The following is a 230686-nucleotide window of genomic DNA, read 5'->3' as shown; positions in this document are numbered from 1 at the left end:
CATCAAGCTTCTCAACAATTGGTATTAACATATCTTTATCTTTTGTCATTACCATTTTGATTGCGCGGTACTGTACATTTGTAAATCCTTGTACAATGTCTTCCACTCGATCACACCAATAATCAAATTCTTGCTCCGCATATTGTAACGTTTCGCGGAAGTATGCAAAGGCATGTTCATAGCTATATTTTCGTATTGCTAATACGGGTATTTGCTTTACTGCCGTTACGAGCCCAGAAAGTGAATACCCATCCTCTTCATTTACCATTTTTATTATTAAATTTTTTAATTCCATAGTTAGTTCATTATCATTCTTTTTGAATGTTTCCATGAAATAACTTTCTACCATTTCTTGTGTTGGCTCCTGAATTCCCTCTATATCAATGAAATAGCCTCCACCAAATGGGTTGTCTTTAACAGAGTGAAGCATTTTATCTTTTTCCATATTCCCTTCCCAGCGAAAATCAGGGTCAAGCATGAACCATTCATTTTCTTTCTCTGTGTTCGATATCATTAAATAATGTGGAAACGGTTTTTGATGAAACTTATTTTCTCTCTCTGGTAATAAAGACATATCGACCATTACAATTATGTAACGATTTTCAGGCTTATTTTCCACTAATTCTAAAAATGTTTCTACATTGATACTCTTATCTTTTGAATGATCATACCATTCGTTCACTTTTATCCCATACAATTTTTCATACCAAAGCAAGTAATTATCATGGTTAATGTTTTCGGAATGATAAGAAATAATCCCGCCTTCTGTTATATCAAAGTCTCCATCCCATAATCCGAAATAAAATGGACGGAAATCTATATCACTACGCCTTTTTATAATTTCACAAAAACAACTCACTAAACAGTGAACTTTAATTGAAGTCATACTCTCATCCACTTTCTCAAAGTTAATCATTCATATTTGCTTCTTGTAACGGCTTTAACTCTTCCATAAAGTCAAGCAAAGATCCTACTGTAAGAAATGCCTTTGGATCTACCTCATCTTCTGGAACACATAACTTTAATTCCATTTCAATGTATACAATAAGCTGCAACATCATTACTGAATCAATATATAAATCTTGATTTAAACGCATCGTTTCTTCTAAATGCGTTACATTTTTCAGTTCCATTTTTTCTCTCATAATGCTTAAAACTGCTTCTTTTAACATTTCACGCCTCATGTTGTTATCTCTCCCATCTCTAATAACTTCCGACTTACTTTCCCTGTTTTATTTTTCGGAATCTCTGCTACATTTTCAATTTCATGCGGTACTTTATAAGACGGTAAATGCTGTATGCACCATTCTCTTATTTGCACTGGTTCAATACGAGAGACTACTTTCGCTTTTACTATTTCCCCCATCACAGGATGCTTGCCGCGGTATACAATCGCCTCCTGAATACCATCTAGTCGAAGCATCGTTTCTTCCACCTCTATAGGAAAGACCTTTAGACCAGATACATTAATAACATCATCCATACGCCCCATAAATTGAAGGCCCCGCTCAGATTTATACCCTAAATCTTTCGTATAAATATCCTTTTCCGCAATTTTTACTACGATTTCTTCCGGCTCATTTTCATCTGAACCAATGTTAATACTTACATGAGGAAGTGGTTTTCCTAAATCCAAATGTGTTTCCATATCATGACATATACTAATGCAACCAGCTTCAGAACATCCATACTGCTGCATCATATGTTTCGTCATCCCTTTCAGCTTGTAAAATAGCATTTCTGGCAAAGGTGATCCTGATGTCATAATTTTATGAAACTGAAAAGTCCCTTGTGGAAAACTCCCCATAATATGTAACATAAGTGGTACTGCGTATATGATATGTTTTTCGGTATTACGAATTATATTTAATGCGAATTTAGGGTTTTTATTAGTAATGATGATAGGCTTGCTACCCCTTGTAATTGCAGATAACGTGCCACAAATTAATCCGTATGAATGTGAAACGGGAGCCATAACGATTGGCACTTCGTCTTCATCACATTTTAAAGCTTCATTGTAAGTAGCAATTTCCGTTTCAATTTCCGTCCATGCTCTACGAATCAGTTTCGGTTCCCCTGTTGTTCCTGAACTATATTGTAATAACGAAGATTCTTCTTGCAATGGCTTTTCTACTTCTAATTTTATAAAGTCGTTACTTTCTACGTATAAAAGTCCAGTACAATTTGCACGCCTTGCCATTTCAATAGCTGTATCCTTTGGTGTATCTTCATGAATAAGTAGTACAGATGCTCTCTTTTCTCGTAGGAAAAATACAAGTGTAATAATATCAAATGGATCTTTTAGACAAAGGGCAAATCTATTTCCTTCTGCTTCTTGGAACTGTTCCATTTCCTCGTAAACTTGTAATTTCAATTCAAAATCATTTTTGCTATATTCTTGTTTATTAACGATTAGCATGATTTCCCCCTGTAACAACTGATTTTTGTATTGTAAGTTGCTTTGCTCTATACAACGGATTTGGAACTTCATGAACAAGTGATTCCACATCCATATATAAGCGTCGCTTCGTTAATTGCTCTGCATGAAATGTAGGTGCATATAATTGTAATGCTTCAAAACGTTCTTTCAAATGCGAAAATCTTTCAAAATGAATTTCTATTTCTTCAACAAGAATGATCCAAAATTGTTCCTCTTGTAATTGATACTCATCTGCCAGCACGAAAGCTAGTTCACCTAGATTGAATAGAAAAAGCGCATCTAAAACCATTTCTTGCAAACATTCAATACGGTCCATTTCAAAGAAATCATTTATTTGACCATTCGCATATATTTTATGCATTTTAGTAAAGTCAGGACATTTTCCGATTTCTTTCAAAAATGGACGATAAAACTCCAGTCCTTCATGAAAATCTTTTAGTGCAATACGGACTGGTATTCCTTCTTTATGAACTAAAATCATGTTTTGTCCATGTGACTCTAATTCGATTCCATGCTCTACAACGAGGTGTACAACTGGGATAATTGCTTTTTGAATAAGCAATTGTAACCAGCTTTCTACTCCATATCTCTTTAACCACAAATCAATAATTGGTGTCCCATCTTTTCCCTTGGCATATAAACCGTTAAATGGGATTGCCTCTTCTTTCTTATCTAAATATTTGTGAACGCTTTCGCGCCAAATACATCCTAATGAGCCATATGTAGCTTTTTTATTCGTATCATACGTTACACTCGAAAATTCATTTAACAAAATTAAACGCGATTCATCCCTTAAATAAGGATCATGATTTACTATATCTTTTAACCAATTCGATATAGCAGGTGCACTCACAACCGAATGTGGTTTTAATGTACGGATAGTTGAAGTATTGAGTAAATTCATTGATAACTTTACATATGGCTTCGCTCGGTTCGTAACATTTCTTAATGTCCGCATCGACTGCTGCGCACAATAATCATCTTCTGATTTCCCTAAATAAATAATATATTTATCCTGTATATGGTCAGTATAATTCGGAATAATAAAGTTCTCCCACTGCCAAGGATGAACAGGTATAAACATATACTTCTTCGAATCGCAGTCCATTTTTCGAATACGATCCATATACTCTTCCATTTTCTGTTCACCGATTTCTTCTTTCAAGGTACAGTTGTAACTCTCTTCACTTTCATATCCTACAGTCGTATATTTCTCGTGAACTGCTATCCATATAATTTTCATTGGCTGTATAAATTCAAATCCATATTGAAAATTATCACGATATTGAAACCCGATGCGCGCTTTATAGCTAGGATGATACGGGTGCCCATCTATTAAATGACTTTCAAGCTCATCATAAGATTTCACAATATAGTCTACTTCACTACTTCTCTCATATTGTGCAATCGTATCTTTAAAGATTGTTTGTTCTAATTCTTGAATAAAAGAATCCAATTTCGTTCGTTCCACTTTAACAATTCGAAAAATCTCCTGTAAAAATTGCGAAACAGATTGTATTTCTTCTTTTTCATCTTGAACTCTCATTATTAATGAGTCCGTTAAACAAATACGCCCAAAAGTCATACGTTCTTGCCCATAACATTGATACGTAACATTTCGATTCTCTACATCGAGACCTTGTATAATAAAAAGAATTTGTTCTTCCTTTTTTATACGAATTGGTGTAATGATTCCCTCATAAATTAACGATTCTACTAATTGGCGTAGTACTCTCCTTCTCACAAACATGTATTCTTTTGACTGAAGTGCCTTCAATACTTTTGTGTGATAGACTTCCTCTTTCATAAATCCCTCCGCTTTAAAATGGATTACCGGATTCCATTTTTTGTATTACGTGAAATTTTAACACTACTTATGAACGAACAGCCACTTCTCTAACGAGTGGATTATCTACTTGTACATAAATTGCTTGCTCTAAAGGATTTGTCAGTTCATCGACATCAAAAAATCTCGTTAGTAAATTCGCTTTACATGCCAATTTATCTTCTTCCAATAATTCTCTCAAAAATGTTGATGGTTCGCGGTTATATGGAAGGAAAGATTCAAGTACAGACCTTAATTCCGAAAGAAGAATTTCCTCCTTAATTAATCCTGCTGTACCAAAACCATTAATTAGTCCAAACATATGATTGAAAATTAAATAGTAACGAAATCTTTCATCTACAATGTAATCATCATATAAATTCCCAGTGCGTTCGCCAATACCGGCTAGTTCATTATCTAGCACAGACTTCATTGAATTGCAGAAATAAAAACCTTGATTATCACGGAAGTAAAACTTAACTGGATAACCATCTTTCAATCGAACAACACTATTTTGTTGATGCGCTTCTAATGCAACGCCATAACGTAAATACATCCATACCATCGGCTTTAAAGAGATATTCATATATCGTCTAAACCACTCTAAACTTACTTCTTCACAGCTTCTACCTTCTAAATCTGCTAAGCGATGAATAATATTCGATAAACGCGTTCGTTCCCCTGGAATAGCATCTTGTACTAGCCCTGCGATAAGTGTCACATCATTTTCATTTTCACTATAAAATGGGTTTTCTCGAATAATTACTTCAAATCCAGATTCTTTTGCCCCATGTTTTAAAGTAATAAAGGCCGGATCACATATGAAATCAAACCCTGGAAACTTTTCTAACACTTCTCCAATTTTAGTGTTCAATATTTCCTTACCTTCAAGTCCACTCTCAAGTTCCTTCAATTTATTAATACGCATTGAATTTGTCACCTTTACAGGGAATGAAAATTTAAGCATATACTTCGAATGAGGGTGATATAGCGTTCTAAGTGATGATGTCGCCATATAGCACTTACCTACTGGACCGATATATTCAAGTACACCTTGATTCATCCAATTTTGCACATACAATTGATGTAATAGCCATTCTGCTTGTAGCGGATGGATTGGAATTAATGAATATTCATCTTCTTGGCAGTACTTTTCAATAAATTCTTGATTAACCTTTTCATCGTACTTTAATTCCTTTTTTATCATCGCCGTTGTGGAATCTTGTAACAATGACTTTTCACTTACTATACTTTTATGTGCCCGAAAATAGTGAAGTTGGCACTCCCCTTTTAATTCAGGAGAATACATTGAACTTTTCCAATCCAATATACCTTGTCTACTCTTTGGTGTAGGATGAGTTAAATGTCCAAATAATAAAGATTGCTCCGCCTCTATAAAAGTTGTATGGAAACCATATAATTCACCTGTATCCTGCTTCCTTCCTTGTATAAACTTCTCAATATTTTGACAACTGCGAATAACTCGAAGCATAAGTTCATCAGGATTCGTACCTTCTCCATAGTTAATAGACATTTCCTTTATTAAAAACATAATAACCGTAATATAATCTGCTTTAATAACATTTTTATTTTCGCCAATTTGGTAATAAAATTGTTCTCCAAATAGATGACGGTCCGTTGACGATTTATATATAACTTCCCCATACAAAGTAACGTTTTGTGCCGATAACCGACAGCATAAATAAGTGGGGATAGCGTCTCTTCGAAATGAATGGCAGAAAATATTTTCTATCCTTTTATCCTCCGTAATCCATTCTCCACTCCCTGTTTCTCTTAAATAACAATTTAAAAAGCTTTGTATTGTTGCATGTTCCGCGATTTGTTTCGCATGCTGCATACTGCTCCTCCTCTTTTAGACGAACACTATCATTTTTTTGTAAAACTTCTGACAGTTGAATTTTATTATCAACTATGATTCTAATTGATAATGATAATCATTTCAAGGTATATTTCAGAATTTTTTTATCTAGCTAAACTTTCCACCTTTTCAAAATATTTAATCCATCAACAAAAAAATACACCAATATAATAATTGATGTATTTTTTCATTCTTGTAAATTAGGTTTACATAATAATATTATTGAATTCTAAATTGGTAGTAATTTGTATAAACAATCCATATCTCGCCAAGCATATGCTATTTCTTCTATATTTAGTCTTTCTAAAAATTTTGTATCAATTTTTTCAGGATTATATTTTTCATAAAATTTTTTAGAAGGATTATTAGAGACAACCCAAACTAAAAGAGATTGCATATTATTTTTTTTACAATCTGATAGTAAAGCTTGAAATAAACGTTGTCCTATCTGCATTCCTTGATACTCTTGTAAAATGTATATTGCATATAATTCCCCATCACAATTATATGTCCCCGTTCTTTCAGCTCCACCATCGATAAATCCGATAATTTCCCCATTTGACGTCTCTGCTACAAACCTATACTCGTTCTTATCATCTTTTTGGAAGATGCTTTTCCACAGGTTTTCTCGTTGTTCATACGTTATATTGTCTAAAACCCCGTTAGAAAATATCCCTTTATACGTTGTTTTCCAGCTTTCCACATGCACTTTTGCTATTGCCGAAATATCATCTTTTATTGCCCTTCTAATATGTAACTCCATCCTTTTCATCCCCTTTGAAAATAATAATAACAGAATGTTTTTTCATACAAAAAAAGAGTGAACTTTCCTCACTCTTTTTATCTACTTTCAACTTCTACAGATACAACATGATCAATCTCTTTTAACGAACTATATAACTCAGTTGTATATAAATCTTCTGGCGCTAAAATGACCATTTCTAATTGCTGTGATGCTCCATTATCAATATCTTTAATTTTCACTCGCTTCACTTGCATGTTTAAATTTTTAATTTGCTTAAAAATCCCATCTAACTCTCGATGCTCGTTCACGGTAATCTTTATTGATAAGTCCTTTTGTCTCAATGAATACGGTCCTGCAATTTTCACAAGTTGAGGAAGTACATTAATTGCTAAAATGATTAAAACCATAGCAACTATCGCTTGTATATAAAATCCTGCTCCAATCGCAATACCTAAAGCTGAAGCAGCCCATACCATTGAAGCTGTCGTTAATCCAGAAATAACGTCATTACTTCTTCGTAAAATTACCCCCGCCCCAAGAAAACCAATACCACTAACAATTTGGGCAGCTAATCGCATTGGATCCATATTCGTATGACCCGGTACAGAATATACATTTACAGATTCAATTGAAACCATTGTAATTAAACAACTTGCTACAGAAATAACCATACTTGTTTTCACACCAAGCGGTTTATTCTTTAGCTGCCTATCTATCCCGATGAATAATCCTAAAAAGAGTGCTAAACCTAATTTGAATAAAAATTCATATGACATATTTCATTCTCCTTACTTTACAATGTTTTCCTTCGAATAATACACTATAACTCTTTTATGATATCAATTCCAGTCTTTTCTATTCATTTAACGACAAAAGCCGAAAAAACACTTTTTGCAATGTTTCTCCGGCTTTTTCTATAGCTTTTTTATTAGGATTAAGATCATTCTTTATTTTTGTTCTTTAGTCTTAATCTGTGCATCTTTGTAAAATGCTAATTTACTGTCATTATACTCTTTTGTGTGTTTGTTAAATTGTTCTTTCGCCTTTTGAGCTTCCACATTTAACTCATTAACAGTTTTAACTTTTTCACCAATTTCTTTTAACTTCGTTTCTTTTACTTTTAATTTTTCATACAGCTCTTTTTCATTCGCTAACGCCTTCGTGTAATCCTCATTCATTTTTTGGAATGCATCATAACGGTTTTTATACGACTCTTCTACTGCTTTAGCTTGTTTTTGTAATTTCTTATCTTCAAGCTTCTCTATATTGCTTTGAACTGATTTCGTCTCCTTCTGAGCTTTCTCTAACAGTTCTTTCTCGTTTTTCAATACTTTCTCACGCTCATTTACATTTGCAGTAGCTTCCTCTATCTTCTTCGTGACTGCTTCATTATGTTCTTTACCTTCTTGTAAAATTTGAGAATATAGTTCTTGCCCTTGCTTTTCTAATTGCTCTAACTTTTTCGTATCATCAGCTAACGATTTTTCTTGTGTCGCTGCTGTTTCAAAAGCCGTATATAAATTTTCTTCTGGTTTTTCACCGAAACAACCTGATAATAATCCTACTGATAATGCTCCGACAACTGCTACTTTTCCATACTTCAACTTCAATTCCTCCAATTACATACGGTTATCGTGCCAGAAATTCACTGGGAAGTGATTCTCTTCATGATATGCTTCAAATTCATAACCTTTTTCTTTTAGACCCTTTAAAATTGCTGGCACAGCAGCAACTGATTGCGGGTGAATGTCATGCATTAAAATGACTTCTTGCGGTTTTGTTGCACCAGCTAATACATTTTGAGCGATTTGCGCTGCCGCTGCATCAACTGGTACTTTATTGTATTTCCAGTCTAAAGAGTCAATTGTCCAGTCCCACACTTTTAAACCATCCTCAACTACTTTATTTCGGAGACCTTCATTTAAACCAGGCATCGATCCGTATGGAGGACGTGTTAATTTAGGGGCTTTCCCAATAATATTTGCAATTAAGCCTTGATCTTCTTTCATTTCATTAACATACTCGCCATTTTTATATAACTTCGCAAAATTGTGTGTCATACTATGCATTCCAACATAATGTCCTTCTGCATTTTCACGTTTTACTAAATCAGGAAACTGTTTTACATTCGCACCAATTAAAAAGAATGTCGCCTTCGCATCATGCTGTTTTAACATATTCAATAATTCAGCCGTATATTTTCCTGGCCCATCATCAAATGTAAGGTAAGCAACTTTTCTTTCCTGTCCATTAAAACGACTTGGTGCCGTTTTATTCATTTCAACTTTCGATTGTTCACTTGCAAGCTGCACTACATTTTCTTGTTTCGCAACAGCTTTTGCTGGTGAAGTAATAGATTGAAACATGAAATACCCAATAGCTACTGCTGCAATCGCTATTAAAACGACTACTACTCGTTTAATTTTAAAAGCCTTTTCCATTCTATCGAATTCCTCTCCCTATTAATCTTATATATAAATCACCCAATATAATTATACATCTATTTATTTTATTACACTATATAAACAAACAATATATGAATTATAGTGGGAGCTTTATCAAAATTGTTGTTCCTGCCTCAACAAACTCTTTATTCTTTTCATACCAATTCTTGATTGCACTATGTACAACTTTCAAGAAGATTTGTTTTAACCTGTTTGATCTTCCATCAATTCAATTCGCTTTCAATTTGCAATGAGATGAATCTATTTTCTCTACTTTAGGAGTTAATTACCAATTCTTCTCCTCTAGTATATCGTACAATTACACCTTTTGTTTATATAAATTTAAATGATTTAAATGATTTGAATGTAGACTTGAAAAACCTAGTAGCTTTTTTACTAAAAAAACAAATAAAGCAATCCATTTCCATAAAAAAAGATTGGCTGCGGCCAACCTTTTTTTATACTTATTCATTTCGAGTTGGTTTTGGTGTAACACCTAAATGCTCATTTAACTTATTCGAAATATCTTTCACATTTTTTTCGTTTGGAATGTAATAATAAATACCACCAATACGTTTATCCGTTCCTTCTATTTGCAGTTTTTCCATTTGCAAATCTGATCCTGCCATATTTTTCGTAATAGCAAGCATATCATCAAATGTTAAATTTGTTTTCATGTTTTTATCAACTGCATCAAGTAAAGAGCCCATTTTGCTAATTGATTGAACAGACATTGCTTTTTTCGCAATTGCTTCAATTACAAGTTGTTGTCTTTGACCACGCATTGTATCACTGTCAATTTTACGCGTTCTCGCAAGTGCAAGTGCTTGCTCTCCATTTAAATGTTGGAAACCTTTTTCTAAATGAATCATACCTGCTTGGTCTTTACTATCTTGTTCTGTGAAAGTAACCGGTACATCAATATCAATACCACCAATTGAATCTACAATTTGTACAAATGACTCGAAGTTAAACTTCACATAATAATCAACTGGAACATTTAAAAATCTTTCCACTGTATCTCGTGTACTTTCAACGCCACCAAATACGTGTGCGTGTGTAATTTTATCTAATTTTTTTCTAGATGGAATATATACGCGTGAATCACGCGGAATACTTACTAATTTAACTGACTTATCATCTTTATTAATTGTCGCTAATAAAAGTGCATCTGTCCGAACTGCTTCGCCATATTGGCTTTTTCTCATTTCACTTCCGTCTACACCCATAATTAAAATTGAAATATTATCCTTTAAAGGTTCAACTTCTTTATCACGTTTTGATGACTTCTCAATTTTTGCATATGCATCACTTACAACAGCTTTTGCCTTGTTATATATAAACGATCCATATCCTACTCCTCCAAAAATAAGTAGGAAAAATGGAATTAAAATGAACCATTTTATTGACTTTCGTTTAGAACGTTTTTTATTGCTTCTCGTGTTTTGTTCTAATTCAGAGCTCATGTTCATTCTCCTCTCTTTCTCTTTTCCTAGTATAATGTATGTCTAGTAATCTTCATATTGAATTTCCTTTCAATCACCTTACATTTTTGTAAGGTTACATCATGAATCCAATATGTATTCCATTTCACATTATACTCTCGTGCTTATTTTTGGCAAGTCACTGTTTATCAACTTCAAAAATTTAACACTTCAAAACATTCGAATTCATAGATTTATCATTCTGTTATTTGCAGGTAGTAAGAACCTCGAATTTCAGTAAGAATAAAGAGTCAAATTTTTGCCGTAAAAGCTCGATTGAAGGCTAATAATCAGTGGGGGATGAACACCCCCACTGATTAAAGTTTCACTTTATTATTTCTCATTTGGTGTGTATATCATTTGCTTCCCATTATTAATAATTAAAGCTGATTTTGCTTGTATTTTCGTTTTTTCTATTTCTACATCTTTATTTGAGAAATTCACAATAATTTTAATATCTTTTCCATATGAAGAAGATTGTACCAGCTTATCTTCTGACAGATATGCAAAGTTCGTCATTTCTTCTTTTACTGCTTTTTCATGAACTTCATTCCAAACTTTCAGATGCTGTGTAATTTCTTTTTTATGCTTATTCCACTCTACTTCATCTAAATGGTACAACGGAGGAACATTATACAATAACTCATATAACATACGATTTCCTACCTCATCCTTTACCTTTAAACTTCCCCATTCCCAGTGGTGAGTTGCAATAATGGAATCGTTGTATACTAATTTATATAATGGTACCGAATATACTGGATTTAAATATACTTGTTTATACTCTTCTTTTAAAGGTACTTGTTTTGCATACTTTTCTGGAACATTTTGATTCGGTGACCAATATCCACCGACATAATACGGACTTGTTTTATTTTTTCTCATATCTTCATCGTCCCATTTAATAACAGGCGTTTCAATTCCGTGAGCAAATGCAATTGTACTACTTGCAAAATCATTTCCGCCCTCAGAACCAACTACCATCCCTTTTTCTTGCGCAATATACTCCATTCGTTTAAGTCGTGCTTTTAAATCTTGTTCTTGCGTTGTTATATGCTTTTCCGAATAGTCATCATAAATTTCGCCCGTCGCATCACAATCAATAAACCATGAATTATATTTAGGACCATTTTGTAATATATCGTTTATTCGTTCTTTTACACTAGGAAGTGATAATGTTGGATTTAGTTTTCGCCCTTTACCTAAAAACCCTTGCACCTTTTCACCGTTTTTCTTCGTTACAGTTGCTTCTTCATATAACGATGGATCAGTAAAGGAAGCTGTGTTCCAATTTTTATCCCCTTTTTCGTGAATAGAATGATAAGAATCATACGGACCAACTAAATATCCCATTTTCTTCGCTTCTGTAACGAAATTAGGCTGCATAAACCCTTGTTCCCAGTTCGGTAAACCAATCCACGCCTTTTCTATCCCGGCCTCTTTCATTTCCTTTAGTATATCCGTCCCATCTGCTTTACCCCATTTACTTACTTCTTCAACTGCATCACCAAGCACTGACTTTAGTAAATGTTTATTTAAGCTATACAGCTCTGTCTTCGATAAGTGATCTACACCTTTCTTTAATAACACACTCGCTTCCTGATCAACTTTCGGAAAAATATCCTCTTTATACAATTCCTTCATAGATAATACTTCGTTTGTATAGCGTAAAATAACATTTTTTTGGTACTTATCGATAAAATCTTGTTTACTCACTTGCTCAAATACATTCAATTCCCCAGGCTCTGAACTATTCTTTTGAATAAGCTCTTTTATATGTCTAAACACCGGGCTATTTATTTGCTCTCTTAGCTTCGGCCAATTTACGTTACTTTCTGATAAACCATTTTGATTCCAAAAGTAAAAATGGGCTGCCCCGTAAAGTTTTTCGATTTCTTTATTTTTTCTTGCTTTTTCTTGTAATGTTTTAAATTCACCTTTTTCAACAATATTATCCTTATACAGTTTAGCAATACTTACTGCATCATTATTTGTCACATATAACTGAAATCCGTATGTTTTATTTTTATTTATGCTCGGGAATTCATGTGTAAAATCAAACCCTATTTTCGGATCCGAATGAAATTTCAATTCATTATTAAACATATTATTCGCAATATATACGATCGAATATTTAGAACCATTTAATGCAAAAAACTTCATAGAAAATGATTCAGCAAATGAATATACATCATCCTTTAAAAACTTCTTCCAATTCTCATCATTACTTGGAATTTGCTTACCTTCCCATAACGGAAGTGTATAATTTTCAGCTTGCACTTTTGGCCATGTGAAACTTTCTGCACCAGTCGATTCCACTTCAATATTTAAGTGATCTTTTTTCTTTTCTAAATTTACTTTTACTTTTTGATCCGGGTATTCCCATGATGTATGATCCTTGTCTTTTTTCAAATTCGATACCTTCATTTTCGGTAACGGTTGTGATGCCTGTTCTTTTACACCATCATGTTCTACAGTTAACGTAAAAGTCTCAGGATTTACATCGTAAGTAAAATCTTTATACGTCGCTTTCTTTATTTTAGACTCTTGTACCGCATTATTACCTTTTACATCACACCCGACTAAAGTCGAAAATGACATAGTTGTAAGAAGACATATCGCTATCATTTTTTTCATCTTCTGCACCTCCACCACTGAATATACAGGTGCTTTGTTACAGGAATATGGCAAAAAAATAATAGAGTTAGCATAATGCTAGCTCTATTATGAGTAAAAAATTCACGTATAACTATAATCTGTTTAAAGAAAATATATAATACAGTGGGACTTTAATCCTTGTTTTTTTATTCTCACTAATAATTAGATCAAGCAAATCAAAATTTCATCAAGCTTTCCTTAACTGAAAAAGTAAGTGTATATAATATATCCTAAAACTAGCACTAAAATTAATATCCCTGTACCTTTCCAATTCATACCACCTGTCATATCAACGGGGCTACCTGATTCCGCCCTGTTGAGTCCATCATCCAAAGAACTGGTAGGGTTATTTTTTAATTCACTTTGTCTCATACGCTCCCTTTTTTCTTCTGGTGACTCTTTTGAACTCATATAATCACCTCCAAAATCGTTCTTTACTCAATTATACAAAATGAATATTCATTTTATATTCTCTTTTTAAAACATTATTTCTCCTGAAAAATTCCAGTTAAAAATAGATTATCCATAACTTAAAGAAAGCTAGTGATGCTAGCTTTCTTTATAATCCAATATGTTCTTCCTTATTTACAGTAATCCCTTTATGATCAATTTCAAGCTCACATACTTTCATAGCTGCAAATACTCTCGCTAATTGGTCAGCAATTTCTTGACGTTTCTCATACGGAGTTAAAATAAAAATGGATGGTCCCGCGCCACTAAGGGCTGTACCATATGCTCCAAATTCCTTTGCACATTTACGAATAGATGGTAATAACGGTACAAGTTCTAAACGATACGGCTCATGAAAATGATCTCTTTCCATCATTTCGCCTACAACTTCCCACTTCTTTTGGCATAATGCAGCTACTAATACATTACTTATCGCACTAGCCTTAACTGCTTCATGAAACGGAAACATCTCTGGTAATACAGATCGACTTTCATCCGTATTTAGCTCTTCATTCGGAATAAGAGAAATTACGCCTAACTCCTTACTTTCAATCCTTACGATCGAAACATTCTTTCCATCCAGTACTCCGATTACAGTTCCACCTAAAATAGAAGCAGCAACATTATCTGGATGTCCTTCAAAGTTTGTAGCAATTTGAACTTTTTGATCAGTTGCTAAATGCAAATTTCCAAGTTGATTGGCAAGCTCTATTCCTGCTACAATCGCTGATGCGCTACTTCCTAGCCCTCTTGTCAGCGGAATATTACTAGTAACTTCTATTATATGGGGTGATAAAGAAGGACATACTTTACATGCCGTGCTAACAATTAAATTTTTATCGTCTGTTGGAATCGAATCGTCAAAAGAATGTATCACTTGCCATTTATCTGCTTCCGCCTTTACACTCACTTCCAAATATAATGACAAAGCTATTCCAACAGAATCAAATCCAGGTCCAACATTCGCTGTACTAGCAGGAACACGAACTCTTAATGGTATCACGACATAATCACCCCTTTAATATGATCTTTAATTTGTTCTATATCATTTGATACACTTGCAATATCTAAATTATTAGAAGAAATTGCGATATCCGGATCTTTCAAACCGTTTCCAGTTAAAACTGCAACAACTGTTTCTCCCTTTTTGATTTTTCCAGATTGAACATGTTTAATTACGCCCGCTAATGAAGCATTTGATCCTGGCTCAGCGAAAACCCCTTCCGTTTTTGCTAACAATCTATACGCATGTAAAATTTCTTCATCTGACACCATATCTATTTCACCATGAGACTGCTCGGCAGCCTCTACTGCATACGACCAACTTGCCGGGTTACCGATGCGAATTGCTGTTGCAATTGTTTCAGGTTCTTCAATTACATGTCCTTTTACAATTGCAGCTGCTCCTTCCGCTTCAAAGCCGTGAATTCTTGGCTTCTTATAACCTTTTTCTTTCTCGTATTCACAGAACCCTTTCCAGTATGCTGTAATATTCCCTGCATTCCCAACAGGGATAGCTAAAACATCTGGCGCGTTTTGCAACTGGTCACAAATTTCAAATGCTGCTGTTTTTTGCCCTTCAATTCGATAAGGATTCACTGAATTTACTAATGTAATCGGCTCTTCTGCAGCAATATTTCTTACAGCCTTAAGTGCATCATCGAAATTCCCTTCTATTGAAATAATCTCCGCTCCATAAGCAACTGCTTGCGCTAATTTCCCATGCGCAATCTTTCCTTCTGGTATTACGATAATACATTTCATTCCGAGGCGTGCCGCATATGCGGCAGCTGATGCCGATGTATTACCTGTAGATGCACAAATAATTGCCTCTGAACCTTCTTCTTTCGCCTTTGCAACTGCCATCACCATGCCACGGTCTTTAAAAGAACCTGTTGGATTCGCTCCTTCATATTTCCCGTATAACTGAATCCCTAATTGCTTTGATATATTTAATAATGGAATCAGGGGTGTATTCCCTTCCATTAAGCTGACATCAGGTGTGTTTTCATTTACTGGTAAATAAGAAGCGTACTGGTTTAATAGTCCTTTATACATATTGTTTTTCCTCCTCAATAATGTAGTAACTGTTTATTTCACTTGCGACATCTTCTATCGCTCCTAAAACTTGTTCGAATTGATATTTTGAAGTTTGATGCGTCACAACAACGACTTCTGCAAGTTCCCGGTTCAAAGGTAATTGGATAACCTCTTTTAAACTTACAGAATAATTAACGAAACATTCCGTTACTTTTCGCAACATCCCTGGCTCATCTCGTAATGAAATACGTAAGAAATATTTCGAAACAACTTCTTCATCTCCTTGTAATTCGTACGGCTCTGGTTCTTTTAACGCACTTTTATTTTTCGGAACTTGATTCATATTTTTAACGATTGAAATAATGTCACTTACTACAGCAGAACCAGTTGGTAACTTCCCAGCACCAGGTCCATAAAACATTACTTCCCCCACCGCTTGACCGTGAACATACACCGCATTGAATTCATTATTCACATTCGATAATGGATGCTGGCTTGGTAATAAAGTCGGTTCTACACTTAAATGAATGGCTGATCCTTGTTTCTCTGCTTTACCAATTAATTTCATAGTAAATCCTAATTTTTCAGCCATTTGTAAATCTTCTTTTTCAACCTTTCGAATCCCTCTCACTTGCACATCATCTAAAGAAACATTCATCGAAAATCCTAAGTTTGCAAGGATTGCTACCTTTCTCGCAGCATCTAGCCCATCTACATCTGCTGTCGGATCCGATTCTGCAAAGCCTAATTTTTGTGCTTCCTGTAAAGCCTCTTCATAAGACCATCCATTTTGACTCATCTTTGTTAACATATAGTTTGTTGTGCCATTTACAATTCCCATTATTTTTTCAATTTGATCTGAAGCTAGCCCGTCTGTTAATCCCCTTAATATTGGAATCCCACCCGCTACACTCGCTTCGTAACATAATTCACATTCATTTTTATTTGCCAGTTGTAAAAGCTCCGCACCGTATACGGCCATTAAATCTTTATTTGCTGTTACGACATGTTTCTTACTTTGCAAAGCCTTCATAATATGCTCTTTCGCTTCTTCAATTCCGCCCATTACCTCTACTACAATATCAATATTTGAATCATTTAGAACTTCATCTACATTACTTGTTACTACGATTCCATCAATGCAAACATCACGTTCTTTTTCCAAATCACGTACAACGACTGTCTTTACCTTTACTTCATATCCTGTATCAAGAGTAATTTTTTTACAATGTTCTTTCAAAATATGGACAACACCACTTCCGACAGTACCTAAACCTAATACCCCAACATTAATAACGTTACTCATCTTCTAATCTCCTCCTAAATAGTTTAATTGTTACACCTATGAATCACCTTACTCTGCTTTTTAATCATGCAGGTGGTGGTTATTTCCGTACGTACTAATCGTTTCATGTTACAGCACCTCCTTTCAAAGTAATAAAAAAACACACTCATCCCTAGGAAAGGGACGAATGTGTTTTCGTGGTTCCACCCTTGTTCCAACCTAGACTTATTTTCTTCTAGATTGCTCAAGTTCAGATAACGGCTGATACCGTCAATAACTACTAGATTGCTCGTTCACTATTGAAGTTCAAAGGTGGTAAGATCATTTCTCGTGTTAGGAAGCTCACAGCCTTGGCTTCCCTCTCTGTAAACCGTAAAAATGTTCTCATGTCCTTATCGTTACTTTTTCGTTCATATATATTTGTTAACTCATTATACTCGCATAAAAAACAAAATCAATACCGTTTTTTAATTATTTTAAATTTTCAATCTTAAATACTATAAAAAACACACTCATCCCTAGGAAAGGGACGAATGTGTTTTCGTGGTTCCACCCTTGTTCCAACCTAGACTTATTTTCTTCTAGATTGCTCAAGTTCAGATAACGGCTGATACCGTCAATAATTACTAGATTACTCGTTCACTATTGAAGTTCAAAGGTGGTAAAAACATTTCTCGTGTTAGGAAGCTCACAGCCTTGGCTTCCCTCTCTGTAAACCGTAAAAATGATTTCATGTCCTTGTCATTACTTTTTCGTTCATGTCTATTTGTTAATTTATTATAGTTATGAAAATTTTAAAAAGCAAGCCTATTTTCACTCACTATTTTCAAGGTGTCTTTTTATTATATTTCACAATAACATTTTATAATGGCCGCTCCATTTACCTATTTTGTAATTTTTCAACTTGTAAATCAGCGGTTCATATATAAATACCCCATTCTAAAACGAGTAGATATCCACCTTCTAAAACTATATTAATAAATAATTTTTAATACAATCTTTTCGTATAACTTTCTTCTAAAGAACGCGCAACCTCTTCTTCTGTAGCATTCACTTTCGCATGCTCCAGTAACATTTTTGCAGCAGAAGGTAACTCTTTTGTATTTAACCATGACTCTGGCTTCCACATTTCCGAACGGATAAAAGCTTTTGCACAATGAATATAGCATTCTTCTATTTCAACAACAATCCCAAGTATCGGATTACGTCCATTCGCCTGCATCTCTTTCAAAATTTCTTCATCGTTTGTAATACACGCTCGGCCATTTATTCGGAGTGTCTCCCCAAGGCCAGGAATAAAAAAGATTAACCCTACGTGCGGATTCGAAATAATATTTAAAATAGAATCTATACGACGATTACCAGGTCTTTCAGGAATTATAATTTTATTTTTATTTAATACATATACAAATCCAGGTGCATCTCCTCTCGGCGAGGCATCACACTCTCCGAATTTATTTGCAGTAGATAATACTAGAAAAGGAGATTTAGACAGAAAATCTATGCAATGGTGGTCGAGTGATGAAATAACTTTTTTCAAAGCCCGTTCACTTGGTTGCCCCAATATTTGTCGTAATTCTTCCTCTGTTGAAATAATCGATTTTATTTCCTTACTTTCTATCCCCACTTATAATCACTGCTACTAAAAATATAGACAAATGTATATTCTTAGAGTATTCCTGCTTCTACGTGTCCTGTCTCGCCAAGCAATCGCTACTACAGTTTGCTGTAACACTCCACAGGCGTAAATTCCGATGTAGCCCACCGTACATATATACAATCTATTTATGTTAGTATTGTATATTCTTTTGCTTGTAAAAGATTGATCGCTGCGTTCAAATCTCTATGCATTACATTGCCACATTCACATGTATATACTCGGTCAGATAGCTTTAAATTCGCTTTCTTTTGACCGCAACATGAGCACAATTTTGACGATGGATAAAACCGGTCTACTTGACGTAATTCAATTCCATATTCCTCACATTTCGTCAATAACCATGTTTTAAATGTATAAAAGCACTGCTTAGCAACTGCTTTAGATAGATGTTTATTCTTTAGCATACCTTTCACATTCAAATCTTCCACTGTAATAAACATTGGCTTGATTTTCACCACATTCGTTACAATAGACTTTACATACTCTAGTCGAATATTCGCTAATCGAGCGTGCAGATTTTGCACTCTAAGAACATTTTTATCTATATTCGCTCTTTTATTAGTAACAGATTTTTCACCTCTCTTTTCCAGATTTTCAAATTTACGCGCTAAAGAGCGTTGTTCACGTTTTAACCGTTTTTCTATCTTTTTTACTTGTATTGTTTTATTGATATTTTTGTGAGTTTTTCCATCGCTACGTACAGCGAAATCCTTCACCCCTAAATCAATCCCTAGACCTATCTTATTGAGTGTTCGCTTTGTTGCTGTTTCTTCCAATTCGCAAAGTACAGATACAAAATATCTTCCTGCTCTTTGATATACTGTGCCACTTTTTACAGTTGCATTTTTAGGGATATATCCATATTCTTTTAACCTTACCCAACCAATTGTGGGGATTTTTATTCTATGCCTTTCTACTGTCCAATCTGTTTTGTTGTTTTTAGGAAAATAGCACTTTACATCTTGCTTCTTCTTTTTCTTATATCGTGGAAATTTAGATAAACCCTTAAAAAATCGCTTAAAAGCTTTATCCCCGTTCATAATCGCTTGTTTTACAGCTTTACTTGATACTTCTTTTATCCACTGATCACATTCTTTTGTATAGACATTGTTCAACCATTTAGAAAAGTCATACCCACTTAGAAACTTTCCTTCGGCTTCATACAGCTCTTTGTTTTTAGAGATATACAGGTTGTAAACATATCTACACACACCAATCGTCTGATTTATTTGGGTTATTTGTTCTTTTGTCGGATGGATTTCTATTAGATATGCTCTTTTCATAAATCTTCATCCTTCGATATTTTCTTTTTGTATTTCCTTAACCCGTAAATTCTACAACTGAATACATGAACGATAGATAGTAAATCTTGAATAAGCTCTTCCTGTGGAGATAATTTTTCATTATTTACAACAATAATCTCTACCCAAAACGTATGAACCTATCTCTGTGTGCAATAATAATAGTTGAGACATTACCGTCCGTACAATCTTCAATCAGTTTATTCCACTGTTTCCTGTTATAATTCAAACCACTGCCAATATCCTCGATAACCTCATCTACAATAATCACTCGTGTGTAAATAACCGTTTTACCTACCTTATTTTCTTCTTGAATCCCCATATAGTCTTTACACTGTTTATCTGTATAATATCCTCTTCCTTTAGGGTTTCGGTAAGCGGTCAATACACCCTCGTTATCTCACCTCTGTAAAGTTCTTACAGATACATTAATTATTTCAGCAAATTCTTTTGGTTTATATTGCCTCATAGGTAGATTGTAATACATTTGTCTATATTTATGTATATTTTATATAACCGTATTTAGCTCCTTTTTCTTTATTTTCCCAAAATTCAATACAAATATTGTATAATAAAATTTGCAGAAAGGGGAATTAAAATGACAGAGTGGTTAACGATATTTGACCCTAAAAAAAATACACTTGGAAAGAAATTGCGTGATGAAGTACATCGTGATGGTGATTGGCACGAAACATTTCATTGCTGGTTTGTAGAAAAAGATGAAGAGGATATGTTCTTATATTTCCAATTACGCTCTAAAAATAAAAAAGAAGCTCCGGGTATATGGGATATTACATCCGCTGGACACATTATGCATGATGAAGATGTACAAATTGGCGGTCTTCGTGAAATTGAAGAAGAATTGGGGCTTTCCTTTCAAACTACTGATTTAGTATACAAAGGAATCTTTAAAATAGATTATGAAATTTCAAATCTCACTGATCGTGAGTTTTGTCATATGTATTTCCATAATGTAATACAACCACTTCCATTTGCACCAGGTGAAGAAGTAGACGATGTGATGAAAGTACATGCAACTTCTTTTCTACAACTATTAAAAAAAGATATTTCATCTATAACGACTATTACTATTTTAAACAGTAATCCGATAACGATAACACTTGAAGATATTTATCCATATGACCTTGAATACTATGAATTTGTTGTAGAACAAGGAAAAGAATTGCTAAAAAATAATAGTTTGTAAATAAAGTGAAACTTTAATCAGTGGGGGTTTTGTTCATCCCCCACTGATTATTAGCCTTCACCAATCGGGCGTTTACGGGCAGCCCGACTCCCACCTAACATCTTTGCTCCAACCGAATTTTGAGGTGGGGTGTCTTACTGCCCACAAATAGCGGGATACAATAGGACTCCCAGCTTATATTGCCCGGGAGTCCTATTGTATTTATCATTATTGTTCAAGTGTCTTCAGTCTTTTCTCTACTCGCATAAATAAGCGAATGATTAACAATAGCATGACAGCCATAATCACTGCTGTTGTATGGGGATATCTAAATAGTATACTAATAACACTTCCAATTAACATCATAATAAATCCATTTTGTTTCATCACTTCTGCACTATACCTGTTACCCGCATCCCATAACTCTTTATTTTTCATAGATCTTTTCGTCCGGTAACCATATGCTGCGTTAATATCTGTCGGTAGATTTTTTTGAAGAATAAGTGCGGCAAGTATAAATATAATGCCAATCAGCATGCTCATTCCTATGTTTACTAGTGCATACATCAATTATATCCCCTCCTAACCTACACTTTCATTATACGGTATAATCCTGTATTTCCCAATTGATAACACATTCATTCATTTTCTTTCTTTCGATGTTTGGAACATACTTGGAAGTGTTACAAAACGTGCCCCTTTCGTTTTTAACTGCGGAATGATTTTGTCTAGTGCATCTACTGATCCTTGTAAATGTCCACCTGGAGTTGAATGCTGAAGTATGACACTACCTGGAAATGAATTCCCTAACACATTATTTGTAATCGTATCAGCACTTACACCTTTCCAATCAACCGTATCAACACTCCACTGTACAATCATAAAATTTTGCTCAGTCGCCCATTTCAATTGATTTTCAAGTATTTCACCATACGGTGGACGTATAAATTTAGGAGCATAACCAGCTAAACGATTTAATATTTCTTCCGTTTTTATAATTTGATTACGATACTCTGCCTCATTTACTTTCGCTAAATTCGGATGATTATACGTATGATTACCAATTACATGCCCTTCATTAGCGATACGCTTTACTACATTCGGATACCTTTCTGCATTTTCACCGAGCAGGAAAAAAGTAGCTTTTACATTATGTTGTTTTAACTTATCTAAAATTTTTGGCGTAAATACTAAATCTGGTCCATCATCAAATGTAAGAGCTACTTCCGCTTTATTGTATGGTCCTGAAAATGCATACGCATATTTTTCGGCCCACGAAAACGGTGTCCATGATCCCCGATCCTCTTCTTTCATTTGGACTTCATAATTTTGAGGAACATGTAATGCGTATGGCAATGCGTTTATATAGACTCCATAATAAAATGAATGATATGGCATATAAGCATACGAAACCTCTCGTTCTAGTCCCCATTGAAATGGAACGAACCTTTCTGGTGAATAAAAATAATACATGATAAAAACCTCCCTAAAATTTCATATGTCGCTTATATGCACTTTGTTAGAGAATTTCTTATCAATATACAAAAATAAGACTGTCCATTATTATTTTATTAAAAGTCAAGAAAATGATTGATTTTTTTGCAAGTAGATGGTCTTATATAATGTCACACATTAAATAAAGAAAAAATAAGGATAGGAAAGCAGAAGTATGATCTGCTATTTCTATCCTTTTTTGTACTATAAATGACCTCATTTACTACAACAACATTTTTAGACCTTATTAAACTAAAGCATACGTTGATTGAAGTAAGAAAAAAGGCTTTTCTCCTATTGAAGTAAATACCTGTTAGTTTTTTTAAAAAGAACCTTCTCTAATGTTCAATAACAATTTCACCTTCACCTGTTGGTACTTCAAAACCATTAAGGAAGGAAGTTAAAATTTCTTCTGTTATTGTGAAGGCAGCATTTGCATCAAAACGTTGGCTTCGTATTTTAAGTCGTTTACGTAGATCATTAGGATTTACTTTCAAATAAATCAGTTTCCATTTACCGCCAGTCTCTTCAATAAGCTGTTTATATTGGCTCCTTTTTGAGCGTTGCCAAAAACTGAAGTCAACTACAACATGTTGTTTATCCTGAATCAACATTACTAATTGATCCCTCAATTTTCTTTCGGCATCTTCCTTGTATTTCTCATACTTTTCAATTGGATAATCAATCCCAAAACGACCATTAGTAGACCAAATTTCTTCATCAATTGAAAGACGTACAAAACCAAATTTTTCTAATTGTTGTGCGAATGTTGTTTTCCCAGAGCCTGCAACACCACACATCAGAACCACTATAGGGTTAAAAGGGTCTCGTTCACGATTAATCAGGTCATCTAAATTGAATTTTTCAAACATCAGTATACTCCCCCTAATTTTTAACTATAAACGAATTCCAATACAATCCTTTTATAAAATATTAATCGTTTTATTGATTTATTCAACTGACATTCTAGTTAGTTGAATAAATAGCAGGGGACTACTACTTAAACATTTTAAATGATTAGCCAATTTTCACTTTACCACAACATTATGTAACTGTTATAATTTTCCGTTTTTTTGTTGTGGTTGTAAATAAGGTCTAATAAAACACCACAATATATAAGTGATGTACTAATTCAATATAAGGTGTAACATTAAAGATACTTTACTATTCTTACGCTAAGAATGTACATTCACTTGTCTTTAATATTACAAAGCAGGACAGTCTTACTACTTTGTAATATTAATAAATCGATGTACTATCTTTCGGCAAAACTTTCACATATTTTAAATAGCTCGTCACTTTGTCATCATCATCTTGCGGATATCGATATCCATAAGTGTTAGCAATTTCATTCGCAACTTCCCTAAATAAATCTCCCATTACAAAGAATGACTCCCAAATGTTTTCATATTCTTCATTTGAAAATGTCTTTTTAAATTGCTCCCACATATCTTTTTCAAAATACTGTTCGAAATGCTTCCCAAACTTCCCTGTATTAACTGTACAGCCTGTTTTCATCCCAATATGCCATTCTAGCATAACAATGAGCATATCTCGCACAGGGCCATCAAGCATTCCTTTCACGTAAGAAAGCTCTTCTCTCCATAGCCCCTTTGCCACATTTGTACTGCACCACCAAAATTCATTACAGCAATCCGAAAATTCTTTTTCTGTAGGCTTTTTTATTAAGTAATCCTTATCGCTTGCTGGTGGTAATTCTTCAATACAATCGTCTTTATCGAGAATCAGTTTACTTAAACTATCTTGTCCAACAAATTTATTTATTAACTCAACTGGAACTAGCATTAAATCAATCCGGTTCCCATCCGTAAACTGCATTAGATATGGGAACTTTCCATCTTCATCAGCTGGAAGTAACGACATTTCTTCCGGCATTTGCACAATCATTATTTCTCCAAATCTATGAATCCAATTATGATTAGACGTAAAAGATTGTATATCTTTTACAACATACATAATATCATAGTCTTGAAAACAGTCTTTTTTCACATTTGGATTTACACGTGATCCATTCATGATAACAGCTCGAATTCTTTCATCCTCTTTTGCTGTATTTATAATTAAGTCTAGCATTTCTTTTTCAGTTCTCATCTACTTATAGCCTCCAATTTTTTAATATATAATATAGTGCTTTGTATATTGGAGGTCCACGAGCTAAATATGTTATACACCATACACGTTATAATTTTTGAAACTTCTTTTTCATTCCTTTTATCTCCTTACATCATTCTTTTACGACTGCCATTACAAATCCATCGTACCCTTTACTCCCTACTGTTTGGAGCGCGGTAGCACTTACACGTGGCTCAGCAGATATTAACTCATAAAAACGGCGTATCCCTTGTACACGAGGATCGCTACTAGATGTGTCAATAACTTCCCCTTCTCGCACTACATTATCTCCAATAATGATAGTACCAGGGCGTGATAGTTTAAGTGCCCATTCAAAATAAGCTGGGTTATTTTGTTTATCAGCATCTATGAAAATAAAATCAAATGGTTCATGCTTCTCATTTTCTATTTGCTGTAAAGAATCTAATGCTAACCCTACTCTTACTTCAATTCTATCATTCAAATTGGTACGTTCAATATTGCTCCGTGCAATTTCAGCATGCTTTTCACTTGCTTCTAATGTAACAATTCGCCCTCCAGATGGCAATGCTCTTGCAAGCCATATAGTGCTATATCCGCCTAGAGTGCCAATTTCTAAAATGTTACGAGCTCCTTGAATTTGTACTAATAGTTGTAAAAACTTTCCTTGAGTTGGCGATACATCATGTGCCGGCAAATTAGCTGCAGCGTTTGCTTGAAGAACCTCTTCCAATATAGAATCTTTCGGTATTAATACATCACTCATATATTGATCAACAGCGGTCCATTTCTCAATCGTACTCATGTAAATACCATCCCCTTCAATTTCTCAATGCTTTTCTACCATTCATATTTGATTATACCGAAAATTCTGTTTCACACACAAACAAAGAAGGGACACCATTCCATTACAGAATAGATGTCCCTTCTTTGTTTATAAAGTGAAACTTTAATCAGTGGGGGTTTTGTTCATCCCCCACTGATTATTAGCCTTCACCAATCGGGCTTTTACGGGCAGCCCGACTCCCACCTAACTTCTTTGCTCCAGCCGAATTTTGAGGTGGGAGTTTTACTGCCCGGCGAATAGCGGGATAAATTTAGCCCTTACGGATTAGTAGACCAAAGTCCAGCTGATTTAATAAATGTACGTTTATTTAATTTCAGCTGTGCTACGATAAACTCTGCAATGTCTTCTGCTTGCATTACTTTATCAGGATTTCCATCAGTTAACCCTAAATCTACAGCCATATCAGTTGCTACTGTACTTGGTGTTAAAGCAGTTACACGAATGTTATGTTTACGAACTTCCATCGCTAACGATTCTGTTAAGCCAAGAACACCAAATTTAGAAGCACTATATGCACTTGTTACAGGTGCACCTTTTTGTCCTGCTGTAGATGAAATATTAATGATATCACCAGATTGTTGTTCAATCATGCTTGGTAAAGCTGCACGAGTTGCATAGTATACACCCATTAAGTTTACTTGAATGATTTTTTCCCAATCAGCAACTTCTAGTTCTAAAAACTTACCGAACTTAGAAATACCAGCGTTATTAATTAAAATATCGATAGATCCTAAACCGTTTTTTAATGTTTCAATTGCAGTAGTTACCTCTTCATATGAAGATACATCTGCAGTCGCAATAACAGCTTTTACGCCTTCTGCTTCTACTTCTTTCGCAACTGCTTTTAAATTTTCTTCTGAACGAGCTAAAAGACCTACATTTACGCCCTCTTTCGCTAATGCGATTGCTACAGCGCGACCAATTCCTCTACCTGCTCCTGTAATTAAAGCATTTTTACCTTGTAATAATTCTGCCAAGTATAACACTCCTTAATCTTCTCAGTTGTTTATTCTATTAAAAGTGTATCTATGTTTATGTAAAAAGGCAATGATGCACTTTCATGTGCGTAGGTTACTTGTAGGTAACTATAGTAATGGTAAATGCATATTTAAAGAAAAACTAAAGTAATAAATCGATAACTAATCTTCTCTTCATAAAAAAGTCCTCTCTAAGTCTCATTCTTTTCTCCACATTACCAGGAGTTTTTGAATTACTACTTAAAGGGGATAGTCTCAAACAACGTTGTTTTATAAACTACAAAATATTATAGGATTTAATCAACTTTTTTAAATTCTTTAGATTCACTTTTGGAATTTCCGGTAAACCGCGAAATAATATAAACAAATGTGGGGTATTCAACACCGCTAAATTTTGAGGGAGTAAGTATACTGCCTAGCTAGGATTCGGTAACAATATAAATTATGTAGATAAATGATTTTCTACTAAATTTATTCACTACATTATAGTTGGTTTCGAGTTTCTCTTGAATTGCTTTTGCCATCTTCACAGCATATTCTTCAAGTACATTCTTATCATGAGCATATGAGGATGACGCACAAGCTCATAGTGCTGTTCCTATTCTTCGTCACTAAATTCAAAGCTCTTCTCGAATGAAAGTGAACTGTTACCATCAACAGAATCTATTTCCCTAATTTCACCAAACTGTAATTCTTTTTACCTTTACGAATAATGATAAACCTTCCATCGAATGAGTTTCCAACTGTAACATCTGTATTTACATCCGTTACCTTCTCACCATTCATAGAAATAGCTCCATTATTAATGTCTTCCCTTGCTTGACGTCTAGAAGGTTCAATCCCTAGGTCAACTAACCACTCAACAATATTTTTTGTTTCGTTTGAAGCGTAGAAAGTTGGCATATCTTTAAATCCTTGTTCAATTTCATCTGCAGTTAATGATCGAATATCCCCACTAAATAACGCTTCTGTAATTTTTAATGCTTGCGAAAGCGCATGCTCACTATGAACAAATTTCGTCATTTCTTCTGCTAATACTTTTTGTGCTTCACGTTTATGAGGTTCTGTTTGAACCTTAACCGCTAATTCATCAATTCTATCTTTCGTTAAGAAAGTGAAGAATTTTAAGTATTTAATTGCATCGCGATCATCTGTATTCACCCAGAACTGATAGAATTCAAATGGTGTTGTTTTTTCTGAATCTAACCAAATCGCCCCACCTGCTGTTTTACCAAACTTTGTGCCGTCTGCTTTTAGCATTAAGGGGATTGTTAATCCAAATGCTTTTACCTCTGCCCCTTCTAATTTACGTATTAAATCTAACCCACTTGTTATATTGCCCCATTGGTCACTACCACCAATTTGTAGTTGTACTCCTTCGTATTTGTATAAATGATGGAAGTCCATAGCTTGTAGAATTTGATATGAAAATTCTGTAAAAGAAATCCCGCTCCCTAATCGACTTGCTACAATGTCTTTTGCTAACATCGTATTCACACTAAAATTCTTACCGTAATCACGTAAAAATTCAATAATATTTACCTGATGTGTCCAGTCATAGTTATTTACCATCTTCACTTTACTATTACCACCAAAATCAAATAACTTTTTCATTTGTGTCGTCAATGCCTCAACATTATGCTGTACTTGTTCTAACGTCTGTAATTGACGTTCTGTTTGACGTCCACTTGGATCACCAATTGTCCCAGTAGCTCCTCCAATTAAAATTACTGGATGATGCCCTTCTAATTGGAAACGTTTCATCATCATAAATGGGATTAAATGTCCAATATGCATACTATCACCCGTTGGATCTACCCCACAGTACAGGGAAATTTTTTTCTCTTCTACTAACTCACGTAACTCTTCTGCATCTGTTTGTTGATTGATAGCATTACGCCATTCTAATTCGTCAATGATGTTCATGCTTTTCTAACCCCTTTCATTTTTAAGAATTCGCTTTTTTAGTGTGTCTGAAAACAAAGGTCCCTATGTCTAAAAAATACATAAGGACCATTCTTAATCGTATTGCCGCCCAGATTGTACCATTAATATTACTCTCAGCAATTGTATCTATAACTACTGCGCTGCGCTTCTTCAACGTTTATCGTATACTACACCTTAAACAGATTCATCATTACTTTTATTTTTCACATTGTAAATTATTTCAAGTTTTTCTCGAATTGCGCTTTCAATCTTATTAGCGTATTCATCGAATACATCTTTATCATGAGCGTACGGAGATAATGCACAAGCTCGTAGTACTGTTACTTTTCTTTCCTTATCCCATTCTTCTTTACTAAATCCAAGACTTTTCACAAATGGAAGTGGGCTATTTCCATAATCAGGGATAGCAAAGTCTGTATGAGAAGTAAGAAATTCATTGTAGTATATATTTCCTTTTACATAAGAAGATTGACCAAAAAAATCATGATTTAATTTGTTCATTTTTGCTAAACTTGTGTTCCCTTCTTCATTAAATACATAGTCAACCATATTAAAATCAGGCTTTGTTAATGGATAAACATGAATAGTTTTATCTCCAACTTTAAATTGTTTATCCTGTAAAAAATGATAAAAATGGTAAGCTCCTTCAATACTTGCACCTAGTAATTTACCATAACCAGTCACGTTTAATGGTAATACTTTATGGGCTGTCCAAACTGAGGCTGCAGTTGCCCCTGCTTTAGAACCTTCAAGCATATATGCACCAAGTAATGCAGGAATATCAGCTCCCTTTTCAAACACATATGTTGCGAAGTAAGAAATTACATCACGCATTCTAATATCTTTTACAACAATCCCACCCGCAGAGTATGGTATATACCCCATTTTATGTGGATCAATTGTAACGGTTTCAGCCTGGTCTATTGCCTTGAAAGAATTGTAAATATCTTCTGTCAACCATTCATTTTTCGAATTGAAAATACCATATTTTACATATGTTTCATCGATTTTGTTATAGTCAATAAATTCATTGTTTTCATCTAAGAAAATCGCTCGAGCATACCCGCCATAAGCAGCATCTATATGAATGTAAAAATAAATACCCTCTTGCGCTAATTTTTCGCGCAACGCAACAATCTTATCAATACGATCTACTTGTCCTTCTTCTGTTGTACCAATAACAGCTACCACACCAAGAATAGGTATTTTTTCTGCAGCTAATTCTCGGATTTTTTCTTCAAGTTTATCAATGTCCATGCGATAGTTATGATCAACATCAATTGTTTCCACATTATCAAGGCCTATACCAATAATATCCGCTGATTTTAGCCAAGAATAGTGTTTAGTTTGTGGAATCAACCATTTGCCCAGCTCTTGTAGATGTTGACCATTACGCGCAGAATGTGCTTTAATTTCATCAATTTTTCCAGGTATTCTTTCTAAAATATCTAAAATTTCTTCTGTAGACATATTTAATAATTCCCATTCTGATTTATCTTCTACAAATTGAGGAGCTACTTCTTTAATCGCTAAAGGAAGGGATTTCATGTTTCTTGCATACCAAAGGCCTTCTAGATTAGCAATAGAACCATCCGCACAAATATGCCCCCAACTCTCACCCTTTTTATAACTCATAAGAGCAGCAAATTCATGCCCTACTTCTTCTTCCATTTGAGAAGTGCCTGGAGAAGATTCATACGCCACGTTATTCCCATTCCATAACATTGCAGCTGTATATGCAATAATAGCCGGCATTAATGTTTCTGAATTCATATGTCCCCAAAACCGCCCTGCCGAATGCCATGGTAATGAATTGGTACGAAGTTTTGAAGATAACACATCCATTACACTGCGGATATGGTCAGCAGTTTCTACGAAATTTTTCGAGCTTTTATCTTGCGGAGTAATAACTGGTAGGTCTTGTGGTTGGTAATTTTGACGCCAACCTACATGTTCATCTACCATTTTAATTAACAGCTCTTTAAATAAATCGGCATTTTCACCTTTATCACCTAAGAATAATGCTTTTAAATTAATATCCGGTATTTTATAGTTCATTTTTCATTTCCTCCAAATTATCACAAATATTCCCTAAGTAACCTCGATACAAAATACGTTATTATTTTTTGGTTTTTTCTGCACAAAAAATTCACACATAAATTAATATTTGCCATCAAAAACGGGATATAAAACACTGTTAATCAAATAAGCCAGCTCATTTGATAACAAAACTTAAAGAATACGTACCAGATATTTATTTGTGCTTTAGCTTGATTTCCTTATATTCTCAGGTGAGCTATTATCTTTCTTCCACTCTGGTTTTTTAAATTTGTTGATGATAAGTGCTATACCAATCATTGCTAATGTAACGACCACTTGATAAATAACATATCCAGTATATTGACTTGGCTTTAAAATAGATGGCGGAATAATACTTACAATAATCGTAAAAACAATACTTATCATTGAAAGAATAGAGACCGTCCATATTAATCCATTCCCTTTACTCCCTAATCTGAATGGTCTATTAACGTCTGGCATCGTATAACGCAAGCGAACAGCTGAAATAGCAATTAAAGAATACACAACACAATACAAAATTGTTGTTGTAATTGTTATTATTAAGAATGCACTGTTTACATCTGGAACTACTATATATAAGATAGATACTAATGAAATTACAATTGCTTGAATCATCACAAAAGTGATTGGAATATCTTTCTCTGTTCTCTTTTGAAAAAACTTCGGCAAATTCCCTTCATCTGCCACTTTAATCATAGATTTACTTGGTCCAAGTACCCATGCACTTAGCTGAACTAAAACCCCAATTAAAATCATTAAAGAAATAATGTTAACAAAGATAGATGGAATCCCTAGATTTTTAGTGAAAATCATATATGGCTGTGTTATATTCGCAAGCTCCAATTTACCTTTTGGTACCGCATTTGAAACAGTTAACCCAGCAATGATATTAAAAATTGCTAATAAAATTACTGAAGTGATAACAGCAATTGGATAGTTACGTTTTGGATTATCAATATTATTTGCATGTACAGACGAAATTTCTACTCCTGCAAAAATAAAGATAATTCCTGATAAATAAGTTAAACTTCCTAAGTCCTTAAAATTAGGAATAAGATCCCTTGGCTTAAAGCCGCCTAAATAACTATTCGATTGAATCCCGTTTTTTATCATATAAATGACACCTAGAACAACAAGAATGACAAACGGAATGTACACACCAATAACAGCGCCCCAGTTACCCGCAACTTTTACCATATCAAACTTAAGGTTTAATAAAGTCACACTCCAGTATGAAATTAAGATTATGGCAAAAATAAAGTAGTTGTTTGAAGATAGTTCTGGCTTATTAATAACGTAACCCGATAGAATACCAACAGTTGACGCAACCATTACCATCCCAAAAAACATTTGAACCCATAATAACCATGAGGTGACAAATCCCCATTTCTCACCTAATGCATTTTTCACCCAAACTTGAGGTCCACCTTCTTCAGGGAAAGCTGTAGAAAGCTCAGCTGACATTAACGCAATAGGTAGAGCGAATGCAAACGCAGCTATCAACATATAGAAGATTTGGGTCCAACCAGTAATTGAAAGAGTCGGCACACTTCGTACCGTTCCAAAAAAGGCCATTGTAATACCAATTAACCCAAAAAGTGTCAATTTTTTTATATTAGACATAAAATCCCTTTCTTTTCCATATTTAAACTAATTCATAAAAAATATTAGATGTACCCTTTTTAAAATAGGCATATCAATTAATACTTATGTAAGAAAAGGATTTGGCAAATTTTAATAACTAGGGAAATTTCTTTAATAGGTGTCTTTTCATAAAGGCATATGCAGCCTGATGATCTCGTTTTTTACGAAGTTGAATATCCAATGTGTACCCTTCTTTGTTCCTCCACCATATTTCAAATGCACCAATTACTCCTCATCAAGAAGAAACGAGAATTAAGCGAAGATAAATAACTTAACAACCCACATTAGCAACAAAACATCAAGAAAAGGCATTCCAAATATGGAACGCCTTCTTTTATTTTATAAAATCATCAACTTAAACCTATTTTTCAAATGTACTCTTTAACAATCTGAAATATTCTAATTAACATAACCCATCATTAATCAGTAGTCAGTAGTCAATAATGAATAGAAATTTAGTTATGGGGGATTTTGATTCTTTAGGTTGATGGGCATGCGGAAACTTCCCTAACACTGTTTTTCTTTATAATAAGGAATACGTACAATAAATTCCGCACCATTTCCTTCCGTGCTCTTAACTTTAATTTCCCCTTGATGAAGATCTACTACTTTTTTTACAATCGCCAATCCCAATCCGCTACCTCCATGAGCGCGATTCCGTGAAGAATCTGCTTTGTAAAAACGTTCAAAAACATGCTGCTTCTGTTCCTCTGATATCCCAATTCCCGAATCACGAATACGTACTTCCACTAATGTCTCGTATTCTTTTAACTGAATTGTAATCGTGCCACCACTTGAAGTAAATTTAATACTATTATGAATTAAATTAATCCACACTTGACTCATACTTTCTTGGTCGGCAGTAATATGCACTTTTTCTAATTCAAGTTCTAGCTCAATTCCTTTTTCAACCCAAAGCGGTTCACTATTTAACACAATTTGTTTTAACTGTTGATCTAATCGATAAGTAACTCTTTCTGGTACATACTCTTCCGATTCCAAAAGGGTTAGTTTCAATAAATTTTGGCTTAATTTAGATAATCTCGTTGATTCGGTTTCAATAATGGTAAGGTAGTGCTTTCTTTTTTCGTCTGAAAGATTATCCTCTTGTAGCGCTCTAGCAAACCCTTTTATAGAAGTTAAAGGTGACTGTATTTCATGAGAAACATTCGATACAAATTCTTGCCTCATTTTCTCCATTGCATTAAGCTCTTCTGTCATATCATTTATACTTTTTACGAGTACACCAATTTCTCCATCATACTTTTCTTCATTTCGTATTTTTACGGAGAAGTCTCCTTTTGCAATTTTTTGTATCGGTTCAATAATAGTCCAAATCATTGCTTCTCGCTTTGGTCTCATTAATATTCCGATCAATGTCCAAATAAGAACAATAAATACAAAGCCGACCATGTCACTAATTAGAAAAGTAACAAAAGGCGATACGTTTATTTCAAGAGCTTTCAATACACTAGATGATACAAAAAATGCGATAGACCAGATTATAGTGAGAAAAGAAAAGAGTGCTATTACCGCTCCAATTACTTTCAACATCTTCAACTTACTCATTCGTTCTCTTCTTCTCATTTACTTACCTCTAAGCGATACCCTAAGCCCCTTATCGTCTTTATACTAAACTTTGATCGCTCTTCTTCAAACTTTTCACGTAACCGATTTATATGAACGTCTAATGTACGTTCATTCCCTTCAAAATCATATCCCCATACGTCTTCAATTAATTGCTCTCTTGAACACGTTCTTCCAGCTTTAGACCCTAATGTAAAGAGCAACTCGAATTCTTTTAGCGGTAGTGTAACCGTTTGTTCTCCAACTTTCACCTCAAATGTTTTACGATTTAACAATACATTACCCACTTGAATAGATTGCGACACTGTAATTTGGTAACGTTTCAGTAATGCCTTTACTCTTACTACTAGTTCTATAGGGTCGAATGGTTTTACAAGATAATCATCTGTTCCAAGGTGAAATCCTTTTACTTTTTGAGACGTTTCCCCTTTGGCAGTTAGCATAAGAATCGGGATATCATAGTATTTTCTTAATTCATAACATAAATCAAATCCATCCATATTCGGCATCATAATATCAAGAATCGCCATATCGATTTTCACTTCTTCTATTTTCCGAAGAGCATCAAGTCCATCAACCGCCTCATATGTTTGAAAACCTTCTCGTTCCAAAAATAGAGTAACAAGCTCCCTAATGTGCGGATCATCATCTACAATTAATATTTTAGGTATCAAGGAATCATATCCTTTCTGCTTAACATACTTATTACAACTCTCAAAAATCAACAATCAGTGAAGTGCTCCCTCACTGATTGTTTTCATTCTATAAGGCACCTTCTTTAATTTTCAATTGCTGCATTGCGAATTCACGATACATGTCATGTGTACGTAATAATTCGTCATGAGATCCACTACCTGTCAAATTTCCTTTTTCAATAAAGATAATTTTATCTGCATCTACTACGGTAGAAAGTCTATGTGCGATAACTAAAGTCGTTCTACCTTTCATTAAGTTATTTAACGCCTTTTGAACGACAGACTCTGATTTACTATCCAGACTTGAAGTTGCTTCATCTAACATAAGAATTTGTGGATTTCTAAGTAAAGCACGCGCAATCGCAATTCGTTGTCTTTGCCCTCCAGAAAGTTTCACACCACGCTCTCCAACTTCTGTTGCGTATCCACTTGGTAAATCATGAATAAACGCATCAACATACGCCATCGCCGCTACTTTTTCAATTTCTTCATCCGTCACTTCACCCTCAACACCGTAGCAAATGTTATCACGAATCGTTCCATCAATTAACGGACTATCTTGTGAAACGTAACCAATTTGACGTCGCCATGACTGTAATGAATATGCTGTAATTGGTTCTTTCCCTAATTTTATGAAACCACTAGTTGGCTCATAAAAACGTTCTAACAGCGAGAATAAAGTTGTTTTTCCGCTACCACTTGGTCCTACAATCGCTGTTACTTTTCCAGATTCAATCGTGAAGTCGATATTTTTCAAGATTTCCTCTTCTTCGTTATACTCAAAATGTACATTTTCAATAACGATCGACTGCTTCGCATTTGTAACATTCATACCTGTCTCATGATCTTCTACTTCATATTCTAAAATCGTATTAATTCTTTCGGTTGCACCAATTGCTTTTTGGAACTGAGTAAAGAACATAGATAACTGACTCATCGGCATAATAATTTGAACTAAATACAAAATAAATGCTACAAGTTCACCTGTTGTTAATGCACCACTCGAAACTCGCATCCCGCCATACCCCACGATAATAACAAGTAATGCCATTAAAACAAACGACATAACTGGTGAAATTAATGCTTGCACTTTTCCTTCTTTCAAACCAAATTGCAATAATTTTTGGATACCTGTATTCCCTGTTTCATATTCTCTTTTTTCCGTATTTGAAGATTTCACTAAACGAATTTCTGATAACACTTGTGTTAACACACTTGTAAACGAAGCTGTTTCATCTTGAAGCGCTTTTGAAATCTTATACATTTTCCGTCCAAGTGGAACTAAAATTAGTACCGATAATGGAATGACCGTTAAAAGTAAAATTGTCATTTTCCAGTCTAAAACAAATAATACAATTAATGACCCAATAATTGAGATACCGCCTGTTAATAAGTTTGACAAATGCTCAGAAATTAATGTTTTAACAACACCTGTATCATTTGTCATACGACTAATTGTATCTCCCGTTCTATTTTGATCATAATAAGACACTGGTAAAATAAGTACCTTTTTCCATAATCGTTCCCTAAGTCCCGCCACAATTTTTTGTCCAATATAATTCAGTAAATAAATAGACAACCCTGCAGCAATTGTTTGAATAATAAAGAATGCAATTAATCCAACAATTTGTCCCGTACTGATTGAAGAAAGTGAAAAATTATCAACTAAACCTTTTGTCAGCATTGGAATAAACAAACTCGCTCCAGTGGAAAGTAAGCTCATTATTAATGCAAAAATAAGAATGCCTTTCGGTGGATTTGTATCTTGAATGAGACGTAAAAACTGCCTCCAATTCCCTTTTTTCTTTTCTGTATTCCTAACTTCCATTGTCGTTCATCTCCTCGTTATAAACAAAACTGTTCTTTCTAAAACTAGAATACAATACAAATGTAAACTGAATGTAAACACACTTTTTCTATTTTTACAAAATATACATATAAACTCATCTTTACAACAAGTGTAAATATCTGATATTATTACCTGGTACTTATTATTATTCTATGTGAATTATAGACTACGCATAGAAAATATATAACTGATTTTATCAATTAGCTAATTTAAAATACTATATAAATCTCCAGCATTGAAAGGAGTATCCTTTTTGCAAACAAATAAACATTCCGAAAAGGAAACAATCATTTTTATTCATGGATTAGTCGGAAATCGCCGCGCCTTCAAAAAAGAACATAAACGATTTTCTGCCTCCTACAACATTATCACTTATGACTTATTAGGTCACGGCGACGATAAAGGAGAAGCTATCGACTTTTCAATACAGCGCCTCGTAGATCAATTATTGAACTTGTATGAAAAAGAGGGGATTAAAAAGGCTCATATTTGTGCTCTAAGCTATGGCTGTTATATATCTACGACATTTGCACAAATGCATCCAGAAAAAGTATTGAGCATTTGTCATATTGGTGGACATTATAATAACCCTTCCCGTTTATATAATGTTTTTCAGAAATTTTGGGAGAAGCGAGGAGACGAATACTCTAAATGGCTCTCTCAATACGCAAATACCATTTTTCCAAGTGGCATATTAAAAGCGAATCCGTTCGCAGTCATTTCAAGAAATATTTACTATCGTTTCGGATTACAATTACATTCATCAATTATTGCCCAATCATTACGACATCGGTTGGAAGTCGATTTGAAATCTAAATTAAAATCACTTCCCCACCCTATACTATGGGTAATGGGTGAACATGATCATCTCTATAAATCTTGTCTATTCGATTTAAAATCTATTCTTCCAAACGTTCTATATAAGGAAATACCTTTAGCAGGGCATGCAGCAAACTTATTTCGTCCTAACTATTTCCATGACTTATACGATCGATTTTTACATGGGAAGTTAAAATAAAACTACTATACTTCCAACTTATTTAACTATAAAAAGGCTTCCCAAGTTTCCCTGGAAAGCCTTTTTCTATACGAAAAGTATATAAACTACTTTTTCTTAGTATGCTTTTGTGTAACCTAATAAATGCTTGCTCCAGTAAGAGTTACTTACAGAACTAATACGTACACCAGTTGCGTCAGTTTCTGCACTGATGAACTGTCCGTTACCTAAGTAAACGCCCATATGAGAAGGACCTGATTTATAAGTATTTTGGAAGTATACTAAATCACCTGGTTGTGGACTGTTAGTCTTTGTTTTAGAGCTCCAGTATCCAGCAACTGTTTGACGAGCGCCTTTATGACCAGTTTGATTTAATACGTAGTGAATGAATCCACTGCAGTCAAAACCAGCAGGTGTTGTACCAGCAGTTCTGTATGGTGAACCATTTAAAGATCTAGCGAATGCAGCGATTGAAGATGTATCTCCACCTGTTGGCGCTGTTGGTTTTTCTACTTGGTTAGAACCTTGGTTACCACCAGTAACTACATTGTTCACTCCGCCTTTTACAAACTTAACAAAGTCTGCACTTACGTAACCTGTGCGGCCGTTATGGTTAATTTTATACCAACCATTTTCAGCACCAGTAACGTTTAATACTGTACCGTTTGTTACCCCACCAATTACAGGGTTATATGTAGCTGGACCTGTACGTACTTTTAAAGCACCAGTGTTAACAACATATGAACCACCAGTTTGAACTGTAGTAGTATTGTTGTTGTTGTTTGTAGTTGGTTGCTGTGTTTCGTTAGATACAGCTGAACCACCTTTTGTTACGAAGTCTTTACTTACGTATCCAGTTCCACCATTGAAGTTAATTTTAAACCAATCTTGAACTTCACCTACAACTTGAACTGTTTTACCTTTATTTACAGAACCTAAAACAGTATGAGACGCGCTTGGGCCTGTACGTACGTTAAGTGAAGAAACGTTTACTGTGTAAGTACCTGTTCCTTGTTGAACAGTAGTTCCTTTATTGCCACCAGTTGTTACGAAGTCCCCACTTACATAACCTGTTTGACCATTTACACTAACTTTGAACCAACCGTTTTCTTGTCCAATTACTTGAAGTACTTGACCTGCTTTTACTTTAGAAATAACGTTATGTCCTGTACCAGCACCTGAACGTACATTTAATACATCAGCTGTTACTGTGTATTTTAATTCAGAAGTTGTTTCTACCTTTTTTGTTTCAGTTACAGTCGTTTGAGTTTGTGTTTGTCCATTAATTTCTTTTAGCGCATCATTTGAAACTTGTGCATGAGCAGAATCCATTCCTGGAACTGCTACGCCTACTACAGATGCTGCTGCTAAACCTGCGATTACTTTTTTCATAAGTTGTCTTTACTTCCTTTCCCTACTATCCTCTTGAGAAAAACTATAAACTTAGTACTTTACAATATTATCAAAGTAAAATATTCATCCAGTTCCATTTTTTAGCAAGAGTTTTATTTTTCACACGTCGTTTATTTTAAACGATTGAAGTGACTTCCGTGTGAACTTCATGTGAACTTTACCATTAAACTGTGTGTTTTTGCAACGATTTTTTCAAATTCCTTATGTATTACATCAAAATTTAAAATTCCATACGTTATTCCAATATAGATTTTACACTTTTCATCTAGTATAGAAATTCCATTAATCTAATACATAAACACAATATGTTTTTCTAGAAAGTTCTTTTTTTATGAGGCACACTCTTATCATGACAAAAAACACTTTATTTATCAATAGTATAATATTTTAAGAAAGTGAATTCTCTATACTATGTATGATTTTAAACAAAGTGATGATTTGTAAGATTTCACGCACACCCCCAAAAACACAATTGACTATTTTTCCCCTACTAAATATGGAATTATTAGGGTTTCATTGATAGAATATGTATAATCACATGAAAAGAGGAGTTGCATTTGTGGAAAAAATAATAGATGATCACATAAATAATAATATCGAACTTTACTATGCTCTTACTCACTTATTATCGTTTACAACATTTAAAAAGGTAACGACTATTGAAACAAGGAAAAACGAATTAAAAGAGCAGATGAAAACAATTCAGCATACAAACTCTTACCATGTATAAAAAGGTGAACAGATTATATCTCTGTTCACCTTTTATTTTATTTGTAGATTTTCACACGAGTTTCTAATGGCTGATATTCTTTATCTCCTGCAGAAACTGCTGGTTTACCAAATGGCATTTGCGCAGTTAACTTCCAGTTTCCAGGTACATCCCATTCTTTCCTTACTTCTTCATCAATCAACGGATTATAATGCTGTAGTGTAGCACCAAAACCTTCAATCTCTAATGCTGTCCAAATCGCAAATTGCAACATTCCAGAAGATTGCTGAGACCATGTAGGAAAATTATCTTTGTATAGTGCAAAGTTCTCTTGCAAACTTTCTACTACTTTACTATCTTCGAAATATAAAACTGTTCCATAGCCATTTTTAAATGCATTCATTTTCTCTTCAGTAGGTGCAAAATTATTTTCAGGTACAATTTTTCGTAACGTTTCTTTCGTAACGTCCCATAATTTGTCGTGTTGTTCACCTAGTAATACAACAACTCTTGCACTTTGAGAATTAAAAGCCGAAGGTGTATGTTTCACAGCATGATAAATCACTTCTTGAATTCTTTCATCAGAAACTACTTGCTCTTTACTAATCGCGTAAATAGATCTTCTGTCTTCAATTGCTGAGTAAAAATCTTTCGCCATCACAATTCCCTCCAATTTTCATTTGAGGCAGTATCATATGTATGAAGCATATAACGCCTCTTAAACTTATTAATAATAAGTTCTTAACTTAATAATATCAACAAACAAAAACAAACTCAAATGATATCACTTAAGTTTTTACTTCCTATACGTCAAAGAATAAAAAAACAGTTTATTGTCACCAAAATCAAGGTTCAATAAACTGTCTGTTTTATTTTTATCCCGCATTAACGGGCAGTAAAACTCCCACCTCAAAATTCAGCGGGAGCAAAGAAGTTAGGTGGGCGATCAACTGCCCGTAAACGCCCGATTGGTTCAACTAATAATCAGTGGGGATGAACACCCCCCACTGATTATAGTTTCACTTTATAACAATCTCATTTACTTCTTTCTTCACCTAATTAAGCAATTGAAATGCATAGGACATTAATTTATTTGTTTCTGTAAAACGTTTTGTTTTACTTTTTGTCCCCATAACAACTGTAATAATACGATTATCGCCTTGTTTTGCAGTACCTGTAAAACAATACCCTGCGCTATCCGTAAACCCTGTTTTTAAACCATCTATTCCTTCTATATATAAAGCTTTATTATTTTTGTTTAACATCTCATTTGTGCTTGTAACATTAATATTATTAAATGCTAACTGACTTTGACGTAAGTGAGTCACTTCTAATATCTCTGGATAGTCTTTTATAAGATGATACGCTAATTTCGCTACGTCAGCTGCTGTCATTTTTGTTTCACTTCCGTCGGGCTCCTGTAATCCGGAAGCATTCGCGAATTTAGCTTTATCTGACATTTCTAACTGCTGGGCTTTTTCATTCATAAGTTGAACAAAGTTTTTTTCCGTCTTAGCTATATGTTCTGCTAAAGCGACAGCCGAATTATTAGCCGATTCAATCATTAACGCATGATATAAGTCCTTAACAGTTAATGTATCATTTACTTGCATTGGGATTTTTGCACCCTCTGTTTGTGCCGATTTCGCACTTATTTTCACTGGATCTTCCCAGCGGACTTTCCCATTATGTATACTCTCTAAAACGAGATATGCTGTCATCATTTTTGACATACTAGCAGGGGCAACAGCTTCATTTTCATTATTTTGATAAATAACATCTCCATTACTCGCATCGATAATAATAGCTGCTTTTGCATCAATTTCTGGTGGTATATATTTTGGTGGAACTACTTTTTCAGATAGCCCTGTTTTAGGTAGCTCTGCCACTTGTAAAGGCTGAGTATCTACATTTGTTTCACTCTTTTGAACTCCTTGGAAAAAGAACCAACATATACCCAAAATTACTACTAATAGGATTGTTAATCTTCCCCATTTTAACCGCTTCATTCTAAAACTCCTTTAGCAAACCTTTTATACACTCATGTTTAACCATAACAACAATTACTTTATATCGTCAAGGTAAAAAGCATATTTATTCATCTACCCTCTTTCTCTTTTTCATATGTGTTACACTAAAAAACAACGAAATATAAGAATATTCAATAACATCCAAACAGAAAAACACTATATAATAGAAAGGATTTATACAAATGATACTTCCAAAAGCATTAAAATATGGCGATACAATTGGCATCTACTCTTCCTCTTCACCAGTAACCTATACTTCTCCAAAGAGATTTGAGCGAGCAAAATTATACTTACAAAAGAAAGGATTTCGTATATTAGAAGGTTCACTAACAGGTCAATATGATTATTATCGTTCCGGAAGTATTCAGGAGCGGGCTGAAGAGCTAAATGAATTGATTAGAAACCAAAAAGTTTCTTGCATTATGTCAACAATTGGCGGGATGAATTCTAATTCATTATTACCTTATATCGATTATGAAGCATTTCAACAAAATCCCAAAATAATGATTGGTTATTCAGACGCAACAGCGTTATTACTAGGAATTTATGCAAAAACAGGAATTCCTACATTTTATGGTCCAGCACTCGTTCCTTCTTTTGGTGAATTTGAGCCTTTCGTAGATTGCACGTACAAATATTTTGTGGATACTTTATTAACTGATCAACACCTTCCTTACAACATAAACCAGCCGTTATTTTGGTCAGATGAATTTATTAATTGGGAAGAAAAAACGAAAGAAAAAGATCTTCGACCGAACAATTGGATTTCAGTAATTGGTGGAAAAGCTACTGGACGTATTATTGGTGGGAATTTAAACACTATACAAGGTATTTGGGGTAGCCCCTATATGCCACATATTCAAGAAGGTGACATTCTCTTTATTGAAGATAGCTCAAAAGATGCAGCTACTATCGAAAGAAGTTTTTCATTACTTAAAATTAACGGCGTTTTTGATAAAGTTTCAGGTATCATCCTTGGAAAACATGAGCAATTTGATGATTGTGGTACAAATAGAAAACCTTACGAAATACTACTAGAAGTACTACAAAATCAAAAGATTCCTATTCTAGCCGATTTCGATTGTTGTCATACTCATCCAATGATTACTTTACCAATAGGTATTCAAGTAGAGATGGATGCAACAAATAAAACGATACAAATTATAGAACAGTGGAAAATCTAACTCTACTCCCTCTATTATTTTCAGCTCTATAGCTACGTAGGACCTTCTATTGTTTTACATTAGAAGACATGATACTATATATTTTGGAATGTGAAGGAATAAACAAAAATCATTTCAATATGCCTTTTATATATAATAAGAAGCTATTGATTATATACATCGAGTTTACATACGTGTATATAAATGTAAAAGAGAGTGAATATATGAAACCAACTATTAAAAACTATGTATTTTTACATGTGGCCTTCTTGATATATTCTATCATTATGGTTTACATGAAATGGGCATCTCAATTCCCTATTGCATCAATTTCATTTTTTATTGCTTACTTCGGACTTGTTGTACTTTTATTCGGATATGCAATTCTATGGCAACAAGTCATTAAGAATTTTGAAATTTCTAGAGCATATTCACACCGTGGGATTATAATACTATGGTCCATGCTTTGGTCAGTATTCCTATTTGGAGATACGATACAGTGGAATCACATACTTGGCGCAGCTATTATTATCGTCGGAATTGTGGTGGTGACAAAAGATGAATAGTTATATGTTATTATTGATATTTGGGATAATTTTAGCCAATTACTCACAAATATTATTAAAAAAGGCTACTTTACAACAATACGATTCTAGAATAAAAGAATATGTGAACCCTTATGTTATCATCGGCTACTTTTTATTTGTAATTAATGCCGGATTAAATGTGATCGCCTTAAAAGGCTTGGCATTAAAACAAGCATCTGCATTAGAATCATTAAGTTATATCATCATTTTAATTTTCAGTTGGTACTTCCTAGGGGAGAAAATAACGAAACGAAAAATCATTGGCAACATTATTATTGTCATTGGTGTAATCATCTATTGTATACAATAACAAAAAAGATCCGTTTATGATAAACGGATCTTTTTGTTATTGCCCTAAATTTTGAACCTTATCTTTCAAATCACGAACTTGTTCTATCGTCTGCATAAGCTCAGAGTTTTGAAACTGCTCTACATTCATTTTTCCTTCCTCTATCTTTTGCATAGATGTATCAATTAATGTATTTAACTTTTCATTATACCCTACGATTTGCTGGTGAAGATCCTTCGCTACATCTGGTGGTGTTAATTCATTAAAAGCTGGTATAGCTTGTTTAATTTCAGTAAGTTTCGTTTCTAGTTCTTTTCGAGCTTCTCCATCATTAACAGCTTTTTCAGCTAATGCTGGCGCTTCATTTGCAAATGCACTTATTTTATTCACATAGTCTGTCGCTTTTTGAGCATAATCTATGGAGTTCTTCCCTTCCTCTACTATCGAGCATCCCATCAAACCAATTGAAACTACAATTGAAAATAACATTATTTTTATAAACTTCATTTTTACCTCCTACTAATAATAGTTCTTTTGTACATTTATAAGCACTTATTTTTCTTCTTATACACCTTATCACAGCACACCTTATTTTTTCATCTTCATTATACACATTCTAGAAAAATCATTATTCTCCTGTTCAACATGTATTTCAAACGATATCGAACATATTTCCATAATAAGAATTTTTATTTCTTCGATCCTTTCGTCCCAAAATTATTCCTACTAATTTTATACATTTTCACCTCGCAATTATCTTCATTTACCTAAGAAAACAGACATACTTATTTTTAAGTACATCTGTTTTTTTGGGGGAGCTTATCATTCCTTTATCCTCTTACATGCCCTATTACTGTTACTATTTCTATTTCTATATGTACACTAATAATATCTTCTATAATGTCCGTATATCCTTGACCTAAAGGTGTTCCGTAATGTAATAAAATCTCTTTTTTTTCATAAACTGACTTCGGTACTGTAAAAATAAATTTCCTCATATTCCGTTCATCAGCAGGCTCCATAATTAAAACAATGCCATCCTCTTCAAACATATAATCACGCCTTCCAACAATCCATTCACTATGGCTCAAGTATTGCCTTGAAAGGATAGGTTTTAAACACCCTTTCTAACAATATATAACCATTTCATGATCAACTAGCTTATACGACCTATATGATTTCAGCACAAATACAAAAAAACACAAACCTTAAGCTATCAAGAATTTGTGTTTTTTTGCATTTCATTCTTATATACCTTTATCAAGCTCGTATAACCTACGATATTTCTCATTTTCTTTCAGTAGCTGTGCATGACTACCTTGCATCGCGATTTGACCACGATCAAGGAAAACAACTTCATCAACATGTTCAATTCCTACAAGATGATGTGTAACCCAAATAACTGTCTTTTCTTCTGTTGCAGAAAACATTGTTTCTATTAAGGCTAATTCCGTTTTAGGATCTAAACCGATAGTTGGTTCATCAAGTACAATAACCGGTGCTTCTTGCATAAGAGTTCTTGCAAATGCTACCCTTTGCCTTTCTCCGCCAGAAAACCTCTTTCCCATTTCATGCATTTTTGTTTGCAACCCATCTGGAAGAGAAGTAATATGCGATGCTAGTTGTGCTTTCTCTAAAGCTTTCCATATCTCTTCATCATTAGCCTCTGGTTTACCGATTCGTACATTATTTCCAATTGTCGTATCGAATAAATGTGGTTTTTGGTTCAATACAGAAATATATTTTGACAAGAGATTCGTATGAGCTTGTTCACCATTCAATAGAACATGGCCATTCACCGGACGTAGTGCCCCAGTTAACAATTTTAGTAAAGTAGATTTCCCTGTGCCACTTCTACCTAAAATAGCAATTTTCTTTCCTGCCTTTATTTGCAATGATACATCTTTTAATACAGGTTCATTACTATCCGGGTAATTATACGACACATTACTCAGTTCAATATCTATATGTTTTGGTGCAACGTAATCTTTATCTTCAGGTAACTCCTTAGCATCCTCCAAAGCGCTATCACTTTCTACGCTTTTAAGCCTATGAGCAGATTCTACATAAGATGGAATTCGATCGATAGCATCTGATATAGGGATAAGCGCATTTGTCACAGATAATGTCATTAATACGAACGCTGCAATAACTGTAGGTGCAATCTGTTCACTTGCCGCTGCATTTCCAGTCCATATAATCATTGAAATAACTACAATACCTACTGTTAAATGAATGAGACTGTCTCGAATATGGTACCAGCGTTTCACTCTCTTTTCTGTCTTTAACAACTGGACATTTTGCGCTACATACTCATTAATAAATTCATCTTTTCTACCACTCGCCTGCCAATCAGATAACCCAAATACAGCATCTGTCAGTTGCTGATACAAACGATTTCTTCCTCGCTTCAAAGTAACATGATGTCGTTTCATCAAAAGTAGCGATACGAATGGAATAAGAAAAACGATAACAGCTAACATACAAGCTGCGATAAGTGCAAATACTAAGTCAAATGCACCGATAACAATTACGAAAATGCTATATACAACTAACGCTAATATACTAGGGAATATTGTACGTAAATATAGATTCTGTAAATGTTCTATATCATCAGACAATACACCTAGTACATCACCAGTTTGAAATCGAGAGCGCAAAAATAACGCCTGTGGTTCTACAATTCTATATAGTTTTGTCCTCATTTTTTCTAAAATTCGTAGAACGACGTCATGCCCCACTAAACGCTCTAAATAATGAAAGACAGCTTGCCCTATACTAAACGCACGCGTTGCAACTATAGGAACATATACAACCATTACATTTTCTGGTCTGAGAGCAGATTTAGAAATTAAATAACCTGAAATAAAAAGTAACATCGCACCTGAACTAACTCCAAGAAGCCCGAGGAAAATAGTCAACGTCATTCTACCTTTATTTTGCTGTATATGAGGTTTAATCCAGTTACTCATCGCTCTCCCCTCTCTTCCCTATGAAAATGTAATGTCTCATTCTTTAAAAGTTCTTCATATGTTCCACTTTCTTTAATTTCCCCTTTATTTAAAATAAGAATATGATCCATTTGCTTCATCCAATGCAGACGATGCGTTGCAAGAAATACTAACTTACCTTCAAACAGACGTAACATCGATTGCTTTATTTCAAATTCAGTTTCAATATCAAGATGCGCTGTAGGTTCATCTAATAAAATGATTGGCTTTTTACTTAAAAGTGCACGTGCCATAGCGACACGTTGTTCTTGTCCGCCACTAAGCATACGTCCACCTTCTCCAATTCTTTCGTACATCCCATGTGGTAATGATGCAACGAGCGAACGAAGGCCCACTTCATTTATAACTCTCTCAACCTCTTCATCAGTTGTATTCGTTTCATAGAAACAAATATTATCTTTTAATGAAAGTGGAAAAATATAAGGTTGTTGCGGAATATAAGCAATATTTTTTTGCCAATCTTCTCGAGTAGATTCATCAATTTCCGCACCATTTACTAACATCTTCCCATCCGAAGGAGGGAGAAATCCTGCTAACACATCGATTAGCGTTGATTTCCCTGCCCCACTTTCACCAATAATGCCTATAGCACCGTTACCTTGCCAAGTAAAATCAATTCCCTCTAATATAGCCTTTTCAGATTCATCATTATTTACTTTTACATCTTGTAATTTCAAGCTACTGGAAGAATTCCATACTATATCTACATTTGAATCTTTCTTTTCTATTTCTTTTTGTTTCTGTAAAATTTCTTCTATTTGCTCCATTGCAAGTTGTCCATCTAATGTAGCATGATAATTCGCTCCAACTTGTTTTATCGGCAGAAAATATTCCGGAGCTAAAATTAAAATCGTAAGGGCTGGCAATAGTATTATCGTTCCATCTATTAACCGTATCCCTAATCCGACTGCTACAAATGCAATTGATAAACTCGTAAAGAAATCTAATGCAAAAGAAGAAAGAAAAGCAACTCGCAAAGTACGCATCGTTGCTTTTCTATATCGTTTACTTACTTTTTCAATCTTTCCTTCGTGCTGTTTACTTTTTCCTAAATACTTTAATGTTTCTAATCCTTTTAACGTATCTACAAAATGATTAGAAAGTACACGATATGTCTCATATTGGCTATCCGCCATTTTCTGCGCTGCTAATCCTAGAAGGATCATAAATATGATCACAATTGGAATCGTTACAACTAAAATGATTCCAGACTCAATGTCTAGTGTAAAAACATATAGAACAATTAGTCCTGGTACGATACTACTTCTAATCATTTTAGGAATTGTTAATTCAATATAAGTTTTGAATTTCTCAATACCTTCTATCGATAAAGTAACCAGATGACCAGTTCCATTCGTTTGGACAAATCTCGGCCCTAATGTAAAATATGCTTCTATTAACTGTTTACGTAATGTCAATCCTGTTTTTTCAGCGAAACGCTCAACCAATATTTGTGATGTTCGCACTAACATTTGGCGTGCTGCAAACGTGATCCCAAAATAAACAGTTTCATTTAGCACAGCTTGCACTGTTTCTCCATGAAATAAAAATGTGATTGCTCGTGCTAAAAACACTGTCTGTGCAATGATACTACACGCCTCTAAAATGCTAATAAGACTTAAAGTTACATATAAAACTCGGCTACCAGGATACGACGGAAGTCCTCTTTTTCTTTTCATTAGTACTCCAAATCTTTGTCTGACTTAACAGGTTGTCTAAATACATAGAAACTCCATATTTGACTACCGATAACAAACGGTAAAATAGCAAGAGAAAAATAGCTCATCAGTTTTAATGCATAAGGTCCTGATGCCGCATTATAAATTGTCAAATCATTCGCCGCTCCTAATGAGCTAATCATGACACGCGGGAACATACCGATGAACACACTTGCACTTAGCAAAATGATTGTTAAACTTGTCATAAAGAAAGCCCAACCATCTCTCCTTCTTTTATTTAATAGAGTAGAAACAAATAGTGCTACAAAAGCTCCAATCGGAACCATTAGCCACTCTGAACCATGTGCGGTGAAAATATTTGTTTTCCATAACCCTACACCTGCAAAAGCAAGAAGTGTTATTAATGCAAAAGGCGCAATCTTTGTTGCGGCAATACGTGCGCGTTCTCGTAATTTTCCTGTTGTACGTATAGTAAGAAATTGCAAACCATGAACAATACATAGAAGAAGAAACATAACTCCTCCAAGTAATGCAAATGGGTGAAGTAATTTCATGAATCCGCCTACCATATTTTTACTTTCATCAATTGGTACACCTGTCATAAAGTTTGCAATTGCAACTCCCCAAAGTATAGGAGGTAGCATGCTTCCAATAAACATGCCCCAATCCCAGAAACTTTTCCACTTATGGTTTTCTATTTTCGCACGGAATTTAAAGGAAACGCCTCTTATAATTAAAGCAAGAAGCATAAACACAAACGGAATATAGAACCCACTAAATAAAGTTGCATACCAGTGCGGAAATGCCGCAAACATAGCACCACCAGCACAAACAAGCCATACTTCATTTGCGTGCCAGAACGGTCCAATTGTATTTAAATATATACGCTTTTCCAAATCGTTCTTTCCTAAAAACCTTGAAACGATTCCTACACCAAAATCGAAACCTTCAAGTACAAAGAAGCCAACGAATAAGGTTGAAATAATTAGAAACCATAACTCATTAAGAGATAACATACTCTTCCTCCTTATCAAATGGATCATGGCTTTGATAATCCTTTTTCGTTTTCTTATTCGCATGTCCTTTAATGATACGAACGAATAAGTAAACCGTAATGCCTCCAATAATTACATATAGTGATGTGAATGAAACAAGAGAGAATAATACTTCTCCAAATGAAACATTTGGAGATACTGCATCTTCTGTTTTCATAACACCGAAGACAACCCAAGGCTGACGTCCCATTTCAGTCATAATCCAACCTACTGTATTTCCGATAAACGGTAGTGCAATTGCATATACCATTAATTTTAAATACCAAGTTTTTTCAGCTAAACGATCTTTTCTTGATAAGAACCAGCCGTACGCTCCTAGAAGAAGCATGAATGTTCCACTCATTACCATCGCTCTAAAACTCCAGAACATAGTATGTACTGGCGGAATATAATCTCCAGGTCCATATTTTTCTTCATATTGTTTTTGAATTTGATTCATCCCTTCAACTTGACCGCTAAATTTATCGTATGACAATAGACTTAGCATATAAGGGATTTGAATTTCAAATGAATTTTCTTTCTTCTCTGTATCAATTTTTGCAAATACTGTGAATGGCGCTGGATCCTCACTCGTATTCCATAATGCTTCAGCTGCTGCCATTTTCATCGGATGTGTCTTAATTAAATTTTGTGCTTGTGCATGACCGAAAAATAATACCAATGCTGTTGAAATTGTTCCAACAACGATAGAAACTCTGAAAGACTTCTTAAACACCTCAGTCTCTTGTTGTTTTGCAATTTTCCATGCACTAACACCAGCAATAAAGAATGCACCTGTTGCCAGTGCCGCTGTAATTGTATGCGGGAATTGTACCCATAGTTGTGGATTTTGAATAATCGCCAAGAAATCATTCATCTGCGCACGTCCATCTGCAGCCATTTCATATCCTACTGGGGACTGCATAAATGCACTTGCAGTTAAAATCCAAAATGCTGATAACATTGTTCCTATTGAGAGGAGCCAAATACATAAAAGGTGAACCCGCTTCGGAAGTTTATCCTCACCGAATACCCATAAACCTAGGAATGTAGACTCAATGAAAAATGCTAATAAACCTTCAATTGCCAGTGACGGTCCGAAAACATCACCAACAAAACGTGAATATGTTGACCAGTTCATACCAAACTGAAATTCTTGTAAAATACCTGTTACAACACCTACTGCAAAGTTAACAAGGAATATTTGTGTCCAAAACTTTGTCATTTTCTTATAAACTTCTTGTCCCTTTACCACATACAACGTTTGCATTAACGCAATGATAAAAGCTAAACCAATAGATAGCGGAACGAAAAAGTAATGAAAAATCGTTGTAGATGCAAATTGTATTCGTGCCAATTCGAGCGTTTCCATGCTAAAGTCACTTCCTTCATAATTTTTTATATCGTAATATCGATTGAATTGTATGAATTCACTTCATAACGAACAATTCAATCATTTGGAAATACAAAAAGATAAATTCGTTTATGTACTTTCTGAAAATATAGATTGTCAGTTTTTTAAATAATTACAAAAGAACTTTCTTCATACGATTTACCTTTTCACTATTTCAGTAGTGTTTTATTCGTTAATCGAATTGTATAATATACTTACATAATAAATTCAGGTGATTTTTGACGTATTCTTGACAGGATTTTGTCTGAAATATGTCTTTTGTAATTTTTTTGAATTAGATATCTTACATTATAAAAACGTGTTTTTCAAACGTAGAACTTACTTTTATATCAATAAAAAAGCCATTTCTCTGTTCATACGCTTGACTTTCCTCTTGAAAAATGTCCTCGAATCAAATCCGGAAATACGCTATATTTTTGTCAAGAGAAAAATGTATTCCCAAAATTCAAATCAATAATATTGTTATTCACAAATAGAAAAAAACTTCCCTTTTTCTAGACATAAAATTCGTTTTTTTGTCATTTTTTCAAACTGAATATTAGCCCACGCCAATCGGGCGGCTCGCAAATAGCGAGCTAAATATAAAAAAGTACCGAGAATAGATTATATTCCCGGTACTTTTTTCATTATTTCGCTGTATATTTTCTAACAGCTGGCATAATTTCAGTAGCAATTAATTCAATATTTTTCTCAATCTTATCAAATGGTACACCGCCAAAATCAATTTGCGCCATAAAACGTTGCTGTCCAAATAATTCATATTGGTAAAGCATTTTTTCAATGATTTGTTGCGGGCTACCAATCATTAACGCATCACGGTGATCTACTGCATTAGTAAATTGTTGTTTTGGATACCCACCACCGCGTAGTGCAAGCATACCAGCATTAATATGCGGATAATATTCACTAAGTGCATCTTGTGAATTTTCTGCTGTATAAAATAAACTTGTTGTCGCAATTGGTAATGTTGCTGGATCAAAACCACTTTGCTCAGCAGCTTCACGATATGCATCAACCGAAACTTTAAAATTAATAGCTGGGCCACCAAGTGTCGTAAGCATCATTGGTACACCTGCGTGTCCTGCCTTAATCGCACTAGCAGGTGGCCCTCCAACAGCACGCCAAATTGGCATATTGTTATTTTTAGCTCTCGGTATAATTGCCGCATGTTCAAGTGGCGTTCTAAACTGCCCTTTCCATGTTACACTTTCTTCTTTATTTATTTTTAATAAAAGATCCATCTTCTCTTCAAATAGTTCTTCATAATAATTCACATCGTAACCAAGTAAACTATATCCTCCAATACGAGATCCACGACCAGCAACGATTTCAGCACGACCATTAGAAATTAAATCAATTGTGGCAAAATCCTCATATACACGAACCGGATCTGACGTGCTTAATACTGTTGCAGAACTCGCGATTTTAATATTTTTCGTAGCTTGTGCAATAGCTCCTAAAATAACTGTATGAGCTTGCGTTGTAAAATGCGCTTGATGACTTTCCCCGACAGCAAACACATCAATTCCAGCTTCATCTGCTAACTTGGCTGTTTCAATTAGTTCATGAATTCTTTTTTCTGCACTTATTTTCGAACCATTATGTGGATTTAAAATATGATCTCCAATTGAATATAATCCAAATTCAATTCCTTTACTTGTATCAATACGGTATTTTTCCATAGTTGCTCTCTCCCTTTTAATCAAGTGGTATTAATTTCTCTTCAATCTCTTTTCTTCTCTCTTCTAAAAATGGTGGTAAATCCAGCCCTTTTCCTAATTTTTCAACTGCTGAATCTACTGTAAATCCTGGTCCATCCGTCGCAATCTCAAATAAAATGCCATTTGACTCACGGAAATATAAACTTTTAAAATAAAAACGATCGATAATCCCTGTTGATTGGAACCCTTTATCTTTCACCGCTTCATTCCAATAACTCAGTTCTTCATCATTTTTTACACGAATAGCTAAATGATGAATACTTCCTTTTCCAGGTCTTTCACTCTCCCCCTCTTGCTGTTTCACCAAAATTTCGCCAAATGATTGACCAGCAATAGATTGATAAATCCCCTCATCGTCTGAACGAGATACTTCTTTATAACTAAACAAACCTGTTAATGTTTTTGATAATTTATTTAAACTGCGCACTGTCATTTCAACTGTTCCCATACCTAAAATACGATGATTCTGCTCTACAGAAGATTCATCCCATGCAGCCCAATATTCAGGCACCTCTTCACCGTTATTATTTAGTAGCACTAACCGTAGGCCATCTGGATCTTCAAAGTGCAGTGCGTCTCGGCCGGCGTAAGTTGTAATTTCCCCATGTGCCACCTGGAGCGACTCGAAACGCCTCTTCCAAAATGTAAGACTTTCTATTGAAGGTACGAGCAAGCCTATTTGTGTTATTGCATTTGTACCACGGATTGTTCTTCCTACATTCGGCATTTCAAAAAATGATAATTCAGTTCCAGCACTCCCTGTTAAATCGCCATAAAACAAATGATACATAAATGGATTATCTTGATTGACTGTCTTTTTCACTCGGCGTAATCCTAATACTTTTTGATAAAAATCATTATTTGTTTTCGCATTTTTTGTCACCATAGAAATGTGGTGATGCCCTGGAATTGTATACATAATATTTCCTCCTCTAAGTATCACTTGATTAGTCAATTGATGGTGTAAAAAAAATTACTCAGCTGGTAATTCTTTTTTTTCACTCTGCTTATGAACTTTTGTCATTAACGCGTATAGTATTTTCTGTTCTTCCTCATCTAATACATCATCAAAAAAAGATGATTGAAATGCAAGTTGCTCTGGCAATGCTCTTTCTAAGACTGCTTCACCCTTCTCAGTAAGGCTAATCATTTTCGTTTTCCAATCTTGTTTACGTACTATATATTCTTCTTTTTCAAGGCGTGTTAACATTCTAGAAATACCACCTTGCGTCACAGTAACTTTTTCTGCTAACTCCATTTGTGTAAGGGGCTGATAAATCCGTATTTGCATAAGTACATCAAATTGAGCTGTCGTCAAATCAAAACGTTTCAAAAACTCATTTGACATCTGATTACTTTGGTTCGTAAATCGTATTAAACGTAACCAGATTAACGATCCTATCGTATTTTCACGCATGTATTGTCACTTCCTATCGTGAATCTTACTATCACTTTACCACTCAAGTGATAAAAAAGCAAGTATAAAGATTTAAATATCACAACAGTATATATTTAAAATAATCATAAGAAAGAATTCATCTGAAAATGAATCCTTTCTTATGATTATTCTTAACTTTTAATTTCATTCATTGCTATATTTAAAGCTGCCACAGCTTTTGGCCAACCAACATAAAAAGCCATATGTGTTATTAATGCAATCATTTCATTTTCCGTAATCCCATGTTGTTTAGCTAGCCGCAAATGAAATGGTAATTGTTCTGTATTACCAAGACTGATTAGTGCCGACACTGTACATAAACTTCTTTCTCTTAATGTTAAAGTCGCATCCCGCCACACTTCTTCAAACAATATCTCTTCACTATAATGAGCAAATGCAGGTGCCATTTCTCTCATTTTCTTTTGAATATAAAATTCAATTGGTTCATTCATCATTTTGCTCCCCCTTCATTTTCACCAGTTGTGCTATCCCTTGACCGAATGACCAGTTTTCAGCAGCTGTCTCATGTAGCTTAATAAAAATATCAGCACTCTTAACGTTCGAATATTCAGTGATTTTAAAGGATATCGATTGATACAACTTCCTTTTCTGCTTTATCGTTCTTCCTAATCCACATGTAATAGAAACATGGATTATGTTCTCTGTTCTCTTTTCTTCTTGTTCTAACAAATAATATGGATTATTAAAAAATTCGTTTAGTCGATAAGGTAAAAACATTTGAAAATAATCATTTTCAGGGATGTTAAAATGTTCAATTAATGAAAGATGGATACATTCACTTATCTTTTTCAACTCTTCTTTATTTAATATACTTTCAGGATAATAAATGTTCACAAAAGGCATATATTCTCATTCCTTTTTGTTATTTTAACATTCAACAAGATTTCATTGTGAAATGTGTAAAATCTCATATATTGTAACATTGTCCATTACATCTATTTCAGGCTTGTCAATATAAAAATTGAATTGACTATAACCCCATTTATCTGGATTATAAACTATTACATTGCCTAAACACTTTTCTGTATTTTGTACATTTTCGTTCATTGTATTTAATTGAGTACCAATCAATGATTTACTTTGAGAAATACTTCCTTCATATTCAACAACATATCTACTTTTCTTAAAATCATCATTTAGATTAACAACTAAAGTAACACCTATATTTATTTGTTGCCATCCAAATGATTGTAAAATATTATCGTAATATCCTTCAAAGATAAATTCATTCATCCCTTCATGACCATTCCAAATATATAAAGGTGCATAACAATTATGGAAACCCCCATCCTTACCTGCCTCAGCAATTAAATAGGCCTTAAAATTCAACCCTTGAAAACCATCTGTTTTATAACCATTCTTTTTTACCCTTTCTCTAATAGTCCCCATATCATAATCTTTTGGCAAAATGACCTTATATTGCATCCCAATCATGTTTATCACTCACTTTCGATCTTATATACATAATGATAACCCGATGACCGGCTGACGTAAAATAGGTATAATTTATGTTTGGCATCATTTATAATGATACCGTATAAGGGGCTGAAATGAATGGAAATAAATGATCTTATCATATTTAAAACTGTAGCTAACGAAGGATCTATTAGTAAAGCTGCTAAAGAGCTAGGTTATGTACAACCAAATGTAACTGAGCGAATCAAAAAATTAGAACAAGAATTAGAAACACCTTTACTACATAGAGATAACAAAGGTGTCTCTCTGTTACCTTCTGGCGACATTTTATTAGACTACACAAATAAAATATTAGCTCTATTAGAAGAAGCGAAAGATGAAATTAAAACAAGTGCTTCTTCTTATGTAATAGCGACGTCACAATCTATTTTGACAAATTATTTAAGTATACGTATTAAAGAAAATTTTAGAAGTTATCAACTATACATTGAAAGTAGTAGCCACTTACAAAAACTATTACAGCAACAAAAAGTTGATATGGTCATAACTTATGAGGATTATCCCGACGCAGCGTTTAAAAAAGTGTTTACTACTTCAATTTCTGTAGGCTTATTAAAAGCAAAAGAAAAGTGTACCATTGACTATTCAAAGGAACTTTTTTTCGTTAGTAACGACAAGAAGTGCCCTTTTAGAAATCGTACAATACAATTTCTAAAAGAAAACAACCTATCACAACGTCAACTTCAACAGCTGGATTCTTATTCGCTTATTGAAGAGTTTATTAATGATGGAAATGGAATAGCTTTTTTACCGATTAATAATGATAAATTAGTACCAATTGAGGGTGTGACGATTGAAAAATTATCTATTAACTTCTTTACAACTCGAAACTTAGAAAAAAAGATTCCAGGTGAACTATTTAACTAATAAAGAGATACACTTGTCATCTTTTGTCGGTAAATCGATATCCCTTGTCGAATCGCTGATATAATTTCGTTTACTATCGTACGGCTCTCAAAAATAAAAAGGGATGTTCCCAAGTTAAAAAGTTAAACTTGGGAACATCTCTTTTTGCTAAATCTTTTCATCTTAGATAATTTTGTCATTCCAATACGTTTCATTAGACCTTACACGTTCTGCTCCACCCCTGTACTCTTCTCCTTCTTACCTCTTTTAAAATTCTTCAACTTCCTAATCGTTCCAACTAATCCTTTCGGAAAAACTAGTAGCACGATAATGTATAATAAACCAAGAATAATCGTCCATCTTTCAAAAATCGGATACTCCGATGCTAGTTCTGATAAATAGTATTTCAGTGATTCAATAATCCCAGCTCCAGCGATTGCTCCGATTAACGTTCCAACTCCTCCAATCATTGTCATCAATAATGCGTTTAGTGTCATTTCGATTGAAAATACCGTCGTATTTACAAAACGCAATGTGATAACGAATAAACCACCGCTAATTGCCGCTACTACTCCTGCCACTACACTTGCGATAATTTTATAATGGAGAACTTTATATCCAAGCGCTTCAACACGTTGTTCATTTTGGGAAATTGCCTTTAATACTTTTCCAATAGAAGACTTTGTGAAAAGGCGTAACAAAATGAAGATGCTGATTAAACATATAAGTGTTACGTAATAATACGTAAAACGATCACGGAATATATCTGGTACACGAAATGTAAATCCATCTCCTCCGTGAGTCAGCGAACGCCATTTTTCAGCAAGTACAAAAAACAGCTGAGAAATAGCGAGCGTTAACATTGCATAAAAATGACTTTTCAAGCGTAATGAAAGCATACCGATTATATAACTAACGATAGCTGATATAATAACAGCGACTGCTATTCCTATAAAAAAGTTCGTTATAGACACCCCTTGCCGATCAAATAAGAGTGCCACCCCATACGCCCCTATTCCAAAGAACATACAATGACCGAATGAAACAATACCCGTATATCCAAGGAGAACATCAAAACTCATAGCGAAAATAGCAAAGATGAAGATTTGAGTGAACAAAATTAACAAGCTCCGTGAATCATTTACGAATGGAAATACACTTAAACAAATGAGCATAAAAACTCCGAAGTATACTTTAATTCGGTCCGATATGCTGTTCACCGTGTCACCCCTTTTCACCAACGAGTCCCGTTGGCTTCACTATTAAGAAAAATAGTAACATTAACATATTGATTGCAAGAGATAAATCTGGCACATAATACGCTGTAAAAGCACCGGCTAATCCAACGATTAAAGAAGCTATCGCTGAACCTTGTACACTACCTAATCCCCCAATGATAACTACTATAAAGGCTAAAATTGCATACTGCATGCCCATCTCAGCGAAAATAACCCCTGAATATGGTGCTAGTAGAAAACCACCTAACGCCGCCATCCCTGCTCCTAATAAAAAAACAAACGAGAATATCGCTTTTACGTTAATTCCGAGAGCTTGAACCATCTCTTTATCCATTACACCAGCGCGAATCATAAGTCCTAACTTTGTTTTCTTCAGCAGTAATAGTAAAGCGATGTAAATTAGTATCCCAACTAAAATGACGAATAGGCGATATTTTATTAATATAACCCCTCCAAATGTAAAACTTCCTTGTAACCATAACGGTAATTTTGCAGCAATTGGATTAGGTCCCCAAAATATTTTGATGCACTCGCTAAGGACGAGCATTCCTCCGAGCGTAACGAGAAGCTGCCGAACATGGTTTCCATACACTGGCCTGATAAGGAATCTTTCTAAAATGAAACCAAGAAACATACCCATAGCGACTGCGCCAATTAGCGCTAATAAATAACTACCTGTCGTATTAAATAACCAAACTCCTGTAAATGCTCCCCATGCAAATAAACCGCCATGCGCAAAATTTAGTACGCTCATTAAACCGAAAATAAGTGATAGACCAGACGCTAATAAAAAAATAAGCATCCCTGTCGAAACGCCGTTTACAAATAAGTTAATTAGCACATCCACGTTCTATCCCCCCCCGTATCAACGTTAAGAAATACCTAAATATTTATGACATGTTTCCTTATCCTCTCTCAGTTCCTCCATGAAACCGTTATGCACAATGCGCCCATTATCCATAATGTAAAAATAATCACCGATTTGACTAGCCATCATAAAATTTTGTTCAACAAGTAAAACAGTCGTTTTTTCCTTCATTTTCAAAATTGCTATCATTAATTTTTCTATCATAATTGGAGACAACCCTTTACTCGGCTCATCAATAAGCAACAGTCCCTCACTATTAATAAATGCTCTTGAAATTGCCAGCATTTGTTTTTGTCCCCCACTTAATAGTCCACTTTTTTTATACCAAAATTGCTTTAAATCTGGAAATAGTTCGAGCATCCATTCTATCTTCTCTTCAGCTTCTTTCCCATTTTTCCCCCTAGCAAGTGCGAATGTCTCTTCTACTGTTAAATCATGAAAAATACCTTGATTTTCTGGTACATAACCTATACCTTTTCTTGAAATTAAATGTGTAGATAATCCATTTACTTTTGTGTTATCATAATAAACTTCTCCATTTGCTATCCGGTGAAACCCCATAACCGACCGCAATGTTGTTGTTTTTCCAGCCCCATTTCTTCCAAACAATACTGTAATCGTTCCCTTCTCAACCGAAAGGGACACTCCTTGTAAAATATGAAACTTATCTAAATACGTCTCTATATTATTCACTTGTAGTAGTGCCACTATATAATCCCCCTAAATAAGCACTTTGTACACGCTCGTCTTTCATCATTTCTTCCGGCAATCCTTCAGCCAATAACTCACCATGAAATAAAACGATAAGATGATCTGATAAATCTAGCACCATATCCATTTTGTGTTCGATAAGTACGATTGTGCTCTCTGGATTCTTTTTAATATTTTCGATTACTTGTAATATAGCCGGAACTTCCTCAACTGAAATACCTGCTGTCGGCTCATCTAGTAGTAATACATCTGTCTTTAATGCTAACAACATAGCAAGCTCTAACTTTCTTTTTTCCCCGTGAGCTAAGTCTTTAGCTAATACGTCCCCTTTCTCGTGAAGGAGTACTGTTTTCAAAAGACGTCTCGCTTCTCCAGTTTGCTGCTTTAACTTGGCTGCATTCGGAAAGAAACTGTAATAATCCTGAACAAACGATTGAACACTTAGACGCACATTTTCAAGTACTGTTAGCTCTGGAAAAATATTTGTCAACTGAAAAGAACGACCAATCCCCAAGCGCGTTCGATCTGAAATTGATAATTTTGTAATATCCTGCCCTTTAAAATAAACTTCACCTTTCGTCGGAGAAATTTGCCCACTTAGTAAATTGAATAGTGTTGTCTTTCCAGCACCATTCGGTCCAATAATTGAAATGAGCTTTCCTTTTTGTACCGTTAAATTAACATCCTTAATAACATGATGATCCCCAAAAGATACACAAAGATTTTTCGTCTCTAACAAATGTGTCATGAAATCCCTCCCACTAAAAGCCATGTTTATGAAAGAAATAAGTATAAAGAGGAGATCCCCTCTTTATACAAAAAAACAACAGAAAATTCAGTCTATTTATTTTGAACAGACGGTTCTGTTTCTTTCATTGTTAATTCTCGTTCTAACACTGGTACTGGATAATCAACACCCTCTTGCTTTTTCAGCGTTATAGAATAAAGTGTTTGTAATGCTTGATGATCCTTCTCTCTAAATTTCATCTTCCCTTTCGGTGTCTCAAATTCCATCCCTTCCATTTTCTTAATAAGTGTATCTACATCTATATCGCCCTTCGTTTTCTTTAAAGCTTCGACGATAGAAATTGCTGCTGACATTCCTCCTGCTGTAAACAGATCTGGAACATCACCATTAAAACGTTTTTTATGTTCTTCTACTAGCCAATCGTTCACCTTATTCTTTGGAAGTGAGTGATAATAAACGGAAAACCCTTGCATCCCTATTAGCGCATCCATCGTTTTTAATGCTGGTATATCAGGTGCACCAGTAGAAATTTTAATGCCTTGCGCTTCCACATTCATATCTTTCAACTGTTTCCATGGTGAATTCGCACCTGCCCAAACGATAAATAAATAATCTGGTTTTGAGCTAATAATATTTTGAATATTTGCAGTGAAATCAGTTGAATTCGTATCAGCGTATTGCTCGTTTACAATATTCGCACCTAATTTCTTCGCTCCCGCTTTAAATGCTGCAATTCCTTCACGACCGAAAGCATTATCTGGAGCAAACGTCGCAATCTTTACATCTTTTTTAGCAATTGAAGCAGCTCCTGCAATCGCATCTTGTGATGAGTTTCTTCCTGTTCTAAATATATATTTATTCCAGTTCTTCCCGGTAATACTATCAGCAACTGCCGGTTCTACAACCATAATCTTTTTATACTCTTCAGCTAGTGGTAAAACTGCTAATGTATCACTTGAACTAGATGATCCGACTAAAAAATCAACTTTCTCTTCCTCTAATAATTTCGTAGCCTTTTTAACCGCTACATCTGCTTTCGTTTCCGTATCTTCTACAACAAACTTAATCTTCTTTCCTTCTACTTTCCCTGTTCCACCAGTTGCATAGTCTAACCCTAATTCAAATCCATTTACCGTTTGTTTTCCATACGATTCTAGTGGACCTGTTAGTGAAGCAAGAACCCCTACCTTAATTGTTTTTTCATCCTCTGTACTTGTCTTCTTTCCCGAACAAGCCGCCGTTACTAATAACGATCCTAAAACACAACCAGTAACCACCGTTTTTAGCCATTTACGTTTTTTCATCGACATTGTGATCCTCCCCATACTTTTCTTTCTGATAGAATCAAATACGCCAAATTCCCCTGTCCGTAATCATGTCTTTAAAATTGGTAATGGAAAACTCTTGTAGTAACCTCTACATTCGGCACAAATCTATAATCACCTTCCTATTAAATGGAAACGGACATACAATCAATATATATTCCGTTGTTCAAATGAAATTACTGTTTCATTACAGTAATCATCACGCAAAAAGCTGCAAATAATTAACTTAATTCATTAAGTCAATTATTTGCAGCTTACATAAAAAACATGAATAGAAAAACTGATTAATTATTTTCGACTTTCTCTAATCCTTCAACCAATAGTTTCTTATCTAATCCTTCCCCTATAATCACCAAGTTTGTCGGGAAACCGAAGTCTTGTTCCAATAAAGTCGGTACCCCAAACGAATATTGGAATAGGTGAGGGTATTTATCTCCATGGAATTTCACAAAACCTTTCACACGATAAATACTATCTGGTAAATTCGAAAGCCATTCATATAATTTGTCTTGATCAATCGATTTCGTAAATTGATACGTCATTGTTTGTATATGTAAATGCTGTTTAACATGAAGTGTCTCGTGTTCTCCACCACTCGCAAATTCAGCTTCTTCTATATCATTTAAAGATATATTACAATATTTTGTTTCAAACAATTTCGCATGATTATTTATTGCTTTTACATCTTCAAATACTTTATTTTTATCTTCATCTGTTAATAAATCTGATTTATTAATAAGAATATGACTTCCATATTTCATTTGCTCATGTAATAGCTGTTGTACATTCGCACTTAATATACTTCGGTTTAACCATCTTACTGCATCTAATACGACTACTATGGATTTCACTTCAAGGAAAGGAGCTAAAATTGGTGATACACATGCATCTAACACTTCAATTGGATGTGCGACGCCTGTTGTTTCTATATAAATTACATCTGGTCTTTCTTGTTGATATAAAGAATGTAATTGTATTTCAAGTTCTTCCTTTAACGTACAACAAATACATCCTTTTAGAAGTTCTCTTAACACGTTCTCTTTCCCAATAATATCTGTATCTACCGAGTATTCACCTATTTCATTCATTAAAACAGCAACTTTTCGATTTTTCTTCTTTTCTGCTAATAATAAATTTTGCAGCAATGTTGATTTTCCGCTACCTAAAAAACCACCTAATATATGAATTTCTACTTTGCTCATTCGACCGACCACCCATTTCTCTACTTCAAATTTCATCAAAGCGTAATTATTACGATTTATATTTATCATTTTATTAAAAGAGCACCTATTTGTAAACAAAATTGCTAGATTATCGTTTCATTTTCATTCACTTCATGAGCAACTCTAATTCCAGACTCGATTGCTCCCTGCATCCATCCATGTGTTAATGTCGTATGTTCTCCTGCAAAGTGCACTCTGCCCGCTGGCGGCGTAATATATGGAAACAATTCAAGCTCTTGCCCTGGTTCAAAAGCTGTAAATGCTCCGCAAGAATACGGATTCTGACTCCAACTAAAAGAAGCGCCTGTAACAAACTCACTATAAACCACGTTACCATATATTTGCGCTAAATTTTTTAATGCGTAACGAATACGATCTCTATGCGAGAGACTATCCCATGTTAACGCTTCATCTGCCCACGTATAACTTGCTATAACGATAGCTGCCCCTGGTGACTGAATGCCATAGCTCGGATAATATGTAAAACGTATCGGTAAATCTGTAATAGATTTACCACCACACTGCCCCGCTCTTTCCCAAAATCTACTTTTGAACTCTATCGCAATTTTAGTCGATGCAATATAATTTAATTCACGAATTGCCCGTCTTTTATAATAAGAGAATAAATGATACGGCTGGACTTCTACAAATCGCAAAGCTGAAAATGGAATTGTGATAATAGCAATATCACCCGTTACTATAAATTGCTCTAACGTTTTTTCATGATTCACTTGCATCATTACCTGGTTATCTTCTTGAGTTATTTTCTCTACTTTATATGACATGAAAATATTATCCTTTAGCTGTGGTAAAAATGAATTTGGTAATGCGTCCATCCCGCCTGTTATCTCATAATATTTCGTCGTTGAAGTGAAAAAGATCCTTTCTCGTAATACTTCAATTAAGGACATTCCCATATATGCTTCCATATCAAGAAGTACTCCGATCATATCTATTGCTCCATCTGAATAGTACTCGGTTAAAAATGAACCGAGCGAATATGTTTTATACTTTTTTTCAACAATAATCCAGTTTTTATTAGGATCTTTCTTAATATAATTAAGTATTGGTTCTAATACCTCTAACATTAATTCTTCTGCCGTTTTCCCTCTTTCTTTATCTAAAACTGGATATCCAAGTACACTTGGATCCTTTTCAAACACATCCAATCTCGTTCTTTTGTTATTCGTATAAATTATATCTGCAGAAGTTTTATTAATAAAAAGGGTTAACGGTAGTTTTAATTTACGAATGTAGGCTAAAGTTAAATCATGAGTATCCGGAATACGCATAGGACCTGCGTTAAAATATAATCCTGCGCTAAATGGTTCACGAATCGTATACACCCTGCCACCTATTCTGTTATTTGCTTCTATAATCGTTACCTCGTGCCCAGCCTCTTTTAATAAAGATGCTGCAACTAATCCAGATATCCCTGCACCGGCAACTGTAATTCGTTTGGGGTTATTCGTTTTGGCAAGCCCTTCATGAATAATTTGAAGCATTTTTTCCATCGATAATGGATTCCCCATGCCAATTCCCCTTTTACGAAGGATTTTACTGAATTATATTCGTTTAACAGAATTCCTATGTTTCATTCAAGGAATTGAGCGGATACATTTTCAATTCCTTGAATATCTTTTATAAAATGTAATAAAATAGATATGAAACTATAGAAGTAAGACGTATTATCTTACATAATAAAATTAATGAAATAGCGAGGGATTTTGAAATGAAAAAGGGTATTAACCGTGTTGTATTAGTAGGAACAGGAGCAGTTGGATGTAGTTATGCTTACTGTATGATTAACCAAGCTGTAGCTGAAGAATTTGTTTTAGTTGATGTAAATGAAGCAAAAGCTGAAGGAGAAGCAATGGACTTAAGCCATGCCGTTCCTTTCGCACCAGCTCCAACAAAGGTTTGGAAAGGTAGTTATGAAGATTGTAAAGACGCAGATCTTGTTGTAATTACTGCTGGGTTACCACAAAAACCAGGTGAAACGCGTTTAGATTTAGTTGAGAAAAACGCTAAAATTTTCAAACAAATTGTTCGTAGCATTATGGATAGCGGATTTGACGGTATCTTCTTAATCGCAACGAACCCTGTTGATATTTTAACTTACGTAACGTGGAAAGAATCTGGATTACCGAAAGAGCGCGTAATTGGTTCTGGTACAACTCTTGATTCTGCTCGTTTCCGCTATATGTTAGGTGAGTACTTCGATATTGGGCCTCATAACATTCACGCTTATATTATCGGAGAGCACGGTGATACGGAACTTCCTGTTTGGAGTCACGTATCAATTGGTATTCAAAAGCTAGAAACACTTCTTGAAAAAGACAACACATACAACCAAAAAGATTTAGATGAGATTTTCATAAACGTTCGTGATGCAGCTTACCACATTATTGAACGAAAAGGTGCTACATACTACGGCATTGGTATGTCACTGCTGCGTGTTACGAAAGCAATCTTAAGCAATGAAAACAGCGTATTAACTGTATCAGCATACCTTGAAGGTCAATACGGCCAACAAGACGTTTATATCGGCGTACCTGCTGTCTTAAACCGCGGCGGTGTTCGTGAAATTTTAGAAGTTGAATTAAGTGAAGAAGAAGAATTAAAATTCGATCACTCTGTTCAAGTGTTGAAAGAAACAATGGCTCCTGTTCTTTAATTATAAATTTCAAACAAAAAGCAATCCAATTTATATTGGATTGCTTTTTTATATTTTTATTGTTCCCCCTTAATCTAAACGGTAATATTATCCATAATAGAAAGGAGTGATTTCATGAATGATTCTTGGACGATTGTAATCCTCTTACTAGCCGTAGCCTCCTTAATACTTTTCCTCTTTTTAATCATCAGAACGCTATTTCCAACTAAAAAATATGATAAGAATCTCGGGTTGATTCTAATTATTTTAAGTTTATTAGCAATACCGATTAGCATCTTCCTTATAGGAGGATGGGCAGGTATGAGAGTAGGAATAACTACGATCTTCATGTTTTTTGCTGTTATTATAGCTTTAATTGCAAATAAATTTATAAAGCTTCCTCCTCCAAAGAAAAAATAACAAATGACCGATGTTTTCACCAAGAGAAAACATCGGTCATTTTCTATCATTTATTATCTTTAATCGGTTCATCATTATTTACGTCAAGTACATCTAATAAAAAGATAAAGATTGGAATCCCGATAATAAGCCCCCATATTCCGAGGAAATGCTCTGAAAAGATAAGAATCATAAATGTATAAAAAACTGGCAAATTCGTTTTTGCAGACATAAATTTTGGATTTAATAAATAACTTTCAAGAGCATGGATTACTGTAATGAACACTAGTATGTATACAACATACATAACCCCACCGACGTTATAGGCAATTATACAAAGTGGAAACAAGGAAATAATAACACCAGCAACTGGAATCAAACCGAGTAGAAAGACCATGACAGCCAATACAAGAAGCTGTGGAAATCCTAAAATGACAAGCGCAATTACAGTGAGCACACAATTTACAACCGCAATTAAAAACTGTGCTTCAATCACTTTTCCGAACGATCTTGCAAACCTTTCACCGAAATATGCAATCTCCTCATAAAAAATTTTCAGCTTACTATCTCTAAATTTCGAAGTAAATGCTATAATGCGTTCTTTTTCTAATAAGAAAAACAAGCTTAAAATAAGAGAAAGTAGTATTTGTAAACTGACTTTTCCTATGTTTGCTATCGATTGATAAATGACATCTACACCTTGTTCGATATATTTCGATACTTCCATTCCATTAATTGTCGAAAGTGCATATTTAATTATCTCGTTATCAGGTGGGTTTTGAAAAAACAATTTAAATTGATAAATCAATTGTGAAATTTGTATCGTTAGTACAGGCAAATATTTATATAGTGTAGTTACAATAAACGTCACTAATACAATATATAAACCAGCAATAACCGCTTTCCTATTTACTTTCAATTTTTTTGAAATAAACTTTTGAAATCGATCCATCAAAAACGTGAGAATAAACGTAATTAATATTAAATTAATCATACTTTTTAATCCATACAATACAAGCACTAATATTATTAAAACGAGAAACCGTTGAAACCCTCTACTTCGAAAGAAATTTTTCACTTCATTCATTAAAAATTAACCTCCCCCTTCAATGGATGGAAATTGGATATATTACATTTTATGAACTTCTATAGACAATCTTTCTTACTAATTAGGAAGAATCCTTTTTTTCTTTTTTAATGTCTGATTTTTCATCTAATACTTTTCTAAAAACTATTTTTCATATTGAAAAAAGAGAGTTATCTATTACTTAACTCTCTCTAGAAAAATGCTAAATGAAAAGCTTAATGATTTCAATCTAATCATTTCTTTTTTGCATTTGCATTTGCATTTGCTTCGCTAACAATTCCTTCACTTGGTTATACGTTAACCCTGAATTTTTGTTTAAACGTTTTACTTCCTCGACTTCAGTACCTACCACTGTATATTTTTTCTCATCACTCATATTTCCACTTCCTTTTTCACCAGATCATTTCTTATATTTCTTCCCTAAACTCTTATAAATTAACACAAATAAACTGTACTAAATTAAATAGACTAAACAGAGGATATTATGTTCAATAGCTAAAGGGAGTTTAGTTGCATAAGAGGAATAGATAAAAAAATGTCGAATTTATATACTTGTTGAAATTGAGGACTTGGAGGATACATTTTGAAGAAATATGAGTTTAAAAATATCATTCCAACATTGGAAGAGTACAAATATTTGTGCGAATCTGTTGGATGGACTAATTATATGAATTTTGAAGTGGTGGAAAAATCACTGAAGAATTCTATCCACTGCATCACAGTCATTGATAATGAACAAATTGTGGGCATGGGGAGAATTGTTGGTGATGGGGCTATCTATTTCTATATTCAAGATATAGTGGTTCATCCAGATTATCAGAAAAATGGTATTGGGAAAGAAATAATGAATATTTTGGTTGAATACTTAAATCGGAATGCCCCTGATAAGGCATTTGTCGGTTTGTTTGCATCACAAGGTAAAGAATCGTTCTATGAAAAATATGATTTTAAAGATTACTCACCAAACATGACGGGGATGTTTACTGTCATTTCAAAAAAATAAACATAATAGATTTTTAATTGCAGGAGAAGACATCCATCAATATTAAAGAAATTATTCTCGCAGTAACCCTTTCATTATTAAGCTAAAAGGATGCTTATCTTCAATAAGATTTTCCACAATCGGGCGTGAATATTAAATAAGAAAGGACAGTACATATTATATATGACTAATATGTACTGTCCTTTAATTTATCTAACTTTTTTAAATTTTGATCTTGAATTGTATTTCTTAATAAAATTTCACTACATCTTCAGTAGGTAAGAATGTTCTTTCCCCTGGTTGTTCATTTGGTTCGCCAAATGGCATTTGTCCTACTAAGCTCCACTCTGCTGGAATGTTCCAAGTTTCTTTCACTTCAGCATCTACGATTGGATTGTAATGTTGTAATGACGCTCCGATTCCTTCAGCCGATAATAGCATCCATACAGTATGTTGTAACATTGCATTTCCTTGATGAGACCAGAATGGGAACTGATCTTTATATAATGGTGCATTTTCTTGCATTTTTTCTACTGTTGCTTGATCTTCAAAGAATAGTACCGTTCCTACACCTGCATGGAAGCCTTTTAGTCTTTCTACAGTCGCTTCAAAGTTTTCTGCTGGTACGCGGGCTCTTAGTGTTTCTTTTACGATATCCCAAAACTTTTCATGCTCTCCATCCATTAATACGACCATACGGCCACTTTGCATATTGAAAGATGTTGGTGCATGTAAAGCTGTTTTTAAAACTTCTTCAATTCTTTCTTTTGTTATTGTAGCGTTTTTTGTTACTTTACGAATTGAACGGCGGTTCACGATTGCTTCTTTTAAATTTGTTGTAGTTGCTGACATTTTAATTCCTCCAAATATATGTTTTTTTATTTAAACAAATCAATTCGATTCGATTCTTTTATGCAAAACGGATTAGCAATATCCATCCGTCTTACATTGCATGCCTTCAAATGAATTTGTTTTATCCTTTTCGATTTCTTTATCAATTACTCTTTGTAGCGTTTCTTTACTAGCAAGCCCTTGAATGACTTCATCACCAATCATTACAGTTGGAACAGCCATAATATTCGCTTCATCATATGCGTGCTGAATTGCTTCTTGATGTTTTTCTTTATATTTACGAGTTACTAAAGCATCTTTAAATTCAGCTTCAGGAAGCCCTACTTCTACCGCTAATTTCGTTAATACATCAATATCTTCAATGTTTTGCTCTTCTTGGAAAAACGCAGTAAATACGCGGTGATGATACTCATTGCCAAGTCCACGCTCTTTCGCAAATTGGCACCCTTCAAAAGCTAAATGTGTATATGGATGCGGAGAAACACGTGGCAGACGCATTTCAACCCCTAATTTTTTTGCAGTAGGAAGAATGAAAGAATCCCATGAACCTAACTTATCTGGCTCGTTCCAAGGATCTATTTTAGAATATGGACTTGGACGCAATTCAAATGGCATCCATTCGATTTCCACATCTTTCTCTTTCGCTACTTCATCTAATGGACCTTTTGCTAAAAAGCAAAACGGACATATAAAATCTGAGTATACTTTCATTTTCACAGCCATATTATTTGCACCTTACCTTCTTTTTATTTTTTGATGTAACCAAAACAGTTACAATTTTAAGAAAAAAATATGCATTCTCTTTTAGAGACTTGCGATTATCATATTATGCATTCATTTTTTGTTGTAAAGATTCAAATAACTGCCCCATCGTAATATTTCTCAAAACTTCTTCCATCGCGGATTGTGCTTGAATTAAAATAACTTCTAACACCGCTTGAATATTCGCTCCAATTGGGCAATCTGGATTCGGTTGCTCGTGAAAATGAAATAGTTTGTCTTCTTCTACTACATTCACTGCATGGTACACATCTAACAATGTGATTTCATGTAAATCCTTTAATAACCCCGCGCCACCTGGTCCGCGATTTACGTAAACAAATCCAGATTGTTTCAAGTAAGACATTATTTTACGAATGACTACCGGATTTGTATTTACACTTTCGGCCATATAGTCCGAAGTGCAAACTGAAGATGGATTGTTTTTTAAAATAGATAAAATATGAACAGCTATAGAAAAGCGGCTACTAATTTTCATCGTAATCACCACCCGATGTAATCATTATAGTTACAACTAAAAAATAAGTCAATCCTTTTTATAGATTTTTTATAAGCAAATTAAAAAAGTGTCCCATTATGATATATGAGACACCTCTTTTTATTCTGCAAATAACTCTTGGAATTCTTCAATAAATAGCTGTACAGCGAGTGAAGAATCCTTTAATGAAGGAACAGCTAAAGCAATTTCTCTCCATACTTGTGGTTCCAATTCTCTCGTTTGTATATTCTTTGGTAAACTCGTTAAAGATAACTCAGCCAAAATTGCGATTCCCAATCCTTCTTGAATCATATTTAAAGCTGTTGTAACTGTCGAAATTACATATTCAGCCCGAAGTGGTACGTTCGCTTGTTTAAACATATCAATAATGGGAGGTTCATATCCACCCTTACATAATATGATTGGTTCATTCTCTAAATCACTTATTGTAATAGACTTCTTCTTACAAAGAGGATGATCATCTTTTAGGACAACGACCATTTTCCCCTTTGTTAATGGTACAATCTCCATATCTTTATTAGGCAAAATAACAATTCCGATATCAATTACTCGTGATAATAGCCAATCTTCTACTTCTTTAAGTGTACCTTCGCAAAGAACTAATTCTAAATTCGGATACTTTTCACGAAAGATATTAATCATTTTAGGTAAGAAATATGCTGAAGCACTCGGAAAACTCCCGATTCGAATCGTTCCAACTTCATGCCCCTTCTCCATCGCAACTTCTTGCTCAATCTTCTCCACACCGTTCAAAATTTCTCTAATATGTACAAGAATTCGGTTTCCCACCTCTGTAACGATTAGCCCTTTTCGTTTATCACGTATAAGAATGGTAACCCCTAATTCTGACTCAATGCTTGAAATTGCATGACTTACAGCTGGTTGCGTCATATTCAACATCCCAGCAGCCTTCGTAAAACTTCCTAATTCAACCGTTTTAATTAAAACTTGAAGTTGTGTAATGGTCATAACTAATTACTTATACTCCCCATAAAAAAGATTCATTTTATTTATTACACTCGATATCATATCATAGGGAAATGAATTACAACAAGGAGGTCTTACAGTGACACAGCTTTCTCGAACTAAAGCGACAATAATCCTTACATTTCTCGTTATTATGTGGGGAATTAATTGGCCGTTATCTAAATTCGCTCTGCATTACACACCACCCGTACTCTTTGCAGGGATTAGAACTTTAATAGGAGGATTTATCTTACTTATTTTCGCATTACCGAAATACAAACAATTAAATTTAAAGGAAACTTGGCATTTATACTTTATTTCATCTTTACTCAATATTATTTTGTTTTACGGACTACAAACTGTCGGACTTCAGTATATGCCCGCCGGACTCTTCTCCGCAATCGTATTTCTCCAACCTGTCTTACTCGGCATTTTCTCATGGATTTGGCTTGAAGAGGCAATGTATGGCTTGAAAATTTTCGGACTTATTCTTGGATTTATTGGTGTTGGGGTTATTAGCTCTAGTAGTTTAACTGGACATATTTCTATTATCGGTGTACTACTTGCTTTAGGATGCGCTATCGGCTGGGCACTCGGCACAGTATTTATTAAGAAAACTGGGCACCGCGTTAATGCCATTTGGATGGTAACACTTCAGCTTATTATTGGCGGATTTTGCTTAATCGGATTCGGTTCAGAATTTGAGAGCTGGTCTAACATCGCTTGGAGTATACCATTTGTAAGTGTACTACTCTTTATTTCATTCTTCGTTATTGCAATGGGGTGGCTTGCTTACTTCACACTTGTAGGAGCTGGTGAGGCAAGTAAAGTTGGGGCTTATACGTTCCTTATCCCCCTTATCGCTATTATTGTAAGCTCTATTTTCTTACATGAGGCCATTACAATTAGCTTATTTATTGGACTATTATTTATTGTCGTAAGCATTTGTTTTGTAAATATAAAACCGAAAGCACTTGCTGTAGGGCAACAAGCTGAAGTTAAATAAAAAGATATAAGAAAGAGCCTATTGTTGTAGGCTCTTTCTTATATCTTATTTTTTACGACGTACTACAAAAATACATGTCCCCACTGACGATACGATAGCTAACATTGATAAAATAATTGCTACTGTTTGCATACTGCTCGTACCTTCATTTTTTTCCACACTAGATACTTCACCATGTTCTCCTGTGAGTGACGTACCTTTTGCAATCGTAGTAAGGGAATGTGGTTTCTCAGCTTTCTCATCACCTGTCCATTCAACAATTTCTCCATCTTTATATTGTTGATATGCATCCCAAGCTATTTTTTGTTCTTTATCTGGATTTTTAGCAACGAAAGTAAATCGTTGGAACTGACCAGGTAAAATCCCTTCTCCTGTTGTTTCCCATATTACAGTTTTAACTTTTCCAGCTGCATCTTTTTGTTCTTCCACTTTCCATCCTGGCACTGGCTCATACTGTTGAAACTCGACTCCAGATGGTATTTTCAGTGTGACTTTTGTTGTAGCAATATCCTTTTCAACAGGTACCTTTATTGTATAAGTCTCCCAAGAGCTAACTTCAGAAGTTGCTGGTTTTACAGTTACGTGAGCACTAACAGGTAACGAAAAAAGGCCCATTGCAATTATTGTTGTTATCACTGTTGTTCCTAATTTTTTTATATGTTTCATTTTCTTTTAACTCCTTTTTATCTAAAACTTCCCTTTACCTGCCACCTACAATAAATTTAAAATCTATATCGAAGCTATCAAGAGATTTTGTTAATCCATGAACATGTATATTCCAGTTTCCTGTCATGTTAATATACATCCCTTCCGCTTCATATTCTCCCGGTGAAACTGCTGAAACTTTAAATGAACCTTTACCCATATTCATATCTAATGATTGAGTGGTCAATACGATTTGTTCCATATCGGTAACAGGCTGTCCATTCTCATCCTTTAAATTAATTTGGAATGTATTCTGTCCTACCTTATTAGGACTTACATGTAAAGTAAGTTCATATCCATTATCTAGTTGTTTACTCTCTGTAAAAGGTCCAGTAGGAGGCATCGGCGGTGTTTGTACGTTTGTCATAAAGGCTACGATTATGAAAATGATAATCCCAACAATAAACTCCACTTTCACCGTAGTTCCTAATCTGTTCTGAACTCTCATTCTCCCTTTCACGTAATGAAAAATCCCCAATATCCCCATGCAAACGAATAAAAGTATTTTTGTTAATAAGGCTAATCCATACTTCGTATCAAATAACGAATGAATCGTTGGAATAAAAAATGTACTATTAAAAAGACCCGTTAATAAAATCACTATGACAGCACCTGTTGCCCATGGTGAAAAACTCTTAATCGCATCCCAATACATAGTCCACTTATCATCCTCTTTACGTAAAAGAAGAATAATCGATGATAGGCCTCCAATCCATAATGAAGCTGCGAATAAATGTAGAAAGTCCATAACGACAGCAATATCTTTAAACTTCAAACCATATGCGTGACTATTTAAAGCTTTCATGCCGAGTAACCCAGTAAACAATACAATTGGAATGCTCCATACTTTAAACGACGAAAACTTCTCACGCTTCACCGCAAAATAAGTAACAATTATAAGCATACTAATAAGAGCCATTTGAGTTATCCATACATAACCAAAAACAGATAGCTGTAATGTTTCTTTTAATAATAAAGGATCGAATACTTCTAGCCATGAAACATCAGCATTTATTTTCGCTTGCAATGGTAGGTTGAATAGTAAACTAATGAATATCCCAAATAATGAGATCCATATTATTTTTTTACTCCTTGATTGAACTGGGGTTGCGTTCCCTTTATACATAATAAGATTAAAGAATAGAACTCCTAAAAATAGCGAGAAACTTGTATATAGAATCCCACGTTCCATAATCATATCGATTTGCGGAACATAGCCCATCTCTTCCACTTGTATATCATCTGTTCCTGCTTCTGCTGACCCAATACGGAATGGAATAACTCCTTGAATTGGATGTCCATCTGCTGAAATAGCTTTCCACTGAATAGAGTAGAGACCATTTTTGAGGCTCTCTTTTAACCCAGCTTCTAATAATTTCTTATTTTTTTTATCAATATGAGCATCTTTTAAATCTACTCTTTTACCTGAGGAATCTCTTACAAACAATGTATTAAAATGTGAAACTTGTATATCCTCATCAAATTCAATTTTCACAACAGAGGGTGCTTTCTTCAACGTTTCATTTTCCGTAGGGTTTGATTTCACAACATACGCATGAGCAGACGCGCTTTTTGGTATCAATATGATAAACACACACGCTATTAATAGCCATGTCCCTAACCTTCTCATTACTTTCACACTCATTTCACTTCTTTCTTTTTCGTCACTACACTTTCATTACTTTTTACTTCCCAAGTTTTATTTCTTGATAAAATATTAACCTGATTAAGTATAAGGATCTATACCGTATTACTCTCTGTTTATCGCTCACCTCTAAACTTTCAATATATTAGTAACTACCATCATAGATACAACTTACATTTTTAAAGCCGGTTATTATTATAGCACAAAATATATTTTTGTAAGTTTCTAAAGAAGAAAAGTTATCGTGAATCATTTGTGAAAAAAATGTGAAATAACCTCCCATATAAAGAGAAATACACAAATTAAAAAGGTGTTACGTTATTACGTAACACCTTTTCTCAAGGATAAACTTCCTTTATTTCTCTTCTGGATAATCACAATACTCAATAATCGTTCCCTCTGTATCCGCTGGGTTAAGGTAAATTAATCGTCTACCATGCTTATTGATGCGAAGCGTATGCTCTAACGTTCGAATACCTTGTTCTTTCAATTCCTCTAAAGCTACATCTAAATCATCTACACGATATGCAACGTGATGAACACCTTTACCTTTTTGTTTAATAAATCGTGCTATTGGAGATGTCGTATTATTCGTAGGCGCAAGTAATTCAACTCTATCACCATCTACTTCAAGAATGGCTACTTCGCTTTCCACACCTGGTGCCTCACTTACGTAACGATCTATTAAATTTCCTAACAATACCTTTTCATAAAAACGTATCGTACTATCTATATCACGAACTGCAATGCCGATATGATCAATTGTTTTTTTCATGTACTTTTCCCCTACTACTTTATTTTTTCTATCCTTATCAATAGTAACAAAAAAAGTTATAGAATCAAATTCTATAACTTTTTTCTTTAACCTATTTTCTTATCCGCTCTAGCTGCTGAATGAACTTGATTTTTCATTTTCACAACACTAATACCATATCCAATTAATCCACCGATAATCGCTGGGAAGATCCACCCTAAACCTACTTCCTGCATCGGAAGTAATTTAGTAAGAAAATCGTTCACTACCGCAAGATTTACGCCAGCTGCGTTTAACCCATCAAATATACTCACAATAAACGTTACCAGTAGACTTCCCTGATAAACTTCAGCTCTCCCATTGAATAGAGGGTGCAGGAGTGTTAAGAAAATTAGTACGATTGCTAATGGATAGATTGCTGTTAATACAGGAACTGAAATTGCAATTAATTGTGTTAACCCTACATTTGCAACAACTGCACTGAAAACTGATAACATAATTGCAATCGTCTTATAAGAAACACTTGGGAATAACTTATGGAAAAATGAAGAGCATGCTGAGACAAGTCCAACACTAGTTGTTAAACATGCTGCTATAACCATTACGCCTAATATAACCCCGCCATATGAACCGAAATAATAATTTGAAACCTTCGCTAATACTGCACCACCATTGTCTAAATGCCCAAGCTTCGCAACACTCGAAGCCCCCATGAATGAAAGTGCTGAATAAATGATTGCTAAAATAGATGCGGCGATCATTGTCGCTTTTGCACAAACAATCATAATTTGCTTTTTCGTTTTTGCACCTTTTTCTTTTATTGCATTAATGATAATAATACCGAATACGAAAGATGCTAACGTATCCATTGTTAAATATCCTTCTTGAAAACCTTTAAAGAACGCATGGGATGTATATGCCTCTGCAGGCGCTTGCATTTCTCCCATTGGATGAATAAAAGCAAATGCTACTAGAATTCCGATAAATGTCAATTTAATTGGCGTCAATATTTTTCCTACAATATCGACAATTTTCGCAGGATTTAGCGAAAAAAAACAAGTAATACTAAAGAATACAATTGTAAAAAGAATTAAAGAGGTAGAACTTAAACCTTCTGGTACGAATGGTTTAACGCCAATTTCATATGAAACACTTCCTGTTCTTGGTATAGCAAATAACGGACCAATTGCTAAGTACAAAATTGTTGTAAATATAATCCCGAACACTGGGTGAACTCGACTTGCTAATGACTGTAAATCGTCTTTACCCGAAATCCCAAATGCTAATACGCCTAGTAATGGTAAACCTACTCCTGTTACTAAAAATCCAGCGTTAGCAATCCATACATTCTCTCCTGCCGATTGACCAAGCATCGCTGGGAATATTAAATTTCCTGCTCCAAAAAATAGTGCAAATAACATTAATCCAATAACTACTATGAACGAAAACGGTACTTTATTCGCCATAATATAACCCCCATTCAAATTTCCTTATCTCATTTTCCAATTTTAACTAATTGAATTTTCTGAATATTTAATTTAAGTATCAACTATTCTTGAACTCATTATAGTTTGATATATAATATTTTGCAATACTATTTTCAAACTTTTCATTTATTTTATAAATATACATTTTTTAACATAGAAAATAGACTAAAAAACCAACATGGTCATCCATGTTGGTTTTTCCATTTGCTATCATCAATTAAAATTTCGCCGCTACTTTTTTAACGTTTGCTAAACCTTCTTCAACAATTTGTTGTGAGCGGTCTGGATATTGATTGTGTCCCTCAATAACAACTGTTTCTGGATTTGTAATGCCCCAGAACCCAAGTACGTTTGTTACATAATTAACTGCCATTTCCATAGGAGCCATTTGTTCTGAAGAGTAATCTGAACCACGAGCACCTAATACAACTACTTTCTTATCACCAGCTAAACCTTCTGGACCGTTTGCTGTATATTTAAACGTTTTTCCAGCTTGAGAAAGGTATGAAATATACGTAATTAACGGTGCTGGTACTGTAAAGTTCCATAATGGGAATGCAAATACAACTTTATCAGCTTCTAAAAACTGGTTTAAGTATTTATCCACTGTAGCCACTGCCTTTTCTTCTTCAGCTGTTAGCTCCATTCCTTGACTACGTTTATATCCACCTGAAATAGCGATATTTCCGTAATAAGGAAGATCTAAAGCAAATAAATCTAACTCCGTAATTTCTGTATTTGGATTTGCTTCCTTATAAGCACTTACAAATGTTTCATACATTTTTGAACTAATTGCTTGCTCCGCTGGACGATCGTTCGCTTTTACAAATAATACTTTTGACATAGTTTTATTCTCCTCTATTTTTGTATTTTCTTCTTTTTTACCAAATAATGAGCTAAATAATCCCATTTTCTTCACCTAAGCTTTCTTTTCATATTCATTATTCATCAGCATTAAAAATCTTATTCCAAGAAAAGGTTTCATCATAAAATCGCTGAAACTATCTCTTTTAAATACATTGTCAAAACTCGAAGTATAACTTTTTGTTATTTAATTACCTTATGTAAGTGAGTATAGTGTAACTACTTACTTTAGTCAAGTAACTTTTTAAAACTAAATAAATCTTGAATTAAAGATAATAAAGAGATATTTCATCCGTCGAAATGATAAATCCGAAAACACATAAGTGAAATACCTTGTATAATACAACTAGAGAGGGAAATTCATCTATAGAGAGGATTAATTAATGAGTACTTTAGAAAAGATTCAAACCTTTATTATTCTTGCAGCTGTTATATTCGGGGTTATATTAGGACAGTTTAATATGGTACATATGTATTCGGAGCAATTTATTGTCCCCTTCTTATTTTTAATGCTTTACGGATTATTCCTCAGCATTCCATTAAAGGATATAAAAAATGGATTCCGCAACTTGAAATTTGCTGGAACAAGCCTAGGTATTAACTTTATATGGACACCTTTTCTTGCTTGGGGATTAGGCGCGTTATTTCTTTCAGATCACCCAGCACTTTGGGTTGGCTTTATTATGTTAATGGTTACTCCATGTACAGACTGGTACTTAATTTTCACTGAGATCGCGAAAGGTAACGTCGCATTATCTACATCAATTCTACCGGTAAATTTAATTTTACAAGTATTATTGCTCCCGGTTTATTTATTTTTATTTGCAGGTGTAATGAAAACTGTAGAGATTTCTGTTTTAGTAGAAAGCATCGTTATCGTACTTGTTTTACCATTTGCCTTAGCACATAGTACAAAATGGATAATGAATAAACTAAAAAAGACAACTATATTAGAAGGAAAATTAATTCCATTTTTCAGTTCTACTCAAATCGTATTTTTAAGTTTGGCAATATTAGCGATGTTTGCCTCACAAGGTAAATACTTATTACAAAATATGAATGTTGTTTTATTGTTACTTATACCAGTATTACTGTTCTTCATGATTAACTTTATACTAGGACAATTTGTAGGACGCATTATGCATTTATCCTATGAAGATACAGTAAGCCTAAGCTTAACAACATTAGCGAGAAACTCACCTGTTGCACTTGCTATTGCTGTGACTGCTTTTCCAGACGAACCTCTTATCGCACTTGCACTCGTTATTGGACCATTGATTGAGCTGCCAGTTCTTGCTTGTGTCTCACAAGTGTTGTTACTTATTAAGAAAAAACAGCAATACATATAATAAAAAACGTCCTACTTTGGGACGTTTTTTATTGTCGAGAAATTATATAAATGCAAAATTAAATTATCGGTTCTTACTCATTAATAACAATGAAATAACTGCAACTAAAAACGTAATAATACCAATTATAATAAATAGAATGGAAACTGAAATTGACTCTAAGAAATACCCTGTTATCACAATTCCAACCGGAGTTGATACTAATAATAGTGAATTTAAAAAAACAAAAAATCTTCCTTGCACTTCATTTGGAATTAACTTTCTATACAGTACTCCAAAATATACATTACTTACTCCAATTACTCCGTATACTAGCACTGTTCTCTTTTATACTACTGATTTTACTATTCACTCTACTCTTCCTTCTACTCATATATTATTTTCTTTCATTATATTATGCCTTCTAGTTTAAACACCCGCTTTTTAACTTTCGTAATGAAAATAAGCCGATATTATGCAACTCTGTATAATATCGGCTCTAAAGATTTTATACGTTATAGAAGATTGACTTTTCGTTATATTAACAGCTCCTTTCTAATTAAAAATGATAGGAAAAGTAAATGTAACGAATGCTGCCCAGAGTCCGTAGATTGGCAAATACTTAGTAACGGCATCTTGGATAGTTGAAGGTCCGGATTTGTTTTGTAGAAAACGCATATAGGAGAGCATAATCCAAATTAGATTTGCCCAGATAAGTATGTTTACTCCTAAAACAGCAAGTCTATTAGGCGTAATCCCATAGGAAGAAAGTCTGAACACGATGGCTGACAAAGCCACACTGTCAATGATAAGCGCAAGAACAATTAAAGTGAAATTTATATAATCTGAAATGTTCTTTTTCTCGTCTGAGTCGCTCTCGATAATAGAAAATATGGTAACGGCCAATACACCAAGGAGTATTCCGTTGAAGACTATCAGGAAATTGCGGTCCAAAAATGGATTTTTTCCAACCCATATAACCGTTATAAGATAGATCAACAATGTGATCAGGACGAGAGGACTAAAAATTTTAGCTATATATGGTGTAATATTTTTAGCAAGTTTAAGATTCATTGATACCAAGTATGCAGCCACAATAGCGAGAGCGGCAGCACCAAATAAAACGACATTACTAAAATAGAAGTTTTCTATATCCAAGTCAACAAATCTAAATAACTGCATGGTTAATGCTGCTAGTACCATTCCGCTAACTGCCATGCTGGCGTAGAGAATACAATATTCCAAATTAAATTTAATATAGGCTAACCTTGTACTGCCTTTTGAATATTCATTTCCTGTAAATGCAAGCCCTACCAATACCCATAAGAATATGGGAAGGTGTAAATAAACAAGGATAATACTATCTTTATAATTTAATGGCAACATATTAAGATAAAATCCGGAAATTAGAAACAGTGCTGCAAGAGAATAAATTACACTTTTTTTCGGAGTATTATTGTAAACAAAATAGGCAGCAATAAAGGGCATTATACCAAAAGCCAGGTTAATCGGAGCAATTGCTTCCTGTTCGACAAAGTGGAAAATGATTCTGGTGCTTATCCCGGCCAGAATAGCTAAAATGCCCATGAATAAGAAATCTTTTTGAAGCAAGGAAATTTCCCCTGTATTTTCCGTCTCCTTGAAATGCAATCTTTCATACCAAATACCCAGAACCTGAGAATCAGGATTTTGTTCCCATGCGTGTGAGAATGACTTTTTAAAAGCTTTCGGGTCTTTTCTATACATTTTCTCCAACTCATGAGGGTTATCAATATTTTCAACAATCAAATTGTTAATGTCCATAGTTATACCTCCCCTAATAATTGTTATATTAAGTTTCCTCGACAATGTTTAACTGTCTTCGTCACTTTTGTATTCTAAAATATCTCCAGGCTGACATTCTAAAGCCTTACAAATTGCCTCTAAAGTGGATAATCGAATCGCTTTTGCCTTTCCATTTTTCAATATAGAAAGGTTCGCCATTGTTATTCCAACCTTCTCCGAAAGTTCTGTTACGCTCATTTTCCTTTTTGCTAACATCACATCAATATTAATTATAATTGCCATTGTTATTCACCTCAGACCGTTAAATCATTTTCTGATTTGATATTAATTGCATCTTGTAAAAGTTTTTGGAGAACAGCCGCAAAGACTGCGATAACCATCGAAGCAAAAGGAACAACCAATCCGACAAAGATAACTCCTGGTGCGTCGTCTACTTCCGCCAAAATATAGAAGAGCGGCCAAACTAGCACATGCAAAATACTGATTGTGATGGCACAGTATTTGATTTTCTTTAAAGCTTTTACAGATAAATCGGAGAAAGCTTTATTTTTGTCAATATAGCATAAGAGTTTGAAAGCCTGATACAAAGCAAAGTAAAAAGGTATAGCCGATGCATCAAAAGCGATGAAAACGAGATATTTTATAAATGCAAACTGTGGAAGCAATTTTGCTGCAAGATTCGCCATCTCTGGCACCAAAAAGATGCACAGAGCAAGAGCTGGAACTCCTAAAAGAATAACAGCTATTTTTAAAAACAACGTTGTTACTTTTTCCATAAAAAGCACCTCACTTATTTATCCTGATTTTGATTTTAATACACTTTTTATTGATTTACAATAAATTTTTATCAATTTATATAATATTTTTATTGTATATTCTTGTTTTAAGCAAAAAAAAAGCATTCCTTATTCAAAGAAATGCTCTATAACTTTTTATAAACATCGGCGTAAGCTACTTTCAGGTGTTCTCTTAATCGCTTGTTTTCATTTTCTAATCTCTTATTGTTCCTTTATATAGAGGAATGATAAAGATGATATAAACGTCCTATTTAATACCATCTTTTCAAACAATTATTTTAAATAATTTTTAGTGCTAGTACACAAACGTCTGTAATTAAAAAATAAAAAAGTATGACATACAATTGTCATGCTTTTTCTTTTCTATCAATATTTTTTTCAAACCTAACCTGTTACAGAACCTTTTACTCAGGAAAAGCTTTTTTATTTAGTAAAACACTTGTTTATTTGTTGAAACCACTTGTCTTTGTATAAAAAAATTCTTTACTAATAAGTAGTGTAATTACTGCGTTTTTCAAATTAGTAAAGAACTTTTTTATCTTTTATTTATATAGCTACAGTCAGTTTTGAAACTTCCTCAAGTAAAGAACTTTTTTATCCCGACTCAATTTTTCGGACGATGTCTATATTACTTGATTGAAGGCTATTTTTGCTTTGTTCACATCTCCTAATCAACCATTTCCCAAAATTGAGCTGCTGCTTTGGAGATTCGTTGGTCTTTTAATTTTACTATTACAGGCTCTAGTTGAAAATCAAATTGTTCCAATTCCAAAAGCGTTATATGTTCTAAAAATGGCGATGTGTAATCCATTTTTGGAATAACGGATAAGCCTAGCCCTTTACTAACAAGTGCTACAACCATACTTATATCTTTACACTCGATAATAATCTTTGGCTTGAGTTGATGTTCATCAAACGCTTTGAAGAGGTTTTCATTGAAGGAGAGCCCTTCCATTGCTCCGAGCATAATGAATGGGAACTGGGCAATCTGTTCAATCGTCACATGCTGTGATGAAAATGATGTTGCCCAACTGGCAGGGATAATTACAGCGGTTGATTGTTTTTTTAATACTTTCATCTCATATTGTTCACTATTTCCCAATCGCAAAAGTAAGGCAACATCAATTTCTCTTTGTTCTAGTCTTTTTAATAATTCTTCTGAATTTCCAGTTACTATATTTATTTTAACATTAGGGTATTGTGTTCTAAACGTACTAACATAGTCAATGAGCATATTAGAACATGTAGACGATACACCGATACTTACCGTTCCTCCTATACCTTGTTCAATTTCTTGAATTTGCTGCTTTACATCTTGAATTTGCATTAGCATTTGATTGGCATATTGGTATAGTATTTCACCTGTTTCTGTAAGTTCCCATTTTTGACGATATCGATGAATTAAAGTTGTACCAAGATCAGTTTCAAGCTTTTTTAATAATTGACTAAGTGGTGGCTGCGCGATATGGAGCACTTCTGCTGCTTTAGAAATACTTCCTTGTTTCACAATTTCTTTAAAGTAATATAATTGTCGAAAATCCATTTTATCTCTCCATCATATGTTTTTTAATATGATTAGTTTATCATATATATATTTTTCATATCTTGAATTTGGCGTTATATTTAATTCTGTAGCTATAGTGTTTATATTAATAATATTAACTAGGAAGTGAGAGATATTATGAATCATTGGAACAGAACCTTGAAGCGTATCATCTTGTACGTGCTCGGGTTATTTTTTATGTCGATTGGCATTAGCATGTCGATTCAAGCAGGATTTGGGGTATCGCCTGTGTCATCATTAGCATATGCAAGTACACTAACGGTTGGTTTATCGGTTGGTGTGACAATGGCGCTTGCAAATGTTTTATACATTATTATTCAAGTAATATTAAGTAAACGCATGGAGTTCAATGAATTTGTGAGTCAATTCATTATTTCGTTTTTATTTGGGTTCTTCATGGATGCAACGCTCTTCCTTGTACAACTTTTCCCTACACCTGAAACTATCTTTGCGCGAAGTGTATATTTGATTATTAGTTTATTTGTTATAGCGATCGGTTTAATGGGCTATACAACAGCGAAACTGCCATTAATGCCGTATGATGCGTTAACTTATGCACTTAGTGAAAAATTTAATTTAAAATTCGGTAAAGCAAAAATTTTGAGCGATTTAATAAACATTTGTGTGGCTGGTGCAATCTGTATAGTTTTCATTCAATCATTAGGCTCAATCGGAATCGGCACACTAATTGCCGCCTATTTTATCGGCAAAATTTTAGGGTGGATGATACCGTATTATCAACCAACTCTTCAACAATGGGTATTTAAAACAGAGAAGGCTGCCTAAGGAATCATAATAAAGTACAGGAAAAATAGATGAATCAAATTCCTCAGCCGAAATCAAATAATGAATTTTGCACCTTACAAAGTGCCAGTCCACATTAGGAATGGCACTTCTTTATTACTGCCTTTTCTTCGACCTTCTATCACTTTGGTTAAATGATAAAACAAACATCGTATTAAAACTAACCTACCGTTTAGTTAAAGAAGGATTTTTAAACAACTTTTCTATTTTTTAAAGGACTTTATTGTAAATTAAATAACTTTATTGCTACTTAACACTATTTCATACCATCTTTTCAAACAATTATTTTAAAAAATTTTTAGTGCTAGTACACAAAAGTCTGTAATTATAAAAGAAAAAGCATGACATAAAATTGTCATGCTTTTTCCCATATAATCTAAAAAGTAACTTCATTTCTAAACGTATACCTTCTTGTATTGTGAATAGCTTTCACTTCACCTAAGTAAAGAACTTTTTTATTCATTGACAACTTAATTCTCAAACACAAAATTAATCTTATTATCTTTCCACTCTAACTTCGCATCAAACGTTTTCTCACCTTTTTTAAAGCCTTTAATTAAATCGGTCTTTTCACCTTTTAATAGCTTCGTCATATTCTTTTGCGAAATTGATTTACTTAATATCTTCTTCGAAATAGTAAAGTCACACTGTGTTGTATTGTAGTTGGAGCAACCGTAAAACGTAGACTTGTCGATAACATCGCCATCGCATTTTTTACAGTTCCCTACCTTTTTACCTGTTGTAAATTTCGATCCTTTTCGCTCAATCGATTCAACATGTAATCCGGTGAAATCCCATTTCTCCGACATTTCTACCGCGTCTTCAATAATTTTAGCTGATAGTTTTTTCGTTTGTTCCATAAATGTCGCTGGTGAAGCTGTACCTTCTCCAATTTCCGCAAGGCGTTGCTCCCATTTTGCTGTCATTTCTGGTGAAGCCAGTATTTTATCACCGATTGCTGTAATTAATACTTTTCCCTTATCGGTCGCATACACTTGGTTTTTCTGCACATCTATATATTTACGGTCTTTCAGCATCGTAATAATACCTGCACGAGTTGCCTCAGTACCTAGACCTTCTGTTTTCTTTAACACTTTCTCAAGCTCTTCATTCTCTAAATACTTACCTGCCGTTTTCATTAACGTAATAAGTTGTCCTTCTGTATAACGCTTCGGTGGCTGTGTTTTTCCTTCTTTCACTTTCACCTTTACAACTTTTCCTTGTTCACCTTCAGCTACAATCGGCAGGATCGTTTCGTCATCTTTATCGTCTTGGAAAATAACTTTACGCCATCCTTCTTGAATTTGCTGTTTTCCTTTCGAAATGAACGCAGCACGTTCGTCTACAAGAGTTGTAATCGTTGTGTAGTCAAAGATCGCTACTTCATAATGCGCCGCAATAAGTCTTCTTACGATCATATCGTAAATTTTCTTTTCATCACCTGATAGTTTGCTTGGATTTGTAACTTGCTCTGTCGGTATAATTGCGTAGTGATCTGTAACTTTCTTTTCATTCACATAACGCTTGTTGTTCATAATCGATTCAATTGGTGCTGGCAATAAACCTTTATATTCATCAAACTGACTTAACTTCTGTAAAATATCAGGGAACGTCGCTGCTTCTCCTTGTGTAACATAGTTAGAATCCGAACGTGGATAAGAGACTATCCCTTTTTGATATAGTGCTTGTGTTATATCAAGTGTCTTTTTCGGTGAAAATTTAAAGACTTTATTCGCCGTCGCTTGCAGTGCTGATAAATTAAATAAAAACGGCGGCTGAAACTCTTTACGCTCCGTCTTCATTTCTTTTACTACAGCCGGTTTATTTTGACAAAACGCTGCAATTTTATTTGCCAAATCAGGATCATTTAAGCGGGACTCATTATCTTTCTCCCATTTCCCCTCATACTTCTTTCCTTCTATATTAAAGGTTGCGAACACTTCCCAAAACGGCTCTGACTTAAAGTTCTCTATTTCTTTTTCACGCTTTACGATTAACGCCAATGTTGGAGTCTGTACACGACCAGCTGAAAACACATCGTTCATTCCCTTTTTCTTTAGCAAAATGCTAAAGACACGCGATGCATTCATACCAACGACCCAATCGGCGCAAGATCTTGTATACGCTTCGTAATACGTATTAATCGTATCTGATTCATCAAGTAAGTTTTTAAACCCTTGATAAATAGCTTGCTTCGTTAAAGATGAAATCCAAAGACGCTTCATTGGCTTTTGCACGTTGCATAGATTAATAATATTTCTTACAATCAGTTCCCCTTCACGCCCAGCATCGCCCGCGTGAATAATTTCTGTTACCCCTGGGTTATGTAACAGCTGTTTCACTACATTAAATTGCTTATACTTTGACTTTGTTACTTCAAACTGAAAACGCTCTGGAATCATCGGTAATGTATTTAATGACCACTTTTTCCACTCAGCGTGATAATGTTCTGGATTACATAACTGCGTCAAATGACCAATTGCCCATGTACAGTACGCTCCATTTGGAAATAACTCATTTGCTTCTACTTCTAAATACCCATCTTTCCGGCGATATTTAAACTGTGAAACAAGAGCCAAACCTTGATCTGGTTTCTCGGCAATAATTAATTTCATTTTATAACTCCCTATCTGTATTCCAGTGTTACTTTCATTTTATATATGTTTAGAAGCGATGATAAAACAACCATCTTATTTATCATTCGCGGGCGGTCTCACAAATGGAGACCTATAATATTATACGCTTATTCTTTATGGCTTCACAATAGAAACTCATTATATAACAATTTCTTTCGCGTGCTCACAAACAAAAAAGACGCCCAAAAATCGAGCGTCCTTTCCATTCACTACTATTTACTTTCATATATTCTATAAAATTTAAAATACAACAATTCCTTATGAAGCATCATCTACTAAGATAACCATCATTATTTGAAAATTATATTGAACTTACCTTTATTAAATTGTGCAGATAATATGCAGATATAAATAAGCATAAGTACTCTCCTTATATACATATGATGAAATGAACGATAGGACAGGGAGGTATCATGATGTTTACTTATACTTTAACTGCCTTAATACTTTGTTGTATCTCGATTATCATCACATCATATATTTCTAAACGTAAGGGTACCCTAATGGAGTATATGGTATTTATTATGTCTTTTAGTATGAGTATCGGTTTAAGTATAGGTTTTTATTTAGGTATTCTCTTTAAAGGAGAATTACTATATTCTACTTTACTTTCTATTTTAATTAGTGGCTTTATTGGTTTTGTAGTCGGTCTACGTTTTCACCTGTATACTGCCTTAGAAGGAATGTTCTCTGGATTAATGGCAAGTATGATGGGAGCAATGATTACAGAGATGTTAAACGCTCAACAAGCTCATAGTATACTGTTCATTAGCCTCTTACTTACTATAACGATAACTATGTCATGTATGATTCAGCTTTTATCAGAAACCTTTTCTACTTATATCCATCGTCGGTTTCTATTATTGCTCTCAATCGGCGTAGTAATTATCCTGACTGTATTCGTAACGTTCCCAGAGCATATCCCACCAGCCTCCTCCATACAAGAACACCATAAACATTAGCAGCTATAATCGATCCCTCTAATATTTCATTATATTAGAGGGATCGATTTCATTAATTTTATTTTTTAACAGATGAAGATAAAAAATACTTTGAATCGTTAGTCCAAAACTTCTAAATCTACATAATTGATAACATATTAATTTCATAGATATTCGATTCTCTTTGCTTAATGAGGTATACGATTCCATCTTGAAATAATAAATTTTCACTTAACCAATATATGTTTTTGGATCCATAGCATTGCTCTTCTGTGCATTCCATTCACCTTTATGGATTTCAAAATGTAAGTGTTGTCCTTCAGATTGTCCCGTACTCCCCATTATTCCAAGTTGTTGTCCTTGTTTCACTTTTTGACCAGCAGAAACAGAACGACTATTTAAGTGGGCATATACAGTCGTAAATGTTTGTCCGTTAATATTGTGAGAAATAAACACAACATTACCATAGCTTGTTGAATAATAAGAGCGAGTGACTACCCCCTCTGCAGCAACAACAACTGGCACTGTTCCTGAAGCGGCAATATCTAATCCGTGATGCATTTGCCCACCGCGTTTCCCAAATCCAGAAGTGTATCTTCCTACAGCTGGTTGAATAAAGCCGCTTGTTTTATTTTCATTAGTTGTGCCTACCTCTTGGGTTTGTTGTTGCTCCGCTGCATCAGCTACTCTTGTTTTTGATAGGAATTTACTTGATACATAACCGTTTTTACCGTTGTAATTAATTTTGAACCAACCATTTTGTTCAGATAGAACTTGTACTTTTATTCCATTTGATAACGCACCGATTACATCATAGTTTGTACCCGCACCGCTTCTTACATTTAACGCGCTTACGTTAACATAGTAGTCACCAACTGCTTCCCCAGTAGACGTATTACTTGTTTCAGTTTTTGATGATGTACCACCTTTAACGAAATTTACATACTCACTGCTTACATAACCCGTTCTTCCGTGATGGTTAATTTTCAACCAGCCATTTTCAACACCAGTTACTCGCAATGTTTGTCCGTTTAATACACCACCAATTACACTGTGGTAAGTAGCAGGACCTGTACGCACTCGTAAAGAAGTTGTGTCTACAACGTATGTACCGTCAGTTTGAACCGTAACGTTATTATTTTGTTGTCCATTTGTTTGGTCTACATTTGCATTAGAGCCACTCTTTGAAATGTAATCTTTACTAATATAAGCAGTTTGTCCACTATAGTTAATTTTGACCCAATCTTGAACCTCACCAGTAACTTGAACAACTTGTCCTTTATGTATAGAGCCTAAAATCGTATGGGAAGTACTTGGACCTGTACGAACGCGGAGGGAGGATACATTAACTTTGTAATTCCCACCCGCTACTTGAACTTTTCCATTGTTATTGTCGCTTCCATTTGAGCTATTGTCTATCACAAATTGACTGCTTACATAACCTACTTTTCCATTATGGTTAATTTTCAACCAACCGTTTTCTTCACCAATAACTTGTAAAACTTTCCCTTCATACACGCGCCCCATTACTGCACTAGACGTATTCGGCTGTGTGCGAATACGTAATACATCAGCAGTTACAGTTTTACTACCACTCATACTTACATTCGTCTTCGCTGATACACTATTTTTTGAAACAAATTCACTATTTACGTAGCCAGTTTTTCCGTTATGATTAATTTTCAACCAACCGTTTTCTTCACCAATAACTTGTAAAACTTCCCCTTCATACACGCGTCCCATAATAGAACTAGAAGTATTCGGCTGTGTGCGAACACGTAGAACATTCGTGTTTACTGTTACTGGATTTTCATATGTTACTGCATCAGTAGGTTGCTCATGTTTCGTGTCTTTTGGCATTATAGAAGTTTGCGCTTGAGCAGTACCAATAAATGTACTTCCTGTAACAGAAGCTACTGCCACACTAGCTAAAATTTTTTTCATAAGTATAAAACACCTTCCTATAAACACATTCAAGTATCATTATGTTTTTATATTAACTTCCATTTCTTTTCGTTCTAACTATTCAGCAAAAGTATCCTTTTATTATCCATATTGAATTTTTATTTATTTTCCACCATCTATATCTAGTAATAAAGGAAACTTAAATCCATCACACTCTGAGAATCCTCTCATTCCTTCAATTAAACACTACATAATGTAGTTTAACTTCCCAAAAAAATAGCTGCAAATAATCACCTATAAGTAATACTACAAAAATAAAAAAATCATAATTTAGGCCTTCTTCATTTAACTTATACTTTTGCTTTTGCTTTTGCTTTTGCTTTTGCTTTTGCTTTTGCTTTTGCTTTTGCTTTTGCTTTTGCTTTTGCTTTTGCTTTTGCTTTTGCTTAAATATACCTGTTCTCCTTTCACACTACGAATTGTAGTATAAAATAAAAGAAAGGTCAAATATAAGTATTTAGCCTTTTGGAACTACAATACATTACATTTATCCACTTCTAATCTAATCAAAAACGATTATGTTTTTATAAATCTCTAAATCACCAAAAAACATTTTTACCTTGTAAACTCTTCCTACAGAATAGCCCTCTCTTATTGTCTAACCTTTTATAAAAATAATATTCCAAATTCACAACATTACATATAAAAGCAGCTATCCATTAAGATAACTGCTTTATATTATCATCAACTACATGAATTTCACATTATTCTGGCTTATTTGGAATATCAGGGTTTGGAACATAATCAGATTTGTAATCTGTATATTTTACTTCTGTTACCATCCCTGCTGAAGCATGGTGTAAATCATGACAGTGGAACATCCACTCCCCCGGATTGTCTGCTATAAAGGCTACTTCATATTCTTCTCCTGGTTTTAAGTTCAAAGTATCTTTAACAATTGGAGAACCTTCTATCGGTTTCCCATCTTTACTTAATACTTGAAAGAAATGACCATGTAAATGCATTGGGTGATCGTCCGCTTTAGAGCGATTTACTAATTTTACTTTTACTAAATCACCCTTTTTCACTGGAATTGGATCGATATCCGGAAATACTTTTCCGTTTATTGTATATACCATTTCATTTCCATTCATTTGTGTATTCAAGTCCATATTATATGTGGCAGTATACTGTTGATTTAACGTGAAACTTCCTACCTTTTTAGTACCATATTTCGTCATATCTAATTTTGGTAGTTTTTCTTTTTCGTTTGCTTTGTCTTTCATCTCTTTGCTGCCATCATATTCAATAATAGCTTTCATTCCTTTTACACCTTTATTTTCCGAATGGTCTTCAACATACCATTTTCCAGGATTGTTAGCTGTAAATTCAACATCATAACGTTCACCCGGTGCAATTGAAATTACTTTGTCTTTAATAACTTTTGGATCATTTATTGGTTGGCCATCTGTCGCAATTACTTTTATATCATGACCGTGAACGTGTATATCATGTGATAGATAACCAGCATTAACGAGGCGAAGACGAACTTTATCTCCCTTATTCACTTTTAATGACTCCACTAAATCTCCGCTTTTACCATTGATTGTGAATAAGTCATACATACTCATATCATGACCTTCCATTTTCATATTTCCATGATCCATGCCTGCCATATTGCCGGAGTCTTTTTTATCACTGCCCATGTCCATGCCTTTCATATCATCATTCTTCTTCGTATTTTCATTATCCTTAGATTTATTACCGTCTGCTTTTTCTATTTGCCCTTTTGTCATTTCTTTTAACTGCTTATTAATTTCTTCTTTATCTGTTACCCATTCATCTAACATTAATGTGTAATCTTTATCATATTTTTCATTTGTATCTTCTACAACTAGGGCACCATACAAGCCTCTATCTAGCTGATTTACAGAATCTTGATGCGAATGATACCAATACGTTCCTGGTACGTTCGCTTCAAATTCATAGGTGAAACTTTTTCCTGATTCAACCGCATCTTGTGTCACACCTGGAATTCCATCCATGTTATTTTGGACAGGATATCCATGCCAATGAATAGATACTGGTGCAGATAGTTCATTTTTCAATGTCACTTTAACCTTGTCACCTTTTTTCACCCGAATTTCTGGACCAGGAGATGAACCATTAAATGTCCAAACCGGAACAATAACACCGTTACTTAGCTTTTGTTTTTCTTCTTTCGCTATTAAAGTAACTTCTGGCCCCTTTACAACTTTCAATGGTTTTGTAGCTGTTTCAGTCTGTGCCAGTTTTTTATCATTCATATTTTTATGATCATTTGTTGTATTTATGGTCGAAGAACATGCAGCAATTAAAAATATTACGGAGACTGTAACTGCTGTTAATACAAATCTCTTCATTGAAAACTCCCCCTTTTTTCTTTTTCAAAATCATTATAGATAATGATTTTCAAGAAATTATGGAGAGAGAACAATGTGAACTATTGATTATTAGTTAAAAAACAAAGTAATTCCGACTATATGAATATAATCGGAATTACTTTGTTTCACATTATTTATTTTAACTTATCAAGAGAAACCTCAGCATTTTCAGTCATCTTTTTAAATAGCTTCACTACATATTCCTGTTCATCGTCAGACAAGTCTTCTACTAAAATGTTTTTCCAGTTTACTAATACTTCGATAAGTTTTTTTTCAAATGTATGTGCTTTATCCGTTAAATACAATTTTTTAATACGTTTAGCGGCGGTAAATACTTTTCTTTCAACATATCCCTCTGTTTCTAACTTAGCAATTGCCCGCGCTACTGTTCCTTTATCAACCTTCAGTATTGATGCTATTTCATCCTGAGATGCCACTTGTACAAACTGTTATTTTTAGTTTATACCCACCCGAAAAACGCGGAAAAGCAATGGGGATGATTGGTATCGCTATGATATTTGCACCAGCTATCGGCCCCACATTATCAGGATGGATTCTACAGCATTATTAACAACCGTTATGTCTACACAAACAAAAAATTATTTACCTGACTTAATTGGAAAATCACCAAAAGCAGAAGCTTTACAAGAGGCGAATATTTTAGGTATGCAAGATGCTTTCCTTGTAACGACTGTATTAGCAGTTCTCGTATTTATTATGACGTTATTTCTAAAGAAAAAAACACTGTGACTTCTAAATAAGAAAAAAGTAACTAAAATGCTCTTCACAAAAAAACGTAGGTTTGTGTATAATAAGAACTAATGTTCTTTTCAAAAAGACACTAAACCTGAATTACACTACTATATCAAAAAGAAGAGGATTGATATACTATGAAAATTGATGGACCAAAAATTTCACCAGAGTTATCTTCAATGAATTTTCAAGATATTTTTTATGAAGAAGATCCAACATTAGAAATGTGTGAAATTATAGACTCCACTTTCGAAAATGAATCTGTAGATAGAGTGCGATTATATAATGCAGTGATAAAGAATTGTAAGTTCACTAATACAGACTTTAGCAATATCGATATTACAGATGTTTGTTTTGAAAACTGCGATTTATCAAATGTTAATTTAAGCAATTCTTCTGTTCACAGAGTTGAATTTAAAAATAGTAAATTAATTGGAGTTAATTTTACAGAATCTAGCTTAGGAAATGTTAAATTTGAGAATTCAATTTTGAATTTAGCGGCATTTGGAAATTCTAAACTAGAAAAAATTATATTTAATGAAACTTCATTAAATAATGCAGATTTTTTTGATTGTAAACTAAAAAAAGTTGAATTCCAATTTTGTAGCCTTGACGAAGCTAATTTTGATCAAACATCACTGAAGGGGATAGATATTAGTTCTTCTAATTTTGATACACTTACAGTTTCGGTGAACGATTTAAGAGGATGTAAAGTATCAACATATCAAGCTGTTCAGTTTGCAACTCTATTAGGATTAATAATTAAAGATTAGTATTTCGAAGGTAGCACAGAACTCTATCCCGAATCATGGACTTTTTTAATTGTCCACGATTCGAGGTGAAGTTCAAATACATTAGTGGTTACCTTTTTTCTTATTATTTAGCTACGGCCTGATTTTCCTTTATATGTTCATTATTTTCTTTCATAAACTCTTCAATCTCTTCAACTTCTCTAATGATATCTTTTGACAAGTTTTCAAACCCATCTTTTGTTACAAGAATATCATCTTCAATTCGAATACCAATCGACTCTTCCTCAATGTAAAGGCCCGGTTCTATCGTAATAACCATACCTTCTTCTAATACTCTCTCTTTGTATGTACCTACATCATGAGTATCTAAACCAAGGAAGTGACTGACACCATGATAATAATATTTAGTTAATTCCTCGTCTTCTTGAATTAAACCAATTTCTTTACACTCTTCTGCTAGCACTTTTTTTGTATGCTCATTTAATGCAGCGAACTTTAATCCTGGCTTAATAAGTTCCGTTGTTTCTTTTAATGCTTTTAACACGATATTATATATTTGTTTTTGACGACTAGAGAATGTTCCACTAGCTGGGAATGTGTAACTAATATCAGCGTTGTAGTAGTCTTTTTGAGCACCTAAATCGAGCAGTACTAGATCACCTTGTCCCACTGTTGCATCATTATCTTCATAATGCAGTACAGTCGCATTTTTACCGCTCGCCAAAATTGTATGAAACGCATGATGTTTAATGCCAGATGATTTCAGCGTAAAATCAAAATGAGCTTCTAATTCATATTCCATCACATTTGCTTTTGCATGCTTGAGTACGTTGTAAATCCCCTCTTTAGTAACAGCAATAGCTTCTTTAATGATTTCAATTTCTTCCTCTGTTTTAAACACTCGTAATTCACAAATGTTTGGGTATACATTCCCAATTGTTATGTGCGGGTACTTTTCTCTTACGTGGTTAGCAAACGCTAACGTTTTCGTCTCAGTACCGTTCCACTCACGAAGTTCCAAGTCTAAATTCACTTGTTTCACATTTTCTGTGAAAAGTGTATTTGCCATTGTCTTTTCAAAGCTTTCTATATATACAACTTTTTTTATACCTGAAATTTGTTCTGCATCTTCTTTAGAAACTGTTTTTCCAACCCACTTTTCAAGCACTGGATCTGATTTTTCAATGAAGAGAGTCTCTTCTACACTATTCCCAAACTTTTTTAACATGAAAATAACATTAGGTTCATCGATTCCTGTTAAGTAGTAAAAATTACGATTCGGCACAAATTTATAATGTGCGTCTGCCGACATATGAGGTGCCTGTCCAGCAAATAAAATAGTAATAGATTCCTCTGGTAATGTTTTCGTTAGTCGTTCTCTATTTTGAGCAAAAAATGTTGATTTCATAATAATCCCCCTTGCGTTATATGTATGGCTTTTCAAACTAATTATCCAATACAATTCATTCTATTATTGTTATAATTTTTCGTCAATTGATAGTGTTCATATAGAAGATAAAACTTTCATTAATGAGTTTCTTACCGCGCATATATGTGGGATAAAATCTCCATCACTATTCCTTTTCACTCGAAATTATGCATACCACTCCACAATTTCTTGACATTTATTCCATATACTTAAAATCTCATACATATAGGAAAGGAGCCTACAAACGTGAAACATTACGTAGGACTAGCCATTACTTCATTATTTATAATTACAGGATGCTCTAACAATGTAGAAACACAACCAGTAAAAAAAGAAACAGTTCAATCTCAGCCAAAAAATAAACAAACTGCAACTGCAGTTCCATCAAACCTCTATAAAGAAATTACATCTGGAAAAATCGAGCACATTCATGGAATTGGCTATGCTGGAAATATGCCCGGGATTTCTATCGCCACTCATAGCGGTATAAAAGTTTTTCAAAATGGCAAATGGCTTGAAACGACTACACAGCTACACGATTATATGGGATTTCAAGCAACGAAGAACGGATTCTTTGCCAGTGGGCATCCTGAACCAGGTGCAAATTTAAAAAATCCTTTAGGGTTAATGAAAAGTTCTGACGGCGGAAACACCCTTGAAAAACTAGCTTTTTATGGAGAATCTGATTTTCATAATCTTGCTGTCGGATATAATACAGAAATGATTTATTTATATAACGAGCGTCCAAATTCTAAATTACAACAAGGTTTTTATTTCAGTACGAACAACGGACAAGAATGGAAAAATAGTAAGTTAAAAGGCCTATCAAGTACAATCCATGCATTTTCAGTACACCCGAATCAATCTAGTGTAGTCGCAGTAAGTGCTAAAGATGGCGTTTATTTATCTACAGATTACGGAAACACATTTGAACTATTCTCTAAATCACTTGAATCAACCGCAGTTACATTAAGTAATGAAGATGTTATTTATGCCTCTATCAATAAACAAAATGAGCAAATAGTAACGAAGAAATCGATCGCTACAAACGAAGAGACGAACATACAAGTTCCATCTTTAGATCCTAAAGATACAATTATGTATATTTCACAAAACCCTCAAAATTCATCTAAAATGGTATTTGCTACAATGAAAGCAAATGTATTTCTTTCTACGGATGACGGTAAAACGTGGAAGCAGATTACTAAAAATGGAACATTACAATATAGCTAGTTAGAAAGGTGAATATAACGTGTTTTCAACAATTAGTGAATGGAGTTATCAAATCATGTCTCCTTTAATGGATGTCGCGAATGCTACGAAATCAGCGCCTCTTTTATTTGCGTTTTTATTAGGCATAGTAGGTACCCTTGCTCCATGCCAATTAACAGGAAACATTAGCGCTATTACACTTTATGGAAATCACTCTTTACAAAAGGGACATGCCTGGAAACATATACTGTTATTCATTTTAGGAAAAGTAATAGCTTTTACGACGCTTGGACTATTAGTATGGGTGTTAGGAAAAGAGATTCAACAAATATTAACTTTATATTTCCCATGGCTACGCAAACTGATCGGACCTTTATTAATTTTAATGGGTCTAATATTATCAGGCATTATAACAGGAAGAAATTCCCTCTCCACCATCTTCCCTATCAAATTTATACGAAAACAAAGTGAAGTCAGCTCATTTTTGCTTGGGTTCTTCTTTTCGTTAGCTTTCTGCCCTACTATGTTCGTTCTATTTTTCGGAACGTTAGTCCCTTTATCTTTCTCATATAATTATGGGTATTTGTTTCCGACATTCTTTTCGATAGGGACTGCTCTGCCTATTGTTGTACTAATGTTCATCATCTCCTATCTTGGATTAAATGGGGCATTACTGAAAAAGAGCCGAAAAATAGGAAAAAGTATTCAGCGTATGGCTGGTGTTCTACTTATTTTAATCGGACTTTATGATACTGCTCTATATTGGTAATACATACAAAAGGTAAGCTTCAGTGAAATGAGCTTACCTTTTGTATCACTTTATTCCTTTTTCTTCTGTTGTAGTTGAGCTAATAAATTCGTAACAAACTCCAGAAACAGCGTATCATTTTCTTTTTTAGGTGACCATTGCATAATAAGTTGTCGTGGGATTTTAATTTCTATCGGTTGTACGATGAAGTCATTAATAATTTGTTTATGAAGTCCTGATAACGGAACGATTGTTATACCATTAACTTGTAAAGCAAGTGCTAATGCCGAACTAATTGTCTCTGATTCCATCACTTTATTAACTACTATTTCATTTTTCATCAAATATGGTTCAAGTACTTCTTTACAACCAGACAGCGGCATAATAAAAGGATAATTTTTTATATCATTAATAGTAAGGTTAGGTGGAACAGACTTTGAAGAAACCATAACATACGGATCTTCACCAATGACATCATAATGAAATCCTGGTATTAAATTTTCTTTTATCGAAATAGAAAAATCTGCACTTCCAGCAGACAACCAATCTAAAACTTCTTGATAACTTCCCTCTCGAACTGCAAGTACATACTGATTTTGATCAAAATTACCTAATTCGATACACTCCGCCAAACAATATACAGTAACTGAGGGATATGTAGCTAGTACAATCTTATAAAAACTTTTATTTTTCAATTTTAAAGCTGTTTCTTCAAGATTTTCATACTCAATTAGAAGTCGATCTACACAAACTAAAAATCCCCTTCCATTTTCAGTTAAAACCGTTCCTTGTCTAGAGCGATCAAATAATGTTATCGCATATCGTTTCTCTAATTTGTTTATGATATGAGTAATAGCTGGCTGTGTCATATGTAATTCCTTGGCTGCTAAACTTATGCTGTTCAAACGAGCCACATATTTAAAAACTTTAAAATCAAAAACGTTCATTCTGTTCTCCTTATATAAAAGATATTTATATCATCTATAAATAACCTTCATTATATTTATCAAACTACTTCCTATACACTAAGTATACAGCATCAATATTACGAAAAAATAAAGCATATAAACATTAGAGGAGTGTTGATTAAATGAGTACTTACGTTTTAGTACATGGAGCATGGCAAGGTGAATGGGCATGGGAATTAGTGAAACCTCAATTAGAGGCTTTAGGTCACACAGTTGTTACACTAGATTTACCTGGAAGCGGAAAAGATATGACTCCCTCCCAAAATGTAACGTTAGATTCCTATGTTGATGCAGTAACCGATATTATAAATCAACAAAACGAAAATGTTATTCTCGTTGGACATAGTATGGGCGGCATTGTTATTACACAAACAGCTGAATATATACCAAATAAAATCGATAAATTAGTTTATCTTTGCGCATTCTTACCACAAAACGGAGAAAGTCTTGGTAGTAAATTAGACGGTGAAGCTGGTCCACAATTCTCTATAAATGAGAATGACATGACTGCAGAACTTATACCAGAGTTGACTGAACAAACATTTTTAAATGCTACAGAAGACGAAGCGATTAAAGAAGCTTCTTTCAAAAAAATGCGCCCTCAGCCACTAAGACCGTTTCAACAAGAGCTAAAAATTTCTGAAGAAAACTTCGGAACTATAGATCGCATTTATATTGAAACAACTCTAGATAGAGCGATTCCAATTGATTTTCAGCGCCGAATGAATACAGAAACTCCTTGCACGAAAATAATTACTTTGGAAGCTGATCATTCACCATTCTTTTCTAAAACAACAGAACTTGTTAATTACTTAAATGAATTAAGCTAAATTTCATTTAATAAAAATAGACACCTGCGGGTGTCTATTTATTATGCTAACTAGAAATTGTCTTCGCTTCCTCTACATTTGCATTCCCTTTTGCTTCATCTCCCACTTTTTATACAGTAGTACTGCCCCAAATAAGAATACCCCCGCAATGAATGAACCTACTGGTAACATTTTTATCATTTCATCAGGAAATACGAGTGGAAGTAAGGGAAATGCATAAGCTGCTGGAATACGTACACCAACGATTTTTAACAAAATGAGCATCAATATCATATTTAATAAAGTAACTACAATCCATGAATCGATTGCAAAGTACAATAAAGTTCCAACAGTTGCCGATATAGTTAATACTAGTATTTGTTTAAATGCCATTTTTTCATTGTACATCGGTTTTTGAAGCGATTCATACACAACAACTAGTATTGGCGGAATAACCGCTAATTGTTCATAACCAGTGATCCAACATATACTTATCCATACAAAATTTAGTATTAAAAATACAACCATATATTTATATTGTATCTTCACTTTTCTCTCAAGACCGTTATTCAGTTTAAATATAAGAACACCTAGCATCAATATGAATGTCAAAATAAAGACCGATATAACAAATGACCATTCAGTCGCATTTGTTACTAATGGTAATAAACCAGTTGCAATTGACGGTGCTAAATTGGATTGAATAACACGTAAAAACAACATCATTAATATAAGTATTAAGCTAACTTTTCCTATATAGGAAATATCCATTTGATTTACTGCAAAACCAATAACAGCTGTTATTGACGGCGCAATAAAGATTTTTTCTGGCTGTCTTAGCCAGCCCGGCTCACGATATGCCCATAAAGCTATTGCCATCGCAGCTATTTCCGGCAAAATTACTTCTGGATCATCTAATAGTACACCTGCTGTAACCATTGCTAAAATAAATAGAATTGCAATGCTATATGAAAGAATTGTCTCTTTCCTTGAAATTACTGAATCCATTATTACATACTCCTTTTTATTATCTCTTTTCATTGTGATTGTATAAATACGGTCAATACAAAAAACTTTATATACCCTACTTAGGTATTGTATACAAATAATTTTCATATTTCAAGTATTACTTATCTACTTAGTTTCTCCATACTATCTTATATAAAGTATAAAGAGTTGACTTTTTACGGGCATTGACACCTTATAAAAGATAGGTTAAAATAACTATAAATTAGTAAGTTACTAATTTAAAATAAAAAACTTTTCGAGGTGAAAGAAATGAAAAACATTTTATTCCGTATTAATGAATTAGCAAAAATAGAAAGAACTTTAGGATTAAATAGTGCAGAAAAACAAGAGCAACAAACACTAAGAAAAAGCTATACGAAAGAATTCCGCGGAAGTTTAGATTCCATTTTACTAAATACAACAATTGTAGATTCTAGCGGCGAGAACGTTACGCCTATTGCTTTACAGCATGCCCAAGACCGTTTGAAATTTACCAAATGAGCTCCGCACTAAAGCATTTCAATAAAACATAAAAAGAGCTGAAATTCCTATATAGAAATTCCAGCTCTTTTTATTGTCTTTTCTAATTTAGTATACGAGCGATACATAGCAATTCTCCACGATACGATCATCGCAAAGGCAAGTAAGAAAAACATCCCACTTAATTGCGTCAAATCAATCGATTGACTTAAATATGATTTTAATGCTACCCGTACAGCTAATAAACCAACTAAAATAAATATGAACGCTTTTGACGGTTTCATATATATATCTTTGCCTCTTATTTCAAACTTAGTTGTTTTAATAAGAAATATAGAGAAAATAAGTCCTACGGTAATTGCTTCTACTATCTCTAATGATGTTAACCGAAACTCTGGTAAGAAGTACATCATAGCACCAGTACTCATAAAAAATGGTGGTAATATAATTTTCTTTTTCGTTACCGGTTTTTTTGCTGACTTAAAGCGAAGAAACATTACTCCAACGGCCATACAAACTGCCACGATACTTGATAAAAGTGCTACATTATTCATATTCTCCACTCCTATCTATTTAAAAGACTTTTTAAGCAAAATCATAAACCAAACGAGCCCTACACTTATAATGACATGAGCTAATCCAGTCATATGGCTTAAACCGTTAAAGTCAGTTCCGTTTACTTGTAGAAGACCTCTAAATACCATTGTAGCAATAGTAAAAATTAGTCCTATATTATAAACAACAAACCATGCACGAAAACTTTTTGTTTCTTGCATTTGAAATACTTTAAATAAAGCGAAAGCGACCAAAAAGAATACGAAGCCGAGCACTAATACGTGTGTATGCACTAATTGCAACATAGTGGATCCTTTAATTCCTTGCGCTTTTGTATACTCTCTAGCAAATACACCTGATAATAAACCAATGATTAAGTAAATGAATGCTGCATTATATAATTTCTTCATTATATTCCTCCTGCTGTAGAACGACAATTAATATCGTCACTTTCCATATTCACTGCAATCATTTTACGCAAAGTATATGAACGGAATATGAACAGAGTATTACATTGTTAGTTTTGCGTTTTATTCTTTGAAAATAAAAAAGGCCATTCCACAACTATTAATTGTGGAATGGCCTTTTAACTTATTTTAAATCTTCAATTGAGAAGGCACCAGGCAATAACTGCTCTACAGTCACTTCTTTTTCATCGCCTTTTACATTCGTTAGTAAAACTGGCATTTTCGGATCACAAAATTCAGCAATAACTTGTCTACAAGCACCGCATGGTGAAATCGGTCCGTCCGTTTCTCCTGTAATAACTAAGTAACTAAAGTCACGCTCACCTTCTGATACCGCTTTAAAGATTGCTGTTCTTTCTGCACAGTTACATAAACCGTAAGAAGCATTTTCTATATTGCAACCAGTATAGATTTTACCTTCTTTCGTAACTAATGCTGCACCAACGGGAAATTTCGAATACGGAATATATGCTTTTGATAACATCTTATTTGCTTCTTCAATATATTTTTTCTTATCCATATTATTTCCTCCTCAAAGTAAATGTAATGATGATTAATCAGTAATAACTGTATGAACTAATTTAGGAGCCACTGCTGTTTCAGAGATAGAAATGTTTTCATAAATTTTTTCTTTTACATCTTCTACATTTTCGCGATTTGCATAAATCGTTACGAATGGCTCGCCTTCTTTTACTGCGTCGCCAACTTTTTTACGTAACATTAAACCTACAGCTAAATCAATTTCATCTTCCTTCGTTGCACGACCTGCACCAAGTAACATAGCTGCGATACCGATTTCATCTGCAACAATGTTTGAAATAACACCTGAAGTTTTTGCAGGTACATCAATTATATACTTCGCTTGTGGCATTTTTTCTGGATTGTCTACAATCGAGCTATCTCCGCCTTGATTGCTTAAGAACTCTTTAAATTTCTCAGTTGCTTTTCCGTTTTTCATAACTTCAATTAACATTTCACGAGCTTCTTCTAATGTATTAGCTTTTTTCGCAAGTACAACCATTTGACTTCCTAATACAAGTACTAATTCTGTTAAATCTTCTGGACCTTCACCTTTTAAAGTATCAATTGCTTCCTTCACTTCAAGAGCATTACCAATCGCAAAACCAAGTGGTTGTGACATATCTGAAATAACTGCCATCGTTTGACGTCCAACATTATTTCCGATACGTACCATTGCATGAGCTAATTCTTTTGCATCTTCTTCTGTTTTCATAAATGCACCAGCACCTGTTTTTACATCAAGTACGATCGCATCAGCACCAGCTGCAATTTTTTTACTCATAATTGAACTTGCAATTAGAGGAATCGAGTTTACTGTTCCTGTTACATCACGAAGCGCATAGATTTTTTTATCAGCAGGTGTTAAGTTTCCTGTTTGTCCGATAACAGCCACTTTATCACGGTTTACAATATCAATGAATTGCTCTTTTGTAATTTCAACGTGGAATCCTTCCACTGCTTCTAATTTGTCAATTGTTCCGCCCGTATGTCCTAAACCACGACCAGACATTTTTGCTACTGGTACATCTAAAGCAGCAACTAATGGTCCTAATACTAATGTTGTTGTATCACCAACACCGCCAGTTGAATGCTTATCTACTTTAATGCCTTCAATTGCTGATAAGTCGATAGTTTCTCCAGACTCAACCATTGCCATTGTTAAATCTGCACGTTCACGATCTGTCATATCTTTAAAGAAGATTGCCATTGCAAGTGCACTCGCTTGATAATCAGGAATACTTCCGTCTGTATATCCATTAATAAAGAATTTGATTTCTTCAGTCGTTAATTCTTTACCGTCACGTTTTTTCGCAATAATATCTACCATTCTCATTACAATCACCATTCCTTTTCATATTATATAAATCTATTAAAATAATAAGCCAACGATTGTTGCTGATAAGAAACTTACTAATGTTGCACCGAAAAGTAATTTCAAACCAAACCTTGCGACTACATTCCCTTGTTTTTCATTTAAGCTTTTCACCGCTCCTGCAATAATTCCAATTGAAGAGAAGTTTGCAAATGACACTAGGAATACAGATATAATCGCTGTCGTTCTAGCTGAGAAATTAAAGTTTCCTTGTGCTAAATCTGTCATAGCTACAAATTCATTTGATACAAGTTTCGTCGCCATAATATTGCCGGCATTAACTGCTTCATGCCATGGAACACCCATAATAAATGCAAATGGTGCAAATACATAACCAAGGATTTCTTGGAATGAGATACCGATTACACCTTTAAATACTGCATTAATGAATGCGATAAGAGCAACGAAACCAATTAACATAGCTGCTACTGTAATCGCAACTTTAAATCCATCTATAATATATTCCCCTAATACTTCAAAAAAGGTCTTTTTCTCTTCCTCTTGTACTTCTAACATATCTTCTTCTTCAGTAACTTCGTACGGGTTAATGATAGAAGCAATAATGAAGCCCCCGAATAAGTTAAGCACTAAAGCGGTTACAACATATTGCGGTTTTAATAACACCATGTATGATCCAACGATAGACATAGATACTGTAGACATTGCAGATGCACATAATGTATACATTCTTTTCTCTGGCAATAATCCTAGTTGTTTCTTAACTGAAATAAACACTTCAGATTGTCCTAAAATCGCAGAAGCTACCGCGTTATATGATTCTAGTTTCCCCATTCCATTTACTTTACTTAATGCTAGACCGATAGATTTCACAATAATAGGTAATACTTTAATATGTTGCAAAATACCTATTAAAGCTGAAATAAATACGATTGGCATTAATACACTTAAAAAGAATGAAAACTCTTTTTGATTTACTAATCCACCAAATACGAAATTCACACCATCAGCGGCATATTTTAATAACTCTCCAAAGCCATCTGCTATTCCGCTAATTAATATATTCCCTACACTTGTATTTAATAGTAAAAACCCCAAAATGAATTGTAATATAACCATCGTTATGATTGGACGATATTTGACTTTCTTTCTATCATTACTAGCAAGCCAAGCGATACCTAAAATCAATACGAGGCCAAAAATACCGATTAAGTATTTCATAAGCCGTCTTCTCCCTTCGTATCCGCTTACATTTTTTTCAATTATTAAAGCAATAGATACACTACACTTTGTGTATCTATTGCTTTTTACTTCATTAGTGATTAGTAGTTATCTGTAGCACCTTTTGCATCATTTAATACGATTGCAACACTAGCACTTGCTCCAACGCGAGAAGCTCCAGCCTCTACCATTTTGTCTGCATCTTCACGTGTACGAACGCCGCCAGATGCTTTCACGCCAACATTTGGTCCAACTGTTTTACGCATTAATGCGATATCTTCTGCAGTTGCTCCGCCAGTTGAGAATCCAGTTGAAGTTTTTACGAAATCAGCTCCAGCTTTAACTGATAATTCACAAGCACGAACTTTTTCTTCATCTGTTAATAGGCAAGTTTCAATGATTACTTTTACAAGAGCTTTTCCTTTTGCTGCTTGTACTACTTCATAAATATCTTTTTCAACGAACTCATTGTCGCCATCTTTTAAAGCACCTACGTTGATTACCATATCAACTTCAGTTGCACCTTTTGCGATAGCATCTTTTGTTTCGAATGCTTTTGTTTCAGTAGTGCTTGCTCCTAATGGGAAACCGATTACAGTACAAACGTCTACATCATGTCCAGCTAATTCTTCAGCAGCTAACTTTACCCATGTAGGATTAATACAAACTGAAGCGAATTTATATTCCTTTGCTTCTTCGATTACTTTCATAACATCTTCTTTAGTTGAATTTGGTTTTAAAATTGTATGGTCAATTAACTTTGCAATGTTCATTATCTTCACTCCTTATATCTTTTAACAACTTCATTCTAACTCTTAGTTGAACAAATGTAAATACACTTTTGAAATTTTGTTCATTCTTTTTTAGAAGGGAATTTTTTGTAATACATTGAAAGTAGTATAAGCTTGTAAATAAAGGATGTGAACCCCTTGTTTAAGTCAAAATTCTTTATATTCACATTGCTAGTATGCACCTCACTATCCATATTTATTTTTTATAAAAGGGATGTTATTTTCCAAGAAGGAAACCCCATTCCATTTGCTTTAGCTATGTCTAAGATGGTTATTCAAGATAAAAAAATGGTGGAAGTAGAACCGATAGATAATCAATACCCCTACTTAGTAAAGCGCAGAAAAATGGAACCTTTTATCGATATGATGGAGCAAGATGGATGGACTTTTGTAGATAGAGATATTATGGCTAACTCACTAATTTTTGAAAAAGGAGATCAATCAAAGAGCGTTCCTTACAAATACTTTACAAGGTACTACACCTTGATTTATTCATACTAAAATAGAAGGCCCTCTCAAAATAATACCGTTGAGAGAGCCTTCTATTTCTAACCTTTTTGATAATGTAACAATTCCTTCGCCGTATGCTGATCGATAATTAATACATTTGCATACCCACCGCGTAACGCACCATCAATTGCTTTTACTTTTCTATTACCACCTGCAACTAAAATAGAACGCTTCTTTAACTTTAACTCTTCTAACTCAATTCCAATTGTACGCTTATTAATTTCTTCGCTACTAATATTTCCGTCTCCATCAAAGAAACGTGAACAAATGTCACCGACAGCTTGTTTTTTCAGAATGTTCGTTTCATCCTTATCGAAATATCCTAATCGGAATAATAACGCTTCATCACGCACTGTTCCAACAGTGAAAATTGCAATATTTGCTTGTTTCCCCATTTCAATAATGTGATGAATATGTCGATCCTGCTCTACTAACTCTTTGGTCACCGCATTATCAAATATAACTGGGAGCGGTAAATTTCTTGGTGTCGTTTGAAAAGCCTCCGCAAATAAAGCAATCGTCTCATTCGCATATGTATTTACACTTGAGTGACTAATGCCACCTTTTAATTGGACAACCTCTACTCCTTTTACATGTTGCGGCACGATTTTTCTAGCGATTTCATACATCGTCATTCCCCAGCTTACACCAACGATATCACCAGTTTTAACTGTCTTTTCCATGTACTCAGCAGCATATTTACTAATATACTCTGTAATCGTTGCATATTCTGGCACTGGAGAAAATACGACATGCGCTTCTAACAGGTTGTACTTTTCTTTCAGTAAATTCCCCACGTTATCTAAATCAGCAAATGGATCAGCTATACTAATTTGAACAAATCCTTTTTCTTTCGCGTACTTTAATAATCTAGAAATCGTCGGTCTTGAAATATTTAATTTGTTAGCAATTTCTTGCTGACTATAATCTGATTGATAATATAATCTTGCAACTTCAACACTTAATTGTTGTTTATCCTTATCCATAGTAACTCATTACAAATCCTTTCCTGTATTTCCCTTTCGTTACAAGCATTATACAGCTTTATGCAAGAAATTTCGACTACCGAATTCTATCCACCTAAACTTCTACCTCAATTAGTATATACAGTGAAACTTTAATCATTGGTGTTTCCCTCCTACATACAGATTATGTTCCACAAATAGAAGGCGTGACGAAATAAACAGCGGAACTAGTCCACTGTTTATTTCGTCACGCCTTCATGTAATTTTTCTGTATAATCCTTTACATCTTTCCAGCTATCTTTCGCTGTATTTAAATCTTCTTTTATAAAGGTAAATTCTTCAGGACTGATTCCTTTTACGTTTTGTAGTAAATTATTATATTTTGCACCTACTGTATACCATTGATTTGATATATTTTGCAACGCTGTAATTGCTGCATCAATTGTTTCTGTCATGTTTGTTGTTTTATTTTTTACATCTGTTAAAATTGCCACTTCTGCTTGTGCTCCTGAAATTCTATTCTTTAAACTGGCTATTTCTCGCTCTGCATTTGCGATATCTTTTTTCGCAATCGCAATCATCGGCCCGCCAGCAAGACATGTTATTAGCGCTACGCAAAGTACACCACCAGCGATAACCATATCATTACTCTTTTTAATCGAATCATTATATGTATTTATTTGTTGCTCTAAAGCTGGAATCCCAGCATTCGTACTCGCCAAAATCGAGGTTAATTGATTCGTATCCTCTTTAAAACTATTTGTGTCTTTCGCCATTCTATCGCGAAAAGCTTTCAAATTCCCTAATAGTACATCTACCTCATTTTGATTCTTTAAAATATCCGCATACAACTTTTCTAAATCCGCTTTTAATTTACCGCTATCCTTTTGATCAATCGCTGCTAGCATGTCATTATAATACGCTTGAAAAATATTATTGTAATTAATAATATTTTGATCCGTTTTCATAATTTGAGGCTTCATATTATTTAACCAATACGCCGCATTAATTTTTGCATCTCTTTGGTGCTGAATCATATTTCCTTTAAACTCACCATTAATCGAACTTATTTTACTCAAATCAGTCTCTTGCTGATTTTGAATTAATTTTGCATATGAATCCATTGCGAATATGCTCGATGTCGTTTGCGCCATTACATCTTGGAATCCTGCTGGACCGAGAGAATAATTTTTTGCATTTTCTTGTAATGTTTTTACGTTTTGTTCCGCTGCGAAAGGATGTAAAGGAAACGCATTACTCGTCGCCACTCCAGTAATCATTATCGTTAAAAGGCATTTTTTATAGAAATTATTACGCATACTTATCACCTATTCTTTTTATGAGGATATGAAACGTTAGAGGTAAAAGAACTCCTGCTCACTACTGAACAGGAGCTCTCTATTTTATGATAATCAATTATCTATACATAATGTTGTAACAGTTTAATCGCTATTATGCTTTTTTCGTATCTACTACTTTAATATCTTCAGCATAAATCTTTTCTGCGTAGTCTTTAATGTTTTTCCAGCTATCTTTAGCTATATTCAAGTCTTCCTTAATGAAAACAAGGTCGTTTGGACTAATAGAGTCTACATTTTGAAGTAATGAATTATATTTCGATCCCATTGTATACCATTGGTTTGAAATATTTTGCAACGCTGTAATTGCTGTATCAATTGTGTTTGTTAAATACTCAGTTTGCGTTTTAATGTTCGTTAGTCCTGCCACTTCTAATTGTGCAGTTGTAACTTGTCCTGTTATCTTTTGAATTTCTGCCTGTGCATTATCAAGCTCTTTCTTCGCTAATACGATTCCTGCAGTACCACCACCTACTGCTGCTGTTCCACCTGCAATTAATGCGATTCCTAGCGGAGTTCCTGCTCCCGTAGCAATTACAACCGCACCACCGATAATTGCAATTGGGCCTAAAGCTGTCGCAACAGATGAACCGATAATAATTGCATTATATTTACTAATTGCTTCATTATACGTTGTAATTTGATTTTGCAGAAGCGGAATTCCAGCATCTTGACTAGCCAAGATAGATGTAATTTGATTTGCATCTCCCTTGAAATTTTGGGTATCCGACGTCATTTTATTTCGGAATTTCTTTAAGTCTTCTACTAACTGATCTACTTGCGCTTTATTTTCAGTAATACTACTTGATAATCTAGTTAGACCTTTCGTAAGAGTTGCTTTATCCTTTGCATCAACCGCAGCAACTAAAGTATCATAATAGTTTTGGAATTTCGTATTGTAATTAATGATATTTTGATTTGTTGAAATAAGCTGTGGCTTCAATACATCTAACCATTGCTTCGCATTTCCTCTTGCTGTATCCTGGTGCTGAATCACTTTTCCTTTTAACGCCGCATCAACAGACGATACATTACCAAAGTTAACATTCCCTTGTTTAATAATTGTTAAAGCATATAGATCCATTACTAAAGCGTTAGAACCTGTTCTTTCCATCGCATCTTTCAGGCCTTCTGGTCCTAATGAATATTCGTCATAATCATTATATGCTTTTGCTACTGCATGAACTGGAGCTTGTTTCACTGTACTTTCAGCTGCATACGTATGAGCCGGCATAATATTCCCTGCTGCAAATACTGCCATAAGTGCTGATAGAGCCATTACTTTATAAGGTTTTTTCGTCATTTTTCTTCTCTCCCTATATCGTTACTTATTTTTCTGTTTAATGTACTTCAACGTTTGTAACGTAATCTTCAAATTGATTTGTTTGCTTATTCATTTCATCACTTACTTTTTTAAGTTGATTGAAATGCTTTTGGAGTAAACTACTGTCTGTATACGTGCCTTCTTCCATATTTGTTTGAATTTGGATCATATTATTATTTAAAACTTTCCAATCCGTTAATAGCGTTTCTAAAGTTGAGATTTGGCGATCAATTAATTCTGTAAAGCTACTCACTTGATCTTCAACGAATGTAATTTGAGTCGCCTCTGATTCAGTTTGTGATAACTTTTGAATAAGTGGTAGTAGCTCTTTTTGCTTTTGCTGAATACGAAGAGCTGCTTCCCTCGTTTGACTATCTGCGGCATTTACAATTTCATTACTTAAAGTACCGATAGAAACAAAATCAATTGTTTTCGTTTGTGCAGTTTGATTTGTGATTGTAAATACTTGTTTACCGATATTAATAGAACCTTTAATAATTTCTTGTGGTCTATTCAAAATAGTAGTTAGTTCAGCTTGAATTTCCCCTTGAATTCTTTTTATGTCTTCTCTTAATTTCACAATATCTCCACTTGATCCTTGCAGTGTTTTTATTGCTTCATCAGCTTTAATTGATAAGTTATTACTATCTTTGTCTAATACCGTTTTAAATCGATTTAACTCTAATAAATCTTGCTCCATACTCTCTTGGATGCTTTGTACTTGCAATTGTAATTTTCCATATGCATTTGTAAAATCTGCTTTTGCCTGTTCATCTTCATTTACTTTTCCTGCTAGTTCATAGAGCTTACTATAATAGCTATTAAATCTAGTGCTGTATCTCATCATCTCTTGATTTAAGTCGATTAGCTTCGGATTATATTCATCAATCCACTCTCGTACATTCGCCTTTGCAAATTTTTGATGATTCGTTAAGCTACTCATTGCATTCACTTTAATGTCTGGTTGTTGCAAAATAACTAATCCGTATGCTTGGATAAGTGGTGACTGTGATCCTAACATTCTAATTGAATTTGATAATGTATTTGGAGCAATTACATTTTGCACATTTAATACTCTCACTTCTGATTGCCCCTCCTTAGCGTAAGCGTTTACAGGAATGAAGCAACTCGTAGATACTGCTGTAACCAATAACCCTGTAATTAAAGTCTTTTTCACTTTAACTCCTCCTATGTATTAGCAACTATTACTATCGCATTTTATTATTCTATTTTCTTGCACATATTGAGATGGTTAAAAATAGAGAACGTTCTCACCGTGATTCATGTACTAACCACCTCTCTCAAATTTTATTGCTACAGTACTTACTTATTGTTACAAAATATTTCATAACTTTTCATATGCGCTTAGTATGAATAATATTGTATAAAATTTCTATATTATTGTCATTTTCACATTCACACAGTGAATATATTACATGGAAATATTATTCATTTTAAACTAAATAATGTACGTAAATATGAAATTTCGTTTTGTTTTCATGTAAGCTTTGTACTGTAAGGTCATTTAAACACAGCTATTCATCTACCGTAAAGGAGTATTTTAATTCCCTTTATTTTCAAGCCCTCATGTCCTTATTCCAAAATAAAATCCAATTAACTACCTCGATTGAAATATCCATATACCACAACAGAAAACACTACTTGCTCACAATCGATAAAATTATATCAATATAATTATTGCGCCCGTATGCAATTATGCATAGCATATACACAAAAAGGATAGCTTCACTTTCGTGAAGCTATCCTTACAAAATCTTCTTACTTTTTCAAATGATATGGAACTGTCGTAATAACAACATTTCTTTTATAGAGTAAATACGCACGAATGAGTAAACTAGACTGATTATGAAGAATGTTATGCCAACCTTTTTTCGGAATAAACTGTGGTATAACGACTGTAACTCGGTAATTTGATTCACTCGCCTTATATTGCACCGTATCAATAAACTTTGTTAGAGGCTGAATAATACTTCTATAATGAGAATGTAATGTAACAAGCCTTACTTCAGGTTGCCACTTCTTCCACTTTTCTTCAAATATCTTTTCCTCTTCTCTGTCAAAAGCAACATATACAGCGATAACTTGATCTGCAGAAAGAGCCTTAGCATAGTTCAATGAATTTTCTACTACGTGAGTCATGCCAGCTACAGGGACAACAATTACATTCCCCTCAATCGGAATAAGTGGTTCACAAGTTTTTAAACTTAGTTGATCGCCAACTGCATCATAGTGCTTCTTGATTCGATGAAATAGAAAAATAATCACAGGTAAGAAGATAAGTATCGACCAAACTTGTGCGAACTTAGTTAAAAAGAACATACTCATTACGATAAAACTGATGACTGCTCCTATTAAATTAATCGTTAATCGTAAAATCCATCCTTCAGGCTTTTCACGAAGCCATTTTAGTACCATTCCAGTTTGAGAAAGCGTAAACGGAATAAATACCCCTACTGCATATAGGGGAATCAAGTGTTCTGTTTTCCCTTGGAAAGCTACAATTAAAATAATCGAAGAAATCCCAAGTATAATAATACCGTTTGAATAACCTAGACGGTCTCCTCTAATCGTAAACATTCTTGGTATGAACTTATCTTTCGCAAGATTAACTGCTAATAACGGAAATGCAGAATAACCTGTGTTAGCTGCAAGAATTAAGATTAAAGCTGTTGTACCTTGTATGAAAAAGTACATAAAATTACGTCCGAATGTTTGTTCAGCGATTTGCGAAACAACTGTTACTTGTTTATTTGGAGTAATTCCGTAATAATAAGCTAAAAAAACAATTCCTGAAAATAAAACGGCAAGTAATGCCCCCATTGCAAGCAATGTTTTTGCTGCATTGTTAGGTGCAGGATCCTTAAAGTTTGGAATTGCATTAGAGATCGCCTCAACACCTGTTAATGCAGAGCTACCTGATGCAAATGCTCTTAACAGTAGAAATAAACTAATTCCCGCAACTGGTGTTCCAATTGGCGAATGTAAGGCCTGCGAAACGTGACCAGTCAAAATATTATATATTCCTACACCAATTAATATAAATAATGCTACAACGAATAAATAAACCGGATATGCTAAAACGGAAGCTGATTCCGTTACGCCTCTTAAATTTAAAATGGTAATCAGTATTACAAATATAATCGCAATGATTACATTATGTGCATGTAGGCTAGGAAAAGCAGATGTGAGCGCATCTGTACCTGCAGATACACTTACTGCAACAGTTAAAATATAATCTACTAATAAAGATCCTCCTGCTATTAAACCCGGATTCATCCCTAAATTTTCTTTTGATACAACATATGCCCCTCCGCCATGAGGATAGGCAAAAATAATTTGTCGATAAGATAAAATAAGAGCCGTTAATAATACTAATACCCCAACAGCTATTGGAATAGAATACCAATAAGCTACCGCTCCAAGACCTGCTAATGCAATTAAAATTTGCTCTGGACCGTAAGCAACTGATGATAGAGCGTCAGAAGACAAAATTGCTAGCGCTTTCGTTTTATTAAGCTTTTGTTCTCCTAACTCAGTTGATTTTAATGGCCTTCCAATTAAAAACTTTTTGATAGATGAAACCACTGCTGTCCACTCTCCAATAATTTTGTACGAACTTTTCTGCTAGTTAGAGCAAGTAAAGTATTTCTTCAGAAAACAAAAAAATGTCTACAAGCCATAACGAAATAGACTTGTAGACATTATTTTTTTTGTCGCACAAGCTCCACCTTCCTTCTCAATATAACGCTTACGAGGTTAGCTGTCGGATTCGGACCTATGAGTAGCCCTACCTTTTTCAAGGATTCACCCCATTGAATTATGTACTAATCCATTAAAACGGGTCCCCCGCACCATGCGGTTTCAGCGATTTAGAAAATTGAAACTGTGGATTATAATACTCCTTTATTTTTAAAAAGTAAACAAAAATTTTAAAAACGAAAAAATTTAAAATTTTTGTGCATAATCCGCCCATAAACATGCATAATGAATATTAAAAAATCCACAAAGGAGACCCTTATGTCTAAAGAAAAGAAGCCACTTTTTTCCGACTCATATTTAGATGTAGTCGCAAATGAAATTAATCAATTATATGGTAACCGTGAAAAAGAGAGAAACACGACAAAAAGAACTGAAAGAAACGAATAGATTGTCAAAAATGAACATAAAAAAGGATAGCAACGTATTTATATTTTGCTATCCTTTCCCTTTTTTCATACTATTAAAATTGTACTATTTTTTCGCTTAAGATCGTTTCTTCATATACCTTTAAATTTTGATATACAACGCCTAATAAAGGCACATCTCTAGAAAATTGCTCCGCTAATTCCAGTAAGTGTCCTTGCAAATGTTCCCCTTCAATGAGTGAACCTTTTTCCATATCACGCTGCATAGACGACTTCATATCATAAGAAATTTTGTCAATTGTTTTCATATGTTCCTCAACAATATTATCCTTAACTGGAGCCCCAAATGCCCTCATGATTTGCATGGATTCCTCAAATACATTTCGGATAAAGTCACGTCCGCCTTCACTCTCACGAATCGGTCCTATCGGCGCACGCATTAACGTTGTCACACCTGACATTACGGTGATAAATAAATATTTATGCCACATATCTTGCAAAATATTTTCACTTAAAACAAAACTAGTTTTCGTACCTGCAAATGTTTTAGAAATACGCTGTATTCTCTCTGAATCTTGAGGCTTAATTTCCCCAAATACAAGTCTGTTTGCAGCACTAGTTTGCACGACATCCCCTTCACTATTTAATGTCGTTTCAATAAAGCATAAACCACCAATTACCTTTTCTTCACCGAATTCCTTTTGTAATAGCGCTAAATGAGCGATACCATTTAACAATGGGATTATTACTGTATCCTCTCCTACAAATGGTTTCAAATCTGTTATTGCTTCATTTAGGTGATACGCTTTTGTTGAGAATAAAATTACATCAAATGGAGAAGTACTCTCTTCTTTCGTTATCAATTTCGGTTGAAATGAAAAATCTCCATTAACACTACGAATAACAAGTCCTTTTTCTTCTAATTTCTGTTTTCTTTTGCTGCGAACGAGAAATGTAACATCCTCTCCCTTTTCTACTAATCGACCACCAAAAAATCCTCCGACGCCACCAGCTCCTAATACTAAAATCCGCATACTACATCCCCCTTTTCATAAAACAATCATACTAGTTTTAGTATACATAATATTATACAGGTCTCCTGTTAAATAAGCTGAATTTTCATTCTTAACCTAGTGAAAACGAGAGGTTATTTCCAAGGGAATTTGGGCATGTTGTTTCTATAGCTTATATGGAAAGGAAACAACGTTAATGGAGGCAATACAAAAAATCGAGGAAAAAGATGTAACAACAGCTATATTTCAATTTATATTCCCATTTTCGTTTAAAACTGGATATGAACAAAATATGTTCCCTTTCTTACAAAAAAATGATTTTCGTCCTTTTCGACTCGATCATCTTGAAGATGAAAATACATATTACGGAAAGTTTCAAGTTTCACATCAAAATATGGAAGCATATTATCTTTCATTTACAAATAAAATTCTATTTCCTCATTCCGAACATCAAAAAGGACTGCAGCGCTATTCTAAAGACCTTAACTTAAATGGACATTTAACAACAAACCTTATCTCAGTCCCATTCATAGTACACTCAATCGATGTAACATTATGCCCTTATGAACTTGGATTCTTAACAATTCGAACTGAAGTTAACACTTCTCCAAGTATGGCATTATCAGAAGCAATCGAATTCGCTTCTCGATTCCGTGTACTTGAAACGAGAAATGAAAAGGACGAGAACATTTGTATAGAATGTAACGGAAAAAGATATTCACAAGTTGAAAAGTTCATTTTTGGTTATTTATTTAACGGCTTAACGGAATTCTTTGAAAAGAAAAGAGTAAGAAGTTCATACTTTCAAACCTTTCCTTTCTTCGAAGACCAAAGAATGTACGTTCAAACTTTGTTATCTCTAAAAGAAAATATGGAACTTACTGTAATTGATGTTTATCGTACTTCCAGTCTTTCTGGATTAACAAGTGATGGTAAACCATATGTGAGCGCAAATAATCTTCCTTATATTCACGATTATTTAAAACAACATGCTTACCAACGATGGGCTCCTAATCGTTATTTCATAATGGAAGAACATATTTTTACATGTGTAACGAACGAAGATGAGAGTAAAATAACTAAACTTGCTAGTCAAATGTATGGGGAGTTTTATTACGCTTTATTATTAAACCTATTTCATAAAATTGTTTTATTAAAAATGGCAAACGCTTATGCCGAACTAAATATTGAACAAGATACAAATGAAATAGAGAAGCTAATCTACTCTATCAATTCGTTTACAGCTAATTATTTTTCTTTAGAGTTAGTATCTCAATCACAAAGTGAAGATATTTTCTTTCGCTTAAGAAAGCTTTTTAATATTGAAATACTCTTCACGAACGCGAAACAAAATCTTGATAGTTTGTTTAAATATCAAGAAAATGTTGCCTCTAAAAAAGATAGCCTTTTATTATTAATTTTAACTCTCTACTCTGTAGTGGGCCAAATGTTAGGGTTTACTATGATTGACCTTTTAAAAAACACCGATTCAAATCCGATATCTTCACCCCTTGAATATTTCGCTCTTTTAACAGCGATTAGTGGCATAGTCATTTCACTTATTTTAGGTGTGCAAGGTTTATACCAATGGACTATACAACGTAAAACTCGAAAAGCATGGGTAAAACAAACTGTATTGTCTGCTGTGAAAGAGAAAGATGGTACAAATTGACACTCCCACCCCTAAAGGAGCCAGCTGACTAACGTCAGTGGGATTCTTGCTACCAAAGGCGAAGTCCATTTCTGGTATCGCTGACGTGCAAGATTGCGGTGTGCCATCACCACTCCCACAACAGACCATATAGGTTCGTGGGCTACGGTACTGTGACCATACCGTACAGATTGTTGGTTCTCAATGTTTTTACGTCTTTTGCATGACGACTTAATACATTTTACAGAGTAGAAGAATTTGCTACCCCAACCTCATATGTATTCTGTTTTCAGAGAACAGTCGTTTTAGAGTCTTTTGCATGACTATGAATAAAGTATACCATGTTTTGCTATGCAAAAACGATGCTTTCATCCCAGGTCTAAAGACGGACTAAAGTCCTGCGTGGGCTTTCCCGTATCCTAAATTCGGTAAATAAAAAAACAGATGGCAGCACGATGCTACCATCTGTTTTCTATTATGCTTACTTCCCTGCTTCGATTTTTTCTAATGCAGCAGCTACTTGCTCTTCTGTTAATTCGTGTTGCACTATATAACGATTACGTGGGTGTACACGACATTCATGAGAACAGGCACGTAAATGTTTTGCTTCACTTTCTTCAGAACATAAAATTTTCTTGTTACATTCAGGGTTTGCACAGTTTACATAGCGCTCACAAGGTTCACCTGTAAAATGATCTTTACCAACTATAACGTGCTCTTTTTGGTTTACTGGTACAGCGATACGCTCATCAAATACGTAACATTGACCATCCCAAAGTTCACCCTGTACCTCTGGGTCTTTTCCGTACGTTACAATTCCGCCGTGAAGCTGACTTACATCTTCATGACCTTCTCGAACTAACCAACCAGAGAATTTCTCACAGCGAATTCCACCTGTACAGTACGTTAAAATCTTTTTCCCTTCAAGTGTTTCTTTGTTTTCTCTAATCCAATCTGGTAATTCACGGAATGATTCAATATCTGGTTTGATCGCACCTTTAAAGTGTCCTAAATCAAACTCATAATCATTTCGTGCATCAATGATAACTGTATTTTCTTGTTTCATTGCCTCATAGAATTCTGTTGGTTCTAAATATTTCCCAGTCATTTCTTTTGGGTTAATGTCGTCTTCCAAACGAAGTGTAACTAACTCTGGGCGAGGACGTACGTGCATTTTCTTAAATGCATGTTCATCTGCCTCATCAATTTTAAAAACGATTCCAGCGAAACGTGGATCATTGTTCATTACTTCCATGTATTTCTCTGTTTGCTCAACAGTACCAGAACAAGTTCCGTTAATTCCTTCTGTCGCTACAAGAATTCTTCCTTTTAACTCCAGTGATTTACAAAATTCTAAATGCTGTTCAGCAAATTCTTCTGGGTTTTCAATTGTTGTGTACATGTAATATAGTAATACTCTATATGGTTTTGTAGTTGCCAATGTATTTCTACCACCTATCTAAATTTTAAAATCATGTATAAGTTAACGTTCATATCAAAACATATATAATAAGAAAATATACACAAAATTGTACTTAGCCTATTTTCTTCTATTTACAATTTTTTCTATAAGTTAACAAAAATAAAAACAAGATTACAGAACAAAACACTACGGTTAGGTTGTAATCCCAATATATTATATATCATACAATTTCATTTCCATCAATTAATATGCTGTAATATAGGCTGTATGTTCACATAAATTTCAAAAACACCCCTATAATTTATTATCTTCTTCCTTATCCAGAAACCATAAACTCCCAATTTTTTTCGCATCATCACACCATTCATTGCGTACAGTCATATAATTTGCATTAAGGAAACTTTTATGTTCAAATGAAATTGCCACATAATATATCTAAATGTATTGAAATAATGAGTAAGAATAAAATACAATAATTTCATCAAGTTAAGATTTCAAAGGGGAATACTACTATGAATAAAGATATATCAAAAGATGAACAAGTCCCTTCTCAAAGTACAACTGTTCAATCAGCTCATTTAGCGTTAAGTGGACAAACAAAAGGATTTAAAAGACTGTTACCATTCTTAGGCCCTGCTTTTATCGCCTCGGTTGCTTATATTGATCCCGGAAACTTTGCTACAAATATCGCGGCTGGGTCACAGTATGGGTATTTATTACTTTGGGTAATATTCGCTTCTAATTTAATGGCTGTATTAATTCAAACTTTATCAGCTAAATTAGGAATCGCTACTGGGAAAAACCTTCCTGAAGTAGCTCGCGAAAACTTCCCTAAACCTGTTTCCATCGGCTTATGGATACAAGGGGAACTCGTTATTATGGCTACAGATTTAGCTGAATTTATCGGGGCAGCACTCGGCTTATACTTACTATTTGGAATTCCGATGTTACCAGCTGCTTTAATTACAGCGGTTGGATCATTTATTATTCTTGAATTTCAACGCAGAGGCTTTCGTCCATTAGAAGCTATCATAACAGGAATGATTTTTATCGTTGTTATCGCTTTTGGTGTCCAAGTCTTTTACGCAAAACCGGAATTAAGCCCTCTTCTTTCAGGACTATTTACTCCAAAATTCCAAGGTGTGGATAGCATCTTATTAGCAGCTGGAATTTTAGGTGCGACAGTAATGCCACACGCAATATATTTACATTCCGCCTTAACGCAGCGCCGTGTAGTCGGAACAAATGATGAACAAAAGAAAAAGATTTTCCGCTTCGAATTCATCGACATTATTATTGCAATGGTTATCGCTGGAGCAATTAATGCAAGTATGTTAATTGTTGCTGCTGCACTATTCTTTAAAAACGGTCTACACGTTGAAGACTTAGATGTTGCGTTTAATCAATTTAGTAACTTAGTCGGTCCTGTATCCGCTGCTTTATTTGGAATCGGACTCTTATCAGCGGGATTATCTAGCTCTTCTGTCGGTACAATGTCAGGGGATATTATTATGCAAGGATTCATTCGCATGCATATTCCGTTATATTTACGCCGTTTTATTACAATGATTCCGCCTCTTGTTATTATCGCTTTAGGCGTAAATCCAACTTACGCTCTCGTTATGAGTCAAGTTGTCTTATCATTCGGTATTGCTTTTGCATTAGTACCGCTTATCATGTTCACAAGTAATAAAAAGATTATGGGAGCACTCGTCAACCATCGCATTACAACATTTATCGCGTGGTTAATCGCTGCACTCATTATCGCTTTAAATATTTTCTTACTGTATCAAACATTTGTTGGTTAATGAAAAAGGGTATTCCAAATTAAATTTGGAATACCCTTTTTCAGGCGATACGCTTCTCTTCTAATTCTCTCCTATATATGTGCCTCTTTCTGGCATTGTCGCGCCTTTTTCAGTTCGAAAGTAAAGTGGCAATCCTTCCGCAAAAAACATACTTACCTTGGATGGGTCTTGCCTTTGATGATGGATATGTAAATGTGGTTCACTTGAACTTCCGGAGTTACCAACTTGAGCAAGAACTTCTCCTTCATTTACATGTTGTCCTTCCCTCACTTTAATTGACCCTTTCTTTAAATGGGCAAGAAACAAAAATGTCCCTGTTTCATCTAGTCGTAAATAAATATGATTCCCCGCCATTGATTGAAATTCATCCGATCCCGGAACTAAATCTTTTTCATCATTATTGATTGATACAACTGTCCCAGAAGCCGGTGCCAGTACATCTGCGCCATATATCCCATAATCCTCTAACTTATTACTTTTCACTTCAGCAGGTGGAATGAGAATATCGTATGCCCATCGTTCATTTGGTTTTATCACATGATAATTCGTCTCCAGTCGATCCCCACCCCAACCTATTAGCGCCCGTTTGTTCAATGGAAAGCGGACTACTGCTTTAGGAGTCATAGACTCTATATCTACTGGATAAGCAAGTCCACCTATGTTAGCGAACCACCCCATGGGCCAAGCTCCAATGATAGAGAAAAGAACTATTAAGAGTAGCAATCTATCTATCCGCTTTCTAAAAATGCTTTTCCAAACAAACATTACTACTGATCCTATTAAGATAAAAATTGAAACTAAACTAAAAGCTTGTATAACCCACCAAATAAAGACTGATATTACACCATTAGCTAAAAAAACAACACTCCAACTTGTAATTAAAAAAACAAATAAAATTGCGAGCAAATATTTCTTCCACATGTTGTACCCCTACTCTCATATCTTTGTTCTCCATGATACAAAGTAAAAATTACGACACATGAAAGAAATACTTACGACTTTCTTACATTTATGTATACTGTGGTAAAATTACAGTGAAAACTGTTTCTTTATCGTTACTACGCACAGTGATATCTCCTTTATGGAGCTCTGCTATACTTTTCGCAATTGTAAGCCCCATTCCTTTCCCACCCGTATGAGAGCTACGTGATTTTTCACCACGATAAAACTTTTCAAAAACGTAAGGAAGGTTCTCTTTCGGAATGCATTGTCCAAAATTTTTAATTTCTATTTCGACATTCATTTCTCTTTTGGAAATTTGAATTAAAATTTCCTTTCCAGCTTTTCCATACATAATGCTATTACTAACTACATTTTCCAATAGTCTCACTATAAGTGCTACATCAACTTCTACATGTAGCTCCTCTTCACTATTAATATAAAAACTCATATCCGCATCATCTAATTGTGGTACAAAATCTATCATAATTTGCTCAATTAATGCTTTCATATTTATTACATCTTTATGTAATTCAATTTCTCTATAATTTATTTGACAGTATTCTAGCAAATCATCTACCTGACTTTTTAATTCATAGCTTTTTCGCTTTAATACACTTACATATTCTTCACATTCTTCTACATTTGAATGCAGCTTATTTCCTAACAGGTCAGCATAACCTATTAGAGATGTTACAGGCGTTCGTAAGTCATGAGAGATATTACTAATCATTTCATTTTTCATTTCCTGTGATTTTTTTTCATTCTCAATAGACACTTTTAAACTTTGAGCCATTCTATTCACATTCTTCGCTAGTTCACCAATCTCATCACTTTGCGAAATAGGTATATGTATTTCCAAATTACCATTACTTATTTCCTTCACACTTTGGTTAATCTCATTCAATCTTTTTATAGTTGTTTTTGTCAGTAATGCAAAATATATAGTCGTTAAAAGAAGAAAAGCTATAAAATAAAGAAATGAATATCTTTCCTCTAGCGCAGCAACATCACCATATACAAGTCCTAATAAAATTTGAACTAATATGATACTTACCGTAGCTAATAAAATACTACATATAAACGCGATAAAGAATTTAGCTCTAATTCCTTGTAATGTTTTAATCTCCAATTTTATACCCGACTCCCCAAACATTTTGAATAAACTTCGGTTCTTTTGAATTCTCTTCAATTTTATTTCTCAATCTCGCAATATGAACCATTACTGTGTTATTACTTTCATGTGCCCTTTCCTTCCAAACACTTTCATATATTTCTTCAATAGTAAAAACACGATTCCTTGCTTCTGCCATTAAATGCAAAATATCATATTCAGTTTTCGTAAGATTAATTGCTTGTCCATATAGCATTACTGTTCTCGACACTTCATCTATTTCTAAACCTCTAATGTTTATCTTTTTTTCAATTACTTGGACATTATTTTGATTGAAATATGTATATCTTCTTAATTGAGCTTTCACCCTGGCTACAAATTCAATCGTGCTAAATGGCTTCACAATATAATCATCTGCCCCAGTACTAAATCCAATTACCTTATCTATATCTGATGACTTCGCGCTTAAAAACATAATTGGCCAACTATGTTTCTCTCTAATCCTTCTACACAGTTCTATACCATCCATTTGAGGCATCATAATATCAAGGATAGCAAGTTGAATACTGTTATGATTTATTATCTCTAATGCCTCTTCGCCGTTATCAGCACTAAAAACAGTAAAACCTTCTTGTATTAAATTCACGTTAATAAACTGAATAATATCTTGATCGTCGTCTACGATTAAAATTGAGTTTTTTTCCATTTCTAAACCTCTTTTTTGAAATATATTCCACATTCAATTTTAACATAAATCAAACTTACCCTTATTACACCTTGAATAATCTTTATTTTCAGATTAAATTATATAATAACAAATACATTCTAGTTTCATATGAACAGGAGTGAAAACATGTTTCCTTTATTAAAAACTGAGCGACTTATTTTAAGAGAACTTACTGAAGAAGATGCACCGAGTATATTACATTGCTTTTCTAATACCGATGTCCTGCGCCATTATGGACAAAAACCATTACAAAATTTGGATCAAGTAAAACAAATCCTTAATAATTTTAAGTTGAGTTACAACACAAGAAGCGGCATTAAATGGGGCATCGAATTAAAAGACAAGAAAGGGCTCATTGGAACAATTGGTTTTCACGATTGGTCTTCTGAACATAAACGAGCAAATATAAGTTATGCCTTTTTCCCTGAACACTGGGGAAATGGATATGCTACTGAGGCAGTTTCTGAAATAATATCTTACGGCTTCTATACGCTCCATTTAAAACGTATCGGGGCAATTGTATTTCTTGAAAACGAGGCTTCAAATAAAGTGCTATTAAAATTAGGGTTTGAAAAAGAAGGTGTTCTGAAAAATTATATGTATCAAGATGATATTCCATATGATACAAATTTTTATTCTTTATTAAAATCGGTTTAATAGAACTCATATGTAAAAAAGAAACCTCACTCTCAAAAGTAAGGTTTCTTTTTTTATAATAAATACATCTATTTATCTTCCATATAAGCATTCTTATACGTATAAACACCACCAAATTGATGCTTTTCAATTCCTTTCACATAATCCTTTTGTACATAAGCTGAACCAATATGATAAAGCGGTGCCACAGCAGCATCTTCTAATAAGACTTGCTCAGCTTCTCGCAACGCTTCCCATCGTTTCTCCTGATTTAGTACAAAATCATTTTTCGCTTTCTTTATTAACTCATCGTAACGAGAATTGGAGTAACTCATTTTATTATTTGGATTACTCGTCGTAAATAGCTCTAAATAACTAATTGGGTCTTTATAATCTGGTCCCCAATTTACCATAGATATATCGTAATCGCCTGTTTGTTCTAGTTGTAACTTTTGTTTAAACGGCTGTTGTTTAATTTGTATCGTTAATCCTTGCAAATTCTTTTCTAAATCACCTTTTATATATTCTGCCATACGTTTTGCGTTATCTTGTTCAAACGTTAAAAACTCGAGTTTTACTTGTTCTACTCCAAGTTCTTTTTTCGCTTCTTCCCAAACCTTTTTCGCATTTTGTAAATCATATGAAGAAATATCTCCGTTTTCTTTTCTAAAATCTTTGCCCGTCTCTTCATTCACATGACCAACTGGTACAAGTCCACTTGCAGGTTTTGCCCCGTTATTAATAAAGTGAGCAACGAAATCATCTTTATTTAACGCTAACGAGATAGCCTGACGCACTTTCTTATTTGCTAACGCATTATTTTTCTCATTAAAACGTAACATAGCAATTCCAGGATCACTCGACATATGTAATTCCTTATTCCCTTTATACTTGTCTACAACTTGTGAATTAATAGGTACTCGGTCCAAATCACCAGCTTCATATAAATTTACAGCTGTCATTGTATCCTTTACGATATGAAAGTTTATCTCGTCTAATTTCACTTTCTTTTGATCCCAATACGTAGCATTCTTCTTTAATTGAAACTCTTGTTCATGGTTCCATTTTTCTAATACAAATGGGCCGTTATAAATGAGATTACTAGGTTCCAATGCATAATTCTGTCCTTGCTCTTTCAAAAATGATTCGTGCTGTGGTAAGTATATAGGTAGCGCTAGCAACTGTAAAAAATACGGAGTCGGCTGTTCTAGTTCAACTTCTAGCGTATAATCATCTACTACTTTTACACCAAGTTCATCAAGAGGAATTGTTCCTTTATTTATTTCTTTCGCATTTTTTATATAAAACAGCATGTATGCATATTGAGACGCTGTTTCATGGCTTACCGCTCGTCTCCACGCAAACATAAAATCGTTTGCTGTTACTGATTCTCCATTTGACCATTTTGCATCTTTACGCAAATCAAATGTATATTTTTTACCATTTTCACTTCTTTCAAACGATCTTGCTACTGCTGGAATAGGATGATCTTGATCATCTAGTACATACAACCCTTCAAATATGTTTTGCATAACGTGTGCTGACGTACCATCCATCGTTTTCGCAGTATCAAGAGAAGGAACTTCTTCTGATACTGTTACATTTAACACTTGTTTTTCAGCCTCTGTATCACTTTTATTCGCCTTATTATTACAAGCTGTTAATAATAAAGATGTAACAAGTGCCATTACCATTAAATGGCTCTTTTTTCGCTTCATGAATTGTTCTCCTTAAAAATAAGATATTATAAAACGTTATATATTATAGCAGAAATATCAATAGAAAGATGCGACATTCTATTGAATATTTATTCGCTCAACAAAAAAAGCTATCCTATTCTATTTTCTAGAAAGGATAGCTTTCTCAAATTGCATTTAAATATCTATCTTTGCAAACCTTTTTTATATCGACTCGCTTCGAATATAATACGCTCTTCATCTAATGTTTTACATTCACCATTCCAAACAACACGTTTACCATTAATAATTACATCGCTTATATCTTTTCCACTAGCAGCATACACAAGATGCGATAATACTTCATCTGCTGGTTGTAGATGCGGCTTATTAGATGGATCAATCGTAATAAAATCAGCACACTTTCCAACCTCAAGTGATCCCGTTTGTTTCATGCCAATTACTTCCGCAGCTCCTTTTGTTGCAAGCGAAAGAGCTGTTTCAACTGGTAATGCTGTTGCATCTTGATGAATACCTTTTTGTAATAAAGTTGCAACGCGCAGTTCTTCAAACATATCTAAATTATTGTTAGACGCAACACTATCTGTTGCAATCCCTACTTTAATCCCTGCTTCTAGCATCGCTTTTACATTCGCTATACCAGAACCTAGCTTTAAATTACTATTTGGATTATGAGCTACTCGAACATCATGTTCTGCTAAAAATACACGCTCATTTTCATTTAATACTACACCATGCGCAATAACTGTTGGACGTTTAAACAATCCGCAACTTGCCGCATATTCTACTGGACGTTTTCCATACTGTGCTTCAATATCACGTACTTCACGCTCTGTTTCAGAAAGGTGGATATGAACCATAGTTTGATTTTCTACTGCAATACGTGCACACTCTTCTAACATTTCTGTAGAACATGTATATGGACTATGCGGCGCAACCATCGTAGTTAACATACCACTTTCCTTATAATATCGCTTCACATATTTCTCAGCTTCTTCGATTGCTTTCTTTTCATCTTCTTTCGTTCCAAAGCTAAATAAAGTTCTTGAAACAGCAGCTCGCATTCCGCTTTTTGATACTGTTTCCATAATCGAATCTTGATCTACTCCAATTGGATTAAACATATCAGAGAATGTAGTTGTACCGCTTTTCACCATTTCAAGCAATCCTAATTCCGTACTAGCAACCGCAAGTTCTGGAGTAAATTGGCTTTCAAGTGGCCAAATTCTCGTCTCAAGCCATGGCTGTAATAACATATCATCGCCAATACCTCTCAAAAGACTCATGACAACATGAGTATGTGTATTGACAAGCCCTGGTAAAACCCACTTCCCTTTCATATCTATCACTTCATCCACTTCATAATGAGAAGGGATTTCTCCGCTATTCACTTCTATAATTTGATCATTTTCTACAATGATATATCCATTTTCTATTACTTCATTTTGTTCATTCATCGTTACAATAGTAGCGCTTACATAAGCTGTTTTCAAAAGTATTTCCCCTTTCAACTCTATGAAGTTCCCTTTAATTAGTTACCACCATTATAGTAACTTATCGAAGATTAAGAGTCAAAAGATAATTTTAATTCTTTAACTATCTTTTTCTTCAAAATGTCATATTGTTTTTCATTTGTATCTGCAAATGCTTCTTCTCGATTTGATTCCACATCCATATAATTCAATTCTTCATTAAATTGTGTTTTTGTAAAATCATACCTCTGTTCATCTAAAAAGTTATAAAAGTGCCACACTTCTCCTACTCTCGTCTTTTTAATCTTTCTCCCGCATAATTTTTAAACAACTAGAGCCGTTACACCACATTGTACCTTTGCTGGATTTTCGCTCGTCCACTTTGAACTTGTTTCAATCGACCACGATTTTATTAACGCCTCATATATTTGTTTTTTCTTCACATTACCCATTCTCATCTTCCCCTGATATTGGTAGTTTTACACATCATATTGCAAGAGAGGTAACAATCTATCTTTAAAAACAGTTGATGGTGTCTCCCCGATTAACTTTGCTCCCATTTTTAAATAAAACCCTTTCGCATTCGGATCACTATCAATTGTAAAACTTTTTAATCCTAGTTCATTCGCTTTTTCTATTACAAACATCCAAAGTATTTTCCCATATCCTTTTCCCTTATCATCAGGATGAATGTATAGGAAATCGAGAGTATTTTCATTACGTAAAAATGAAAAGAATCCAATCTTTGTATTATCATTTTCTAAAACATATACAAAATTATCTTTTATGTACTCTTCAGTAATTGTTAAATCTTCCTTACAAGCAAGTATAAATTCTTCGTTATAATCCCAAGTTGCTTTTGAAAGTAAAGCGAGTTCACTTAGTTCATCTGTTTCACATAATACAGCTTCTCGTATTTGCACGGTTCAATCTCCCTTTTCATGAATGGCTATTTATCCCGAATTAACGGGCAGTAAGACTCCCACCTCAAAATTCGGCTGGAGCAAAGAAGTTAGGTGGGAGTCGGGCTGTCCGTAAACGCCCGATTGGTGAAGGCTAATAATCAGTGGGGGGTGAACAAAACCCCACTGATTAAAGTTTCATTTTATTGTTATTCTATTAATTTTTCGATTTCCCCCCTCACTGCAACGGCGTGAATTCTTTATCTCTTCAAATTGTTAACCTACAAATAATAAGATAAAACAAAAAGCCCAAACCATATAGTTTGGACTTTAAATACTTTCATTCTCATTTATTATGCTCATCTAACCATGAAATCAAATCTTGAAATACATCTTCTCTATTCACTTCATGGAACATTTCATGTCTACCATTTTCATATAATCGAAGTGTTACATCTTTCACACCGCATTTTTTATAGTTTTCGTATACTTCTTTTACACCTTTCCCCATATCTCCAACTGGATCACGATCTCCAGAGAATATGTGTATCGGAAGATTTTTTGGCGTTTTCTTGTATTCTTCTATTTTATTTACTTCTAATACTCCATGAAATAATTCTCGGTAAAAACTAGTCGTACAAATGAATCCACATAACGGATCGGCAATATATTTATCAACCTGATTTATATCTGAAGATAGCCAATCAAATTTTGTACGATTCGGCTTAAAGTTTGAGTTGAAATTACCAAAAGATAAAAAATTCAACATCGGACTTTTCGTTTTCTTTCCGCGTAGTTTCATTTCAATTGTTGCTACTTTATGACCAATGCTGCCTAAAACCCCTGGATTCCCCCCAGTTCCTGAAATGAGAAATCCATCATATAATTCGCCTCTAAGTTGCACAGCTCGTCTTGATAAAAAAGAGCCCATACTATGTCCGAGTAAAAACAGTGGACATGTCTGTTCTTTTTTTATCGTTTCTGATACAAAAATAACATCGGATACAGCCTGACTCCAGCCTATATCCGGCTCAAAATGTCCATAGTCTTCTTCTCTTTTCACTGTTTTCCCATGTCCTTTATGATCATGAGCATAAACACCATATCCTGCTTCCAATAAAGCATCAATACATTCTATATACACACCTGCATGTTCTGTCATACCATGTGCAATTTGAACAATCCCTCGCGGATCTCCTTCTGGTAACCACTTGCGTAAATAAATTTCCGATTCATCCAACGCCGTAACGAAATTTTCCTGTATGTTCATTTCGACAGCCCCCAAATCTATTATGTATCTCTTTTCAAAAATGAATATACATTCATTATTCTTATTATGTATTATATGCAATTGCTTTCATTATGACAAATTCCGTACCTTTCCGTTTAAGTTTCAAACTATTATCTTGACGAACCGTAAATAAAATTATATAGTTACTTACATAAAGTAATCAATATATTTTTAGGAGGTTTCAATTATGATGCCATCACTATTTTTAGCACATGGATCACCTATGCTCGCTATTCAAGATACAGACTATACAAGTTTTTTAAAAACACTGGGAGAAACATATAAACCGAAAGCAATTGTTATTTTCACCGCTCACTGGGAAAGTGAAGTATTAACGATTTCCTCTTCAGATGACGAATATGAAACAATTTATGACTTCGGCGGATTCCCTCCTGAGTTATATGAAATAAAATATCGCGCTAAAGGTTCTTCTAGCATTGCAACTATGCTGGAAGAAAAATTTAAAAACAAAGGAATTACAGTCCATAAAAATACGACGAGAGGTTTAGATCACGGTTCATGGACACTCCTGCATCGTATGTATCCAGAAGCAAATATTCCTGTCGTACAAATATCAGTAAATCCTTTCCTTCCTGCGCAGGAACAATATGAAATTGGGCGTGCACTACAAGGACTTGGACAAGAAGATATTTTAGTAATCGGCAGCGGTGTTACCGTTCATAATCTACGTGCATTAAAATGGAATCAAACAACTCCGGAACAATGGGCAATTGAATTTGATGATTGGATTATAAATCATATGCAGACTAACGATAAAGATGCGTTGTTTAATTGGGAAAAAAATGCTCCTCATGCACAATTAGCTGTGCCAAGAGCAGAGCATTTCATTCCGTTATTTATCGCAATGGGAAGCGGTGAGAATAACGGAGAAGTCATTCATCGTAGTTACGAGCTTGGTACATTAAGTTATCTTTGTCTTGAATTTTAATAAAAAAGGATGAAGCGAATATCGCTTCATCCTTTTCCTCTTTTTCATTCACCTAGTTAACTAACTTCCAAATGTTGTTTCTCTGATACCTCTGCATTCTTACTATGAAAATATACCCAAATACACGCAATAAATAATAGTGATGATGTGGAGAAGAAAACATATTGGAATCCTGCATGGGCTGCAATTTGCCCACCAAGCACCGGCCCAATCATATTTCCTAAAAACTGAAACGATTGATTATATCCAAATATTCGTCCCGTTACATGGGTTGGTGTATGTTGTTTTAGTAGAGTTTGTACGGAAGGTAATAATCCTGCTTGTGCGATACCTAATAAAAAACGAAGTATTAATAGTTGCCAAGCTGAGGTGACAAATGCTTGCGGGATAAAAATAATTCCTGCAGCAAACAACGCTACAACTAAAGTTTTTTGAGGACCGATATGATCTGATAATCTTCCTAGCTTAGGAGCTGCCAAAATAACTGCTAAACCTGTCGCAGACATGACTGCACCTGCAATCATTTCAATATGATCTGTTCCTGGTCCTGCCAAATGCTTTACGTACAACGTAATAATAGGTTGAATTGACATATTTGCAAGCTGAATAATAAACGTTGCTACAAATAAACTTATTATTAAATGTTTTGCCGGGACCATCGTCCATACTTTTTTCGGCTGTGCCTTTTTTGCTTTAGCAGAATGATTCTCCTCATGTAAAAAGAAAAAGACGATAAGAAAGGAAAGGAATAAGAAAGCTCCTGTAACTAGAAAAACATGGCGCATTCCGATTAACTCTGACAAATAACCTCCGAGCATCGGCCCAAGTAATGAACCACTCACGCCTCCAGTTGAGATTGTAGAAATTGCCCAACCTGAATGTTCTTGCGGAGTTTCTGCAGCAATAAATGTCATCGCTGTAGAAAGGAAACCAGATACCGCTCCCATTAAAAACCGAAGTGCGACTAGTTGATACACGTCCGTCACAAACCCCATAAGTGTCATAATAATCGCCATACCAAGGCTTGCACGAATAAGCATCAATTTCCGTCCATGTATATCACCGAGCTTTCCCCATATCGGTGATACGATCGCACCCATTAAAAATGTTACACCAAATGCAAGTCCCGACCACTGTGCAATACTAGAAGTGCCAGTCACTCCTAATTCCTCAATATAAAAAGATAAAAAAGGAATTACTAAACTCATACCGGCTGCAGTGGTAAAACAACCTAGCCAACAAATCATTAAATTCCGTTTCCAGCTGGCCATTTTTACACCTTCTTTCATTCGATACCCATTCTACACCGTTTCCTAGAAAAAGTTTAGTAATTTGATTTATACGTAATATTAATTACAAATCCCGCTATTTTCAAACAAAATACAAGTATTTTTAACAAAAAAGAACATCCTGATTTACAAATACTCACTACATCGACACACTGTTTTCATAATAAAACCAACTCCCCTGCAAATGGAGTTGGTTAATTATCCTCTATCGGTATTAAACGTGCATTACAGCACCTCTCATAAAACTCAATCGGACCTGCTTGTCCTATAATTGTATACTCATATCCACTTTTTTTCATGTTATATAAACAATGATTCAATAACATCTTCCCAACACCGTTCACACGATTATGTTTCGCTGTACCCATCGGACCAAACAATCCTTTCTTTCCTCTCACAACATCGTAACAAGCGAAACCAATAATTTCTCCTCCTTTCTCAGCAATAAAAATAGGTAACTCTTCTTTATATGTCCGAAATCCATAATCTAAAGATTTTAACCAACGCTCACCAAATTCACCCTTAACAAAACGTGCCAATTTTTTAAAGTCAGAAGAGACAGCTCTTCTAATATTACAGTTTAAATTATTATGAATAGGATTAAATCTTTTTAATGCGACCGTTAAGTCTCTTGGCTCAGATGTAATTTGCAATACCTCTTTTTGCACGTTTTTACTTATAACCTTTTCAATAACTGTATCAACTTGAAACAGTGCATATAAAACATGCCCTTCATTTATTAATACTTGCTGAAAACGTTCCATCCGTTTCTTCGCTACTTTTAAAACTTCTATCGTCTTATTTGAAACTTTAAACTCCCCAACATTTATGTATTCTATTTCATTTGCATAATATTGTTGGAGTAACGATATTTTTGCTGAAAAATCCATACCCACCGTGTGAAATAAATACATATGTAACTCCGCGCAAACTCCAGTACCTTCCTTACAAGCTCCTATAAATAGATGAACTGGATGAATAATTCCTTTATTACACTCAGCCTCTCGTGTTGCAATCTCCAATATTTTATATGCACGTTTTGTAAATTGGAACTCCTCCATCTATATCCCTTCCCCCTAAAAACTAAATATCAAACCGTATCCATATATAATAGAAACAATTACTCCAACTACTAATATACCTGGAAGTAAGTTTGCTACTTTAATTTTAATAAACCCAAGTAAGTTTAATCCAATTGCAAAAATCATAATACCACCAGTTGCTGTCATTTCAACTATAAATTGATTCATTAATTTCTCTGGTACAAAATTATTAATTTGTGTTGCAAAAATTGCAATGGCACCTTCATATAAAATAACTGGAATCGCTGAAAATACCACTCCAATCCCAAGAGTTGTCGTTAATATAATAGAGATGAATCCATCAATAATCGCTTTTGTGAATAAAACATCGTGATTCCCTCTAATACCACTGTCTAATGCGCCAAGTATCCCCATCGCTCCAACTGCAAAAATTAGAGTAGCTGTTACAAACCCTTCTGATATACTTCCTTTACCTTTCGATCCAACTTTATTTTCTAGCCATTCTCCTAAATGTTTTAATCTTTCTTCTAATTGTAGCCATTCTCCCATTACCGCACCAATGACTAAACTTAAAATCACAACGAGAAAATTTTCACTCTTCAATGCCATTTGAAGCCCCAATACAGCAACCGTTAAGCCAATTGCATGCATGATCGTTCCTTTCATACTTTCTGGAATGTTACTAAATAATTTACCAAACAGAGTACCAAAAATAATACAAACTCCATTTACTACTGCTCCTAATATAACCATTTTCATTCTCCACCCTCTGAGTTCTTTATTACTACATTCTGGATTACACATTGATTTAAAGGTTATCTATATGTTAACTTAATATTATGAATATTAACAAATGATTTTCACTATTAATAACCCGTTTTTTTTGCATCAATGAATCTAGCTATAACTTATTTTTACTACATTCATTGTTAGCACCATTGTGGAAGTTCACTATTACGTTATAAAGTGAAACTTTAGTCAGGGGGTGTTTTTTACCTCCCACTAATTCACCAGTTGAATAAAGCGGGATAAAACCAAAAGGGACGGTAACTATGAAAACTTTATTAAAACGACTTATTTTAATAGCCTTTTTCATTACACCAATTGTTTTATTACTCAATTATACTTACATTTCAAAAGCAAAAAATAAACCAGATGTACAAAACACATCAAGCAAAGCAAATTCAACGACCGAAAAGAAAACTGAAGACCCTGAAATTACACTCACCTTCTCTGGTGATACGATGTTCGATTGGCAATTACGTCCCGTAATTGAAAAAAATGGGGCTGATTATCCGTTTCAACATGTAAAAGAGGAAATAACGAAAGCTGATATTTCCTTTATTAATTTAGAGTCTGCATTTACAACAAAAGAAAAAAGAGTCCCTGGACAACAATTTTGGATTAAAAGTGACCCCTCAACACTACAAGCCATTAAAAACACTGGATATGACATCGTGAACATCGGTAATAACCATACGCTTGATTATGGACAAGATGGACTACTAGACACCATCTCTCACGTAGAAAAATTAAAACTACCCTACACTGGAGCCGGAAAAAATGTTGAAGATGCCTATACTGCTCGTGAACTAACTGTAAAAGGAAAAAAGTTTAAATTTCTTTCCTTTGTACGCTTTATGCCTAACTTTAATTGGGTAGCTGGTGACAATAAACCTGGCGTTGCAAACGGATATGATCTAGATCTTGTAACAAAAACAATTCAAGAGCAAAAGAAAGATGCTGATTATGTAATCGTCTATATGCATTGGGGCGTCGAAAAATCTAATCGCCCCATAGAGTATCAAAAACAATATGTTCCTAAAATGGTAGAGGCAGGTGCTGACGCTATCGTTGGAAGTCACCCGCATTGGTTACAAGGGTTTGAGTATTACAATAAAGTTCCTATCGCATACTCGTTAGGAAACTTTTTATTCCCAAGTTATGTGAATGGAAAAAGCGCCGAAACTGGCGTATTAACTTTAACCTTTAAAGGAAAGGATGTCCAAATGTCATTCAATCCTTACATCATCCGCAACAACCAAGTTTCCCCTGTAAATGAAGAAGAAAAGAAAAAAGCACTACAATATTTACAAACGGTTTCAACTGATGTAGAAATTGATGATACTGGAAAAATAATAAACAAACGCAACTAAACAGCATGAGATCCATTTCTCTGTGATATACATTACAAAAAGGTGATGAATATGCTGAAAAACTTGTTAGAAAATATAAGTCTGTTAGAAAACATCTATGAAATATCTATAGCGATCCTGCTTTTATGTTCCCTTTTTTCTGTTAGACTTCTAAGAAAAATAAAGCGAGAGAGAGAACTTTCTCCCTTTGAATTTACAATGTACTTAATCATTCGTATTGCAATACTTTTTTGGTTAACTAGCTTTATCCTTCTTAAATATGGAGCGTATTTCGTTTAACTTTCAAAGAATAAAAAAGATAGAACAAGCAGGATTTCCCTCCGCTTGTATCTATCTTTTTTATTTCAAGTAGAATTGTATGTTAACTCTTTTCTTTTATTAAATAAGTAAATCAAACAGCACAGGATTTTTATTAAGCTCCACAAATTGAATGTTATTTTCTTGAAAACGAGTAATTAAAGCTTCATAGTCTTCCCTATGTTTTAATTCTACCCCCACTAAAGCTGGACCATTTTCTTTATTATGTTTCTTAATATACTCAAAGCGAGTAATATCATCTTCCGGTCCTAATCCTTTATCAAGAAACTCTCGCAGTGCACCTGAACGCTGTGGAAATTCGATAATGAAGTAATGTTTTAATCCTTCATAAATAAGGGAACGTTCTTTCATTTCTTGCATTCTATCAATATCATTATTCCCACCACTCAACGTACATACAACTGTTTTCCCCTTTATTTCATCTCTGTATAGATCAAGTGCCGCAATAGAAAGCGCACCAGCTGGTTCAGCTACAATCGCATTTTTCTTATACAATTCTAAAATCGTTGTACAAACCTTTCCCTCCGGTACTAAAACAATGTCATCAATTACATCTTTACATGTTTCAAATGTTAACTTTCCTACCTTTTTAACAGCTGCACCATCAACAAAACTATCAATCTTTTCTAATGCAACATTTTCATTTTGAAGAAAAGCTTCTTTCATAGATGCAGCTCCCATCGGTTCTACACCGATTACCTTTGTAGTAGGACTAACCCCTTTTACATATGTACCAGTTCCTGAGGCTAATCCACCACCACCAATTGCCGTAAAGAGATAATCAACTGCCTTATCCATATCGTGCATAATTTCAACAGCTACCGTTCCTTGCCCCGCAATCACATACGGATCATCAAATGGATGAACAAATGTCATCCTATTTTCCTCACAATAGCGCTGTGCCTCTTGGAAAGCACTATCAAATGTATCACCAACTAACACGATTTCTGCAAAGCTACCACCAAAAAATTGAACTTGTGATACTTTCTGTTTTGGTGTTGTTGTTGGCATAAAGATTTTAGATGGAATCTTCAATAAATTACACGTATAAGCAACTCCTTGTGCATGATTACCAGCACTTGCACAAACAACACCATTTTGTAACTTTTCTTTCGGTAAACTTTGAATTAAATTATACGCACCACGAATTTTGAAAGAACGAATAACTTGTAAATCTTCTCGCTTCACATATACGTCACATTCATATTTCTCAGATAAAACTGAATCTCGTTGTAACGGTGTTTTAATAACGATATCTTTCATGCAATTATGGGCCATTAAGATATCTTCAATTTTCACTCTCTCCTTTACATTTTGCACCATTTCATATCATCCTTATCTCTTTTTATATTGGCTCAATCGAAATTCGGGATTTTCAGTACTGCACCTGTATTCGCTGATGTTACCATTTGTGCATAGCGTCCAAGCCAGCCAGTTTTCACTTTTGGTTCTGGTCTTTTCCATTCTTTTTTACGCTTCTCTAATTCCTCATCGCTAACCCTCACTTCTAACAAGCGTTCCTCAACATCAATACATACAATATCCCCTTGTTTAAGAAGTGCAATCGTTCCGCCAGCAGCTGCTTCTGGTGAAATGTGCCCTACTGAAATACCACGTGAAGCACCAGAGAAGCGACCATCAGTTAAAAGTGCAACATCAGCCCCTAATCCCATACCAGCAATTGCTGAAGTTGGTGCTAACATTTCCGGCATACCAGGTCCGCCTCTTGGTCCTTCGTAACGAATAACAACTACATCTCCTTTCTTAACTTTCCCAAGCATAATGCCGGCAAGTGCCTCATCTTGTGAATTAAAAATAACACAAGGTCCTTCAAATCGTTTTACCTCTGTTGCTCCGCTTTTAATAACCGCTCCGTCTTTCGCAAGGTTTCCTTTTAATATACGTAATCCCCCTTCTTCACTATGAGGATTTTCGAGAGAATGAATCACTTCCTTATCTTGAATCTCTGCATGAGCGATATTTTCTCGTAACGTTTGCCCAGTAGCGGTTATACGATCAAGGTGAAGTACCCCTTCTTTTCGGCTCATCTCTTTCAAAATTGCACTAATCCCGCCTGCTCGATCGATATCTTCCATATGCCAATTAGAAGCTGGACTTACTTTACATAAATGCGGTACACGCCTTGAAACTGCATCAATGCGATTCATATCGTAATCTAATCCCGCCTCTTGTGCGAGTGCTAACGTGTGTAATACTGTATTCGTTGATCCACCCATCGCCATATCAAGTGCAAACGCATCATCAATTGCTTCTTCTGTTACAATGTCGCGTGGTTTAATATCTCTTTCAATTAAAATTTTTAATTTTTCTGCTGCTTGTTTAATTAACTCCTCACGTCTTGGATCAATTGCTAAAATACTCCCGTTACCAGGAAGAGCTAAACCTAACACTTCACATAAACAGTTCATAGAGTTCGCTGTAAACATACCGGAACAAGAACCACAAGATGGACAGCCATGATCTTCAATATCCTTTAATTCTTCTTCTGAAATTTTTCCAGATTGGTAGGCTCCTACCCCTTCAAAAACAGAACTTAAATCGACAACTTCCCCTTTAGATGTTTTCCCCGCTGCCATCGGTCCACCTGAAACAAAAACAGTTGGAATGTTTACACGAAGTGCAGCCATCATCATACCTGGCGTAATTTTGTCGCAGTTTGGAATACAAATCATTCCATCAAACCAATGCGCATTTACAACTGTTTCTACTGAATCTGCAATAATTTCACGACTCGGAAGCGAATAACGCATACCGATATGGCCCATCGCAATACCGTCATCTACTCCAATTGTATTAAATTCAAATGGAACCATGCCTGCTGCACGTACTGCTTCTTTAACAAGTTTCCCAAACTCATTTAAGTGCTTATGACCTGGAATAATTTCAATAAAAGAATTACAAATTGCTATGAACGGCTTATCAAAATCTTCATCTTTTAAACCAGTTGCTTTTAATAAACTACGATGCGGAGCTTTATCAAAACCTTTTTTAATCATGTCACTTCTCATCTTGTCAAATCCCTTCTTACACATTTTTTCTCTTACATAATCTACTTTTTAAAATAAAAACTCTCACCTCAGCAATCAACTACTACTTAATAGTAGCTTTGATTGCTGAGGCGAGAGTTTCGCGTTACCACTCAGCTTCCTTACACTTCTCACGAAATATAAGCTCTGTAGGTCCAACCAGACCCCCGTCCTTTTACCGGAGACGATGCCGCCGCCCTCTACTCAGTTTCCCTTTCGCAAGCGATGCTCCGAGGTGATATTCAATGATTCGATGGTTACTACTCTCACAGCCTTGGAGTAGCTCTCTGAAACAATCATAATCATCTACTTTCCTCTTCTTTGCATATACAAAATATAAAGTCAGAAGATTCTTAATTAACTTTTATTTATTAAACGTATTATAGGACTTTGTTCTTTTCATTGTCAATATATTTTTTGAAAATTTATTTTTTAATCTCAATTCACATACTAAACAGTTATTTATTTTTTCTCAAAACAAAATTGGAATGAACCTCTTACACGTACTCATATATTGCTTAAGTATGTTTGCTTTTCCACATAAAAAAACAACTTAAAAACATATAAAAAATTTATGAGGAGATGAGAGAACTATGTTAAAAGGTAAAATAGCATTAGTTACTGGAGCAAGCCGAGGAATTGGACGTGCTATCGCAAAGCGTTTAGCAAACGACGGTGCATTAGTTGCTGTTCATTATGGTAACCGAAAAGAGGATGCTGAAGAAACTGTTCATGAAATTCAATCAAATGGCGGATCAGCTTTTTCTATCGGTGCAAATCTTGAATCTTTACACGGTGTAGAAAACCTTTATAGTTCTTTGGATAACGAATTACAAAAAAGAACTGGCGGATCACAATTTGATATTTTAATAAACAATGCTGGAATTGGTCCTGGTGCTTTTATTGAAGAAACGACTGAACAATTTTTTGATAGAATTGTTTCCGTAAATGCAAAAGCACCATTCTTTATCATTCAACAAGCTCTACCACGTTTACGTGACAATAGTCGGATTGTTAATATCTCATCAGCCGCAACTCGCATTTCTTTACCTGATTTCGTTGCATATAGTATGACGAAAGGTGCAATTAACACAATGACTTTCACGCTTGCAAAACAGCTTGGAGCACGAGGAATAACGGTAAATGCAATACTTCCAGGCTTTATCAAAACAGATATGAACGCGGAACTCTTGAGCGATCCAATGATGAAACAATATGCTACTAACATTTCAGCTTTCAATCGATTAGGTGAAGTAGAAGACATTGCCGATACTGCTGCGTTTCTCGCTTCCCCTGATAGTCGCTGGGTTACTGGGCAATTGATTGATGTTAGCGGAGGATCTTGTTTATAAAAAAACATATATTTTCAAATCTTTTTTATTGCGCAATAAAACAATTTATATAATACTGTATAAAACATATATATTTAGGAGGATTACAGCAATGTCTGAAAAAACATACGAACTCGCAACCTTCGCTGGTGGCTGCTTTTGGTGCATGGTAAAACCATTTGATGAACTCCCTGGTATTCAAAAAGTACTTTCCGGCTATGCAGGTGGTCATGTAGAAAACCCAACATACGAACAAGTAAAGGCTGGAACATCTGGACATTTAGAAGTTGTACAAATTACATTCGATCCTTCTATTTTTCCTTATCAAAAATTACTAGATTTATATTGGCCACAAATTGATCCAACTGATGATGGCGGACAATTTTTCGATCGTGGTCCCTCTTACCGCACAGCAATTTTTTATCATACTGAAACGCAAAAAGAGCTTGCAGAAGTATCGAAGCAAACTCTAGCAGAAAGCGGTATGTTTAAAGCTCCTATCGTGACTGAAATTCGCCCAGCTGCACCTTTTTATGAAGCAGAGGAATACCACCAACATTTCTATAAAAAGAATCCAGAGAAATATGCTACCGAGCAAAAAGAATCTGGTCGTGAAGATTTTATTAACGAAAATTGGCAGAAAAAATAATAAAAACGCATCGTGTTTTCTTTTCAAAGTACGATGCGTTTTTATCTTTGGAAAAGGTTTGATAATTTTTATGTTCCTTTCTCAATTAAAGCACCACTTAATTGAATAAACTGATTTCTAAAACAATACCCATTAGCTCGTTCAGTGATTCTCTGGCTTGTTGTTATTAAAAACTAATTGCTGGGCAGTCGGATGCTGCGCCAGCTACCTACATCGCATTGGCCGTATTCATTATCACCTACCGCTACCACCGTGCCGTCAGATTTAAGACCAACGGTATGGGTACAACCCGCCGCTATCGCTACAATATCGTGCCAATCACTTACATCACATTGACCATGTTTATTATTACCCACAGCCGTCACCATGCCGTCAGATTTAAGACCAATTGTATGATTACTCCCTGCCGCTATCGCCACAATATCCCTCCAGCTGCTTACATCGCATTGACCATGTTTATTATTACCCACAGCCGTCACCATGCCGTCAGATTTAAGACCAACGGTATGAAGATAACCCGCCGCTATTGCCACAATATTCCTCCAGCCACTTACATTGCATTGGTCATATCGATTATTACCCACAGTCGTCACAGTGCCGTCCAATGTAAGACCAATTGTATGCCAGTCACCCGCCGCCACCGCCACAATATCATGCCAACCGCTTACATTACATTCACCTTCTTTATTTCGCCCCACTGCTACCACCGTGCCATCCGATTTAAGACCAATGGTACGCCGCCAGCCCGCCGCGACTGCGACAATATTATTCCAGTCGTTTACATCGCATTGGTTATGCTTATTCCAACCCACAGCTACCACAGTACTGTCAGTTGTAAAACCGATTGTATGAGCATTACCTGTGTTCGTCGCCATATGAACATTCCCCACCGCGACCGCTTCAATATCACGCCAGCCGCTTACAGTGCATTCACCTTCTTTATTTCGCCCCACTGCTACCGCCGTGCCATCCGATTTAAGACCAACGGTATGACTACGCCCCGCCGCTATCGTATCTTTAGGCCACCGTTTCACCTTTAACACCTCTTCTTTCGGTGACATGTAATCCATGTTTTACCTCCTTAAAAATAAGCAACTGTATCGAAATAGATATTTTTATCAAACTTTATTTTTAATCTACATCTACAAAGGAAACCTATTACTACTTCTTCAAAAAATAAAAACCTCCAGTTCCAGTACTAGAGGTCTTCTATTTATTTCTTCAATCTCTCAATAAAATCCTGTAATTTATCAAGCGATTTCATGTTATGGTTACAAGCAACACCATCTTTGCAAATATAATTCCCCTTTTTAACAAACGTTCCTGGGATCTTTCCTTTTATTTCAACTAAAAACATCCCTACTTCTTCATGCCCATGACATAATGAACAAATACTTTTTTTATTTATGCTTTGGAACGTTCCTTGTAGACCAACGAACTTATTATTATTTTTTGCAATTATAAATTTCCTGCTTGTTCCTTTATCAATCCAGCTTAAATAAGACGTTTCTTTCATATTAATTTCTTCCATATCAGGAAGTTTTAATTTTTTCGCCTTAGGAAATAATTTTTTTAACGTTTGTGCTGTAACTTCCTGAAACGGTATTATATACGGATTTATTTTCAGTAAAAACGAATCTGCATCTTCTCTATTTTCAACTGTTAATACCGTATCAATTAACTCTTTCTGTTCATCTGTTAAATTCTCAAATACATGTATTATCTTTTCAATTGCAAGTGATTTTAACGCTTGAATTACGCCTCTATCATTTGCCGTTGCATGCCCATTTGCTAAAATATAAGCTTGTGATTTTATAAAATTATATTGATCACTTCTAATAAACGCTTCCATCTTTATCACTCCATACAAATTGTTGAATTAGTTTTATTGTATACAATGATTAAGTTTTTTGATATGTAAAAGATAATTTAGAAATGAACATTGCATAAACACATGAATACTATGTATCACATTTTTGCTATTATCATACCCATTCATACCCAATATATCCTATAAGTACAAAGTAAAAAGAGCCTGGTTCAAAATAACATTTGAACCAGACTCTTTTATTTTCATTTAGAATACACAATCTTTTTAATCGTTTCTCCGGAAAGAAAATATTCTTCTGCAAGTTGATGAATAGCAATCCCGCTTTTAAATGCTTCTTTAATTGCTTTATTTCTTTCATCCAGTTGTTTTCTTCCGCCAGATCGTGTACCCCATTTATAATGTTCTGTTTCTTGCTTTGGAATGTAAATTGTTTCACCTTGTATATACTTTTGAATTTCAGCAATTAAACTTTCAGGTAAAACAGTCGCAGCTTTTACGTATTTCATTTCTGCTCGCCCCTTATTTTTTATGGTTCATTTCAATAAGGTGCAAAGCCAAATATAAAAAATGATACGAGCTCATTTTGGCGATTGATTGTATATTACTTGTCTACCTCACGCAAAGTATCGCCATTTCCATACTTGGCTTTGCATGAGACGTTGCAGTGTCTGGCAATTGAATTGTAATCGCCATATAAACACCTCCTAATATACCTTTTTCATTTTATTATATGACAAATCCCTCCTCCTTGCATCTTCATACTTTTTGAAGCAACAAGTTACGCAGTTTGATATAATACTTTTTATAAATCTGCAACTGACAAAATTGACTATGTGAATCAAAACGTAAAACCAGGTTCTATCATTCCATTGCACTCTATGTACGATGAATCTACTGAAAATCTGCAAACCATTGAAGGTATTTTAGACTCTTTATCTAAAAAGAGAGCGTATCATACCACGATACGCTCCCTTTCTTTTTATATAATTCCAAGCACATTTAGGAATACGATAATAATCGCAATTGGTGCAATATATCGAAGTAAGAATAACCATAATACGAATAGTTTATAACCTTTATTTTTACTTACACCAAGCTCTTTCATTAATACATCTTTCTTCATTTTCAACGGAACAAAGATGGAAACTAATAAAACACCAAGAGGCATTAGTATGTTACTAACCGCATAGTCTGCTAAATCAAAAATTGTTTTCCCAAATGGTTTCACATCGCTTAACAAACCGAATGATAATGCCGATGGAACCCCAACTACGAAGATTAACAAACCAACAATTAAAGCCATTTTTTCACGTTTCCCTTTACTTTTACCTTTTGTTGTTAAAGACGCAACGCTAATTTCTAACATAGAAATCGCTGATGTGACAGTCGCAAAGAAGAATAGTAATAAGAAAACGATGAAGAAGAATTTTCCGAACGCCATTTTGCTAAAAATAGCTGGCAATACAATAAATAATAGCCCTGGTCCTTGAGATGGCTCCATGCCAAATGCGAACACAACTGGGAAAATTGCAAGTCCTGCAAGTAATGTAATAACAAGCGTTAAAGCCACAATAGAAAATGCTGAACGCGGTAAACTTTCTTCTTTCGGTAAGTATGAGCTATACGTTACCATAACGGCTACACCGACAGATAGCGAGAAGAATGATTGCCCCATTGCATATAAAATAATTTCTGACGTTACGTTTGAGAAATCAGGTTGCAAGAAGAAGCGAACTCCTTCTCCAGCACCGTCTAATGTAAGTGCGCGAACAATTAATACAAAGAATAAAACGAATAGTGCTGGCATGAAATATTTATTTACTTTTTCAACACCATTTTGTACACCTTTACTTACGATAAAGATAGTAATAAGGATGAATAATAGCTGTGATCCAACTGCTAAATATGGATTGGAAATGATTTCACCAAAAGTAGCTTCATATGCCCCATTTCCTTCCCAAAGTCTACCTGTAATTGCATTCCATAAATATAATATAATCCAACCTCCTACAACACTGTAGAAAGAAAGTAATATGAAACATGTTACAATCCCCAACTTACCTAACCACGGCCATAACGTTTTAGGAGCAATCTCTCTATACGCATCAACAGCCTCTTTTTGTGTACTTCTTCCAATAACGAATTCAGCCAATAATAGCGGTAAACCAATTAATAATGTGAAACCGATGAAAATAAGGAAGAATGCTCCGCCTCCTCCGATACCGGCCATATATGGGAATTTCCAAATCGCCCCAAGACCAATCGCTGAACCTGCTGCAGCTAATATGAATCCTAATTTTGATGTCCATTGCTGTGAATTCATTGCTTAATCTCCTCTCTTCTTCTATTTCTTTTTTATTACAATTTGGTATTTATATTGTTCTATCAAATCTTTTTTCTAATACGCTCACTTCCTCCCTAATAAAAAACGTCCCTACGCAAATACGTAGGGACGACAAAAAATATCGCGGTACCACCCTAGTTATGAAGATACAACAAAAGTAAGACCTAAATAAAAAACGCCCCTACGTAAATACGTAGGGACGATAAAATATCGCGGTACCACCCTAGTTATGAAGCCACACCAAAGTTAGGACCTAAATAAAAAACGTCCCTACGTAAAATACGTAGGGACGATATATATCGCGGTACCACCCTAGTTGTGAAAAAATCTTCACCACTTTATTTGATAACGGTATGAACTACCGTCTTTCATTTCCTCACAATGTGAAATTTATGAAAGATGCTCCAGGACGAACTTCATGAATAATCTATATACTGATTCACACCAACCATCAGCTCTCTGAAATAGGGAGATTTTCACTACTATACCCTTTCATTGCCCAAATATTATTTTCCGAATTGATTACTATCATTTTTATCATACATTAAAAATAGTGTCAACTTATATTTTGAATTTTTATGTATTACATTCTATTTAAAAATTCAAAATATGACTTTTAAATGAATAGTATTAGAACATTTATGGTTTATACTGTATTAACTTCTCTAGCAGGTTTATAGTAGTATACGATGAATGCAAGACAGCACGAGTAGGAGGAAAGGATTTTGTCTACTTCAAAAGTTTTAAAAGGCACTGCTTTATTAAGTGGTGCAACAATGATTTCACGAATTTTAGGTTTTATATACTTCTTCCCTTTTCAATTATTAGTTGGAACGCAAGGGGTCGCTTTATACGGATATGCATACTCTTGGTACGGTATTTTATTAAGCTTTTCAACAGCTGGTATTCCTATTGCCGTCTCCAAATTTGTTGCAAAACATAATGCGCTCGGTGATTATAGTACAAGTAAAAAATTATACAACTCTAGCGTAAAATTGATGTTATTTATGGGCTTTTTAGGATTTTTAATTTTATTTATTGGAGCACCATACATATCACAATTTATTATTCGTTCTAAAACACCGAATCCAAAATTTATTGCCGACGTAACACTTACAATGCGAGCATTAAGTTTCGCGCTTATTATCGTACCAGCTATGAGTGTTACACGTGGTTATTTCCAAGGTTTTCAGCATATGAAACCAAGTGCTGTATCTCAAGTTGTAGAACAAATCGCACGTGTCGTTTTCATTTTAGTTGGTAGTTTTATCGTCTCAAAACTATTAGGAGGTTCAGTAGCTTCTTCTGTTGCAGTTGCTACATTTGGTGCTGTTATCGGGGCACTTGCAAGCGTCTCTATTTTAATGATGTACTGGAAAAAATATAATGGATTAAAACCTCCTGAAGGCGAGCTAAAAACAAGAGCATCAAACATTCCGTTAAGAAGTATTTATATGGAATTACTACGTTATGCAATTCCAATTGTATTTGTAGGCATTGCAATCCCGCTCTATACGTTAGTAGATCAATATACCGTAGCTGATGTCCTTAGAGCAATGGGAGAGCCTTTAGAAACCGCGAATGCCGTTTTCGCTTATATAACGAACTATGCACAAAAGTTAATTATGATTCCAGCTTCACTGGCAACTGGATTCTCATTAACAATTATTCCGGCTATAACGAAATCATTTACAAGCGGGAAGCTAGATGAATTACAAGGACAAATTTCAAAGATATTTCAAGTATTGTTATTTTTCACTATCCCAGCAGCATTCGGTTTAGCTAGTATCGCTTACGATGCATTCCGCATGGTTTATGTAAATCCTGAAATTGCACTTGGTGGATCACAATATTTAATTTCATTTGCACCTTCTGCTGTATTAAGTGCGATTTTCACAGTTTCAGCTGCTATATTACAAGGAATTGATTATCAAAGAAAAACAATGATTGCATTCTCAGTCGGTATTCTCGTTAAAATTGTGGTGAACACACCGCTCTTACATTTATTCGGTGGACATGGTGCTGTACTTGGAACAATTCTTGGATATCTCGTTTCAAATATTATTATGCTGTACTGCATCGTTAAGTTTGCGAAATTCAAAATTGGTGAAACAGCAAAAACAGTATTTCTAATTACGCTTTACTCCGCAGCAATGTCTGCTGTTGTAATTGCATTAAGAGCATTTATAAGCTGGATTATTCCTGGCCAATCTTATATAGAATCACTGGTCATTGTGTTTATATGCGCATCAGCAGGAGGACTTGTTTATCTTTTATTCGTATTAACGAGTGGACTTGCTTCACATATTCTCGGTAATCGTATTCAACGTTTGCCTGTATTAGGAAAGTTAGTAAAATAAAAAAGAAGAGATGTAACTCGTTGTTACATCTCTTCTTTTTTATTTTGCATATTGAATACGTTTTTGTTGTTCAGCAATATTTAATTCTGGAGCATATTGTTCTACTAAATGTAATACCTCTTCGATTAACATTTCTAACTCCTGTACACTATACTCCGGTTCCCCTATCAACGTATTCGCCATACGCTCATATAGATTTTCAGGTTTAATACTCATTCGTTCCACATTATATGGCATCCATTTAAATGCAGGATGCTGCACATACATTCGATTCAGTCCAAACAAGACCCCAAATATATTTCTTTGTACTTCACAAATAACCTCATAAAGCATAAGCCAATCTTTTCGTTTCAAAAGAGCCTCTCGATTATGCCAACGATTGCTTAACCAAAGGTTTTCTGAAATCATCCTTTTCGCCAGTTCTTCTGGATATACTTCAACTCTATCTTTTAGAGCATGTACTTTCACTTCTCCATACAAACTCACTCCATCATGAACCGATGATACAATACATTGTTTCTCATAATTTATATCATACTGCTCTATAACTTCTGAAATAACCTTTTCTACTGTCACTGTTAAAAAATTACTAACCTCTAGTTTAATTCCTTCTTTCGTCAAATATGTTTCCGACCATTCTTCTTCCTCGTAAGGATAATATGACAAAATCGTTCCACCAATATTGTTAATAGGTCCTTGACGATCCTCATCCTCTGGCGGTGCTGACCATAAAATATGTAATTCAATATCTGAATGTTCATCTTCTAACTTTCTTGCTACAGAGCCTGCTAAAATAATAGCTTCTACTTTCGAATTTTGCCTATAAATCTCTGACATTTCTATTGCTTTCTCTAGTAATCCCATTTCATTTCCCCCTAAAGCTGTAACATTCATATTTATTTATATATTTAAATACCACATCCTATAATTCCTTTACAACTTACACCTTTTCAAATCTCACTAATTCATATTTCTACCCAATAACGCTGAATAATTTCACCAGTATGAGTAGAAATCACTTCATTTTCTAACACACCGCCAACCTTTTGAATTGTTTTAGCAGAACCAATATTTGCTTTGTCACAAGTTATTAACACTTTCTCCAAACCTAATTTTTCCGCTTCAGCTAATGAAAGTTGAAGTTGTTTAGTAGCGTAACCTTGGCGACGTTTATTAGGATGCACACTATAACCGATATGACCGCTTTCCAGCAATAATTCTGGATTTAATCGATGTCTAATATTCACAAAACCTATAAGTTCTCCTTTTTCAAAACTTACAAATTGACTAGATGGCACTCGATTGGGTGGTAAGTTTTCTCCTATTTCTTGTATACTCACTTTTGCAAACCATTCATCAAGAGAATCAAAATTTTGTAAAGAACTACTACCGTGTGGTTGTTCCTCAGCATGTAAAAATGCCGCCCGATACTCCATGATCTCCCCACTATGTTTATGTATTGGCTTTAATAGTTTCATTGTGCTTCTCCCCTCTTAATAACCTAAAACAAACACCTTAATAGCTCTATTTCACTATTAAGGTGTTTTCATCACTTTTATTCAAATAGCCCCATACTTAAATAACGTTCCCCTGTATCCGGTGCAATACACAATACTTTTTTACCCACGCCTAAACGCTTCGCTATCATAATTGCGGCGTAAACAGAAGCGCCTGAAGATGGCCCTACTAGTAATCCTTCTTGTCTTGCTAAGTTCCTCATTGTCGTTAATGCCTCTTCATCTGCAATTTGAATAATTTCATTATACACTTCTGTATTTAAGTTTTTTGGAATAAACCCTGGGCTTGTTCCTACTAGTTTATGAGGGCCTGGAATACCACCAGATAACACTGGTGATCCTTTCGGTTCTACTACTGCAATATATAAGTTTGGTAGTTTCTCTTTTAAAGTTTCACCGGTCCCTGTAATTGTTCCACCTGTTCCAGCAGTTGCTACAAATGCATCAAGCTCTCCATCCATTTGTTCATAAATTTCAAGTGCAGTCGTATAACGATGAACATCCGGATTTGCTGGGTTTTCAAATTGCTGCGGAATAAAACTATTTGGAATTTCTTTTTGTAACTCTACCGCCTTCGCAATTGCTCCTGGCATTCTTTGTTCTGCCGGTGTTAAAACTACCTCTGCTCCGTATGCCTTCAATAAATTAATACGCTCTTTGGACATATTGTCTGGCATAATTAAAATAGCTTTATATCCTTTAGCAGCTGCATTCATCGCTAAACCAATTCCTGTATTTCCACTCGTCGGTTCAATAATTGTATCACCTGGCTTAATGAGACCATGCTCCTCAGCAATATGAAGTAAGTTATGGGCAGCACGATCTTTCACACTACGTGATGGATTAAACATTTCCAGTTTTACATACACATCCGCTGCGTCTTCTGGAATAAATTTAGATAATCGAACGACAGGTGTATCTCCTATTAATTCTGTAACGTTTTCACATACTTTCATAGCGTATCCCCTATTCTATCGTTTTCTTATCATTTGGCAGTAACCATGAAGTTAGCCCAATTAATGGTAAACAACTACATAATAGCATAATAAACTGAAGACTATACATATCAGCTAATTTCCCAAGGACTACAGCACCTAATGCTCCGAGGCCAAACGCAAGGCCGACAATTAATCCTGATACCATCCCTACTTTTCCAGGAACAAGCTCTTGTGCGTATACAACGATTACACTAAAACTACTAGAGCTAATAAATCCAATGCATAAAAATAACGGTACAACCCACATAAGAGAAACGTGCGGTAACAATAATGCCAGCGGCGCTGAACCGAGCATCGAAAAGACAATGATTTTTTTCTTACCGAATCGATCCGCTAGCGGACCACCAAAGAAAGTACCTAATACACCCGCAATCATAAAAGCGAAGACGAAATACTGTGCATTTTTTATAGATAAACCGTAATGCTCTATTAAATAAAATTGATAGAAATTCCCGATACCAGCACCGTACCAAGAACGTACGAATGTTAGAAAAACAAGAAGTATAATAACAAATTTAATGTGCGTACTTACAATCGCATTTTCAGCCTCAAGTGCAGCCCTCTTTTTCCTTCTTACAGCACCAGTCGCTAATTCATTTTTATACCAATTTGATACGGAAATTAACAATACAATCCCTACCGCTGCGAACGCAGTAAAACCTAGAGAACCAATTTGACCTAGTGGAACGAAAATGAGCGCTGTAAAAATAGGTGCTAGCGAATTCCCTGTATTTCCTCCCACTTGATAAATCGCTTGTGCTAAACCACGTTTGGCACCTGCCGCCATATAAGCAACTCGGGCACCTTCTGGATGAAAGACTGCGGAACCTAATCCAATAAATAAAACAGAAATAATAACAATAATAAAATTCGGGGCAAACGCGAGCCCAATCATCCCAAGCATGCTCGAAAACATACCGAGTGGTAATAAAAATGGTGATGGCTTCTTATCTGAATACATACCAAAAACCGGTTGCATAATCGATGACGTCATATTTAACGCGAACGCAATCCACCCTACTTGCATGTAGGATAAATTCATCGTTTTTTCCAAAATAGGAAACAACGCCGGCACAACCGCTTGCATCGAATCATTTAAAAAATGTCCGAAACTAATCGCAAATAATATTCGATATATTGTCGGTGTTTCCGCTGCATTTTTTTGTGAAACTGCCTGCATATATGAATCGCTCCTTCCTGTACAAAATATATATTTATTACAGTACGTGTAATAAATTCTGACTTTTGAAACATTTCTATTCTATACTGGTTTCGTGTTTTTATCCAGAAATACAACTTCTAATAAAATATATTTTTTCTATATGTTTTATCGGATTTATTTATAGAAATTTTCTATATTTTCTTTTATACTAAATCAGAGATGAAGGGAAGGATGACAACTATGAAGAAAAAAACAAAAGGAATCGTTGCACTCTCAATTACATTATCTATGTTTTTGGCAGCATGTGGTCAAAAACAAGAGGCAACAACTACTGGGGAAAAGAAAAAGGAATCTTCAAAACAAGTATTAAACATTGTAGAATCTGGGGAAATTTCTACACTCGATTCATCTATCGCAACCGATGGTTTTTCTTATGCTGCATTAAACAACGTAATGGAAGGCTTATATATGCCTGGACCGGATAACAAACCTGTTCCTGGGGCAGCTGAATCATACAAACTAAGTGAAGACGGAAAAACATACACATTTAAATTACACGATTCAAAATGGTCAAACGGTGATCCAGTTACTGCTCACGATTTTGAATATGCATGGAAACGTGCCGTAAATCCAGAAACTGCTTCTGAATACGCACACATCATGTTCGATATTAAAAACGCTGAAAAAATAAACAAAAAAGAATTGCCAATCGATTCATTCGGTGTTAAAGCACTTGATGATAAAACGCTTGAAGTACAGTTAGAACACCCTGTTCCATACTTTTTAGGTTTAATGGGATTCGCAACATTTTATCCTCAAAACAAAAAAGTAGTAGAAGCACAAGGGAAAAACTACGGACTTGAGGCTGCAAATGTAGTTTATAACGGACCATTCCAATTAAGTGAATGGAAACATGATACAAGTTACAAAATGACAAAAAACCCGAACTACTGGGATAATAAAAATGTGAAATTAAATGAAATTAATGTGAATATCGTGAAGGATACTTCAACAGCTGTTAATTTATTCGAAAGTAAACAAGTAGACCGTATCACGATAAATTCTGAGTTTGTCGACAAATATCAAAAGGATCCAAGCTTAAAGAAAATGGAACGCCCTTCTGTGACGTTTTTCCGTTTTAGTCAAAAGAATCCTTTATTAGCAAATAAAAATGCTCGAAAAGCCATTTCTCTTGCCTTTGATAAACAAGGAATCGCAACAACGATTTTAAATAACGGTTCCATACCTGCGAATGCCTTCGTTCCAAAAGGATTCGTAAAAGGTCCTGACAATAAAGATTTTCGTAGTACAAGTAATGTAAAAGTTGAAACAAATGTGAAAGAAGCAAAAAAACTATGGGAAACTGCGAAAAAAGAAACAAATTTACAAAACGCTTCTCTTTCAATCATAACAACGGATGAGTCTAACGATAAAAAAATTAGCGAGTTTTTAAAGGGTGAACTTGAGAAAAACTTACCAGGATTAAAAATTACGTTACAACCACTTCCAGTAAAAGCGTTTCTAGACCGTGAAGAAAATGGTGACTTTGAAATTTCACTTTCTACATGGGGACCAGACTATCCTGATCCTACAACATTTTTAAATATGTTCGTCACAGATGGACCTTTTAATAAAATGAGTTACTCAAACAAACAATACGACGAATTAATTGAAAAAACGAGCTCTACTTTAGCAACTGACTTACCAGCACGTTGGAAAGCGTTCCAAGATGCTGAGAAAATTTTAATTGAAGACGATGCAGCCATTGCTCCAATTTTCCAATCAGGGCTTGTATATTTAGAACGACCATCAGTAAAAAATGTTGTTGTTCGTCCATTTGCAGGAGTCTATTCTTATAAGTGGGCTTATAAAGCAGAATAAGAAAAAGGCGATCCTAAAACATATTAGGATCGCCTTTTCTATTAAATAGCAAAGCGCTTATACTTCTCGTAATCACTCGTCTTACATTCTAGTGCCATTTTTGTACCTTCGTTTTCATAACTCGTAGATAAAACGTGTGCATGATTGTTGAAATACGAAACTACCTGTCCTTGATCATATGGAATTAACATTTCACACTTCGTATACTCTTTATAAATGTGTGAGCGAACCATTTCTACAAGCTCTTCAATTCCAACATGTTTCTTCGCAGATAGATAAACGCGATCTTCTTGCACGTTCGGAATTTCAACATCTACCATATCTGATTTGTTATATGCATAAATCGTCGAGATATTTTCCACGCCAATTTTCTTTAACGTTTCATTTGTAATATCAATTAATTGCTCATAATTGGGATTTGAGTAATCTACAACGTGAATGAGTAAATCTGCTTCCGCCACTTCCTCTAACGTTGAACGGAATGCTTTCACAAGATGATGCGGTAATTTACTTACAAATCCAACTGTATCCGTTAATAAAAATGATTTATTATCTGGCAAATCAATATTTCGTACAGACGTCTCTAACGTCGCAAATAACATATCTTTTTCAAATACTTGTTTCTCTACAGTACCATTAAAAATTTCAAGCATCGTATTCATTATTGTTGATTTCCCTGCGTTTGTATATCCAACTAATGACACAACAGGTACTTCATTTTTCTTGCGTTGCTTTCGCTGCGTTTGGCGCTGTGCAACAAGTGCTTCTAATTCTTTATTTAGAGCTGCAATTTGTTCTTCAATTTTACGACGATCTAATTCTAGTTTCTTCTCACCGACACCTTTATTTTTCGTGCCAACTCCCCCGCTTTGTCTTCCTAAAGATTCACGAAGACCGATTAAACGAGGCATCATGTACTGAAGATGAGCCACTTCTACTTGCAACTGCGCTTCTTTCGTTTTCGCACGCTGCGCAAAAATATCTAAAATTAAAATGGTACGATCAATTACTTTACAATCTAAATCCTCTTCTAAATTTCGAATTTGTGAAGGCGATAATTCATCATTAAAGATGACCATATTTGCATCTGCTTCTTTCACATACGCCGCTACTTCTTCAATCTTCCCTTTTCCAATATAATGCGACGGATTTACTCGTTGTAAATTTTGCGTCACTTGACCGATTACTTCCACATCACAAGCTTCCGTAAGATTTGCTAACTCTTCCATAGAATATGCAAAATCAGCTTCTTTACCTAAATTTACTCCAACTAATATTGCTCTTTGTAATAATTCTTCCATATATTTATTCCTCCATTTCGATTACGCAAAATAAAAAACACAGGTTACTGCCTGTGTTTTCGTAAACGGATAAGGGTTCACCAAAGAAATAGAAGAAAGCAGTGCTTTCGTCCTATAACATGGTCAAAAAGTCCCAAGATAGTATAAGTAGCCAACAAGTGTTCACCTATATATCACCCCATTCTATTTATAAAGGCAAAACAAAAAGAGGGCGTATTCGTCCCTCCCTCTTTTCACGTATAAGCTTAATAAAGGGTTCCTTTAAAATAGGCAGACCAATCCCGTTCACTCTGTACACAGACAGAGCCTTTGAGCGCTATTCAATTATTGGCACAAAGTATTGAGACGTAATCTGATTAAGATCAAAGGAAGCCCCTCCGTTCATTTTAAGTTACATAAAGTGTAGCATAAGTAATTCGCTTTCACAAGATGAAACCACCTATAGAGACAGAAAGAAAATCTTTGTATTTTTACTTTAATCGTCATTTTTTGCGAGTTCTTCTCACAATAAGAATCGCAATAGCAATTATCAGTAACACACCTATAGAAATGATAACAAGCTGTCCCCATCTAAAACCGTTAACCATATTCCCTTTTAAACTCACTTTCTTCGTTGGAACAGACTCTTTTGCAATATGACTTAAAGCCGTTTTCTCTACCTCTGCCTCATCTAATCTCTTCGTTCCACTGCAGATAGATGTCTCTAACTTTTCTTCTCCTCTGTAAGAAGAAAAGACTAGGTACTCTCCTCCCTTTGCAAAAGGAAATGCACAGCTACTAACACTTGTATATATAATAATTTGCGAAGAACTTGTCCCTTTCCAAATGTTCTTCACTTCAAATAATATTTTAATTCCGCCTCCATCTTTCTCTTGAACTTCTAACACCTTACCTTCAAACACCACATCATTTTTTTGAAATGCATCCTCTGGAGATTTTTTCATACAGTCACAAGCATAAGATTTACCTGGAAAAACAATAAGAATAAAGCCACAAATAATGACAACAGGCAACATGTGCAAAATTCTTTTCAAGGAGCTCAACTCCCTTCATTCTCAATTTTGGAAGCTTCTCGTATATTATTTTTACGCCACTCGCCAAATTCCTCCACAGTTAATTAAACATTATCGTTTTCATACAATAAAAGTCTTTATTGACATTTTTATAACCTGATATTAGCATCAGGTTATAAAAATAAGTTAGGAGATGTTCCTATGAATTCTAAATCTCGTATTACTGCAATTGGTACTTATGTTCCAGATCAAATATTGTCTAATAACGATTTAGAAAAGATAGTCCATACGAATGACGAATGGATTGTACAAAGAACTGGAATGAAGGAAAGAAGAATCGCTGGTGAAGAAGAATACTCCTCTCACTTAGCCATTAAAGCAATCGAAAACTTATGTACAACGTATAAGAAAAACTTAGAAAATATTGACTGCATTATCGTCGCTACAACAACTGCTGACTATGTCTTTCCTAGCGTTTCTTGTCAAATACAACAACACTTCAATATCCCTCATACACTTGCTTTTGATTTAAACGCTACTTGTGCTGGCTTCACATACGGACTACATGTCGGTAATAGTTTAATAACTGCTGGTACCCACAATAAAGTATTAGTCGTAGCGACAGAAACATTATCTAAAGTAACAGACTACACAGATAGAACGACCTGTATTTTGTTTGGTGATGGTGCTGGAGCTATTTTATTAGAAAAAGACGATAACAATCCAAGTTTTATCGCTACCCACATGGGAACAAACGGTGAAGGCGGCATTCATCTATACAGAACAAATTTATCTACTACTATGAATGGTACACCACTGCAAACAAACGAAAAGATCGTTCAAAACGGAAGAGAAGTATATAAATGGGCCGTACGAACTGTACCACTCGGCATAAAAGAGCTATTACATACCGCAAATATGCAAATAGATGATATTGACTGGTTCATACCACATAGCGCTAACTTACGAATGATTGAATCTATTTGTGAGAAATCCGAAATATCTATTCAAAAAACATTAACTAGCGTGGAATATATGGGGAATACATCTTCCGTCTCCATTCCACTCGCTTTAGATTTAGCTAGAAAAGAAGGAAAATTAAATAATGGAGATACACTTTTACTGTACGGATTTGGTAGTGGACTTACGCATTTAGGTCTTATTGTGAAGTGGGATTTAAATTGAGTGTATTAAAAGAGGTTCTAGGGAGTAACTAGAACCTCTTTTTGATTTTATGAAATTAACTTATAGGAATTATCAAAAACCTTTTCCATTTAATTTCTTTCACCTGTCCGAGACCATATCACAACAGGAATAAGTAATAAGGCTATAGCCCCTCCCGCTAATGATAATGCCGCATAACTTGAATTAGCTACCATCATTCCTGACATTGCTCCACCAGAAGCTCCTGCCAATGCAATAAATACATCTACTTTCCCTTGTGTTTTTGCACGTGTGGAAGGGGTTGTAGAGTCAACGATTTGTGCTGTACCACTAATCAATCCGAGATTCCATCCTAATCCAAGTAAAGAAAGAGCAACAATTAATAATAGTAAAGAATCACTCGGCGCTACCGCAGCTATGACACCAGCTGCTAGTAAAATCACTCCACCAGCTATACTCATCGTAGTTCGGCCAACTTTATCAATTAACATTCCTGTAACGAGAGATGGAAGGTACATTGCACCTACATGAAAACCAATCACAAGCCCTACTGCACTTAATCCATGACCGTGGTGTCCCATGTGAACTGGAGTCATCGTCATAATCGCAACCATCACTATTTGAGTAAGTATCATAACGATTGCTCCAACAGTAACACCACGCTTATTTTCTGTCATTTCTTCTGTTACTGGTTGCCCTTTATATGTATGTTCTTGTTTATATGTTTCTATTATGTTAGCAATAAGTAACGGATCTGGACGAAGCATAACGAAAAGTACCAGACCCGCAAGTATAAATGCTGCTGCTGATAAGATGAACGGTCCAGCAAGGTTAGGAATTCCAATTGAATGGGCAAAATCTCCCATTACGCCTACTAAATTCGGCCCCGCTACCGCACCAAAAGTCGTCATTACCATTGTAATACTAACAGCAGTTGCTCGCTGCTTCTTATCTGCTAAATCGGTACCAGCATAACGAGCTTGTAAATTTGTAGCTGTACCTGAACCATATATAAGTAAAGAAATAAGTAAAAGAATAATACTATTTGTTAATGCTGCTAATACAACTCCAATAGCCCCAAGTCCACCTACTATGAATCCTGTTGCAAGACCAACTCGGCGTCCATATCGTTGCGAAAGCTTTCCTACTATGAAAGCCGCCACCGCAGATCCCAACGTAAACATAGCAGACGGCAATCCTGCATATGCATCTGTCCCAAGCATTTGCTGTGCAAGAAGTGCACCTACTGTAATTCCAGCAGCTAAACCGGCACCTCCAAACATTTGTGAAATACTTACGATTATTAACGTTCTTTTATATAATTTTTGTTGCTCTTCTTCTGTATACATATGGTTACTTATTGAAGCATCCGCCTTACCTAGCATTTTCTCACCTACTTTATAAAATGAATTTCTCTTGTTAATATTTCATTTTCATTCTTCCCTTTAATTCACAAAGATTTTCTAACCAGACTTTATCATTATTTTAGATAGAAATCTAGAACATTGCACCGAAATTGACTTTACTAATTTTAATAATAAAAGATATTATAGTCATAATTTAGAAGAATTGAATCTAGAATTCCATACTAACTTTTCTCTTTATAAATAAACACTAATATTTCTAGTAATAACTAACGATTAAACAATTGAGCTTTCACTCCATATTTACAATACTAATAAACAAAAAAACACAAATTTTCACTTGTGCTTTTTTGTTTATTTTTATTTTTATTTTTCATCAAAGGTTATCCTTAAGAAAATCCGTAATTTCTCGAATTGTAGCTTCGTTTCTCCGGTAGTATGTCCACTGACCGTGCCTTGTCGATTCTAATAAACCGGCTTTTTGCATCATAGAAAGATATTGTGAAATGGTTGATTGAGAAAGATTAGCTTTTTCTTGAATATCCCCTACACACACACCGCCTTTTTCATTAATATTTTTTGATAAATGTGCTGATGGTTTATCAAAATGTTTCTCTGGTTCTTTCAACCATTGCAAAATATTTAAACGTGTATCATTTGAAAGAGCTTTAAAAATTTCGATTCTATTCATATCCCCATATTAATCGGCTATTTACGATATGTCAATTTGTCTAGTCATGTGTTTGATTTTTAATTTTGACATATCGAGAATTATAAAACATGGAGGTAATAAAAGTGAATGTAAAACATAATCGAGCATTAGCTTTATTAACATTGGCTATTTCAGCATTTGCCATCGGTGTCACAGAATTTATAAGCGTTGGCCTACTCCCTTTAATTTCTAATGATTTAGCTGTTCCTGTTAGTATGGCGGGACTAACTGTCACTGTTTACGCGTTAGGTGTAACAATCGGTGCTCCCGTACTAACTTCGCTTACAGCGGGGATACCTAGAAAAAAATTGTTATTATTAGTCATGCTTGTCTTTATAATTGGGAACGGTATATCCGCTCTTGCTCCGAATCTCTTTGTATTATTAATAGGGAGAATTATAGCCTCTTTTTCACATGGTGTTTTCATGTCCATTGGTTCATTAATGGCCGCTTCATTAGTTCCAGAAAATAAACGAGCACAAGCAATTTCTATTATGTTTTCTGGTCTTACTATTGCCACTGTTACCGGTGTTCCTATCGGTACATTCATCGGTATACAATTCGGCTGGAGAATGGCCTTCTTATTTATTACAATTATCGGCGTCATTGCATATATTTCAACACTTTTACTTGTGCCCAAATCCGAAGAAAAAGGCACACCTTCAAAACTAAAAGATTTTAAAGAATTATTTACAAATACAAGATTATTATTAGTATTTATTATAACCGCTTTTATTTCGAGCGGAACATTCACAGTATTTACTTACCTTTCTCCACTGTTACAGGATGTCACAATGTATTCTTTAAATAGCGTAACAATTATTCTTTTCCTCTATGGGGTTATGATTGCAATCGGAAATTTAATCGGTGGAAAGGTGACGAATACTTACCCCATACACTCCTTATCAAACATCTTTATCTTTCATACGGTTGTACTCTTATTGTTATACTTTGCAGCTCCATTCAAAATTCTTGGTTTAATAACTGTAGCTTTAATGGGATTATTCGCCTTTATGAATGTTCCAGGACTTCAATTATATACTTTGATTTTAGCAGATCGTATTTCTCCTAAAACTACACATGTAGCTTCTGCTATAAATATTGCTTCTTTTAATATAGGGATTGCAACTGGTTCTTATATTGGTAGTATAATTATTGAACATAGCTCAATCATACACATAACATGGATAGGAAGTTTACAAGTTTTCATCGGATTAATCCTCACCCAAATCAGTAAAAAACTGGATCCGAAACTATTGTAATAAATAAAAATAGGCTGATATTCAAAATCTATTCAAATATCAGCCTATTTCTTAATATGAGTGATATTTATTACTACAACTCTTCCACTACCCCCTTCTTTCTTCTACTAATTCGAAGTCCCCATTCCCAAAACAACAAACTTACTAAAGCACATACTAAAATAACTGGAACACTCGCTTTATATAAATCAGTAAAACTCATAGCCATCTTATTTTTGGCATACCGACTTACATCTTTTGAAAATGCGAGTACTTCTCTCTTTATTTTCTCTTCTTGTTTTTCAACCTCTTTTGTTACTTGACTCGCAATTTCTTCTCTTTTTATATCTCGATATTCTACTGGAACTCCCCTTAATGCTTCATCCACCTTTTGGTGAATTAATTCATCTTTTTTTCCTTTACTTAACCCAACAAATATTTCATTTTGTTTCTTTTCTACATTTGTTTCTATACTTTGTTTCTCTATTTTTTCTTTTGTTACTTGTAAAATCTCAGCTTGCTCGGCACTATCCACATGAATATTCCGCACTCTTTCTTCTGCATAACGATATACATTCTCTTTATTTACAGATAAGTTGTGTGTTAAGTTAGATACAAATATCGCTACTGCTAATACAATACCTACTTGACGTAACATCGATACGACAGTTTGAGAAGCAGTTAATAATTCCCCTTCAAACGAAGATGCACTTAAAACTGTAATTGGCCCCACTACTAAACCATATCCAATACCTAATATCATGCATGGAATAATAATTTCTACATTTGTTGAATTAACTTCAATCATTTGCAACCAATAATATGCTAAACCCATAACAAGGAACCCTGACAAAATAATAGTCACTTTCCCAAGTTTTTTAATTAAAGTTGCTGCAACAGGTGAGATAAAAAATATCATAGCTGAAATAGGTGTCACTAAAAAAGCAGCTTCAATTTCCGTTCGGTGTTGTATTTTTGTCAGGAAAGTTGGAAGCAATACAGTAACTCCAATTAAAAATAAATTACTTAATACAACAACGATAGATGCTCCTACAAACATCCTATCTTTAAATAGTTTTAAATTCACCATTGGATTATGAATCTTTCTTTCCACTAAAACAAATAGAACAAGAGAAATAATGCTAATTGCATAACAAAACAAAGCAATATTACTTTGCCATCCCCATGTATTACCTTTTACTAGTATGAGAGTAAATGAAAAAATTGCTGAGCTACTTAATAATAGTCCTATCCAATCTATTTTTGAGATAATACGTTCTTCATTTTTTACTTGTAACATAATACAGCATAAAATGATTCCTATTATACATATGGGAACATTGACGAAGAACACCCATCTCCACCCTAAATTTTGCGTAATAATTCCGCCTATTACTGGCCCCATCGCAGCTGACAATCCTTGTGTTACTCCTAAAATTGCAAGAGCAACATGCCTCTTTGCTAATGGCATAGCTGATACACCCATTACCATACTTGTTGGAAATAATATTGCTGCCCCAATACTTTGTATAAAACGAGAAAAGATGAGAAAATCGCCTGTATTAGCAAAAGCGCAAAGTATTGATCCACCACCAAAAATCACCAAACCAATAATATACATCTTTGCTTTTCCAAAAATATCAGCTATCCGTCCTAGAGGAATGGCGAGTACTGCAATCGTCATTGTATAAACATTTAATACCCAAGACATCTTTTCTAATGAAGTATTTACACTCGATTGTATTGCTGGTAAAGCTATATTCATAATCGTTGTATCAATCATACAAAGAAAAATACCTAGACACATTAAAAAGACAATCTTAATCCCCTTTGATTGCTCCATGTTTATCTACCCCTTTATTTATTGTGAACGTGTTTTTCATTCTTTTGTTTTATTGCTTTCTTTCACTTCTAATTGCTGCAACTTCCTCTTCAACGTCTCTACTTGTGCACTATATGATGCAATACCTACATCGAGCGAAATTTCTTCAACGAAAGTAATACCTTCTCTCCATCTTTCATATTTCAAACGAAGATCCGCAATGTATGCTTCTTTCCTTTCAATTTCGTCTTCAATCCATTTTTTTATCGCCTTATCATCACTATAATTACCAAAATACATCCTCATTAAAAAATCTGAACGTAAAACGTCTTTCTCTACATCCGTTTGCATGTATTGATAAAACTCTTCACGCCCTTCATCTGTAATAAAGTACATTTTCTTATTCGGTTTCCCTTCTTGCATAACAACCTCTTTTTTTATTTTCCCCTCTTTTTCTAATTGTCTTAAAGTTGGGTAAATCATTCCAAAGCTTCCATCAAAAAAGTAAGTAAATACATCCTCAAACACAATTTTAATATCATAACCAGACAATTCTTTTTCCATTAATAAACCTAAAACAACATCTCTTCCCTTCAAAATAAGACCCCCACACAGTATATAATCAATAATCATATTAACAATGTTAATATGATTATTGATTATATACCTTATTCTGTAAATTGTAAAATGTTTCTAACTAAAAAGGCTGTCCTGTAATTTGGTTTTACCAAATTACAGGACAGCCTCCCTTCATATTTTCTATACAAACCTTTTTAATTTTTAACCCCTACATCTTGCATAGGTTCTATTTCCTTTTTCTTTCCTTCTTTTATTTCATAATAATAAGAAGGTAATTCTATACCATGCTCTACGAAATAATCCTCAATTAATGAAATAATCACTTTCAATGTTTTCAAACGGGCGTATAATTTATCATTACTCGCAATAATATTCCATTTAGCATTCGGCTTATTTGTTTCTTCAAACATATCTTCCATTGCTTCGACATACTCATCCCATTTTTCCCGATTACGCCAGTCTTCATCTGTAATTTTCCATCTTTTAAGAGGATTGTTCTCTCTTTCTTTAAATCGTCTCAACTGTTCTTCTTTACTAATGTGATAGAAAAACTTCCCTATTATGTAATGATCATCAGTTAATAGTTTTTCGAAATCATTAATTTCACCATACGCCCTCGTCCACTCTTCTTTTGTGGCGAACCCTTCAACACGTTCAACTAATACACGACCATACCATGAACGATCAAAAATAGTAATTTGCCCGTACTGAGGAAGTTTCCGCCAAAAACGTTGCAAATAATGATACCGTTTTTCATGAGGAGCAGGTGCTCCAATTGGATTTACTTGGAATCCACGCGGATCAAGATGCTCAGTCACCCGCTTAATCGCTCCACCTTTTCCAGCTGCATCCCAGCCTTCCATAACAAGCATAACAGCTATTTTTTCTTCTTTTAAAATTTGCTGTAGTGCTAATAAGCGCATTTGATATTTTTCGAGTTTCTTATTGTACTTAGATTTAGAGTCCACTCTTTTTGTTAAATCTATACTAGCAAGATGCTCTGTTTCCATAAAACAAATCCCCCTTATTATATGACAATGTTATTTTAACATATTTATTGGTAATTTTTTCATATTCATATTCCTTTTAACTAATACTCGTACCCCTCCACCTGTATCTATCTTTTGTAAGTTGGACGCTTCTTTATATTGATAAATTAATCCCTCTGATATGTTTTTTACTATCCTTTAGCAAACATTTATTATTAATCACAAAAACAAAAGAAGGAAACTATGCCGAAAAATATCTACACAGTTTCCTTCTTTTTTAAGTATGCGTGTGACATACTCGGGAAGATTAATAATAAAAAACAGGAGCTCTATCGATTCACTTATACTACAAACGAATTACAGGCGGAATATCTCCTTCCGGTAAAAAGTAAGCAAACACTGTAAATCCAATAATTAATATTGAAAATAATGTTATTCCAATTCCACCTGGTAGTGTTAGAAAAATAGTATTCGATCTTCTCTTCATAGAGAAAGCAATCGAGTATATTCCTAGCAGAAGACTTATTATAGCAATAGCCACATAAACCACTACCGCATACCATGGATTGAGTTCCAATAAAACACCAGAAATAAATATATACAAAAATAACAGTTGTAGAAACATGCTGCTTCCCATACTTACTAATTCTTTCAATATACCCTCCCCCTAAACTGTATGGTATACTTTCTCAAAAAAAGAAGATAATAACAAATAAATCCATTAAAGAATGGGAGCTTTCAAAAAATGAAACGAAAAATAATAACTCTCTTTACGCTTATATGCTTAGCACTCCCAATACAAGCTAGTGCATACACATTTCAATCACTACCAATTGCGTCAAAGTCTAAACAATGGTATATCGAAATTGACAAATCTCATAACTCAAACAAGCAAGCGGTGCAGCCAAAACAAGGTGTATATGATACGTATAGTTTACTCTTAAAAAATATTGGTAATGATGTATCAAATGTATCCGTGGAAATACTTGATAATAGCCCTACATCTAAAGCTACCTTTAATCCTACTACATCTAATAACAACGTTTCAAAAAGTCATACAAGTTTTGATTACATGGTGTTCCCATTAGACTTTAATAGCCATAATTTTAAAGTCATCATTACTTGGGAAGAAAAGAATTTCTCTTACAACGGCCACCCCGTAAATGAGAGTAAAAAAATGAAGCAAACATTTGTGTTTAATGAAGAGTAAGTCCTAATTTGATTAGGGCTTACTCTTTATTTACAAAACCCGATTGAATTGCTTCTGTCACTTCTTTTGCAATATCTAGTTTTGTAGCGTCTACACAAGTTTTTTTCTCCCAAACATGTACGGAAGGCTCTTCATTAGACAAATGCTTAATTAAGATGAATCGACTATATGCCATTTTACTTCCTATAGGAGTAGCAATATACACAGTAAAATTCTTTGCTTCAAATACCTTTTCTTCCAAAACGTATTTACATCTCAACTCACCTACTACTAAATCATTTAGGTTTTCTATAGTCATATACCATATCCCCCTTTTAGCCTACGTAATCAATCGAACCACCGAATACTTGGTACAGACAATGCCATTCCAATTGTTATGAGTACTAAAATAGCTAGTGTTATAATAGTTACCTCGCCACCTATTACATTAGCTAACCAACCAACAACTACATATCCTAATGGTAATAAAGCAAATGAACCTAACATATCAAGACTTGCCACTCTGCCAAATGCTTCTTCTGGTACAAGTTCTTGTAAACTTGTTTCCCAAATGAGCCCAAATATCATCATACCGAATCCTTCAATTGCCATTAATCCAATTAAAGCAGGTGCCCAAGAAACGAAAGGCATAATTAATAGTGCCATTCCACTTATTAAAACACCACCATAAGCAAGTAATCCTCTCTTATGCCACCGCTCCTTCCCACCAAAAATTAGTGCTGCAATTACAGCTCCAGCACCAGAAGAAGCCATACCCAAACCATACACATAAGCTTCAAAATGATGATGAACATTAAACAACCATGGAATTAATACAACGATAATGCCAGCATAACAAATATTAACGAAAGAAAAGACTAGAATGGTAATCCACAACCACGGATGACTTTTTAAAACAAGAATCCCTTCCATAAAATCTTTTTTGTAATTGACTTTATTTCTTTCAAATTTCTGTGCTCTATTAAACTTTATTTCTCTTAAAAATAATAAACATAAAAATGATAACAAATACGTTACTGCATCCAATCCAAATCCTATTCCAGCAGATGCAACTGAAACGATCAATCCTCCAAGAGCCGGTCCAATTAATCGTATACCTTGATTACTCATTTGCGTTAATGCATTAGCTGCATTTCGAATTTCCGGTACAAATACTTTTGCTCTTACAGCCGCATACGCCGGCTGAAATATCCCTTCCATAAGTCCATACAATGCAACAAGTACATATAAAAGTGGAATCGTTAAAACGTCCATAAATATGAGCGCTGCAAATAATAGCATTAATATGCAGCGGATTATATCTGTAAATACCATCAATTTCACCCGGTCAATGCGATCCACGACTAATCCAGCAAACGGTAACGCAAGAATATTAGGGAGCATGTACATTGCCATAGTCATTCCCATTACAACTGTTGAACCAGTTAATGAATACACAACGACTGGCAGAATAACCATCGTTATCGAACTACCTAAAGTCGAAAGTAGTTGCCCGATCCATAAAAACTTAAAGTGTGGTGACACTTTAACTGGCAATAATAATTTCCCTACATAACCTAAATTTTTCTCTGTTGATATTTCTCCTTGCATAGCTCTCTCCTCTTTTCAAATTAAGTTAATACTCGAAATTAAATACAGAAAATTCAAACTATAATAACTCAAATTATACATGAAACAATTAAATTATTGGTAAAAATATCAAAATACAAAAAAGAAAATCATGATAAATCTATTACTATTACGTGATGAACATAAATAAAAAAGGTGTTTTCATATATGAAAACACCTTTCCACTTTATAATTTTAAGTTCTTCTTCAATGTCCAATACTTTTCTTGAGCATTTTCAAATGAGAATTCTACCCAACCATTTGGATCTTCACGATATACATTTACTTTTGTACCATTTTCTAATTTTCCAACTTCATTTTGTGTAACATTTGGTATACTCTTAATTGGATTGTTGAACGGGAATGGAACTTGATAGTAAGATCCTACCAACTGAACAGTAGTTTTTGCGTCTTTTGCATAATCTTTATATGGAATTGCTTCGCCTAATGCATTTACATTTAATGTATTAGGGTTTTTCGGTAATCGTGTTACATTTTGATAATCTTTGTTATTGAAAGGTTTAATACGCTCCATAATATTAGCGATTTTTCCAGCCCATTCTTTATCGGTTGCATACTTAACATTCATATCAGGTAATGTGTAACCACTGAAATGAGGAGCACCCTTCTCTAAGTAGTTCTTTCTTACATAATCAGCATTGTACGAAATACTTTGCCCGTAAGACGGTAAATATTTTGCATTTGCAAATGGATCCCAATCAAATGCCTTTAGCCCAAATAAATTATGTTTACGATATGCAATTTCTGATTTCCCATAACCAGATTCTAAGATAGCATGAGCTGCTAAATATAAAGCGTTCACACCATACTCATTTTGTGCTTTTATAAAATCTTGTCCAGTCCCAACAAGCGGGCTGTCTGAATGATACTTTCCAATGAAATTATCAATCTCTTGCGCTGTTATATTAGATGGTAATGTTACATCTAGATTAATATATGATGGTTGTTCAACCGGAATATCGTTTTTCACTTGCATTGCTTTATATAAAAGCTGTGCATAACTTTCACGCGTTAATACACCTGATGGATCAAATCCGCCAAAGTTGTTCCCCGCTGCTACACCATTAGATTGCAAAGCACTAATTGCATCTTTTGCCCAAGGAGTTGTATCTACATCATTAAATGTATGTGGTGCTTTTACTTCTAATTTAAATGCTTTTTGCAAAATAACGGCCATTTCAGCACGCGTTAGAGATTCTTTCGGTCTAAACGTCCCTTTGCCATCACCTACAAAAACCCCCATATCCGTTAAAGTCAAAATTTCTTTTTGGAACATTGTTGTTCCTGCACTAATATCAGAGTATGGATTTTTATACTCGCTTTTCGCTTCTAGTTTTAATGTACGATACATTAATGCTGCTACTTGTTCACGAGTTACAACATCACCAAATCCAAATTTCCCATTATCGTATCCTGCAATAATTCCTTTTGACGTTAAATCCGTAATCGCTTCAAGTGACCAATGGTCTTTCGGAACGTCTGGAAATTCTTTTGTAGCTGCAAATGCAGCTGCTGGAGCCATCACTACTTGAAGTGCGACTGTCACTGCTAACACATTAGAAATAACTTTTTTCATATTTTTTTAACACGTTATGTATATGCTTGTCCCGTGTTAACTTGCCTCCCTTTATCATAAAATTTTCCCTATCAAACTAACAAACTCTTAATTCAATTAATTAGTCAACAGTAAAAGTATACGTGATAAAAATAAACTAATCTACCATTATTTTATTTATAATCAGTATAATACGATATATCTTTTTATTTCGATACAAAATTATATAAACTCATATAAAAAGCCCATCGTCTATATAGACGATGGGCTTAGCAATTAATGTTTTTTATTTAGCTAAACGATATTTTGAAACATCGAAACCTTTCCACTCATAATAATCTAAAATCCCAGCATAAACTGCCTCTGCAGCAATTTGTCTTCCTGATTCAGTAGCTAATTTACCATTATCTATATCATTATCTATAAAGGCAAGCTCTGTTAAAACTGCTGGTACTGTATTTTTATTTACTACATAAAATGAATGATCATCTTTTATATTTCTATCTCTTGTATGTAGTGCTTCTACTACTCGTTTTTGAATTTTTTGCGCTAATACTTTGCTATCCTTTTCAATCTGTGTCTCTTCTCCAGTCTTGGATTTTTTATAATAATATGTTTCCGTTCCATAACCATCATGATTTTCAGAAGAGTTTGCATGAATGCTTACAAATATATCTCCATTGTTCTCTTGACCAAATTTCACTCGATTCACAAGAGATTCATTTTTGTTACTTCCTGGATTTCCGTTCTCTTCACGTGTTAACAAAGCTTTTAAAGGTGTATTTTTTTCTAACAACTTCTGTAATCTTAAAGATGTATCAAATACAATTTCACTTTCCTTTACACCTTGCCCTGGATTCCCTGGATCAAATCCCCCATGACCAGGATCAATAATAACTACCTTTTCCACTAATGGATTTCCAACTTTAATTGAATCAGCCTTTTTAATAAATTGAGCTGCTTCTGCTTTAGTTAGAATTTTTTCAGGTTCCCATTTGTTACCAGTACCAACAGAAATCCCTAATTCAACTAGGATGTTAGCTTTTGCTTTACCCCAGCTTTTTTCTAAATCACTGAATTTAGTTGCCGGAGTACCGTTTACTTTAGAATCTAATTTGTAAGCTTCTACAATAAGAGATGCCATTGAAACGCGGTCGATTTTTCCAGCTGGATCGAATACGCCGACATCTTTCCCTTTAACAACACCAGCTTTTTCTACAGCTGCGATGTATGGGGTATACCATCCTTTTTGAGAGTCACCGAAAGATGGTTTAGCATCTTTATCGAATGGTAAGTTTAAGATTTTAGCCATCATTGTAGCTGCTTCTGCACGAGTGATCTCTTTTCCAGGCTCGAACATTCCTTTCTCGTTACCTGTAACTGCACCTTTTTCTGCTAAGTAGTTAATAGAATCTTCTGCCCAGTCCCCTGCTGGGACATCTGGAAATGTTTTTGTTTGTGCGAAACTACTAGATGAATAAGATAATATACTAGCTGCGATTATTCCTGCTGCGATTATTCCTGCTGCGATTATTCTATTTTTCATAGAATATATTCCCCTCTCAAGTACAATGTTTTTATGTAACAGACTAATTATAGTTCTGAAAATTAGTAATAGTCAATTTTATTTTGTATAATTTTGTCTTATTATTGTATTTTTTGTAATAAATAACTATAGTTAAAAACTATAAGATTCTTATTATATAAGAGGAGAGTTTCGTATGAGCAAGAATTGGAAAAATATAGAACACCGTATTTATACAATGTGTATGATTCAGCGGAATAACGAAGTATTGCTAATACAGCGCCCCGATAATCTAGGCTTCCCTGGTTACATCGCTCCTGGTGGTAAAGTAGATTTTCCAGAAAGTATCGTTCAAGCTGCTAAACGAGAAGTAAAAGAAGAAACTGGATTACTTGTTTCAAATTTAACTTTTAAGGGATTAGATGAATACGTAAATCCGAAAGAAAATGTTCGATATATGGTATTTAACTATTGGACAGATTCATTTGAAGGTGAACTCCTTTTGAATCCTCCTGAGGGCGAATTATTATGGGTGCCAATTGATACAGCACTCAATCTTCCTATGCAAGATTGGTTTAAAGAGAGATTCCCATTATTTTTTGAAAAAGGTACGTTTGAAATTCAACGTGTTTGGGACCGAGACTTGGATAAACAAATTGCTATGACAATTACCCCTACGTAAAAAAGCTTGGAATCTCTCCAAGCTTTTCTTACTTTCCCCCTATTTTCTTAATCTCATAATCAATTTCTAAAAACTTAACTCCAAATATCCACATTCTATGATTAGCTTCTAATATTTGATCCTTGCTCTCTTTAATAATAAAAGTCTCTGCTAATGGTAAACGTATTGTAAAGAAACGAGTATGTAAATAAATCCCCTCATCTCCCTTACCATTTCTTCTCAGCTTACTAGTAATGATTAAATCATTACTCTTATTACATAATTTCAAAACTCCCGTCATATTCGAATATGGTAAAGGTAATCCGATATTCATATATGTCTCATTCTTATGTGTATGTTTTGAGTAAAGAGCTACAAAAATAGATTCTCCTGCTTCATTTTTTCTTAGCCAAGCCCTTACATTCTCTCTTCCATCCTTCTCATCTATTATCCCAATGATAGAGCCATGCATCGTTTCCCACTTGCTGCCCATTCCTAAATGTATTTGTCCTACACACTTACTCATTTTCTCATAACAAAATGCAACCGGGCGGAACCAACGAGTCCATTTAATATGCGATTGTAACTGATACTCTTTTGTATTTTCATAAAAACGAATAATACTTAAAGGAATCTTCGTCGCGTCAAATGCCTCACTATGAAAATCATTCATTTTATCAACTAAACCTTTGTATTCCTTGCTATCTATTAAATTTCTGTTATGTAAAAATGCTTCACCAACTGTCGCATTTCCTCTTAACCTGCTCATTGGTTTCCCGTAATATTTATAATTCGGAGCACTCTTTTCAATCATCCAGCCGACAAATGCTGGTAACGCTACTCCAATTCCATTTACAACACCGTGAATCCAAACCATTTGTGCAATTGTAATCGTCATTACTTGTTTGAAATTTCCGTATGAATATATGAGTGAAAACATTATTGTTACCATAAGTGTGCTAGAAGAAAGAACTAAAAGTACCTTCGCACTTATAGTATTGAATTTCGTTCTCCACACGTTAACTCCATATCCATAAATGGCACATAAATATATGAGCACTGCAAAAAATTCAAATACCCTCGAATACGTAATTCCTATTGCAACTGTCATTGGAGAAATGACGATGATAAACATAATAGCGTCATATAACTTACTTCCTCGTTCTCTTTTTCTTCCAAGTAAACCAGCTGATAACGGCAATAAAAATGCCGAATAATGAAAGTGTGCAGCCGTGAGCAAAACAATGTCAGAACTAAAGTGCATAATTGAAAGCTTTGCTACAGAAGCAAAAAACCAAAAACCACCTAGAAACAAATAAATAAACGCACTATCAATAGCGGTCTCTTCTAACGGTTTCCATCCTCTTTCTAACAATCTACTTACACCAAATAACGCAACGATTCCTGTGTATACAAACCAAAGTAGCGCAAAGAAAAAGTGATTTGTTACGAAAGCTAGCATTGCACTAATTGCTGCGATTGGATATAAAAACGATATAAATTTATAAAATAATAAATACGATCCATTTCTTGTTTTTTTATCAATAATACCAAAAGACATCGGTATAAATAACAAAATAGATAATAAAATAATTGCTTCAACAGGATTTACATTCGACCACTCACATATTAAAAAAATAATATAACAAGCAAGTCCAAATATTATATTTTTCATATCGTTTATTTCCTTTCCACAAATGTTCCTTTATATGAAAATAGTGACCCAATTAAAGGATTTCGTACTTGTACATGAATCTGAAAACATTGCAGTGCATCATCATAGCTTTCAACAATTTTTGCCTCTCCATATAAAAATTTTGGTAATGGGATTTTTCTTCTAAACATATAAAACCATTGTTTCTTTGAAGAAATATGCATTGCTCCCGCCTCATCAATATGAAAATTCAATGTAGAAACGAGTATATGCGGCTCACCAAAATAGTCGAAAATTTCATTTTCTTCTTCATCCAGCTGCATAACAGCGTTAAAATATCTTTTCTTATTATGAAAATAAAAGGTACGATTCCACCTTACAAATTCTTTCCCATGTTCATCCCGCTCAACGGAATTATGTATTGTAAACGGAACTTCTTGTCCTCGCTCTGAAAAAAACATTCGGAACTTCGATGCAATTTTTAATATCATTTTAACGAAAAAAGAACCTCCGTAAATTTCATCCATCTCCCCCTCCCCAATAAAACTATTTTCCTTTGTAATCGCATATCGTTCCTGCAATTTTGGATGAAGTTTTTTATAAGAATCCCCTAATAATTTTTCATAAATATTAACCATATCCTTATCCCTTTCTCATCCTCTTGCAATTTTTTGCGCTTGGTAAATTATTGCTATTTATATAACCTACAATCGATAATCCTATTAGAAGAAGGTTTAATGTAATTGGATTAAACGGCCCTGTAAAGCTTGCGATATTCGTAAATCCTGCTGCTATTGTGAGGACTATTAACATAAAAATATGTACTATAAATAATTTTCGCTTTGGAAGTGGCAATAGCCATATGACACCAAAAACACTTTCTAATACCCCAATTATTTTAAGTATAAACACACTACTTTCATGTGACCCAATTAGTACAGAAAGCATCTTTACTTCTTCTGGATGGCTAAAGATTATTTTCGGGACAATCCCTTGATATATCCATACGAAAGCAAGTAAAAAACAAACGAGCCAATACGTCATCGTTCTTCTAATTAGCAAACTAGGATGAAGCCCTTTTTCCAACCATAATTTGAGGGCATCAAAACTCCATGCTGTCGCCCAACCTAATAAAGGCCGAAAAACATATAAATCTATCACATTCCCTATACGACCAAACCTTGTCTCATAATCATATTGCGTTTCAAAATGAATATGTTCTCCATTCGGTGTATACTTCCAATAACCACGCCCTATTTGTATAAGCGATAATGTATTGTCTGTCCAAAATTTCAAAGAAGAAATCCGTTCACCTGTCTCTTTTCTTATTTCACCTATCGATTCCCCTTCTCCGGCTATTTCAAGCCCAAGTCCGATCTTTGTTTTATATAAAAACTTCTGTGGTTCTCCCTCTTTCTTCTCTAAATACGAAATTTCCGTAAAACGAGCATCCCACTCTGTATGTAGGTCTGGTTCTTGGGTATATTCCCATAGTTTCTCCATTGTTGTGTTCATTTTTGTTGCTACATAAATAGGCTTTTTCTTCTCCATCCTTCCACCTCCCAAGCGCTATATTTTTAATGTACATGCAATGAATTGATTTTGCTACATTTTTCACAAACTAACCTGAATAAAAGATAGAATTTTAAAAATATATATAAAACACTTGATTCCCTGAAAAATTTAAATTATTATAAAACAAATGTTACCAACAACTTCATAAATCAAACACTCTCGCCTAAAACGTGAGATAGAGGTTGCAACGCTTATAAGTATTCTAAAGGAGACACAGAGATGTCTATGAATTTAGATGAAAGGAAGTGTTGCCGAAATTGATAAATTTCTCTGCATTTATCAATTGGGGCTGTTTTCGAATAGAAACAGAACTGTCATATGTACAGACGTGTACGTATGAAGAGCTATCTACAAAAAAGAGATATCATTTTTTATGATATTCCTTTTTTGGCGGTTTTTTTATTAGCTCCGTTTTCTGTTTCCCTTTTCCTGTAACAGCACCATCCTCACTTATTTGAGATGGTGTTTTTTGTTTTTCTCTCTGGTAACTACAGGAATATTGGGATTTGTATATGTCCTAACCTATTCTTAAAAATGGACGAAAGAAGGAATTCGTAATGGAAACGATTGTACAAAAATTTGGCGGTACTTCTGTCGGAAGCGTCGAGCGCATTCAACATGTAGCAAATTTAATTATTGAAGAATATGAACGAGGACATAGTATTGTCTCCGTCGTTTCAGCAATGGGAAAAAGTACGGATGGACTTGTAGCACTTGCTAACGCTATTACTGAAAATCCAAGTAAACGTGAAATGGATATGCTCCTATCTACAGGAGAACAAGTAACCATTTCATTATTAACAATGGCACTACAAACAAAAGGTTATAACGCAATTTCATTAACAGGATGGCAAGCTGGTATTACGACAGAATCTGTACATAGTAGTGCACGGATTACTGACATTAATACTGGTCGTATTCAGTCTCACCTTACTGAAGGCACGATTGTTATAGTAGCTGGTTTCCAGGGAGTAAGTGAAGAAAATGAAATTACAACACTTGGCCGCGGTGGCTCCGATACGACTGCTGTCGCATTAGCTGCGGCACTAAAAGCAAAAAAATGTGATATTTATACAGATGTGACCGGCGTATATACGACGGATCCACGAGTTGTACAAGATGCTTATAAATTAGATGAAATTTCTTATGATGAAATGTTAGAGCTTGCAAATCTCGGTGCTGGCGTATTACACCCACGCGCTGTTGAATTTGCTAAAAATCATAATGTAGTTTTAGAAGTAAGATCAAGCATGGAACAAGAAAACGGAACAATTGTAAGGGGAGAATGTAACATGGAACAACAATCAATCGTTAAAGGTATTGCATTTGAGGATAATATTACACGCGTCACAATTAAAGGATTAGAACAAGGTGCACTTTCAACAGTTTTCTCTACATTAGCAGCAGCACATATTAATGTAGATATTATTATTCAAAGTATTACAAATGAAGGAACTGTCCATCTCTCCTTCTCGATCCATTCTAATGATTTAAGAGAAACATTAGAAGTATTAGAACAAAATCAAGAGGCACTTCACTATGAATCTGTAGAGTATGAAAATCATTTAGCAAAAGTATCAATTGTAGGATCAGGTATGGTATCTAATCCAGGTGTTGCAGCTAATATGTTTACTACTTTAAAAGAAGAAGATATTCATATTAAAATGGTAAGTACATCAGAAATTAAAGTGTCTGTCGTTATTGACCGCCTTCATTTAGTAACAGGTGTTGAAGCACTTCATCAATCATTTATGGCGAAAATTGAGCCTTTAGTACAAATGAGCTAATTTTATATTTTCATTACAGCTTACAAAAATCATATTAATCTATTTTCTTCCTATATAAATAAAAAGCTGTTTGCATAGATTTCAAGACTCTATACAAACAGCTTTTTAACATATTATCGATACCCAAAAATCCTTATAAAACAATTAAATCATTCGTTATATCCTTTCCTAGGAAATATAACTGCCTCTTCTTACCTCTTATCACATATATCCTTTCGCTCTTTTCCTTGAAAAAACGATCGATATTCATTCAAAATAACTTTCTTCACGTCAGAATAAAAAAGGGAGAGTAACTCTATTTTCAAGCTACTCCCCCTCTCACTTATATTAATTAAAACAGATGAATGTTTTCTTTCTTACAAGCTTCACGTAAATCGTCAGGCCATACAGAAGATTGAACTTCACCGATATGTGCTTTACGTAAGAAGTACATGCACATTCTTGATTGTCCAATACCACCACCAATTGTTAATGGTAGTACGTCTTCTAAAATACCTTTATGGAAATCATACTCACGTTTGAAGTCTTCACCCGTTTTCGTTAATTGCTCATCAAGTGATTTACTATCAACACGAATTCCCATTGATGATAATTCGAATGAAGCTTGTAGTACTGGGTGCCAGAATAAAATGTCACCGTTTAATTTCCAATCGTCATAATCGGATGCGCGTCCATCGTGCTTTTCACCTGAACGGAGTGCATCACCAATTCCAATAATAAAGACTGCACCATGTTCTTTCGCAATTGCATGTTCGCGATCTTTCGGTGTTAATTCTGGATATTTATCTTCCAGTTCTTGAGAAGTAACGAAAACAATTTCTTCTGGTAAATACTTTCCAAGGAACGGATACTTTTCAAATAAGTGACCTTCTAATTCTTTGAATATTCCATAAATTGTTTGTACTGTTTTTTGTAAATAATCGACAGTACGCCATTCTTTTTGAACGATTTTTTCCCAATCCCATTGGTCAACATAAATGGAATGCGTTGCATCAAGTTCTTCATCACGACGAATCGCGTTCATGTTTGTATATAAACCTTCACCAGCTTCATATCCGTATTCATGTAATGCGAATCTTTTCCACTTCGCTAGTGAATGCACAATTTCTAATTCTTCTCCTGAATGTAACATATCAAATTCAATTGGACGTTCTACACCATTTAAGTGATCGTTTAATCCTGATTTTTTCGTTACGAATAATGGTGCAGATACGCGGAATAGCTCAAGGCGTTTTGCTAATTGATCCTCGAAAAATGTTTTAACTTCCTTAATTGCGATTTGAGTCTCTCTTACTGTCATTAATGATTGATACATGCCTGTTTCCTCCTAAAATGTTTGGATGTTGTGGAAAGAAGCCAACAAAAAAAGCCCTTCTTTCCCAAAAAACTGGGACGAAAGACTTTGGTTCCGCGGTACCACCCAAATTAGCAACAGAGGTTGCTCACTTATACAGTACGGAGATTAAAAAATCTCGATACTGTTCTTCTTGTAACGGCGAAGTTCCCGGCTAAGTCTACTTTCCTATAAAGGATTTCGGTTAGCGACTCCAGGAGGTTTTTCATAATAGGCTTCGTATCAGGCTCACACCGTCCCTGACTCGCTTTAACTACATCCTACTACTACTCGTCCTTTCATAGTCGTTTGTTGTCACATCTCTGAAACATTTTATTAATGATTATTCTATACAAAAAAATAAGAAAGTCAACAAAATTTTTAAAATATTTTTCAATTCTTTATTTTACGTCTTTACGGACTGTTCCTAATATAACATCTTTACTTTCTTTGTCTCTTCAATCCAAAAAACATTTCACTAGCTGAAACTAACATATACACAACAACTAGTGTGATTGTTCGAAATATAGAATCCGCAGTATTTCTTATTATTTTCATTTTATTTGTAATTCCTTTCAGTTTACTCGCAGTTTCATGATATACTATAGCATTCAAGCAGTTTGTTTTTACTTAAAACAAACATAGTCATTTATCGAGAGTATTTTTCTAAAACATTGGCTATTATCAAATAAGATTTTTTATATAACGGAGTGATCATATGAGTAAAACGAAAGCAAAACCGAAAAAAGGTGTAGGACAAGGTACAGGAAGTAAGGGATGGAACCGTTGGCAATCAAGTGCGAAAAAGAAAGCTGCAAAACCATACAAAAGTAAAGGCACAAAGAAGTAATCTAAAAAGCATTTGATTTCTTTACTTTGTACAAAACAAAATATAATTATTACAACAAAAAAGCTATGCTCTCATAAATTTGAAAGCATAGCTTTTTTTATATTAAATCATAAGAATGTCTCGAATTTCTTCCTCAGTTATAGAGGATAATTTCCCTTCTCCTGGCTCAATAATTTCAGCGATTAAGTTTTTCTTACTCTCTTGTAACTCATGCATTTTCTCTTCAATTGTTCCGTGGGCAACTAACTTAATAACTTGCACCGTATTTTTTTGTCCCATTCGGTATGCCCTATCCGCTGCTTGTTGTTCAACAGCTGGATTCCACCATAAGTCGTACAATATAACTGTATCTGCACCTGTTAAATTTAGCCCTGTACCACCAGCCTTTAAAGAAATCAGGAATAAATCCCCTTCTCCTTCGTTAAACCGATTGCATAGCTCCACACGTTCTTGCGCTGGTGTACTCCCGTCTAAATAAAAGTATGGAACTGCTTGACGGTTTAATTCTCGCCCGATTATTGAAAGCATCTTCGTAAATTGAGAAAATATAAGAATTCTCTTCCCTGTACTTCTGCATTCCTCCAAAATTTCTAGCAGCTGATCAAATTTAGCTGAACTACCTTTATAGTCATCAACAAACAAAGCAGGATGACAACAAATTTGCCGTAGTCTCGTTAAACCAGCTAAAACCCGAATTTTATTTTTACGTAACGTATCTTTATCCAAATGTTTTAACGTTTCTTCTCTTAACTTTGCTAAATAAGCGGCATAGAGCCTTTTTTGGTCCGGTAATAGTTCTGATGATTGTAAGTGCTCAATTTTTTCTGGTAGCTCCTGTAATACATCTTCCTTTAACCTTCTTAACACGAAAGGTTTTACCCGCTTCGCAATATCTTCGCGCCTTAAATCACCGAACTCTTTTCTTCCTGGTAATAATTCTGGGAAGACGACATGGAAGATAGACCATAGCTCTTCTAATGAATTCTCTACAGGTGTTCCCGTTAATCCGAATCGATACTCAGCTTGAATCGTTTTCACCGCTCTTGCAGTTTGTGTTGTAGGGTTTTTAAAAGCTTGTGCTTCATCAAGAAATAGTGTATGAAAAGGCCTTGCATACAACCTTATATCTCTTCTCAGTAATGGATATGACGTAATTACGACATCAAATTCTGTTATATCCTTTAAAATTTTACGGCGTTCAGTTTGATTCCCATCTGCAATAACTGCCCGAATATGAGGGGCGAACTTTTTCAATTCACTAAGCCAATTATAGACGAGAGATGACGGAGAAACGACTAATATAGGCATGTTCTTCTCACGAATTTCTGGTAAAACAGAATCTATAAAAGCAATGCTTTGCAGTGTTTTTCCGAGTCCCATATCGTCTGCTAAAATGCCTCCAAAACGGTAATAGGCGAGTGTTTTCATCCACTCGAATCCATACACTTGATACTCTCTCATTTCTGCATGTAAAGTATTTGGTACAGCAAACTTCAATTTTTTCGGGTTTTGAATATTTTCTACTAACTCTTGAACAGAATCATCCAAACTTAAAACATTCTCTTCGTGAAGTCCGTTCATCCATTTTACACTTCGGATAAGCGGAACATTCACTTCTTCCCCATGTAAAAATTCTTTCCGAATACCCGTTTCTTTTACAAATTGATTAATTTCATTAAACTCTTTGCTCTCCAGTGATAATAAAGAACCGTTCGCTAATCGGTAATATTTACGTTTCTCTTCAAGAGCCACTAATACACCTTTAATTTCCGCTTCTGGTATTCCTTTTATATCAAAACGAAATGACAACCAGTCTATTCTCTCTTTTCGTCTAACTCTAATAAGAGGAGCTGTATCCCCTTTATGAATTCGTAATTTGATTGCTGTCGTCGCATAAATATCAAGTAAACCTTTTAATTTTGGAACGACGTGATATAAAAAATTATACTCAGCTTCTTCATTATGCATAAAGTAACCGCCTTCTGTCTTTGCAAAGGCACTTTCATTCATAATTTCTATTATTTCATTTTCCTTTTTCTCATCACGATTAAAAACAGACGGCTGCCCATCCTCTTCTAGCGGATTAATTAAGACGTTTCCATAGTGAAATTCAAGACCTGCTAACAAGCGATTTTTCACTCGATCTAAATACAACTTCGCTTTTAGCGAAGGCGTTTCAACACGATTTGATAAAACTTCATCAATGCGTACAGTTCCGAGTTTCATTAACCCTGGTACAACTTTCGCTACAAAATGCTCCATCTTATTTTCTGGAATATAAAACTGATTGCTATTTGAACGATTCATCATCTTTTGTAGTTCAATAAGTCGCATACAATCTTCAATAGGTAGATGATATAATTTCCCACCGTAAAGAGCGTTGTTATACATATTCATAACTTGTACACGCTTTAGACCGTCTATATGCAGTGTAAAACCGCCATTATTCCCTTTCGTAAATTCAAAATGTAATGGCAATAAACCTTTTGAAACTTCCAGACCATGAAACAGCTGTTCATTTTGTTTCAGCTGCACATACTCAATTTTAGAAAGTAAAGAAAGCATATCATTCCATGAAGCTGGTGGTATTAAAATCATACTGTCATCTTGTTTTGCATGTACTTCTAGCGCATCCTCATACATTTTTTCATTATGATAAATTTTAATAAGTTGCTGAATAATCGCATCCGTTTCTTGCCTGAAGCTATGTACATCCGGTGTATATGTAAATTCACTGGAACAGTTAAAAAGCTCCCTTTTCTCCACTTTAGAAAGAAACTCTCTAATACGATTTACAAAATACGTTTTGGCAAGTTTCAACTGAATTCCTAGAAGTGCCCCACCACTTTTCGTAGCTACTGGTGTACATATAAACTCAACATCTAATATTTCACGTGTATCAAAACGGTGTTGTTTACTTTTTGGCCTCAGTGGTTTATCTGCAAATAACTGAAACATCCCACTTGTTAATTGATCATTTCCACTCATGTTTTCGCGACTAGCAGGGAGCATTACACCCGTTTGCTGATTATAATTTATTTGTATCAATACTGCCGCAACATGTTGACAGTACGTTTGAAAAGACGCTAATGAAGGACAACTACATTTCGCAACAACATCACCTTTTTTAGCTTTTTCTACTGTAACATGAAAATCTTCGTTCCCTTTTACCGTCGCCTCGCAAATTTCTTTATTTTCATCATAATGATTTACTATTACTTTATTTGATTTATAATAAGCTTCGCCTCTTTTATATGAGGTCTCTCCGCACACTTCTTTAATAATTGATTTATTTAATGTAAAACTCATTGCTTTGACACTTCCTTAATGTAAAACCATTTTCTCTTACTTAACATTTTACATGCTCCAAGAGAAAATATAAAATGTTGATTCAACAAAAAAAGATGCTTATTTATAAACACCTCCGACTGTAGGTAAATAGAGTTTCCGTACTTGTCCCTAAGTTCTTAAAACCGCCTATTATACAAGCGGTTATGAAAGCTTCCAGCGTGGTATTTAAATATCTTCTAAATTATTGATGTAAAAGTTTTACCGGCCACCGCATCAACAGTTTAAAAGATATGATTTTATTAAGAAGATCAATAAAAGTTTTTCACACACAACGTTGAGATAGATGTGCCGAATTTTAAGGCGGGGGTCTTACTGTCCATAATAGCGGGATAAAGTAGGCAGTTTACATATTTACATGCGCGCCCTTATACAAAACTGCTATTGCGGCTACTATAAGGATTATCCCCATAAAAGCAGGTGCGGCATGACCAAGTGATACATATATTTGCCCTCCAATGATCGGCCCAATCATTCTTGCTAAAGCTTGAATAGATTGGCTACCTCCTTGAATCCTTCCTTGTTCACTAGAATCGACAGACTTTGAGAGCATCCCATTGAATGAAGGCCCAAAGATCGAATCACCAAAACCAAATATAAACAGTCCAGCGATAAGAAACGGATAAAATGAGAACAAAGCCGATGCTGCAATAAGACTGTAGCCTATAATCTCCGAAACCATTCCGAGAATTGCTATCTGTTTATCAGTAAGCTTTCTCAAAAGTTTTGGCATTATGAAACCTTGTGAAATGATATCTTGGAATCCCATAATTGAAAACATAAGTCCGATTAACGCAGGCTTCCAACTGAAAGTATCCATTGTAAATTGTGAAAAAATTGCCTGTAAAGATCCGTTTGGTATCCAAAGTAAGAACGCTGAGACAAGTAGCCATTTTAAATTTTTCATGGAAAGTATGTTTGCAAGCTGCGTAAATGGATTCAATCTTACAAAGGTAATCTCTTTCAGTCTATTACTCTTGTCAAGACTCTCAGGCATATATAAGATTCCATAAACAACATTTAATAAAGTTATTATTGCTCCAAAATACATAGGTACAGAATAACCAAACTTGGCAAGATATCCGCCTATAGTTGGGCCAATTACAGTGCCTACACCTACAACCGCACTCACCCATCCGAAGTATTTCGTTCTCTGTTCTGGAGGAATGATATCTGCAAAATATGCGAAGATAGTGCTTATGCTCCCTCCTGTTATACCTTCTATTATGCGTCCAGCAAATAGTATCCATAGAGCTCCTCCTATGCCAAAAACTAAGTATCCGATTGCGGAACCGAAAAGGCATACTAAAAGTAATGGACGACGCCCATATTTATCGCTCAAAGCTCCAAGTGCGGGAGCCGCAAAAAATACGCAGACTGCATAAACAGAAGTTAACAGCGTAACAACTATAGCTTGTTCTGCTGAATTACTTGTATACGGCTGCACTAAGAATGGAGCGACAGGTATTATAATACTGAAGCCTATTCCGCAAAGAAACACAGAGATGAGACCGAATATTAAAGCGTGTTTATCTATGATTTGTTCCACATTATGTTCATTATGTGATCTGAATTTGGACATTTAAATTCTCTCCCAAAAAGTTATTTTTGTTTCCTTATCAACAAAACAATAACTCCATTTTATTTCTCTGTCAACAAAATTACAACAATAAAAAAGGCAGTCCATTCTTGGACTGCCTTTCGTTTCATTTTCATTTTTCGAATATATTACGACTTAATATGTATACCTTGTTTCTTTATTTCTGTATCCAAATGCCTACTATACTTCTCCACAAAGCTAAGTATACTATCAAATTCTTCCTCAGTTACTTGATCAAACACAACTTTATCCCGTTCTTCAAACTCTTTGTGCAGGTCTTCATGTATTTTATAAATTTCTTTCCCTTGTTCAGTAAGCCTAAAATAGATTTCTTTCTTATTATCCGACTTCTGATAACTTTCGATAAGGCCTTTTTTTATGAGCTTTTTAGTTATTCTACTTATTGCACCGCGAGTCATATAAAAGGACTCCGCAAGTTTTGTCACGTTAGAATCTACATTTTTTTCAATGTATTCGATGCAATGTACTTCAGAAGAATTATACCCTTTAAGACTGTCTTCCATCTTATCCTTATTAAGCCAAACAATCTTGTTATATAAGTCCCTGAAACCCACTATGACCTGTTCTTCTTTGTTCATGGCCTGCCCTCCTCTCCGTTGGTACATTAACAATATTATATTTATTTTTTGTTTCTATTCCAACAATATTAATATAATTATTTTAGGAATGGCACTATACGTAAAAAAAGAGAGTCAAAAGCATTTAAGCACCAAGAAACTCAGCGTCAATCTGTACAAGTGTATTGTCACTTAAACAAGGCTTTGTCTACAGTCTGAAACACTTACTTATAAGCATCTCTTTTCACTCTATCTCCAGCAACCGTTTCGCCTCAAAATACAACACTTGAATAAACTTTTTCGTATTAATTCGCGTATGTCCAGAAATCGCTACTTCTTCCTTTGTCATTTCTGTCATCCGTTTTCTAACTACAGTGAAATCAAAAAATTTCGGAGCATAGCTTTCAAATTTCGGATTTGAAAAGTCCGTTAATCCTAAGGAAGCTAAATGATTTAACGATTGATAAATTGCTCTACGTACCCTTTGTTCAGATGCTTTTTTCTCTTTATCAATATCCGTATCTAAAGCTATAGCCCCTAATTTCCTTATCGTAATATGATGAAAAATATCTTTTAACGCAGGAAATCCAAATTCAAACGTTTGCTCTTTTTCTTGCCCATATAAATATTCCAGCATACTAAGTAAATCTTTACTTCCATTCTCTCCCGCAATACCGAGCTCTGATAATAAATAGCGCCCTGAATCTGCTATTCTTTTCCCTTCTTGCATTGGCTCATTTCGAACTTGCGGCTGTTCCCACTTGAAAACGTTATTCAATGATTTTTGAATATCATGTATAGAGCGCTCTAAACGAATACGTTCCATTACTTTACGTACAACAGATATAACCTCAATTTTATTTAATGGTTTTGTAATATAATACTCAACACCAAGTGTATACGCCTCACCAATAAGCTGCTTCGATTCAACTTGAGAAATCATAATGATTTTCCCTGTAAAAGAGGATGCAATATGGCGAACTGTTTCAATCCCGTCTCGCATCGGCATTAATAAATCAATAAATAAAATATCTACTTTTTTAAAATTTAGTTGATCTGCTTCAATAAAAGCTCCGTCTTCCGATTCTCCAATTACTTCCCCAAGATCGCCATCTTCAATAATTTGTGAAAGCATGGAGCGGAAAACTTCATCATCATCTACGATATAATAAAACAACTTTATTCCCCTTCCCGCTTTAAACTGCACTCCGGTAAACAAACGACAAACTTACACCCTCTGCCAGTTTCTCGGTCTTCTAATCTTACTTCTCCTCCGAGTTCTGTTACCATTTCGTTTATGTAAGAAAGTCCAATTCCTGTTGATGGTGTTCCCATTTGATCATACTTTGAAGTAAATCCTGGCTTAAATACTAGTTTTTTATATTTTTGCGCAATACCAGGTCCATCATCAATTACTTCAAAGAATATATGTTTTTCAATTTTATATAGCTTAATAATAATAACACCATTATCCTCAATTGCTTCAACTGCATTTGCAACTAAGTTATTGAAAATTGATAAGACCGTATACACATGATATTCTGCATGCTCACCTTCTATATGCTTTGAAAAACGTATATCTTTTTCCAACATGTCAGCGTACTTCTCATTTATTCTCACAATCATTTCCGCAAGCTCATGACCTTCTACATACTCAGCTACATTTTTATCTAATAACAGTTTAGATAATCCTGCAAAAATCCTTTGATTATCCTTTTTTATTTCGTGCACTTCTCCCGCTATTTTCAATGCTGTTTTACTACTTGAATCATCGTTCGCTTGTAAATTACGATATAATTGATACGCTTCTTGTGTAATTAACTCCGCATTTTGTAACGTTTTTTTCAAATGAACAGATTCTACATATAAATTAGAAAGGTGCATCAACATTTTTTCATTTTCTTTTCGCACTTGTGATTCTTTTAATTTCGTTTCATACAAATTCATCATATTTAAAAAACCAAGCGCAAAGAAACTACGAAAAATAGCAATAATAATGAGTTTATTCACTTCAGAAACGGTTATTGTTGTACCGAGCACTAACATATGATAAAACGCAAGTTCTGACATACTTGCGATAATCTCAATTGTAATCCCAAGGCAACCAATAACAATTGGCTTCTGATGAAACTTATTCACCCTACAAAGCGAAAAAAGACTTCCATAAATAAAATAATAAAAGAACACAGGGTAGCGCAAATAAAATGATTCTGTCATATAAAATGACCCTTGCAATACCCAGTCAAGACATACACGGAATAAGACTACAGATATTCCGGCCAGAATACCTGCAACCGCCGCTGGTATTCTTCTTAAAAATAGTAATAAAAAGAAGAAAAGTGGTGTCCCAAAGCTAACGCGAAACGTATCGTTGAAAGGATGAAAATTTAGCTCTCCAGCAATTGGGACAACAATCATTAAAATAATTAAAAGAGATATATCTTTCTTCCATAATTGATTCCAATTCAAAGATGCCACTTCCTATGTATTTTTTCAAAAATGAATAAGGAAAGCCCGCTTATTATTATAAACGGGCTTTTTTTCTATATTCTAACCTTTTCTACCGCTTTTATTTGGCGATACTCCGGTTCCCATATTGCTTCTTTTACTGCAATCTTAATATCGTTATCACTTAAGTTCTCTCTAGCAACACCTTCTGCAACTGCAACTTTCGCTACTTCAATTGCAACCATTTCAGAAATATTACGTAACTCTTCAACTTCTGGCAAAATAGGTGCTCCTGGCTGACTTGTATCTACCATACTTGCAACTGCTTCAGCTGCTGCCGCAAACATACCGTCTGTCATTACGCTTGCACGAACAACAATTGTACCAAGACCTAGTCCTGGGAAGATAAGTGCGTTATTTGACTGTCCAATCACATACGTTACACCGTTATATGTAACTGGTTCAAACGGACTTCCTGTTGCAACTAACGCTCTTCCTTCTGTCCACTCGATTAAATCTGCTGGTTTCGCTTCAGCAAGTGGCGTTGGATTCGACATCGGTAATATGATTGGTCTTTCTACGTGAGAAGCCATTTCTTTAATAATTTCCTCTTTAAATGCACCCGCAACAGTAGATGTACCAATTAAAATTGTCGGTTTTACATGTTTCACAACTTCAGCAAGTCCGATCACATCATTTTGTTTCCACTCACTTACTTCAGCTTCTTTTCTTGCATATGGAATTTGGAAATCAAGAAGATCTTCCATATTATCTGTAACTAATCCGTTACGGTCAATACACCAGAAACGATTATGAGATTCTTCGTCTGATAAGCCGACGCGAACCATTGCATCTCTTACTTGATCTGCGATACCGATTCCAGCCGTACCAGCACCAAACACAACGACACGGTGTTCACTTAACGGTACACTAGAAACTTTTACTGCCGATAATACAGCAGCAAGCGAAACTGCACCTGTACCTTGAATATCATCATTAAATGTACAAACATCATGACGATATTTATCTAAAATTTTTCGTGCATTTCGAGAACTGAAGTCTTCCCAATGTAAAAGTGCTTTCGGGAATTGTTTATTTACCGCTTGTACAAATGTATCGATAAATTCATCGTATGCTTCACCTGTTATACGAGGGTGACGATTTCCAATATAAAATGGATTGTTTAATAGTTCCTCACGATTTGTACCTACATCTAAAATTACCGGTAATACACGGCTAGGATCGATTCCAACTGCGGCCGTATATACAGCTAATTTCCCGATCGCGATGTTAATTCCACCAACACCCCAGTCACCAATTCCTAATATACCTTCTCCATCTGTTACAACGACTAAGTCAATATTTTCAGCTGTTGCACCGATATTTGTGAATGCTTCTTCAATACCTGATGGATCGTTAACTGATAAATAAACACCGCGTGGTTTACGATATTCATGACTGTATCTTTGAATTGCTACACCAACAGTAGGCGTATATACGATTGGTAACATTTCACGTAAATGCTCTGTTAAAATACGATAAAATAATACTTCATTTCGATCATGTAACGCTGTTAAGTATACATTCTTTAATAAATCATCCGGCTGAGAACAGAATTGCTCATACGCTCGGCGTGCTTGTTCATCTAACGTTAAAACTGCTGGTGGCAATAACCCCTTTAGTCCTAACTCTTCTCTTTCTTCTTGCGTGAAAGCTACCCCTTTATTTAAAAGTGGTGTTGCTAATACTTCTACTCCTCTTAATGCTGTTTCTAATGAACCATTAGAAGCCACTGTAAACTTACTCATAACATCCCTACCCCTATTCGTATATATCATTTCTATATTGTAAACAAAAAAGAGGGGATTGTCCCCCTCTTCTTTTAATTTTTCTTTAAAAGAGTTGCTCCTGCAATCCCTGGATGTGTCATTTCGAATGGGTCTAGAATTAACTCTAAGTCTTCTTGTGACAATACACCATTTTTCACACATAGTTCTCGAACGGATTGCCCTGTCGCAATTGCTTCTTTCGCAACGCGAGCTGCTGCTTCATAGCCGATATGAGGGTTCACGGCTGTAATAATTCCTACACTCTTCTCAACATACTCTTTTAAGCGATCTTCATTCGCTTCAATTCCTTTTAAGCAATTATCTGTAAAGGCACGGAAACCGTTATTCATAATGCTAATAGATTGAAGTAAGTTGAAAACAAGTACTGGTTCCATAACATTTAATTCTAATTGTCCTGCTTCTGAAGCAAGGCAAATTGTATGGTCGTTACCAATTACTTGGAACGCAATTTGATTAATTACTTCTGGCATAACAGGGTTTACTTTCCCTGGCATAATAGATGAACCTGGTTGACGAGCTGGTAGCATAATTTCCGCTAATCCAACGCGTGGACCTGATGCCATTAAGCGAAGGTCGTTCGCAATTTTAGACATGTTCATCATACATACTTTTAATGCTGCAGATACTTCAGTGTACGCATCAGTATTTTGCGTCGCATCCACTAAATCTTCCGCACCAACAAGCGGTAGTTCACTAATTGTAGCTAAATGTTTTACAACTGCTTCAATATATTCTGGATCTGCATTTAAGCCTGTACCAACTGCAGTCGCTCCCATATTTACTTCATATAAATGTTGGCGTGATTGCTTAATACGTTTCATATCACGTTCAAGTACACGAGAATATGCTTTAAATTCTTGTCCGAGACGAATTGGCACAGCATCTTGTAAATGTGTACGACCCATTTTAATAACATGGTCGAACTGTTCTGCTTTTAATTCAAATACATCATGCATATAACCCATCGTTTGTAATAAGCCTTCTAATGCATTTAATGTTGCAATATGAATCGCTGTTGGGAATGCATCATTAGTTGATTGTGCCATATTCACATGACTGTTTGGACTAATATAATGATAGTCTCCCTTTTCCATTCCTAATAATTCAAGAGCACGATTGGCAATGACTTCATTTGCGTTCATATTCATTGAAGTTCCTGCACCGCCTTGGATTGGATCTACGATAAAATGATCATGCCATTTCCCATCAAGAATTTCTTGTGATGCTTCTGCGATAGCACCACCCTTTTTCAATTCCAATCTTCCTACATCTGTATTAGCAAGTGCTGCCGCTTTTTTTACAATTGCTAACGCTTTAATTAAACCTTCATGGACTTTGTATCCTGTAATTGGGAAATTCTCTACTGCACGCATTGTTTGTACACCGTAGTACGCATAATTTGGCACTTCTTTTTCACCTAAAAAATCTTTTTCAATTCGTACACCGTTTGTAACTTCAGTTAATACTGTCATGATTACTCACTCCTTAACGATTTCTTATGCTGCTTTTGTTTGTGTGACTGTTTCTACATATTGTTTTGCTTTCTCATCATCGAATTCGCCTTCCCACTTCGACATAACAATGGCAGCTAATGCATTTCCTAATACATTGACAGCTGAGCGAATCATATCTAAAATGCGGTCAATCCCCGCAATTAATGCGATGCCTTCTAACGGTAATCCCATTGATCCTAACGTTGCTAATACAACAACGAATGATGCACCCGGAACTCCCGCCATACCTTTGGATGTTAACATGAGAACGAATAATAGCGTTATTTGCTCCGTCAGTGACATGTGAACACCGTACATTTGTGCAACAAACAATGCCGCTAACGCTTGATAAATAGCTGATCCAGTCAAGTTAAATGTATAACCTGTCGGAATTACGAAAGAGGCAACTGCCTTTGGACAACCGAACTCTTCCATCTTTCTCATTATATTAGGTAAAACGGCTTCTGAACTTGCTGTCGTAAATGAAAGAATAAGTTCTTCTTTTAAAATTTTCATTAATGTAAAAATGTTTACTCCGACCATTCGTGCATTAATACCTAATACAATCACAACGAATAGTATAACAGTTACATATACAGCTAGCACTAGTTTTCCTAAAGGAAGTAGTGTGCCTACACCAAATTTTGCAACCGTAACAGCAATTAATGCGAATACACCAAATGGTGCAAATTTCATAACTTGATTTGTAACCCAAAACATCGCTTCGAGTACACCTTCAAAGAAATTAAAGACAGGCTTTCCTTTTTCTCCAATTGCCGCAACTCCTAAACCGAATAATACGGAGAAGAATATAATCGGTAATAAGTCACCTTGCGAGATAGATTCAAATACGTTTTTCGGTACAATGTGAACAATCGTTTCAGCAAAACCTTTCTTCTCTGTAGCATCTGCTGTTTGTTTATAAGAAGAAATATCGCTTTGCTGTAAATTATTCATATCAACGCCAGTACCTGGTTGGAATATATTCGCTGCAAGTAATCCCATTAAAATAGCAATCGTCGTAATAATTTCGAAATAAAGAATTGTCTTACCGCCCAGTTTCCCAAGCTTTTTCATATCTCCTACACCAGCTACCGCAACAATTAATGCTGAAATAACAATCGGTACTACAATCATCTTAATTAAATGAATAAATATATCCCCAACTGGTGTGATATAAGAAATCGCCGTTTTATTGCCATAAAAGATTGCCCCTACTACAATCCCTAAAACAAGTGCGACAAAAATTTGTGTTGCCAATCCGAATTTTTTCATTTATGTTCATCCCCTTTATGCGAACGCTTTCATTTCGTATTTATAAAAGCTTACTCACACATCATATAGGCGAACCTACAAAATCATACAAAAACCTACAAGTTCGTCACAAAAAATTCAAAAATTCTTCTTATCTTATTCATTGACACCTTTTCTTAAAAAAGAAATAAAATAACCTTGATAAAACATCAGATTATTTCGTATAATCAAAAAGATATACGTATTCAAAATAAATGGGGATGAAAAGGAGTGGATGTTATGAAAAATCACGCGAAGAAGTTCATCATATCTATTTCTTTTCTATTTCATTTTCTTACGAAGGAACAAAGGCATTCGCCTTTGTTCCTTTTTTATTGCGATCTATATAGGGGGAATTGTTATGAAGCCATATAAACGTGTCTTAATTAAATTAAGCGGCGGAGCACTTGCTGACCAATCTGGAAATAGCTTTAACTCCAAACGATTAGAACATATTGCAAATGAAATTTTATCCATTGTTGATTTAGGTATCGAAGTCTCCATCGTCATTGGCGGTGGTAACATTTTCAGAGGTCATCTAGCTGAGGAATGGGGAATTGATCGTGTAGAAGCTGATAATATCGGTACGTTAGGTACGATTATTAACAGCTTAATGCTTCGCGGTGTTCTAACAAGTAAAACACATAAAGAAGTACGCGTAATGACTTCTATCCCTTTTAATGCGGTAGCTGAACCTTATATTCGCCTACGCGCAGTACATCATTTAGATAACGGTTATGTTGTCATATTCGGAGGTGGTAACGGGCAACCATTCGTTACAACAGATTACCCAAGTGTACAGAGAGCAATTGAAATGAATAGTGACGCCATTTTAGTCGCAAAACAAGGAGTAGATGGTGTCTTTACAAGCGATCCAAAACATAATAAATCAGCAAAAATGTACCGAAAACTGAACTATAACGATATTGTTAGACAAAACATACAAGTAATGGATCAATCGGCTTTATTGCTTGCTCGGGACTACAATTTACCAGCACACGTCTTTAACTTTGATGAGCCTGGAGTTATGAAGAAAATATGTTTAGGGGAACATGTGGGGACGTTGATTAATGATGATGTTACGATGCTTGTGCATGAAAAATAACTATTTCCCATCAAAAAAGGGTGTCTTTTATAGACACCTTTTCTTCATTAATTATCACAAATAAAAATCAACCAATCCCGCCACTTTCTCCTTACAACGCTCCCAGAAAGATAAGTTGTCAAAAAACGTTTTTGTCATCTTTTTCGAATCATGAAAGTCTTGCGTTAGCGCTTCGTTAACTTGTGCTACAATTGGCCCACCATGAATATACAAATTCATCTCATCATTTATATAGAAACTTCGTGCAGTTATGTTCGTTGTACCGATAACGGTTAATTCATTATCAATAAGCATTAACTTTCCATGAAACATCCCTTTTTTATAACCGTATACCGTAATCCCGTTATTAACAGCTTGACGAATATAAGGGTATGCAGCCTCTTTAATAAGAGGAATATCCGGTTTATATGACCAGAGTATTTTTACTGTAACACCACGCTTTTGCGCTCCAATTAAAGTATTCATTAATTCTTTATTTTTCGCTATAAAATATGGTGTTGTAATGACAATCGAATGCTTCGCTTGTTTTATTAACTCTATATATTTTTCAGCGACCTGGTGCCCATTGTAACTAGCCATAGTATGTAATGTGTTCCCTTTACTAGCCTTATTCGTACTTCTTTTTATCTCTTCTTTCGTATCTCGTTGCCAATCTAAAGCAAACTGCTCTTCTAAATCTTTTGCTCCTTCTCCTCTTATACGCACATGGTAGTCACGCCAATATCCAAAGCGCTTATCTTTCCCTAAATACTCATCTCCCATATTAAATCCACCCGTATAACCAATTTCCCCATCAATCGTTGTAATACGGCGATGATTACGGTGATGAAGAGAATAAAATCCGAATGGCAATTCAGGTTTTCTACTATACGTAAAATGAACACCACTTTCCTGTAATTCTTTTTTCATCTTTCTTTCAAATGATAAATCATTTATTAAATCAACCGATACGTATACGTTTACTCCTTCTTTTGCTTTCTCTTTTAATAAGTTTAAAAATGTATGACTACTTTTGTCATCTGAGAGAATATAAAAGTAAGTATAAATGGATTGTTTCGATTCCTTTATATCCGTAAACAACTGTTTATAAAGCGACTTCCCTTCTACATATAATTGAAAATCACTATAATGAGACGCATACTCTGTCGGCATATTTTCCCCAGCTTCCATTTTCCTACCTAAAGTAACGTCAATATGCATCCAAATTAACATAAAAACTAAAATAGCAATAATAATAGAAGTAATTCGCAATATTTTTTTAATCATTTTGATTTCCTTCCGCTCATATTACTTATTATTTCGTAGTGTTTCATTAAATTATTTTTTCATACGAAATGTCTTTCTTACTTTTTGTCGGATGTTAAAAACTTAAAGGAGAGCAGACTATGAAAAGAGCAAAAACTCCTATTATTTTTATCCCAGGTCTTTTCGGTTCAATGAGTAATATTATTATTCCTGGTACCGGTAATTGGAACTTTGGGCTTTCTTCGTTTATTTATGAACCATTCATTATGATGTTAGAAAGTATCGGCTATGAACGAAATAAAAACTTGTTTATCTGTTTTTATGACTGGCGTCAGCGTATTGCTTTTTCCACTCAAAAATATTTATTAAAAACAATTGCCTATGTTAAAAAATTTACAGGGTGCGACAAACTAAATTTAGTTTGTCATAGTATGGGCGGACTTCTTGCACGTTCTTACGTTCAAAGTGAAGAATATGAAAATGATGTGGAGCAACTTATTATACTCTGTACACCAAACGCTGGATCTCCCCCCAATTATAGTTATTGGACTGGAGGTGCTCTCCCAGTACATACATCTTCTAAAATAAATATCGTTCATTTTTATATGGAACAATACATTCACTACGTAAGCACCTTACACAAAATGAATAAAGTTGAAGCGATACACCGTTACTTTCCAGGATTACAAGATGTTATTCCTTGTAAAGATTACGGAAATTATTTATTTATAAGATCCGGCTCTTCTATTACATTTCTTCCTTATTACAAGATGAAAACGAAAAATCCATTCCTCGATACATTAAATGCAAATAGATTTATTATAGAGAAAAGAAATATTGAAACTACACTCATTGCAGGAGATGGAGTAGAAACGATTCAATATTTACAAGTCGTCCCTTCACATTCAAAACTGGAATGGACAGACGGAAAAGTCGTCGGTGATATACTTACAAAACATGGTGATGGTAACGCTGTTCTACATAGCGTTTTTCTTCTAGAGGGAAATAAATATGTTGTGCATGCTTCACATAACGAAGTGCTCTACAAAAGCATTCCTATATTACAAAAGATACTTTAAATTACGAATACAAAAAAGGTGTGGCATTGCGCCACACCTTTTCATTAAATGAAGTTCCTTGCATCATTATTTCTTCCAAACTTATAAATCGCAATTAAGAAGAACGCTATCGCAAAGGCGAATAAAATTAAAATGTTTAAATACAACTCTGAAAACGGAATTCCTTGCTGTAATTTCGAAATCGTGTCCATTAGCCAGCGTTGCGGTAAAAAATCAGCTATTTTTTGTACTGTTTTCGGCATAATATCATATGGAAAATAACATCCCGCTAATAAACATGTCGGTACAATAACAACATTTTGCATCGCATTTGAAGCAGTTGAACTTTTTGAAAAAGACACAATGACTAATGATAAACCAATTGCGATTAAAGCAAATATCATGAGTACACCAATCATAACTGTGACAGGCATATTTATATTCGTATGAAAAACATTCGTCATAAATAATACGGCAATTACAATTTGTAATGTTAATATAATCATATTCACTGCGACATTAGATAATATAAATTTCTTTCCATCTATCGGTGTCGATAATAACCTAAAATACGTTCTGTTCTCTTTTTCTTTTAATATAAATCCTGATAAGTTCATCGCTGAAAATAGCATAAACATAATAAGATAACCAATCGTTTGATTTGTCATATCCCTATTTTTCGAAGTATCTTCAAGTGTCTCTGCTTTTACTTTAAATGAACTTTTTTGATAACCAGCGTACATACTATCAAACGTACTTTGATCCGCCCCTGCCACCTTACTAATCGCAGCGATATTATCAACATAGTTATATAAATATGATTTTATAAATACTGTTACTTGATCACCTTTAATCGATGAAACTTCAATATGACTCGGTTTCCCTGCTCGAACACTTTCGGAAAAACCAGACTGTAATGTAATAACACCATCAAGTTTTTTTGAAGTGAGTTTATCTTCCACTTCAGACTCCTTAATTTTACTTACATTCACATGATTTAATCCTTCTAAAAATTTCACTGTATCATTTGCGATAGGTTGATTTTCTTTATTTATAACCCCGATATTTAACGTTCCTTGCCCTACATTTCCGTATATTGAAAAGGAGATGAGCGTTCCTATTATTGGCAAGCTAATAATAATTAATAAACCTTTTTTATTTTTCAGAAGTACAGATAACGTTTTTTGTATGAGCCATAAAATATCTTTCATACTATAGCCCCTCCCGTCTACGTAATGCAATAATCGCAATTAATAAAAAGAGTGCTGAAATTCCGAGGTTTAAAAATATTACTGGCAGTGCCGCCCCTATATCATTTGCATAAATAATTTTCATAATGGCTGTGTTGGCCCACGTTAATGGCGATAAATTCGTAACGACATTTTCTTCCACTACGAAATACGCACCACCAAAAATAGAAGCTAATTGCACAACAACCATAATAATTGCTCTAGATGCCTCACCTGTTTTTGTAATAAATCCGATTCCTAAACCGAAGCTAATTGCTAGAAAGACTTCTGTTAGTAAAATAATAAATATGATTCCAAGATGGTCGCCCCAATTCGCTTGAAAAACAAATTTACTAAATAAAACGACGAGTAATAGACAAAGTGCATTCGCTACAAGACTACCGAGCACTTTCCCAACGAAAATCTCAGCTTTACTTATAGGTGCTGCAATTAAACGATCTCCTGTTTTACGTATTCGTTCTCCTCGAATTAAAAAGCTCGCCCCCATTGCAGCGTACAGTGCAATCATCGTCGTCATTACAACCGCATAGTAATCCATAGAACCTGGTTTTTTAGCAGCTCGTAAAGATGTTTCTTTAATATAATCATTATGATTTCCGTTTGAAATAACTGCGCTAACCTTACTCGGATCTACTTTTGCAACTTCGGCCGCTACGTTGTACTTATCAACAAATGTTGTAAGCATTCCTTCGACAATACTTCCCTCAATACTACTTCTGTCGCTTCCGTAAAATTTCGCACCATCCTTATTTAACTCTACATATGCAGTATATTTATTTTGCTTCACTTCTTCTTTCCCATCTATACCTCCGGAAATTTTCTTAAAGTGAATACCTGATTTATCGACTTCTTTCGTAAATGCTTCAAATGATTGAGAAAATGTGCTACTCGCTTCATCTTTATATAGCACTTGTATATCCTTAATCGCTTGACTATCGCTATTAAATGCGTTACTTAACGCTGTTCCTAACACAAGCATAAGCACAATTGGAAATGCTAACATAAAAACTAAAGTTCTTACGTCCCTGAAATCTCTTTTAATGTGCATAACTGCAATATTGAAGATGTTCAATCGATGAACCTCCCTTTTCTATTCTTACAATCACTTTATTTATCTCGTAAGTTTCTTCCAGTCAACGTAAGGAATACTGTTTCTAAATTCGGAGCCTGCTCTTCTAATGAACGAATTTCAATATCATGATTAATAAAGTGTTGAATAATTTTATTTAAATTATTTAATCCTGCATCAGAATTTACTTTGATTACGTTCTCTTCAATTTGAACAGCTTTCACACCATTTACCTCTTTTAATTTTTCAACGTCTAGATTTTCTACTGACTTCACTTCAATCCAAATGTCTTTCGTATCAGTAATAATCGCTTTTAACTGTTCTTTCGTGCCTTCTGCAATTACTTTACCGTGATCTACAATTGCTATTTTCGTACAAATCTCTTCTACTTCTTCCATGTAGTGACTCGTATAAATAATCGTACTTCCCATTTCATTTAATTTTCGGACAGACTGAAGAATGTAGTTCCTTGACTGCGGATCAATTCCAACTGTCGGTTCATCCATAATAATTAACTTCGGTCTATGAGCGATTGCACAAGCGATATTCAGTCTTCGTTTCATCCCGCCAGAAAAGTTTTTCGGGTAACTTTTATGTTTATCACTAAGGCCTACAAATTGAAGTGCTTCCTCTACTCTCGCTTTTAGCTCGGCTCCTCGTAATCCATACAACCCAGCAAAGAATTTCACATTTTCATAGGCAGTTAACTCTTCATAAATCGCAATATCTTGCGGAACGATACCAATATTCATCTTCGCAAATCGATTATGTTTCTTTATATTTTTTCCTAGTATGCTAATTTCGCCTTCATTACTTCTTAACAATCCAGCAATCATATTTATCGTTGTACTCTTACCAGCACCATTCGACCCTAAAAAGCCAAATATTTCTCCTTCTTTAATAGATAAAGACATATTATCTACCGCGATGAAGTCACCAAATTTTTTCGTTAAATTTTTAATTTCCAATGTGTTCATCATTTCACCCCTATTTCGTTTTCTCTGCTGTTATCCCGCATTAACGGGCAGTAAGACTCCCGATTGGTTCAACTAATAATCAGTGTGGGATGAACAAAACCCCCACTGATTAAGGTTTCACTTTATTATAAACAAAAAGAATGAACCTGCTCAGTGCAGAAGTTCATTCTTTTCACATGAGAATATTCACTTTTTTCATATGAGATGATTCATCCTCATCATGTCTTACTATATCGGCAACAACATTGTTACTGAAAAACCACTTGTCCCATCTACAATAATTTTTCCATTTACAGACGCTGTTCGCTCCTCCATCCCCATAATGCCTAGGCCTTTTTTTACAAGTAAAGCACCTTTTCCATTATCCTTCACTTGTACTTTGATCATTTTATTAAGTACATGAATATCTATTGAAATGACTGTCGCATCAGCGTATTTCATCGTATTTGTTAGTGCCTCCGTAACATTTTCACCAATAATTTTCCACTGAATTGGAGAAATCATATCTAAATTACCTTTATATACGAAAGGAATGTTCACATCATGCTTACCGGCAAATTCCTCTATGAATAATTTCATACGATGAATGCCAATTTGCTCAGTTGGTGGCTTCATATTTTTTAATGTAATCCGAATGCTTTCAATTCCATCTTTCGAAATATGAATTGCATTTTGTAATAACTCCGCAGATTTTACTTTATCTATTTCCATCAATCTCTTCGCTGCTTCCATTTGAATAAGCGCACCTGTCATCGAGTGACCAATTTTATCATGAATTTCTTGTGATAACCGATTTCTCTCTTCTAACTTAAATGTGTATTCAGATTGCCTTATGTAATCTTTATTTTCATTTAAGCTTTTCGTAAGTTTTTGTATGTCTTTTCTCATTTTATCATTTCGCATTTCGAGTTTTAATAATCGTGCTATATAGCGGTGGGCTATCGTTAAGGAAAAAAAACAAAATGCACTAATAAGTCCATACGTCATTTGAATACCTTCACCTATAAAAATAATAGGAAGGATCATAATGAAAAAGATTAACCATTTCTTTTCTATATAATAATTTGCAATTTCATATAAGTTCAAAGGTAAAAACAAAATAAAAAGCGGATGCACCTTCCATGTAAATAAAATTACTACACCCACTGACACACAAATGAAAACCCTTTTATACGTATCGTTTTTTAATATAGAGATTATTACGTTTACAGAAAGGTATATAAGCAGCGTAAATATAACCCATGGTAAGTTTGCAACATTTGAGTGAATGTAACTAAACACAATATATATAAATACAATTAATTTACTTACAGTTAACCAAAATTCCATAACATTAATCTACTTTCCCTGTTAAGTAATAAATCGCAATTTGCGTGCGATGTTCTAGTCCAGTTTTCCCTAAAACTGATGTAATATAATTTGCTATCGTTCCTTCAGATATGAAAAGTTGCTTCGAAATTTCTTTATTTGAGAAACCTTTCGCAATTAATGCGATAATACTAAGCTCTCTTTCTGTGAAAAGGCTCTTATCAATTCTAGATTCTTCTTCTTTACTTTCCATTAAATTAGACTTAATTTTATCAAGTACTACATCTTGCATAACAGTTTGACCGTTATATACTCCTTTTATTGCATCACGGATACGCTCTGGATCGTTATTTTTTAACAAATAACCTTTCGCTCCGTTTTTTACTGCATCCAAAATATATTCATCATCATCAAACGTCGTTAAAATGAGAGGCTTCGTTTTTGTCTCTTCACAAATTATTTTCGTCGCCTCTACCCCGTTCATGTTTGGCATCCGAACATCTAAAAGTACAATATCTACATCATGCTTTTTACAATACGCTACAGCTTCTTTTCCATCATTTACGGTATCTAATACTTCGAACTCTTCATATGTATTTAAAATAATTTTCATACCTTCTCTAATAAAAGAATTATCATCGGCTATTAATATTTTAATTTTCATGTTTGTTAGTATAGACCTTATCCTACTAACATTCACATCCTTTCTCCATGTAGCATTTCCTCTTTGCTCATTATATACTTCTCTTTACCATTTTTTCACACCTTTTTCATATAGCCCTCCTGCTAAAAATATATTATTCTTTTTTTACAACATGTGTAGGGTGACTTATCATTTCTTACGTCTATATAATAGAATGCGTCAAAAAGGAGGGAGAGACCGATTGAGGAAAAACAATTAATTGAAAAAGCACAGCAAGGAAGCGAACATGCTTTTCGTATCCTTGTACAAACATATCGTCATTATATTTTTCAAGTTATCTTTTCTATTTTAAGACATGAAGAAGATGCTAAAGATGTTACACAAGAAGTATTCGTAAAAATTCACGCCTCTCTCCCAAATTATCAATTTCGCGGATTAAAAACGTGGATGGCACGTATTGCCACCAATCACGCTATTGATTATAAGAGAAAAAAAGCTAGAGAAAACGAAGAACTCTCCTTATGTAAAGAAACTGCGGAAAATATAAAATCCTCTCATAATGTTGAGGCTTTATTATTGACGAAAGAGCAAAAATTACTCATTGCTCAAAAACTGAGAGAACTTCCCAAGAATTACCGTGACGTCGTTCTTGCACATTACTTAGAAGAAAAAAGCTATCAAGAAATTGCTTTACAGGAAAACATCGAAGTGAAAACAGTCGAAATGAAACTGTACCGGGCAAGAAAATGGATTAAAAAACATTGGAAGGAGGAAGAGTTTCTATGATGCATTATTCAAAAGATGATTGGCGCAATTATACATTAGATTTTTTAGAAAGCAATGAACGTGAATCTATGGAAGAGCACCTTTATGAATGTGATCATTGTTTAGCACTTTATATGGAAAGTATTGATGAACAAAATGAAAACCTTCCAATGATAAATGATAATTCATTTACGAACGAAGTTATGACGCAAATTAATTTTAAAACGCTACAATCTAATGAAAATATGAAATCAAACCAACTAAAGCGCACGATCATTCACTACATCATTGCGACTGCGGCTACAATTATTTTTATGGTAAGTGGTTTATTCCAGTATATTTTCACAGCGACATCAAATTTCGAGAAATCTTCAAAACATAACGAGTCTTCTATCTCACAACAAATTGTAAACAAATCGGTAGACACATCAAAAAAGGACGGAGGTTCAAAGCATGAATAAAAATCCCTTTTTAGCACTTGTATTAGGGCTAATTCCTGGGCTTGGACATTTATATTTAAAGAAATTTGGACGATTTATTTTATATAGCGGAGGGGCTTTATTTCTATTTATCTTTGCAGCATTTTGTACAATAGCATTAGGAGCGCGTGATATTGCTTTTCTTTCTCTATTTTTACTAGTCGTGTTATGGGCGATCAATTTATTAGATTTAGTTATCACTATTATTAACCAATCGAAAAAACAAGCTGCCGGAGAATTTACAGAATCCTCTAAAGAAAGCGAACGATTTTATATCATTCTCTTATCGATCATTCCTGGACTTGGACATTTCCAATTAGGACTAATGCAGCGTGGTCTTACATTTTTAGTAGCTTGTACAGGTATTGGAAGTATGATTATATTCGTTGCTCTATTAACATCTCAAGGAAGTTTCCTTATCTTTCTTATTACGTTACCTGTTTTATGGATTTATAATTTCTTCGATGTTGTTCAGCAACTACAGAAAAAAGAACGTGGCGAGCAATTAGTTGATCGTACTATTTTTGAAGAATTTGAAGAGCACCGTGAACAAGGAAAGAAAAGTAAAACATTTGCTTCTATTTTAGCAATGTTCCCTGGAGCAGGACATATGTATTTAGGCTTACAGCGCCGTGGTCTTCAGCTTATGGCAGCCTTTTTACTATCTATCTATTTACTTGATCTATTAAGGTTATCTGCCTTTTTATTTTTAGTGCCAATCATTTGGTTTTATAGCTTTTTTGATGCGTTACAACAAACTGCAAAATATGGAAAAGAACGCATACATGACGAACCTATCATCGATTATTTCATAAATCATCAAAGATGGATTGGTATCGGATTAATTGCATTAGGTGGTTATCAATTATTAGATCAAACACTCCTTCCTATTTTGGACGATTATTTTGCAACTATATTTAATATTCATCTTAGCGAACTGTATTATCGCTATTTCCAAACATCTATCGTTGCTCTCCTCTTAATTGGTGGCGGCTTTAAATTGTTACTTGGAAATAAAGAAAACAAAGGTGGGACAAACGAATGAGGACTTGGCGTGTTGGAACATTCTCAATGGGCATTTCCATTATATTGTTAGGTTGCTTTTTACTATTTTCAGTCGTAAAAGGAGTTCAAGCATTAGATACATTAACAGCATGGTGGCCTGTTTTACTTATCATACTTGGTGCTGAAATTTTACTATACCTTTTATTCTCTAAAAAAGAACAATCTTTTATTAAATATGATATTTTTAGTATTTTCTTTATCGGAGTTTTAGGAAGCGTTGGAATTGCTTTTTACTGTTTATTATCAACTGGATTACTAGAAGAAGTTCGTCATTCTATTAACACAACTAAACAAACGAGTAATATTCCAGACGGACAACTTGATATACCTGAATCTATTAAAAAAATCGTAGTGGATGCGGGACATCACCCTCTAACGATAGAGGGAAATAATACAAATCAAATTCATCTTCTTGGAACATATGAAATGACGACGAAAGCAAATGAAAAACTCAATTTAAAACAAGAAGATTTCCTTTCAGTTCAAACAGCTGGAGAAACGATGTATGTAACATTAAAATCATTACCGGTTCAACATACGTTATTTAACTCGGCGCCACAGGTGACACCGACACTTGTTCTCCCGCAAAATATAAACGTGGAAATTCGCGCTTCTAATAACGAACTTTCTCTTTATCCAGGTCAATTACAAAATAATTGGTTTGTACAAGAAAGTTCAAACGTGTCTGTCCATCTTGCAAAAGAAAGTGATGTATCTTTAACAGCAGTAACGAATCAAAAAGAAGCTCACGGTAATACTGCTTGGGAACAAGTAGAAGATTTAACGAAAAAAGAAAATAATTCTTCAGAAGAAAATCCAGAATTAAACAAGCAAGAACATTGGTATAAAAATTCGATTAAAACAGGAAATGGGACGTACAAGTTAAATATCGAGAAAGCTTATAATATAAATATGAGTGTTATCGAAAAATAAGAAACCTTCCACAATTGTGGAAGGTTTTTCTCATATAATCGCTTTTATTCCTTCTAAAACTAATCCAATCATAAATCCGCAAACAGCCCCGTTTACTCGGATCCACTGCAAATCTTTACCGACATTATTTTCAATCATTTCGATTAATGTTTTATCATCTAACTTATCAAGATTTTCTTGCACAAGCTTTCCAATTTTCGAATGATTTTTTTCAACAACATTGACAACTTGTTTTTGTAGCCAATCTTCTATTTTTTGAACTGTTCGTTCATCCTCTTTTACTTTATTCATTTGTGTTTTTAAAAATGGAACAACATATTTATCGGCAAATTCTTCATTTTTCACAAAGGCAACTGCCCTACTCTGTACTTGCTCTAGCATTTCTTTTATTTTGTCAGTAGCATCCCAATTTGCAATCCATTTTTCTTTCCAATTCTCTAATTCCTGTAATAAAGATTCATTTTCTTTTACATTTATAATTTCTTGACGAATCTTCGCTAATATAAGTTGCCTCGTACTATTATCAGCATCTTGCAAGCTGTTAATATTGCTAATAATAAACTTCTGCAAAATGCCTCCAATTTTATCTTCATCAACAATATTCATAAACGATTTCAAAGTAAACTGCAAGAATCCATCTACTTTTATGTTTTCCATCGCCTTCATTCCTAAGCTTCCGAGCTGATAACGAGCTTCATCTTGCGCTGTCCAATCTTTCACCTTTACTAATATGTAATCAAGTGTTTTTTCATCATATTCTTGCACAACTAATTGATCAACAAGCACTTGTAATATGTTACTTGTATTAATTGTATGCAAATACGTTTTTAATTCTTTTTCAATAATAACAGCTAACTTTTCCGTATCTATTGTAATAATCGCTTTCTCGGCAAGTGTTACAATTCCTTTTTTCACAGCGTCAGACTGTAACTCTTTCTCAGCAATTTGCAGTACCATTTGTGCTAGCTGCATTTCTTTTACTTTACTTGTAATACTTTCTTTCGTCAGCCATTCATTTTCTAACGTAGAAACGAGCCCCTTTGTTACCCGCTTACGATTTTTTGGTAATAATGCTGTATGTGGAATTGGAATTCCCAGCGGATGACGGAATAAAGCTGTAACCGCAAACCAATCCGCAAGTCCACCAACTAACCCAGCTTCAAATCCCCCTTGAATAATCTCCCCAGCTACCGTTCCTTGAAAAGGGATTGAAGCCGCAAAACCTATGCCCATAACCCCAAGCGAAATACCCGCTATATATTTTGTCTGTAATGACATCGTATACACACATCCTCTTATTATGTAAAATAACGCTGTTTTGTTATATTTATTCAATATTAGTTATCCTCTATATATACTATAAAGAACTATTGTGAAAATAACAAAGAATTTTATGTACATGAAAAAAATGAGGCTGTAAATAGCCTCATTTTTATTTTAACGTTAATTCCACACCTGTTTTATAATACCCATTCATCACGTCTTCCGGAACCATACTACCACCAGTTCCCCACACAATATGAGTACCCTTCTTCACCTTTTCTGTTAACCTATATTTTTGTAAATACTCATTTTCAGCTTTACATACATTCAACGGCCCTATCATACCCGCTAACGCCGAAGGCTCTAAATAAATATTTTCAGTATCAACCAGTTCTTTTAACAACCTATACAACTCTTCATCGCTTACTGTATAATTCCCGCTCAAAAATGGTTCCATCGTTTTACCGACAAATCCAGATGGTCTTCCTACCGCAAGTCCATCCGCATCGGTTATATTATCAATCCCGATATCTTGAACGGCAATTTTATCGTGAAGCCCCGTCATTAAACCGAGTAACATACACGGAGAATGTGTCGGTTCAGCAAAGAAACAATGAACATTGTCTTTATACAATAACTTTAAGCCAAATGCTACTCCGCCAGGTCCGCCCCCTACTCCACACGGAAGATAAACGAATAAAGGGTGTTCTTCATCTACTACAATCTCTAACTCTTCTAATTGCTTTTGTAAACGTGATGCTGCGACTCCATATCCTAAAAATAAATCATGTGAGTTTTCATCATCAACAAAATAACAGCTAGGATCTGCATCTGCTTGCAGCCTTCCTTCCTCTACTGCTTTACTATAATCAGCTTCATATTCAATAACATTTACACCTTTACTTCTTAATAAATCTTTTTTCCATTGTTTCGCGTCTGCTGACATATGAACCGTCACATTGAAACCTAATTTCGCACTCATAATACCGATGCTAAGCCCTAAATTTCCAGTAGAACCTACTGCAATTGAATACTTCGCAAAAAACCCTCTAAATCTATCACTATCTAAAATTGAATAATCATCTTTCTCTGTTAACATTCCATGCTGCAATGCTAATTGCTCAGCATGTTTCAACACTTCATATATTCCGCCTCTAGCTTTTATTGAACCTGATATAGGAAGGTGACTATCACATTTTAATAGTAATTCTCCCCATATAGGTTGCCCGTAATTTTTCTCTAAAGATTTTTTCATAGCAGATATCTTCACTAAAGGTGATTCTATAATGCCACTCGTTTTTTTCGTTTCCGGAAAAACTTTCGCAATATATGGTGCGAAGCGCTTTAATCTCTCTTCCGCATCTTTTACATTTTCTTCATTAAGCGGCGAACCTTTTATTGCCGTTTCATACTTTTCTGTATTCGGATTCATCCAAAATACTTCTTCCGTTGCAATAAGGTTGTTTACTAGTGGGTATCGCTCTTTTAATGCCTCTATCTCCTTCATTCCTCTTCCTCCTCATATCCTTGTAGCTAGCCATATAATAAATTATAATTGAATTAATTTTAATACAGTTTAACATAAAATTTAACTTTAGTTAATTTTAATTTAATTTATTTAAATATAATTTAATAATCATTAAGGAGAATGTATTATGGAAAATATAGATATTGGTAAAAAGATTGAAAAACAAAGAAAAGAAAAAGGATTAACTAGTAAAGAACTAGCAAAGATGGCCGAAATCACACCATCAATGCTTAGTCAAATTGAACGTGGTTCTGCTAATCCTTCTATTCAAACATTAAAAGTGCTCGCTAAAGCTCTTGATGTTCCAACGTTTAGCTTTTTACTTGAAGAAACAAATACAGATGATTTAATCGTACGCTCTCATAAACGAAAAAAAATGATTATCGATAATTTATCATATGAAATGCTATCACCTAATTTCACAGGAAATTTAGCAACTGCAATTATGACTGTTCCTCCAAATACTTCTTCATCAGAAAATGTTCTAGAACATAAAGGAGAAGAATTAGCCTTCGTATTAGACGGAACAATTACATTGCATTTGAATGAGGAAAAGTACATATTAGAAACTGGTGATAGTGTAAAAATACCCGCTTATTTAAAACATAAATGGGTGAATCATTTTGAGAAAAATGCAATTGTCTTGTTTTCTGTTACTCCTCCAATTTTTTAATATATATAATAAAAAATAGCCACGCACGGATGCTCTCCGTACATGGCTATTTTTCATTTTTTTGGCACCAACAAAATCCCTAAACTAATAATAGAGAAACTCATTATTTGCTGTATTGATAGACCAAATAGAACCGAATTTTGTTCACTAATAAGCGAAATAATGATATAAGCAATCCCCTCAATAATTAGAAAACCACTTATATTCTTGCCATTTCCTAATCTTTCATTTTTCATCCATAACAAACCAATTACACAAAGGGCGAGTATGATCTCGTATAAGAAAATAGGATGATATAAAAATTTAGATTCATATATTTTCATACCCCAAGGCAATGTCGTTTGTACACCTAATTTTTGATGAAATAGAAAATAAAAAATAATACTCATGCATAGTCCATATGGCAATGCATCAAGTAAAATACGAAGCGAAAATTGCTCCTTTTTACTTTTCCAAACAATGTATACACTCGCAATTACGCACCCTGCTATAATATGCTGCATACTTCCTACAGCTAGTAATGCTTGCAATGGCGACCTAAAAGCCCATACTGGATTTAAAATTGCCGGTGTAAATTTCCATACAAATACGATGATAAGAAAAGCATTTGTTACAGCATCCATCATTTTTTCATATGATATATTTTGGTGCCTCATCTTTCGTTTCATCAGCATAAATCCAAATAGACTTCCAATTATAAGAGATACGGGTTGTAACCTCACAATCCACTCCATCATTACGATCTCCTCTTAACTCTCAATTAATTTCTTAAACTTCTCTTCTAATTGATCTGGAGGTAATACCCCTCGTACATGATCTACTATAATTCCATCTTTATTAACAAAAAATGTCGTTGGTAAAGAAAATACTTTATAATCTAATCCAGCTACTCCATCCATATCTAAAAGAACAGGAAACTCAAATCCATAATGATCCGCAAATGCGCTTGCTTCTTGTACCGGGTCACTTACAGTTGCATTTACCGCAAAGATTTCAATATCCTCTTTATATTTGTCATAAAAACGAACTAAGTCAGGCGCCTCCATTTCACATGGTCCACACCACGATGCCCAAAAATTAATAATATATGGTTTTCCTTTTGCATCATTTAGCGAATACAACTTCCCATCTAATCCTTTTAATGTTATGTCTGGCGCTTTAAATCCTACTTGTGGTAATACTTCTTTCTCTTGTAACTCCGCTTGTTTCGCTTTTCTTTCTTTTTCTTCTTTCTTTGAATTATAAAAGTTAACACCCGCCCAAACGAGTGCTCCTACTAGTATAATAGCAATTAGTTTCTTCACTTTTCTTCCTCCTTATTTTTAAAAACCTGTAAATCCACCAAATAGACGAATAAAAAACGCTGTAATTTTCGTCATTTGATTTGTATACAATAAAACACCTGTTACAATCATCATTCCACCGCCAATTTTCATCATGACATTGGCATATGTAACAATCCATTTTACCTTTCCAATAAAGAATGCCATCACGAAAAATGGAACTGCAAATCCAAGAGTATACGCTGTAATATAAAGAAGTGCCCCTTCAGGATTCGTCGCACCAAGCATGAGCACAGCTGAAAATATCGGCCCAACACATGGTGTCCATCCTGCCGCATATGTCATACCGACTAAAATCGAGCGAATATATCCAGTCGATTTACTTCTATACTGCACCTTTTTCTCTGCCATAAGCCACTTAGGCTGAAACAAGCCCGTCATAAACAGCCCCATCAAAACAATAAAAATCCCACCAATTTGTTGAATCAATTTTTGGTTAGATGAAAATGTTATTCCAATCCAGCTTACTGACAAACCTAACGCATAAAATATAACCGAAAATCCAATCATAAAAAATACTGTATGTATAATCGCTGATTTTTGCATAATCCCACGATTCTCTTTTAAATCTTGAATAGAAACACCTGTAATATATGATAAATAAGATGGATATAGTGGTAAAGAGCATGGTGATATAAATGACAATACCCCTGCCCCAGCTACAAGCCAAATGGTTAAATCCGCCGCATTCATTTTATTCCCCCTGAATACACTACAAATAGTAGTGTTAACTATTAAAAAAAAGAGGCTATATGCACTCTCCAACAATAAGTACAATCGACATACAAAATAACCCTAACGTTACATATACTGAATTCGTGTGTAACGGTATATTAAGCTTAACAACTTTTTCATTTAACACTTGCTCAATCCGTAAATTAATTGCAGTTTTCGCAAACGAAGCTGTAACACATCGATTTTCTATTGTCTTTATTTTAATTAATTTTAATAACGCACTACCTAACTCGAATGAAGATTTCATTTTTTGCATCGCATATTTATCTGCTGCTAGCTCCTGATACGTATGATATCGCTGTAGCAACCCTTTTAGTATCGGGATGTACATCATTCCTTCTGCTAATAACGTAAAACAAAATAATTTTAGCGGATCCCGATTGTTTTGATGATATTCTTCATGGAAAATAATCGCATCAATTTCTTCATCTGAAAACGTCTGTAGCATCCCTTCTGACATGACAACTTTCGGACGAAATAACCCAATTGTAAATGCTGCTACTTCCGTGTTCGGCAGTATATATATTTGTTTTCCTTTTCTAATGAAAGGGACAAGTACCTTTTGTAACTTTTTACCATGGGAAAATTGCCGCCAAATTCTTTTGCACACTATCAGTACAGTAAGTAATAATAATCCAGCTATTACAATTCGAATCAGCGATAGTTCTTTCATATGTTTTTCTAACTGGAACAAGCAAAACTTTGAAAGAAAGAACGCCTTATTTTGAAAAAGAAATGGATATGTAACGTAATACACTAACATGCCGAAAAAGAGAGTGCTAACAATTACTGCTAACAATACGATTTTACGCATTTGCCATTTCATTTTATCGATCCTCTTTTTTTAACTGACTCAATTTATCTTCTAATTTTTTTATTAGAGTCGGATCAGCCTGCTCTAACTCATCTAGCATATGATTTACAACTAAATCTCCAAATTCCCCCATTAATTCCTGCGTCATTTTCTTCGTTTGATTGGATAAGAATTCTTCTTTTGTTTGTACAGCACGATATATGCCACTTCTTTTCACAGTCTGTTTTTCTAAGTGTAATTTCTCTACTAACCTGTTCATAACTGTCATAACAGTGTTAAAATTCACAGGGGATTCTTCACTTAATTTCTGCTGTACTTCTTTAATAGTAATCCCCTCAGTGGACCAAACGATCTCCATAATTTTCGCTTCAAGCGGTCCAAAGAAGTGATTTAACCCTTGCTCATTTAACTTATAATTTTGAGTAAACATAGTACGGCTCCTTTCACACTACAAATTGTAGTATAAATTAAATGAAAGGTCAAACGTGAATGATATAAACGAATAGCTACTAATTATGAATCTGTATCCCATTCATTGTAAACCTAACTTTTCTCCAAATGTATCATAGAGATAATATTCTAATATTTGCACACTAAATTTCTCATTACGCCCGAGTGCAAATAATTCCCGATTTTTTGCTACGATAGTATCTAATGGAATAACCACATTATCCACTATTTTTGTAATTTCAATTATATTACTTTCTACGTTTACTTCTGTTTTAAATTCAATATTTTCTAATACTATATGTGAACGTCTTCCTGATGCAAAAAAAGTAAAGTTAGGATTTTTAAAAATGCCAATTTCACTCTCTAACGGATATAAATATTTAAAAATTATATTTCTGTGTCCATCTTTTATTATTTTTTCATCTTTTTCATCATCTAAATATTCTTTCACCTTCGCTGCAAACTCAAATCGAAAATCCACTCTTTCACGCTCCCTCTTTTCATTCTACGCTAATACATATATTGATATAATTTTACCATATTATAAAATAACTTCCTATAAAAAGTAAAAACCACTTTTGTAAAACCTCTGGTATTCCCCGCACTTTTTAAATATAAACACTCTTTCAATATTAATTAGTACGTCGTTATATTCATTTAAACATATTGTTTCCATACTTTAAAACAATATTATCCAGTATTATATATCAATAAAGTGAAACTTTAATCAGTGAGGTTTTGTTCATCCCCTACTGATTATTAGCCCACACCAATCGGGCGTTTACGGGCAGCCCGACTCCCCTCCAGCCGAATTTTGAGGTGGGAGTCTTACTGCCCGCAAATAGCGGGATAAACTGCTTCTAATTCCTTTCTATCTACAGATATCGATACCTCATGCTATTTCAATATATTGTTTACTTTATTTCCCCTTATTCATTAAATCACAGAAGGAATGTAACTCCCCACTATCGAATTTTTACATAACAAATATTATTAGGTGGTGCTTTACTATGAAATTAGCTGTCATTGGTGGCGGTGATTTACAAGATGCAAATCACTTGCATATTAATGAACGACTTATAGAATTAACAAATAAACAATACCCAAAAGTATTATTCATTCCAACAGCTAGTCGTGATGATGAAGGATATATAAAGTCATTTTTAGAAACGTTTGAAAAGCAATTACATTGTGAGGTTCAAATTTTACGCATTATAACCGAAACACCTACTAAATATGAACTAGATGAGATGATTCATTCTGCCGATTTAATTTATCTTGGCGGTGGGAATTACGTTCATATGCTTGAACAATGGAAAGAACATAAACTAGATGAAAAGTTACTATGTGCTTTAAAACGCGGAACACTTATTGCAGGATATAGTGCCGGTGCGATGTGCTGGTTCACATCTAGTATTCGTTCAGATTATGAAGGTTCTGGTTATATAGAAAGTAGTGGCTGGAGTATTGTTAACAAAAGATTTTGCCCCCATTACAATCAATTAAATAGAATGAATGCCTTCCATACGTTTTTACAAACTCACCAAGGTAATATAGAGGGCATTGCATTAGAAGATAATTGCGCTTTATATATTACAGAAGGTTCATTTGAAATTATCGGTGAGCCAGATACAGCTTGGGAGTTTTATATGAATAATGGAAAACTCATTAGACAACATTTTGACATAACTTTAAAAAGTTATTTATAAGCATTCATCAAAAAAATGTCCCTAAGTATATAGACTTAGGGACATTTTTATCTTTCAACTCACTAATCGTGTAATTCGTTTCTTCTGCCATGAAAGCTTATAATATGCATACTGTAATATTAAGCTGACGATGAATGCAGCTGGATACCCAATCCATATCCCTTCTATTCCAAGGCTCGTATGGTAAGAAAGATAATACGCCACAGGTACTTCAACAAGCCAGATTGATACAACACTAATCACAGTTGGCCAAAGTACTGTACCACTTGCTCGCATTGTCGCACTAATAATTTGTGCATGACCGAAAATTAAGTAGCTCCATAATGTAATCATGATTAGACTATGAGCAATGTCAATTGTATTTTGACTTGTTAAAAATAGTGCTAAAATATCTCTTGAGAACAAGTAAATAAGAGATATTAATACACCACCAATGATATAATTCATAATAATTCCGGCCTTAACAACTTTCTGCAATCGATCAAATTGGTTCGCACCAATTGATTGCGCTGCAAAAATTGAAACTGTAATACCGAGGCTAACCGCTGGCATTTGTACATAACTTGCAACTTGGTTCACAACACCATACGCCGCTGTTGCATCTGATCCATAGCGATTCACAAATGCGATTACCGCAATTTCTGATAATGAAACTAATATCATATTAATACTCGATGGAATACCAAGTCGTAACAATAACTTTAATAACTCCCAGTCCATACGAAGATATTTTCTTACTGTCCCGTCTAATTGCAGTGGATGATTTTTCTTCTTTAAATACACTAGCATGACAATAAACGTAATAACTGTAGATATAACAGAAGCATAGGCTGCTCCGTAAACATCTAATTTCGGAAGACCTAACCAACCAAAAATAAGAATCGGTAATAAGATCATATTTAAAGCTGTACTTACGATTAAAAAGTAAAATGGCGTTTTAGAATCTCCTGTACCTCTCATAAATGTTGTGTATGCAAAATATAAAAATAATACTGGCATAGATATAAATAAAATTCTTGCGTAATGCACACTTATTTCAATAATATTTTCTGGCGTTCCCATAAGACGCATAATATCCATCGCAAAACTACTACCTATTATCGCTAACACGACTCCGATAATAAAAGTAAACGTAAGCGTCGTACCAACGATAGCTTTTAAGCGCTCTTCATTTTTAGCACCAAATGCCTGACCAATTAAAATTGAACTACCAGAACCAATTCCAATTACAAATGAAACGAGCAGGAAAAATAACGGAAAGAATGCCGATATGGCTGCTAGATCATTTACGCCAAGCCATCTTCCTACTACTACCATTCCAAATAACTGTCCAACTGATTGTAATACATTACTTAAAAGTAACGGCACTAAAAACATGGACATCGATTTCCATATCGGTTTATTTTCCTTTTCTGACTTCTGTGACTCTACACCTTCTTCACTGTTATCTGTAGGTGGTTTCAAATTTCATTTCTCCTTTTATTAAAAGTTTGTACGGTTACACCTTTGTGCTCCGTACTGTTGCAATTTTTTCAATTCTACTTTCGATATTGAAATGCCCAGTCCCTTTCTTTTTGAGACCTCTCATGCTTCAAGCTCACCATACTTTCAACATACATTTCTTTGTCTTTATAATGTGCTACATATTTCAATCCCTATCTCTTTGTATAGTTGTTTTTATGATGTGCTTCTATTCGTTTTCTTTGCTTCATTCTTATAACTTCACCCAATATTGGCTTCCATCGGCTGTTCTATCTAAAAAACCATACTCAATTAAATATCTTCTTAAAGTTACAAAATCCGGATATACATTTTCTAAAACTGCGTTTACTTCTTTTTCAGTATACTTTTCATTACTATCAAACTTCTTCACTAAGTGACGTAATATAATTAATTTACGCTTTTGCTTTTTCGGAAATTTAGAAAGCGGCCCATCCAATCCTTCTGTAAAATGTATTTTTAAGACTTCATCATTTTCTTCCTCCGTAATATTGTATCGATCATCCACCATCGTAGCTGTTCTATGAATCGGTACAAATTTCGATTGAACTTTTGATTTTTCTTCTGATAATTCCATTAACGCTAAAAATACTTTCGCTTGCTTCATCTTCTCTCGCAATGTAAATCGGTGATTACGAATCGTTGATGTGCTCCCGCCATCCATCTCTTTTACAATCTCTTTATCATTAAGTCCCATATAGAAAAACTGAACCATTCTCTTTTGTAAATCAGTTAAACCTGTAAACTTCTTATCAAGATTTAATAAATATTCAAACATAGACGTATGCTCATTTTGAATATGCAATTGTACAAACTTCTCTGCTTCATACAAAACCTGATTATCTTGATAAATAACCCCTTTTATAAACGTTTCTCCACAAGCTAAACAAACAAATTCTTCCGCTTCCTCATCGAACACATACCCTTTCTTCAATTCCTCTACTGATGCATCCCAAAACTTCTCTGAAATATCACTCATACCAAACACTCCTTCGAAATGTTTATTTAAAAACAAACAAATTACAATAACGTTTATTATCACTTCATCATCTTAACATATAAAAAGTAAACATTTCAATGTTTCGTTTGCCTATTTTACAAACTTTTATAAAAACATCTATTTATACGTTATAAAAAGGACTTATCACAACAAACAGCGAATGTGTTTTAATAAACCACTTATTATATTGAAAGAAGTGAAATATGCTGTTCAATATTTAAGTGATAAAAACCTAATTCAACATGGAGCCGGCATTCACACATTCCAAAACTTCAACATTCAATTTCAACTACAAAAAAGGTGTTTCCATATACGGAAACACCTTTTACTTTTTATATATTTTATAAACAACCTCTACTAAAACTTTACTTGCTTGTACAAATACATGTTTTCGATTTCCATCCTCAACAAATCTATTTGAACAACCACTAATCATCATACAACTAATTATGACTATTACTTTAATACTTTTTCTGCAAATCATTTTCTGCAACTCCACTTTTGAAAAACTTCATTTAAATTTACCCCATCAAAAAAGTTTACACGAATAATGAAACGTAAAAATATGTAATGTTGCATATTTTTACGTTTCATTACAATATTGTGATTTAATTATTTTAATGACTGGTATACCGAGGTGATTTAATTGAAATTTAAAGCGAAAAAAAATCCATTTCATATCATTTTAATCTCATTGTTTTTAGTTATTTTTTTCATTTCTCTATTCTTTCAAAATGAGAATTCTATTTTTTTCACTCTCATGATGCTCTTAAATATCGTGAATCTCTCTTCTTTCTATTTTTCTCATTACAAAATAACGGAATCTGCCCTTGTTGTTAAACATGGTTTCATACTCCGTACTAAAATTCCATTTGAAGATATACGTCACATTAAATACTCTGGTAAAAAACTTCGTTCAGAAAATTGGACAAGACAGCAAATAGAAATTCATTATAATTTATTCGACTCAGTAACATCTTTCGTACCACAAGAAGAGGAGAAATTCATTTCACTCTTAAAAGAAAACTGGCCAAATGTGAAAATAATCAATAGCACCTCAAATGAATAATTTTGTTTGAGGTGCTATTAGGATAACTATATAAGAATTGAATATCCTCCCCAAGCAAAACCGCCGTTTACATATTTATTCTTCCCTCAGGCTAACTACCCAATAGTTAGTCTATTTTTTATTACATAAAGATACTATCCCTCCATCACAAACAAACGATACGAGCATACACTATTTCTAAAAAAGTAACCTTCTACACAAAATGAATGAAAGGTGCTTATTATGTATGAGTTAAGTTATGAAGGATTAACAGGTGAAATTATTACAAGATATGATTGTGAGTATGAAGAATCTAGACAAGAATGGAATCGAGCTATTCAAAAGTTTCCTTTAGCTATCATTTATTGTTTTACAAAATGGGATGTTAGTAATGCGATTATTTTGGCGAGAAAAAAGCCAAGATTCTAAACTAAGAACCTTGGCCTCTTCTATTATTCTTTCGGAGCGATCATTTTTTTCGGGTCTACAATTTCATCAAATTGCTCTTCTGTTAGTAATCCTGATTGCAGTGCTGCTTCTTTTAAAGTTAGCCCATCTTTATGAGCATGCTTTGCAATTTTCGCTGCATTTTCATATCCGATATGTGGGTTTAGCGCTGTTACAAGCATCAATGAGCGATTTACATTTTCATTAATTACTTCTTCATCTGCTTCAATACCAACTGCACATTTATCATTAAATGAAACGGTTGCATCAGCTAATAAGTGCGCAGATTGCAGGAAATTGTAAGCAATAACTGGTTTGAATACGTTTAGCTCAAAATTACCTTGGCTCGCAGCAAATCCGATTGTTGTGTCATTCCCCATAACTTGTGCTACAACCATTGTTAATGCTTCACTTTGCGTTGGATTTACTTTACCTGGCATAATAGAGCTTCCTGGTTCATTTGCAGGAATAATAATTTCCCCAAGACCACTTCGTGGACCGCTTGCAAGCCAGCGCACATCATTAGCTATCTTCATTAAATCAGCAGCTAATGCTTTTAATGCTCCGTGTGCAAATACAACTTCATCATGGCTCGTTAACGCATGGAATTTATTTGGTGCGGAAACAAATTGTTTACCTGTAAACAGACTAATTTCTTCTGCTACCATCTCACCAAATTTAGGGTGCGCATTAATTCCAGTTCCAACCGCTGTACCACCAATTGCTAATTCTTTCATATATGTATTGCTATCTGCAATCATACGCTCTGTTTTTTCAAGCATACGGTGCCATCCGCTAATTTCTTGTCCTAACGTTAAAGGTGTTGCATCTTGTAAATGCGTACGACCGATTTTAATAATATGTTCAAATGCAGTTACTTTTTCTGCTAATGTTTCTTTTAATTTCGTAATAGCTGGCAATACATGATTTTCTACCGCGATTACACAGGCTACATGAAGTGCTGTTGGGAACGTATCATTTGAACTTTGAGACATATTCACGTCATCATTCGGATGAATATGTACGTCAGATCTCTTTTCTTTCAAAATTTGATTACCACGGTTTGCAATTACTTCATTTACATTCATATTCGATTGTGTACCACTACCTGTTTGCCATACGACAAGTGGAAAATGTTCATTCCATTTCCCTGCAATAACTTCATCAGCAGCTTCCACAATTGCTTGCGTCTTCTCTTCTGATAGCTTCCCTAATTTTTGATTACTAAGCGCTGCACTCTTCTTTAAAATCGCAAATGCTTTTACAATTTCAAGCGGCATATGCTCTGTTCCAATTGGAAAGTTTTCCTTACTGCGCTGCGTTTGTGCTGCCCATAATTTATCAGCTGGAACTTTCATTTCTCCTAATGTATCTCTTTCAATTCTATACTCCATTTTTTCATCCCCTTGAAAATAAAATACCTACATCTTTTATTTTAACAGATTTTCTATCCAATGATAAGAATTCTCATTGATACATATAAAAAAAATTACCTTCCGCCACCGCAGAAGGTAATTTTTTTATGATGCTTGCTTTCCTTTATCCACATCATCTACATACCAGATGAACTTGCCTGTATATCCATAAATAACTGCTAAAATGAGTGATACGAAGCTTAACCACATAAATGGAACGTATGATAACGTTGATACACCTAAAATACCAGCCATAAAAATACCATTATCAGACCATGGAACCATACCAGAAGTCAAAGTTCCACCTACTTCTGAGTTACGTGCTAATACGCGGCGATCTATTTTTAATTTATCATAGCTTTCTTCCATAATTTTTGGCGTTAAAATAAGTGATACGTACATCGCACAACCAAATATGTTTGCTAAAAATGCAACGATTAATGTAGACAATGTTACATTACCTGCAGAATTTAATTTCTTCTCAAATTTCGATACGATTACTTTTAGAACACCTAGCTTTTCAAGTAATCCACCAAAACCTAAGCCGAAAATAATAACGGCTACTGAACCAAGCATACCGTTAATTCCACCACGGTTTAATAACTTATCGACAAACTCGACACCAGATTGAATTGAGAATCCGTTATATGCTGTTCCAATTGCCTCTCCAAAGTGCATTCCTTGGAAAAGAGTTGCCCAAATTGCACCAATTAAAGCTCCCATAGCAATTGTTGGCATAGATGGTTTCTTCATCGCCAATAGCACAATAACAATTACCGCTGGAACAAGCATCCATATTTTAATATCAAAGTGCTTTAATAAGGATTCTTTTAAAAACTCTACTCTATTTAAATCTACATTATCCCCGCCATACATCCATCCAGCAACAGTAAACATAATGCCGGTAATAATATAAGCTGGAACGTCTAATACGAGCATAGCTCGAACGTGAGCAATAACATCTACTTTCGCCATAGAAGCTGCAAGAACTGTGCTATCAGAAAGTGGCGATAATTTGTCTCCGAAATAAGCTCCTGAAAGAACTGCACCCGCAACGAGCGGTAGTGGTAATCCAAGCCCTTCACCAATCGCCATCATAGCAATACCAGCTGTTCCAACTGTTCCCCATGATGTTCCTGTCGCGATAGAAGTTATTGAACAAATAATTAAAGTTGCCAATAAGAATATGCTAGGGTGAATGAATTCTAATCCATAATAAATCAATGTAGGTACAACCCCACCAGCAATCCATGTTCCAATTAAAGCTCCAACTGCAACTAAAATAAGAATTGCTTCTAATCCATTAGAAATCCCTTTCGTAATTGCATCCTGCAATTCTTGATAACGAAATCCTAACCTTAATCCAAGCGCAATAACTAAAAACCATGAAATAAATAGCGCTAATTGAATTGGGAGATCAAAAATCGTTTGGAAGGAAAAGACGACAGCAAGAAATAGGGATAAAAGAATGATGATTTCTAGCATCGAGGGTAATCTTACACTTTTCATTTTTTTCTCTCCTTACAAGTCGATAACATGATGTATGTCGTCTTACGTGTATGTAATATACAATTAGCGAAGACAAAACAAAATTTTCATATTATTTCGATTTATTTTTTCAGTATAATATATTCACAACCCTTTCTATTGTAAAAGTAGATTGCGCTTTTCGCAATGAAAAATATAAAAAATATTGTATTTTTATTTCTTTCGAAAAAACTATCTAATAATAACTTTTTTAATATTTGCCACAACAGAGATTTTCACTGCTGTTCTCAGCTCATATGCAGTACTATATTTCCCTATATCCAAAAGAACACACATCATTTATTACAATACAAGGTGCTGGTGAATCGATTGTGGCATTACCTGAAGCTGAAAAAAATCAAATCAAAAAAGAGCATGTTACACTTCTATGTAACATGCTCTTTCTTTACTACTCTATATGGCTATGCCTGAATGTCTGCAAATTCTTCAATATGCTCGTACTCTTTTTCCAATTCCTCTACAGAAAGCTCGTATAATTGTCGATCACGAACCTTAAACACCCCTGCTCCAATTAACTCATCGATTAAATGCCTCTTACGATTTTCAACAGCAAAACGGAGTTGACTACTCATCTTTTAAAAAACTCCTTTCTACGATCATTGAAAATGATAATCTTTATCAATTACCACTTTTGATTATAAAAGATGATTCTTAATAAGTAAAGTAACCTTATGAAATATTTACCTTGCAAAGTATTTGTGGCCACATTATATATATGTATGCCACGCGAAGAATGTTATGACACTTTTTCATACCCTTTTTCTTTCATATTTTGCAGGTTGTCTCACTATGATTAAATTCACCCTCAATTTCTACTTGAATGGTGACATGTTCTACATGAAATTTTCCCTTTAATACATCCGTTGCTTCTTTCAATACACTTTGCGTCTCATTACCTTTAATAATAAGATGGCAAGTTAGTACTTGAAAATCTGATGTTACAGACCATATATGTAAATCATGAACTTCTTTTACAATAGTAATATTTAATAATGTATTTTTCACCTCTTCAGCATCTATGTGCTGCGGTGCGCCTTCCATTAATATATGAACTGTATCACGTGTTACACGCCATCCACTTATAATGACTAAAATAGACACAAGAATACTAGCAACCGCATCTGCGGCATTCCAACCAAAAAATTTAATAAGTAACGCAGCAATAATTGCTCCGACTGAACCTAATAAATCGCCTAGTACGTGTAAGAAAGCACTTCTTAAATTCAAATTATCTTTCACATCTCCGCCTCTCATTAATATCCAAGCTGATACAATATTAATAAGCAAACCAAGTACAGCAATAATGAGCATCCCATTACTAGAAATCTCCACCGGTTCTTTAAAACGACGAATTGCTTCAATAAAAATGTATACTGAAATGACAATAAGAACGACACCATTACATAATGCCGCTAACATTTCGACACGCTTATATCCGTATGTTTTTGCAGCCGTTGCTGTTTTTTCTCCAAGCTTAAATGCAAGTAAACTTAAAGCTAAGGATACTGCATCACTTAACATATGCCCCGCGTCAGATAATAGTGCTAAGCTATTTGTTACAAATCCACCAATAACTTCAGCAATCATAAAGCTAGTCGTTAGTAGGAAGGCAATTAGTAATGCCTTTTTATTTTTTGAATGACCGTGATCATGTGAGTGTCCCATACAAATACTCCTTTAAGTGCAATATCTGTATGTTAGTATGAAACACATTCCCTATCTTTATCCCCCATTAACGCCCGATAGTGAATGCTACTAATCCGTAGAAGATGAACAATACCCCACTGATTAAAGTTCCACTTTATCCCGCTTCCTCTGTATACACACTTCGCTTTTTTTCAAACAAGTCCTTTTTCTCAACAAAAAATAAGACTACTTCTTTTTCAGCTTCATATTGTTTACTAATGAAAGAAATTTGAAGGAGGTTATTGAATTGAAACGACTATTTCTCTGTATGGAACGTGAACTTATTGTTGTAAAAGAACGATATGGTAACTATGAAACCGCATATCACTTACAAAATATGCAACCTACTTGTATCGCAGTTGATCCATTCCAAAAGAATCGTGTATATTGCGGCACATTTGGACGAGGTTTATGGCTAAGTGACGATGACGGAGATTCGTGGAAACCAATTGGAGATTCATATCGTTACTTTGATTTCCCGAAAGAAGATGGGATTTTACACTCTTCGATCACTTCCATTACGATAAGCCCTAATGAACAAGTTAACGGATATGGCGTCGTTTATGTAGGAACAGAACCTAGTGCTTTATTCCGTTCAGAAAATGGTGGTGAAACGTGGACTGAACTTAAAAATATGAAATCATTATTATCTTCTTATACGTGGGCTTTTCCACCTAGACCTTTTACCCATCACGCACGCTGGATTACAGTTGATCCAAACAACTCAAATACAATCCATGTTTCAATTGAAGCTGGTGCTGTTATTCAAAGTAATGATAGAGGGCATACATGGATTGATAAAAAGTTCGGTGCTCCTATCGATGCGCATCAATTACTCATGCACCCTGAAGCTCCAAATCGCCTTTATGCATCATGTGGTGATGGATTTATGGGCGGACCTGATCGCGCATACCTTGAAAGTTATAACAGTGGAAACAGCTGGATTTCATGTAGTGACGGACTTGAGCATCATTATTTATACAGCATGGCTATCGATCCGGCTGATTGCGATACAATTCTCGTTTCTGCCGCACCGAGTGCTGATCTCGCTCACCACCGTATTCCTTATGAATCTTATATTTATCGTAAAACGAAAGAGACTCCGTTCCAGCAAGTACAGCAAGGTCTACCATCTGCAATCGGTACAGTCATTTCGATGTTTGCTACAAACCAAGCAGAACCACATACGTTTTACACTTTAAATAACAATGGCGTATTTCAATCCAATGATAGCGGTGAAACGTGGGAACAACTAAACATTCCGTGGAAAGATGAGTATAAAACGCAGCATCCGCATGCATTGCTCGTTACTAGTTCTTAACAAAAAGAGACTGCCTTCATTTAAGGCAGTCTCTCTATTTATTTCTTTAAATCAATGACAATATCATCTAACACTATATCTTTACTCTTCGCTTCTTTTTTCGGTACTTCTATTTTCTTCTCTTTCCCATTCACATACTCTACTCCACCATGATTTTCAGGTGTATGAACTCGCAAGTGCACGTGAGGTGTGACAATAAGCTTTGTAGCATTTTCGTTTAATTTTTGGAATGTAGCACTCCAACTACTTTTATGCGGTTCTGCTACTTTACTGCTTCCACCATTTCCTTTACCTGCATATTTATTTCCTATATCATCTTTTATTTCTAATTCCACATCAGCGCTATCCCATATACTTCTTAATGCCTTAGATTCTTCTTGATTGTAAAAAACGATAAAGGACATCGGGGTTACTTCCATTTTGTCTATATTTACTTTTATTAATTCATTTTCAGAAACCCCATTAACCTTTGTTTCCTTACTATCCATTGCTTTTAAACTAAGTGCGAAATTCCAGTTCCCCTTTATTACATTACCTTCATAATCCAACTCAATTGCTTCTATATCCCACCAAATATTTGCAACATCTAGCCTTTCATTATCGATACCACTCATAGTGGTCATACCTACATATTTTCCCTCTCCAACTTTTGTAACGTTCGAACTACCTCCCCCGCCATTAAAGCCCATAACTTGCGGACTTCCAAATAGGAACGGTTTCTCTCCTAAATCTTTGTCACTCTCAATAGAATATGTGATCGTAATTGTTCTACCATCGAACACAGCATCATTAATTGTAACCTTAACTCCATTACTCTCTTTCGTCATATTTAACTCTGTCGAAAACTCTTTATAATTTTCATACAACCCTGTTCTACCATTATCTAAAAATCGAAATATATCCCCTACTATTGGCAATCCCCCAGCATACGTCGGAAATCCAATACCAAGCGTTGCAACTGATAACCCTACTAAAATAGATGCAGCAGCGACACTCTTTTTCCAAGTTTTCATCTTTTTCTTCGTACGTATAGATTGTTTTAAGTTACGTTTTACTTTTTCTTTTTCAATTTCAGAAGTCTCAATCTCTTCAAGTTCTTTTTCATCTATTTCAATATCATTTAATAGCTCATAAACGTCTTTCATATTGCACTACCCCCAAAACTAATATTCGTAGCATTTTGTTGTAGTTTCTTTTTCCCTCGGTACACACGATTATCTATCGCTGCTCGAGTTAACCCTAATTTTCCTCCTATTTCCTCTGTCTTCATACCGAGAAGATATTTCATAATGAACACTTTTTGATCTAACGGTTCCAATTGATTAATAAGTTTCAATAATTCTTCCCTATCTTCCATAACGATTAATTCGTCTTCTGCTGATTTTTCCGTACTTATATGAAACTCATCTGAAACAATTTCTACTTTTTTAGTCGCTTTCCGATAATAATCAATTGCCTTAAATTTCGCAATTGCCGCAATCCATTTTTTAAAGTCACTCGGCTCTCCATGAAATTTATTTGCGTTATTCCAAACGGATAGGAAAATATCATTTATACATTCCTCTATGAGTCCTTCATTTTGAACTGGAAGAAGAACTTTGTGCGTTATCCCCTTTATGAGTGGTAAGTATGTATCAACAACAAATTCTAGCGCATCTTCCTTTTGCCGCTGTAATCTTTTTATATAATTTTTCTCATTTGATTTCATGTAGCGATTCCCCTTATTTTTTTGTAAAAGCTTTTACACCCTATATAACGTTTTGGAAATTTTTTTCTCTCATCTTTTTTTATTTTTTGTATGTAATGGGATACTTTTCCTTAGCCATTGTCTCATATAAATATAAGCTTGAAGAAAATTTTCTCAAGTCTGTAATTCAATTAGTGTAGTACACTATTTATGCAGACACTCTTTAACCTGGTGTACATTTCATTTAATTAATCTACTTTTATAATTTTAAATTAGGAGATGAGATATGTATGTGTGGAATTACAGGTTGGGTAGATTGGAAAAAGGATCTTTCAAATCAACATGTTATTTTAGAAAAGATGGCAAATAGTATTCAGCATCGTGGTCCTGATGCTGAAGGATTTTGGTTTTCTCCTCGTGCGGTCTTTGCACACCGACGTTTAATTGTTATTGACCCAGAAGGTGGGACGCAGCCGAAGACATTTCGTGCTGGTGATTATACGTATGCTCTTACTTATAATGGAGAAATTTATAATTTTCGTGAGCTGAGAGAACAGCTTCGAAAATGTGGTCATGCATTTGAAACGCATTCAGATACAGAAGTATTACTACATGCTTATTTAGAATGGAAAGAAGACTGCGTACAACATTTAAACGGAATTTTCGCTTTCGCCTTATGGGATGATCAGAAGCAACAACTGTTTTTAGCACGTGATCATTTAGGCGTAAAGCCACTCTTTTATACAGAAAGAAATGACAGTATTATTTTCGGATCTGAAATAAAAGCATTATTAGCTCATCCATCTGTTCCTGCTGAAATTGATGCGGACGGCATAAATGAAATATTTGGATTAGGATTATTTCGAACTCCAGGATGTGGCGTCTTTAAACATATTCAAGAAGTGCGTGCTGGACATTCTATAACGTTTACACGTGATAAAAAAGTAGTTCAGAAGTATTGGAATTTAGAAAGTAAGATTCATACAGACTCTACCGAAGATACATCTTCGCATATTTTATCTATTTTACAAGATACAGTGAAAAGACAATTAATTGCCGATGTTCCCCTCGTTTGTATGTTATCAGGCGGATTAGATTCTAGCGGTATTACTGCACTAGCTGGTAAAGAATTTGCAGAGGAACACAAAACACTTCACACATATTCAATCGACTTTTTAAATAGCTCGAAAGATTTCGAGCTGACATTTGCTCGAACTGGTCTAGATGCTCCTTGGGTAAAACGTGTTTCTGAACATGTAGGGACATCGCATCATGACATTATTGTGAATGCTCAAGAATTAGCAAATCATTTATTTGTTCCCCTTCACGCGAAAGATTTACCAAGTGCAGGCGAAATGGAAACTTCACTATATTTACTATTTTGCGAAATGAAAAAAGATGCAACCGTGGCTTTATCTGGGGAATCTGCTGATGAAGTATTCGGGGGGTATCCTTGGTTTCATCAAGAAGAACTATTATACGTGGATAAGTTTCCATGGTTAACAAACTGGAAAAGCACATCTTCTCTATTATTAGATGACGTAACGAAGCAATGTAATCCTGAGCATTACATTGCTAAACGATTCCACGAGGCTGTTCTTGAAGTACCTACTCTTGAAGGTGAAAGTAAAAAAGAAGCGAAGCAACGCCAAATGTTTTATTTATTTTTAACAAGATTCCTTCCCTTCTTACTCGACCGTAAAGACCGTATGAGTATGGCTGTAGGATTTGAAGTTCGTGTACCGTTTTGCGATTATAGATTAGTTGAATATTTATGGAACGTTCCTTTCAACATAAAAAGTATTGATAATATTGAAAAAGGTATTTTACGTAGAGCACTGAAACCTGCTTTACCTGATGATGTACGAAATAGAAGAAAAAGTGCTTATCCAACTTCACAAGACCCACACTACTTACAAACGATTCGTAATTTAACACTTGAAATGTGTAGCAATAAAAACAATCCCATTTTCTCACTTATTAATCATTCCATTTTACTTTCAATTGCTGATCAAAGTAACAAAGAGATTAACAATTTTGAAGCAAGAAGTGCTATGGAGTATATGCTACAAGTAAATGAATGGTTAAAAACGTATCATATTCATATTGCTTAACAAAAAAGAGTTCAAGGACAAAAACCCTTGAACTCTCTTTCATTTATTAATTGGCACATTGTCTATTTTCAGTATCGATGGACCATCCAATAATAGTGGCACAATCTCTACCTTTCCACTGAAGTACATTTGTTAATACAGGCTCAATCTGTAAACAAGATCCGTCGTGTAATATTTCTACTAAAGATTGATCATCATCAAACTTTAGTTTATCACACTCTAAAATACCATCCGTTGCCATTACAATGTGATTCTGACCTTTTTCTAATCCCCTTACCCCTGATGTAAAACAAGGTGTATTCGCTGCAAAAACATTTTTTCTTCCTATATACTCATAGTTCTTACGCTTATTTAGCCTACCTTTTCCATTTTTCGTTTGCTCTGAATGGAATAAATACGCGAAGCAATCACCAACTGATAGCCAATATAAGAACTCGCCTTTTCGTAAACAAATTAAACATGCAAGTTCCTCATCATCTTGGTCACATTTCTCGATAAAGAGCTCATCTGTAAATAACGCTAATAAATACATATGTGTATGATGAAAAGCTAAATGGATTGGGTATGAAAATAACTCTTTTAATTTTTCTTCTCTTTCTGAAATCGCTTCTATTATATGATGTATATTTTTCGTTTTATGATGTGTATCAAAAATCATAACAAATTCAAATTCTAATTTCGGATCCCACCAAGCTAGCACTGCATCTCCTCTTTCATATGCATCACTCTCTTGATTTCCTCCATATACGCCGACTGAAAGAGGACCACATTTTTCAACATGTATTTGATCTACATACATCTTTTCATGACTAATCCATTTAAATGTATTCACAGCTATCATCCTCTCTCTTGCTAAATGTATACCTTTACACATAGATTACCTTATATTTCAATAAAAATAAACTTTTTCAACATTTATTATGAAAATAACAGGATTTTAATTCTTACAAAACGAATATATCTTATAATACGATATAAAAAACAGGAGGATTTATTTTATGAAAGACATTAATCCACATTGGGAGACAATCTACTACCACTTGCGCTATGAATATGAAGACAATCTTTCTCATCAAGCAATTCGTATTTTACAAATCGTTTCTCGTGAGAAAGATATAACAATTGGAAAAGTCGCTTCTGAGCTTAGTCTCTCTCATAACACAGCGTCTGAACACGTAAAGCGCCTTATTCGAAAGGATTTCATCGTTAAAGAAAGAAATAAACAAGATGAAAGGGTCGTAAACCTTACATTAACAAAAAAAGGAATTGAAGTATTAGAAAAGCATACTTTACTAGATAAAGAAAAGATAAAAATATTAGAATCACAGTTATCAAAAGAAGAACAACAATTAATCGAAAAAGCCTTTTCGTTATTAGCGAAGGAGGCAAAATATGCATTTCCTCGTTAAGGTCATCGTTTCTGCACTTATTATCGGCGTTATTACTGAAGTCGCTAAACATTATAGTACGATAGGCGGCTTTATCGCTGCCCTTCCTCTTGTGAGTTTACTTAGTCTATTTTGGATTTCTTTCGAAGGTGGGAGTAAACAGGAGTTAAGTCAATTCGCTATGGGCGTATTATATGGATTTCCTGCATCTGCATTACTATTATTTATTGTTTATATCGGTTTAAAGAACTCCTTTTCACTTAGTACATCTATACTCTTTGGCATATGTGCCTGGTGTATCGTCTTTACTTGCCAAAAAGTATTTCAAGCTTAGGGGGAATTACTATTAATAGATCAGTAGAGATATTTGGACAAAATGTAGAAGTATATATGAGAGGTAGTAGTAAACACACTGTAGTCATTCAAACAGGAATGGGATGCTCATTTTATGATTGGCTTCCTATTATAGAAAAGCTTTCACAAAACTATACAGTCATTTCATATCATCGCCCAGGTTACGGAAAAAGTGAGCTAGGAAATACTCCACGTACAGCAAGGCAAGTTACAAAGGAACTACATATGTTACTAAACAAACTAGATATTCACGAGCCCATCATTCTAATCGGCCATTCCTATGGAGGGTTATGTGCACAACATTTTGCAATGTTACATGCAGAGCAACTACAAGCACTTCTTTTAGTTGATTCTACTTCCATGAACTTACACCGATTAGATGAACTTCATTTACCGATTTCTGACCAAACTGATTCTGATGATATTTGGCTTCAAAAATATAATACGTACTCCAAAATGGATGTAGACACACTTTATAATGAACTAAAACCTATGCTTGTCGATCAACCTAGACAGCAAATTGAATTTTCTACCTCTCCTTCATTATATAAAGCGACAGTCTCTGAACTATCCGGGTGGAAAAATTGCGCTCGCTCAATAAAAGAGCTAGATAAAACATTAGAAACACCATTAATCGTTATCAGTAGAGATCCTCATTATTCTATTACTCAAATGATTGAGGGCGGTATGCCAAAAGAGGAAGCAACACAACTTGAAGCAATGTGGCAAGAACTGATTCGTGAACAATTACATATTTCAATAAACAGCCAATATATTCTTGCCGAACATGCTGGTCACGGAATAGAAAATGATCGACCAGATATTATCATTGAAGCTATTCACTCATTACACACAAAAAAAGGAAGCAACTAAAGCTGCTTCCTTACTTATCTATTCATAATCTTCTTCATCATCAACTTCTTCATAATACGAACTCCCATTGCTTACATATATAGGACCATTCGCAACATCAATACGTAGTACCCATGCCCATGGCACAGCTAAACGTTTATGTATTGCTCTCCAAAAATTCATTGATTTTCTTTCGTACTCCTGGAACTCCTGAAGTAACTCTTTATAGGAGGAACCGTCTAACTGAATATTTGCTTCTAATAAACGAGAATGGGCATAGTACTGTAACTCTAGTTCAGCAGCAATCTCCATTTCTTCTTCCGTTGCCATACCTATAATTGCTCCATCTGCTGGTGCGATTTCATATACGTTGTGAACTTCAATAAGCCCTTCTTTCTCTTTCTCAAACATGTAAACAGCCTCCTTTAACCAATATTTTTTATGTTACAAAGTCATAATTCTACAATACCTTCTCTCTTTCCTCTTTTTTTGATGAACTTTTACAAAATATTTCTCACGCTATTTGAGGACAGTGAGACTCCCACCTCAAACTTCAGCGAATACGAGGAAGTTAGGTGGGAGTCGAGCTGCCCGTAAAAGCCCGATTGGTGAAGGCTAATAATCAGCGGGGGATGAGCCTCCCCAGTTTCACTTTATCCGATGACCAATATTCTCTATTCTTTCAGCAGAAACTAGCCTATCACTGTTAAAAGTTAATTTGTACACATCGGGCATATGAAGTGTTTTCCAAAACTGAAAATCATATTTCGAATCAAAATAATTCATTAGTAATACCATAATATTCCCATGAGTGCCTATTACAATATTCTTCCCTTTATATTTTCCCAATATATTTTGCATACATAATACAGCACGCCTTTGCGCTACATCATTTGATTCCCCGCCTTCGTATGCAAAAGCCCAGTCTTCCCATACATTCTGCATAGCAGCATTAAAATCTGCTACTGGTTCTTTACTTAATAACCTTTCTCGTAAATCTTCTTCTATTTGTATCGATACATTATATGTATTCGCAATTCCTTGCACAGTTTGAATCGCTCTTTTATAAGGACTTGAAATCACAACATCAACATATTCATCTTTCAATAAATGCGTTACATTCTCTGCATCAAAGTACCCCTTTTCAGATAAAGGCCGTTCCCTTTCTTCTTTTGTATATGTAGAGTGGGCATGGCGAACGAAATATATTGTAGTCATTATTCAGCTCCCTTTCTTATTTTCAATCTATATTCAATGAAGTAATTCGGAAATCCTGTATCATTTATAGAAAAGAGCACTTTTTAAAAAGCGCTCTTTTGTTTACATAATAAAATTATTTCATTATAATTTCTTCCTGAATTCCTCACTTGCTAAAATATCTCGAATAAAATAATCTATGTTATTTCTAAGTTTTTGATGTGCAATTTGATCATCTATATCGTTAAACATGATTACAACTTCCACCTTATTGCCCTTCTTATCCGTAGTATACAAACTTTTTGTCAATACGAATGCAGTAGAACCACCTTTTTGACCAGCATATTCAAATCTACTATTTTCAACTGTTCCTTTAAAAACATTCTCAATTTCATCTTGCATTGATTTTGGAAAATAATTTCTACCATTTATCTTTTCCATTAAAATCATATAATCTTTAGCATTTGCACTCACTAATCGATCTGACCAAATTTTCTGGAATTCCATATCTATTTTTAATGGGATATCCCGCTTTTTCCATTCTTCTTCGTCTTTCATCCATCCATGTATTTGTAACACATGTTTATTGTATTCATCGTTTGACATGTTACGGATCATTTCTAACGATTGTTCTTTTTCCTTACGGAGCTCTTTTTCTACATATCCTCTCATATAAAGTGAAGCTGTATATGAAGAGAACTTGTCATGACTAATAAGCTCTAACTCTTTTATACTTTCATTTACTCTCTCTATACCAAGCTTCTCTAACAAATATGTTGTATTTGCATTAGAACTATAGTGAATCATCCCTTTAGCGACTTCTTCTAAAGAGATTTGTCCATTTTTCACTAGTTCTCTAGCTTTGGCATCCTCTAACCATGCAGGATGCGCTCCACCATCAGTGTTTTTAACGTAGTATTTTTCTAACTTATGCAATGGAATTTGTTCATCTCGATTTACCTTTCCTTCTGACACTTGTTTAGCAAATTCCACTGCTATTACGATTTTTGCCATACTCGCCAATGGCAATTTTTTATTTTCATTTATCGATGTTAATACTTCGCCATTTCTTCTAATAAGTAATGAGTATGTTTCGTCATTTTTATGTTCTTTTATGTAATTTAAAACATACTTTGGATCTTCTTTTGATAAATAATATTTCATAATTACAAAGAAAGCTACAATGCCTACTATAATAACTCCCACAATAATCCCTATAACCTTTAATATATTCACAATATGCCCCCTCTAACAAATTCCCTTCTATATAATCATTATACCGAGTACAATTACAAAATTATACAAAATAGAATAACTCTTCCTTATACTTGAAAGAGTTATTCTATATCGTATAGGAAAATTCGTGAATCTGCTCATCATTCACATAACAAAAAAACATGCTTTCATTACGAGAGCATGTTTTGTGATTTTTTTCACATTGTTTAGTTAAAAAATAAACCTTTTACTTACCATGATGTAACATTAAATCACTAAGTTCTTCTTCAATGTGATTTAATTTCGCAACGCCTTCTTTCCATTTATGAATATAACGTGAAACCCCAACGAAAAATAAAACAATAATTGTGGAAAGAATAATACCATACACGATAGCTACAGTACTCATAGTTACACTTCCTTGTAATTAGTTATGTTTTTATTATAAACCTTTTTCTTTTAAAATACTTCGATTTCAACTTTTTGTAACAAAATTGAGTTTTCTAATATTTCATTTTGCAGTGTCATGAACTGTCTCTGAAATATCAGCAAGTAACACTTTCGCCCCTATCATGAGCAATTCCAGCCCCGTTCCCTATCGTAGCTCCCGTAGCAAAAGCGACCTTTTCATCTAATTTCCCCATTTCATAACCCCCTTATGATTGATAGAAAACCTTAATATTTCCATCATACCAAATACCTCCTTATGAATTGGCGATAGCTCAATTTGTTAAAAAACGTTCAAAAAAGGAAAATTTTTCACAAAATATACAAAACTTCACCCTATGTACTATTACCATATGGGTTATATTATTTAATAGTATAAAGGGGATGATACAATATGACGACTTGGTTTATTGTACTGTTAGTTGTATTTGGAGCATTTAAAATTATCGTTTCTAGCCTTCCAAACTCTGTTATTGAATCCATTATTAGCCGATATGAAACACATCCACAGCTCGAGGAAGAGAACGTTACAATAACGTTTAATGGAAATGATTTAAAAGGCGAAGACAAAAAACAAATTATTCATGATTTTAACGAAGGTTTATTTTTAGATCGCTATTATGCACCACCGCATAATGAGGGCACTCCTATAATTATCAATGCAAAACGTGGCAAAAAAGATTTCATATTTTATATTTATAGTCATGAAGAGCATGTCGATGTTGTAAAACAACATAAAAAGAAAGTAGTTGCTTATAGTTTACGCTCTAAAAACCTACAAAATAGTGATATGTTCGTGTCAGCTGATTTAGCTTAATGCTCATATATTAGAAAAAGGAATCCATGGCCATATGGATTCCTTCTTTCCTATTTACTGAAAAATAAGCTCTGTCTTCAAACTATCTTTCGGTAACAACCATCCTTTTTTCTCTATACTCGCCATTAACAATTCTCTTTGTTTTCTCGCAATACTTTCCTCATTTGTTTTAAAGGACACTTCTATTACGAAGTCTTCTTCTATTTTCCCTGTGTTACTTAGTGGCCAAATTTCAATATTTGTTTTTATATTTTCAAATTCACCTGTATACCGTTTCATTAATACCGGACCGTAAATATGAGAACCCTTGAGCATCTCTTCTCCCCAATTCGTATACAACCATTTGTTCATTTTACCTGGTAACTTTTCTATTAACATGTTTTGAGCAGCTTGTTCATCTGGTAAATCAAGTATCCCATATCCTTTAGCACTGTAACTTTTCTTATTTGAAACACTTAATGTTTTCTTCTGAAATCCCCAATCTATTTCCGCATCATAACTACCAGCTTCACTATCAAACCCATCCTTTTTAGCTACTTCTAGTGCATCTTGAATTACACCATTTGAAATAGGATATCTTTTTTTATATGTTAGCTCAAAATCTTTACTGAATTCTTTCTTTCGAATTCTTGCAAACCAACCTTCATTACTTAAATTTTTATTTGCCGTGTCTAAAAATTGCACTTGTATTCTTTCATAATTTGTACCTGCTTGAAAATGTTCTAGCACCTCTTGCTTCATCTCTTTGTTATAACCTAATACTTGTTCTGGCTTTAATAATAACTTCACTTCAAAACTAGGTTTCATTGGACTAGCAGCAAACCCTTCCTTAACGTTATAAAGGAAACAACAAAAGAAAATGCTTACGAATACAAATACCTTTTTCATATACCTATCCCCTTTACATTTTAAATTACTTCTATACGTTCCGTAGTAAGTGAATAGACATTTTCATATCCTGCTGCACTAAGCTTTCTCTGTAATCGATCCGTATCCTCTTTAAGTGCATGCACTAACACCGTATGTTCTGGTAATAATATATTTAACATCGCCTTAACGTCACTTATACTTTGATGAACCTTATATGGAACTCGCTCTACCCTACATTCTCTACTTACACATTCTTTCATCACCTTTTCTGCGAAACTCCCTTTCGCAATATGTCCAGTAAAGATAATGGAATTTCGTTCTTCATGCCGAAGTTGTTCATAATATAACTGCGCTCGTTTCGTTTGCATATTCGCATCACTCATTACAACTATTCCGTAACTATTTTGCATACTAATGTCATTATCCATAACTATTATGTTTCTTTTTAAACTCTCCAGAACCCGTTCAAGTTCTTCATTATTTTTTATCCAATCTTTATATGCGAACATCTCTTCAAATCCAGCCAAAATTTCTTTATCTACTATAATTGGCAGTTCTTTATATTTTTCATATAAAGAAAATACTATATCTTGCGCCCTACCAAGTGGAGGTAGCGGTAGTAATGCTATTCCTTTATTGTGCGCAACTCGTTCAATTTCTGCACATAATTCATCCACTCGTTCATTTTGCGAAACATCATCAGTGTGATAAGCCGCATCTACAATTGCAATTTTTATATCGCTTCGCAAATTTTCAGGTAAATTAGCTCGTAGTATATTAGATTCTGCTGAATAATCACCAGAATAAAATACGTATGTATTACACATATCCACTAAAAACCAAACAGCTCCTAATACATGCCCACTATACCCCCATTGAAACCGCAACGTTGGTGTAATCTGCATCCATTCATTTGGATTACTAATCTCATCAATACATACATAATTTAAATCTTTAATATTTTGGTCGTTATAAGGTAAATTCCACCCTTGCGTCAGATTGTAGTTTCTCCATTTTTCAAAATAAGCTGGCAGTTTCTCCTTCGTATAACGAGTCGTCCAAATTTTTTTCTTATATCCATACTTCGCTAATAAAGGTAAACCCATCGTATGATCTTCATGAATATGCGATAAAAATACCGCCTCTAAAAATGGAACAACCTCTCTCTCTATTTTTGGATAACTATCCGCATATGATCGATTAATACCACAATCAAATACTATTTTTGTCTCTTTATTTTTTATAAAATAACAAGAGCGGCCGTATTCGCCTGCTCCTCCCCATACTTCAACCCTCATCATGCTACCCCTTTTCGTTTTTGCTCCATATGTTGCAGAAGTAATAAGCACATTGTTGTAAGCCCAACAGAAACAACAGCCATTGCCATTCCTATAGATACTTCTCCTTGTTCAAATTGAGCAAAAATAAACGTTGCTGACGTTTCTACTGATGGAGGTAGTACGAGAAGCGATGCTACTAACTCTCGTATCGAAATCGTAAATGTCATCGCCCATCCAGCAAGAACGCCCGGAATAATAAGAGGAAAAATTATTTTTCTAAAAATATATATATAATTTCCAGAAAAAACACTTCCTGCCTGCACAAGAGAATCATCAATTTGTCCAAGCGATGCTTTTACATACTGCACTGTATACGGTAAAAAAAGGACAACATACGTTACGATAACCATTACAGGCGTATTGTAAATTACCAAAGGCATATATGGTGAATTCCAAAATAAAATGAGCCCTACAACCATAACAATCCCCGGAACCATATTCGGTAACATACCGCACATATCAAGCCATTTTTCCGAGGACTTTTTCCCCTTTCGAATCATAAGTGCCAAAAAGACTCCAATAATTACAGCTACAATCGCTGTTACGAGTGAAAAAAGAAAACTGTTCCATAAAGCTTCTAATCCTGGAGAACCCATTGTAAACAATGCTTCATAATGGCTCGTTGTAAAGTTATTTAAATGTAAGCCATCACCTCTTAATTTCGACAATGAAGCGATCAGTATAGAAAAGTATGGAATGCCAATTGCTACTATTAGTAAACCAATTACATAAATCCATGCTATAAAACGTGTAACTATAGACAAAGTATACCTTTTAGATTTCACACCTTTTCCACTCACCATTGCATACGAGTACTTTCGGTTCAATACATTTTGCATATACCAAATGAGCATACATGCACTAAGTAACAAAGAGGATAATGCTGTTGCACTACTAAAATCAATTGGCCAACTCGAAATAAATTTATGAATTTCTGATGTTAACACGTGGAATCCTATTCTACGTCCGAATGTAGCTGGTGTTCCAAATTCAGCAATCGTCTTTACGAAAATGAGTAAAGCTCCCATTACATAACTTGATACCAATAACGGCAATATTATTTTTCTTAAACGGTAGAGGAAGCTTCCGCCATGAACTGCTGCAGCCTCTTCTTTACTACTT

The 230686-nt window shown here is 34.5% G+C and carries 214 protein-coding genes, 10 pseudogenes, 2 riboswitches and 5 other annotated features (2 of these 231 only partly in view); of the genes and pseudogenes, 57 read left to right on the top strand and 167 right to left on the bottom strand.

Features of this window, described 5'->3' with window-relative positions; genetic code table 11:
* The 18 genes and pseudogenes from FT637_RS10470 to FT637_RS10385 form a co-directional block, all read right to left on the bottom strand.
* On the bottom strand, window positions 1-886 hold the 5' portion of the coding sequence (locus FT637_RS10470) for a DUF6005 family protein (RefSeq protein WP_193646202.1). It extends 98 nt beyond the left edge of the window; the window shows 886 of its 984 coding nt (coding positions 1-886); the start codon lies at window positions 884-886; its stop codon lies off the left edge, out of view.
* A gap of 22 nt (window positions 887-908) precedes the next feature.
* Window positions 909-1184, bottom strand: a complete 276-nt coding sequence (asbD, locus tag FT637_RS10465) for a petrobactin biosynthesis protein AsbD (protein WP_193646201.1) — start codon at window positions 1182-1184, stop codon at window positions 909-911.
* On the bottom strand, window positions 1181-2419 hold the full coding sequence (locus FT637_RS10460) for an AMP-binding protein (RefSeq protein ID WP_193646200.1): 1239 nt from the start codon (window positions 2417-2419) through the stop codon (window positions 1181-1183). Before FT637_RS10460 ends, asbD begins: the two co-directional genes overlap by 4 nt.
* Complete coding sequence (locus tag FT637_RS10455; protein ID WP_193646199.1) at window positions 2406-4247, bottom strand: IucA/IucC family protein; 1842 nt, start codon at window positions 4245-4247, stop codon at window positions 2406-2408. The genes FT637_RS10460 and FT637_RS10455 overlap by 14 nt, the downstream gene beginning before the upstream one ends.
* Before the next feature lie 67 nt (window positions 4248-4314).
* Window positions 4315-6123, bottom strand: a complete 1809-nt coding sequence (locus FT637_RS10450; RefSeq protein ID WP_193646198.1) for an IucA/IucC family protein — start codon at window positions 6121-6123, stop codon at window positions 4315-4317.
* 250 nt (window positions 6124-6373) lie between these two features.
* Window positions 6374-6907, bottom strand: coding sequence for a GNAT family N-acetyltransferase (locus FT637_RS10445; protein WP_193646197.1), 534 nt, complete (start codon window positions 6905-6907; stop codon window positions 6374-6376).
* 77 nt (window positions 6908-6984) lie between these two features.
* Complete coding sequence (locus FT637_RS10440; RefSeq protein WP_193646196.1) at window positions 6985-7665, bottom strand: MgtC/SapB family protein; 681 nt, start codon at window positions 7663-7665, stop codon at window positions 6985-6987.
* 171 nt (window positions 7666-7836) lie between these two features.
* On the bottom strand, window positions 7837-8493 hold the full coding sequence (locus tag FT637_RS10435; protein ID WP_193646195.1) for a YkyA family protein: 657 nt from the start codon (window positions 8491-8493) through the stop codon (window positions 7837-7839).
* Between the two features lie 15 nt (window positions 8494-8508).
* The gene (locus FT637_RS10430) at window positions 8509-9330 is read right to left on the bottom strand and encodes a peptidoglycan-N-acetylglucosamine deacetylase (RefSeq protein WP_193646194.1); all 822 of its coding nucleotides are present in this window, start codon (window positions 9328-9330) and stop codon (window positions 8509-8511) included.
* Between the two features lie 467 nt (window positions 9331-9797).
* Window positions 9798-10799 (bottom strand): LCP family protein, encoded by a 1002-nt coding sequence (locus tag FT637_RS10425; RefSeq protein WP_193646193.1) that lies wholly within the window; start codon window positions 10797-10799, stop codon window positions 9798-9800.
* 351 nt (window positions 10800-11150) lie between these two features.
* A complete protein-coding gene (locus FT637_RS10420; RefSeq protein ID WP_193646192.1) occupies window positions 11151-13454 on the bottom strand; it encodes a glycoside hydrolase in 2304 nt (767 codons plus the stop codon).
* 219 nt (window positions 13455-13673) lie between these two features.
* On the bottom strand, window positions 13674-13886 hold the full coding sequence (locus FT637_RS10415; protein ID WP_193646191.1) for a DUF6366 family protein: 213 nt from the start codon (window positions 13884-13886) through the stop codon (window positions 13674-13676).
* Between the two features lie 148 nt (window positions 13887-14034).
* Window positions 14035-14928 (bottom strand): homoserine kinase, encoded by an 894-nt coding sequence (gene thrB, locus FT637_RS10410; RefSeq protein ID WP_193646190.1) that lies wholly within the window; start codon window positions 14926-14928, stop codon window positions 14035-14037.
* A complete protein-coding gene (thrC, locus tag FT637_RS10405) occupies window positions 14925-15983 on the bottom strand; it encodes a threonine synthase (RefSeq protein ID WP_193646189.1) in 1059 nt (352 codons plus the stop codon). Before thrC ends, thrB begins: the two co-directional genes overlap by 4 nt.
* Window positions 15976-17271, bottom strand: a complete 1296-nt coding sequence (locus tag FT637_RS10400; RefSeq protein ID WP_193646188.1) for a homoserine dehydrogenase — start codon at window positions 17269-17271, stop codon at window positions 15976-15978. The genes thrC and FT637_RS10400 overlap by 8 nt, the downstream gene beginning before the upstream one ends.
* Window positions 17272-17426: 155 nt before the next feature.
* Window positions 17427-17658 (bottom strand) — a binding site (T-box leader).
* A gap of 114 nt (window positions 17659-17772) precedes the next feature.
* Window positions 17773-18004 (bottom strand) — a binding site (T-box leader).
* Window positions 18005-18238: 234 nt separating this feature from the next.
* Window positions 18239-18877, bottom strand: a complete 639-nt coding sequence (locus FT637_RS10395; protein WP_193646187.1) for a pyridoxamine 5'-phosphate oxidase family protein — start codon at window positions 18875-18877, stop codon at window positions 18239-18241.
* Between the two features lie 158 nt (window positions 18878-19035).
* Window positions 19036-20169: a transposase gene (locus FT637_RS10390; RefSeq protein ID WP_319805947.1), complete on the bottom strand. Its 1134-nt coding sequence runs from the start codon at window positions 20167-20169 to the stop codon at window positions 19036-19038.
* A pseudogene (locus FT637_RS10385) lies at window positions 20114-20680 on the bottom strand (MerR family transcriptional regulator). The gene FT637_RS10390 and the pseudogene FT637_RS10385 overlap by 56 nt, the downstream one beginning before the upstream one ends.
* 129 nt (window positions 20681-20809) lie before the next feature.
* On the opposite strand from FT637_RS10385, the gene FT637_RS10380 reads away from it, so the two are divergent.
* Window positions 20810-21418 carry an NUDIX hydrolase gene (locus FT637_RS10380; protein ID WP_193646185.1) on the top strand — a complete coding sequence of 203 codons (609 nt, stop codon included), beginning with the start codon at window positions 20810-20812 and terminating at the stop codon, window positions 21416-21418.
* 207 nt (window positions 21419-21625) lie between these two features.
* On the opposite strand, the gene FT637_RS10375 is transcribed toward FT637_RS10380, so the two are convergent.
* The 13 genes and pseudogenes from FT637_RS10375 to FT637_RS10315 form a co-directional block, all read right to left on the bottom strand.
* Window positions 21626-21964 carry an SdpI family protein gene (locus tag FT637_RS10375; RefSeq protein WP_193646256.1) on the bottom strand — a complete coding sequence of 113 codons (339 nt, stop codon included), beginning with the start codon at window positions 21962-21964 and terminating at the stop codon, window positions 21626-21628.
* 75 nt (window positions 21965-22039) lie between these two features.
* Window positions 22040-22870, bottom strand: a complete 831-nt coding sequence (locus FT637_RS10370) for a peptidoglycan-N-acetylglucosamine deacetylase (protein WP_193646184.1) — start codon at window positions 22868-22870, stop codon at window positions 22040-22042.
* 359 nt (window positions 22871-23229) lie between these two features.
* A complete protein-coding gene (locus FT637_RS10365) occupies window positions 23230-23763 on the bottom strand; it encodes an AAA family ATPase (RefSeq protein ID WP_193646183.1) in 534 nt (177 codons plus the stop codon).
* A 367-nt stretch (window positions 23764-24130) separates the two neighbouring features.
* Entirely contained in the window at window positions 24131-25003 is an 873-nt protein-coding gene (locus FT637_RS10360) for an aminoglycoside 6-adenylyltransferase (RefSeq protein WP_193646182.1), read from the bottom strand.
* Window positions 25004-25136: 133 nt separating this feature from the next.
* The gene (locus tag FT637_RS10355) at window positions 25137-25808 is read right to left on the bottom strand and encodes an O-methyltransferase (RefSeq protein WP_193646181.1); all 672 of its coding nucleotides are present in this window, start codon (window positions 25806-25808) and stop codon (window positions 25137-25139) included.
* Window positions 25809-26107: 299 nt separating this feature from the next.
* Entirely contained in the window at window positions 26108-26827 is a 720-nt protein-coding gene (locus FT637_RS10350; RefSeq protein ID WP_002012353.1) for a 3-ketoacyl-ACP reductase, read from the bottom strand.
* Window positions 26828-27490: 663 nt separating this feature from the next.
* Window positions 27491-28753: a tyrosine--tRNA ligase gene (gene tyrS / locus FT637_RS10345; protein ID WP_193646180.1), complete on the bottom strand. Its 1263-nt coding sequence runs from the start codon at window positions 28751-28753 to the stop codon at window positions 27491-27493.
* Between the two features lie 195 nt (window positions 28754-28948).
* Entirely contained in the window at window positions 28949-30832 is a 1884-nt protein-coding gene (tdc, locus tag FT637_RS10340; RefSeq protein ID WP_193646179.1) for a tyrosine decarboxylase, read from the bottom strand.
* Window positions 30833-31039: 207 nt separating this feature from the next.
* On the bottom strand, window positions 31040-32479 hold the full coding sequence (gene tyrP, locus FT637_RS10335; RefSeq protein WP_193646178.1) for a tyrosine-tyramine antiporter: 1440 nt from the start codon (window positions 32477-32479) through the stop codon (window positions 31040-31042).
* A 124-nt stretch (window positions 32480-32603) separates the two neighbouring features.
* Window positions 32604-32693 (bottom strand): annotated as a pseudogene (locus FT637_RS10330) (IS6 family transposase); the annotation flags it as partial.
* Between the two features lie 314 nt (window positions 32694-33007).
* A complete protein-coding gene (gene hitS / locus FT637_RS10325) occupies window positions 33008-34087 on the bottom strand; it encodes an envelope stress sensor histidine kinase HitS (protein ID WP_193646177.1) in 1080 nt (359 codons plus the stop codon).
* Window positions 34084-34761, bottom strand: coding sequence for an envelope stress response regulator transcription factor HitR (hitR, locus tag FT637_RS10320; RefSeq protein WP_193646176.1), 678 nt, complete (start codon window positions 34759-34761; stop codon window positions 34084-34086). Before hitR ends, hitS begins: the two co-directional genes overlap by 4 nt.
* An 88-nt stretch (window positions 34762-34849) precedes the next feature.
* A complete protein-coding gene (locus FT637_RS10315; RefSeq protein ID WP_193646175.1) occupies window positions 34850-36610 on the bottom strand; it encodes an ABC transporter ATP-binding protein in 1761 nt (586 codons plus the stop codon).
* 274 nt (window positions 36611-36884) lie between these two features.
* Between FT637_RS10315 and FT637_RS10310 the strand changes: the two genes are divergently transcribed.
* Complete coding sequence (locus tag FT637_RS10310; RefSeq protein WP_193646174.1) at window positions 36885-37649, top strand: alpha/beta fold hydrolase; 765 nt, start codon at window positions 36885-36887, stop codon at window positions 37647-37649.
* A gap of 96 nt (window positions 37650-37745) precedes the next feature.
* On the opposite strand, the gene entFM is transcribed toward FT637_RS10310, so the two are convergent.
* Entirely contained in the window at window positions 37746-39020 is a 1275-nt protein-coding gene (gene entFM, locus FT637_RS10305; protein ID WP_193646173.1) for an enterotoxin EntFM, read from the bottom strand.
* Window positions 39021-39600: 580 nt separating this feature from the next.
* Between entFM and FT637_RS10300 the strand changes: the two genes are divergently transcribed.
* The gene (locus FT637_RS10300) at window positions 39601-39771 is read left to right on the top strand and encodes a hypothetical protein (protein ID WP_193646172.1); all 171 of its coding nucleotides are present in this window, start codon (window positions 39601-39603) and stop codon (window positions 39769-39771) included.
* 37 nt (window positions 39772-39808) lie between these two features.
* Here the strand turns inward: FT637_RS10300 and FT637_RS10295 are convergent, their stop codons facing one another.
* Together FT637_RS10295 and FT637_RS10290 are read right to left on the bottom strand one after the other, a co-directional pair.
* Window positions 39809-40408, bottom strand: coding sequence for a nitroreductase family protein (locus FT637_RS10295; RefSeq protein ID WP_033718182.1), 600 nt, complete (start codon window positions 40406-40408; stop codon window positions 39809-39811).
* 397 nt (window positions 40409-40805) lie between these two features.
* Window positions 40806-41759: a D-alanyl-D-alanine carboxypeptidase family protein gene (locus FT637_RS10290; RefSeq protein WP_193646171.1), complete on the bottom strand. Its 954-nt coding sequence runs from the start codon at window positions 41757-41759 to the stop codon at window positions 40806-40808.
* A gap of 203 nt (window positions 41760-41962) precedes the next feature.
* On the opposite strand from FT637_RS10290, the gene FT637_RS10285 reads away from it, so the two are divergent.
* The 3 genes from FT637_RS10285 (at window position 41963) to FT637_RS10275 (ending at window position 43840) form a co-directional block, all read left to right on the top strand.
* Window positions 41963-42964: a S66 peptidase family protein gene (locus tag FT637_RS10285; protein ID WP_193646170.1), complete on the top strand. Its 1002-nt coding sequence runs from the start codon at window positions 41963-41965 to the stop codon at window positions 42962-42964.
* Between the two features lie 203 nt (window positions 42965-43167).
* Window positions 43168-43509 carry an EamA family transporter gene (locus FT637_RS10280; protein WP_002086172.1) on the top strand — a complete coding sequence of 114 codons (342 nt, stop codon included), beginning with the start codon at window positions 43168-43170 and terminating at the stop codon, window positions 43507-43509.
* Entirely contained in the window at window positions 43502-43840 is a 339-nt protein-coding gene (locus tag FT637_RS10275; protein WP_002165951.1) for an EamA family transporter, read from the top strand. Before FT637_RS10280 ends, FT637_RS10275 begins: the two co-directional genes overlap by 8 nt.
* A gap of 36 nt (window positions 43841-43876) precedes the next feature.
* Here the strand turns inward: FT637_RS10275 and FT637_RS10270 are convergent, their stop codons facing one another.
* The 12 genes from FT637_RS10270 to FT637_RS10215 all read right to left on the bottom strand — a co-directional run bounded on the left by FT637_RS10270 (window position 43877) and on the right by FT637_RS10215 (window position 55571).
* The gene (locus tag FT637_RS10270) at window positions 43877-44326 is read right to left on the bottom strand and encodes a DUF6376 family protein (RefSeq protein ID WP_193646169.1); all 450 of its coding nucleotides are present in this window, start codon (window positions 44324-44326) and stop codon (window positions 43877-43879) included.
* Window positions 44327-44649: 323 nt separating this feature from the next.
* Window positions 44650-44871, bottom strand: a complete 222-nt coding sequence (locus FT637_RS10265; protein WP_193646255.1) for a hypothetical protein — start codon at window positions 44869-44871, stop codon at window positions 44650-44652.
* 195 nt (window positions 44872-45066) lie between these two features.
* Window positions 45067-46791 (bottom strand): thiol reductant ABC exporter subunit CydC, encoded by a 1725-nt coding sequence (gene cydC / locus FT637_RS10260; RefSeq protein ID WP_193646168.1) that lies wholly within the window; start codon window positions 46789-46791, stop codon window positions 45067-45069.
* Window positions 46788-48509 (bottom strand): thiol reductant ABC exporter subunit CydD, encoded by a 1722-nt coding sequence (gene cydD, locus FT637_RS10255; RefSeq protein WP_193646167.1) that lies wholly within the window; start codon window positions 48507-48509, stop codon window positions 46788-46790. Before cydD ends, cydC begins: the two co-directional genes overlap by 4 nt.
* The gene (gene cydB / locus FT637_RS10250) at window positions 48509-49525 is read right to left on the bottom strand and encodes a cytochrome d ubiquinol oxidase subunit II (RefSeq protein ID WP_193646166.1); all 1017 of its coding nucleotides are present in this window, start codon (window positions 49523-49525) and stop codon (window positions 48509-48511) included. Before cydB ends, cydD begins: the two co-directional genes overlap by 1 nt.
* Window positions 49512-50915: a cytochrome ubiquinol oxidase subunit I gene (cydA, locus tag FT637_RS10245; protein ID WP_193646165.1), complete on the bottom strand. Its 1404-nt coding sequence runs from the start codon at window positions 50913-50915 to the stop codon at window positions 49512-49514. Before cydA ends, cydB begins: the two co-directional genes overlap by 14 nt.
* A gap of 668 nt (window positions 50916-51583) precedes the next feature.
* Window positions 51584-52639, bottom strand: a complete 1056-nt coding sequence (locus tag FT637_RS10240) for an LLM class flavin-dependent oxidoreductase (RefSeq protein WP_193646164.1) — start codon at window positions 52637-52639, stop codon at window positions 51584-51586.
* 16 nt (window positions 52640-52655) lie between these two features.
* Window positions 52656-53597 carry a ring-cleaving dioxygenase gene (locus FT637_RS10235; RefSeq protein ID WP_193646163.1) on the bottom strand — a complete coding sequence of 314 codons (942 nt, stop codon included), beginning with the start codon at window positions 53595-53597 and terminating at the stop codon, window positions 52656-52658.
* A 54-nt stretch (window positions 53598-53651) separates the two neighbouring features.
* A complete protein-coding gene (locus FT637_RS10230; RefSeq protein WP_193646162.1) occupies window positions 53652-54095 on the bottom strand; it encodes a MarR family winged helix-turn-helix transcriptional regulator in 444 nt (147 codons plus the stop codon).
* Window positions 54096-54247: 152 nt separating this feature from the next.
* A complete protein-coding gene (locus tag FT637_RS10225; RefSeq protein ID WP_193646161.1) occupies window positions 54248-54571 on the bottom strand; it encodes a carboxymuconolactone decarboxylase family protein in 324 nt (107 codons plus the stop codon).
* Window positions 54561-54980, bottom strand: coding sequence for a tautomerase family protein (locus FT637_RS10220; RefSeq protein ID WP_193646160.1), 420 nt, complete (start codon window positions 54978-54980; stop codon window positions 54561-54563). Before FT637_RS10220 ends, FT637_RS10225 begins: the two co-directional genes overlap by 11 nt.
* Before the next feature lie 42 nt (window positions 54981-55022).
* Complete coding sequence (locus FT637_RS10215) at window positions 55023-55571, bottom strand: DUF4865 family protein (RefSeq protein ID WP_193646159.1); 549 nt, start codon at window positions 55569-55571, stop codon at window positions 55023-55025.
* Between the two features lie 120 nt (window positions 55572-55691).
* Here FT637_RS10215 and FT637_RS10210 point away from each other — a divergent pair, with 120 nt between their 5' ends.
* Window positions 55692-56480: a LysR family transcriptional regulator gene (locus FT637_RS10210; RefSeq protein ID WP_193646158.1), complete on the top strand. Its 789-nt coding sequence runs from the start codon at window positions 55692-55694 to the stop codon at window positions 56478-56480.
* A gap of 200 nt (window positions 56481-56680) precedes the next feature.
* On the opposite strand, the gene FT637_RS10205 is transcribed toward FT637_RS10210, so the two are convergent.
* From FT637_RS10205 to FT637_RS10175, 7 genes are all read right to left on the bottom strand, one after another.
* The gene (locus tag FT637_RS10205) at window positions 56681-57634 is read right to left on the bottom strand and encodes a branched-chain amino acid ABC transporter permease (protein WP_193646254.1); all 954 of its coding nucleotides are present in this window, start codon (window positions 57632-57634) and stop codon (window positions 56681-56683) included.
* Between the two features lie 49 nt (window positions 57635-57683).
* Window positions 57684-58544 carry a branched-chain amino acid ABC transporter permease gene (locus tag FT637_RS10200; RefSeq protein ID WP_193646157.1) on the bottom strand — a complete coding sequence of 287 codons (861 nt, stop codon included), beginning with the start codon at window positions 58542-58544 and terminating at the stop codon, window positions 57684-57686.
* A 24-nt stretch (window positions 58545-58568) separates the two neighbouring features.
* Window positions 58569-59273, bottom strand: a complete 705-nt coding sequence (locus FT637_RS10195) for an ABC transporter ATP-binding protein (RefSeq protein WP_193646156.1) — start codon at window positions 59271-59273, stop codon at window positions 58569-58571.
* Window positions 59251-60024, bottom strand: a complete 774-nt coding sequence (locus tag FT637_RS10190; protein WP_002135736.1) for an ABC transporter ATP-binding protein — start codon at window positions 60022-60024, stop codon at window positions 59251-59253. The genes FT637_RS10195 and FT637_RS10190 overlap by 23 nt, the downstream gene beginning before the upstream one ends.
* A 92-nt stretch (window positions 60025-60116) precedes the next feature.
* The gene (locus tag FT637_RS10185; protein ID WP_193646155.1) at window positions 60117-61334 is read right to left on the bottom strand and encodes a substrate-binding domain-containing protein; all 1218 of its coding nucleotides are present in this window, start codon (window positions 61332-61334) and stop codon (window positions 60117-60119) included.
* Between the two features lie 299 nt (window positions 61335-61633).
* A complete protein-coding gene (locus tag FT637_RS10180) occupies window positions 61634-62551 on the bottom strand; it encodes a CobW family GTP-binding protein (protein WP_193646154.1) in 918 nt (305 codons plus the stop codon).
* A 104-nt stretch (window positions 62552-62655) separates the two neighbouring features.
* Window positions 62656-64104: a flavin monoamine oxidase family protein gene (locus FT637_RS10175; RefSeq protein WP_193646153.1), complete on the bottom strand. Its 1449-nt coding sequence runs from the start codon at window positions 64102-64104 to the stop codon at window positions 62656-62658.
* A 200-nt stretch (window positions 64105-64304) separates the two neighbouring features.
* On the opposite strand from FT637_RS10175, the gene FT637_RS10170 reads away from it, so the two are divergent.
* Together FT637_RS10170 and FT637_RS10165 are read left to right on the top strand one after the other, a co-directional pair.
* A complete protein-coding gene (locus FT637_RS10170; protein WP_193646152.1) occupies window positions 64305-65249 on the top strand; it encodes an L-lactate dehydrogenase in 945 nt (314 codons plus the stop codon).
* Window positions 65250-65363: 114 nt separating this feature from the next.
* Complete coding sequence (locus FT637_RS10165; RefSeq protein ID WP_193646151.1) at window positions 65364-65648, top strand: YesK family protein; 285 nt, start codon at window positions 65364-65366, stop codon at window positions 65646-65648.
* Between the two features lie 46 nt (window positions 65649-65694).
* Here the strand turns inward: FT637_RS10165 and FT637_RS10160 are convergent, their stop codons facing one another.
* A complete protein-coding gene (locus FT637_RS10160) occupies window positions 65695-66714 on the bottom strand; it encodes an AI-2E family transporter (RefSeq protein ID WP_193646150.1) in 1020 nt (339 codons plus the stop codon).
* 229 nt (window positions 66715-66943) lie between these two features.
* On the bottom strand, window positions 66944-67090 hold the full coding sequence (locus tag FT637_RS10155; protein WP_193646149.1) for a hypothetical protein: 147 nt from the start codon (window positions 67088-67090) through the stop codon (window positions 66944-66946).
* Between the two features lie 207 nt (window positions 67091-67297).
* On the opposite strand from FT637_RS10155, the gene FT637_RS10150 reads away from it, so the two are divergent.
* Window positions 67298-67717, top strand: coding sequence for a GNAT family N-acetyltransferase (locus FT637_RS10150; RefSeq protein ID WP_193646148.1), 420 nt, complete (start codon window positions 67298-67300; stop codon window positions 67715-67717).
* A gap of 228 nt (window positions 67718-67945) precedes the next feature.
* Here FT637_RS10150 and FT637_RS10145 read toward each other — a convergent pair whose 3' ends face one another.
* The 4 genes from FT637_RS10145 to FT637_RS10130 form a co-directional block, all read right to left on the bottom strand.
* Window positions 67946-68548: a nitroreductase family protein gene (locus FT637_RS10145; RefSeq protein WP_193646147.1), complete on the bottom strand. Its 603-nt coding sequence runs from the start codon at window positions 68546-68548 to the stop codon at window positions 67946-67948.
* Between the two features lie 72 nt (window positions 68549-68620).
* Window positions 68621-69271 (bottom strand): DsbA family oxidoreductase, encoded by a 651-nt coding sequence (locus tag FT637_RS10140; protein ID WP_193646146.1) that lies wholly within the window; start codon window positions 69269-69271, stop codon window positions 68621-68623.
* 103 nt (window positions 69272-69374) lie between these two features.
* The gene (locus tag FT637_RS10135; RefSeq protein WP_002148752.1) at window positions 69375-69806 is read right to left on the bottom strand and encodes an Rrf2 family transcriptional regulator; all 432 of its coding nucleotides are present in this window, start codon (window positions 69804-69806) and stop codon (window positions 69375-69377) included.
* Window positions 69807-69926: 120 nt separating this feature from the next.
* Window positions 69927-70796 carry a LysR family transcriptional regulator gene (locus tag FT637_RS10130; RefSeq protein WP_193646145.1) on the bottom strand — a complete coding sequence of 290 codons (870 nt, stop codon included), beginning with the start codon at window positions 70794-70796 and terminating at the stop codon, window positions 69927-69929.
* Between the two features lie 97 nt (window positions 70797-70893).
* On the opposite strand from FT637_RS10130, the gene FT637_RS10125 reads away from it, so the two are divergent.
* The gene (locus tag FT637_RS10125; RefSeq protein ID WP_193646144.1) at window positions 70894-71799 is read left to right on the top strand and encodes a DMT family transporter; all 906 of its coding nucleotides are present in this window, start codon (window positions 70894-70896) and stop codon (window positions 71797-71799) included.
* Between the two features lie 45 nt (window positions 71800-71844).
* On the opposite strand, the gene FT637_RS10120 is transcribed toward FT637_RS10125, so the two are convergent.
* From FT637_RS10120 to FT637_RS10100, 5 genes are all read right to left on the bottom strand, one after another.
* Window positions 71845-72465 carry a YcnI family protein gene (locus tag FT637_RS10120; protein ID WP_193646143.1) on the bottom strand — a complete coding sequence of 207 codons (621 nt, stop codon included), beginning with the start codon at window positions 72463-72465 and terminating at the stop codon, window positions 71845-71847.
* A gap of 34 nt (window positions 72466-72499) precedes the next feature.
* On the bottom strand, window positions 72500-74149 hold the full coding sequence (locus tag FT637_RS10115; protein ID WP_193646142.1) for a copper resistance CopC/CopD family protein: 1650 nt from the start codon (window positions 74147-74149) through the stop codon (window positions 72500-72502).
* Window positions 74150-74504: 355 nt separating this feature from the next.
* The gene (locus FT637_RS10110) at window positions 74505-74924 is read right to left on the bottom strand and encodes a VOC family protein (RefSeq protein WP_193646141.1); all 420 of its coding nucleotides are present in this window, start codon (window positions 74922-74924) and stop codon (window positions 74505-74507) included.
* A gap of 86 nt (window positions 74925-75010) precedes the next feature.
* Window positions 75011-76369: a branched-chain amino acid transport system II carrier protein gene (gene brnQ / locus FT637_RS10105; protein ID WP_193646140.1), complete on the bottom strand. Its 1359-nt coding sequence runs from the start codon at window positions 76367-76369 to the stop codon at window positions 75011-75013.
* 238 nt (window positions 76370-76607) lie between these two features.
* On the bottom strand, window positions 76608-77300 hold the full coding sequence (locus FT637_RS10100; RefSeq protein WP_193646139.1) for an FMN-dependent NADH-azoreductase: 693 nt from the start codon (window positions 77298-77300) through the stop codon (window positions 76608-76610).
* A gap of 337 nt (window positions 77301-77637) precedes the next feature.
* Here FT637_RS10100 and FT637_RS10095 point away from each other — a divergent pair, with 337 nt between their 5' ends.
* Window positions 77638-78603 carry an arsenic resistance protein gene (locus FT637_RS10095; RefSeq protein ID WP_193646138.1) on the top strand — a complete coding sequence of 322 codons (966 nt, stop codon included), beginning with the start codon at window positions 77638-77640 and terminating at the stop codon, window positions 78601-78603.
* A 63-nt stretch (window positions 78604-78666) separates the two neighbouring features.
* Here the strand turns inward: FT637_RS10095 and FT637_RS10090 are convergent.
* The 6 genes and pseudogenes from FT637_RS10090 to FT637_RS10070 all read right to left on the bottom strand — a co-directional run.
* Window positions 78667-78900 (bottom strand): annotated as a pseudogene (locus FT637_RS10090) (MFS transporter); the annotation flags it as partial.
* A 237-nt stretch (window positions 78901-79137) separates the two neighbouring features.
* Window positions 79138-80385 carry a DUF4153 domain-containing protein gene (locus tag FT637_RS10085; protein ID WP_193646137.1) on the bottom strand — a complete coding sequence of 416 codons (1248 nt, stop codon included), beginning with the start codon at window positions 80383-80385 and terminating at the stop codon, window positions 79138-79140.
* 48 nt (window positions 80386-80433) lie between these two features.
* Complete coding sequence (locus FT637_RS10080; protein ID WP_017153334.1) at window positions 80434-80649, bottom strand: helix-turn-helix domain-containing protein; 216 nt, start codon at window positions 80647-80649, stop codon at window positions 80434-80436.
* A gap of 11 nt (window positions 80650-80660) precedes the next feature.
* Window positions 80661-81143: a DUF2975 domain-containing protein gene (locus tag FT637_RS10075; protein WP_193646136.1), complete on the bottom strand. Its 483-nt coding sequence runs from the start codon at window positions 81141-81143 to the stop codon at window positions 80661-80663.
* A 146-nt stretch (window positions 81144-81289) separates the two neighbouring features.
* Window positions 81290-81376, bottom strand: a pseudogene (locus tag FT637_RS30570) (DUF6262 family protein); the annotation flags it as partial.
* Between the two features lie 455 nt (window positions 81377-81831).
* Window positions 81832-82707 (bottom strand): LysR family transcriptional regulator, encoded by an 876-nt coding sequence (locus FT637_RS10070; protein ID WP_193646135.1) that lies wholly within the window; start codon window positions 82705-82707, stop codon window positions 81832-81834.
* Window positions 82708-82845: 138 nt separating this feature from the next.
* On the opposite strand from FT637_RS10070, the gene FT637_RS10065 reads away from it, so the two are divergent.
* Complete coding sequence (locus FT637_RS10065; RefSeq protein WP_193646134.1) at window positions 82846-83514, top strand: YczE/YyaS/YitT family protein; 669 nt, start codon at window positions 82846-82848, stop codon at window positions 83512-83514.
* A 488-nt stretch (window positions 83515-84002) separates the two neighbouring features.
* Here the strand turns inward: FT637_RS10065 and topB are convergent, their stop codons facing one another.
* Entirely contained in the window at window positions 84003-86147 is a 2145-nt protein-coding gene (gene topB, locus FT637_RS10060) for a DNA topoisomerase III (protein ID WP_193646133.1), read from the bottom strand.
* A gap of 437 nt (window positions 86148-86584) precedes the next feature.
* Here topB and FT637_RS10055 point away from each other — a divergent pair, with 437 nt between their 5' ends.
* Entirely contained in the window at window positions 86585-87130 is a 546-nt protein-coding gene (locus tag FT637_RS10055; protein ID WP_193646132.1) for a hypothetical protein, read from the top strand.
* A gap of 210 nt (window positions 87131-87340) precedes the next feature.
* Here FT637_RS10055 and FT637_RS10050 read toward each other — a convergent pair whose 3' ends face one another.
* The 3 genes from FT637_RS10050 to FT637_RS10040 form a co-directional block, all read right to left on the bottom strand.
* The gene (locus FT637_RS10050; RefSeq protein WP_193646131.1) at window positions 87341-89053 is read right to left on the bottom strand and encodes an SH3 domain-containing protein; all 1713 of its coding nucleotides are present in this window, start codon (window positions 89051-89053) and stop codon (window positions 87341-87343) included.
* A gap of 725 nt (window positions 89054-89778) precedes the next feature.
* Window positions 89779-91416, bottom strand: a complete 1638-nt coding sequence (locus tag FT637_RS10045) for a multicopper oxidase family protein (protein WP_193646130.1) — start codon at window positions 91414-91416, stop codon at window positions 89779-89781.
* A 155-nt stretch (window positions 91417-91571) separates the two neighbouring features.
* Window positions 91572-91874 (bottom strand): MarR family winged helix-turn-helix transcriptional regulator, encoded by a 303-nt coding sequence (locus FT637_RS10040; RefSeq protein WP_193646129.1) that lies wholly within the window; start codon window positions 91872-91874, stop codon window positions 91572-91574.
* On the opposite strand from FT637_RS10040, the pseudogene FT637_RS10035 reads away from it, so the two are divergent.
* The 3 genes and pseudogenes from FT637_RS10035 to FT637_RS10025 all read left to right on the top strand — a co-directional run.
* Window positions 91868-92005: pseudogene (locus tag FT637_RS10035) on the top strand (MFS transporter); the annotation flags it as partial. The gene FT637_RS10040 and the pseudogene FT637_RS10035 overlap by 7 nt on opposite strands.
* Window positions 91987-92187, top strand: a complete 201-nt coding sequence (locus tag FT637_RS10030) for a hypothetical protein (protein ID WP_193646127.1) — start codon at window positions 91987-91989, stop codon at window positions 92185-92187. The pseudogene FT637_RS10035 and the gene FT637_RS10030, both read left to right, overlap by 19 nt.
* Before the next feature lie 140 nt (window positions 92188-92327).
* A complete protein-coding gene (locus tag FT637_RS10025) occupies window positions 92328-92963 on the top strand; it encodes a pentapeptide repeat-containing protein (protein ID WP_193646126.1) in 636 nt (211 codons plus the stop codon).
* 103 nt (window positions 92964-93066) lie between these two features.
* Here the strand turns inward: FT637_RS10025 and FT637_RS10020 are convergent, their stop codons facing one another.
* Window positions 93067-94350, bottom strand: a complete 1284-nt coding sequence (locus FT637_RS10020; RefSeq protein WP_193646125.1) for an aminopeptidase P family protein — start codon at window positions 94348-94350, stop codon at window positions 93067-93069.
* A gap of 267 nt (window positions 94351-94617) precedes the next feature.
* Between FT637_RS10020 and FT637_RS10015 the strand changes: the two genes are divergently transcribed.
* Complete coding sequence (locus FT637_RS10015; RefSeq protein WP_193646124.1) at window positions 94618-95604, top strand: F510_1955 family glycosylhydrolase; 987 nt, start codon at window positions 94618-94620, stop codon at window positions 95602-95604.
* A gap of 19 nt (window positions 95605-95623) precedes the next feature.
* Entirely contained in the window at window positions 95624-96352 is a 729-nt protein-coding gene (locus tag FT637_RS10010) for a sulfite exporter TauE/SafE family protein (RefSeq protein ID WP_319805944.1), read from the top strand.
* Window positions 96353-96402: 50 nt separating this feature from the next.
* Here FT637_RS10010 and FT637_RS10005 read toward each other — a convergent pair whose 3' ends face one another.
* The gene (locus FT637_RS10005; RefSeq protein WP_193646123.1) at window positions 96403-97278 is read right to left on the bottom strand and encodes a LysR family transcriptional regulator; all 876 of its coding nucleotides are present in this window, start codon (window positions 97276-97278) and stop codon (window positions 96403-96405) included.
* Between the two features lie 143 nt (window positions 97279-97421).
* On the opposite strand from FT637_RS10005, the gene FT637_RS10000 reads away from it, so the two are divergent.
* Window positions 97422-98129: an alpha/beta fold hydrolase gene (locus tag FT637_RS10000; protein ID WP_193646122.1), complete on the top strand. Its 708-nt coding sequence runs from the start codon at window positions 97422-97424 to the stop codon at window positions 98127-98129.
* A 72-nt stretch (window positions 98130-98201) separates the two neighbouring features.
* Here the strand turns inward: FT637_RS10000 and FT637_RS09995 are convergent, their stop codons facing one another.
* Window positions 98202-99116: an HPP family protein gene (locus FT637_RS09995; RefSeq protein ID WP_193646121.1), complete on the bottom strand. Its 915-nt coding sequence runs from the start codon at window positions 99114-99116 to the stop codon at window positions 98202-98204.
* A 270-nt stretch (window positions 99117-99386) separates the two neighbouring features.
* Between FT637_RS09995 and FT637_RS09990 the strand changes: the two genes are divergently transcribed.
* Window positions 99387-99617, top strand: a complete 231-nt coding sequence (locus FT637_RS09990; protein ID WP_193646120.1) for a DUF896 domain-containing protein — start codon at window positions 99387-99389, stop codon at window positions 99615-99617.
* Window positions 99618-99664: 47 nt separating this feature from the next.
* Here the strand turns inward: FT637_RS09990 and FT637_RS09985 are convergent, their stop codons facing one another.
* The 6 genes from FT637_RS09985 to deoC form a co-directional block, all read right to left on the bottom strand.
* Window positions 99665-100150 (bottom strand): CcdC family protein, encoded by a 486-nt coding sequence (locus tag FT637_RS09985; protein WP_193646119.1) that lies wholly within the window; start codon window positions 100148-100150, stop codon window positions 99665-99667.
* 15 nt (window positions 100151-100165) lie between these two features.
* On the bottom strand, window positions 100166-100561 hold the full coding sequence (locus FT637_RS09980; RefSeq protein ID WP_193646118.1) for a DUF2871 domain-containing protein: 396 nt from the start codon (window positions 100559-100561) through the stop codon (window positions 100166-100168).
* A 181-nt stretch (window positions 100562-100742) separates the two neighbouring features.
* A complete protein-coding gene (locus tag FT637_RS09975; protein ID WP_000358532.1) occupies window positions 100743-101138 on the bottom strand; it encodes a cytidine deaminase in 396 nt (131 codons plus the stop codon).
* Window positions 101139-101171: 33 nt separating this feature from the next.
* Complete coding sequence (locus FT637_RS09970; RefSeq protein ID WP_193646117.1) at window positions 101172-102473, bottom strand: pyrimidine-nucleoside phosphorylase; 1302 nt, start codon at window positions 102471-102473, stop codon at window positions 101172-101174.
* A gap of 36 nt (window positions 102474-102509) precedes the next feature.
* Window positions 102510-103691: a NupC/NupG family nucleoside CNT transporter gene (locus FT637_RS09965; RefSeq protein ID WP_193646116.1), complete on the bottom strand. Its 1182-nt coding sequence runs from the start codon at window positions 103689-103691 to the stop codon at window positions 102510-102512.
* 101 nt (window positions 103692-103792) lie between these two features.
* Window positions 103793-104464, bottom strand: a complete 672-nt coding sequence (gene deoC, locus FT637_RS09960) for a deoxyribose-phosphate aldolase (protein WP_193646115.1) — start codon at window positions 104462-104464, stop codon at window positions 103793-103795.
* Between the two features lie 156 nt (window positions 104465-104620).
* Between deoC and FT637_RS09955 the strand changes: the two genes are divergently transcribed.
* Window positions 104621-104983: a hypothetical protein gene (locus tag FT637_RS09955; RefSeq protein WP_193646114.1), complete on the top strand. Its 363-nt coding sequence runs from the start codon at window positions 104621-104623 to the stop codon at window positions 104981-104983.
* 47 nt (window positions 104984-105030) lie between these two features.
* Here the strand turns inward: FT637_RS09955 and FT637_RS09950 are convergent, their stop codons facing one another.
* From FT637_RS09950 to FT637_RS09930, 5 genes are all read right to left on the bottom strand, one after another.
* On the bottom strand, window positions 105031-105978 hold the full coding sequence (locus FT637_RS09950) for a sugar-binding transcriptional regulator (protein ID WP_193646113.1): 948 nt from the start codon (window positions 105976-105978) through the stop codon (window positions 105031-105033).
* Between the two features lie 218 nt (window positions 105979-106196).
* A complete protein-coding gene (locus tag FT637_RS09945; RefSeq protein WP_193646112.1) occupies window positions 106197-107276 on the bottom strand; it encodes an HBL/NHE enterotoxin family protein in 1080 nt (359 codons plus the stop codon).
* A 133-nt stretch (window positions 107277-107409) separates the two neighbouring features.
* Entirely contained in the window at window positions 107410-108618 is a 1209-nt protein-coding gene (gene nheB, locus FT637_RS09940) for a non-hemolytic enterotoxin NHE subunit B (protein ID WP_193646111.1), read from the bottom strand.
* A gap of 37 nt (window positions 108619-108655) precedes the next feature.
* Entirely contained in the window at window positions 108656-109816 is a 1161-nt protein-coding gene (gene nheA, locus FT637_RS09935) for a non-hemolytic enterotoxin NHE subunit A (RefSeq protein ID WP_193646110.1), read from the bottom strand.
* A 602-nt stretch (window positions 109817-110418) separates the two neighbouring features.
* Complete coding sequence (locus FT637_RS09930; RefSeq protein WP_193646109.1) at window positions 110419-112245, bottom strand: APC family permease; 1827 nt, start codon at window positions 112243-112245, stop codon at window positions 110419-110421.
* A gap of 145 nt (window positions 112246-112390) precedes the next feature.
* A riboswitch (cyclic di-AMP (ydaO/yuaA leader) is annotated at window positions 112391-112537 on the bottom strand.
* Window positions 112538-112677: 140 nt separating this feature from the next.
* Between FT637_RS09930 and FT637_RS30295 the strand changes: the two genes are divergently transcribed.
* Complete coding sequence (locus FT637_RS30295; RefSeq protein WP_264675731.1) at window positions 112678-112806, top strand: hypothetical protein; 129 nt, start codon at window positions 112678-112680, stop codon at window positions 112804-112806.
* A gap of 73 nt (window positions 112807-112879) precedes the next feature.
* On the opposite strand, the gene panE is transcribed toward FT637_RS30295, so the two are convergent.
* Window positions 112880-113818 (bottom strand): 2-dehydropantoate 2-reductase, encoded by a 939-nt coding sequence (gene panE / locus FT637_RS09925; protein ID WP_193646108.1) that lies wholly within the window; start codon window positions 113816-113818, stop codon window positions 112880-112882.
* A 175-nt stretch (window positions 113819-113993) separates the two neighbouring features.
* Here panE and FT637_RS09920 point away from each other — a divergent pair, with 175 nt between their 5' ends.
* Window positions 113994-115469: a hypothetical protein gene (locus FT637_RS09920; protein ID WP_193646107.1), complete on the top strand. Its 1476-nt coding sequence runs from the start codon at window positions 113994-113996 to the stop codon at window positions 115467-115469.
* A gap of 460 nt (window positions 115470-115929) precedes the next feature.
* Here the strand turns inward: FT637_RS09920 and FT637_RS09915 are convergent, their stop codons facing one another.
* Window positions 115930-116889, bottom strand: coding sequence for a rhodanese-related sulfurtransferase (locus tag FT637_RS09915; protein WP_193646106.1), 960 nt, complete (start codon window positions 116887-116889; stop codon window positions 115930-115932).
* A gap of 494 nt (window positions 116890-117383) precedes the next feature.
* On the opposite strand from FT637_RS09915, the gene FT637_RS09910 reads away from it, so the two are divergent.
* Window positions 117384-118679 carry an Nramp family divalent metal transporter gene (locus FT637_RS09910; RefSeq protein WP_193646105.1) on the top strand — a complete coding sequence of 432 codons (1296 nt, stop codon included), beginning with the start codon at window positions 117384-117386 and terminating at the stop codon, window positions 118677-118679.
* Window positions 118680-118739: 60 nt separating this feature from the next.
* Here the strand turns inward: FT637_RS09910 and FT637_RS09905 are convergent, their stop codons facing one another.
* From FT637_RS09905 to FT637_RS09895, 3 genes are all read right to left on the bottom strand, one after another.
* A complete protein-coding gene (locus FT637_RS09905; RefSeq protein WP_193646104.1) occupies window positions 118740-119600 on the bottom strand; it encodes a M23 family metallopeptidase in 861 nt (286 codons plus the stop codon).
* A gap of 88 nt (window positions 119601-119688) precedes the next feature.
* Window positions 119689-120774, bottom strand: coding sequence for a sensor histidine kinase (locus FT637_RS09900; protein WP_193646103.1), 1086 nt, complete (start codon window positions 120772-120774; stop codon window positions 119689-119691).
* A complete protein-coding gene (locus FT637_RS09895) occupies window positions 120740-121438 on the bottom strand; it encodes a response regulator transcription factor (protein ID WP_193646102.1) in 699 nt (232 codons plus the stop codon). The genes FT637_RS09900 and FT637_RS09895 overlap by 35 nt, the downstream gene beginning before the upstream one ends.
* A 147-nt stretch (window positions 121439-121585) precedes the next feature.
* On the opposite strand from FT637_RS09895, the gene FT637_RS09890 reads away from it, so the two are divergent.
* Window positions 121586-122116, top strand: a complete 531-nt coding sequence (locus FT637_RS09890) for a GNAT family N-acetyltransferase (protein WP_193646101.1) — start codon at window positions 121586-121588, stop codon at window positions 122114-122116.
* 68 nt (window positions 122117-122184) lie between these two features.
* Here FT637_RS09890 and FT637_RS09885 read toward each other — a convergent pair whose 3' ends face one another.
* The 5 genes and pseudogenes from FT637_RS09885 to FT637_RS09865 form a co-directional block, all read right to left on the bottom strand.
* Window positions 122185-123813 carry a peptide ABC transporter substrate-binding protein gene (locus FT637_RS09885; RefSeq protein WP_193646100.1) on the bottom strand — a complete coding sequence of 543 codons (1629 nt, stop codon included), beginning with the start codon at window positions 123811-123813 and terminating at the stop codon, window positions 122185-122187.
* Between the two features lie 164 nt (window positions 123814-123977).
* Window positions 123978-125303, bottom strand: coding sequence for a bifunctional S-methyl-5'-thioadenosine deaminase/S-adenosylhomocysteine deaminase (locus FT637_RS09880; RefSeq protein WP_193646099.1), 1326 nt, complete (start codon window positions 125301-125303; stop codon window positions 123978-123980).
* Window positions 125304-125356: 53 nt separating this feature from the next.
* Window positions 125357-125716, bottom strand: a pseudogene (locus FT637_RS09875) (hypothetical protein).
* 27 nt (window positions 125717-125743) lie between these two features.
* The gene (locus FT637_RS09870) at window positions 125744-126187 is read right to left on the bottom strand and encodes a GNAT family N-acetyltransferase (RefSeq protein WP_193646098.1); all 444 of its coding nucleotides are present in this window, start codon (window positions 126185-126187) and stop codon (window positions 125744-125746) included.
* A gap of 325 nt (window positions 126188-126512) precedes the next feature.
* The gene (locus FT637_RS09865; RefSeq protein WP_193646097.1) at window positions 126513-127436 is read right to left on the bottom strand and encodes an alpha/beta fold hydrolase; all 924 of its coding nucleotides are present in this window, start codon (window positions 127434-127436) and stop codon (window positions 126513-126515) included.
* A 208-nt stretch (window positions 127437-127644) separates the two neighbouring features.
* Here FT637_RS09865 and FT637_RS09860 point away from each other — a divergent pair, with 208 nt between their 5' ends.
* A complete protein-coding gene (locus FT637_RS09860; RefSeq protein WP_193646096.1) occupies window positions 127645-128406 on the top strand; it encodes a DODA-type extradiol aromatic ring-opening family dioxygenase in 762 nt (253 codons plus the stop codon).
* 56 nt (window positions 128407-128462) lie between these two features.
* On the opposite strand, the gene FT637_RS09855 is transcribed toward FT637_RS09860, so the two are convergent.
* From FT637_RS09855 to FT637_RS09845, 3 genes are all read right to left on the bottom strand, one after another.
* Window positions 128463-129677, bottom strand: a complete 1215-nt coding sequence (locus FT637_RS09855; protein WP_193646095.1) for a multidrug efflux MFS transporter — start codon at window positions 129675-129677, stop codon at window positions 128463-128465.
* Between the two features lie 212 nt (window positions 129678-129889).
* Window positions 129890-130756 (bottom strand): GNAT family N-acetyltransferase, encoded by an 867-nt coding sequence (locus FT637_RS09850; RefSeq protein ID WP_193646094.1) that lies wholly within the window; start codon window positions 130754-130756, stop codon window positions 129890-129892.
* 15 nt (window positions 130757-130771) lie between these two features.
* Complete coding sequence (locus FT637_RS09845; RefSeq protein WP_193646252.1) at window positions 130772-131491, bottom strand: DUF554 domain-containing protein; 720 nt, start codon at window positions 131489-131491, stop codon at window positions 130772-130774.
* Window positions 131492-131790: 299 nt separating this feature from the next.
* Between FT637_RS09845 and FT637_RS09840 the strand changes: the two genes are divergently transcribed.
* Both FT637_RS09840 and FT637_RS09835 read left to right on the top strand, forming a co-directional pair.
* Entirely contained in the window at window positions 131791-132894 is a 1104-nt protein-coding gene (locus FT637_RS09840; protein ID WP_193646093.1) for a CapA family protein, read from the top strand.
* A 51-nt stretch (window positions 132895-132945) separates the two neighbouring features.
* The gene (locus tag FT637_RS09835; RefSeq protein WP_193646251.1) at window positions 132946-133173 is read left to right on the top strand and encodes a hypothetical protein; all 228 of its coding nucleotides are present in this window, start codon (window positions 132946-132948) and stop codon (window positions 133171-133173) included.
* Between the two features lie 99 nt (window positions 133174-133272).
* On the opposite strand, the gene ilvA is transcribed toward FT637_RS09835, so the two are convergent.
* Window positions 133273-134535 (bottom strand): threonine ammonia-lyase IlvA, encoded by a 1263-nt coding sequence (ilvA, locus tag FT637_RS09830; protein ID WP_193646092.1) that lies wholly within the window; start codon window positions 134533-134535, stop codon window positions 133273-133275.
* 32 nt (window positions 134536-134567) lie between these two features.
* Entirely contained in the window at window positions 134568-136241 is a 1674-nt protein-coding gene (gene ilvD / locus FT637_RS09825) for a dihydroxy-acid dehydratase (RefSeq protein WP_193646091.1), read from the bottom strand.
* 103 nt (window positions 136242-136344) lie between these two features.
* Window positions 136345-136590: a binding site (T-box leader), on the bottom strand.
* 262 nt (window positions 136591-136852) lie between these two features.
* On the opposite strand from ilvD, the gene FT637_RS09820 reads away from it, so the two are divergent.
* Together FT637_RS09820 and msrA are read left to right on the top strand one after the other, a co-directional pair.
* Entirely contained in the window at window positions 136853-137611 is a 759-nt protein-coding gene (locus FT637_RS09820) for an SDR family oxidoreductase (RefSeq protein ID WP_193646090.1), read from the top strand.
* A 91-nt stretch (window positions 137612-137702) separates the two neighbouring features.
* Window positions 137703-138239 carry a peptide-methionine (S)-S-oxide reductase MsrA gene (msrA, locus tag FT637_RS09815; protein WP_193646089.1) on the top strand — a complete coding sequence of 179 codons (537 nt, stop codon included), beginning with the start codon at window positions 137703-137705 and terminating at the stop codon, window positions 138237-138239.
* Window positions 138240-138412: 173 nt separating this feature from the next.
* On the opposite strand, the gene FT637_RS09810 is transcribed toward msrA, so the two are convergent.
* From FT637_RS09810 to FT637_RS09800, 3 genes are all read right to left on the bottom strand, one after another.
* Entirely contained in the window at window positions 138413-139309 is an 897-nt protein-coding gene (locus tag FT637_RS09810; protein ID WP_193646088.1) for an RCC1 domain-containing protein, read from the bottom strand.
* Between the two features lie 143 nt (window positions 139310-139452).
* Complete coding sequence (locus FT637_RS09805) at window positions 139453-140091, bottom strand: FusB/FusC family EF-G-binding protein (protein WP_193646087.1); 639 nt, start codon at window positions 140089-140091, stop codon at window positions 139453-139455.
* A 221-nt stretch (window positions 140092-140312) separates the two neighbouring features.
* The gene (locus FT637_RS09800; protein ID WP_193646086.1) at window positions 140313-140576 is read right to left on the bottom strand and encodes a CD3324 family protein; all 264 of its coding nucleotides are present in this window, start codon (window positions 140574-140576) and stop codon (window positions 140313-140315) included.
* A gap of 288 nt (window positions 140577-140864) precedes the next feature.
* Between FT637_RS09800 and FT637_RS09795 the strand changes: the two are divergent.
* Window positions 140865-141044: pseudogene (locus FT637_RS09795) on the top strand (polysaccharide deacetylase); the annotation flags it as partial.
* A gap of 5 nt (window positions 141045-141049) precedes the next feature.
* Here FT637_RS09795 and FT637_RS09790 read toward each other — a convergent pair.
* Complete coding sequence (locus FT637_RS09790; RefSeq protein ID WP_193646085.1) at window positions 141050-142393, bottom strand: sodium-dependent transporter; 1344 nt, start codon at window positions 142391-142393, stop codon at window positions 141050-141052.
* 303 nt (window positions 142394-142696) lie between these two features.
* Window positions 142697-142919, bottom strand: a binding site (T-box leader).
* A 220-nt stretch (window positions 142920-143139) separates the two neighbouring features.
* On the opposite strand from FT637_RS09790, the gene FT637_RS09785 reads away from it, so the two are divergent.
* The gene (locus tag FT637_RS09785; RefSeq protein ID WP_193646084.1) at window positions 143140-144774 is read left to right on the top strand and encodes an oligosaccharide flippase family protein; all 1635 of its coding nucleotides are present in this window, start codon (window positions 143140-143142) and stop codon (window positions 144772-144774) included.
* A gap of 39 nt (window positions 144775-144813) precedes the next feature.
* On the opposite strand, the gene FT637_RS09780 is transcribed toward FT637_RS09785, so the two are convergent.
* The 4 genes from FT637_RS09780 to FT637_RS09765 form a co-directional block, all read right to left on the bottom strand.
* On the bottom strand, window positions 144814-145638 hold the full coding sequence (locus FT637_RS09780; RefSeq protein ID WP_193646083.1) for a DUF4037 domain-containing protein: 825 nt from the start codon (window positions 145636-145638) through the stop codon (window positions 144814-144816).
* 101 nt (window positions 145639-145739) lie between these two features.
* A complete protein-coding gene (locus FT637_RS09775; RefSeq protein ID WP_193646082.1) occupies window positions 145740-146252 on the bottom strand; it encodes a GNAT family N-acetyltransferase in 513 nt (170 codons plus the stop codon).
* 77 nt (window positions 146253-146329) lie between these two features.
* Window positions 146330-147247 (bottom strand): cysteine synthase A, encoded by a 918-nt coding sequence (gene cysK, locus FT637_RS09770; protein WP_193646081.1) that lies wholly within the window; start codon window positions 147245-147247, stop codon window positions 146330-146332.
* Between the two features lie 10 nt (window positions 147248-147257).
* Window positions 147258-148469 (bottom strand): MFS transporter, encoded by a 1212-nt coding sequence (locus FT637_RS09765; protein WP_193646080.1) that lies wholly within the window; start codon window positions 148467-148469, stop codon window positions 147258-147260.
* Window positions 148470-148691: 222 nt separating this feature from the next.
* Between FT637_RS09765 and FT637_RS09760 the strand changes: the two genes are divergently transcribed.
* Window positions 148692-150332 carry a peptide ABC transporter substrate-binding protein gene (locus FT637_RS09760; RefSeq protein WP_193646079.1) on the top strand — a complete coding sequence of 547 codons (1641 nt, stop codon included), beginning with the start codon at window positions 148692-148694 and terminating at the stop codon, window positions 150330-150332.
* A 41-nt stretch (window positions 150333-150373) separates the two neighbouring features.
* On the opposite strand, the gene hflX is transcribed toward FT637_RS09760, so the two are convergent.
* Window positions 150374-151633 carry a GTPase HflX gene (gene hflX, locus FT637_RS09755; protein WP_193646078.1) on the bottom strand — a complete coding sequence of 420 codons (1260 nt, stop codon included), beginning with the start codon at window positions 151631-151633 and terminating at the stop codon, window positions 150374-150376.
* Window positions 151634-152115: 482 nt separating this feature from the next.
* Window positions 152116-152667 carry a cobalamin biosynthesis protein CbiN gene (locus tag FT637_RS09750; protein WP_193646077.1) on the bottom strand — a complete coding sequence of 184 codons (552 nt, stop codon included), beginning with the start codon at window positions 152665-152667 and terminating at the stop codon, window positions 152116-152118.
* 180 nt (window positions 152668-152847) lie between these two features.
* Here FT637_RS09750 and FT637_RS09745 point away from each other — a divergent pair, with 180 nt between their 5' ends.
* Window positions 152848-153831, top strand: a complete 984-nt coding sequence (locus FT637_RS09745) for a ketoacyl-ACP synthase III (protein WP_193646076.1) — start codon at window positions 152848-152850, stop codon at window positions 153829-153831.
* Window positions 153832-153920: 89 nt separating this feature from the next.
* Here the strand turns inward: FT637_RS09745 and FT637_RS09740 are convergent, their stop codons facing one another.
* The gene (locus FT637_RS09740) at window positions 153921-155195 is read right to left on the bottom strand and encodes an MFS transporter (protein ID WP_193646075.1); all 1275 of its coding nucleotides are present in this window, start codon (window positions 155193-155195) and stop codon (window positions 153921-153923) included.
* Window positions 155196-155550: 355 nt separating this feature from the next.
* The gene (locus FT637_RS09735; protein WP_193646074.1) at window positions 155551-155865 is read right to left on the bottom strand and encodes an ArsR/SmtB family transcription factor; all 315 of its coding nucleotides are present in this window, start codon (window positions 155863-155865) and stop codon (window positions 155551-155553) included.
* Window positions 155866-155954: 89 nt separating this feature from the next.
* Between FT637_RS09735 and FT637_RS09730 the strand changes: the two genes are divergently transcribed.
* Window positions 155955-157148, top strand: coding sequence for an MFS transporter (locus FT637_RS09730; RefSeq protein ID WP_193646073.1), 1194 nt, complete (start codon window positions 155955-155957; stop codon window positions 157146-157148).
* A gap of 73 nt (window positions 157149-157221) precedes the next feature.
* Here FT637_RS09730 and FT637_RS09725 read toward each other — a convergent pair whose 3' ends face one another.
* From FT637_RS09725 to FT637_RS09710, 4 genes are all read right to left on the bottom strand, one after another.
* Window positions 157222-158970 carry an MFS transporter gene (locus FT637_RS09725; protein WP_193646072.1) on the bottom strand — a complete coding sequence of 583 codons (1749 nt, stop codon included), beginning with the start codon at window positions 158968-158970 and terminating at the stop codon, window positions 157222-157224.
* A 36-nt stretch (window positions 158971-159006) separates the two neighbouring features.
* Complete coding sequence (locus tag FT637_RS09720; protein WP_193646071.1) at window positions 159007-159546, bottom strand: PadR family transcriptional regulator; 540 nt, start codon at window positions 159544-159546, stop codon at window positions 159007-159009.
* Between the two features lie 176 nt (window positions 159547-159722).
* Window positions 159723-160538 (bottom strand): polyphosphate kinase 2 family protein, encoded by an 816-nt coding sequence (locus tag FT637_RS09715; protein ID WP_193646070.1) that lies wholly within the window; start codon window positions 160536-160538, stop codon window positions 159723-159725.
* A 325-nt stretch (window positions 160539-160863) separates the two neighbouring features.
* On the bottom strand, window positions 160864-161172 hold the full coding sequence (locus FT637_RS09710) for an alpha/beta hydrolase (RefSeq protein ID WP_193646069.1): 309 nt from the start codon (window positions 161170-161172) through the stop codon (window positions 160864-160866).
* A gap of 90 nt (window positions 161173-161262) precedes the next feature.
* Here FT637_RS09710 and FT637_RS09705 point away from each other — a divergent pair, with 90 nt between their 5' ends.
* Entirely contained in the window at window positions 161263-161727 is a 465-nt protein-coding gene (locus FT637_RS09705) for a hypothetical protein (RefSeq protein WP_193646068.1), read from the top strand.
* Between the two features lie 19 nt (window positions 161728-161746).
* Here the strand turns inward: FT637_RS09705 and FT637_RS09700 are convergent, their stop codons facing one another.
* From FT637_RS09700 to FT637_RS09685, 4 genes are all read right to left on the bottom strand, one after another.
* Entirely contained in the window at window positions 161747-162025 is a 279-nt protein-coding gene (locus tag FT637_RS09700; protein WP_193646067.1) for a hypothetical protein, read from the bottom strand.
* Between the two features lie 29 nt (window positions 162026-162054).
* Window positions 162055-163317: an MFS transporter gene (locus FT637_RS09695; protein WP_193646066.1), complete on the bottom strand. Its 1263-nt coding sequence runs from the start codon at window positions 163315-163317 to the stop codon at window positions 162055-162057.
* A gap of 205 nt (window positions 163318-163522) precedes the next feature.
* Window positions 163523-164932 carry an S-layer homology domain-containing protein gene (locus FT637_RS09690; protein ID WP_193646065.1) on the bottom strand — a complete coding sequence of 470 codons (1410 nt, stop codon included), beginning with the start codon at window positions 164930-164932 and terminating at the stop codon, window positions 163523-163525.
* Between the two features lie 265 nt (window positions 164933-165197).
* A complete protein-coding gene (locus FT637_RS09685) occupies window positions 165198-166457 on the bottom strand; it encodes an N-acetylmuramoyl-L-alanine amidase (protein WP_193646064.1) in 1260 nt (419 codons plus the stop codon).
* Between the two features lie 175 nt (window positions 166458-166632).
* Here FT637_RS09685 and FT637_RS09680 point away from each other — a divergent pair, with 175 nt between their 5' ends.
* Entirely contained in the window at window positions 166633-167118 is a 486-nt protein-coding gene (locus FT637_RS09680) for an 8-oxo-dGTP diphosphatase (RefSeq protein WP_193646063.1), read from the top strand.
* A gap of 28 nt (window positions 167119-167146) precedes the next feature.
* Here the strand turns inward: FT637_RS09680 and FT637_RS09675 are convergent, their stop codons facing one another.
* From FT637_RS09675 to FT637_RS09665, 3 genes are read right to left on the bottom strand one after another with little or no spacing between them, the layout of a single operon-like run.
* Entirely contained in the window at window positions 167147-168772 is a 1626-nt protein-coding gene (locus FT637_RS09675; RefSeq protein WP_193646062.1) for a YndJ family protein, read from the bottom strand.
* A 5-nt stretch (window positions 168773-168777) separates the two neighbouring features.
* The gene (locus FT637_RS09670; protein WP_193646061.1) at window positions 168778-169389 is read right to left on the bottom strand and encodes a DUF4166 domain-containing protein; all 612 of its coding nucleotides are present in this window, start codon (window positions 169387-169389) and stop codon (window positions 168778-168780) included.
* 4 nt (window positions 169390-169393) lie between these two features.
* Window positions 169394-170302: a DoxX-like family protein gene (locus FT637_RS09665; RefSeq protein ID WP_193646060.1), complete on the bottom strand. Its 909-nt coding sequence runs from the start codon at window positions 170300-170302 to the stop codon at window positions 169394-169396.
* A gap of 192 nt (window positions 170303-170494) precedes the next feature.
* Window positions 170495-170681, top strand: a riboswitch (Lysine riboswitch).
* 202 nt (window positions 170682-170883) lie between these two features.
* Between FT637_RS09665 and FT637_RS09660 the strand changes: the two genes are divergently transcribed.
* A complete protein-coding gene (locus tag FT637_RS09660; protein WP_193646059.1) occupies window positions 170884-172113 on the top strand; it encodes an aspartate kinase in 1230 nt (409 codons plus the stop codon).
* 191 nt (window positions 172114-172304) lie between these two features.
* Here FT637_RS09660 and FT637_RS09655 read toward each other — a convergent pair.
* A pseudogene (locus tag FT637_RS09655) lies at window positions 172305-172403 on the bottom strand (XRE family transcriptional regulator); the annotation flags it as partial.
* A gap of 41 nt (window positions 172404-172444) precedes the next feature.
* On the bottom strand, window positions 172445-173428 hold the full coding sequence (asnA, locus tag FT637_RS09650; RefSeq protein ID WP_002064745.1) for an aspartate--ammonia ligase: 984 nt from the start codon (window positions 173426-173428) through the stop codon (window positions 172445-172447).
* A gap of 70 nt (window positions 173429-173498) precedes the next feature.
* Window positions 173499-173758: a binding site (T-box leader), on the bottom strand.
* Between the two features lie 406 nt (window positions 173759-174164).
* On the opposite strand from asnA, the gene FT637_RS09645 reads away from it, so the two are divergent.
* Window positions 174165-174296, top strand: coding sequence for a DUF3934 family protein (locus tag FT637_RS09645; protein ID WP_000047589.1), 132 nt, complete (start codon window positions 174165-174167; stop codon window positions 174294-174296).
* Window positions 174297-174398: 102 nt separating this feature from the next.
* Here FT637_RS09645 and FT637_RS09640 read toward each other — a convergent pair whose 3' ends face one another.
* The 8 genes from FT637_RS09640 to FT637_RS09605 form a co-directional block, all read right to left on the bottom strand.
* A complete protein-coding gene (locus tag FT637_RS09640) occupies window positions 174399-177605 on the bottom strand; it encodes an SNF2 helicase associated domain-containing protein (protein ID WP_193646058.1) in 3207 nt (1068 codons plus the stop codon).
* Between the two features lie 385 nt (window positions 177606-177990).
* A complete protein-coding gene (locus tag FT637_RS09635) occupies window positions 177991-179226 on the bottom strand; it encodes an MFS transporter (protein WP_193646057.1) in 1236 nt (411 codons plus the stop codon).
* Window positions 179227-179372: 146 nt separating this feature from the next.
* Window positions 179373-179843 (bottom strand): MarR family transcriptional regulator, encoded by a 471-nt coding sequence (locus tag FT637_RS09630; RefSeq protein WP_193646056.1) that lies wholly within the window; start codon window positions 179841-179843, stop codon window positions 179373-179375.
* 223 nt (window positions 179844-180066) lie between these two features.
* Window positions 180067-180999 carry a response regulator gene (locus FT637_RS09625; protein WP_193646055.1) on the bottom strand — a complete coding sequence of 311 codons (933 nt, stop codon included), beginning with the start codon at window positions 180997-180999 and terminating at the stop codon, window positions 180067-180069.
* 2 nt (window positions 181000-181001) lie between these two features.
* Window positions 181002-182300 (bottom strand): ATP-binding protein, encoded by a 1299-nt coding sequence (locus FT637_RS09620; RefSeq protein WP_193646054.1) that lies wholly within the window; start codon window positions 182298-182300, stop codon window positions 181002-181004.
* A 65-nt stretch (window positions 182301-182365) separates the two neighbouring features.
* Window positions 182366-184078 carry an oxaloacetate-decarboxylating malate dehydrogenase gene (gene malS, locus FT637_RS09615; RefSeq protein WP_193646053.1) on the bottom strand — a complete coding sequence of 571 codons (1713 nt, stop codon included), beginning with the start codon at window positions 184076-184078 and terminating at the stop codon, window positions 182366-182368.
* A 74-nt stretch (window positions 184079-184152) separates the two neighbouring features.
* Complete coding sequence (aspA, locus tag FT637_RS09610; RefSeq protein WP_193646052.1) at window positions 184153-185592, bottom strand: aspartate ammonia-lyase; 1440 nt, start codon at window positions 185590-185592, stop codon at window positions 184153-184155.
* Window positions 185593-185616: 24 nt separating this feature from the next.
* The gene (locus FT637_RS09605) at window positions 185617-186888 is read right to left on the bottom strand and encodes a cation:dicarboxylate symporter family transporter (protein ID WP_193646051.1); all 1272 of its coding nucleotides are present in this window, start codon (window positions 186886-186888) and stop codon (window positions 185617-185619) included.
* A 379-nt stretch (window positions 186889-187267) separates the two neighbouring features.
* Here FT637_RS09605 and pyrH point away from each other — a divergent pair, with 379 nt between their 5' ends.
* Entirely contained in the window at window positions 187268-188011 is a 744-nt protein-coding gene (gene pyrH, locus FT637_RS09600) for a UMP kinase (RefSeq protein WP_193646050.1), read from the top strand.
* A gap of 54 nt (window positions 188012-188065) precedes the next feature.
* On the opposite strand, the gene cls is transcribed toward pyrH, so the two are convergent.
* On the bottom strand, window positions 188066-189277 hold the full coding sequence (gene cls, locus FT637_RS09595) for a cardiolipin synthase (RefSeq protein WP_193646049.1): 1212 nt from the start codon (window positions 189275-189277) through the stop codon (window positions 188066-188068).
* A gap of 119 nt (window positions 189278-189396) precedes the next feature.
* On the opposite strand from cls, the gene FT637_RS09590 reads away from it, so the two are divergent.
* Window positions 189397-190335 carry an esterase/lipase family protein gene (locus FT637_RS09590; protein ID WP_193646048.1) on the top strand — a complete coding sequence of 313 codons (939 nt, stop codon included), beginning with the start codon at window positions 189397-189399 and terminating at the stop codon, window positions 190333-190335.
* A gap of 44 nt (window positions 190336-190379) precedes the next feature.
* On the opposite strand, the gene FT637_RS09585 is transcribed toward FT637_RS09590, so the two are convergent.
* The 5 genes from FT637_RS09585 to FT637_RS09565 all read right to left on the bottom strand — a co-directional run bounded on the left by FT637_RS09585 (window position 190380) and on the right by FT637_RS09565 (window position 195582).
* A complete protein-coding gene (locus tag FT637_RS09585) occupies window positions 190380-191525 on the bottom strand; it encodes an ABC transporter permease (RefSeq protein ID WP_193646047.1) in 1146 nt (381 codons plus the stop codon).
* Window position 191526: 1 nt separating this feature from the next.
* Window positions 191527-192636: an ABC transporter permease gene (locus tag FT637_RS09580; protein WP_193646046.1), complete on the bottom strand. Its 1110-nt coding sequence runs from the start codon at window positions 192634-192636 to the stop codon at window positions 191527-191529.
* Window positions 192637-192671: 35 nt separating this feature from the next.
* Entirely contained in the window at window positions 192672-193610 is a 939-nt protein-coding gene (locus FT637_RS09575; protein ID WP_193646045.1) for an ATP-binding cassette domain-containing protein, read from the bottom strand.
* Window positions 193611-193838: 228 nt separating this feature from the next.
* A complete protein-coding gene (locus tag FT637_RS09570; RefSeq protein ID WP_193646044.1) occupies window positions 193839-194939 on the bottom strand; it encodes a sensor histidine kinase in 1101 nt (366 codons plus the stop codon).
* A gap of 4 nt (window positions 194940-194943) precedes the next feature.
* On the bottom strand, window positions 194944-195582 hold the full coding sequence (locus tag FT637_RS09565; RefSeq protein WP_193646043.1) for a response regulator: 639 nt from the start codon (window positions 195580-195582) through the stop codon (window positions 194944-194946).
* A 219-nt stretch (window positions 195583-195801) separates the two neighbouring features.
* Here FT637_RS09565 and FT637_RS09560 point away from each other — a divergent pair, with 219 nt between their 5' ends.
* Genes FT637_RS09560 through exsE form a run of 4 tightly spaced genes read left to right on the top strand, consistent with a single transcriptional unit; the run spans window position 195802 to window position 198803 of the window.
* Window positions 195802-196347 carry an RNA polymerase sigma factor gene (locus FT637_RS09560; protein ID WP_319805946.1) on the top strand — a complete coding sequence of 182 codons (546 nt, stop codon included), beginning with the start codon at window positions 195802-195804 and terminating at the stop codon, window positions 196345-196347.
* Window positions 196344-196787, top strand: a complete 444-nt coding sequence (locus FT637_RS09555) for a hypothetical protein (RefSeq protein WP_193646042.1) — start codon at window positions 196344-196346, stop codon at window positions 196785-196787. The genes FT637_RS09560 and FT637_RS09555 overlap by 4 nt, the downstream gene beginning before the upstream one ends.
* A complete protein-coding gene (locus FT637_RS09550) occupies window positions 196780-197850 on the top strand; it encodes a hypothetical protein (protein ID WP_193646041.1) in 1071 nt (356 codons plus the stop codon). Before FT637_RS09555 ends, FT637_RS09550 begins: the two co-directional genes overlap by 8 nt.
* Window positions 197847-198803, top strand: a complete 957-nt coding sequence (gene exsE, locus FT637_RS09545) for an exosporium protein ExsE (RefSeq protein ID WP_193646040.1) — start codon at window positions 197847-197849, stop codon at window positions 198801-198803. The genes FT637_RS09550 and exsE overlap by 4 nt, the downstream gene beginning before the upstream one ends.
* A 30-nt stretch (window positions 198804-198833) precedes the next feature.
* Here the strand turns inward: exsE and FT637_RS09540 are convergent, their stop codons facing one another.
* Complete coding sequence (locus FT637_RS09540) at window positions 198834-200081, bottom strand: DUF445 domain-containing protein (protein WP_193646039.1); 1248 nt, start codon at window positions 200079-200081, stop codon at window positions 198834-198836.
* Window positions 200082-200235: 154 nt separating this feature from the next.
* The gene (locus FT637_RS09535; RefSeq protein WP_193646038.1) at window positions 200236-201573 is read right to left on the bottom strand and encodes a D-serine ammonia-lyase; all 1338 of its coding nucleotides are present in this window, start codon (window positions 201571-201573) and stop codon (window positions 200236-200238) included.
* A 148-nt stretch (window positions 201574-201721) separates the two neighbouring features.
* Here FT637_RS09535 and FT637_RS09530 point away from each other — a divergent pair, with 148 nt between their 5' ends.
* A complete protein-coding gene (locus FT637_RS09530; RefSeq protein ID WP_193646037.1) occupies window positions 201722-202267 on the top strand; it encodes a helix-turn-helix domain-containing protein in 546 nt (181 codons plus the stop codon).
* A 53-nt stretch (window positions 202268-202320) separates the two neighbouring features.
* On the opposite strand, the gene FT637_RS09525 is transcribed toward FT637_RS09530, so the two are convergent.
* The 6 genes from FT637_RS09525 to FT637_RS09500 all read right to left on the bottom strand — a co-directional run bounded on the left by FT637_RS09525 (window position 202321) and on the right by FT637_RS09500 (window position 206090).
* Window positions 202321-203001 (bottom strand): prolipoprotein diacylglyceryl transferase family protein, encoded by a 681-nt coding sequence (locus FT637_RS09525; RefSeq protein ID WP_193646036.1) that lies wholly within the window; start codon window positions 202999-203001, stop codon window positions 202321-202323.
* Between the two features lie 15 nt (window positions 203002-203016).
* Window positions 203017-203571, bottom strand: coding sequence for a TlpA family protein disulfide reductase (locus FT637_RS09520; protein WP_193646035.1), 555 nt, complete (start codon window positions 203569-203571; stop codon window positions 203017-203019).
* Window positions 203572-203589: 18 nt separating this feature from the next.
* Window positions 203590-204303, bottom strand: coding sequence for a cytochrome c-type biogenesis protein CcdA (ccdA, locus tag FT637_RS09515; RefSeq protein ID WP_087950260.1), 714 nt, complete (start codon window positions 204301-204303; stop codon window positions 203590-203592).
* A 55-nt stretch (window positions 204304-204358) separates the two neighbouring features.
* Entirely contained in the window at window positions 204359-205171 is an 813-nt protein-coding gene (locus FT637_RS09510; RefSeq protein WP_193646034.1) for a M56 family metallopeptidase, read from the bottom strand.
* A gap of 1 nt (window position 205172) precedes the next feature.
* The gene (locus FT637_RS09505; protein WP_193646033.1) at window positions 205173-205589 is read right to left on the bottom strand and encodes a BlaI/MecI/CopY family transcriptional regulator; all 417 of its coding nucleotides are present in this window, start codon (window positions 205587-205589) and stop codon (window positions 205173-205175) included.
* A 102-nt stretch (window positions 205590-205691) separates the two neighbouring features.
* Complete coding sequence (locus FT637_RS09500) at window positions 205692-206090, bottom strand: DUF3942 family protein (RefSeq protein WP_193646032.1); 399 nt, start codon at window positions 206088-206090, stop codon at window positions 205692-205694.
* A 529-nt stretch (window positions 206091-206619) separates the two neighbouring features.
* On the opposite strand from FT637_RS09500, the gene FT637_RS09495 reads away from it, so the two are divergent.
* Window positions 206620-207318, top strand: coding sequence for a peptidase E (locus FT637_RS09495; protein ID WP_193646031.1), 699 nt, complete (start codon window positions 206620-206622; stop codon window positions 207316-207318).
* A 54-nt stretch (window positions 207319-207372) separates the two neighbouring features.
* Here the strand turns inward: FT637_RS09495 and FT637_RS09490 are convergent, their stop codons facing one another.
* Both FT637_RS09490 and FT637_RS09485 read right to left on the bottom strand, forming a co-directional pair.
* Window positions 207373-208782 (bottom strand): MATE family efflux transporter, encoded by a 1410-nt coding sequence (locus tag FT637_RS09490; RefSeq protein WP_193646030.1) that lies wholly within the window; start codon window positions 208780-208782, stop codon window positions 207373-207375.
* Window positions 208783-209032: 250 nt separating this feature from the next.
* Window positions 209033-209797 (bottom strand): DUF2087 domain-containing protein, encoded by a 765-nt coding sequence (locus FT637_RS09485; protein ID WP_193646029.1) that lies wholly within the window; start codon window positions 209795-209797, stop codon window positions 209033-209035.
* A 205-nt stretch (window positions 209798-210002) separates the two neighbouring features.
* Between FT637_RS09485 and FT637_RS29840 the strand changes: the two are divergent.
* A pseudogene (locus FT637_RS29840) lies at window positions 210003-210104 on the top strand (MBL fold metallo-hydrolase); the annotation flags it as partial.
* A 39-nt stretch (window positions 210105-210143) separates the two neighbouring features.
* Here FT637_RS29840 and FT637_RS09480 read toward each other — a convergent pair.
* Entirely contained in the window at window positions 210144-210302 is a 159-nt protein-coding gene (locus tag FT637_RS09480) for a hypothetical protein (protein WP_193646028.1), read from the bottom strand.
* A gap of 162 nt (window positions 210303-210464) precedes the next feature.
* On the opposite strand from FT637_RS09480, the gene FT637_RS09475 reads away from it, so the two are divergent.
* The gene (locus FT637_RS09475) at window positions 210465-210887 is read left to right on the top strand and encodes a PH domain-containing protein (protein ID WP_193646027.1); all 423 of its coding nucleotides are present in this window, start codon (window positions 210465-210467) and stop codon (window positions 210885-210887) included.
* A 222-nt stretch (window positions 210888-211109) separates the two neighbouring features.
* Window positions 211110-211280 (top strand): annotated as a pseudogene (locus tag FT637_RS09470) (FAD-linked oxidase); the annotation flags it as partial.
* 38 nt (window positions 211281-211318) lie between these two features.
* Here FT637_RS09470 and fumC read toward each other — a convergent pair.
* The 4 genes from fumC to FT637_RS09450 form a co-directional block, all read right to left on the bottom strand.
* Window positions 211319-212707 (bottom strand): class II fumarate hydratase, encoded by a 1389-nt coding sequence (gene fumC / locus FT637_RS09465; protein ID WP_193646026.1) that lies wholly within the window; start codon window positions 212705-212707, stop codon window positions 211319-211321.
* Between the two features lie 126 nt (window positions 212708-212833).
* Window positions 212834-214237, bottom strand: coding sequence for a Na+/H+ antiporter NhaC (nhaC, locus tag FT637_RS09460; RefSeq protein WP_193646025.1), 1404 nt, complete (start codon window positions 214235-214237; stop codon window positions 212834-212836).
* A 440-nt stretch (window positions 214238-214677) separates the two neighbouring features.
* A complete protein-coding gene (locus tag FT637_RS09455; protein ID WP_193646024.1) occupies window positions 214678-214848 on the bottom strand; it encodes a Fur-regulated basic protein FbpA in 171 nt (56 codons plus the stop codon).
* A 193-nt stretch (window positions 214849-215041) separates the two neighbouring features.
* Window positions 215042-215941 (bottom strand): cation diffusion facilitator family transporter, encoded by a 900-nt coding sequence (locus tag FT637_RS09450; protein WP_193646023.1) that lies wholly within the window; start codon window positions 215939-215941, stop codon window positions 215042-215044.
* 268 nt (window positions 215942-216209) lie between these two features.
* Here FT637_RS09450 and FT637_RS09445 point away from each other — a divergent pair, with 268 nt between their 5' ends.
* Window positions 216210-217283, top strand: coding sequence for a WD40/YVTN/BNR-like repeat-containing protein (locus FT637_RS09445; RefSeq protein ID WP_193646022.1), 1074 nt, complete (start codon window positions 216210-216212; stop codon window positions 217281-217283).
* A 38-nt stretch (window positions 217284-217321) separates the two neighbouring features.
* On the opposite strand, the gene FT637_RS09440 is transcribed toward FT637_RS09445, so the two are convergent.
* Together FT637_RS09440 and FT637_RS09435 are read right to left on the bottom strand one after the other, a co-directional pair.
* The gene (locus tag FT637_RS09440) at window positions 217322-218428 is read right to left on the bottom strand and encodes a DUF4179 domain-containing protein (protein WP_193646021.1); all 1107 of its coding nucleotides are present in this window, start codon (window positions 218426-218428) and stop codon (window positions 217322-217324) included.
* A complete protein-coding gene (locus FT637_RS09435; RefSeq protein WP_193646020.1) occupies window positions 218425-218991 on the bottom strand; it encodes a sigma-70 family RNA polymerase sigma factor in 567 nt (188 codons plus the stop codon). Before FT637_RS09435 ends, FT637_RS09440 begins: the two co-directional genes overlap by 4 nt.
* A gap of 269 nt (window positions 218992-219260) precedes the next feature.
* Between FT637_RS09435 and asnB the strand changes: the two genes are divergently transcribed.
* Window positions 219261-221084 (top strand): asparagine synthase (glutamine-hydrolyzing), encoded by a 1824-nt coding sequence (asnB, locus tag FT637_RS09430; protein WP_193646019.1) that lies wholly within the window; start codon window positions 219261-219263, stop codon window positions 221082-221084.
* A 46-nt stretch (window positions 221085-221130) separates the two neighbouring features.
* On the opposite strand, the gene FT637_RS09425 is transcribed toward asnB, so the two are convergent.
* Window positions 221131-221958 carry a protein phosphatase 2C domain-containing protein gene (locus FT637_RS09425; RefSeq protein WP_193646018.1) on the bottom strand — a complete coding sequence of 276 codons (828 nt, stop codon included), beginning with the start codon at window positions 221956-221958 and terminating at the stop codon, window positions 221131-221133.
* 124 nt (window positions 221959-222082) lie between these two features.
* Between FT637_RS09425 and FT637_RS09420 the strand changes: the two genes are divergently transcribed.
* The 3 genes from FT637_RS09420 to FT637_RS09410 are packed head-to-tail and all read left to right on the top strand — an operon-like array spanning window position 222083 to window position 223699.
* On the top strand, window positions 222083-222493 hold the full coding sequence (locus FT637_RS09420) for a MarR family winged helix-turn-helix transcriptional regulator (protein WP_193646017.1): 411 nt from the start codon (window positions 222083-222085) through the stop codon (window positions 222491-222493).
* A complete protein-coding gene (locus FT637_RS09415) occupies window positions 222477-222806 on the top strand; it encodes a DUF3147 family protein (protein ID WP_193646016.1) in 330 nt (109 codons plus the stop codon). The genes FT637_RS09420 and FT637_RS09415 overlap by 17 nt, the downstream gene beginning before the upstream one ends.
* Window positions 222758-223699 (top strand): alpha/beta fold hydrolase, encoded by a 942-nt coding sequence (locus tag FT637_RS09410; protein WP_193646015.1) that lies wholly within the window; start codon window positions 222758-222760, stop codon window positions 223697-223699. Before FT637_RS09415 ends, FT637_RS09410 begins: the two co-directional genes overlap by 49 nt.
* Before the next feature lie 18 nt (window positions 223700-223717).
* On the opposite strand, the gene FT637_RS09405 is transcribed toward FT637_RS09410, so the two are convergent.
* The 4 genes from FT637_RS09405 to FT637_RS09390 form a co-directional block, all read right to left on the bottom strand.
* Window positions 223718-224089 carry a hypothetical protein gene (locus tag FT637_RS09405; protein WP_000461762.1) on the bottom strand — a complete coding sequence of 124 codons (372 nt, stop codon included), beginning with the start codon at window positions 224087-224089 and terminating at the stop codon, window positions 223718-223720.
* 237 nt (window positions 224090-224326) lie between these two features.
* The gene (locus FT637_RS09400) at window positions 224327-224896 is read right to left on the bottom strand and encodes a histidine phosphatase family protein (RefSeq protein WP_193646014.1); all 570 of its coding nucleotides are present in this window, start codon (window positions 224894-224896) and stop codon (window positions 224327-224329) included.
* Between the two features lie 123 nt (window positions 224897-225019).
* Window positions 225020-226111 carry a serine hydrolase gene (locus tag FT637_RS09395; RefSeq protein WP_193646013.1) on the bottom strand — a complete coding sequence of 364 codons (1092 nt, stop codon included), beginning with the start codon at window positions 226109-226111 and terminating at the stop codon, window positions 225020-225022.
* Between the two features lie 226 nt (window positions 226112-226337).
* On the bottom strand, window positions 226338-226499 hold the full coding sequence (locus tag FT637_RS09390) for a hypothetical protein (protein WP_000108701.1): 162 nt from the start codon (window positions 226497-226499) through the stop codon (window positions 226338-226340).
* Window positions 226500-226931: 432 nt separating this feature from the next.
* Here FT637_RS09390 and FT637_RS09385 point away from each other — a divergent pair, with 432 nt between their 5' ends.
* A complete protein-coding gene (locus FT637_RS09385) occupies window positions 226932-227354 on the top strand; it encodes a YfmQ family protein (RefSeq protein WP_193646012.1) in 423 nt (140 codons plus the stop codon).
* A 54-nt stretch (window positions 227355-227408) separates the two neighbouring features.
* On the opposite strand, the gene FT637_RS09380 is transcribed toward FT637_RS09385, so the two are convergent.
* The 3 genes in view from FT637_RS09380 to FT637_RS09370 are tightly spaced (at most 20 nt apart) and all read right to left on the bottom strand, a layout consistent with a single transcriptional unit that may run on beyond the window.
* A complete protein-coding gene (locus FT637_RS09380; protein WP_193646011.1) occupies window positions 227409-228242 on the bottom strand; it encodes a hypothetical protein in 834 nt (277 codons plus the stop codon).
* Between the two features lie 20 nt (window positions 228243-228262).
* Window positions 228263-229525, bottom strand: a complete 1263-nt coding sequence (locus tag FT637_RS09375) for an MBL fold metallo-hydrolase (RefSeq protein ID WP_193646010.1) — start codon at window positions 229523-229525, stop codon at window positions 228263-228265.
* Window positions 229522-230686, bottom strand: partial view of an ABC transporter permease gene (locus FT637_RS09370; RefSeq protein WP_193646009.1) — the 3' portion only. Its footprint extends 506 nt past the window's final position; only the last 1165 of its 1671 coding nucleotides appear in the window; its start codon lies off the right edge, out of view; the stop codon is at window positions 229522-229524. Before FT637_RS09370 ends, FT637_RS09375 begins: the two co-directional genes overlap by 4 nt.

This window comes from Bacillus cereus (assembly GCF_015071065.1).
In the GTDB taxonomy this organism is placed as follows: domain Bacteria; phylum Bacillota; class Bacilli; order Bacillales; family Bacillaceae_G; genus Bacillus_A; species Bacillus_A cereus_BA.
Note: the sequence above shows the minus strand (reverse complement) of the source record. Positions and strands in the feature narration are given on the sequence as shown.

What these genes read in the sequence shown, in the direction of transcription:
- asbD (WP_193646201.1), bottom strand. Translation starts at nt 1,184, where the DNA reads ATGAGGCGTGAAATGTTAAAAGAAGCAGTTTTAAGCATTATGAGAGAA.
- FT637_RS10460 (WP_193646200.1), bottom strand. Translation starts at nt 2,419, where the DNA reads ATGCTAATCGTTAATAAACAAGAATATAGCAAAAATGATTTTGAATTG.
- FT637_RS10455 (WP_193646199.1), bottom strand. Translation starts at nt 4,247, where the DNA reads ATGAAAGAGGAAGTCTATCACACAAAAGTATTGAAGGCACTTCAGTCA.
- FT637_RS10450 (WP_193646198.1), bottom strand. Translation starts at nt 6,123, where the DNA reads ATGCAGCATGCGAAACAAATCGCGGAACATGCAACAATACAAAGCTTT.
- FT637_RS10445 (WP_193646197.1), bottom strand. Translation starts at nt 6,907, where the DNA reads ATGGAGTTACATATTAGAAGGGCAATAAAAGATGATATTTCGGCAATA.
- FT637_RS10440 (WP_193646196.1), bottom strand. Translation starts at nt 7,665, where the DNA reads ATGTCATATGAATTTTTATTCAAATTAGGTTTAGCACTCTTTTTAGGA.
- FT637_RS10430 (WP_193646194.1), bottom strand. Translation starts at nt 9,330, where the DNA reads ATGGAAAAGGCTTTTAAAATTAAACGAGTAGTAGTCGTTTTAATAGCG.
- FT637_RS10425 (WP_193646193.1), bottom strand. Translation starts at nt 10,799, where the DNA reads ATGAGCTCTGAATTAGAACAAAACACGAGAAGCAATAAAAAACGTTCT.
- FT637_RS10420 (WP_193646192.1), bottom strand. Translation starts at nt 13,454, where the DNA reads ATGAAAAAAATGATAGCGATATGTCTTCTTACAACTATGTCATTTTCG.
- FT637_RS10415 (WP_193646191.1), bottom strand. Translation starts at nt 13,886, where the DNA reads ATGAGTTCAAAAGAGTCACCAGAAGAAAAAAGGGAGCGTATGAGACAA.
- thrC (WP_193646189.1), bottom strand. Translation starts at nt 15,983, where the DNA reads ATGTATAAAGGACTATTAAACCAGTACGCTTCTTATTTACCAGTAAAT.
- FT637_RS10400 (WP_193646188.1), bottom strand. Translation starts at nt 17,271, where the DNA reads ATGAGTAACGTTATTAATGTTGGGGTATTAGGTTTAGGTACTGTCGGA.
- FT637_RS10380 (WP_193646185.1), top strand. Translation starts at nt 20,810, where the DNA reads ATGACAGAGTGGTTAACGATATTTGACCCTAAAAAAAATACACTTGGA.
- FT637_RS10375 (WP_193646256.1), bottom strand. Translation starts at nt 21,964, where the DNA reads ATGTATGCACTAGTAAACATAGGAATGAGCATGCTGATTGGCATTATA.
- FT637_RS10370 (WP_193646184.1), bottom strand. Translation starts at nt 22,870, where the DNA reads ATGTATTATTTTTATTCACCAGAAAGGTTCGTTCCATTTCAATGGGGA.
- FT637_RS10365 (WP_193646183.1), bottom strand. Translation starts at nt 23,763, where the DNA reads ATGTTTGAAAAATTCAATTTAGATGACCTGATTAATCGTGAACGAGAC.
- FT637_RS10360 (WP_193646182.1), bottom strand. Translation starts at nt 25,003, where the DNA reads ATGAGAACTGAAAAAGAAATGCTAGACTTAATTATAAATACAGCAAAA.
- FT637_RS10355 (WP_193646181.1), bottom strand. Translation starts at nt 25,808, where the DNA reads ATGAGTACGATTGAGAAATGGACCGCTGTTGATCAATATATGAGTGAT.
- tyrS (WP_193646180.1), bottom strand. Translation starts at nt 28,753, where the DNA reads ATGAACATCATTGACGAATTAGAATGGCGTAATGCTATCAATCAACAA.
- tdc (WP_193646179.1), bottom strand. Translation starts at nt 30,832, where the DNA reads ATGAACTATAAAATACCGGATATTAATTTAAAAGCATTATTCTTAGGT.
- tyrP (WP_193646178.1), bottom strand. Translation starts at nt 32,479, where the DNA reads ATGTCTAATATAAAAAAATTGACACTTTTTGGGTTAATTGGTATTACA.
- hitS (WP_193646177.1), bottom strand. Translation starts at nt 34,087, where the DNA reads ATGAGAAGAAGAGAACGAATGAGTAAGTTGAAGATGTTGAAAGTAATT.
- FT637_RS10315 (WP_193646175.1), bottom strand. Translation starts at nt 36,610, where the DNA reads ATGGAAGTTAGGAATACAGAAAAGAAAAAAGGGAATTGGAGGCAGTTT.
- entFM (WP_193646173.1), bottom strand. Translation starts at nt 39,020, where the DNA reads ATGAAAAAAGTAATCGCAGGTTTAGCAGCAGCATCTGTAGTAGGCGTA.
- FT637_RS10295 (WP_033718182.1), bottom strand. Translation starts at nt 40,408, where the DNA reads ATGGCGAAAGATTTTTACTCAGCAATTGAAGACAGAAGATCTATTTAC.
- FT637_RS10290 (WP_193646171.1), bottom strand. Translation starts at nt 41,759, where the DNA reads ATGAAGCGGTTAAAATGGGGAAGATTAACAATCCTATTAGTAGTAATT.
- FT637_RS10285 (WP_193646170.1), top strand. Translation starts at nt 41,963, where the DNA reads ATGATACTTCCAAAAGCATTAAAATATGGCGATACAATTGGCATCTAC.
- FT637_RS10280 (WP_002086172.1), top strand. Translation starts at nt 43,168, where the DNA reads ATGAAACCAACTATTAAAAACTATGTATTTTTACATGTGGCCTTCTTG.
- FT637_RS10275 (WP_002165951.1), top strand. Translation starts at nt 43,502, where the DNA reads ATGAATAGTTATATGTTATTATTGATATTTGGGATAATTTTAGCCAAT.
- FT637_RS10270 (WP_193646169.1), bottom strand. Translation starts at nt 44,326, where the DNA reads ATGAAGTTTATAAAAATAATGTTATTTTCAATTGTAGTTTCAATTGGT.
- FT637_RS10265 (WP_193646255.1), bottom strand. Translation starts at nt 44,871, where the DNA reads ATGTTTGAAGAGGATGGCATTGTTTTAATTATGGAGCCTGCTGATGAA.
- cydC (WP_193646168.1), bottom strand. Translation starts at nt 46,791, where the DNA reads ATGAGTAACTGGATTAAACCTCATATACAGCAAAATAAAGGTAGAATG.
- cydD (WP_193646167.1), bottom strand. Translation starts at nt 48,509, where the DNA reads ATGAAAAGAAAAAGAGGACTTCCGTCGTATCCTGGTAGCCGAGTTTTA.
- cydB (WP_193646166.1), bottom strand. Translation starts at nt 49,525, where the DNA reads ATGTTATCTCTTAATGAGTTATGGTTTCTAATTATTTCAACCTTATTC.
- cydA (WP_193646165.1), bottom strand. Translation starts at nt 50,915, where the DNA reads ATGGAAACGCTCGAATTGGCACGAATACAATTTGCATCTACAACGATT.
- FT637_RS10240 (WP_193646164.1), bottom strand. Translation starts at nt 52,639, where the DNA reads ATGGAAAAATACCGTATTGATACAAGTAAAGGAATTGAATTTGGATTA.
- FT637_RS10235 (WP_193646163.1), bottom strand. Translation starts at nt 53,597, where the DNA reads ATGTATACAATTCCAGGGCATCACCACATTTCTATGGTGACAAAAAAT.
- FT637_RS10230 (WP_193646162.1), bottom strand. Translation starts at nt 54,095, where the DNA reads ATGCGTGAAAATACGATAGGATCGTTAATCTGGTTACGTTTAATACGA.
- FT637_RS10225 (WP_193646161.1), bottom strand. Translation starts at nt 54,571, where the DNA reads ATGATGAATGAACCAATTGAATTTTATATTCAAAAGAAAATGAGAGAA.
- FT637_RS10220 (WP_193646160.1), bottom strand. Translation starts at nt 54,980, where the DNA reads ATGCCTTTTGTGAACATTTATTATCCTGAAAGTATATTAAATAAAGAA.
- FT637_RS10215 (WP_193646159.1), bottom strand. Translation starts at nt 55,571, where the DNA reads ATGATTGGGATGCAATATAAGGTCATTTTGCCAAAAGATTATGATATG.
- FT637_RS10210 (WP_193646158.1), top strand. Translation starts at nt 55,692, where the DNA reads ATGGAAATAAATGATCTTATCATATTTAAAACTGTAGCTAACGAAGGA.
- FT637_RS10205 (WP_193646254.1), bottom strand. Translation starts at nt 57,634, where the DNA reads ATGCTCATTTGTTTAAGTGTATTTCCATTCGTAAATGATTCACGGAGC.
- FT637_RS10190 (WP_002135736.1), bottom strand. Translation starts at nt 60,024, where the DNA reads ATGACACATTTGTTAGAGACGAAAAATCTTTGTGTATCTTTTGGGGAT.
- FT637_RS10185 (WP_193646155.1), bottom strand. Translation starts at nt 61,334, where the DNA reads ATGTCGATGAAAAAACGTAAATGGCTAAAAACGGTGGTTACTGGTTGT.
- FT637_RS10180 (WP_193646154.1), bottom strand. Translation starts at nt 62,551, where the DNA reads ATGAGCAAAGTAGAAATTCATATATTAGGTGGTTTTTTAGGTAGCGGA.
- FT637_RS10175 (WP_193646153.1), bottom strand. Translation starts at nt 64,104, where the DNA reads ATGGGGAATCCATTATCGATGGAAAAAATGCTTCAAATTATTCATGAA.
- FT637_RS10170 (WP_193646152.1), top strand. Translation starts at nt 64,305, where the DNA reads ATGAAAAAGGGTATTAACCGTGTTGTATTAGTAGGAACAGGAGCAGTT.
- FT637_RS10165 (WP_193646151.1), top strand. Translation starts at nt 65,364, where the DNA reads ATGAATGATTCTTGGACGATTGTAATCCTCTTACTAGCCGTAGCCTCC.
- FT637_RS10160 (WP_193646150.1), bottom strand. Translation starts at nt 66,714, where the DNA reads ATGAATGAAGTGAAAAATTTCTTTCGAAGTAGAGGGTTTCAACGGTTT.
- FT637_RS10155 (WP_193646149.1), bottom strand. Translation starts at nt 67,090, where the DNA reads ATGAGTGATGAGAAAAAATATACAGTGGTAGGTACTGAAGTCGAGGAA.
- FT637_RS10145 (WP_193646147.1), bottom strand. Translation starts at nt 68,548, where the DNA reads ATGTCAGCAACTACAACAAATTTAAAAGAAGCAATCGTGAACCGCCGT.
- FT637_RS10140 (WP_193646146.1), bottom strand. Translation starts at nt 69,271, where the DNA reads ATGGCTGTGAAAATGAAAGTATACTCAGATTTTATATGTCCGTTTTGC.
- FT637_RS10135 (WP_002148752.1), bottom strand. Translation starts at nt 69,806, where the DNA reads ATGAAAATTAGTAGCCGCTTTTCTATAGCTGTTCATATTTTATCTATT.
- FT637_RS10130 (WP_193646145.1), bottom strand. Translation starts at nt 70,796, where the DNA reads ATGACCATTACACAACTTCAAGTTTTAATTAAAACGGTTGAATTAGGA.
- FT637_RS10120 (WP_193646143.1), bottom strand. Translation starts at nt 72,465, where the DNA reads ATGAAACATATAAAAAAATTAGGAACAACAGTGATAACAACAATAATT.
- FT637_RS10115 (WP_193646142.1), bottom strand. Translation starts at nt 74,149, where the DNA reads ATGAGTGTGAAAGTAATGAGAAGGTTAGGGACATGGCTATTAATAGCG.
- FT637_RS10110 (WP_193646141.1), bottom strand. Translation starts at nt 74,924, where the DNA reads ATGAAAAAAACAATTGATCATATCGGCATTGCAGTTCGTGATATAGAT.
- brnQ (WP_193646140.1), bottom strand. Translation starts at nt 76,369, where the DNA reads ATGGCGAATAAAGTACCGTTTTCGTTCATAGTAGTTATTGGATTAATG.
- FT637_RS10100 (WP_193646139.1), bottom strand. Translation starts at nt 77,300, where the DNA reads ATGGGATTATTTAGCTCATTATTTGGTAAAAAAGAAGAAAATACAAAA.
- FT637_RS10095 (WP_193646138.1), top strand. Translation starts at nt 77,638, where the DNA reads ATGAGTACTTTAGAAAAGATTCAAACCTTTATTATTCTTGCAGCTGTT.
- FT637_RS10085 (WP_193646137.1), bottom strand. Translation starts at nt 80,385, where the DNA reads ATGGACATTAACAATTTGATTGTTGAAAATATTGATAACCCTCATGAG.
- FT637_RS10080 (WP_017153334.1), bottom strand. Translation starts at nt 80,649, where the DNA reads ATGGCAATTATAATTAATATTGATGTGATGTTAGCAAAAAGGAAAATG.
- FT637_RS10075 (WP_193646136.1), bottom strand. Translation starts at nt 81,143, where the DNA reads ATGGAAAAAGTAACAACGTTGTTTTTAAAAATAGCTGTTATTCTTTTA.
- FT637_RS10070 (WP_193646135.1), bottom strand. Translation starts at nt 82,707, where the DNA reads ATGGATTTTCGACAATTATATTACTTTAAAGAAATTGTGAAACAAGGA.
- FT637_RS10065 (WP_193646134.1), top strand. Translation starts at nt 82,846, where the DNA reads ATGAATCATTGGAACAGAACCTTGAAGCGTATCATCTTGTACGTGCTC.
- topB (WP_193646133.1), bottom strand. Translation starts at nt 86,147, where the DNA reads ATGAAATTAATTATTGCCGAGAAACCAGATCAAGGTTTGGCTCTTGTT.
- FT637_RS10055 (WP_193646132.1), top strand. Translation starts at nt 86,585, where the DNA reads ATGTTTACTTATACTTTAACTGCCTTAATACTTTGTTGTATCTCGATT.
- FT637_RS10050 (WP_193646131.1), bottom strand. Translation starts at nt 89,053, where the DNA reads ATGAAAAAAATTTTAGCTAGTGTGGCAGTAGCTTCTGTTACAGGAAGT.
- FT637_RS10045 (WP_193646130.1), bottom strand. Translation starts at nt 91,416, where the DNA reads ATGAAGAGATTTGTATTAACAGCAGTTACAGTCTCCGTAATATTTTTA.
- FT637_RS10030 (WP_193646127.1), top strand. Translation starts at nt 91,987, where the DNA reads ATGGATTCTACAGCATTATTAACAACCGTTATGTCTACACAAACAAAA.
- FT637_RS10025 (WP_193646126.1), top strand. Translation starts at nt 92,328, where the DNA reads ATGAAAATTGATGGACCAAAAATTTCACCAGAGTTATCTTCAATGAAT.
- FT637_RS10020 (WP_193646125.1), bottom strand. Translation starts at nt 94,350, where the DNA reads ATGAAATCAACATTTTTTGCTCAAAATAGAGAACGACTAACGAAAACA.
- FT637_RS10005 (WP_193646123.1), bottom strand. Translation starts at nt 97,278, where the DNA reads ATGAACGTTTTTGATTTTAAAGTTTTTAAATATGTGGCTCGTTTGAAC.
- FT637_RS10000 (WP_193646122.1), top strand. Translation starts at nt 97,422, where the DNA reads ATGAGTACTTACGTTTTAGTACATGGAGCATGGCAAGGTGAATGGGCA.
- FT637_RS09995 (WP_193646121.1), bottom strand. Translation starts at nt 99,116, where the DNA reads ATGGATTCAGTAATTTCAAGGAAAGAGACAATTCTTTCATATAGCATT.
- FT637_RS09990 (WP_193646120.1), top strand. Translation starts at nt 99,387, where the DNA reads ATGAAAAACATTTTATTCCGTATTAATGAATTAGCAAAAATAGAAAGA.
- FT637_RS09985 (WP_193646119.1), bottom strand. Translation starts at nt 100,150, where the DNA reads ATGAATAATGTAGCACTTTTATCAAGTATCGTGGCAGTTTGTATGGCC.
- FT637_RS09980 (WP_193646118.1), bottom strand. Translation starts at nt 100,561, where the DNA reads ATGAAGAAATTATATAATGCAGCATTCATTTACTTAATCATTGGTTTA.
- FT637_RS09975 (WP_000358532.1), bottom strand. Translation starts at nt 101,138, where the DNA reads ATGGATAAGAAAAAATATATTGAAGAAGCAAATAAGATGTTATCAAAA.
- FT637_RS09970 (WP_193646117.1), bottom strand. Translation starts at nt 102,473, where the DNA reads ATGAGAATGGTAGATATTATTGCGAAAAAACGTGACGGTAAAGAATTA.
- FT637_RS09965 (WP_193646116.1), bottom strand. Translation starts at nt 103,691, where the DNA reads ATGAAATACTTAATCGGTATTTTTGGCCTCGTATTGATTTTAGGTATC.
- deoC (WP_193646115.1), bottom strand. Translation starts at nt 104,464, where the DNA reads ATGAACATTGCAAAGTTAATTGACCATACAATTTTAAAACCAAATTCA.
- FT637_RS09950 (WP_193646113.1), bottom strand. Translation starts at nt 105,978, where the DNA reads ATGGATAAGGATAAACAACAATTAAGTGTTGAAGTTGCAAGATTATAT.
- FT637_RS09945 (WP_193646112.1), bottom strand. Translation starts at nt 107,276, where the DNA reads ATGCGTAATAATTTCTATAAAAAATGCCTTTTAACGATAATGATTACT.
- nheB (WP_193646111.1), bottom strand. Translation starts at nt 108,618, where the DNA reads ATGACGAAAAAACCTTATAAAGTAATGGCTCTATCAGCACTTATGGCA.
- FT637_RS30295 (WP_264675731.1), top strand. Translation starts at nt 112,678, where the DNA reads ATGTCTAAAGAAAAGAAGCCACTTTTTTCCGACTCATATTTAGATGTA.
- panE (WP_193646108.1), bottom strand. Translation starts at nt 113,818, where the DNA reads ATGCGGATTTTAGTATTAGGAGCTGGTGGCGTCGGAGGATTTTTTGGT.
- FT637_RS09920 (WP_193646107.1), top strand. Translation starts at nt 113,994, where the DNA reads ATGGAGGCAATACAAAAAATCGAGGAAAAAGATGTAACAACAGCTATA.
- FT637_RS09910 (WP_193646105.1), top strand. Translation starts at nt 117,384, where the DNA reads ATGAATAAAGATATATCAAAAGATGAACAAGTCCCTTCTCAAAGTACA.
- FT637_RS09905 (WP_193646104.1), bottom strand. Translation starts at nt 119,600, where the DNA reads ATGTGGAAGAAATATTTGCTCGCAATTTTATTTGTTTTTTTAATTACA.
- FT637_RS09900 (WP_193646103.1), bottom strand. Translation starts at nt 120,774, where the DNA reads ATGTTTGGGGAGTCGGGTATAAAATTGGAGATTAAAACATTACAAGGA.
- FT637_RS09895 (WP_193646102.1), bottom strand. Translation starts at nt 121,438, where the DNA reads ATGGAAAAAAACTCAATTTTAATCGTAGACGACGATCAAGATATTATT.
- FT637_RS09890 (WP_193646101.1), top strand. Translation starts at nt 121,586, where the DNA reads ATGTTTCCTTTATTAAAAACTGAGCGACTTATTTTAAGAGAACTTACT.
- FT637_RS09885 (WP_193646100.1), bottom strand. Translation starts at nt 123,813, where the DNA reads ATGAAGCGAAAAAAGAGCCATTTAATGGTAATGGCACTTGTTACATCT.
- FT637_RS09865 (WP_193646097.1), bottom strand. Translation starts at nt 127,436, where the DNA reads ATGAACATACAGGAAAATTTCGTTACGGCGTTGGATGAATCGGAAATT.
- FT637_RS09860 (WP_193646096.1), top strand. Translation starts at nt 127,645, where the DNA reads ATGATGCCATCACTATTTTTAGCACATGGATCACCTATGCTCGCTATT.
- FT637_RS09855 (WP_193646095.1), bottom strand. Translation starts at nt 129,677, where the DNA reads ATGGCCAGCTGGAAACGGAATTTAATGATTTGTTGGCTAGGTTGTTTT.
- FT637_RS09850 (WP_193646094.1), bottom strand. Translation starts at nt 130,756, where the DNA reads ATGGAGGAGTTCCAATTTACAAAACGTGCATATAAAATATTGGAGATT.
- FT637_RS09845 (WP_193646252.1), bottom strand. Translation starts at nt 131,491, where the DNA reads ATGGTTATATTAGGAGCAGTAGTAAATGGAGTTTGTATTATTTTTGGT.
- FT637_RS09840 (WP_193646093.1), top strand. Translation starts at nt 131,791, where the DNA reads ATGAAAACTTTATTAAAACGACTTATTTTAATAGCCTTTTTCATTACA.
- FT637_RS09835 (WP_193646251.1), top strand. Translation starts at nt 132,946, where the DNA reads ATGCTGAAAAACTTGTTAGAAAATATAAGTCTGTTAGAAAACATCTAT.
- ilvA (WP_193646092.1), bottom strand. Translation starts at nt 134,535, where the DNA reads ATGGTGCAAAATGTAAAGGAGAGAGTGAAAATTGAAGATATCTTAATG.
- ilvD (WP_193646091.1), bottom strand. Translation starts at nt 136,241, where the DNA reads ATGAGAAGTGACATGATTAAAAAAGGTTTTGATAAAGCTCCGCATCGT.
- FT637_RS09820 (WP_193646090.1), top strand. Translation starts at nt 136,853, where the DNA reads ATGTTAAAAGGTAAAATAGCATTAGTTACTGGAGCAAGCCGAGGAATT.
- msrA (WP_193646089.1), top strand. Translation starts at nt 137,703, where the DNA reads ATGTCTGAAAAAACATACGAACTCGCAACCTTCGCTGGTGGCTGCTTT.
- FT637_RS09810 (WP_193646088.1), bottom strand. Translation starts at nt 139,309, where the DNA reads ATGGATTACATGTCACCGAAAGAAGAGGTGTTAAAGGTGAAACGGTGG.
- FT637_RS09805 (WP_193646087.1), bottom strand. Translation starts at nt 140,091, where the DNA reads ATGGAAGCGTTTATTAGAAGTGATCAATATAATTTTATAAAATCACAA.
- FT637_RS09800 (WP_193646086.1), bottom strand. Translation starts at nt 140,576, where the DNA reads ATGAAATACGTAAAAGCTGCGACTGTTTTACCTGAAAGTTTAATTGCT.
- FT637_RS09790 (WP_193646085.1), bottom strand. Translation starts at nt 142,393, where the DNA reads ATGAATTCACAGCAATGGACATCAAAATTAGGATTCATATTAGCTGCA.
- FT637_RS09780 (WP_193646083.1), bottom strand. Translation starts at nt 145,638, where the DNA reads ATGGGATTACTAGAGAAAGCAATAGAAATGTCAGAGATTTATAGGCAA.
- FT637_RS09775 (WP_193646082.1), bottom strand. Translation starts at nt 146,252, where the DNA reads ATGAAACTATTAAAGCCAATACATAAACATAGTGGGGAGATCATGGAG.
- cysK (WP_193646081.1), bottom strand. Translation starts at nt 147,247, where the DNA reads ATGAAAGTATGTGAAAACGTTACAGAATTAATAGGAGATACACCTGTC.
- FT637_RS09765 (WP_193646080.1), bottom strand. Translation starts at nt 148,469, where the DNA reads ATGCAGGCAGTTTCACAAAAAAATGCAGCGGAAACACCGACAATATAT.
- FT637_RS09760 (WP_193646079.1), top strand. Translation starts at nt 148,692, where the DNA reads ATGAAGAAAAAAACAAAAGGAATCGTTGCACTCTCAATTACATTATCT.
- hflX (WP_193646078.1), bottom strand. Translation starts at nt 151,633, where the DNA reads ATGGAAGAATTATTACAAAGAGCAATATTAGTTGGAGTAAATTTAGGT.
- FT637_RS09745 (WP_193646076.1), top strand. Translation starts at nt 152,848, where the DNA reads ATGAATTCTAAATCTCGTATTACTGCAATTGGTACTTATGTTCCAGAT.
- FT637_RS09740 (WP_193646075.1), bottom strand. Translation starts at nt 155,195, where the DNA reads ATGCTAGGTAAGGCGGATGCTTCAATAAGTAACCATATGTATACAGAA.
- FT637_RS09735 (WP_193646074.1), bottom strand. Translation starts at nt 155,865, where the DNA reads ATGAATAGAATCGAAATTTTTAAAGCTCTTTCAAATGATACACGTTTA.
- FT637_RS09730 (WP_193646073.1), top strand. Translation starts at nt 155,955, where the DNA reads ATGGAGGTAATAAAAGTGAATGTAAAACATAATCGAGCATTAGCTTTA.
- FT637_RS09725 (WP_193646072.1), bottom strand. Translation starts at nt 158,970, where the DNA reads ATGGAGCAATCAAAGGGGATTAAGATTGTCTTTTTAATGTGTCTAGGT.
- FT637_RS09715 (WP_193646070.1), bottom strand. Translation starts at nt 160,538, where the DNA reads ATGGAAACAGAGCATCTTGCTAGTATAGATTTAACAAAAAGAGTGGAC.
- FT637_RS09705 (WP_193646068.1), top strand. Translation starts at nt 161,263, where the DNA reads ATGAAACGAAAAATAATAACTCTCTTTACGCTTATATGCTTAGCACTC.
- FT637_RS09700 (WP_193646067.1), bottom strand. Translation starts at nt 162,025, where the DNA reads ATGACTATAGAAAACCTAAATGATTTAGTAGTAGGTGAGTTGAGATGT.
- FT637_RS09695 (WP_193646066.1), bottom strand. Translation starts at nt 163,317, where the DNA reads ATGCAAGGAGAAATATCAACAGAGAAAAATTTAGGTTATGTAGGGAAA.
- FT637_RS09690 (WP_193646065.1), bottom strand. Translation starts at nt 164,932, where the DNA reads ATGAAAAAAGTTATTTCTAATGTGTTAGCAGTGACAGTCGCACTTCAA.
- FT637_RS09685 (WP_193646064.1), bottom strand. Translation starts at nt 166,457, where the DNA reads ATGAAAAATAGAATAATCGCAGCAGGAATAATCGCAGCAGGAATAATC.
- FT637_RS09680 (WP_193646063.1), top strand. Translation starts at nt 166,633, where the DNA reads ATGAGCAAGAATTGGAAAAATATAGAACACCGTATTTATACAATGTGT.
- FT637_RS09675 (WP_193646062.1), bottom strand. Translation starts at nt 168,772, where the DNA reads ATGAAAAATATAATATTTGGACTTGCTTGTTATATTATTTTTTTAATA.
- FT637_RS09670 (WP_193646061.1), bottom strand. Translation starts at nt 169,389, where the DNA reads ATGGTTAATATTTATGAAAAATTATTAGGGGATTCTTATAAAAAACTT.
- FT637_RS09665 (WP_193646060.1), bottom strand. Translation starts at nt 170,302, where the DNA reads ATGGAGAAGAAAAAGCCTATTTATGTAGCAACAAAAATGAACACAACA.
- FT637_RS09660 (WP_193646059.1), top strand. Translation starts at nt 170,884, where the DNA reads ATGGAAACGATTGTACAAAAATTTGGCGGTACTTCTGTCGGAAGCGTC.
- asnA (WP_002064745.1), bottom strand. Translation starts at nt 173,428, where the DNA reads ATGTATCAATCATTAATGACAGTAAGAGAGACTCAAATCGCAATTAAG.
- FT637_RS09645 (WP_000047589.1), top strand. Translation starts at nt 174,165, where the DNA reads ATGAGTAAAACGAAAGCAAAACCGAAAAAAGGTGTAGGACAAGGTACA.
- FT637_RS09640 (WP_193646058.1), bottom strand. Translation starts at nt 177,605, where the DNA reads ATGAGTTTTACATTAAATAAATCAATTATTAAAGAAGTGTGCGGAGAG.
- FT637_RS09635 (WP_193646057.1), bottom strand. Translation starts at nt 179,226, where the DNA reads ATGTCCAAATTCAGATCACATAATGAACATAATGTGGAACAAATCATA.
- FT637_RS09630 (WP_193646056.1), bottom strand. Translation starts at nt 179,843, where the DNA reads ATGAACAAAGAAGAACAGGTCATAGTGGGTTTCAGGGACTTATATAAC.
- malS (WP_193646053.1), bottom strand. Translation starts at nt 184,078, where the DNA reads ATGAGTAAGTTTACAGTGGCTTCTAATGGTTCATTAGAAACAGCATTA.
- aspA (WP_193646052.1), bottom strand. Translation starts at nt 185,592, where the DNA reads ATGACAGTATTAACTGAAGTTACAAACGGTGTACGAATTGAAAAAGAT.
- FT637_RS09605 (WP_193646051.1), bottom strand. Translation starts at nt 186,888, where the DNA reads ATGAAAAAATTCGGATTGGCAACACAAATTTTTGTCGCACTTGTTTTA.
- pyrH (WP_193646050.1), top strand. Translation starts at nt 187,268, where the DNA reads ATGAAGCCATATAAACGTGTCTTAATTAAATTAAGCGGCGGAGCACTT.
- cls (WP_193646049.1), bottom strand. Translation starts at nt 189,277, where the DNA reads ATGATTAAAAAAATATTGCGAATTACTTCTATTATTATTGCTATTTTA.
- FT637_RS09590 (WP_193646048.1), top strand. Translation starts at nt 189,397, where the DNA reads ATGAAAAGAGCAAAAACTCCTATTATTTTTATCCCAGGTCTTTTCGGT.
- FT637_RS09585 (WP_193646047.1), bottom strand. Translation starts at nt 191,525, where the DNA reads ATGAAAGATATTTTATGGCTCATACAAAAAACGTTATCTGTACTTCTG.
- FT637_RS09575 (WP_193646045.1), bottom strand. Translation starts at nt 193,610, where the DNA reads ATGAACACATTGGAAATTAAAAATTTAACGAAAAAATTTGGTGACTTC.
- FT637_RS09570 (WP_193646044.1), bottom strand. Translation starts at nt 194,939, where the DNA reads ATGGAATTTTGGTTAACTGTAAGTAAATTAATTGTATTTATATATATT.
- FT637_RS09565 (WP_193646043.1), bottom strand. Translation starts at nt 195,582, where the DNA reads ATGAAAATTAAAATATTAATAGCCGATGATAATTCTTTTATTAGAGAA.
- FT637_RS09555 (WP_193646042.1), top strand. Translation starts at nt 196,344, where the DNA reads ATGATGCATTATTCAAAAGATGATTGGCGCAATTATACATTAGATTTT.
- FT637_RS09550 (WP_193646041.1), top strand. Translation starts at nt 196,780, where the DNA reads ATGAATAAAAATCCCTTTTTAGCACTTGTATTAGGGCTAATTCCTGGG.
- exsE (WP_193646040.1), top strand. Translation starts at nt 197,847, where the DNA reads ATGAGGACTTGGCGTGTTGGAACATTCTCAATGGGCATTTCCATTATA.
- FT637_RS09540 (WP_193646039.1), bottom strand. Translation starts at nt 200,081, where the DNA reads ATGTCATTACAGACAAAATATATAGCGGGTATTTCGCTTGGGGTTATG.
- FT637_RS09535 (WP_193646038.1), bottom strand. Translation starts at nt 201,573, where the DNA reads ATGAAGGAGATAGAGGCATTAAAAGAGCGATACCCACTAGTAAACAAC.
- FT637_RS09530 (WP_193646037.1), top strand. Translation starts at nt 201,722, where the DNA reads ATGGAAAATATAGATATTGGTAAAAAGATTGAAAAACAAAGAAAAGAA.
- FT637_RS09525 (WP_193646036.1), bottom strand. Translation starts at nt 203,001, where the DNA reads ATGGAGTGGATTGTGAGGTTACAACCCGTATCTCTTATAATTGGAAGT.
- ccdA (WP_087950260.1), bottom strand. Translation starts at nt 204,303, where the DNA reads ATGAATGCGGCGGATTTAACCATTTGGCTTGTAGCTGGGGCAGGGGTA.
- FT637_RS09510 (WP_193646034.1), bottom strand. Translation starts at nt 205,171, where the DNA reads ATGAAATGGCAAATGCGTAAAATCGTATTGTTAGCAGTAATTGTTAGC.
- FT637_RS09505 (WP_193646033.1), bottom strand. Translation starts at nt 205,589, where the DNA reads ATGTTTACTCAAAATTATAAGTTAAATGAGCAAGGGTTAAATCACTTC.
- FT637_RS09495 (WP_193646031.1), top strand. Translation starts at nt 206,620, where the DNA reads ATGAAATTAGCTGTCATTGGTGGCGGTGATTTACAAGATGCAAATCAC.
- FT637_RS09485 (WP_193646029.1), bottom strand. Translation starts at nt 209,797, where the DNA reads ATGAGTGATATTTCAGAGAAGTTTTGGGATGCATCAGTAGAGGAATTG.
- FT637_RS09480 (WP_193646028.1), bottom strand. Translation starts at nt 210,302, where the DNA reads ATGATTTGCAGAAAAAGTATTAAAGTAATAGTCATAATTAGTTGTATG.
- fumC (WP_193646026.1), bottom strand. Translation starts at nt 212,707, where the DNA reads ATGGAGTATAGAATTGAAAGAGATACATTAGGAGAAATGAAAGTTCCA.
- nhaC (WP_193646025.1), bottom strand. Translation starts at nt 214,237, where the DNA reads ATGAAAAGTGTAAGATTACCCTCGATGCTAGAAATCATCATTCTTTTA.
- FT637_RS09455 (WP_193646024.1), bottom strand. Translation starts at nt 214,848, where the DNA reads ATGAGTAGTCAACTCCGTTTTGCTGTTGAAAATCGTAAGAGGCATTTA.
- FT637_RS09450 (WP_193646023.1), bottom strand. Translation starts at nt 215,941, where the DNA reads ATGGGACACTCACATGATCACGGTCATTCAAAAAATAAAAAGGCATTA.
- FT637_RS09440 (WP_193646021.1), bottom strand. Translation starts at nt 218,428, where the DNA reads ATGAAAGACGTTTATGAGCTATTAAATGATATTGAAATAGATGAAAAA.
- FT637_RS09435 (WP_193646020.1), bottom strand. Translation starts at nt 218,991, where the DNA reads ATGAAATCAAATGAGAAAAATTATATAAAAAGATTACAGCGGCAAAAG.
- asnB (WP_193646019.1), top strand. Translation starts at nt 219,261, where the DNA reads ATGTGTGGAATTACAGGTTGGGTAGATTGGAAAAAGGATCTTTCAAAT.
- FT637_RS09425 (WP_193646018.1), bottom strand. Translation starts at nt 221,958, where the DNA reads ATGTGTAAAGGTATACATTTAGCAAGAGAGAGGATGATAGCTGTGAAT.
- FT637_RS09420 (WP_193646017.1), top strand. Translation starts at nt 222,083, where the DNA reads ATGAAAGACATTAATCCACATTGGGAGACAATCTACTACCACTTGCGC.
- FT637_RS09415 (WP_193646016.1), top strand. Translation starts at nt 222,477, where the DNA reads ATGCATTTCCTCGTTAAGGTCATCGTTTCTGCACTTATTATCGGCGTT.
- FT637_RS09410 (WP_193646015.1), top strand. Translation starts at nt 222,758, where the DNA reads ATGTGCCTGGTGTATCGTCTTTACTTGCCAAAAAGTATTTCAAGCTTA.
- FT637_RS09405 (WP_000461762.1), bottom strand. Translation starts at nt 224,089, where the DNA reads ATGTTTGAGAAAGAGAAAGAAGGGCTTATTGAAGTTCACAACGTATAT.
- FT637_RS09400 (WP_193646014.1), bottom strand. Translation starts at nt 224,896, where the DNA reads ATGACTACAATATATTTCGTTCGCCATGCCCACTCTACATATACAAAA.
- FT637_RS09390 (WP_000108701.1), bottom strand. Translation starts at nt 226,499, where the DNA reads ATGAGTACTGTAGCTATCGTGTATGGTATTATTCTTTCCACAATTATT.
- FT637_RS09385 (WP_193646012.1), top strand. Translation starts at nt 226,932, where the DNA reads ATGACGACTTGGTTTATTGTACTGTTAGTTGTATTTGGAGCATTTAAA.
- FT637_RS09380 (WP_193646011.1), bottom strand. Translation starts at nt 228,242, where the DNA reads ATGAAAAAGGTATTTGTATTCGTAAGCATTTTCTTTTGTTGTTTCCTT.
- FT637_RS09375 (WP_193646010.1), bottom strand. Translation starts at nt 229,525, where the DNA reads ATGATGAGGGTTGAAGTATGGGGAGGAGCAGGCGAATACGGCCGCTCT.